The sequence below is a fragment of the Paenibacillus sp. JT22N12 genome (assembly GCF_056269365.1).
This window is the reverse complement of the sequence record NZ_JBWDNU010000002.1, coordinates 1-230686: the sequence shown is the minus strand read 5'-3', so window position 1 is coordinate 230686 and position 230686 is coordinate 1. Positions and strand designations below refer to the sequence as shown.

209 protein-coding genes, 1 pseudogene, 3 riboswitches and 1 other annotated feature are annotated in these 230686 nt (G+C 51.0%); of the genes and pseudogenes, 65 read left to right on the top strand and 145 right to left on the bottom strand.

The annotated features are described in order from the left end of the window. Nucleotides 1-124: 124 nt before the first annotated feature. Entirely contained in the window at nt 125-703 is a 579-nt protein-coding gene (locus tag AC0YOA_RS06685; protein WP_475785957.1) for a DUF1802 family protein, read from the bottom strand. 310 nt (nt 704-1013) lie between these two features. Between AC0YOA_RS06685 and mtnK the strand changes: the two genes are divergently transcribed. Together mtnK and mtnA are read left to right on the top strand one after the other, a co-directional pair. Beyond that, nucleotides 1014-2234, top strand: coding sequence for an S-methyl-5-thioribose kinase (mtnK, locus tag AC0YOA_RS06680; RefSeq protein WP_210038496.1), 1221 nt, complete (start codon nt 1014-1016; stop codon nt 2232-2234). A gap of 18 nt (nt 2235-2252) precedes the next feature. Further along, nucleotides 2253-3308 carry an S-methyl-5-thioribose-1-phosphate isomerase gene (mtnA, locus tag AC0YOA_RS06675; RefSeq protein WP_475785956.1) on the top strand — a complete coding sequence of 352 codons (1056 nt, stop codon included), beginning with the start codon at nt 2253-2255 and terminating at the stop codon, nt 3306-3308. A gap of 106 nt (nt 3309-3414) precedes the next feature. On the opposite strand, the gene AC0YOA_RS06670 is transcribed toward mtnA, so the two are convergent. After that, nucleotides 3415-3720: a YunC family protein gene (locus AC0YOA_RS06670; RefSeq protein WP_475768750.1), complete on the bottom strand. Its 306-nt coding sequence runs from the start codon at nt 3718-3720 to the stop codon at nt 3415-3417. Between the two features lie 186 nt (nt 3721-3906). Here AC0YOA_RS06670 and AC0YOA_RS06665 point away from each other — a divergent pair, with 186 nt between their 5' ends. After that, on the top strand, nt 3907-4425 hold the full coding sequence (locus AC0YOA_RS06665; RefSeq protein ID WP_475785955.1) for a hypothetical protein: 519 nt from the start codon (nt 3907-3909) through the stop codon (nt 4423-4425). 67 nt (nt 4426-4492) lie between these two features. Here AC0YOA_RS06665 and AC0YOA_RS06660 read toward each other — a convergent pair whose 3' ends face one another. Together AC0YOA_RS06660 and AC0YOA_RS06655 are read right to left on the bottom strand one after the other, a co-directional pair. Then, nucleotides 4493-6406: a putative bifunctional diguanylate cyclase/phosphodiesterase gene (locus tag AC0YOA_RS06660; RefSeq protein WP_475785954.1), complete on the bottom strand. Its 1914-nt coding sequence runs from the start codon at nt 6404-6406 to the stop codon at nt 4493-4495. Nucleotides 6407-6563: 157 nt separating this feature from the next. Then, nucleotides 6564-6917 carry a DUF423 domain-containing protein gene (locus AC0YOA_RS06655; RefSeq protein WP_475786621.1) on the bottom strand — a complete coding sequence of 118 codons (354 nt, stop codon included), beginning with the start codon at nt 6915-6917 and terminating at the stop codon, nt 6564-6566. 112 nt (nt 6918-7029) lie between these two features. On the opposite strand from AC0YOA_RS06655, the gene AC0YOA_RS06650 reads away from it, so the two are divergent. From AC0YOA_RS06650 to AC0YOA_RS06595, 12 genes are all read left to right on the top strand, one after another. After that, nucleotides 7030-7476, top strand: coding sequence for a hypothetical protein (locus AC0YOA_RS06650; protein ID WP_475785953.1), 447 nt, complete (start codon nt 7030-7032; stop codon nt 7474-7476). 280 nt (nt 7477-7756) lie between these two features. Continuing rightward, nucleotides 7757-8911: a sporulation protein YhbH gene (gene yhbH, locus AC0YOA_RS06645; protein WP_210038568.1), complete on the top strand. Its 1155-nt coding sequence runs from the start codon at nt 7757-7759 to the stop codon at nt 8909-8911. 359 nt (nt 8912-9270) lie between these two features. After that, nucleotides 9271-10893 (top strand): response regulator transcription factor, encoded by a 1623-nt coding sequence (locus AC0YOA_RS06640; protein WP_475785952.1) that lies wholly within the window; start codon nt 9271-9273, stop codon nt 10891-10893. A 1-nt stretch (nt 10894) separates the two neighbouring features. After that, entirely contained in the window at nt 10895-12673 is a 1779-nt protein-coding gene (locus AC0YOA_RS06635) for a cache domain-containing sensor histidine kinase (protein ID WP_475785951.1), read from the top strand. Nucleotides 12674-12687: 14 nt separating this feature from the next. Beyond that, nucleotides 12688-13983, top strand: a complete 1296-nt coding sequence (locus AC0YOA_RS06630) for an extracellular solute-binding protein (RefSeq protein WP_475785950.1) — start codon at nt 12688-12690, stop codon at nt 13981-13983. A 138-nt stretch (nt 13984-14121) separates the two neighbouring features. Further along, nucleotides 14122-15516 carry an ABC transporter substrate-binding protein gene (locus AC0YOA_RS06625; RefSeq protein ID WP_475785949.1) on the top strand — a complete coding sequence of 465 codons (1395 nt, stop codon included), beginning with the start codon at nt 14122-14124 and terminating at the stop codon, nt 15514-15516. Between the two features lie 102 nt (nt 15517-15618). Further along, on the top strand, nt 15619-16521 hold the full coding sequence (locus AC0YOA_RS06620) for a carbohydrate ABC transporter permease (RefSeq protein WP_475785948.1): 903 nt from the start codon (nt 15619-15621) through the stop codon (nt 16519-16521). Between the two features lie 24 nt (nt 16522-16545). Beyond that, nucleotides 16546-17391 carry a carbohydrate ABC transporter permease gene (locus AC0YOA_RS06615; RefSeq protein ID WP_475785947.1) on the top strand — a complete coding sequence of 282 codons (846 nt, stop codon included), beginning with the start codon at nt 16546-16548 and terminating at the stop codon, nt 17389-17391. A 288-nt stretch (nt 17392-17679) separates the two neighbouring features. Further along, nucleotides 17680-18912, top strand: coding sequence for a DUF2157 domain-containing protein (locus AC0YOA_RS06610; RefSeq protein WP_475785946.1), 1233 nt, complete (start codon nt 17680-17682; stop codon nt 18910-18912). Continuing rightward, nucleotides 18899-19447 carry a GDYXXLXY domain-containing protein gene (locus tag AC0YOA_RS06605; RefSeq protein WP_475785945.1) on the top strand — a complete coding sequence of 183 codons (549 nt, stop codon included), beginning with the start codon at nt 18899-18901 and terminating at the stop codon, nt 19445-19447. Before AC0YOA_RS06610 ends, AC0YOA_RS06605 begins: the two co-directional genes overlap by 14 nt. A gap of 126 nt (nt 19448-19573) precedes the next feature. Further along, nucleotides 19574-21424 (top strand): LTA synthase family protein, encoded by a 1851-nt coding sequence (locus AC0YOA_RS06600; RefSeq protein WP_475786620.1) that lies wholly within the window; start codon nt 19574-19576, stop codon nt 21422-21424. Between the two features lie 152 nt (nt 21425-21576). Continuing rightward, the gene (locus AC0YOA_RS06595) at nt 21577-22203 is read left to right on the top strand and encodes a C40 family peptidase (protein WP_475785944.1); all 627 of its coding nucleotides are present in this window, start codon (nt 21577-21579) and stop codon (nt 22201-22203) included. Between the two features lie 34 nt (nt 22204-22237). Here the strand turns inward: AC0YOA_RS06595 and AC0YOA_RS06590 are convergent, their stop codons facing one another. Further along, on the bottom strand, nt 22238-22975 hold the full coding sequence (locus AC0YOA_RS06590) for a DUF1906 domain-containing protein (RefSeq protein WP_475785943.1): 738 nt from the start codon (nt 22973-22975) through the stop codon (nt 22238-22240). Nucleotides 22976-23348: 373 nt separating this feature from the next. On the opposite strand from AC0YOA_RS06590, the gene AC0YOA_RS06585 reads away from it, so the two are divergent. Together AC0YOA_RS06585 and AC0YOA_RS06580 are read left to right on the top strand one after the other, a co-directional pair. Continuing rightward, nucleotides 23349-24782 (top strand): SpoVR family protein, encoded by a 1434-nt coding sequence (locus tag AC0YOA_RS06585; protein ID WP_475785942.1) that lies wholly within the window; start codon nt 23349-23351, stop codon nt 24780-24782. Nucleotides 24783-24937: 155 nt separating this feature from the next. Then, a complete protein-coding gene (locus AC0YOA_RS06580; RefSeq protein ID WP_475785941.1) occupies nt 24938-25279 on the top strand; it encodes a hypothetical protein in 342 nt (113 codons plus the stop codon). A gap of 190 nt (nt 25280-25469) precedes the next feature. Here the strand turns inward: AC0YOA_RS06580 and AC0YOA_RS06575 are convergent, their stop codons facing one another. The 6 genes and pseudogenes from AC0YOA_RS06575 to AC0YOA_RS06550 all read right to left on the bottom strand — a co-directional run bounded on the left by AC0YOA_RS06575 (nt 25470) and on the right by AC0YOA_RS06550 (nt 32131). Then, on the bottom strand, nt 25470-26339 hold the full coding sequence (locus AC0YOA_RS06575; protein ID WP_475768735.1) for a transglutaminase family protein: 870 nt from the start codon (nt 26337-26339) through the stop codon (nt 25470-25472). After that, complete coding sequence (locus AC0YOA_RS06570; RefSeq protein WP_475785940.1) at nt 26336-27340, bottom strand: alpha-E domain-containing protein; 1005 nt, start codon at nt 27338-27340, stop codon at nt 26336-26338. Before AC0YOA_RS06570 ends, AC0YOA_RS06575 begins: the two co-directional genes overlap by 4 nt. Before the next feature lie 30 nt (nt 27341-27370). Further along, nucleotides 27371-28828 (bottom strand): circularly permuted type 2 ATP-grasp protein, encoded by a 1458-nt coding sequence (locus AC0YOA_RS06565; RefSeq protein WP_475785939.1) that lies wholly within the window; start codon nt 28826-28828, stop codon nt 27371-27373. 182 nt (nt 28829-29010) lie between these two features. Further along, complete coding sequence (locus AC0YOA_RS06560) at nt 29011-29475, bottom strand: methyl-accepting chemotaxis protein (RefSeq protein ID WP_475786619.1); 465 nt, start codon at nt 29473-29475, stop codon at nt 29011-29013. A 90-nt stretch (nt 29476-29565) separates the two neighbouring features. Then, a pseudogene (locus AC0YOA_RS06555) lies at nt 29566-30024 on the bottom strand (protoglobin domain-containing protein); the annotation flags it as partial. A gap of 211 nt (nt 30025-30235) precedes the next feature. Next, nucleotides 30236-32131: a PrkA family serine protein kinase gene (locus AC0YOA_RS06550; RefSeq protein WP_210038475.1), complete on the bottom strand. Its 1896-nt coding sequence runs from the start codon at nt 32129-32131 to the stop codon at nt 30236-30238. A gap of 577 nt (nt 32132-32708) precedes the next feature. Between AC0YOA_RS06550 and AC0YOA_RS06545 the strand changes: the two genes are divergently transcribed. Both AC0YOA_RS06545 and AC0YOA_RS06540 read left to right on the top strand, forming a co-directional pair. Further along, the gene (locus AC0YOA_RS06545) at nt 32709-33473 is read left to right on the top strand and encodes a DUF2161 domain-containing phosphodiesterase (protein ID WP_210038474.1); all 765 of its coding nucleotides are present in this window, start codon (nt 32709-32711) and stop codon (nt 33471-33473) included. Further along, entirely contained in the window at nt 33454-33792 is a 339-nt protein-coding gene (locus AC0YOA_RS06540; protein ID WP_475785938.1) for a Rieske (2Fe-2S) protein, read from the top strand. Before AC0YOA_RS06545 ends, AC0YOA_RS06540 begins: the two co-directional genes overlap by 20 nt. Nucleotides 33793-33878: 86 nt before the next feature. Here the strand turns inward: AC0YOA_RS06540 and AC0YOA_RS06535 are convergent, their stop codons facing one another. The 3 genes from AC0YOA_RS06535 to trmL form a co-directional block, all read right to left on the bottom strand. Beyond that, nucleotides 33879-35075, bottom strand: coding sequence for an aminotransferase-like domain-containing protein (locus AC0YOA_RS06535; RefSeq protein WP_475785937.1), 1197 nt, complete (start codon nt 35073-35075; stop codon nt 33879-33881). 670 nt (nt 35076-35745) lie between these two features. Continuing rightward, nucleotides 35746-35997: an AbrB/MazE/SpoVT family DNA-binding domain-containing protein gene (locus AC0YOA_RS06530; protein ID WP_210038471.1), complete on the bottom strand. Its 252-nt coding sequence runs from the start codon at nt 35995-35997 to the stop codon at nt 35746-35748. Between the two features lie 195 nt (nt 35998-36192). Continuing rightward, nucleotides 36193-36657 (bottom strand): tRNA (uridine(34)/cytosine(34)/5-carboxymethylaminomethyluridine(34)-2'-O)-methyltransferase TrmL, encoded by a 465-nt coding sequence (gene trmL, locus AC0YOA_RS06525; RefSeq protein ID WP_475785936.1) that lies wholly within the window; start codon nt 36655-36657, stop codon nt 36193-36195. Nucleotides 36658-36792: 135 nt separating this feature from the next. Between trmL and AC0YOA_RS06520 the strand changes: the two genes are divergently transcribed. Beyond that, nucleotides 36793-37518 carry a response regulator gene (locus tag AC0YOA_RS06520; protein ID WP_210038469.1) on the top strand — a complete coding sequence of 242 codons (726 nt, stop codon included), beginning with the start codon at nt 36793-36795 and terminating at the stop codon, nt 37516-37518. Nucleotides 37519-37608: 90 nt separating this feature from the next. Here AC0YOA_RS06520 and serC read toward each other — a convergent pair whose 3' ends face one another. From serC to liaF, 12 genes are all read right to left on the bottom strand, one after another. Further along, nucleotides 37609-38697 (bottom strand): 3-phosphoserine/phosphohydroxythreonine transaminase, encoded by a 1089-nt coding sequence (gene serC / locus AC0YOA_RS06515; protein WP_475785935.1) that lies wholly within the window; start codon nt 38695-38697, stop codon nt 37609-37611. A 310-nt stretch (nt 38698-39007) separates the two neighbouring features. Then, complete coding sequence (glnA, locus tag AC0YOA_RS06510; RefSeq protein WP_475785934.1) at nt 39008-40432, bottom strand: type I glutamate--ammonia ligase; 1425 nt, start codon at nt 40430-40432, stop codon at nt 39008-39010. A gap of 359 nt (nt 40433-40791) precedes the next feature. Next, complete coding sequence (gene aroF / locus AC0YOA_RS06505) at nt 40792-41853, bottom strand: 3-deoxy-7-phosphoheptulonate synthase (RefSeq protein WP_475785933.1); 1062 nt, start codon at nt 41851-41853, stop codon at nt 40792-40794. Nucleotides 41854-41977: 124 nt separating this feature from the next. After that, nucleotides 41978-42514, bottom strand: a complete 537-nt coding sequence (locus AC0YOA_RS06500) for a DUF2062 domain-containing protein (RefSeq protein WP_379113966.1) — start codon at nt 42512-42514, stop codon at nt 41978-41980. Then, nucleotides 42511-43461: a 4-hydroxy-3-methylbut-2-enyl diphosphate reductase gene (locus AC0YOA_RS06495; RefSeq protein WP_475786618.1), complete on the bottom strand. Its 951-nt coding sequence runs from the start codon at nt 43459-43461 to the stop codon at nt 42511-42513. The genes AC0YOA_RS06500 and AC0YOA_RS06495 overlap by 4 nt, the downstream gene beginning before the upstream one ends. A gap of 101 nt (nt 43462-43562) precedes the next feature. Next, nucleotides 43563-45062: a sensor histidine kinase gene (locus AC0YOA_RS06490; protein ID WP_475785932.1), complete on the bottom strand. Its 1500-nt coding sequence runs from the start codon at nt 45060-45062 to the stop codon at nt 43563-43565. Nucleotides 45063-45067: 5 nt separating this feature from the next. Beyond that, complete coding sequence (locus AC0YOA_RS06485; protein ID WP_210038463.1) at nt 45068-45760, bottom strand: response regulator transcription factor; 693 nt, start codon at nt 45758-45760, stop codon at nt 45068-45070. A 180-nt stretch (nt 45761-45940) separates the two neighbouring features. Further along, nucleotides 45941-47572: a S1C family serine protease gene (locus AC0YOA_RS06480; protein WP_475785931.1), complete on the bottom strand. Its 1632-nt coding sequence runs from the start codon at nt 47570-47572 to the stop codon at nt 45941-45943. 188 nt (nt 47573-47760) lie between these two features. Then, the gene (locus AC0YOA_RS06475; RefSeq protein WP_475785930.1) at nt 47761-48174 is read right to left on the bottom strand and encodes a YugN family protein; all 414 of its coding nucleotides are present in this window, start codon (nt 48172-48174) and stop codon (nt 47761-47763) included. A gap of 62 nt (nt 48175-48236) precedes the next feature. Next, the gene (locus AC0YOA_RS06470; protein WP_475785929.1) at nt 48237-48905 is read right to left on the bottom strand and encodes a response regulator; all 669 of its coding nucleotides are present in this window, start codon (nt 48903-48905) and stop codon (nt 48237-48239) included. Further along, nucleotides 48892-49938, bottom strand: a complete 1047-nt coding sequence (locus AC0YOA_RS06465) for a sensor histidine kinase (protein ID WP_210038459.1) — start codon at nt 49936-49938, stop codon at nt 48892-48894. Before AC0YOA_RS06465 ends, AC0YOA_RS06470 begins: the two co-directional genes overlap by 14 nt. Nucleotides 49939-49946: 8 nt before the next feature. Then, complete coding sequence (liaF, locus tag AC0YOA_RS06460) at nt 49947-51095, bottom strand: cell wall-active antibiotics response protein LiaF (protein ID WP_475785928.1); 1149 nt, start codon at nt 51093-51095, stop codon at nt 49947-49949. A 254-nt stretch (nt 51096-51349) separates the two neighbouring features. Between liaF and AC0YOA_RS06455 the strand changes: the two genes are divergently transcribed. Next, the gene (locus tag AC0YOA_RS06455) at nt 51350-52645 is read left to right on the top strand and encodes an ammonium transporter (RefSeq protein ID WP_475785927.1); all 1296 of its coding nucleotides are present in this window, start codon (nt 51350-51352) and stop codon (nt 52643-52645) included. A gap of 42 nt (nt 52646-52687) precedes the next feature. On the opposite strand, the gene AC0YOA_RS06450 is transcribed toward AC0YOA_RS06455, so the two are convergent. From AC0YOA_RS06450 to AC0YOA_RS06415, 8 genes are all read right to left on the bottom strand, one after another. Next, nucleotides 52688-53065 carry a hypothetical protein gene (locus AC0YOA_RS06450; RefSeq protein ID WP_475785926.1) on the bottom strand — a complete coding sequence of 126 codons (378 nt, stop codon included), beginning with the start codon at nt 53063-53065 and terminating at the stop codon, nt 52688-52690. Nucleotides 53066-53164: 99 nt separating this feature from the next. Further along, complete coding sequence (locus tag AC0YOA_RS06445; RefSeq protein WP_475785925.1) at nt 53165-53494, bottom strand: PDC sensor domain-containing protein; 330 nt, start codon at nt 53492-53494, stop codon at nt 53165-53167. After that, nucleotides 53454-54518 carry a methyl-accepting chemotaxis protein gene (locus tag AC0YOA_RS06440; RefSeq protein WP_475785924.1) on the bottom strand — a complete coding sequence of 355 codons (1065 nt, stop codon included), beginning with the start codon at nt 54516-54518 and terminating at the stop codon, nt 53454-53456. The genes AC0YOA_RS06445 and AC0YOA_RS06440 overlap by 41 nt, the downstream gene beginning before the upstream one ends. Nucleotides 54519-54681: 163 nt before the next feature. Next, the gene (locus tag AC0YOA_RS06435; protein ID WP_210038455.1) at nt 54682-54822 is read right to left on the bottom strand and encodes a hypothetical protein; all 141 of its coding nucleotides are present in this window, start codon (nt 54820-54822) and stop codon (nt 54682-54684) included. Nucleotides 54823-54886: 64 nt separating this feature from the next. Continuing rightward, on the bottom strand, nt 54887-55339 hold the full coding sequence (locus tag AC0YOA_RS06430; RefSeq protein ID WP_210038564.1) for an RNA polymerase sigma factor: 453 nt from the start codon (nt 55337-55339) through the stop codon (nt 54887-54889). 214 nt (nt 55340-55553) lie between these two features. Beyond that, the gene (locus AC0YOA_RS06425) at nt 55554-56180 is read right to left on the bottom strand and encodes a 3D domain-containing protein (protein WP_475785923.1); all 627 of its coding nucleotides are present in this window, start codon (nt 56178-56180) and stop codon (nt 55554-55556) included. A 189-nt stretch (nt 56181-56369) separates the two neighbouring features. Beyond that, on the bottom strand, nt 56370-58307 hold the full coding sequence (gene thrS, locus AC0YOA_RS06420; RefSeq protein ID WP_210038453.1) for a threonine--tRNA ligase: 1938 nt from the start codon (nt 58305-58307) through the stop codon (nt 56370-56372). A gap of 364 nt (nt 58308-58671) precedes the next feature. Next, nucleotides 58672-59676 carry a putative sporulation protein YtxC gene (locus AC0YOA_RS06415; RefSeq protein ID WP_475785922.1) on the bottom strand — a complete coding sequence of 335 codons (1005 nt, stop codon included), beginning with the start codon at nt 59674-59676 and terminating at the stop codon, nt 58672-58674. Between the two features lie 168 nt (nt 59677-59844). Here AC0YOA_RS06415 and AC0YOA_RS06410 point away from each other — a divergent pair, with 168 nt between their 5' ends. Beyond that, entirely contained in the window at nt 59845-60957 is a 1113-nt protein-coding gene (locus AC0YOA_RS06410; RefSeq protein WP_475785921.1) for a GGDEF domain-containing protein, read from the top strand. Between the two features lie 85 nt (nt 60958-61042). Here AC0YOA_RS06410 and mqnC read toward each other — a convergent pair whose 3' ends face one another. The 4 genes from mqnC to metA all read right to left on the bottom strand — a co-directional run bounded on the left by mqnC (nt 61043) and on the right by metA (nt 65696). Next, on the bottom strand, nt 61043-62179 hold the full coding sequence (gene mqnC / locus AC0YOA_RS06405) for a cyclic dehypoxanthinyl futalosine synthase (RefSeq protein WP_210038450.1): 1137 nt from the start codon (nt 62177-62179) through the stop codon (nt 61043-61045). Between the two features lie 205 nt (nt 62180-62384). Continuing rightward, complete coding sequence (locus tag AC0YOA_RS06400) at nt 62385-63569, bottom strand: trans-sulfuration enzyme family protein (protein WP_475785920.1); 1185 nt, start codon at nt 63567-63569, stop codon at nt 62385-62387. An 8-nt stretch (nt 63570-63577) separates the two neighbouring features. After that, the gene (locus AC0YOA_RS06395) at nt 63578-64738 is read right to left on the bottom strand and encodes an aminotransferase class I/II-fold pyridoxal phosphate-dependent enzyme (RefSeq protein WP_475785919.1); all 1161 of its coding nucleotides are present in this window, start codon (nt 64736-64738) and stop codon (nt 63578-63580) included. A gap of 40 nt (nt 64739-64778) precedes the next feature. Continuing rightward, a complete protein-coding gene (gene metA / locus AC0YOA_RS06390) occupies nt 64779-65696 on the bottom strand; it encodes a homoserine O-acetyltransferase MetA (protein ID WP_210038447.1) in 918 nt (305 codons plus the stop codon). Nucleotides 65697-65812: 116 nt separating this feature from the next. Beyond that, nucleotides 65813-65920: riboswitch (SAM riboswitch) on the bottom strand. A 466-nt stretch (nt 65921-66386) separates the two neighbouring features. On the opposite strand from metA, the gene corA reads away from it, so the two are divergent. After that, nucleotides 66387-67322 carry a magnesium/cobalt transporter CorA gene (gene corA, locus AC0YOA_RS06385; protein WP_210038446.1) on the top strand — a complete coding sequence of 312 codons (936 nt, stop codon included), beginning with the start codon at nt 66387-66389 and terminating at the stop codon, nt 67320-67322. Nucleotides 67323-67487: 165 nt separating this feature from the next. Here the strand turns inward: corA and AC0YOA_RS06380 are convergent, their stop codons facing one another. Then, a complete protein-coding gene (locus AC0YOA_RS06380; RefSeq protein WP_475785918.1) occupies nt 67488-68783 on the bottom strand; it encodes an MFS transporter in 1296 nt (431 codons plus the stop codon). Between the two features lie 193 nt (nt 68784-68976). On the opposite strand from AC0YOA_RS06380, the gene AC0YOA_RS06375 reads away from it, so the two are divergent. The 3 genes from AC0YOA_RS06375 (at nt 68977) to AC0YOA_RS06365 (ending at nt 73363) form a co-directional block, all read left to right on the top strand. Then, nucleotides 68977-69879 (top strand): LysR family transcriptional regulator, encoded by a 903-nt coding sequence (locus AC0YOA_RS06375; RefSeq protein ID WP_210038444.1) that lies wholly within the window; start codon nt 68977-68979, stop codon nt 69877-69879. Nucleotides 69880-69891: 12 nt separating this feature from the next. Next, nucleotides 69892-70701 (top strand): histidinol-phosphatase, encoded by an 810-nt coding sequence (locus AC0YOA_RS06370; protein ID WP_475785917.1) that lies wholly within the window; start codon nt 69892-69894, stop codon nt 70699-70701. Between the two features lie 820 nt (nt 70702-71521). Then, on the top strand, nt 71522-73363 hold the full coding sequence (locus AC0YOA_RS06365) for an acyltransferase family protein (RefSeq protein ID WP_475785916.1): 1842 nt from the start codon (nt 71522-71524) through the stop codon (nt 73361-73363). A gap of 329 nt (nt 73364-73692) precedes the next feature. Here the strand turns inward: AC0YOA_RS06365 and AC0YOA_RS06360 are convergent, their stop codons facing one another. Beyond that, nucleotides 73693-74010 (bottom strand): hypothetical protein, encoded by a 318-nt coding sequence (locus AC0YOA_RS06360; RefSeq protein WP_475785915.1) that lies wholly within the window; start codon nt 74008-74010, stop codon nt 73693-73695. Nucleotides 74011-74041: 31 nt separating this feature from the next. Further along, a complete protein-coding gene (locus tag AC0YOA_RS06355; protein WP_475785914.1) occupies nt 74042-74557 on the bottom strand; it encodes a hypothetical protein in 516 nt (171 codons plus the stop codon). 423 nt (nt 74558-74980) lie between these two features. Here AC0YOA_RS06355 and AC0YOA_RS06350 point away from each other — a divergent pair, with 423 nt between their 5' ends. Together AC0YOA_RS06350 and AC0YOA_RS06345 are read left to right on the top strand one after the other, a co-directional pair. Beyond that, nucleotides 74981-75931 carry a cation diffusion facilitator family transporter gene (locus tag AC0YOA_RS06350; RefSeq protein WP_475785913.1) on the top strand — a complete coding sequence of 317 codons (951 nt, stop codon included), beginning with the start codon at nt 74981-74983 and terminating at the stop codon, nt 75929-75931. A gap of 37 nt (nt 75932-75968) precedes the next feature. Further along, nucleotides 75969-76877, top strand: coding sequence for an EamA family transporter (locus tag AC0YOA_RS06345; RefSeq protein ID WP_475785912.1), 909 nt, complete (start codon nt 75969-75971; stop codon nt 76875-76877). A gap of 16 nt (nt 76878-76893) precedes the next feature. On the opposite strand, the gene AC0YOA_RS06340 is transcribed toward AC0YOA_RS06345, so the two are convergent. After that, on the bottom strand, nt 76894-77730 hold the full coding sequence (locus AC0YOA_RS06340; RefSeq protein ID WP_475785911.1) for a DUF695 domain-containing protein: 837 nt from the start codon (nt 77728-77730) through the stop codon (nt 76894-76896). A gap of 276 nt (nt 77731-78006) precedes the next feature. Here AC0YOA_RS06340 and AC0YOA_RS06335 point away from each other — a divergent pair, with 276 nt between their 5' ends. Together AC0YOA_RS06335 and AC0YOA_RS06330 are read left to right on the top strand one after the other, a co-directional pair. Continuing rightward, the gene (locus tag AC0YOA_RS06335; protein WP_379113961.1) at nt 78007-78315 is read left to right on the top strand and encodes a winged helix-turn-helix transcriptional regulator; all 309 of its coding nucleotides are present in this window, start codon (nt 78007-78009) and stop codon (nt 78313-78315) included. 79 nt (nt 78316-78394) lie between these two features. Then, nucleotides 78395-78673: an ArsR/SmtB family transcription factor gene (locus AC0YOA_RS06330; protein ID WP_475785910.1), complete on the top strand. Its 279-nt coding sequence runs from the start codon at nt 78395-78397 to the stop codon at nt 78671-78673. Between the two features lie 56 nt (nt 78674-78729). Here AC0YOA_RS06330 and AC0YOA_RS06325 read toward each other — a convergent pair whose 3' ends face one another. The 4 genes from AC0YOA_RS06325 to AC0YOA_RS06310 all read right to left on the bottom strand — a co-directional run bounded on the left by AC0YOA_RS06325 (nt 78730) and on the right by AC0YOA_RS06310 (nt 83238). After that, a complete protein-coding gene (locus tag AC0YOA_RS06325) occupies nt 78730-79845 on the bottom strand; it encodes a citrate/2-methylcitrate synthase (RefSeq protein ID WP_475785909.1) in 1116 nt (371 codons plus the stop codon). 174 nt (nt 79846-80019) lie between these two features. Further along, nucleotides 80020-80784 (bottom strand): succinate dehydrogenase iron-sulfur subunit, encoded by a 765-nt coding sequence (gene sdhB / locus AC0YOA_RS06320; RefSeq protein WP_475768704.1) that lies wholly within the window; start codon nt 80782-80784, stop codon nt 80020-80022. Between the two features lie 15 nt (nt 80785-80799). Continuing rightward, nucleotides 80800-82542 carry a succinate dehydrogenase flavoprotein subunit gene (gene sdhA, locus AC0YOA_RS06315; protein WP_210038436.1) on the bottom strand — a complete coding sequence of 581 codons (1743 nt, stop codon included), beginning with the start codon at nt 82540-82542 and terminating at the stop codon, nt 80800-80802. A gap of 24 nt (nt 82543-82566) precedes the next feature. Further along, complete coding sequence (locus AC0YOA_RS06310) at nt 82567-83238, bottom strand: succinate dehydrogenase cytochrome b558 subunit (RefSeq protein ID WP_475768703.1); 672 nt, start codon at nt 83236-83238, stop codon at nt 82567-82569. Nucleotides 83239-83458: 220 nt separating this feature from the next. Here AC0YOA_RS06310 and AC0YOA_RS06305 point away from each other — a divergent pair, with 220 nt between their 5' ends. Further along, nucleotides 83459-84361, top strand: a complete 903-nt coding sequence (locus AC0YOA_RS06305) for a LysR family transcriptional regulator (RefSeq protein ID WP_475785908.1) — start codon at nt 83459-83461, stop codon at nt 84359-84361. A 108-nt stretch (nt 84362-84469) separates the two neighbouring features. On the opposite strand, the gene AC0YOA_RS06300 is transcribed toward AC0YOA_RS06305, so the two are convergent. Genes AC0YOA_RS06300 through AC0YOA_RS06290 form a run of 3 tightly spaced genes read right to left on the bottom strand, consistent with a single transcriptional unit; the run spans nt 84470 to nt 87791 of the window. Next, a complete protein-coding gene (locus AC0YOA_RS06300; RefSeq protein WP_475785907.1) occupies nt 84470-85711 on the bottom strand; it encodes a cation:proton antiporter in 1242 nt (413 codons plus the stop codon). A gap of 48 nt (nt 85712-85759) precedes the next feature. Then, the gene (locus tag AC0YOA_RS06295) at nt 85760-86422 is read right to left on the bottom strand and encodes a potassium channel family protein (RefSeq protein WP_210038432.1); all 663 of its coding nucleotides are present in this window, start codon (nt 86420-86422) and stop codon (nt 85760-85762) included. Nucleotides 86423-86438: 16 nt separating this feature from the next. Next, on the bottom strand, nt 86439-87791 hold the full coding sequence (locus AC0YOA_RS06290; protein ID WP_475785906.1) for a TrkH family potassium uptake protein: 1353 nt from the start codon (nt 87789-87791) through the stop codon (nt 86439-86441). A 78-nt stretch (nt 87792-87869) separates the two neighbouring features. Next, nucleotides 87870-88072: riboswitch (cyclic di-AMP (ydaO/yuaA leader) on the bottom strand. Nucleotides 88073-88315: 243 nt separating this feature from the next. On the opposite strand from AC0YOA_RS06290, the gene AC0YOA_RS06285 reads away from it, so the two are divergent. After that, nucleotides 88316-89953 (top strand): CPBP family intramembrane glutamic endopeptidase, encoded by a 1638-nt coding sequence (locus AC0YOA_RS06285; RefSeq protein WP_475785905.1) that lies wholly within the window; start codon nt 88316-88318, stop codon nt 89951-89953. Here the strand turns inward: AC0YOA_RS06285 and uvrC are convergent. Beyond that, on the bottom strand, nt 89922-91982 hold the full coding sequence (gene uvrC / locus AC0YOA_RS06280; protein WP_475785904.1) for an excinuclease ABC subunit UvrC: 2061 nt from the start codon (nt 91980-91982) through the stop codon (nt 89922-89924). The genes AC0YOA_RS06285 and uvrC overlap by 32 nt on opposite strands. 208 nt (nt 91983-92190) lie before the next feature. Between uvrC and AC0YOA_RS06275 the strand changes: the two genes are divergently transcribed. Together AC0YOA_RS06275 and rsgA are read left to right on the top strand one after the other, a co-directional pair. Continuing rightward, nucleotides 92191-92337, top strand: a complete 147-nt coding sequence (locus AC0YOA_RS06275) for a YqzM family protein (protein WP_210038428.1) — start codon at nt 92191-92193, stop codon at nt 92335-92337. Nucleotides 92338-92868: 531 nt separating this feature from the next. Beyond that, nucleotides 92869-93960 (top strand): ribosome small subunit-dependent GTPase A, encoded by a 1092-nt coding sequence (gene rsgA / locus AC0YOA_RS06270; RefSeq protein ID WP_475785903.1) that lies wholly within the window; start codon nt 92869-92871, stop codon nt 93958-93960. Nucleotides 93961-93992: 32 nt separating this feature from the next. Here rsgA and AC0YOA_RS06265 read toward each other — a convergent pair whose 3' ends face one another. The 16 genes from AC0YOA_RS06265 to AC0YOA_RS06190 all read right to left on the bottom strand — a co-directional run bounded on the left by AC0YOA_RS06265 (nt 93993) and on the right by AC0YOA_RS06190 (nt 109512). Next, nucleotides 93993-94574, bottom strand: coding sequence for a hypothetical protein (locus AC0YOA_RS06265; protein ID WP_475785902.1), 582 nt, complete (start codon nt 94572-94574; stop codon nt 93993-93995). A gap of 149 nt (nt 94575-94723) precedes the next feature. Further along, nucleotides 94724-96442, bottom strand: a complete 1719-nt coding sequence (locus AC0YOA_RS06260) for an ABC transporter ATP-binding protein (protein ID WP_475785901.1) — start codon at nt 96440-96442, stop codon at nt 94724-94726. 36 nt (nt 96443-96478) lie between these two features. Further along, nucleotides 96479-97510, bottom strand: a complete 1032-nt coding sequence (locus tag AC0YOA_RS06255) for a FecCD family ABC transporter permease (protein ID WP_475785900.1) — start codon at nt 97508-97510, stop codon at nt 96479-96481. Next, the gene (locus AC0YOA_RS06250; protein ID WP_475785899.1) at nt 97511-98566 is read right to left on the bottom strand and encodes a FecCD family ABC transporter permease; all 1056 of its coding nucleotides are present in this window, start codon (nt 98564-98566) and stop codon (nt 97511-97513) included. 229 nt (nt 98567-98795) lie between these two features. After that, nucleotides 98796-99041 (bottom strand): YezD family protein, encoded by a 246-nt coding sequence (locus tag AC0YOA_RS06245; RefSeq protein ID WP_210038423.1) that lies wholly within the window; start codon nt 99039-99041, stop codon nt 98796-98798. 52 nt (nt 99042-99093) lie between these two features. Continuing rightward, on the bottom strand, nt 99094-100158 hold the full coding sequence (locus AC0YOA_RS06240; RefSeq protein ID WP_475785898.1) for an ABC transporter ATP-binding protein: 1065 nt from the start codon (nt 100156-100158) through the stop codon (nt 99094-99096). Continuing rightward, complete coding sequence (cysW, locus tag AC0YOA_RS06235) at nt 100155-101042, bottom strand: sulfate ABC transporter permease subunit CysW (RefSeq protein WP_475785897.1); 888 nt, start codon at nt 101040-101042, stop codon at nt 100155-100157. The genes AC0YOA_RS06240 and cysW overlap by 4 nt, the downstream gene beginning before the upstream one ends. 13 nt (nt 101043-101055) lie before the next feature. Continuing rightward, nucleotides 101056-101901: a sulfate ABC transporter permease subunit CysT gene (gene cysT, locus AC0YOA_RS06230; protein ID WP_210038420.1), complete on the bottom strand. Its 846-nt coding sequence runs from the start codon at nt 101899-101901 to the stop codon at nt 101056-101058. 24 nt (nt 101902-101925) lie between these two features. Then, on the bottom strand, nt 101926-103065 hold the full coding sequence (locus AC0YOA_RS06225; RefSeq protein WP_475785896.1) for a sulfate ABC transporter substrate-binding protein: 1140 nt from the start codon (nt 103063-103065) through the stop codon (nt 101926-101928). Between the two features lie 354 nt (nt 103066-103419). Then, a complete protein-coding gene (locus AC0YOA_RS06220; RefSeq protein ID WP_475785895.1) occupies nt 103420-103884 on the bottom strand; it encodes a hypothetical protein in 465 nt (154 codons plus the stop codon). Between the two features lie 58 nt (nt 103885-103942). Next, nucleotides 103943-105181: a cation:proton antiporter gene (locus AC0YOA_RS06215; RefSeq protein WP_475785894.1), complete on the bottom strand. Its 1239-nt coding sequence runs from the start codon at nt 105179-105181 to the stop codon at nt 103943-103945. Between the two features lie 4 nt (nt 105182-105185). Further along, the gene (locus AC0YOA_RS06210) at nt 105186-105680 is read right to left on the bottom strand and encodes a cation:proton antiporter regulatory subunit (RefSeq protein ID WP_475785893.1); all 495 of its coding nucleotides are present in this window, start codon (nt 105678-105680) and stop codon (nt 105186-105188) included. Between the two features lie 292 nt (nt 105681-105972). Continuing rightward, entirely contained in the window at nt 105973-106335 is a 363-nt protein-coding gene (locus AC0YOA_RS06205; protein WP_475785892.1) for a hypothetical protein, read from the bottom strand. Between the two features lie 203 nt (nt 106336-106538). Next, a complete protein-coding gene (dnaI, locus tag AC0YOA_RS06200; RefSeq protein ID WP_475786617.1) occupies nt 106539-107492 on the bottom strand; it encodes a primosomal protein DnaI in 954 nt (317 codons plus the stop codon). Between the two features lie 25 nt (nt 107493-107517). Further along, nucleotides 107518-109068, bottom strand: coding sequence for a replication initiation and membrane attachment family protein (locus AC0YOA_RS06195; protein WP_475785891.1), 1551 nt, complete (start codon nt 109066-109068; stop codon nt 107518-107520). Nucleotides 109069-109206: 138 nt separating this feature from the next. Beyond that, a complete protein-coding gene (locus AC0YOA_RS06190) occupies nt 109207-109512 on the bottom strand; it encodes a YuiB family protein (RefSeq protein ID WP_379113955.1) in 306 nt (101 codons plus the stop codon). A gap of 173 nt (nt 109513-109685) precedes the next feature. Between AC0YOA_RS06190 and hemQ the strand changes: the two genes are divergently transcribed. Further along, a complete protein-coding gene (hemQ, locus tag AC0YOA_RS06185) occupies nt 109686-110429 on the top strand; it encodes a hydrogen peroxide-dependent heme synthase (RefSeq protein WP_475785890.1) in 744 nt (247 codons plus the stop codon). A gap of 159 nt (nt 110430-110588) precedes the next feature. Here the strand turns inward: hemQ and AC0YOA_RS06180 are convergent, their stop codons facing one another. Together AC0YOA_RS06180 and AC0YOA_RS06175 are read right to left on the bottom strand one after the other, a co-directional pair. After that, nucleotides 110589-110846, bottom strand: a complete 258-nt coding sequence (locus tag AC0YOA_RS06180) for a hypothetical protein (protein ID WP_210038413.1) — start codon at nt 110844-110846, stop codon at nt 110589-110591. Continuing rightward, nucleotides 110846-112039 (bottom strand): NAD(P)/FAD-dependent oxidoreductase, encoded by a 1194-nt coding sequence (locus AC0YOA_RS06175; RefSeq protein WP_475785889.1) that lies wholly within the window; start codon nt 112037-112039, stop codon nt 110846-110848. Before AC0YOA_RS06175 ends, AC0YOA_RS06180 begins: the two co-directional genes overlap by 1 nt. 324 nt (nt 112040-112363) lie before the next feature. Between AC0YOA_RS06175 and AC0YOA_RS06170 the strand changes: the two genes are divergently transcribed. Continuing rightward, nucleotides 112364-113338, top strand: coding sequence for an NAD(P)/FAD-dependent oxidoreductase (locus AC0YOA_RS06170; protein ID WP_475786616.1), 975 nt, complete (start codon nt 112364-112366; stop codon nt 113336-113338). Nucleotides 113339-113592: 254 nt separating this feature from the next. Here the strand turns inward: AC0YOA_RS06170 and sda are convergent, their stop codons facing one another. The 10 genes from sda to AC0YOA_RS06120 all read right to left on the bottom strand — a co-directional run bounded on the left by sda (nt 113593) and on the right by AC0YOA_RS06120 (nt 121614). Beyond that, complete coding sequence (sda, locus tag AC0YOA_RS06165) at nt 113593-113736, bottom strand: sporulation histidine kinase inhibitor Sda (protein ID WP_210038411.1); 144 nt, start codon at nt 113734-113736, stop codon at nt 113593-113595. A 288-nt stretch (nt 113737-114024) separates the two neighbouring features. Then, nucleotides 114025-114699, bottom strand: a complete 675-nt coding sequence (locus tag AC0YOA_RS06160; protein ID WP_210038410.1) for a YheC/YheD family protein — start codon at nt 114697-114699, stop codon at nt 114025-114027. 216 nt (nt 114700-114915) lie between these two features. Further along, nucleotides 114916-116862, bottom strand: coding sequence for an FtsX-like permease family protein (locus tag AC0YOA_RS06155; protein ID WP_475785888.1), 1947 nt, complete (start codon nt 116860-116862; stop codon nt 114916-114918). Next, nucleotides 116837-117613 carry an ABC transporter ATP-binding protein gene (locus tag AC0YOA_RS06150; protein WP_475785887.1) on the bottom strand — a complete coding sequence of 259 codons (777 nt, stop codon included), beginning with the start codon at nt 117611-117613 and terminating at the stop codon, nt 116837-116839. Before AC0YOA_RS06150 ends, AC0YOA_RS06155 begins: the two co-directional genes overlap by 26 nt. A 108-nt stretch (nt 117614-117721) precedes the next feature. Further along, nucleotides 117722-118891: a sensor histidine kinase gene (locus AC0YOA_RS06145; protein WP_475785886.1), complete on the bottom strand. Its 1170-nt coding sequence runs from the start codon at nt 118889-118891 to the stop codon at nt 117722-117724. Then, nucleotides 118888-119604 carry a response regulator transcription factor gene (locus AC0YOA_RS06140; protein WP_475785885.1) on the bottom strand — a complete coding sequence of 239 codons (717 nt, stop codon included), beginning with the start codon at nt 119602-119604 and terminating at the stop codon, nt 118888-118890. Before AC0YOA_RS06140 ends, AC0YOA_RS06145 begins: the two co-directional genes overlap by 4 nt. A gap of 318 nt (nt 119605-119922) precedes the next feature. Further along, a complete protein-coding gene (locus AC0YOA_RS06135) occupies nt 119923-120309 on the bottom strand; it encodes a LytTR family transcriptional regulator DNA-binding domain-containing protein (RefSeq protein ID WP_210038406.1) in 387 nt (128 codons plus the stop codon). Beyond that, nucleotides 120310-120441 (bottom strand): cyclic lactone autoinducer peptide, encoded by a 132-nt coding sequence (locus AC0YOA_RS06130; protein WP_210038405.1) that lies wholly within the window; start codon nt 120439-120441, stop codon nt 120310-120312. Beyond that, nucleotides 120438-120962, bottom strand: a complete 525-nt coding sequence (locus AC0YOA_RS06125) for an accessory gene regulator B family protein (RefSeq protein ID WP_475785884.1) — start codon at nt 120960-120962, stop codon at nt 120438-120440. Before AC0YOA_RS06125 ends, AC0YOA_RS06130 begins: the two co-directional genes overlap by 4 nt. Next, nucleotides 120952-121614, bottom strand: a complete 663-nt coding sequence (locus tag AC0YOA_RS06120; protein ID WP_210038403.1) for a hypothetical protein — start codon at nt 121612-121614, stop codon at nt 120952-120954. Before AC0YOA_RS06120 ends, AC0YOA_RS06125 begins: the two co-directional genes overlap by 11 nt. Nucleotides 121615-121967: 353 nt before the next feature. On the opposite strand from AC0YOA_RS06120, the gene AC0YOA_RS06115 reads away from it, so the two are divergent. Both AC0YOA_RS06115 and AC0YOA_RS06110 read left to right on the top strand, forming a co-directional pair. Beyond that, nucleotides 121968-122918, top strand: coding sequence for an aldo/keto reductase (locus AC0YOA_RS06115; RefSeq protein WP_475785883.1), 951 nt, complete (start codon nt 121968-121970; stop codon nt 122916-122918). Between the two features lie 31 nt (nt 122919-122949). Beyond that, nucleotides 122950-123714, top strand: a complete 765-nt coding sequence (locus AC0YOA_RS06110; protein ID WP_475785882.1) for an SDR family NAD(P)-dependent oxidoreductase — start codon at nt 122950-122952, stop codon at nt 123712-123714. A 102-nt stretch (nt 123715-123816) separates the two neighbouring features. On the opposite strand, the gene AC0YOA_RS06105 is transcribed toward AC0YOA_RS06110, so the two are convergent. From AC0YOA_RS06105 to trhA, 3 genes are all read right to left on the bottom strand, one after another. Beyond that, nucleotides 123817-124074: a hypothetical protein gene (locus AC0YOA_RS06105; RefSeq protein ID WP_475785881.1), complete on the bottom strand. Its 258-nt coding sequence runs from the start codon at nt 124072-124074 to the stop codon at nt 123817-123819. 576 nt (nt 124075-124650) lie between these two features. After that, nucleotides 124651-125004: an iron-sulfur cluster insertion protein ErpA gene (gene erpA, locus AC0YOA_RS06100; RefSeq protein WP_210038399.1), complete on the bottom strand. Its 354-nt coding sequence runs from the start codon at nt 125002-125004 to the stop codon at nt 124651-124653. Nucleotides 125005-125106: 102 nt separating this feature from the next. Further along, on the bottom strand, nt 125107-125748 hold the full coding sequence (gene trhA, locus AC0YOA_RS06095; protein ID WP_210038398.1) for a PAQR family membrane homeostasis protein TrhA: 642 nt from the start codon (nt 125746-125748) through the stop codon (nt 125107-125109). A 279-nt stretch (nt 125749-126027) separates the two neighbouring features. On the opposite strand from trhA, the gene mqnE reads away from it, so the two are divergent. Together mqnE and AC0YOA_RS06085 are read left to right on the top strand one after the other, a co-directional pair. Continuing rightward, nucleotides 126028-127131, top strand: a complete 1104-nt coding sequence (gene mqnE / locus AC0YOA_RS06090; RefSeq protein ID WP_475785880.1) for an aminofutalosine synthase MqnE — start codon at nt 126028-126030, stop codon at nt 127129-127131. 70 nt (nt 127132-127201) lie between these two features. Beyond that, nucleotides 127202-128269: an NAD(P)/FAD-dependent oxidoreductase gene (locus AC0YOA_RS06085; RefSeq protein WP_475785879.1), complete on the top strand. Its 1068-nt coding sequence runs from the start codon at nt 127202-127204 to the stop codon at nt 128267-128269. A 20-nt stretch (nt 128270-128289) separates the two neighbouring features. Here AC0YOA_RS06085 and AC0YOA_RS06080 read toward each other — a convergent pair whose 3' ends face one another. Then, a complete protein-coding gene (locus AC0YOA_RS06080; RefSeq protein WP_210038395.1) occupies nt 128290-128562 on the bottom strand; it encodes a YuzB family protein in 273 nt (90 codons plus the stop codon). Between the two features lie 92 nt (nt 128563-128654). Between AC0YOA_RS06080 and AC0YOA_RS06075 the strand changes: the two genes are divergently transcribed. Beyond that, nucleotides 128655-128900: a NifU family protein gene (locus AC0YOA_RS06075; protein ID WP_210038394.1), complete on the top strand. Its 246-nt coding sequence runs from the start codon at nt 128655-128657 to the stop codon at nt 128898-128900. Between the two features lie 194 nt (nt 128901-129094). On the opposite strand, the gene AC0YOA_RS06070 is transcribed toward AC0YOA_RS06075, so the two are convergent. The 13 genes from AC0YOA_RS06070 to AC0YOA_RS06010 form a co-directional block, all read right to left on the bottom strand. Continuing rightward, nucleotides 129095-129880, bottom strand: a complete 786-nt coding sequence (locus AC0YOA_RS06070; RefSeq protein WP_475785878.1) for an SDR family oxidoreductase — start codon at nt 129878-129880, stop codon at nt 129095-129097. 30 nt (nt 129881-129910) lie between these two features. Then, the gene (locus AC0YOA_RS06065; protein ID WP_475785877.1) at nt 129911-130621 is read right to left on the bottom strand and encodes a Cthe_2314 family HEPN domain-containing protein; all 711 of its coding nucleotides are present in this window, start codon (nt 130619-130621) and stop codon (nt 129911-129913) included. A gap of 77 nt (nt 130622-130698) precedes the next feature. Beyond that, nucleotides 130699-132465, bottom strand: coding sequence for a UbiD family decarboxylase (locus AC0YOA_RS06060; protein ID WP_475785876.1), 1767 nt, complete (start codon nt 132463-132465; stop codon nt 130699-130701). A gap of 3 nt (nt 132466-132468) precedes the next feature. Further along, the gene (locus AC0YOA_RS06055) at nt 132469-133398 is read right to left on the bottom strand and encodes a COX15/CtaA family protein (protein ID WP_379113950.1); all 930 of its coding nucleotides are present in this window, start codon (nt 133396-133398) and stop codon (nt 132469-132471) included. A gap of 398 nt (nt 133399-133796) precedes the next feature. Then, a complete protein-coding gene (locus AC0YOA_RS06050; protein ID WP_475785875.1) occupies nt 133797-134153 on the bottom strand; it encodes a thioredoxin family protein in 357 nt (118 codons plus the stop codon). A gap of 36 nt (nt 134154-134189) precedes the next feature. Further along, entirely contained in the window at nt 134190-135824 is a 1635-nt protein-coding gene (locus AC0YOA_RS06045) for a copper amine oxidase N-terminal domain-containing protein (RefSeq protein WP_475785874.1), read from the bottom strand. A gap of 76 nt (nt 135825-135900) precedes the next feature. Next, nucleotides 135901-137568 carry a putative polysaccharide biosynthesis protein gene (locus AC0YOA_RS06040; protein ID WP_475785873.1) on the bottom strand — a complete coding sequence of 556 codons (1668 nt, stop codon included), beginning with the start codon at nt 137566-137568 and terminating at the stop codon, nt 135901-135903. A gap of 33 nt (nt 137569-137601) precedes the next feature. Further along, nucleotides 137602-138324, bottom strand: coding sequence for a ThuA domain-containing protein (locus AC0YOA_RS06035; RefSeq protein ID WP_475785872.1), 723 nt, complete (start codon nt 138322-138324; stop codon nt 137602-137604). Between the two features lie 21 nt (nt 138325-138345). Further along, nucleotides 138346-138822, bottom strand: a complete 477-nt coding sequence (locus AC0YOA_RS06030; protein ID WP_475785871.1) for a DUF456 domain-containing protein — start codon at nt 138820-138822, stop codon at nt 138346-138348. Between the two features lie 6 nt (nt 138823-138828). Further along, nucleotides 138829-139581 carry a Cof-type HAD-IIB family hydrolase gene (locus AC0YOA_RS06025; protein WP_475785870.1) on the bottom strand — a complete coding sequence of 251 codons (753 nt, stop codon included), beginning with the start codon at nt 139579-139581 and terminating at the stop codon, nt 138829-138831. Nucleotides 139582-139720: 139 nt separating this feature from the next. After that, entirely contained in the window at nt 139721-141742 is a 2022-nt protein-coding gene (locus tag AC0YOA_RS06020) for a peptidoglycan D,D-transpeptidase FtsI family protein (RefSeq protein ID WP_475785869.1), read from the bottom strand. A 27-nt stretch (nt 141743-141769) separates the two neighbouring features. Next, on the bottom strand, nt 141770-142930 hold the full coding sequence (locus AC0YOA_RS06015) for a transglutaminase domain-containing protein (RefSeq protein WP_475785868.1): 1161 nt from the start codon (nt 142928-142930) through the stop codon (nt 141770-141772). A gap of 142 nt (nt 142931-143072) precedes the next feature. Next, nucleotides 143073-143516, bottom strand: coding sequence for a hypothetical protein (locus AC0YOA_RS06010; protein ID WP_475785867.1), 444 nt, complete (start codon nt 143514-143516; stop codon nt 143073-143075). A 259-nt stretch (nt 143517-143775) separates the two neighbouring features. Between AC0YOA_RS06010 and AC0YOA_RS06005 the strand changes: the two genes are divergently transcribed. The 3 genes from AC0YOA_RS06005 to AC0YOA_RS05995 all read left to right on the top strand — a co-directional run bounded on the left by AC0YOA_RS06005 (nt 143776) and on the right by AC0YOA_RS05995 (nt 145770). After that, complete coding sequence (locus AC0YOA_RS06005; protein WP_475785866.1) at nt 143776-144954, top strand: MFS transporter; 1179 nt, start codon at nt 143776-143778, stop codon at nt 144952-144954. A gap of 119 nt (nt 144955-145073) precedes the next feature. Then, nucleotides 145074-145184, top strand: coding sequence for a YjcZ family sporulation protein (locus AC0YOA_RS06000; RefSeq protein ID WP_379113948.1), 111 nt, complete (start codon nt 145074-145076; stop codon nt 145182-145184). Between the two features lie 217 nt (nt 145185-145401). Next, nucleotides 145402-145770 (top strand): DNA primase, encoded by a 369-nt coding sequence (locus AC0YOA_RS05995; RefSeq protein ID WP_210038380.1) that lies wholly within the window; start codon nt 145402-145404, stop codon nt 145768-145770. 9 nt (nt 145771-145779) lie between these two features. Here AC0YOA_RS05995 and AC0YOA_RS05990 read toward each other — a convergent pair whose 3' ends face one another. From AC0YOA_RS05990 to cyoE, 3 genes are read right to left on the bottom strand one after another with little or no spacing between them, the layout of a single operon-like run. Further along, on the bottom strand, nt 145780-146706 hold the full coding sequence (locus AC0YOA_RS05990) for an AEC family transporter (RefSeq protein ID WP_475785865.1): 927 nt from the start codon (nt 146704-146706) through the stop codon (nt 145780-145782). A 5-nt stretch (nt 146707-146711) separates the two neighbouring features. Continuing rightward, on the bottom strand, nt 146712-147326 hold the full coding sequence (locus AC0YOA_RS05985) for an SCO family protein (protein ID WP_475785864.1): 615 nt from the start codon (nt 147324-147326) through the stop codon (nt 146712-146714). Nucleotides 147327-147366: 40 nt separating this feature from the next. Continuing rightward, nucleotides 147367-148230, bottom strand: a complete 864-nt coding sequence (gene cyoE / locus AC0YOA_RS05980) for a heme o synthase (RefSeq protein ID WP_475785863.1) — start codon at nt 148228-148230, stop codon at nt 147367-147369. Between the two features lie 271 nt (nt 148231-148501). On the opposite strand from cyoE, the gene AC0YOA_RS05975 reads away from it, so the two are divergent. Together AC0YOA_RS05975 and gerQ are read left to right on the top strand one after the other, a co-directional pair. Beyond that, nucleotides 148502-148924: a cell wall hydrolase gene (locus AC0YOA_RS05975; protein WP_210038376.1), complete on the top strand. Its 423-nt coding sequence runs from the start codon at nt 148502-148504 to the stop codon at nt 148922-148924. 70 nt (nt 148925-148994) lie between these two features. Next, on the top strand, nt 148995-149759 hold the full coding sequence (gene gerQ / locus AC0YOA_RS05970; protein WP_475785862.1) for a spore coat protein GerQ: 765 nt from the start codon (nt 148995-148997) through the stop codon (nt 149757-149759). On the opposite strand, the gene AC0YOA_RS05965 is transcribed toward gerQ, so the two are convergent. After that, nucleotides 149743-150033, bottom strand: a complete 291-nt coding sequence (locus AC0YOA_RS05965) for a hypothetical protein (RefSeq protein WP_475785861.1) — start codon at nt 150031-150033, stop codon at nt 149743-149745. The two genes, gerQ and AC0YOA_RS05965, sit on opposite strands and share 17 nt — an antisense overlap. Nucleotides 150034-150514: 481 nt before the next feature. Between AC0YOA_RS05965 and AC0YOA_RS05960 the strand changes: the two genes are divergently transcribed. Then, nucleotides 150515-151501 carry a metal-dependent hydrolase gene (locus AC0YOA_RS05960; RefSeq protein ID WP_475785860.1) on the top strand — a complete coding sequence of 329 codons (987 nt, stop codon included), beginning with the start codon at nt 150515-150517 and terminating at the stop codon, nt 151499-151501. Nucleotides 151502-151647: 146 nt separating this feature from the next. Here the strand turns inward: AC0YOA_RS05960 and AC0YOA_RS05955 are convergent, their stop codons facing one another. Next, nucleotides 151648-151872, bottom strand: coding sequence for an alpha/beta-type small acid-soluble spore protein (locus tag AC0YOA_RS05955; protein ID WP_210038373.1), 225 nt, complete (start codon nt 151870-151872; stop codon nt 151648-151650). Between the two features lie 115 nt (nt 151873-151987). Here AC0YOA_RS05955 and AC0YOA_RS05950 point away from each other — a divergent pair, with 115 nt between their 5' ends. Then, nucleotides 151988-152164, top strand: a complete 177-nt coding sequence (locus AC0YOA_RS05950) for a hypothetical protein (protein ID WP_475785859.1) — start codon at nt 151988-151990, stop codon at nt 152162-152164. Nucleotides 152165-152220: 56 nt separating this feature from the next. Here AC0YOA_RS05950 and trpS read toward each other — a convergent pair whose 3' ends face one another. The 3 genes from trpS to AC0YOA_RS05935 all read right to left on the bottom strand — a co-directional run bounded on the left by trpS (nt 152221) and on the right by AC0YOA_RS05935 (nt 158231). Continuing rightward, nucleotides 152221-153207: a tryptophan--tRNA ligase gene (gene trpS / locus AC0YOA_RS05945; RefSeq protein WP_475785858.1), complete on the bottom strand. Its 987-nt coding sequence runs from the start codon at nt 153205-153207 to the stop codon at nt 152221-152223. A 112-nt stretch (nt 153208-153319) separates the two neighbouring features. Then, nucleotides 153320-153565, bottom strand: a binding site (T-box leader). 690 nt (nt 153566-154255) lie between these two features. Continuing rightward, nucleotides 154256-156259 carry a beta-propeller fold lactonase family protein gene (locus AC0YOA_RS05940; RefSeq protein WP_475785857.1) on the bottom strand — a complete coding sequence of 668 codons (2004 nt, stop codon included), beginning with the start codon at nt 156257-156259 and terminating at the stop codon, nt 154256-154258. Continuing rightward, nucleotides 156216-158231 (bottom strand): hypothetical protein, encoded by a 2016-nt coding sequence (locus AC0YOA_RS05935; protein ID WP_475786615.1) that lies wholly within the window; start codon nt 158229-158231, stop codon nt 156216-156218. The genes AC0YOA_RS05940 and AC0YOA_RS05935 overlap by 44 nt, the downstream gene beginning before the upstream one ends. Before the next feature lie 283 nt (nt 158232-158514). Here AC0YOA_RS05935 and AC0YOA_RS05930 point away from each other — a divergent pair, with 283 nt between their 5' ends. The 5 genes from AC0YOA_RS05930 (at nt 158515) to AC0YOA_RS05910 (ending at nt 162329) form a co-directional block, all read left to right on the top strand. Then, nucleotides 158515-159540 (top strand): permease, encoded by a 1026-nt coding sequence (locus AC0YOA_RS05930; protein ID WP_475785856.1) that lies wholly within the window; start codon nt 158515-158517, stop codon nt 159538-159540. A gap of 24 nt (nt 159541-159564) precedes the next feature. Beyond that, entirely contained in the window at nt 159565-160461 is an 897-nt protein-coding gene (locus tag AC0YOA_RS05925) for a TIGR03943 family putative permease subunit (protein WP_475785855.1), read from the top strand. 110 nt (nt 160462-160571) lie between these two features. Beyond that, nucleotides 160572-160802: a small, acid-soluble spore protein, alpha/beta type gene (locus AC0YOA_RS05920; RefSeq protein WP_475786614.1), complete on the top strand. Its 231-nt coding sequence runs from the start codon at nt 160572-160574 to the stop codon at nt 160800-160802. A gap of 169 nt (nt 160803-160971) precedes the next feature. Beyond that, complete coding sequence (locus AC0YOA_RS05915; protein ID WP_475785854.1) at nt 160972-161748, top strand: polysaccharide deacetylase family protein; 777 nt, start codon at nt 160972-160974, stop codon at nt 161746-161748. 62 nt (nt 161749-161810) lie between these two features. Continuing rightward, nucleotides 161811-162329 carry a YhcN/YlaJ family sporulation lipoprotein gene (locus tag AC0YOA_RS05910; protein ID WP_475785853.1) on the top strand — a complete coding sequence of 173 codons (519 nt, stop codon included), beginning with the start codon at nt 161811-161813 and terminating at the stop codon, nt 162327-162329. Between the two features lie 161 nt (nt 162330-162490). On the opposite strand, the gene AC0YOA_RS05905 is transcribed toward AC0YOA_RS05910, so the two are convergent. Beyond that, complete coding sequence (locus AC0YOA_RS05905; RefSeq protein WP_210038364.1) at nt 162491-162901, bottom strand: O-methyltransferase; 411 nt, start codon at nt 162899-162901, stop codon at nt 162491-162493. A gap of 249 nt (nt 162902-163150) precedes the next feature. Here AC0YOA_RS05905 and AC0YOA_RS05900 point away from each other — a divergent pair, with 249 nt between their 5' ends. Then, a complete protein-coding gene (locus tag AC0YOA_RS05900) occupies nt 163151-164410 on the top strand; it encodes a methyl-accepting chemotaxis protein (RefSeq protein ID WP_210038363.1) in 1260 nt (419 codons plus the stop codon). Between the two features lie 76 nt (nt 164411-164486). Here the strand turns inward: AC0YOA_RS05900 and AC0YOA_RS05895 are convergent, their stop codons facing one another. The 8 genes from AC0YOA_RS05895 to AC0YOA_RS05860 all read right to left on the bottom strand — a co-directional run bounded on the left by AC0YOA_RS05895 (nt 164487) and on the right by AC0YOA_RS05860 (nt 175926). Beyond that, nucleotides 164487-167927 carry a glycosyl hydrolase gene (locus tag AC0YOA_RS05895; RefSeq protein ID WP_475785852.1) on the bottom strand — a complete coding sequence of 1147 codons (3441 nt, stop codon included), beginning with the start codon at nt 167925-167927 and terminating at the stop codon, nt 164487-164489. Nucleotides 167928-168098: 171 nt separating this feature from the next. Next, complete coding sequence (locus AC0YOA_RS05890) at nt 168099-169604, bottom strand: sulfatase family protein (RefSeq protein ID WP_475785851.1); 1506 nt, start codon at nt 169602-169604, stop codon at nt 168099-168101. Between the two features lie 17 nt (nt 169605-169621). Continuing rightward, on the bottom strand, nt 169622-170491 hold the full coding sequence (locus AC0YOA_RS05885; protein WP_475786613.1) for a carbohydrate ABC transporter permease: 870 nt from the start codon (nt 170489-170491) through the stop codon (nt 169622-169624). A gap of 6 nt (nt 170492-170497) precedes the next feature. Continuing rightward, the gene (locus AC0YOA_RS05880) at nt 170498-171445 is read right to left on the bottom strand and encodes an ABC transporter permease (protein ID WP_475786612.1); all 948 of its coding nucleotides are present in this window, start codon (nt 171443-171445) and stop codon (nt 170498-170500) included. 63 nt (nt 171446-171508) lie between these two features. Beyond that, on the bottom strand, nt 171509-173080 hold the full coding sequence (locus AC0YOA_RS05875; RefSeq protein WP_475785850.1) for a type 2 periplasmic-binding domain-containing protein: 1572 nt from the start codon (nt 173078-173080) through the stop codon (nt 171509-171511). 61 nt (nt 173081-173141) lie between these two features. After that, the gene (locus AC0YOA_RS05870; protein ID WP_475785849.1) at nt 173142-174038 is read right to left on the bottom strand and encodes a helix-turn-helix domain-containing protein; all 897 of its coding nucleotides are present in this window, start codon (nt 174036-174038) and stop codon (nt 173142-173144) included. A gap of 241 nt (nt 174039-174279) precedes the next feature. Continuing rightward, the gene (locus AC0YOA_RS05865) at nt 174280-174945 is read right to left on the bottom strand and encodes an SGNH/GDSL hydrolase family protein (protein WP_475785848.1); all 666 of its coding nucleotides are present in this window, start codon (nt 174943-174945) and stop codon (nt 174280-174282) included. 18 nt (nt 174946-174963) lie between these two features. Further along, nucleotides 174964-175926, bottom strand: a complete 963-nt coding sequence (locus tag AC0YOA_RS05860) for an acetylxylan esterase (protein WP_475785847.1) — start codon at nt 175924-175926, stop codon at nt 174964-174966. Between the two features lie 242 nt (nt 175927-176168). On the opposite strand from AC0YOA_RS05860, the gene AC0YOA_RS05855 reads away from it, so the two are divergent. Beyond that, nucleotides 176169-177098: a polysaccharide deacetylase family protein gene (locus tag AC0YOA_RS05855; RefSeq protein ID WP_475785846.1), complete on the top strand. Its 930-nt coding sequence runs from the start codon at nt 176169-176171 to the stop codon at nt 177096-177098. 62 nt (nt 177099-177160) lie between these two features. Here the strand turns inward: AC0YOA_RS05855 and AC0YOA_RS05850 are convergent, their stop codons facing one another. The 14 genes from AC0YOA_RS05850 to AC0YOA_RS05785 all read right to left on the bottom strand — a co-directional run bounded on the left by AC0YOA_RS05850 (nt 177161) and on the right by AC0YOA_RS05785 (nt 191997). Next, nucleotides 177161-177832, bottom strand: coding sequence for a 3D domain-containing protein (locus AC0YOA_RS05850; RefSeq protein ID WP_475785845.1), 672 nt, complete (start codon nt 177830-177832; stop codon nt 177161-177163). Between the two features lie 113 nt (nt 177833-177945). Then, a riboswitch (cyclic di-AMP (ydaO/yuaA leader) is annotated at nt 177946-178184 on the bottom strand. A gap of 77 nt (nt 178185-178261) precedes the next feature. Further along, on the bottom strand, nt 178262-179719 hold the full coding sequence (locus tag AC0YOA_RS05845; protein ID WP_475768642.1) for a PAS domain S-box protein: 1458 nt from the start codon (nt 179717-179719) through the stop codon (nt 178262-178264). A 130-nt stretch (nt 179720-179849) separates the two neighbouring features. Next, nucleotides 179850-180473: a TetR/AcrR family transcriptional regulator gene (locus tag AC0YOA_RS05840; protein WP_475785844.1), complete on the bottom strand. Its 624-nt coding sequence runs from the start codon at nt 180471-180473 to the stop codon at nt 179850-179852. A 227-nt stretch (nt 180474-180700) separates the two neighbouring features. Then, complete coding sequence (locus tag AC0YOA_RS05835; protein WP_475785843.1) at nt 180701-181501, bottom strand: CAP domain-containing protein; 801 nt, start codon at nt 181499-181501, stop codon at nt 180701-180703. 268 nt (nt 181502-181769) lie between these two features. Continuing rightward, nucleotides 181770-182912: an ABC transporter permease gene (locus tag AC0YOA_RS05830; protein ID WP_475785842.1), complete on the bottom strand. Its 1143-nt coding sequence runs from the start codon at nt 182910-182912 to the stop codon at nt 181770-181772. A gap of 32 nt (nt 182913-182944) precedes the next feature. Beyond that, the gene (locus AC0YOA_RS05825) at nt 182945-183925 is read right to left on the bottom strand and encodes an ABC transporter ATP-binding protein (RefSeq protein ID WP_475785841.1); all 981 of its coding nucleotides are present in this window, start codon (nt 183923-183925) and stop codon (nt 182945-182947) included. Nucleotides 183926-183953: 28 nt separating this feature from the next. After that, a complete protein-coding gene (locus AC0YOA_RS05820; protein WP_475785840.1) occupies nt 183954-184715 on the bottom strand; it encodes an ABC-2 transporter permease in 762 nt (253 codons plus the stop codon). After that, the gene (locus tag AC0YOA_RS05815; RefSeq protein ID WP_475785839.1) at nt 184712-185425 is read right to left on the bottom strand and encodes an ABC transporter ATP-binding protein; all 714 of its coding nucleotides are present in this window, start codon (nt 185423-185425) and stop codon (nt 184712-184714) included. Before AC0YOA_RS05815 ends, AC0YOA_RS05820 begins: the two co-directional genes overlap by 4 nt. Further along, nucleotides 185422-185829 (bottom strand): GntR family transcriptional regulator, encoded by a 408-nt coding sequence (locus AC0YOA_RS05810; protein ID WP_475785838.1) that lies wholly within the window; start codon nt 185827-185829, stop codon nt 185422-185424. The genes AC0YOA_RS05815 and AC0YOA_RS05810 overlap by 4 nt, the downstream gene beginning before the upstream one ends. 329 nt (nt 185830-186158) lie before the next feature. Further along, a complete protein-coding gene (locus tag AC0YOA_RS05805) occupies nt 186159-187304 on the bottom strand; it encodes a hypothetical protein (RefSeq protein ID WP_475785837.1) in 1146 nt (381 codons plus the stop codon). A gap of 109 nt (nt 187305-187413) precedes the next feature. Continuing rightward, nucleotides 187414-188898, bottom strand: a complete 1485-nt coding sequence (locus AC0YOA_RS05800; protein WP_475785836.1) for a sensor histidine kinase — start codon at nt 188896-188898, stop codon at nt 187414-187416. Next, nucleotides 188898-189584: a response regulator transcription factor gene (locus tag AC0YOA_RS05795; RefSeq protein WP_475785835.1), complete on the bottom strand. Its 687-nt coding sequence runs from the start codon at nt 189582-189584 to the stop codon at nt 188898-188900. Before AC0YOA_RS05795 ends, AC0YOA_RS05800 begins: the two co-directional genes overlap by 1 nt. Before the next feature lie 156 nt (nt 189585-189740). Then, nucleotides 189741-190919 carry an HNH endonuclease gene (locus AC0YOA_RS05790; protein WP_475785834.1) on the bottom strand — a complete coding sequence of 393 codons (1179 nt, stop codon included), beginning with the start codon at nt 190917-190919 and terminating at the stop codon, nt 189741-189743. A gap of 202 nt (nt 190920-191121) precedes the next feature. Beyond that, nucleotides 191122-191997: an AraC family transcriptional regulator gene (locus tag AC0YOA_RS05785; RefSeq protein WP_475768630.1), complete on the bottom strand. Its 876-nt coding sequence runs from the start codon at nt 191995-191997 to the stop codon at nt 191122-191124. A gap of 91 nt (nt 191998-192088) precedes the next feature. On the opposite strand from AC0YOA_RS05785, the gene AC0YOA_RS05780 reads away from it, so the two are divergent. Next, nucleotides 192089-194119 (top strand): beta-galactosidase, encoded by a 2031-nt coding sequence (locus AC0YOA_RS05780; RefSeq protein ID WP_475785833.1) that lies wholly within the window; start codon nt 192089-192091, stop codon nt 194117-194119. Between the two features lie 468 nt (nt 194120-194587). On the opposite strand, the gene AC0YOA_RS05775 is transcribed toward AC0YOA_RS05780, so the two are convergent. The 13 genes from AC0YOA_RS05775 to AC0YOA_RS05715 all read right to left on the bottom strand — a co-directional run bounded on the left by AC0YOA_RS05775 (nt 194588) and on the right by AC0YOA_RS05715 (nt 210774). Next, nucleotides 194588-195352 (bottom strand): SDR family oxidoreductase, encoded by a 765-nt coding sequence (locus tag AC0YOA_RS05775; RefSeq protein WP_210038340.1) that lies wholly within the window; start codon nt 195350-195352, stop codon nt 194588-194590. A 436-nt stretch (nt 195353-195788) separates the two neighbouring features. Beyond that, entirely contained in the window at nt 195789-198113 is a 2325-nt protein-coding gene (locus AC0YOA_RS05770; protein ID WP_475786611.1) for a histidine kinase, read from the bottom strand. Between the two features lie 82 nt (nt 198114-198195). Then, nucleotides 198196-198807: a potassium-transporting ATPase subunit KdpC gene (gene kdpC / locus AC0YOA_RS05765; RefSeq protein ID WP_475785832.1), complete on the bottom strand. Its 612-nt coding sequence runs from the start codon at nt 198805-198807 to the stop codon at nt 198196-198198. A 37-nt stretch (nt 198808-198844) separates the two neighbouring features. Beyond that, a complete protein-coding gene (gene kdpB, locus AC0YOA_RS05760; protein WP_475785831.1) occupies nt 198845-200881 on the bottom strand; it encodes a potassium-transporting ATPase subunit KdpB in 2037 nt (678 codons plus the stop codon). Between the two features lie 7 nt (nt 200882-200888). After that, nucleotides 200889-202577 carry a potassium-transporting ATPase subunit KdpA gene (gene kdpA / locus AC0YOA_RS05755; RefSeq protein WP_475785830.1) on the bottom strand — a complete coding sequence of 563 codons (1689 nt, stop codon included), beginning with the start codon at nt 202575-202577 and terminating at the stop codon, nt 200889-200891. A gap of 14 nt (nt 202578-202591) precedes the next feature. Further along, nucleotides 202592-202669: a potassium-transporting ATPase subunit F gene (locus tag AC0YOA_RS05750; protein ID WP_210038550.1), complete on the bottom strand. Its 78-nt coding sequence runs from the start codon at nt 202667-202669 to the stop codon at nt 202592-202594. A 444-nt stretch (nt 202670-203113) separates the two neighbouring features. After that, nucleotides 203114-203947 (bottom strand): carbohydrate ABC transporter permease, encoded by an 834-nt coding sequence (locus AC0YOA_RS05745; RefSeq protein WP_475785829.1) that lies wholly within the window; start codon nt 203945-203947, stop codon nt 203114-203116. Between the two features lie 18 nt (nt 203948-203965). Then, nucleotides 203966-204856: a carbohydrate ABC transporter permease gene (locus tag AC0YOA_RS05740; protein ID WP_475768624.1), complete on the bottom strand. Its 891-nt coding sequence runs from the start codon at nt 204854-204856 to the stop codon at nt 203966-203968. A 113-nt stretch (nt 204857-204969) separates the two neighbouring features. Next, complete coding sequence (locus AC0YOA_RS05735; RefSeq protein WP_475785828.1) at nt 204970-206337, bottom strand: ABC transporter substrate-binding protein; 1368 nt, start codon at nt 206335-206337, stop codon at nt 204970-204972. A gap of 264 nt (nt 206338-206601) precedes the next feature. Next, nucleotides 206602-207492, bottom strand: a complete 891-nt coding sequence (locus tag AC0YOA_RS05730) for a carbohydrate ABC transporter permease (RefSeq protein WP_475785827.1) — start codon at nt 207490-207492, stop codon at nt 206602-206604. Nucleotides 207493-207496: 4 nt separating this feature from the next. Then, a complete protein-coding gene (locus AC0YOA_RS05725; RefSeq protein ID WP_475785826.1) occupies nt 207497-208384 on the bottom strand; it encodes a carbohydrate ABC transporter permease in 888 nt (295 codons plus the stop codon). A gap of 69 nt (nt 208385-208453) precedes the next feature. After that, the gene (locus AC0YOA_RS05720; protein ID WP_475785825.1) at nt 208454-209782 is read right to left on the bottom strand and encodes an ABC transporter substrate-binding protein; all 1329 of its coding nucleotides are present in this window, start codon (nt 209780-209782) and stop codon (nt 208454-208456) included. A 185-nt stretch (nt 209783-209967) separates the two neighbouring features. After that, complete coding sequence (locus tag AC0YOA_RS05715; RefSeq protein WP_475785824.1) at nt 209968-210774, bottom strand: helix-turn-helix domain-containing protein; 807 nt, start codon at nt 210772-210774, stop codon at nt 209968-209970. Between the two features lie 254 nt (nt 210775-211028). On the opposite strand from AC0YOA_RS05715, the gene AC0YOA_RS05710 reads away from it, so the two are divergent. The 3 genes from AC0YOA_RS05710 to catA all read left to right on the top strand — a co-directional run bounded on the left by AC0YOA_RS05710 (nt 211029) and on the right by catA (nt 213128). Further along, the gene (locus AC0YOA_RS05710) at nt 211029-211760 is read left to right on the top strand and encodes a DUF421 domain-containing protein (RefSeq protein WP_475785823.1); all 732 of its coding nucleotides are present in this window, start codon (nt 211029-211031) and stop codon (nt 211758-211760) included. A gap of 45 nt (nt 211761-211805) precedes the next feature. Continuing rightward, entirely contained in the window at nt 211806-212282 is a 477-nt protein-coding gene (locus AC0YOA_RS05705; RefSeq protein WP_475785822.1) for a YqeG family HAD IIIA-type phosphatase, read from the top strand. 189 nt (nt 212283-212471) lie between these two features. After that, complete coding sequence (catA, locus tag AC0YOA_RS05700) at nt 212472-213128, top strand: type A chloramphenicol O-acetyltransferase (protein WP_475785821.1); 657 nt, start codon at nt 212472-212474, stop codon at nt 213126-213128. A gap of 118 nt (nt 213129-213246) precedes the next feature. Here the strand turns inward: catA and AC0YOA_RS05695 are convergent, their stop codons facing one another. From AC0YOA_RS05695 to AC0YOA_RS05670, 6 genes are all read right to left on the bottom strand, one after another. Continuing rightward, nucleotides 213247-214305: a Gfo/Idh/MocA family protein gene (locus AC0YOA_RS05695; RefSeq protein WP_475785820.1), complete on the bottom strand. Its 1059-nt coding sequence runs from the start codon at nt 214303-214305 to the stop codon at nt 213247-213249. Next, a complete protein-coding gene (locus tag AC0YOA_RS05690) occupies nt 214302-215126 on the bottom strand; it encodes a sugar phosphate isomerase/epimerase family protein (RefSeq protein WP_475785819.1) in 825 nt (274 codons plus the stop codon). The genes AC0YOA_RS05695 and AC0YOA_RS05690 overlap by 4 nt, the downstream gene beginning before the upstream one ends. 44 nt (nt 215127-215170) lie before the next feature. Next, nucleotides 215171-216700: an extracellular solute-binding protein gene (locus tag AC0YOA_RS05685; RefSeq protein WP_475785818.1), complete on the bottom strand. Its 1530-nt coding sequence runs from the start codon at nt 216698-216700 to the stop codon at nt 215171-215173. A gap of 34 nt (nt 216701-216734) precedes the next feature. Then, nucleotides 216735-217613 (bottom strand): carbohydrate ABC transporter permease, encoded by an 879-nt coding sequence (locus AC0YOA_RS05680; protein WP_210038324.1) that lies wholly within the window; start codon nt 217611-217613, stop codon nt 216735-216737. Nucleotides 217614-217625: 12 nt separating this feature from the next. Further along, nucleotides 217626-218591 carry an ABC transporter permease gene (locus tag AC0YOA_RS05675; protein WP_210038323.1) on the bottom strand — a complete coding sequence of 322 codons (966 nt, stop codon included), beginning with the start codon at nt 218589-218591 and terminating at the stop codon, nt 217626-217628. Nucleotides 218592-218762: 171 nt separating this feature from the next. Then, complete coding sequence (locus AC0YOA_RS05670; protein WP_475785817.1) at nt 218763-221072, bottom strand: AraC family transcriptional regulator; 2310 nt, start codon at nt 221070-221072, stop codon at nt 218763-218765. 325 nt (nt 221073-221397) lie between these two features. Between AC0YOA_RS05670 and AC0YOA_RS05665 the strand changes: the two genes are divergently transcribed. The 6 genes from AC0YOA_RS05665 to AC0YOA_RS05640 all read left to right on the top strand — a co-directional run bounded on the left by AC0YOA_RS05665 (nt 221398) and on the right by AC0YOA_RS05640 (nt 229777). Further along, nucleotides 221398-223602 carry an AraC family transcriptional regulator gene (locus AC0YOA_RS05665; RefSeq protein WP_475785816.1) on the top strand — a complete coding sequence of 735 codons (2205 nt, stop codon included), beginning with the start codon at nt 221398-221400 and terminating at the stop codon, nt 223600-223602. Nucleotides 223603-223648: 46 nt separating this feature from the next. Continuing rightward, nucleotides 223649-225322 carry a type 2 periplasmic-binding domain-containing protein gene (locus AC0YOA_RS05660; RefSeq protein WP_475785815.1) on the top strand — a complete coding sequence of 558 codons (1674 nt, stop codon included), beginning with the start codon at nt 223649-223651 and terminating at the stop codon, nt 225320-225322. A 419-nt stretch (nt 225323-225741) separates the two neighbouring features. Then, nucleotides 225742-226713 (top strand): ABC transporter permease, encoded by a 972-nt coding sequence (locus tag AC0YOA_RS05655; protein WP_475768608.1) that lies wholly within the window; start codon nt 225742-225744, stop codon nt 226711-226713. A 20-nt stretch (nt 226714-226733) separates the two neighbouring features. Further along, nucleotides 226734-227633: a carbohydrate ABC transporter permease gene (locus AC0YOA_RS05650; RefSeq protein ID WP_210038318.1), complete on the top strand. Its 900-nt coding sequence runs from the start codon at nt 226734-226736 to the stop codon at nt 227631-227633. A gap of 166 nt (nt 227634-227799) precedes the next feature. Continuing rightward, entirely contained in the window at nt 227800-229464 is a 1665-nt protein-coding gene (locus AC0YOA_RS05645) for a type 2 periplasmic-binding domain-containing protein (protein WP_475785814.1), read from the top strand. 196 nt (nt 229465-229660) lie between these two features. Continuing rightward, entirely contained in the window at nt 229661-229777 is a 117-nt protein-coding gene (locus tag AC0YOA_RS05640) for a YjcZ family sporulation protein (RefSeq protein ID WP_210038316.1), read from the top strand. Nucleotides 229778-230686 lie beyond the last annotated feature (909 nt).

Here is a 230686-nt window from a genome sequence, read left to right as displayed (position 1 = left end):
GTTAGAAACATGGTCTCATTTGTAATGATTCCAAAATGATTCTCATTGATTCTCAATAATCATTTTAGTCTAAGTTTCGTTATAAATCAACAATGCGGACCTCACGGTCCAACCGCTCCGGTTCTTAAAGATTTAGTAAATGATGAATCCGGTAAGCCTGCTCCTGGAAAGCATCGTTAGAAAGAACAGGCGAGATTGGGTTCTCCTGAAGCCCGTCCTCCAAAGTAACCCATGACTTGCAGCCCGTATAAGCATCCCGCATTGGGATGTCAACAGGATGCTCGAGCCGGCCGATGCGCAGTATAAGCAGATGAAGCGGCTTCTTCTTTTTCCACTTCAGACGCTCCTCTGCAAAAGAATCCGTCCATATATGGCATTCCCGGATCTTGTCCAGAGTCTCCATATCGTAGATTTCAATATCCTCCACAACTTCGGCGCAAACAGAGATTCGAACGCGATCCGGACTCGCTTCCTTCAGCGTATCCTTTAAACGGTCCTGATAATCATCCTTCAGAAGCTCCACTCTTTGATGCTCGTAAGCAGGGAGCAGATAGAATCTGCGGCTGACGAGTTGAAAATCCCTTGTTTCCTCAGCGATACCGCCTTTGCGAAGCACAATGATCTGTCTGCCTTCAGCAAGTGCTTTAACCGCAACGGCCCATTCCTTGAGCGCTACGGGCTGCGGATTATTGATGTCGTTCAATGTTTACACCTCCTAAAATTCTTGCCTTCGCCGCTGCTGCCAGCCAGGCAGGCTGCATCCACTCTTATGTCCTTGAAGGTGCTTGATGAACGTGAGTCTTTCTATATAGTAGTTCCTCACTTGAACGGTTGCAAAAATCGACCGGGTTCAATACCTTTTGCTACTATTATAACAAAGGTGCTATTCCAACGCGAAAAAATATTCGTTATACTTATTTAGATGCCAATCGTTCTACTGATTTTACTAAGCCGGCCAACGGCGATATAATAAACTATCATTTCCATTATCACAGTCGAAAGGTGGACAAGAGATGTCTGCTTATCATCCATTGAACGAACAGGAAGCTATTGAAATTGCCCGTGGCCTGGAGAGTATCTTCACACCAGGAGCCCATCTTGTCAGCCGGGAAATCGGCGATGGCAATTTGAATCTGGTGTTTCATATCTCGGACCCCAAGGAAGGATCAAGCCTGATTCTGAAGCAGGCCCTGCCTTATGCCAAAGTGGTGGGCGAATCCTGGCCGCTCACGCTTGACCGTGCCCGGATCGAGAGCGAGGCGCTGATCCAGCAGGGAAAATTGGCTCCGGGACTCGTTCCGACCGTTTACAAATACGACCCTGAGCTTGCTTTGACAATTATGCAGGATCTCAGCGATCATGTGATCATGCGCCGCGGACTGATCGAGAGCGGAAGATATCCGCTGTTTGCCGAGCATATTTCAACCTTTCTCGCCAATACGCTGTTCTTCACATCCGATCTCGGAATGAATCAGCAAAGCAAGAAGCTGCGTGTTCGCGAGTTTATCAATCCGGAGCTGTGCAAAATAACGGAGGATCTCATATTCGATCATCCCTATACGGATGCCGACACCAACAGCTTCGACGAAGCGATCCGCGATGAAGCAGAGGCGCTGTGGAACGACGGCGAGCTTCATCTTGAGGTCGCCCTGCTGCGCGAGAAATTCCTGACGCAGGCACAAGCGCTGCTGCACGGCGACTTGCATACCGGAAGTATTTTTATCAAGCCGGATTCGACGCAGGTAATCGATCCCGAGTTTGCCTATTATGGGCCAATGGGCTTTGATATCGGAGCTGTCATTGCGAACCTACTGCTGAATTTTGCCGCACGCGGTCATTGGGATTCCGATGAGACGGCACGGCAGGAGTACCGCTCCTACCTGATTGAGACCATTCGCGAGATATGGATCAAGTTCGACGCCAAATTCCGCTCCTTGTGGGAGAAGAACGGTGTTGACCGGATCAGCATGACCGCTCCGGGCTACAAGGACAATTATATGAACCGCCTGCTTCAGGATACGGTGGGGTATGCAGGAAGCAAGATGGTCCGCCGGATTGTAGGTCTTGCCCACGTTGCAGATATTGACCAAATTCCCGACCCTGCCGCCAGGGAGCATGCGCAGCGCCTCGCGCTGTCAATCGGGAAGGAACTAATCAAACGGAACCGTAAAACAGCCGCTATCGAGGATCTGATTGAGGTCGCCCAATCAGCGGCTGCATCGGTAAAGGCCTAAAGAAAGGAACAATCATTCATGGAAAATTATAAAGGACTTCAGTCCGTTGTCTGGGCGGGAGATCATCTTGATCTGCTGGACCAGCGCTTGCTGCCTGAGGAGGTTGTTCATCTGCCGCTCACAACCGGCCAGGATGTGTGGGAAGCCATTCGTCATCTCAAGGTGCGCGGAGCCCCGGCGATCGGAATAGCCGCCGCCTACGGCGTATTTCTTGGCAGCCGGTCGGAGTCAACTAAAGCGGAGTGGCTGGATGCGGTAAATCAGGTATCTGCCCACCTGGCTACATCCCGGCCGACTGCAGTCAATCTATTCTGGGCACTTGACCGCATGAGGGCCCGGGCCAAAGAGCTCGAAGCAAGCGGGCTTAATCTGGAGGCTTGCAAAGAGGCGCTGCTGGATGAAGCAAAAGCGATTCAAAGCGAGGATGAAGAAACATGCCGGATGATCGGCGAGCATGCGCTTGGCTTGTTTGAGGATGGCATGGGCGTTCTCACCCACTGTAATGCCGGCAGCCTGGCTACAGCCAAGTACGGCACAGCGTTAGCTCCCTTCTATCTTGCGCTGGAACAAGGCATCAAGCTGCGCGTCTTCGCGGATGAAACGCGGCCTGTCCTGCAGGGCGCCAGACTGACGGCCTTCGAGCTGCAGCAGGCGGGTGTCGACGTCACGCTGATCTGCGACAACATGGCCGGCATGATCATGAATAAAGGCTGGATCGATGCCGTTATTGTCGGAACAGACCGCGTTGCGGCAAACGGTGACGTTGCCAACAAGATCGGAACATACAGCGTCGCGGTTCTCGCCAAAGCGCATAATATTCCGTTTTATGTTGCTTGTCCGCTCTCCACCGTTGATTTGAATACGGCAAGCGGAGAGCTTATTCCCATCGAGGAGCGGAATGCGGAGGAAATTACGGAAGGCTTCGGCAAGCGCACCGCCCCAAGAGGCATCAAGGTATATAATCCGGCCTTCGATGTTACGCCTCACGATTATGTAACAGCCATTATTACGGAGAAGGGTATCATTAAACCTCCGTATGACGTCAATTTGAAGAAACTGTTTGAAACGCTGTAAGCCAAATTCAATAAACGAATAGATCAGCAAAATATAACAGAGGATTGTCTATTGAAGCATTACGCGCTTGAGGCGGATGCCGGACAAGCCTCTGTTATTTTGTAATCTACAGCATCAGCCGAATGGCGTCTGAACCCTTCATTCCGGGAACAATGCCAAGAGTTTCTGCAGCTTCGGTAACGGACTCAAGCGGAGCATCCATCAGCTCTTCCAGCGTCCGCACGCCAACCGCCCGGCCAGCGATAATTCCCCGATCCTTCAGCCTTTCATTTAACAGCGCCACATCAAGCGCGCCGCACATAATGTAGCCCGTGTCTGTCGTTACTGCAAGCAGCGTCGTTTTGGGCAGCTTCACTTCCACACCAAGCACGTGAATGCCGCCATCCAGCGAAATCGGAACCATGCGCATCATTCAATACCGCCTCCTTAATAAGGAACCATTGGCTTATTTACTATATGTCTGCCGAAGCCATCTGGAATAGGACATATGACTCAAGTTTATGGACGGATTTCAACCAGATAACAAGTGAAATTAGGACTACATTTATTGGTCCTTTAGTGGTATAGTGATTCTACTTATGTTAGTCATGGAGGCATTATGGATACTAAAGGTAAAACAAGTTGCATAGAACAGTCCGCCTACTTGTTTAATGTAGATATATTGATAGAAGGCAATACGAATGCGCTCGCAGCAGAGCGTCTCCTGCATCTGCTTAATCAATGCGGATTTGCTGACTATCGCATTAAATCAGGAATCGAACTGGGCAGGCTTATTGAAGCGCTGGAATCCGCCATATCGGGCAAACCCGAAATTGGCAGCCCTTACATAGCTGAACCGCCGGCGGGCGGCAATCCTGCGGGACTTCAGGAGCAGCGTGCTGAAGCAGCGACGGCCACTATCGAAGAAGTGCCTCAAATTATTGACCGGGTACGCACCAGTATTTCCGAGAACCGGCTGATCCGCCTCTCGGTGAATAAGGGATTTGGCGTACGCCTGAACATTCCATGCCGAATAATCAAGCTTGATGAGAGCAGCCAAATGCTCACTGTCTATCATGTGGATGAGAAGCAGGTATACACGTTTACTTTGAATGAGATCGATGATTTTTTGATTTGACACGGAACAAGCAGTTCTGCCAAGCAAGCGAAAGGAGCCTCCCCGATAAGGAAGGCTCCCTTTTTTTTTATTTGAAGCTCATGGTATGCAGCATTTCTGTAATCTCATAGCCGGTAACAGGCGGGCTCCACAGAAAGCCCTGCATCTCATCGCATAGATGCTTTTGCAGAAATTTCATTTGGACTTCAGTCTCGACGCCTTCGGCGATTACTTGAAGCTGCAAACTATGCGCCATTGCAATAATCGCAGCGACTATGGCCGCATCCCCGGGATCATGCTCAATATCGCTCACGAATGACCGGTCAATCTTCAAACGGCCGATCGGCAGATTCTTCAAATAATGAAAGGAGCTGTACCCGGTTCCAAAATCATCAATGCTGATATGCACGCCAAGCTTGGTAAGCTCAAGCAAACAGATGGAGGCATGCGTGACATCCATCGTCATCGTTTCTGTAATCTCCAGATCGAGGTATTGGGCTTCCAGCCCCGTCCGGTCCAGAATCTCCGCTACTCTTTCTGTTAAATTCTGCTGCAGAAACTGCCTGATCGACAGGTTCACGGAGACCGGGATAGGAGGAAGCCCCGCAGCCTGCCAGGCTTTATTTTGCCGGCACGCCTCCTCCAGCACCCAATCGCCAATTTGCACAATGAGCCCGCTCTCCTCTGCCAGAGGTATAAATTGCCCCGGTCCCACAATTCCCCGTTCAGGATGCTCCCACCGGATCAAGGCCTCCACGCCCACAATTTCACCAGTAACCAAATGATACTGAGGCTGATAATATAAAATAAATTCCTTCCGCTGAACCGCCCGCTTCAGCTCGTGCTGAAGCGTCAGACGCGCAAGCGAACTGTTATCCCACTCCTCGGAATAAATGAAACAGTTATTCTTCCCGCTGTCCTTCACCCGGGCAAGCGCCATGTCCGCTTTCCTGAGCAGCACGCTTGCATCATCGTCGTCAAGATTGTTTGTGGCGATGCCGATGCTCACTGTTACATGCAGCGGGACTCCCTGCAGCTCAAAGGGCTCCTCGATCAGGTGCAGCACTGCTTTGGCTTTACAGAGCAGCTCGTCCTCCGTACCTGCGTCTGTATATAGAATGGCGAACTCATCGCCTTCCATGCGTGCTGCAAGATCAGGCTCGGGCAGGCCTCGGTTGAGCCGTTCAGCCATCTGCATCAGCAGCATATCCCCGAAATCTCTTCCGAACGAAGCGTTAATCAGCTTGAAGCGGTCGACATCCAGATACAGAATCGCCAGCTGCTTCCCCGAGGCTTTGGCTCCACTCAGGCTCTCGTTCAACTGCATCATAAAGGATCGTCTGTTCGGGAGGCCCGTCATGTCATCATAATAGGCCATATAACGGATTCGCTCGAGATTCCGCTTGCGGTCGCTGAGATCCGTGCTGATTATCACGGTTCCGATAATCCGGCCGTTGTTCAGCACCGGCGCTGTTTTTAGATGAATATCAAAGAAATGTCCGCGGCTGTGAATCGTGCTGACCGTCATTTCCTTGACCTTCCCTCGCAGCGTCTGCCTGAAATTGTATACAATCTTTCGACGGTGATCCGGATCAACATACGGCAAGAACATCCTGCCCAAAAGCTCCTCTTTCTTGTATCCGAGAAGCTCGCTGGTGGATTCGTTCAGCTCGACAATCCGCCCTGATCTGTCAAGCACCATCAGTGCAACCGCATCGAAGGTAAGCAAGGACTCCGCAATCCGGGTATAAAAATCATTCGTTCCCGGTAATGGATTACGCCTGATCAAAGGAATGATGAATCCGAAGATCATTCCACCCGCAGCCGCCGTTACCGCCAGCGTGCTCCACCAATAATCAAAAGAAGACAGCCACCAAAAGCTTGCCGCCATCCAAACCAGTGCAGCCATACCGACGCCAAACGTTACTGCCCAATAAATGCGAACGCTTACAATTCGATGGTTGGCGTTCTTTCCTGAGGTCTCCGCCGCATCATTGGACACGAATATCTTCCTTTCTGATTCTGAGTCTTATCTGAACCCTATTATAAACGATAATGGTCATATATGGATACTCCCTGTGGAGGATTTATCCAATTAAACGACAACAGCCGACTTCTTTCACGGATCGTGAAAGAAGCCGGCAGTCGAATAAAGGCGATTATTCGCTCTTGGCCTTCCAGAGGGCATAAGCTGCCAATCCCCAGGAAATAATGAAGGCCAACCCGCCAAGCGGCGTTATGGCCCCAAGCCACTTGACATCGCTGAGACTGAGCGCGTACAAACTTCCCGAGAACAAAAAGATGCCTATATGCATAAATCGGGCAGCCCATCGCATGGTGGTAATATGAGAGCCAAGCCGCGTCGAGGCCAAAGCGAGCAGAAACAGCCCGATCGCATGATACATATGGTACCGGACGCCAGTCTCGAAGACATTTAGCATCTCTGCCGTGAGGCGGCTTTTCAGGCCATGCGCCGCAAAAGCGCCGAGGGCTACCGCAAGCAGCGCATGCATCGCGCCAAACGCTCCGTATTTGTTAAACAAATCCAATCACGACCTTTCCAAATATGTGAAAAATCAGTTACAATGAACGAAAATCAATTGGAGTGGAGGAGTATGTACCCGTATGAATGATAACGAAGAACAGAGTTATCAGCTGAAGGATACATTTAATCCGGAACCGGCCTTTGAACCCGAGCCGGTCAGGAGCCAATCGAAGCTTGGAATCGCTTCTTTTATCATTGGCCTCGCAAGTATTGTCGGCTTCATTATTTGTTCCATCATCGCAGCTTCGTCTATTATGGACTACATCACGGCTGACGGCAAGACTGTTCAAAATATTGAAAAATTCTCAGAAGCTATCGCGAAGGACACCCCCCTTCTGCTATCCATTTTATTAATCATTGTCAGCATTGGCCTGAGCTTGATCGGACTTATTCTGGGCATCGTCGGGGCTTGCATGAGAAATACCCGCAAAGCGTTCTCCATTATCGGAATCGTACTGAACGGCCTTCTCTCCTTTGGCTTTGCCGCCTTGTTCGCCGTAGCTTTGATTACGCAGATGAGCGCCTGACCAGATACGAATCTCAAAGACTGCAATTGCCAAGAAGGGGCATTTGCAGTTTTTTTTTGCAAATATAAGAAAGTATAAAATTTCATCATACTTTGCTTCTATTTCTGAGGGAAGAAGAAATTAACTTTGCCGCCAAAGGACGGCGCAGCCGTTTCTTCTTGTTTGCGCGGTTTCAAGATTAATAGGATTGGATTTATTTTGCTTCACATAACCTCCCCGGACTTGAATACAATGAATAACAACAAGCAAGAGAGGGTTGGAGGTGTAAGACTTGGAGGCTATGAATGGACCGTTATTTATTGTTTCGCGCGAGGATTGGTCCCTGCACCGCAAAGGACATGAAGACCAGGCCAGACATCAGGAAAAGGTTCGGGAGGCCATTAAGCAGAACCTTCCCGATATCGTAACCGACGAGAGCATAGTGCTCTCCAACGGCAAGCAAACGGTGAAGATCCCCATCAAAAGCATCGATGAATCTCATTTTGTCTACAACTACAACAAAAAGCAGCATGTGGGACAAGGTGACGGCGATTCCCAGGTTGGAGATGTGCTTGGCACCGATCCCCAATCCGCCCAGGGACCGGGCAAAGGTCAGGGGGCTGGCGATCAGGCAGGCGAGGATTACGTCGAAGCGGAGATTACCATCGATCAGCTCGAGGATATGCTGTTTGAAGAACTGGAGCTGCCCAATCTGGAGCAGAAGCAAAAGGATGTCCTGGAAACGACGGATGTTGTCTTTCAGGATATCCGCAAGAAAGGCATTATGTCCAACGTCGACAAGAAGCGGACCTTGATTGAAAATATAAAACGCAATGCCAATGCCGGCAAATCCGGGATCGGCGGCATCTCCCCGGATGACCTGCGTTTTAAAACCTGGAACGAGGTCATCAAGCCCCAGTCCAACGCTGTTGTGCTGGCGCTTATGGATACCTCCGGCAGCATGGGCTCCTTTGAGAAATACTGCGCACGCAGCTTTTTCTTCTGGATGACTCGCTTTCTCCGGCGAAAATACGAGCATGTGGAAATCGTCTTTATCGCCCATCATACGGAAGCCAAAGAAGTGACAGAGGAGGAATTCTTCACCCGCGGCGAAAGCGGAGGAACGATCTGCTCTTCCGCCTACAGAAAGGCATTGGATATTATCGATCAAAGATATCCCACGTCGAACTGGAACATCTATCCGTTTCATTTCTCCGATGGCGACAATCTGACCTCTGATAACGAAAAATGCGTGAAGCTGATCGAACAGTTGCTGGAGCGGACCAATCTCTTCGGATATGGGGAGGTCAACCAGTACAACCGCAGCAGCACGCTGATGTCAGCCTATAAGAACATCGCCAATAAGAAGTTCATGTATTCCATAATCAAGGACAAAGGAGAGGTATACAAGGCGCTCAAAACCTTCTTCTCCAATCCGGCTGCAAGCAGCAGCTGATGCACCCATCCCGCTTGTCTTCCCGGACGAGCGGGATTTTTTCGTGTTTTCCATAAAATGGCCGGCAGGGATACTATTCTCTTATCGCAGAGGGGAAATTTCCATGATCGGCCTTTTCCGTGTGTTTGTTCGCGCAGAATCATATAAAATATAGTTAACGCTTACATTTCAGATAATTGGCCTGTTTACTGAGCAAATGGAAGGATTTGCTTATCTAAGACCCTTCTAATTCGCTGGATTTAATGTCATATTTAATGACATTATCTTGTTTTTATTCATTCCAATTTCCTTTATACTGAGTATAAACAAGACTTTAGAGTTATATAAAATAACATATAAGTAACAAGGAGTGAACATCGATGTACAAGGTGATTCTGGTTGACGATGAAGCGGTCGTCCGGCATGGCTTGAAGCATACCATTGACTGGGCTCGCCACGGGTTTGAATTAATAGGCGATTACCCCAACGGACGCGAGGCGTGGGAGGCCGTCGAGGAGCATAAGCCGGACCTCATCATTTCCGATATATGCATGCCTTTCATGGATGGCCTCGAGCTTGCCGGGGCCATCGCCAGCACTTATCCTTACATCAAAATGATCATTCTGACCGGCTTCGATGAATTTCAATACGCCCAGCAGGCTATCCGCCTGAAGGTGTCCGATTTCGTGTTGAAGCCCATTACCGCTCAGGAAATACGGGATTTGCTTGATAAAGCCAGAAACGAAATGGATGATGAAAGAAAACGCTTGGAGGATTTAGGCAGACTGCAGGCGCAGCTGACTCAAAGCCTGCCGCTGCTGAAGGAGCGTTTTCTTGAAAGGCTTGTTATTTCCGGCCTGGATGAAACGGAAATCGCAGAGCGCTTCGCATACTTCGGGCTGCCGCCGATGCCGCCGCTGTATTTGGTCATGGTTATCGATATCGATGATCTCGGCAGCGGGCAGAGCCCTGAGTCCCATAATTACGACGAAGAAATTCTCCGGCTTGCGGCCTTCGACATGGTGAATGAGACAGTAAGCGACGGGTTTGGCGTGCTGCTTCGCACCCGGGAGGAACGGATGGTCGTCATTACTTTCGGCCAGCAGGATGAGAGCGCCCTCTATGAGCAGACTTTCCGCGTCGCCGAGGAAGCCAGACATCGGATCGAGAAATTTCTTAAATTCACGGTGACGGTCGGAATCGGCCGCGTCTGCTCATCCGCATCCGGACTCCCCGGCTCCTATAGCGGCGCCCTGTCCGCGCTTGAATATCGTTTCCTGCTGGGCAAGAACCGGATTCACAGCATTCTTGATATGGAAGGAAAGCCTTCCTTCCCTCTGCAGCCAGCTCTCGATTGGGACCGCAAGCTTGTCGCGGCCGTCAGGATGAACTCCTGCCAGGAGGCTCAGCAGCTGGTCACCTGCCGGGTCAATGACCTGCGTGCCTCGCATGCCCCTATGGAAACGTGCGTGCTGGAAATACACAAGGTGGTGCTTTCCCTGCTCAATACCGTTCAAGAGCTTGGATCTCCTCCTCAAACCACAGCGCTGTATAATCAAATCAATGAGCTGTACCGCTACAAAACGCTCGATGATATAGAGGCGTGGTTCAAACAGCTTGTCCAATCGATTATGACGGCAATCAGCGAAAACCGTGCCCAGTTTACCAATATGCAGATTATGCGGGCAGTCGAATACATCGACACCAATTATGCCAATGAGAAAATATCTCTGCAGGAGCTGTGCCGCCACGTTCTGATGAGCACCAGCTATTTCAGCCTTGTCTTCAAGCAGCATACAGGCGAAACCTTCGTGGAGTATCTCACCAGAGTCCGCATGGAGAAAGCCAGGGAGCTGCTCCAGTTCACTTCTCTTAAATTCTATGAGATTGCTGACCGAATCGGATACGGGGATCCCAATTATTTCAGTATTTTATTCAAGAAGCATGCCGGCGTATCGCCGCGGGAGTACCGCGACCGCTTGGCAAAGGAGCGGGCAGGCTGAAATGTTCAGACAGCGGAGCCCCTTCTTCCCGATTCTCCCTTTCAAAAGCATTCAATCCAGCATATCGCTCGCCTTCTCACTGCTCATTCTTGCAACTATTGCCGTGACCAGTCTGATCAGCTACCGCCTTTCCGTCCGTTCTGTGGAAATCAATTCCCAGAGCTACATCGAAGAGGTCATCAAGCAGGTCAACGGCAATATTCAATCCTATATTGACAACATGGAAAATATTTCGCTGCTCGCCATGACCAATAAAGATGTGAAATACTACATTTCCAGCAACAGCTTCATCAGTGACGAGGACCGCAGGCCTTACGAGAAACGGATTTCGGATTTGTTCCAGGCCATTCTGTACACCCGCAAAGACATCGCCTCCATCATGGTCTTCGGCTATAACGGCCGTTATGTTTCGGACAGACGAATTACAACGCTTGATCCGGGCGTCAAGCCTCAGACCCAGGATTGGTATGTCAACGCGCAGAAGCAGGGCGGGCAGTCGGTTATCTCCGCCCCGCATGTGCAAAATCTGCTCCTGAACGAATCCCGTTCGGTCGTCTCCTTGAGCAGGGAATTGAAAAGCACGGACGGCATCACAGCCGAGGGCATCTTTCTGGTTGATTTGAACCTCAGCGTGATCAACGATATATGCAGCACCATCAATTTGGGCAAACAGGGTTATGTGTTTATCGTGGATAACGACAGCAGCATCGTTTATCATCATGAGCGGCAGAGCGCAAGCCCGCAGCCAGTCGAGCCTATCCGTCAGGTGCTCGCCACTGCAAGCGGCGGCTCCTTCATGGTCGATGATAACGAAGGCAACCGCATGTATACCGTGCAGGATACCAACTTTGGCTGGAAAATCGTCGGCGTCGCGTATACGGACGATCTGATCGCCAACAAAGGAACGATCCGCAATTCGATTGTGCTTTACTCTGTTTTTGGCCTCGCGATCTGCCTCCTGCTCTCCCTCCTGCTCTCGCACAGGCTCTCCAGGCCGATTAAGAACCTGCAGCGGGATATGAAGAAAGTGGAGAAAGGAAATTTCGAGATCCAGACGGAAATCGGAGCGATGAACGAAATCGGCCAGCTCGGACGGACCTTCAATATGATGGTGGGGCAAACCCGGAATTTGATGCAGGAAATGCTGCAAACCCAGGAGAACAAGCGCAAAAGCGAGCTGCAGCTGCTGCAGGCCCAGATTAATCCGCATTTTCTGTACAATACCCTCGACTCCATCGTCTGGATGGCCGAGCAGAAGCAGCACGAGGAGGTGGTGCTGATGACCTCCGCATTAGCCAAGCTTTTTCGCGCCAGCATCACCAAGGATAAGGAACTGGTGCCTATCGGCGTGGAAATCGAGCATATTACCAATTATTTGCTTATCCAGAAGATTAGATACGACAATCAGCTTGACTATGTCATTGAGGTGCCGGAAACGCTGCTGGATTATCTTTCACTGAAAATCCTGCTGCAGCCGTTCGTTGAAAATGCGATTTATCACGGCATCCGCCATTTGCCGGATATCGGCCTCATTACCATTCGCGGAAAGGAAATGGAGGACCGGATTGTATTTGAGGTGGAGGACAATGGAAACGGCATGACGCCGCAGCAGCTGGAGCAGCTTTGGGCAGGCGGTCCCGACCGGGGAGATAACGGCATCGGGATCAGCAATGTGAATGAACGCATCAAGCTTTATTTCGGGGACGGGTACGGCGTTCATATCCGCAGTGAGCTGGAAGAAGGAACCTGCGTTATGATTACGATTCCCAAAATGGTCTAGGAAGGAGAAGGCCCATGCGTATTCGGCAAACCGCATCAAGCCCCATGAGGCAGTCACTGCGCTGGTGTCTGTCTGTCACGCTCCTGATCATGCCGCTGCTGCTCAATGCCTGCACGCCATCCGAACAAACCTTGTCTGTTCAAGTCCCTGAAAAGCGCTCATTAATCCGCTTTGTCGCTTCTGAATACAGCTCGGAGACCCGGCCCCTGCTGGAGAAGTTGGTCAAACAATTCACCGCTATGCACCCTGATATCGACATCGAGCTTCAGGTTGCCAACTGGGACATTCTGGATGGCATCTATACAGCCATGATCAGCCAGGGCCAGCCCCCGGATCTGCTCAATACGAATGTATATGCCCATTTTGCCAAGGATGGTCTGCTGAATGATTTCAATGAGCTGCTGTCCCCGGAGCTGAAGGCCAAATTCTACCCGAACCTTCTCGGTATGGATGAAATGGACGGACATCAATACGCGCTCCCTTATGTCACAACAAACCGCAACCTGTACTATAACCGGGAATTATTTCAGAGCGCCGGCATCGCCTCTCCTCCGGCAACATGGGAGGAGCTCCGGAAAGATGCTCTGCTAATCAAGAAAACGGGACTTGCGCACGGGTTCGGCGTCGATCTGACCGACAATGAAATACAAGCCTACCTCTCCTATTTCTTCTTCGGGGCAGGCGGCGGCTGGATCAAGGACGGAAAATGGACGATCAATTCGCCGGAGAATATCGCAGGGCTCAGCTTTATGAAGGAGTTATTCGATCAGGGGCTGACGGATCCGGAACCGACGATCACCACACGCGACGAAAAGCAGCGGATACTTGGCGACGGCAAGCTCGCGATGATGATATCCGGCAATTATTTCAGCTCGGTAATGCCCCGGGAATTCCCCAAGCTCAAGTGGGGAGTCGGTCCGATCCCCGTCAAGAAAGGAGTTCCCGCCATTTCATTCGGTGTCCAGGATGTGCTGGTCTCTTTCAAAACCGATCATACCGACAAGAAAGCCTTGTCCGCCTTTATCGATTTTCTCTACCAGGACCCTGTGTATGAGGAGATGGTGCTCAAAGAGGGATTCGTCCCTGTTACCCGACCGATCGGCGACAAGCTGTCCCGGACCGACAATGTAATGAAGCGCAATCTGGACGCCATGCAGAAGGCCAAATTCTATCCCATCCAGCAGTCCGCCTGGCAGGCGGTTATGGACACTGCGCGCAAAATGGGGGATGCCGTGCTCTATGACCATCTCTCGCCCGAAGCTGCGCTGGATCAGCTGCAGAAATTCGCCGAGGATCGAAGCGGACAATAAGAAAAGAAGATAACAAAGAATTCAGGGAAGATAATCGATAGAGACGAAGGCTTACTCCCTTTATGATGATGTCAGGCGCTAAAGATCCGATGGCGGATCTTCTCCAAGCGACACACATGACTAGGGAGGGTTTGCTGTATGATTTTCAAGAGAAAAATGGCTGCACTTGGTATTGCCGCTTTACTGGTCGTCCTGCCCCTCGCGGGCTGCGGCTCATCGAATGGGAATGCGACAGAGAACAAGCCTGCGGCGGCGAATGAAACGCCTGCAAACTCAAGCACCAATACGGATGCCGGTACAACTGCGGAACCGGATCCAGCTCCGGCTGCGGAAACCAAATTAACCGGCGATTTTGAAATTCAATACTTTGTAGGCGGTTATGGCGACAAATGGTGGAAGAAGGTCATTGCCGACTTTCAGGCAGCCAATCCGGATTTGAATATCAAGGAACAGGCCGGTCCCAAAATCAATGATCAGAACAAACCGCGCTGGATCGGCGGCAATCCGCCGGATTTCGTCTACATTGACGGACCGGGTCTGAACGACCGCCAAATGGTCGAAGACGGACAGCTGGAGGATTTGACGGAATGGATCAAGGATGCCAAGAACATCGACGGCGAGCTGATCTCCGATATTTTGGCGCAGCCTCCGCAGCTGTATGACGGCAAAGTCTACAACATTCCGCTCGTGCTCAATTCATGGGGCGTGTTCTGGGATAAAGCGCTGTTCACGGAGAAAGGCTGGGCTGAGCCAACGGATTTTGACTCGTTCCTCGCAGTCAGCGACCAAATCAAGGCAGCCGGCGTAACGCCTTTCATTCATACCGGCAAATATCCGTATTACATTAATGGCGCTATTCTTTATCCCGCTATCGTATCAGCCAACAATAATGACTATAAAATTCTTCAGGATATGGCCGCCAACAAGGTCGAAGCCTTCCAAAGCCCGGCCGTTCTGACGGCTCTGAACAAAATCGTGCAGCTGCGCGACAAAGGCTTTATCGACAAAGCGTCGATTCAAATCAATCATACCGATTCGCAAATGCTGTTCCTGCAGCATAAGGACGCGTTCATCCCGAACGGTCTGTGGCTGCCCAATGAAATGTCCAAGGATATTCCAGGAGGCTTCAGCTTCGGCTTCATTCCTTCGGTCACGCAGGATAAAGGCGGCAAAGTCGTCGCCAATACGTCAACGTCAACCGTGGCCATTGCCAAAAACGCCAAAAACAAAGAAGCGGCCAAAGCGTTCCTGCAGTTCGTATTCTCCAAAGCGCAGGCTTCGCAGTGGGCAGAGCTCAGCGGTGCGCCTTCCAACATCAAAGGCGACATCAGCAGCTCGAATGCGCCAAGCTTCGTTAAGGATGCAGCCAAATATTTGACCTCGCCCGATACGATCGTCATTCCGACCATCACGTTCAACGCCGATGTGGATAAAGCGATGCAGGATGCAACCGATGCGCTTACGATCAGCACGATTACGCCTGAAGAATGGGTAACCCGCGTAACCGATGCCGTGAAAAAAGCAGCCAAATAAACCGGTGAGGCATCAACATTCGGGGAATGGGAATGACAGGAAGGGGCCAGCCCTGCCTCCTCATTCCCCGTTAACTTTATTCCATCAGGACGGTGAATGCTTATGAATTCCGGAACGGCAAAGCGGCAGCGCAATCTGTTTATCGCTGCCTTCATCCTCCCTACTTTCCTGTTCTTCTGTCTATTCATGATCTATCCGGTCATCCAGGCGCTGTATTATTCCCTCTTCGACTGGTCCGGCATGTCGCAGAACAAAACCTTTATCGGATTGGACAATTTCAAGGAGATGTTCCGGGACCCCATCATATGGCGGTCAATCGGAAACGATTATTTTCTGGTTATCGGAAAAATCATCGGCATTATGATCATCGCCACCTTCTTCGCCGTGGCGCTTACCCGGTTTAATTTCAAGCTTGCCGCTTTCTTCCGCTCGATTTTTTTCATACCGAATGTCATCTCGGTTGTAGTCATCGGGGTGCTGTGGAATTTCATCTATAATCCCCAGATCGGTTTCCTGAATGGATTTCTGTCGCTCTTCACGGAAAATAAAGTGGATATCACCTGGCTCGGCTTCCCCAAGCATACCATCTGGATGCTGCTGCCCCCCGCCATCTGGGCCGGCATCGGATTTTATATGATCCTGCTCATTGCCGCGATACAGAACATCCCGGTCTCGTACTATGAAGCAGCGGCCCTTGAAGGCGCTGGACAGTGGCGTCAATTCCGCCATATTACAGTCCCGCTGATCTGGGAGCAGATGAAGGTTTCTATCATCAATATTATGATGACCACCCTGAACGGCTCGTTCGTAATCGTGTGGATTATGACGGAGGGCGGACCTGACAATTCCACCCAGGTTATGGGCTCCTATCTGTACCAGATGGCGTTCCGGCAGTATCACTTCGGCTACGGCGCCGCCATCGGCGTACTTATCCTGGTCCTGTCGCTTATCACCACCGTTACTCTTCAGCGGCTGTTTCGCCAGGAAACCATCGAAGTCAGCTAATGTTTAAAGGAAGGGGCATTCATCATGAATTCGGGCCTCAAAAATCCGGTCACCAAAATAATGGCTTACGCCATCCTTTTCGTATGGGGCGTATCCGTGCTTTATCCGCTGCTGTGGACGCTGCTGGATTCGCTCAAGAATAATGAACAGTTCTTCAGCAATGCACCCTGGTCACTGCCGGAATTCCCGCTGCTGTGGAGCAATTTCTCCTATGTATGGAGCAAATATAATTTCAGTAGATACTTCGTCAATTCCATCGTCGTGACCAGCGGCTCTACGCTGCTCGGACTGCTGCTGGCCGCCGCTACGGCCTATGTGCTGGCCCGCTACAAGTTCAGAGGCAGCCAGGCGCTCTATCTGCTCTACATTGCTTCCATGATGGTGCCCTTCAGCCTGGCTCTGATCCCGCTGTTCTTCCTGATGGATTCGCTGCATCTGATCAATACGGAGCTGGGATTGATTCTGGTATATGCGTCCAGCGTGCTGGCCTTCGGCATATTCGTGCTGGTCGGGTTCTTCAAATCACTGCCCAAGGAGCTGGAGGAGGCGGCAGTCGTCGACGGCGCTTCCCATTACGACACCTTCTTCCGCGTCATGCTCCCTCTGTCGCAGCCCGGACTCATAACCGTGGCGATCATCAACGTGCTTAATATCTGGAACGAGTATATTGTCGGCACCATTCTGATCAACGACCCGGACCATTATACGCTGCCTGTCGAGATCGGCGTCCTGCGGCAGGAAATGGAATACCGTACGGAATGGGGCCCTTTGTTTGCCGCTTTGCTCATCACGATTGTTCCTGTCCTGATCATGTATATGTTCTTCCAACGGCGGATTGCCAGCGGGATTACAGCAGGCGCTGTCAAATAACAAGGGGGCTCGCGCTGCCCGAAAAAGGCCATCACCCTGAAGAGTTCCACAGGGCGGTGGCCTTTTTTATTTTCCCCAAAGCCAAAGATTCTAATTTGCCTCCGCAGGGTACCACATAAAGATAGTACTATTCACGCATTCTACCGTCATTATAATAAGAGACAGTAAGAAGAAACGGCTGCTTCCGTCTTGTAGCGGCAAAGTCAGTTTCTTCCTCAAAATTATCAGATCAAGCAGTGGCTAATTTTATACATGCTGAGATTTCCATGAAAGTTGAGGTGCTTGCTTATGAGCAGAAGATGGCTGAAGCAGGAAGGCGCGGCCTGGACGAAGCAGGGGATTATTACGGACGAACAATACAGGCGCATTCTGGAGCTGTACCCGGAACAAAAACGTGCTGCCGGTTTGATTCCCATATTGGGCAGCATCCTCGTCGGCCTTGGGATTCTCAGCTTCGTAGCTGCCAATTGGCAGGACATCCCCCAGCTTGTCAGACTGGCGCTGATGATGCTGATCATGACCGGTTTATATGCATCCGGCTGGCTGCTGGATAAGAAAGAACATGACAAGCTTGGAATTGCCCTGATCAGCCTTGGGCTGATCAGCTTCGGAGCAAGCATTGTGCTGATTGGCCAAATGTTCCATCTGGTCGCTTACAACGCGGCTTCTTTTACCATTTGGAGCGTTGCGGGCCTGTTCACCGCCTTCCTGTTCCGAAGCCGTTATTTGTATATTCTCAGCCTGCTGATCTGTACCCTGACGCAATGGTACAGCTCGACGGAATTTCATACATTCAGCTACGCTGTCCTGGTCATCACAATCGCCGGCTTCGGCGCCTACTGGTGGCAAAGAAAAGATGCGCTGCTGGGCTGGTGCCTGGCCGGAAGCTTCGTGCTGCAGGCGCTGCTTGCCATCATCGGGAATGACTGGGCGTTTACCTGGTTCTTCATACCCGTCTGGCTGCTGTATGCTGCTGCAGACTTGCCCGGAGACCGCAAAACGTTCTACCCGTTCCAGGCCGTGGCGCTCATTGCGGCTTTTATTTTCAACTGGTTTCTCGTCCTGTTCTGGGAGAACGACTACAGCAGCTTTCGAGAAGACGCGGCGGCGCGGCCTCTTCCCTATATCATTTTGCTTGCTATCCTGCTGATTCTCTCGCTTGGCGGCAAATGGCAAAATAACCGTTTAGCGTCCAGTCCGGACTGGATTCTTGCCATTCCCTTCTTCTATTTGACTAACGGGACCGGTCTGCTGACCCTGCTATCCCTGTTTATCTTCTCGCTCTATTTATTATGGAACGGTTATCTTGAGGAATGGCGGCTCAAAATCAATCTCGGCACCCTGCTGTTTCTGATCAGCACGATGACCGCATATGGAAAGCTCGCATGGGATTTCATGGACAAATCGCTGTTTTTCATTCTTGGCGGCATTCTTCTGCTTGTTCTCGGCTGGTTCCTCAACCGCCGCAGGCAGCAGGTATTATCCGGCATCAGAGAGGATGAGCATCATGACCCGAATTGATTTCATGCAGCGGCACCGCGCCAAGCTGTTTATCGTTCTGATCGCGGCGCAGATTCTGTATCTGGGCGGACTTGTCAGCTACCACTATGCTGCTTTATGGTTTGGCCAGGAGGCCAGGCTTGCGACCACTCCCATTGATCCCCGCGATCTTCTGTACGGAGATTATGTGACTTTGAACTATGAGATCAGTCAGCTTGATCCCGGCCTTTGGAGAGGATCGGGCAATCTGCCCAAAGAAGGCGGCAAAGTCTATGTGGTGCTGCAGCGTGCGGCGGACAGCGATGTTTATCAGGCAAAGTCTCTTTATTCCCGCAAACCCGCCCCATCCGGAGGCGAGCTTATTATAAAGGGCAGGGTCCGTTACGCAACAAATACAGGAATCTTCATAAACTATGGCTTAGAGAAATATTATATCCCGGAGAATACAGGCAAACAGCTCGAAGAACAGGCGGATAGTCTGGTTGTAAAGGTCAGGATCGCCCCCTGGGGGAACGCCGTAATTGAAGAGATCGAACCTTTGACACAGCCCCGCTAAAACGGCATAATTGAATCTATTGATAGTTTGTAAATTTGGTTATTTGGTCGTAGTTTTACACATCCCGTTAACTCTAAAAATCTGCCCGCACCGGCACTGAAAGGAAGGTAGCTCACAGTGTCTTTCATGCACCCTGCGCGTTTGCTGCGCATGAGACCATTTTTCTTCTTCACTCTATTATTGCTAGTTAAAAGCGCCCTCGCCTATTTCGTCATATTTGACGGCGGCCTTTCCTGGACCATGCTCGTAACGGAAATCCCTTTCTTCTGGCTTTTGTTCTGTCTGATTGAACTATTCGCCACCAAACGCAAACTCGGCCTTTATCTGGCCGCTAATTTATTCGTCACTGCCATCATCTTTGCGGTCATCATGTATTACAAATATTACGGCGTTATCGTAACCTATCACGCGCTGGAGCAAGTAAACCAGGTAACAGCAGTCAAAAACAGCGTATTCTCCTTGCTTGATCCCTATTATCTATTGATATTCCTGGATGTCATTGTGCTGGGCTTTGTAATCTTCCGCAAGCAGACGGGTCTGCACTGGAAGAGAATCAGCATGAGGAAAGCCAACCGGAAAGTGGTAACCGCTCTGCTCGTCTTTTCTCTCGTGCTCTGCTTCTTCAGTATTTATCCCAACCGCGCAAGCATGAATGAGATCGTAAAAGCGGAAGACATGGGGATTCTGAATTACGAGCTCTATACCCTGTTCAAGAACAACAACGAAGATCTGATCCATCCGGACGAAATCTCGCAGGGTACCATTAATACACTCAAGAACATCAGCGAGCCTGCGGAGCCTAAATATTGGAATGCCGCCGCCGGCAAGAACCTGATCGTCCTGCAGCTGGAGGCTTTTCAAAACTTCCTGATCGGGCTTAAGATTGACGGCCAGGAAATAACGCCGAATATGAACAAGCTCGCCAAGGAAAATTTTTACTTCTCCCACTTTTTCCAGCAGGTAGGTCAAGGCAATACCTCGGATGCCGAATTCGTTGTCAATACCTCATTTTATATTCCGCCGCAGGGCGCCGCTACGCAGGTATATGCCGGCAAGGTGCTGCCGAGTCTGCCGCGCCTGATGGGCAAGAACGGCTACAAAACAGCGACCTTCCATACCAATGTGGTGGAATTCTGGAACCGCAGCGGCCTGTACAAGGCGCTTGGCTTTGACAAATATTATGATCAGGAATTTTTCGGAACGGATGATACGGTCTTTTTCGGCCCCGCTGATGAGGTATTGTACAGAAAAACCGCCGAAGAGCTTGACCGGATGGATCGCGAAGGCGAACCGCCTTTCTATTCTCAGGTGATTTCCATGACAGCTCATCACCCGTTCACCATTCCCGAACGTAAATATAAAATGAATCTGCCTGAACGTTATGAGGGAACATTCGTCGGGGATTATATCCGCGCACAAAACTATGCCGATTTTGCCATCGGGTTGTTTATTGACGATCTCAAGAAACGGGGAATCTGGGATAACAGTATGCTCGTCGTATATGGCGACCATCTTGGACTGCCGATCTATTCCCTGCACCGCGACGACAAGGATTTGATGAAAGAGATTTACGGTCATGAATACGGTTATGCGGACATGATGAACATTCCGCTTATCATCGCATCCCCTGGAATTACAACGCCTCAGGAATTCAAGCAAACCGGAGCTCAGGTCGATGTTCTTCCTACCGTCACCAATTTGCTTGGCGTGTCGCTCGAGGATCATATTCATTTTGGACAGGATCTGCTCAATCAGACCTCCAATCTGCTGCCGCAGCGTTACTATCTGCCATCAGGCTCCCTGATCACGGACAACGCGATGTTCCTGCCGGGCACCGGCTTCGAGGACGGCTCCAATTATCCGCTGCCGGGACTTGGTCAGCAGGATTCTGCAGCCACCTCCGATCAGTTTGACCGGGCGCTGGAGCTGCTCCTGCTCTCGGACAGTTATGTCAGTCAGCTTCCCAATCTGGAATAATGCACTTATTCATTGTCCTTCATTAACAGACGCCGGCCTCTGGTCGGCGTCTGTTTTTTTCCGGAATAATGAATCATGAATTTACCAATATTAAAAAAGAATTTCCCAATACCGGTTGAATGGATGGGATCCTTACATAACGGAGGTTCGTCATGAACACAATCAACGGCTTTCACTATTCCCTCAGGAAAGTGAGAAAAGCCGTCCTATTAGCTGCAGCCGCCAGCCTTACAGCGGGTACGGCGGCATTATTCTGCCCGGAACCGGGGCAATTGGCCCGGGCTGCAGAAGTTTATAGCCCAGCAGGCAGTGAGCAGGCCAATAATCATCTGCACGACGGGGCGAGGTCCACAGATGGAAAAGACAAGATCGCAGCAGCCAGGGCAACCTATCGGTCGTCCGCCTCTATCAAGCAGGCGCTGGTGAAGGATGCCTTTAATTATCTGGAAACCCCCTATGTATGGGGCGGCACCAGGCCTTCCGTCGGTTTTGACTGCTCGGGATTTGTATACTTTATGCTGAACAAATTCGGCATTTCGCAGCAGCGAACAACCGCCTCAGAGCTGTACCGACAGGGCTGGGCGGTAAACAGATCCATGCTACGCCAGGGAGACCTCGTTTTCTTCCGGAGCCTGACCACGGGGGCCATCAACCATGTCGGCTTCTATTTGGACGGCGATTCCTTTATCTCTGCAACCAGCTCACGCGGCATATATGTACAGCGGCTTGGAAGTTCTTACTGGGCTCCCCGTTATGCAGGCGCACGAAGGCTGTATTAAGAGGGCAGTCCCAATGACTGCCCTGTCTTTTCCCCTATTCCGTCGGCATTCCCGCCGACTTGCGGATTTCATTAGCCAGACGTTGAAACTCCGCTTTATCTGTTTTGGTCTTTGCGACAAACCATCCCGCCGACAAGAAACTGATAATTTTCTCTGCATCCGCCTTTGTCATCCCGGGTTCATCCTCCTTTCTGGTCGACCACCAGCCCTCATTGCCAAACGAATCGTTCAGATCGAGCAATACTCCTGCAACGGTAACGCCATTCCGGTATTGATAAAGATTGGCATGCGCGCTCTGCTCGCCCCGGCTCCATGCATACGTCTGCCAGAAATGCTCGCAAGCCCCGCGCCTGGCCATCTCCTCCACAACGGCATAAGAGCCGTATACTCCCGACTTATAGCCGGTTATTTGAGCGGCCGCAGCGCGGAGATACTCCTCGATCGACCGGTAAGCAGCGGGCTGCGCATCATAATCGACAGCAAAGTAAATCGCGCTTCCCTGCGGTTGGCCCAATAGTTTGGCCTGCCTCAGCGCTGCCGCACCGTCTGTTCTACCCGCAGCCTCGCCGCTGGCAGCCCTGCTCGCCGTCGTCTCGAATACAGACACAATTTGCATGCCCGCTCCGGTGATGGCTTCCGCCTCCGTCCGGGTCAGCCGTTTCCATGCCAAATTCTCCGGCACCAGATATCTGGCCGCAAACATCATCCCCGCATTCGCCAGCGCTTTGGCCTGCGCCGCTGTAAGCGGGATCGCACAATCAAATCCCTTCATCCTCGACTATTCACCTCCTGTGCACATTCGCTTAGAGGCACCGTCAAATTAACGGCCTGTATTATTAAATGATGGCAGCTTGGCATACGATCCCGGCAAATGCTGATTTTAGCCGTTTTCCAATCTTGAAGCAGCAGAAATCGCCACAAAAAACCTAAAACAGCTGTATAGAGTGCTATTTTTAATAGCTAGTTCTTTGTAGAACAGCCTGCCCATGACAGGTGAGCTGCATTTCAGAGTGAAATGCGGCTCACCGCCCCTTTTCCCGCATAACAACGCACGCTCCCCCATATATATAGTTATGAACCGATCTTTAATCTTTCTATTTTTATCCTCAATTTCAAAAAAATTGCTTGGCATGGGGGAGTGACATTTGCGGCAGGATGAGATAAAAGCGCTGGAGCGGGCCATTGAAGAAATAACCGAAATCGCTCAAGGGTTCGGTCTTGACTTCTATCCGATGCGGTACGAGATTTGCCCGGCTGACATTATATACACCTTTGGTGCGTATGGAATGCCAACCCGCTTCAATCACTGGAGCTTTGGCAAGACGTTCCACCGGATGAAGACCCAGTATGACTTTGGCTTAAGTAAAATATATGAATTGGTCATCAATTCCAATCCTTGTTACGCTTTCCTGCTGGACGGCAATTCGCTTATCCAGAATAAGCTGATTGTAGCCCATGTGCTGGCCCACTGCGATTTCTTCAAAAACAATTCGCGCTTTGGCGGCTCCAACCGCAATATGGTGGAGAGCATGTCCGCTACGGCCGACCGTGTCAGCCAGTATGAGATGGAATACGGCACGCCGGCGGTGGAGAAATTTATTGATGCGGTTCTGGCGATCCAGGAGCATATCGACCCAACGCTGATCAAGCCCTATCAGCTTGACAAAACCCGGTATATCGAGCTGCTCAACAAGGAGAAACCGAATACCTATACGCCCCAATACGGCTACGAGGATTTATGGTCGCTCGATGACAAGCCCGCCGATGCGGATTCCCAGCTGGAACCGGAGACCAAGCGGTTCCCGCCCAAGCCGGAGAAGGACCTCCTCTGGTTCATTGAGGAATACTCCCCTGGCCTGAAGGATTGGCAGCGCGATATTATGTCGATGCTGCGCGACGAGATGCTTTATTTCTGGCCGCAAATCGAAACCAAGATCATGAACGAAGGCTGGGCCTCCTACTGGCATCAGCGCATTATCCGCGAGCTTGATCTGACGAGCGAAGAGACAATCGAATTTGCCCAGCTCAATTCCTCTGTGGTCCAGCCTTCCCGGAACAGCCTGAATCCTTATTATCTGGGACTGAAAATTTTCGAGGATATCGAGCGGAGATGGGATGCCCCGACGAAGGAAGAGCAGGAACGCTATGGCCGCAAACTCGGTACAGGACGGGAAAAAATGTTCGAGGTGCGGGAGAATGATTCCGATATATCCTTCCTCCGCAACTATTTGACCAAAAAGCTGGTCGAGGATCTCGATCTATATGTATTCGAGAAGAAAGGCGCGGAATGGAAGATTACCGATAAAACATGGGAAACCATCCGCGAGCAGCTCGTCTATTCCCGGGTTAACGGAGGCTTTCCCAGCATTATTGTCTCGGATGGAAATTTCAATCGAAACGGCGAGTTGTATCTGAATCATCAGTATGAAGGCGTGGAGCTGGATCTGAAATACGTGGAACGCACCCTGCCGCATGTCGTCCAGCTGTGGGGCAAATCCGTCCATTTGGAGACTGTTGTAGAGGATAAGCCGATTGTGTTCAGCTGCGACGGGAAGAAGACAAGCCGGAAGTTTCTTTGAATCCATTGAATGCCCATGAGGCAGGCTCTGAACACATTTCACAACAAAAGTGTTTCAATATGGTAAAGCTGAGGTTATGGTATACCTAAATAGGGGAGCCACAGCCCGAATGCTTCAAGAGGGAGGTTCTCCCCGGAACGATGAGGTGAATGACCATGATGATTGTGCTTATTGTCGTTGGTGTCGCGCTGATTTTGTTCCTGGCTGCTTTCTTTCTCAGATCCAACCGGTGGAAAACGATTCAATCGGCGTCAGGCGATTCAGCAAATGAACTTCAGGAGAAGCATGCTTACCTGAATAATGAAGGCTTCCGCGTCCGAATTCGCACCGACGACGGGCAGTCGAATCCGGGCATCCCCAGCGTCAACGCAGGAGAGAGCGGATACAGAAGAGGCCTCACCAAGCTCCAGGTGCATGAGGAAGACATGAAAAAAGCTGCCGAAGCGCTGGATCGATTTGAGCGTGATCGTGTCCTGAGACAAACGCCGATCATGTAAAAGCCTGCCGATGCAATGATTCATAAAGTCAATAAAGCCGCGAACATCGAGGGTTCGCGGCTTTATTGCATCCAGGCAAAGCATAAGGAAGACCGTATAATAAGGAAACATCAAATAAGAGCAGGTATCGCTTCGCATCGCGATTACCTGCTCTTATACTGACAACCCGGGCAAAGCTGCGCAGGCGGCGTTATTCATCGATTTTCACCACATCCACCGTAACCTTCAGCTCCGCCTGGCTGGAGCCGCGGTAAACCCCTTTGACAGGGACAATGTCCTTGTAATCTCTGCCATGGCCCATCTTCACATACCGCTCGCCCACCAGCGATTCATTGGTCGGATCAAAGCCGCACCAGCCCAGACCCGGCGCATACGCCTCTACCCATGCATGCGAAGCCTGCTCGAAGTCAGCGCTCCCTCCCTGCAAATCAGATACAAAATGGTAGCCGCTCACATATCTTGCAGGCACTCCTCTTGCTCGGCAAGCGGCAATCATCAAGTGGGCAAAATCCTGGCAAACGCCGCGGCGCTTATGAATCATATCGCTTGCGATCGTATTCACATCCGTGGCATACGGATCGTAGACGAATTCCGTCTGAATGCGCCTGGAGATGCCGGAAAGCCAACCATGCACGCCTTGCTCTTCTTCAGAGCCCGTTTCTGCAAAAGCAATGACCTCGGGGGTCACTCCCGTATAGTCTGTCGGCAGCAGGTACTCGGAAAACCGGTTCTGCGCCTCATCGCTTGCCAGCCACTCCCATGTCAGCTTGCGGGGCATGCCCTCCTCCTCAGGACCTGGGATGAAGGCTTCTTTGGTTACCACCGTCATCTGAGTGCGGATCCTGAGCTTGCGGTGCGGTTCATTGACCGAGAATGCATGCACCCGGTTGCCGAAAAAATCATCATAGCTGAATAATGAAGCGCCCGGCTCGATAGAGATGGAATGCTGATAACAGGACTGCTGTTCATTGGTAAAGGGAGTAAGCCGCAGTTCATTGACACTGTCCGTGACCGGGCTTTTGTAATAATAATCGGTCGTGTGCGAGATGCGTAGCTTCATGCGCTGGCCTCCTCGACTCGAAAAAAGGTATGCGCGAAGGTTACGCCGAGCTGCTGGGACGACTGCAGCAGATGCCCCGTAGCGCGCCCTTCCTTCTCCAGCGCCAGATCCTCCCGCTCCAGGCATGCAAGCTCGGCCTTCACCTTGCCCACCTGACGGATAATCCGGTCATGCGCCACGCGCATTTTACTCTCCTGAAGCTCAATGCCGCGCAGATGATGATCAAGCTCATGCAGAGCAAAATGCACGGATCGCGGAAACACGGTGCTCAGCACGAGGAATTCCACAATCGCTTCCTGCGAGAGACCATCGGCATAATATCGGCGGAATGCCTGATACCCGCTTACCGAACGAAGCACCGCCTGCAGGAATGGGTACACATCGTAAGTCTCATCGCCGGGAGACGAGGTGCCGTAGCCATTCGCTCCCACTGATTGCAGAATGCGCAGCGTATTCTCGGCACGTTCGAGATAGCGGCCGCATTCCATAAAATGCCACTCATTCTCGCGCGGCATTACGGACTGGCAGATTCCATTGAACAGCGAGGTCCATTCCTTGATTCGCCCGAAGAACTGATGCGGCGATTCCCGGCCCAGATCGCTCTGCTGTTTGTCTCTCAGCCACAGATAGAAGCCGTTGGTTGCATCCCACAGCTCGCTTGGCAGCTTCTCTCTGAGGGTGCGGACGTTGGCTCTGGCGTGGTTGACGCAGGTCACGAGGGAATTGGGATTATCACGGTCAAGCGTCACATAATGCACAACATCGTGCTCGCTGTAAGTTGTGCCGTACTGCTGCTCATAAGCCGCGCGGCTGCCCAGGACATCGACTATGCGACCCCACTTGCACAGTCTTTGCTCCTTGTCATCCTCATCAGCATCCGGGAAGGACAGCGTCTCTTCCGAAAGAAGGTGGTAGTGGACATCGATCAGCCTCGCATGATTCTCCGCCCGCTCCATATAACGTCCGATCCAAAACAGGGCCTCCGCATTGCGACTCATCATAAGTGCATCCCTCCGTTTTCAAATTTACGGTTAACGACTCAACACCCATGTATCCTTGACGCCTCCGCCCTGCGAAGAGTTCACGACCAATGACCCCTCCGTCAGTGCGACTCTGGTCAAACCACCCGGTATCACGTGGGTTTCCTTCCCCATAAGAACGAATGCGCGCAAATCGATATGACGCGGAGTCATCGCCCCGCCAAGCATAACCGGCGCACGGGACAGCTGCATGGTAGTCTGGGCGATATAACGCCCTGGATCCCGCCGGATCGCATCGGCAAAAGCGGCTATCTCCTTCTGGGAGGCAGCCGGACCAATCAGCATGCCGTAGCCTCCAGACAGGGAAGTCTCCTTCACAACAAGCTGATCCAGATTGGCTAAGGCATACTCGCGGTCCTCCTTGCGTGCCAGAATGAAGGTGGGCACATTATTCAGAATCGGCTCTTCTCCCAAATAATAACGAATCATATCCGGAACATAGGCATATACTGCTTTATCGTCTGCCACACCGGTCCCCGGAGCGTTGGCTATGGCCACATTGCCGGCACGGTAAGCATTCATCAGCCCAGGGACGCCAAGCAGCGAATCAGGCTGAAAAGCAAGCGGATCGAGATACTCGTCATCCAGACGCCGATAAATAACGTCCACCTGCCGCAGTCCCCGAAGGTCGCGCAGATAGATTTTGTGATCCTTGTAAACAAGGTCACGCCCCTCTACAAGATGAATCCCCATTTGTTGAGCCAGAAAGGTATGTTCAAAATAAGCCGAATTATAGGCACCCGGCGTCAGCAGCACAATAAGCGGATTGGCTTTGCCAGAAGGAGCAAGACTGCGCAGGGAGCTCAGGAACACATTCAAGCTGCGCTCAATGTCAGCCACCTTGCTCGACAGATATAGATCGGGAAACAGCTCGCTCATCAGACTTCTGCCCTTGTACAGGTATGAGAAGCCGGAAGGCGTGCGCAAATTGTCTTCCAGTACAAAATAACGGCCGTTCTCGTCCCGGATCAGGTCGATCCCCGAGGCGGTCATATATACGTTATGCGGAACTTCAAGCCCGGCCATCTCCGGGCGGAAATATGTGTTTCCAATAATCATCTGCCTCGGAATTACCCCGTCGCGGACAATCTGCTGCTCATGGTAGATATCACGAAGAAAGCTGTTCAGCGCTTTAACCCGCTGCTTCATCCCCTTCTCGATTGTATCCCATTCATGCTTTGGAATAATACGCGGAATGTAATCAAAAGGAATGGTCCGCTCGAGCGGCTCCGACTGGTTCGGAGAGTAGAGCGTGAACGTAATTCCTTCTTCCAGCATTCTCTGCTGCAGCTTGGCATGCCTGGCAGCGAGCTCAGAGGGCTTCATGCGCGTAAACGCCCGGTGTGCGCCATCATAATGGGGACGGACCAATCCATCGCTCTCGAACATTTCATCGTAAAAGGACTGGGAATCATAAGGATCGAACTGCGATTGAATCGCCATTGACATACTTACCGCCTCCAAAGACCATAAGTGTTACTTTCATGTAAGTATTAGGCCGAAAAACCCTCAAAACCAGAGGGTTTGCGCTGGTTATCGCTATCTAAATCATACCTAAAGCTTCATTGTATGTCAACTTATATAACATAAAAACAAGGCCTTTATGATCAGGCCTTGTTTCCTTGTTGAGACTATTCTGTTGGCTGCGCTTTCAGGCTTTTCAGATCCTCCACGACCTTCTCAATGGTCTGAATGAATGTCGAAAGTTCTTCCGAGCTTTCAGCCTGCGCTTTGGCCTGCAGCGTCGTTTGCTCGGATTCCTGGCGGACATAAACCATTTTGCGTCCGATTTCCTCGAGCCGGTCCTGGATGCTTTCCATCGCTTCACGGGATGAGCCCGCCAGCTTGCGGACTTCGTTTGCCACGACTTCAAAGCCTCTTCCCTGCTCACCGGCACGCGCCGCTTCAATTGCGGCGTTCAAGCCCAGCAGATGGGTTTGATCGGCAATCCCGCGGATCAATGTACCCACCTCGCCGATATTGTTCATATCCTGCTGCAGATCGCTGAGCAGCTCATTGGCATGATTTTGCGATCCCGCTGTGGAAACTGCCGATTGCGCGATGGATTGCGCGCTTTGGTCAAGCTCGACAATCATGCCGGCCAGCTCCTGAACGGCCTCTGCGACCGACTTCAGCACATGCTCCTGTTTATTCGCCAGCTGAACGATTTGCTCTCTTTCCTGCTGCTCATAAGCTTCAAGCACAAGCTGGGAATCGAAATTGAAAACTTTGGACAAAGAATGAATAACGCTCTGCCATTGATCGGGCAGCACCCGGCGGAAAACCTGCGTTGCCATATCCAGATAGATCATATAGGCTCCCAGATACCAGTGCGTTGTCAGTCCGATACGGGAATGGACTGCTCCGATCCTGATCCGGTTCTCCACGAATGGCTCATCGATCCGTCCGTCGGCAAGCGACATCCAATAAACACGCATCGTTTCCTTCAAGCGGTCAATGGTGCTGAATCGGGCAATAATCGCCGTCAGCTCCGATTCCTGTGTAATCCGGTCATAGAACCGGTCAACGACTTCCGTAACAACCTTGGTGAAAATTTCACGATGCCCGGCAAGCAGTGCCAGATCTTCTTCCTTAATCCCCGTGTAATCGAGCTGCCGGGCTCTTTGGTCCGATAATGTAATCATTTCTCAGCCTTCTTTCCTTATGTTGAGCCATTTATGAATCGATCCCCTCCTCTTATTATCGGATGGTACCTGCCTTGCGCTTAACCCTTTTCGTCTGGCCGGACAAGCGATGCCTTTCACCATTATCTGAACCTGTAAGCAGACAAAAACCCGACCGTATAGTCGGGTTTTTATGTTCCTCGCCTTATTTTGGCCGTGCAATTCAAGAAATTTAACGGTTAAGCAGGCTTCCCACATAACGGAGCAGTTCATTGGCGCAGACCGGGCAGTAGCCATGCTCGTCAATCAGACGCGTCGTCACTTCATTGATCCGCTTGAGCTGACGCTCATCCGGCGTTTTGGTCGATGTGGTGATCTTGACAACATCCTTCAAATCGGTAAACAGCTTCTTCTCGATCGCCTCGCGCAGACGGTCATGGCTGTTGTATTCGAACTTCTTGCCTTTGCGCGAATAGGAGGAAATCCGGATTAATATCTCCTCGCGGAATGCCTTCTTGGCATTCTCCGAGACCCCGATTTGTTCCTCAATGGAACGCATCAGACGCTCATCCGGATCCATCTCCTCGCCGGTCAGCGGATCCTTGATTTTGGTCCAATTGCAGTAGGACTCGATATTATCCAGATAGTTCTCAAACAGGGTGTGCGCCGATTCCTCATAGGAATACACAAACGCCTTCTGGATTTCCTTCTTGGCGAGCATATCGTATTCCTTGCGGGCGATGGAGATGAAGTTCAAATACCGCTCCCGCTCCTCCCGCGTGATGGAAGGATGGTGATCCAGCCCGTCTTTGAGCGCGCGCAGCACATCCAGGGCATTGATGCACTCCAGATCCTGCTTGATAAGCGCGCTGGATATGCGGTTGATGACATACCGGGGATCAATGCCCGTCATGCCCTCTTCCATAAACTCGCTCTGCATCTCCTTGAGATCCGCTTCCTTGTAGCCTTCCACCTCTTCGCCGTCATACATCCGCATTTTCTTCACAAGGTCCATACCCTGCTTTTTCGTCTCCTTGAGACGGGTAAGTATGGAGAAAATGGCGGCGGCTCTGAGCGCATGCGGCGCAATATGGATATGCTTCATATCGCTCTGGCCAATCAGCTTGCTGTAAATCTTCTCCTCCTCCGACACCTTCAGGTTATAAGGCACCGGCATAACAATCATCCGCGATTGCAAAGCTTCGTTCTTCTTGTTGCTGATAAACGACCGGTACTCCGTCTCGTTCGTATGCGCGATGATCAGCTCATCGGCGGAGATCAAGGCAAAGCGGCCGGCTTTGAAGTTCCCCTCCTGGGTGAGCGAAAGCAAATTCCACAGAAATTTTTCATCGCATTTGAGCATTTCCTGAAACTCCATGATTCCCCGATTGGCTTTATTCAGCTCCCCGTCGAACCTGTAGGCTCTCGGATCCGACTCGGAGCCAAACTCCGTTATCGTGGAAAAATCAATGCTGCCGGTCAGATCGGCAATATCCTGCGACTTGGGATCCGAAGGGCTGAAAGTTCCGATACCGACCCGATTGTCCTCGGAGATGAGCACACGTTCGACTAGCACATTTTCAATATCGCCTTCAAACTCGGTACGCAATCTCATTGTACAGGACGGGCATAAATTCCCTTCAATCCGAACTCCGAGCTCGCTTTCCGCCTCCGCCCGAAGCTCTTGCGGTATAAGATGAAGCGGGTCCTCATGCATCGGGCAGCCCTTGATCGCGTAGACGGCCCCCCGCTCCGTTCTGGAGAACTGCTCGAGTCCTTTCTTGAGCATGGTTACAATCGTCGACTTGCCCCCGCTGACAGGACCCATGAGCAGCAGAATCCGTTTGCGAACATCAAGCCGTCTGGCCGCGGAATGAAAATACTCTTCAACCAACTGCTCCACTGACCGGTCCAGCCCGAAGATTTCCTGCTCGAAAAATTTGTATTTCTTGCGGCCGTTCTCCTCCACCACCCCATATGATTCAATCATTTCGTAGACACGAGCATGCGCTGTCATAGCAGGTGCCGGATTCTGCTTCAGCAGCTCAATGTATTCCTTAAACGTTCCGGTCCATGCCAGCTTTTCACTCTCCGCCTTGTACGCCGATATACGTTTCAAAATATCCATGCCGTACCTCCTCTCGTCCATCCCGGGATGCTGCCTGCCATTATTTCGACCACGGGGTGACCATCTATCCGTTGTTCCCACTGACCGGCAATTTGTTGAAGTACTACATTTCTATGCATCTGTACGGGGGAAGTTGCCCTATATTTTAAACGAGATTTCATCATCTTTCGTGTTTCTTTCCCATCAGCTCCATAAAACCCCGCAACGATGTCAGGTTCAAGAAGGCCCAAGATGCCTGCGCCCTATGTTTTTTTCCGGTAAAGACCAGCAGCCGCCTGCGAATATGAAGCCATTTGGCCGGACGTTTAAAATCTGCATCATTCGCATATCAATCCGCTAAATTTGCAAAAGGGTACAAGGAATACAGTATAACTGCAATAATGCAAAATTGACTGTCTTTCATTCGTCAAATCTTGATAAAACCAGACTAATGTGACAAAAAGCAGGTCAATCTCCGGGGAATTCAGGTCGAATGAAGGCGCTTCCCTAAAAATTCGAGCATTCAAAATTAATGGCTGAGTACCCTGCCCGAATATGTTATAATCGCCAAAGACGCTAAGGGAAAGGAGCGCCACTCATGGCAGTCAAGCATGAAACCGAACTCTACAAGCCAGTCAAAGCCTACTTTGAAGCCATGGGCTTCGAAGTGAAAAGCGAGATCATGCATTGTGACCTTGTCGCCATCCATCCGCTGAGCGGCGAGACCATTCTTGTTGAAATGAAAAAAACCTTTACGCTCCCTCTTCTACTGCAGGGCATTGAACGGCTGCGGCTGAACGGCCAGGTCATGCTTGCGATTGAACGCAACCGCAAGAAAAGCGGCGCTCACAATCAGCGCTTCGGCGATTTGACCGAGCTGTGCCGGATGCTGGGCCTCGGCCTGATGACCGTTACCTTCTTCAAGACGAAAGCGCCGGTGCTCGATGTGCTTTGCGAGCCGGGCGATCCGCCGGTCCGCGGTCAGCGCCCCTTGCGTCAGACGCGTCTGCTTCATGAATTTCGCGAACGAAGCGGCGATTATAACACGGGAGGAAGCACAAGGCGCAAACTTGTTACCGCTTACCGTGAGAAGGCGCTTCGTATTGCCTGGGCTCTCAGCCTGCACGGCCAGCTCCCTCCGCGCAGAGCGGCAGAGCTTACCGGCGTGCAGCGGGCCGCCTTTATTATGCAAAAAGATTATTACGGCTGGTTCGAGCGGGTCGAACGCGGGGTATACCGTTTAAAAGAAAGCGGCACCGCCGCTGTCGTGGAATATGCCGATGTGATTAATGCCTGGCTGTCAAGCGGACAGCGGCAGAACCAAATTCAAGGAGGAGAAAGAAATGAGCGATCAATTACCTGAATCCGTCGGATACCGTATCATTGGCAGTGTTGACGATTTTACAAGTTTTCCTGCATCCGTTACCATTGACCGTGATCCTTATTTTATTATACAAACGACAGGCCAAGAAGATGCCCCTTCGGAATATAAGCTGGTATCCGCCATCTGTCCTCATGCAGGCGGCGTTGTGCGGCCTTGGGAGAATGAATTGATCTGCCCGCTGCATTACTGGTCGTTTGATTCGACAACCGGACAATCCACCAACGTACCCGGCGAGCAGCTTGACTGCCGTCCCATCCAGATCCATGAAGGGCAGTTCACTATTGCGGTTTCTTCATAAAAATCCGGCTGCGCACTTATCTTCTGCATCTCCAAAACCAAAGCCCCGATCACCATGGATTGCGGCGATCGGGGCTTTGGTTTTTTCTAAAGTCGGGCCGTGAACTCTCCAAGCGCCTCCGCTAAACGCGAGATGCCAAGCGCCATTCGCTCTCCTTCGGTATACGTAAAGTTGAGCCGCGCTGTATGGCGCTGAGGAGCCGCTGCATAGAAGGCTGCCCCTGGTACGAAGGCAACTCCCTTGGTCACCGCAGACCGCAGCAGAGCCTGCGTGTCGAGCGCTTCGGGAAACTCCAGCCACAGGAACATCCCGCCCTGAGGCGTAATCCATTTCACATCCGGCCAATTCTGGCCCTTCAGCAAGTTTTCCATTTGTCCCAGACGCGCGCCGTAAGCATCTCCGATCTTCCGGATATGCTCATCCAGCGGAAATTCCCGCAGCAGCTGGTCAAGCGTCTGCTGATCCAGTGTGCTGGAATGCAGATCAGCCGCCTGTTTCGCTTTGGCCAGCATCTGGATAACACGGCGGTCGCCGATGGCCCAGCCGGTGCGAAGCGCGGGAGCGACGGTTTTGGAAAATGTGCTCGTATACAGAACGCCGCCTCCGTCCGCAGCTCCTGCCAGAGAAAACAGCGTTGGAAAATAATCGTTTGCGTTGAATTTAATTTCCCCATATGGGTCATCCTCAAGTATAGGGATACCAAATCGGCTGCACAGGTCCAGCAATCCTTTGCGGCGTTCCAGACTCCATACCCGGCCCGTCGGATTCCCAAAGGTGGGCACGACATAGACCATTCTTGGCTTATGCTCATGCATCAGGCGTTCCGCATCGGCCATGATCATGCCGTCCTTGTCGCTTGGCACCGGAACAATCCGCAGACCGCCCAGATTAAATACCTGCAAACTCGCCAAATATGTCGGATTTTCGACAAGCACCACGTCGCCCGGCTCCATTAGAACACGGACAATCAAATCGATCGCCTGCTGCGAGCCAGTGGTCATAATCATCTGATCCGGCTCAACCTGCATACCCTTGGCAGCCATACGGCCGCATAACTGCTCACGCAGCGGCAGATAGCCTTCAGTCAGGCCGTACTGCAAAGAACCCTTGCCCGCTGCAAATACGCGCTGCGCAGCATCGCTGATTGCCTCGAGTGGAAACAATTCCTCGGCGGGCAGACCGCCTGCAAAGGAAATGATTTCCTGGCCTTGCGTCAACTTCAAGATATCCCGAACCGCTGAAGATTGCAGCCGCTCCACATGACTTGAGAACCGGTAGTCCACTTTGCTTTCGCCCCCTATCTTAAACCGCTATTTACATTTTACGCGCAATTATGCGGATGGGCAACACCATCGACAGATGGTGCAAAAAGAATCGGATCCTGTATTTTGCAGGTTTCGCATAGTTTATGTCTGTTTAAGGTTGTAACAACTTGTTCAAACTTTGCAATTTTCTTTTCCAGCAGGGTTGGGTATAATAGAAGAAGCGTATTGGAGGTGTGCAGGATGACGATAAAGTTCCTGATCGTGATAGTTGTCTTTCTATTGTTCCTGGTCGCCATTGTCACTTCGTCCTACAACGATGATAAGACCGAAGGCTTGTAAGCAGCATAAGAACCAACGCAAGCTAATCAAGAGACTTATACAGCATACTTAGCTTTGTCTGAGTTGAGAAACGGCTGACGCCGTCTTTTGACGGCGAAGCAATTTCCTTCCCTCTGAACTTGTAGAAATTTATCGATATGAATAAACATTCTATAAGTTTTAAACAAAAAAAGAAGCTTCGGGCGATTGATTATCAACCGCCCGAAGCTTCTTTTTGTTGATCCACATCCAAAAACGCGCATGGCAGCAATTCGCCTATGTCAGGTGCGGTAGACTCGGTTATCGAGCCCCGCCGCAGCATCGGCGCCAACTTCAGTTTTATCTGACGATCATGCTGCCGCTTTGTTCATCAGGAGCGGCGCAGGGCATTCATTTCTGTGATGCATGCGGAGCATAAATAACGCTCTTTAAATTCACGGACATCGTCTATCGAACCGCAAAATACGCAGCGAGGACGGTAGCGCTCTAAAATAATATGGTCACCCTGGACAAGAATTTCCACGGGATCGCCTTCATTCATCTGATATCTTTTGCGCAGCGATTTGGGCAGTACAATTCGGCCCAGTTGATCGACTTTACGCACTACGCCTGCCGGTTTCAACGTCTTCACCTCTTCTTGTCATTAATAATTGCGAGTCCATATATAAACATACGCATCTATAAGCTTTCGTTAAGAAGGGTCATTTTCCTTCCCTTATCAATATTTTCTTAATATCCTGCAAGTAATGTCGAATCTCATCATTAATTATCCCATATAAAGGAAAATTACCTTGTATTTACATTCACCTTAATTCTGCTATTCCAATCCCGCAAAATCCAGCTGCCGGAATGCCTCATAAATAATAATTGCCGCCGAATTCGACAAATTCAGCGAACGGACCTTGTCCGTCATCGGAATTCTCATACCCGTTTGCGGATAAGCATCCAGAATCGATGAAGGCAGCCCCTTGGTCTCTTTGCCGAAAACAAAAAAATCGCCATCCCGGAACGTATGATCCGAATAACGGGTATGAGTCCGCGTGCTGGCGCAAAAAAATCGGCCTTCCGGAAATAACTCCGTCAGTTCGTCAAATGAATCATGATAATGAACCTTTACCGCATGCCAATAATCCAGCCCTGCTCGCTTCAAGGTCCGGTCATCCGTATTGAAACCCAGCGGACGCACCAGATGCAAATGTGTGCCCGTAGCAGCGCATGTTCGGGCAATATTGCCTGTGTTAGCCGGAATTTCCGGCTCGACAAGCACGATGTGAAAAGCCATTATAACTTCCCCTTTCAATTTTACAATTATCTTACGACTTCCAAACATTTAACACAGGGTTTACGTAGCCTTAATCTTATGAGAAATGTTACTTGTCATAATGGAGGCATAACGAGAGTAAAGGAGAACAGGACGATGAAGAAGAAAATTTTAGTCGTTGATGACGAACCTTCCATCTCCAAGTTGATCGAATTTAATTTGAAATTGGCTGGCTATGACGTGCGCTGTGTCCAAGATGGCGAAGCCGTTTTTGACATATTAAAACCATTCCGACCCGATCTGATCGTACTCGATCTGATGCTGCCCAAAATGGACGGCATTCAGGTCTGCCGCGAGCTCCGCAAGCAGAACAACGCGGTTCCGATCGTGATGCTGACGGCACTGCAGGATGTGACCGACAAGATCACGGGCCTTGACAATGGCGCAGACGATTACATGACCAAGCCTTTCTCGCCGCAAGAGCTGCTATCCCGTATACAAGCCGTTTTCCGCCGTACCCTGGTCCTGCCGGGCGCTAGCGAGAACGTTGTACATGAGATCGGCCAGCTGACTGTATTCACAGAGCAGCGTGAGGTTCAAAAGGATGGAAAAAGCATTGATTTAACACCCAAGGAGTTTGAGCTGCTGCTGTTTCTTTGCCGCCATCGCGGAAAAGTGCTCAGCCGCCAGCAGCTTCTCTATGGCGTATGGGATTATCATTTTCTCGGCGATACGCGGATCGTTGATGTCCATGTCAGCCATCTCCGCGACAAAATCGAGAAGAATGCGCGGACGCCTGAGTACATTATGACAGTACGCAATGTAGGCTACAAGCTGACCGGCCCAAGCGCTATGGAAAACCTCCACCAAACAGCGGATTAATCCTTGCATAACAATAGACCGCCCATCTTCGACATCGTACGAAGACAGGGCGGTCTATTTATTTATGCCGTCAGGCTTATGGCCGATTCCTTAGCCGTTACGCTTCTGGAAGTCGCTCATAAACTCGGCCAGCGCTCTGCAGCTCTCTACCGGCACTGCATTATAGGTGGATGCCCGAAGGCCGCCCACGCTGCGATGGCCCTTCAGACCTACGAAACCATGCTGCTCCGATTCCTGTACGAACCGTTTCTCCAGCTCTTCGGTATGAATCCGGAATGTAATATTCATATCCGAGCGGCTGGACGTGTCTGCGAATCCCCGATAAAATCCACCGCTTTGGTCGATTGTATCGTAAATCAGTCTGGTTTTGTCGCGGTTGATCTGTTCGATGGCCGCAACGCCGCCTTTGCCCTTTATCCATTTGAGCATAAGCCCGGCAAGATAAACCGAGAAGGATGGCGGTGTATTATATAGGGAATTATTTTTCACATGGGTATCATAACGCAGCATGGTCGGAACACTCTTGGGACTTGCAGCGACCAGATCCTCCCGGACGATTACAATGGTTACCCCGGATGGCCCCAAATTCTTCTGCGCCCCTGCATAAATCATTCCAAACTGGCTCACATTCACCGGACGGCTCATAATATCGCTGGACATATCTCCAATCAGCGTCACATCGCCGGTCTCCGGAAAAGCTTTATACTGCGTCCCCTCTATCGTTTCGTTGGAGGTAACATGCAGATAAGCCGCATTAGCCGGAATCTGGATGGTGGACAAATCCGGAATCCGGTTAAACTTGTCCGGTTCCGAGGAGGCAGCCACCGCTGTCTCTCCAAACAGCTGCGCTTCCTTGATCGCCTTCTCCGCCCAGCTTCCTGTCATCACATAAGCCCCAACCTTGCCGGCCGGAAGCAAATTCATCGGTACCATGGCAAATTGCGTGCTTGCTCCGCCTTGCAGAAGCAATACTTTATAGGAATCCGGTATCCCTAATAATTCGCGAAGCAGGGATTGCGCCTCATTATGAACCTCTTCATAGATCGCGCTGCGATGCGACATTTCCATAATCGACATGCCTGAATCTGCAAAATTGATAAATTCCTCTTGCCCCTGCTGCAGTACTTCCAGCGGCAGCGCAGCCGGTCCAGCATTGAAATTATATGCGCGTTTGGTCACCCTTACCCACTCCAGTCTTCTTTTCACATATGGCTAACTATAACAAGTTTGAGGATTGGCATCAAGTAAAATAGTCACAAGAAGAACCGGCTCACGCCACCCATTTGCAGCGCAGCCTCCTTCATATATATAAGCAACATACAGTGGAAGCTTAGGCTTCCTTCTATGTTGAAAAAAATGACTCTCCTCTGGGGAGGAACGTATATTCATCCCTCTGTTTCCCCTTAATTCAGGAACAACTCAGACATAAAAACGAACCCTCCACGTCGGAAGGGTTCGTAATCGAAATAAGTGCGTAATGATTAGCTGATTAGCAGTCGAAATACAGGCTGTACTCGTGTGGATGAACACGGATGGATACAGCTTTGGCTTCCTGGCGTTTGAATGCTACGTAGTTCTCAACGAAGTCTTTGGAGAACACGCCGCCTTCTGTCAGGAATTCGGAATCGGCTTCCAAAGCGTCAAGCGCTTCGTCAAGCGTTCCCGGTACCGAACGGATTTCTTTCTTCTCTTCATCAGACAGCTCATAGATGTTTTTGTCGAAAGGACCATAACCGAGAGCGACTGGATCGATTTTGCGTTTGATGCCGTCAAGTCCTGCAAGCAGCATAGCTGCGAAGCAGAGGTATGGGTTAGCCGTGGAATCCGGTGTACGGAATTCAATACGACAGCCTTTAGGCGTTACAGCTGCAACCGGAATACGGATCGCTGCGGAACGGTTACCTTTGGAGAATACCAGATTGACCGGAGCTTCGTATCCAGGAACGAGTCGTTTGAACGAGTTCGTCGATGGGTTGGACAATGCGATCAGCGCTGGAGCATGGTGGAGAATTCCGCCGATGTAGTGCATGGCCATCGGGCTCAGGTTTGCATAAGCACCTTTCTCATAGAACAACGGTGAATCGCCGTTGAAGATGGATTGGTGAACGTGCATCCCGCTTCCGTTATCGCCAAACAGCGGTTTCGGCATAAATGTAGCTACTTTGCCGCTCATGCGGGCTACGTTGTGCACGATGTATTTGTACTTGAGCAGGTTGTCTGCTGTTTTGGTCAGCGTGTCGAAGCGGAAGTTGATTTCTGCTTGGCCTGCTGTGGCAACTTCATGGTGATGACGCTCGACGCGAAGGCCGGTTTCCTGCATCAAACGAACCATTTCGCTGCGGATATCCTGCTGTGAATCAACTGGAGCAACCGGAACATAACCGCCTTTAACGCCAACTTTGAACGCCAGGTTGCCGCCTTCTTCCTTGCGGTTGGTGTTCCATGCCGCTTCTTCGGAGTCCACGAAGTAAGAAGAAGAATTCATGGAGCTTTCATAGCGAACATCATCAAAAATGAAGAATTCGGATTCCGGTGCGAAGAATGCCGCCGTACCTACTCCGGATTTTTTCAGAAACTCTTCCGCTTTGTGCGCAATGCTGCGCGGATCGCGGTCATAACGTTCGCCGTCAGGCGTATGAATATTACACATGATGTTCAGCGTCGGATGCTCCGTAAAGGGGTCCACATAGGCAGTTTCCGTGTCAGGCATCATCACCATATCGGATTCTTCAATACCGCGGAAGCCCGGGATCGAAGAACCGTCGAATGCGACGCCATTCTCGAAAGTTTCCTCTTCTACTTCTGTCGAAGGAAGCGTAATGTGATGAGCGCGACCAGATAAATCGACAAAACGGAAATCGACAAACTGAATCTCGTTTTCTTTAATAGTGTTTAATACATTTTGTGCTGACATTTGAAAATTTCCTCCATTTCCGAACGTTTGCTTAGTATTTAACCTTGAATGTTCAATTTTTCACCGAAACCATGAGGTAATTATAGAATTAAGCCTAGCACCCGTCAATACTTATGTCAGATATTTTTAACGCATTTGTCAGGTATCTTCACACATTTGTTGGAATGTTTTCAATAAGACGATTGACACATAAGAATAAACGGAAAATGCTGTCATTTGTCGGCGGATTCAGGTTCTTCATGAATGAAAAACAAGCCAATCCTATACTGCTTTTTTCATTTCAAAAAAGCTGCAGATGCCTTGCTTGGCAAGGTTCTGCAGCTTCCATTACTTTCTTTGACATGCCAGCTTAGCCTAGCTTAGATCTTCCAGCTGGCGAAGTAGTCGGCAGGCTCTTTGGGGGTGTCAAATTTCTTTCCAACCAGATTCCCAAGCTGTTCCAGCTCCTTCAGGAGGTTGGCGAATTGATCCGGGAACAGCGATTGAACGCCGTCGCCTGTCATCGAGTTGTCAGGATCGGTATGCATCTCGATAATAAGGCCGTTAGCGCCAGCTGCAACCGATGCCTTGGCCATCGGTTCGACCAGCTCACGCCGCCCTGTGCCGTGGCTCGGATCAGATATCACCGGCAGATGGCTGAGCTGCTGCAGCACGGGAATGGCTGCCAGATCAAGCGTATTGCGCGTGTAGGATTCGAACGTGCGGATTCCCCGTTCGCAAAGCATAACGTTCGGATTTCCGCCTGCCAGGATGTATTCGGCGGCATTAAGCAATTCGTCGTAGGTAGCGCTGAATCCCCGCTTGAGCAGAACAGGCGTCTTGATCGTGCCGAGCTTGCGCAAAAGGTCGAAATTTTGCATATTGCGTGTTCCTATTTGTAAAATATCCGCATATTCTGCACAGACATCCACATATTCCGGTGTCATAACTTCCGTGATCGTCAGCAGACCATGCTTCTTGCCTGCTTCCGCCATCATTACAAGCCCCTCAACGCCGACACCCTGGAAGCTGTATGGTCCGGTACGCGGCTTGAAAGCGCCCCCGCGAAGGATCTGTCCGCCTGCCGCTTTTACCAAACGGGCGATTTCATCAATCTGCTGCGGCGATTCAACAGCGCAGGGACCGCCCATAATGGCCAGATGCTCGCCGCCGATCTTAACGCCCTTGATTTCAATAATGGTATCGTCCGGATGAAAATCCCGGCTTGCCAATTTATAGGATTTTGAAATCTTAATTACATTCTCTACACCCTTCATTTGGCGCAAATGCTCCGCCAGCGCAGGCTCGGCTTTTCCGATAATTCCGATCACAGTACGATCCACTCCTCTGGATACATGTGCCTGCACGCCTGTCTTCTCGATATGCTCGACGATTTCACTAATCCGCTCTTCTGTAACATGGCTGTTTGTGATGACGATCATAAGATACCCCTTTTCCCGCTTCAACGCGTGTTCGCTTTTATGCTTTTAAGCTTTTATGCTTTTAATCGCTAAAGTAAATATACATGAATGTGCCGGCCCCGTCAAGAGGCCGGCGCATGCAAAATCAAATTTCCGAAATCGGCTTGGACTCCAATTGCACCCGTTTCAATTTGCGCTTCTCACGGCGCTTGTTGGCGAAGAATTGCAAAGCAAGTCTTACGGGAAAATAGAAAATGGCTCCAAGGATGATGCCATCAATAACACCGCCGACGATAAGCTTCAAATTCGTGAGCAAAGCATGATTTATCCATTGGGGCAGAAAATCAATATTGATGCTTATATGCCTCGGCAACACCCATCCACCGACCAAGGTATTGATAAAGGCCACTGGAATAAATATAATCTTCCCGACAACAAAGCCGATCAACGCGCCTGCGAAGCTTGCCCTCAGCCAGTATATCAATGGAAAAATAAGAAAGAAGGCAAGTCCGTAGGTAGGCAATGTAAACATTTCAACAGCCATTCCGATTGAAAATCCCAAAGCTACGAAAGAAGGGCCGCCTGGAGCCCTCAACAGCTGCGTATACTTAAGCTTCAGCCAACGTTTGATCGAGCGCGGTTTTCGCGATGCAATCATGGGGGTAGCGCTCTTTTTAATCATACAGAAGTCTTCGTTCTAAGCCTTGGCAATAATTTATCGATATTAACGGTTCGCCGCGCTTCCCATGTTTTGTCGTCTGATTCGTCGTACTGCTCCAGGTAAGCAATAACTTCCTTCGTGATTGGCGTAGGCGTGGAAGCGCCTGAGGTCACAGCCACTCTTGTCTTGCCTTTGAGCCAAGCAGTATCGATCTCCGTTACGTCAGATACCCGATATGCCTTCACCCCGGCGATTTCCTCCGATACCTGCGCCAATCGGTTGGAGTTGTTGCTTCGCGGATCGCCAACCACGATACAAAGTTCGGCCTGGCCCGCCTGTTCCGCGACGGCTTCCTGTCTGACCTGTGTGGCGAGGCAAATTTCATTATGAATTTCCGCCGTCGGAAACTTGGCAATGAGCCTGCTTATAATATGTTTAATATCCCATTGCGACATCGTTGTCTGGTTCGTTATGATAATGCGTCCGGTCTGCAGGTTCAGAAGATCGATCTCTTCCTCTCTCTCGATCAAATGAACATGATCCGGTGCAATTCCGACGGCGCCTTCCGGTTCCGGATGAGCCTTCTTGCCGATATAGATGATCTCATACCCTTCGGCGACTTTCTCGCGGATCAGGACGTGGGTTTTGGTTACATCCGGGCATGTCGCATCAACGACCGTAAGCCCTCTGTCACGCGCGCGTTCCCGAACCTCCGGAGAAACGCCGTGAGCGGTGAAAATGACCGTTCCACTCTCGATTTGCTCGAGAATCTCCATGCGGTTCTCGCCATCGAGCGTGATGACGCCTTCCCGCTCGAATGCGTCGGTCACATGACTGTTGTGCACAATCATGCCCAAAATATATATGGGGCGCGGCAGTTCCAGGTTTTGAGCGGTCTTGAGCGCCAGCACCATGGCATCGACTACGCCATAGCAATATCCCCTTGGTGAAATTTTGACAATTTCCATACCGTACACCTGCCTTCTTTCCTCAAGCTCAAAAAAGAAACGGCTGTCGTCGTCCATAGACGGCGCAGCAAGCACTTCCTTCAAAAGACGGTTTCGCTCTATTATACCTGATTCGGCTTGTCGAGGAAAGCAATTGGCAGCCATACAATAAAGGTCGTTCCTTCGCCTTCGCGGGTCGATACCTCAACAGATCCGCTGTGTTCATCGATAATCCACTTGGCGATTGACAGTCCAAGCCCCGTTCCGGTTGTTTCACCCCGGGATTCATCCGCGCGATAAAAGCGCTCGAAGATATGGGGGATAGCCTTGCTGTCCATGCCAATGCCGGTATCTCTGATGACAACCCCTGCCTGATTGGAGGCCCGAACCGCGCTGATTTCGACATAACCGGCCGGTGTGTACTTGAACGCATTTTCGACAAAAATAAAAAACAGCTGGCGAAGAAAGTCGGCATGTCCCGCTACTTCCACCCCATCAAGAGGCATCAAATTGCCGATCCGCCACTCTGCCGTGCGCGGCAGCAGCTGGGCCCGGCGGGCCACATCCTCTACGAGCGGAAGCAGCGGCTGAATCGTTTTCTCCATCTCATAGCCTGCATCCGCACGGGCGAGAGCCAGCAAGTCGTTCACAAGACTGGACATGCGCTTGGCTTCACCGGCAATATCCTGCATCGCCTCCCGGCTCAGCTCAATGCGCTGCGCGTCGCTCTGCAGGCGGTCCAGCGCCGCTTCTGCCTCAACAGGGCTATCCGCTGCCTGCGCGGCTTCCAGAGCCGGAAGCCACATCCGCTCCAGCAGCTCGATATTGCCGCGGATGGTCGTGAGCGGGGTGCGCAGCTCATGAGAGGCGTCCGAAACAAAGCGGCGCTGCGCTTTATAGGCGTCATCAAGCACGTTGTAGGTGGTCTCCAGCCGGCCCAACATATTGTTTAAGGTATCCGTCAGCCGACCCATCTCATCATTAGGCGCTTCCCGCGGAATCCGGACGCTGAGATCGGAGCTGTGCTGGATTTTGTTGCTGGCCTGAATGACATTCTCAATCGGCCTCAAAGCCTGACGGGCAAGGAACAGCCCCACCGTGAAGGCAATCAGCAGGGCAACGATAGAGGAGAAGACCAGAATCGTCCGCAGATTGCTGAGAAGCGCCTCTTCACGGCCGGAGTAGGCCGCTACCTGGAGCAGGCCAACCAGCGTGTTGCCGGTGCTGTATAACGGCTGCTGGTACACCAGGAACGGATTCCCCGAAACATCGATATCATCGTAGTAGCCTACCTTCCCCTGCATCTCTTCGCTCCTGGGGAAAGGCAGTTTCATGGAAATCGTTGATAAATTCGCAGATTGTGCCGCTATCTGGTCACCGTTGGTGTAATTGATCAGCTGAATATACAATTGATTATCGATCAAAGCGCCACCATTGACACCTAAATCCATTCCATTGAAATTAATGTTCTTTACTAGCTTGGCCGTCTGATTATTGATCCGGCCTCTCATATCGCTGTAGGCGTTATAATTGACAAAGAAGTAAATCGCCACTCCGAATGCAATCAGTGTCGCTGCGAGCACAACGGAATACCAAAGGGTTAGTTTCAACCGAATCGTCATTTCGGTCAGCCTCCTTCTCCTCTGAGCACATAACCCGTTCCCCGAACAGTCTGAATAAGCCGTTTGTCGGTCTTATCCTCGGTTTTCTGTCTGAGCATTGCGATATACACTTCAAGTACGTTGGATTCCCCGCTGTAATCGTATCCCCAGATTTTATCCATAATGGCATCACGTGTGAGCACACGGCGCGGATTTTGCATAAACAGCAGCAGAAGATCAAATTCCTTGGCGGTCAAATCGATTCGCCGGCCGGAACGGATGGCTTCGCGCGAATCCAGATCCAGCGTCAAATCCTCATACTGCAGACGGGTTGAGGAATCCTCAAGCTTGTCGGATTTGCGCCGCAGCAGCGCCCGGACCCGGGCCAGCAGCTCCTCTAGCGCGAAGGGCTTGACCAGATAATCGTCCGCTCCCGTATCCAGTCCCTTCACCCGGTCCTGAATATCGTCCTTGGCCGTCAGCATCAGGATAGGCACGCTGCTTCCGCCTTCACGTACCCGGCGGCATACCTCCCAGCCGTCGATCTGCGGCATCATCACATCGAGGATCAGCAGATTGGGGTCGCTGGTCAGCATTAATTTGAGACCCTCCAGGCCATTATTCGCCGTCACCACTTCGTAGCCCTCGAAGGCCAGGCTTCTGCGGAGCAGGGATGTAATCTTCTCATCGTCATCTACAACCAATATATGCGGTCTCATCTTATTTCCCCCGTCAATTGATAATCGCTTGTGTTTTATTCCAACTAATAGTATAACGCAGATGGTTATCAAAACGTAAGAATGCTTGATGAATATGGAAAAAGACTATTTTACAAAAATGGTCATAAAAAAAGACGCAAGGCAGCTCATTTCACTGCCTGCGTCTTTTTTCTAGTGGGATTATTGTTCGCCGGTGAATTGAAACTCGTTCTTATCGCCGATGGTTACTTTCAAATCCATCGTCTTGCCATTGCGGATAATATTCAGCGTCGCTTCATCGCCCACTTTTTTCTTTTGAATCTGGGCAATCAAGTCCTCGCGAGTTTTATATTTGGTGCCGTCAAGTCCTGTTATCACATCATATTGTCTCAAGTCCGCCTCGTAAGCCGGCGATTTGTAGTAAACATTGGAGACAATCGATCCATCTTTGCTGCTCAGTCCAAGCTGTTTGGCGATGGAGTCTGTAATTTCGGCCAGCTCCGCTCCAATGAACGGCACCGGCGCTTTTGGAATCTCCTTGTTGGACTTCAGGGTTTCCAGGTTCTCCTTGATCGTGCTCGTCGGAATCGCGAATCCGATGCCTTGTGCCTGCGAGCTGACGGCCGTATTGATTCCCACGACTTCACCTTCCAGGTTAATCAGCGGTCCGCCGGAGTTGCCCGGGTTAATGGAAGCGTCGGTTTGCAGCAAATGCTCATAGTTGCGTGTACCTTCCGTATCCTGAATGCTGATCGGACGTTCCTTGGCACTGAGCACTCCCACGGTTACGGTGTGATCGAAGCCGTATGGGTTACCGATAGCCACAACCCAGTCACCGATGTCGATGGAATCGGAATCGCCTATAGGAAGCGTCGGGAAGTTGGTTCCTTCCACTTTCAGCACAGCCAAATCAAGATTATAGTCGGAGCCGAGTTTTTTGGCCACCAGCGGTTCTGCCCGCCCCTGAACCGTGACTTTAATTTCGTCTGCATCTCCCACGACATGCTGATTGGTCAAAATGTAGCCGGTAGAGTCGAAGAAGAATCCGGTTCCCAGACCTTCCGGCGTCAGATCGCCGCTGCCCCCGCCTTGATCGGCGCCGCCGCCGCCCTGGCCATTCTCATCCGGGGCTCCACCAAATTGATCTCCGAAGAACTGGCGCAGGAAGTCATCATTCAGTCCGCCGCCCTGGGAAGCGCTCTGCTTCACGAAGGTTTCGATTTTGACGACAGCCGGGCTTGCCTGTTCGAAAATTTGTGCAATATTGTTCGGGCGGACCACATCGGCTGCCGTCGATACTTTGCCGTCATCACCGGATTTCGTGACTGCCGCCGCTGCCTGATTGGATGCAGGAGACAGGGCTGTCTGCGCCCCGGTGAACCAATTCTGCGAATCCGCGGCAAACATCAATGCTCCGACCGCGACCACGCCGACCATGAACGATGCGAAAATCGCCTTGAATGAAGTGCGGCGCTTTTCCTTGACCTGCCAGCCGCCTCTGGCCGACTGTGTCGGCGCGAACGCGCGCAGCTGCTGCGGAGGCGTCATTTCCACCGGTTGGCTGTCCGGGATTGATGAACCGGGAACATTATTCTGGTCTTGGGTGCTCATCGATTCTTCGGATTGCTCCGAGCTGTTTGCTTTGAAAGGGCCGTAGGAATAATAATAGGAAGAAGACTTCGATCCTGACGATGGCGCCGGCTCATCCGCCGCTTGCGGTTGAAACGGCTCAGCGTCATTTTCTCGCTCCCCGTTATTGCGCTCCTTGTTGTCTTCATCTCTGCGCGGTTGAAAGAAATCGTCGAAAGAATTCTTTTTGTTCTGATCGTCCATGTATATCTCCTCCTAAGTATAATGGTTCCCCATGATAGCTATTATTAGGTTGCGGCTTATCGTCTTAAGACTATTTTGCACAATCTACCTTAAATCAAACTTAAAAATCATATAAAAGGAAATAAAAAAACCGGATCATCTAGGTATAAATAGACGCTCCGGACTTTTTTTAATCGTTTTTTAATCGTTTAATGGGGAAACAGCTGCTCTACCTCGCCCAGCACATGCTTCGCCTTGTCGATCCATTTGGAATCGATTTCGGCATCGGGATCTGTCGGGTCCTGAAATTGATTGATCAGGCCTCCCATCACCCGCGGCACGGTATCTTCATCCAGTCCCTCATTGTAAACATGCCTGAGCACAAACGGCTGCCCCATCCTTATCCGGGCATGATTATCATCCGACTCGCTGTCCACGTTGCCGCTGACCACGTCGAAGGGAAGCCGCAGCCATACTTTATGCGCTTCATCGAGAAAACGGTCAAATGAACCGCCCTCATAGCTCCAGCTGCCGCCAAGCGCAAATTCATGCTCCTCCAGCGCGTTCTTCATCTGGCTAAATTCATGCTCGCGGGATTCCAGTTTGGATGAAAGTGGGATCATAAGGGTTGCATTCTCCTTTTGATATAGGTTAATGCCTTTACAATGCCCGCCGTTTCCCTCTTTTATCCCGTCTTCACCCAACCCTTGCGATGCGCAAGCACAGCCAGCTGAGTCCGGTCCTCGAGCTCGCATTTCATCAGCAGATTGCTGACATGGGTTTTAACCGTCTTGATGCTGATATGCAGCTCTTCGGCGATTTCTTTATTGGCGCGCCCCTCCGCAATCAACAGCAGCACTTCCTTCTCCCGCTCGGTCAGTCCCTCGTCCTCTCCCTGCGTGGTTGTCCGCTGGCGCAGGCCGCGGGTCAGTGCCTGCGACACATCCGCCGTCATGACGGGCATCCCTTTGACCGCCCCGCTGATGGCATAGATCAGCTCTTCTGCGGACACGGTCTTGAGCACATAGCTGACTGCCCCTGCTTCAACGGCCGCGACCACTTTCTCGTCCTCCAGAAAGCTCGTCAGCATGACGATTTTCATCTCCGGAAACTCTTTCATAATAGCGCCTGTAGCCTCGACGCCATCCATAATCGGCATCATCAGATCCATAAGTATAAGATCGGGACATTCCTCCGCACTCAACCCGCGCAGCAGCTTCAGCGCTTCAGCGCCGTTGGCAGCCTCCGCGACCACATCAAATTTGGACTCCAGCATTAAGTAAGTGCGAAGTCCTGCACGCACCATGTCATGATCGTCCACGATCATAATTTTCCATTGATTACTCGAGTTCATCCGGACCGGCTCCTTTATTCACATAATTCGGCAGCGTCACGCGCACCCGTGTTCCACTTCCCGGCTTGCTGATAATTGAGGTATCCCCGCCAAGCTTGTTGGAGCGTTCCCGCATCGTCGATAAGCCATATGATCCCCGCTTCACCATATCGGCCCGAAAGCCTGCTCCATCGTCCTGCAGTGTCATCACAATTTGCCGTTCTGTCTCGGCAAGAGTAAGGAAAGCCGTCTGCGCCCCCGCATGCTTCACAATATTGGCCATGGCCTCCTGAATAATCAGGAACAGCTGATGCTCCTTGGCCTCGGAAAGCTTCTCCTTGATCCGCCATTCCAGAACGCCCTGCAGGGCGTTCTGGCGGCAATAATCGGGAAACCATTTGTCGAGCGCTTCCTGAAGCGAACGGCCTTCAAGCTCCATGGGCCGCAGCTGGGCGATAAAGCCCCTCATTTGCTTCTGGGCCAGCGACGACATCGAGATAAGCTGCTCCATAACGGAAGCAGCACGCTCCTGGTTTATTTCCAGCAGCTTGGGCAGGGATGAGGCCGACATATGAATAGCAAACAATTGCTGGCTGACAGTATCATGCAGATCACGGGCCAGACGCTTGCGCTCTTCAAGTACGGCAGCTTCATTGGAAGCAGCCTCGCGCATGACCTGCTCCTCGCCTGTTTGCTGGATGAGCTGCGTCCGCTGATCAAGCGATTCCAGCATATCGTTGAATTCCCGAAATACAGCCGTAAAATTACGAGCTCCCTCCTCCGGCAGCCTTGCCGTGTAATTGCCATGCGATGCTTGTTTCAGCCCCAGATGGAGGATATCCATCCGCCGCTGAATCCGCTGGGCCGCCCAATAGCCGAAGCCAGCGCTGATAAGCAGGAATAACGCCGTAATACCGATCCAAAGGTCATTGTTATTGACCTTTGGATCGGCAATTTTACTGCCAATATTCCATAACAGTACAGAGATCGAGGAGGCGGCCGCGAACATCAGAATCATGTCCCATTTGCTGTTTCGAAACAATCTTACCATCATAAGCGGAATCAACCTACCTTTGTCACGCGAACATCACCGATAAAGGTGCTGACGACAAGCTTGATTTTTTTATCTGTTTCCTGGAAATACGCCGTTTCTACATTCATATTTTTGAAAATCCCTCCCTCTTTGCGGTCGAGCACGGCAACGTCCCCGATAAAAGCGCTCGAGATCACATTGCAGCCGACTTCAAAATCATTGGGCAAAAACACCTTTACATCGCCAATAAATGAAGAAATATTGATTTTGGTTACACCGAACGGGATCTGCGCTTTGGTCAGGTCCAACACCGTATCCCCGATAAAATGGGAGATATTCATCGGTTTTAATTCCCAGTAATCCTGCCCGACGTATATATCTCCGATAAAACCGGAGCGATTCTGCGCATTCGGATCCTGATTCCACCACTCAACCCGGTCATGCCGCTCGCTGTCCCGTCCGTGATGACGATGCACCCGGTGGGCGCGATGCTCCATGCGCTCACGCAGCCGTTCGGCTTTCCTCGCCCACCGCTCCATCTTCTCATGGTAATACTGCTGTTCATGCGGATTCCTTGGCCCCTCATAATCTCTGCCGGGATCAGTGCCAGGCTCGCTGCCGGGGTTGGCGCCGTTACCGCTCTGCGCACCCGGGCCGAAGGGATCGGGCGGCGTCTGCGCCTGCTGCGGGGCCGGGTTCTTGGTTAGATCAAATGCGGACTTCGGCTCGGCCGGCTTGGTCGGATCCGGATGAAGCGGCGGCGCGGGAGGAACCGGCCGATCGCTTGGCGGGTAATTATAGGCTTTCCAGTCATCCGGCGGGGTCGGCTTCTCCTTTGGCTTGGGCTTCACAATGAGCCGGATGCCGACCAGTATGATCACGAACGGAACCGCGTAGCGGATCAGCTCTCCCATCGACCAATTGAACCAGTTCAGATTCCGCCCGAGGAAGACAAAACCGACGATCATAATAATGGCGCCGCCCCATGAGCCCCCGCCGCTCGTCCGGTGCTTGACCAGCTCCTGCAAACCAAAAATCAGCAGCAGGACGGGCCAGAAAACTTTGAAAACATCCCCTAGATCAAAGTTCACGACGCCGCCTTGATCAAGCAGCAGCGCTATCCCGATGACTACAATGAACAGTCCCCACATCATACGGCCTAAAAAATTTCCATTCATGAGCACCTTCAGCTCCAATCGCTATTCTCAAGTTTGTATACCCAGTATAACGTAAGGTTTTTATCGCTAAAAGGGTCTCCCGATTGAAGCTTCACTACGACCTGAGACCGAGGCCTGTTTGAGGAGCGAAAGCTATGTGTGATCTCTCATCACTTCCTGCGTTGACATGATTGACACGGCGCTTATATAATGATGAACGGACCAGGAGTTAGAGATAAAACCTTACATGAAATTTATAGACAGGAGATGAACGTATGGATGTGGCCACACTGTCCACGGGGCTTGACACCATTTGGGTGGTCCTGACGGCGGCCATGATACTGCTTATGGAGGGCGGCTTCGCTTTGCTTGAGGCCGGGTTTGTCAGGCAGAAAAATGCAGTCAGCATTATAATGAAAGTATTCGTCGATATTACGTTCGGCGCCTTAATTTTTTATTTTATCGGCTTCGCACTCATGTATGGCAAAGATGCCGGCGGCTTCATCGGCACCACCGGATTCATGCTGGGCGGGGACCTGTCCCACATCAGCCTGAATATTACCCATGACACATACTGGCTGTTTCAATGCGCATTTGTTATCGCGGTCATTTCCATTGTATCCGGGGCCGTAGCGGAACGAATCCATTTTCGGGCCTATATCTTATATACCATTGCAATGACCGGTCTGATTTATCCGCTGGCCGGACACTGGGTATGGTCCGTTGGCGGATGGCTGGGCAAGCTCGGTATGATCGATTTTGCAGGCTCAGCCGTCATTCACGCGCTTGGCGGCTTTTCGGCTCTGGCCGCGGCGATTTTCATCGGTCCGCGAATCGGCAAATTCACAGCGGACGGCAAAAGCAATATTGTTCCCCCGTCCAATTTGCCGCTGGCTTCCGTAGGCGCCTTTATTCTCTGGTTCGGCTGGTTCGGCTTTAATTCCGGCAGCACCTTGAGCGCCACCAACGGCTCCATCGGGCATATCGCCGTCACTACGATGCTGGCGGCCTCCGCAGGCGGCGCGGCCTGTATCTTGTTCACCATGTTCCGCTATAAGAAAGCCGACCCTCCCATGGTGATCAATGGTTCCCTGGCAGGTCTTGTCGGGATTACTGCTGGCTGCTCGTTCGTGTCCGACCAGGCGGCTATCCTCATCGGAGCCTTTTGCGGCGTCATGATGGTGCTGGCTACTGAATTTCTGGAAAGCAGACGGGTTGACGATCCCGTTGGGGCTTTTGCTGTTCACGGAATCAGCGGAAGTCTGGGAGCGCTTGCCGTCGGCCTGTTTGCCAAGCCGGAGCTGACCAAAGGAATCGGTCAGGAATATTACGGGCTGTTCTATGGAGGCGGCTGGCATTTGCTTGGCGTTCAAGCTCTTGGACTGGTCATCATCAGCCTATGGGGCTTTGCCCTGACCTGGGGTTCTCTCTGGCTGATCAAACGGGTTATGCCGGTGCGCGTCTCCAAGGATGAAGAACTGATCGGCCTCGATGTAGGCATTCACGGTGTTCCAGCCTATAATCAGGATCATGATTTTCTCGACCTGGAGCTTCTCAAAGCCAGGAAATAGATATGAAGTCAAAGAATAAGCCGACCCGGACCGGGACGGCTTTTAATTCATTTCATCGGCTAATTCATCGGAAACGGCAATAATATCGGACGTACCGGAGCTTCTGAGAATCGAACGGGCATTCTCCACTTCAATACGAAGGGCACGAACCTTTTCCATTGGCTTTTTTACGTAATGAATGTATTCTACTGCAATATGATGATCCGGCTTCTTGCCGGAAAGCAGCCTGCGCAGAGTCGACATCGACTGATACGAACGTTCTTCGATCAAACGGCGTTTTTCATAACGCTCGACCATCTGCTCGATTTCGGCGATTTCTTGTTCTTTTTTTGAGATATAGGCTTCCAGAAACGGAATGACCTCCGCAGCCTTGCGATGCTTCAACCGGGATGGCGAGGTGGAAACAATCGGATCAGTCATGAGAATTCTCCTATCTCTGCATGTTATCAATTGTCACACCATTAATAGTACACGATTGACTGCTATTTGAAAACCCTTTTCATGCACAATTCGTGTCCATTATTTGACTCCGATGTCAGCTCCAATCACTCCCAGTACCTGGCCATGATCCGAAACAACCGGGACCGAGACCGTCAAGCACGGCTTCTTCGTAATAGCCGAGATATAGACCTCAGAGGTATACACATTCCCCTCCATAGCACGTCTCCACCATTCACGTCCTTTGGCATTGAGCAATCCCGCTTCCGGCATTGAGAAAATAAAAGCCCCGTCGCCGCGGTTGGACCATATTGCCTCAATCCCGGAACCCCGCTGCATGAGCTGCATTAATTTCGCCTGATGGCTGTTCTCATCCAGGACGAACGCAGATTCCTTCGCCAGCAAAACCAACTGATCGATAATCCCGCTTACGCTCTCGGGTATAATAGCCGTCTTGCTCTTGAATCCGACCTTCTGCACGGCGTGCGAGAAAGCATCCGATGACCGCCCCAGATTCACCCGGACACGATTCAGTTTGCCGATCTGGGCGGCGCTGTTGATGCGTCAGCTCCAATGTTTCATCCACGTTGCCCATCGTCTGATTGACCGCATCCACGACTTCCTTGAGCATTGATGTGGTATGTGTCATATGCTCCATCTGCCGCCTGCTCGCAATGCTGCTCCTGCCAATCAGCGTATCCACTTCCTGGATCCGGGTAAAAACATGGTCCATCCGTTCTTTGGTTTGTGCCATTTCCAGAATGCCGCGCTCAACCGCCGATTTTTCCAAATCAACGGAAGTGACAACCTGACGAACCCCGCTCTCGATTTCCTGGACCAGCCCGCTTGAACGCCTGACCGCCTCATGGCTCTGCTCCGCCAGCTTCTTGATCTGCTGGGCTACAACAGCAAACCCCCGGCCGTATTCTCCGGCATGCGCCGCTTCGATGGAAGCGTTAAGCGCAAGCAGCGAGGTTTGGGAAACGATTTCCTGAATGAACTCATTGATTTCATTAATGCGCGAGGTTTGTTCAATCAAATCACGGATATGCTTATCCACTGCACTATTGTACGTATGTAAATCAGTCATAACCTGATCTGTATTCGTAAGCAGACGGCGAGCCTGCAGCACATCTTCATTGGCAGACTTGCTCTGCCGGTCAAGCTGCTCCGCCGTTTCACTGATTTGCTCAGCCGAGGCTGCCACTTCCTGAAGCGTGGAGAAGGTCTCTTCAATCCGTTCCATGGCTTCTATGCTGGCCTCACGCAGCTGACCTTCGGTCTCTGCCGATTGATCAGCAATTTGAGTCAATTCGCCTATGGATTGATTTACTTCCTCAACCGCTGCCGTAAGCTGATCTGAAATAACTATAGATTCGTTAATTAATTGCTCCATAACTTCGCTTTCCTGATTCTGCTGCAACGGCAAACTCAAGCTCTCAGCCCCTGCCCCGCGTGACCAAAGGCGCTGTAAACGATTCATTCAGGTAACCACCTTCAGAAGAAATATGTCATTATAATTCAGCATTTGACAAAAAGAAAGAGGAACCTTGTCGGCTCCTCTTGTCATGACCTTAGTCATTTATTTATAAACAGTGTTATTTCTGTGCATTTTGCGAAGCTGACTTGTTGAGCGTATTCGCAGTATTTGCTGCGGCCGCTGAATTGTTATCTTGGGCAAACTCCGAGTTGAATTGGTTGGAGGCTGCCTTTGTTTTGTTGTTTTTGTTTTTCGCCATTGTACTCACCCCCCGTACGCCTTTAGTATGGCATAGCGGAAAGTCATTTATGTAACCAAAAACTTCACATTCCCTGCGCGTCAGACTGCTTGTCCAGCTTCTTGAGCTGCAGCTTGCTGCGATGGATTCTGGCCTTCACCGTCCCTAGCGGCACGTTCATCGCATCGGCGATTTCCTGGTCTTTGAATCCGTAATAAAATTTGTAAAGCAGCATAGTACGGGAGCGGGGGTCCAGCAGTGCCAGCAGCTCGGAAATTTCAAATTGCAGCCCCGCTTCATCCTGATAGCCCGCTTGCGCCTGTTCTTCTTGCGCTTCCGTCCAGCCGTAGCCTTGGGAGCGCTTTGCCTGTCTGTTAATATTAATCGCCGCGTTGGCCGTAATCGTTTTGGCCCAGGAATAAAGTTTGCTTTGTTCCCGCAGAGTATCCTGCTTTGTCAGAATGCTTACCCAAGCTTCCTGGACGGCATCCTGAGCGTCTGATTTATTAATAACTTTGGAGTAGGCCACTCGAATCATTTGGTTATATAGTTCCCGTAGTCGATCTTCAACCTGCTCAAGGTCAAGATCCTTCTCTCCATCATCTTCTAAAAAATGGTAATTAATACCCACAGGTAACCGCCCCGCTTATTTTGATGATAGCGTTTACAGCCATAATATCATATTTTTCCAATAAAAAAAAGAAGGCGATTCAACAAATTTCAAGTTTGTTGAACAACCCTCTACATATTTTTCAAGATTCCAAAAGAGCAGCCGGTATAGGTCCTTCTGCAGTAACCGACTTATTTAAGGACCTAAGCCATGATTCCGACACTTTTCCGTCACCCTGCTTGATGACCTGCACTTCAACGGTCCGTTTGCCCCATTGCTTGTACACCTGCTTACGGGTCTCAAAATATAAATCAATTTTATGACCCTTGATCGCAGAACCCGTATCTGCTACTACGCCATAGCCGTAACCCGGAACATAAAGCAGGGTCCCGATAGGAAAAACCTTGGGATCCGCCGCAATGGTCGAAACGATATCCCGTCTGACCTTAACTCCGGAATACGTGATTCCGTACAAGGGATGGCCCGGCTTTTTCCCAGTCGATTCGACGCCTGCTGTATAGCCGGTTGCGACCACCTTAATATGTTTCCTTGCCTGAGTCTTCTTATTGGCTTCTTTCACCTTGCTCGCAGGTTTCTTCTGATCCATAACCGCGTTTGCAAGGTTTAACGGCTTGATAACTTCAACAGCAGGAGCATCGGCTGTCTCCTTCTTGCTGGACGTGCTGTTTCCCGAAATCGTTGTTACAATTACCGCGCCTGCAAGTAAAGCTGCGAGCAGGAAGCGGAAGATGGGCATGCTTGTCTTCATTTGGATGTAGTCCCCCCTATGAGGAGGTTACCCATATAGAGCAAGCTTTATTCACGATTCTATCAATTGGCAGATAGTTTAATAGAGAGGAAGAATTTCACATCGCCGTCGATTAAGCTCGGATAAGTCCATTTCTTCCCCTCCAAAACAGGCAGTTCCGCCGTAAAGTCCAGGAATTGCTGCTGATTTCTATATCTGCTTGGCGCTGATTTCTTCTTGAAGCAAAGAGATCAGTTCAGACACCGGTCTGGCTCCAATGTCGCCTTCGCCGCGTTTGCGCACCGATACTGTGCCCGACTGCGCTTCATTATCGCCGACAACAAGCATATACGGAGCTTTCTCCAGCTGCGCCTCGCGTATTTTATAGCCCAGCTTCTCATTGCGCAGATCGGATTCCACACGGATTCCTGATGCGCGAAGCTTCTCTTCAACCTCCCGTGCATAGCTCTCATAAGCCGTGGAGACCGGAAGGATTTTGGCCTGCACCGGAGATAGCCAGAGCGGCAGCGCCCCCGCAAAATTCTCCAGCAGGAAAGCGGTCATCCGCTCCATCGTGCTGATAATCCCCCTGTGTATAACGACCGGCCGGTGTTTCTTGCCGTCATCTCCGACATATTCAAGCTCGAAGCGCTCCGGCAGCAGGAAGTCGAGCTGCGCAGTGGACAACGTCTCTTCCTTGCCCAGCGCCGTCTTGATCTGGACATCCAGCTTGGGACCGTAGAATGCGGCTTCTCCTTCGGCTTCGAAGAAAGATAACTCAAGCTCCTCGGCAACCTCGCGCAGCATCCGCTGGGACATTTCCCACATCTCGTCATTTGGAAAATATTTCTCGGTGTCCTTCGGATCACGGTAGGATAACCGGAAACGGTAATCTTTGATTCCGAAATCTTCGTATACCTGGCGGATCAGCTTGATAACACGGCCGAATTCCTCTTTGATTTGATCGGGACGGCAGAAAATATGCGCGTCATTCAACGTCATGGCACGCACGCGGTGAAGCCCCGTCAGCGCCCCTGACATTTCATAACGGTGCATCGTGCCAAGCTCTGCCACACGAACAGGCAGATCCCGGTAGGAGCGCATTTCGCTTTTGAAAACCATCATATGATGCGGGCAGTTCATGGGACGAAGAACAAGTTCCTCGTTATCCATAATCATTTTGGGGAACATGTCCTCGCTGTAATGCTCCCAGTGGCCGCTCGTCTTGTACAGCTCCACATTAGCCAGAACTGGTGTATAGACATGCTGGTAGCCAAGCCGTTCTTCGAGATCGACGATGTAGCGTTCCATGGTACGTCTTACAGTCGCGCCGTTGGGAAGCCAAAGCGGCAGTCCCTGACCTACCTCGCGCGAGAAGGTGAACATTTTCAGCTCGCGGCCGAGCTTGCGGTGATCGCGTTTCTTGGCCTCTTCAAGAAAATGAAGATGCTCGTCCAGCTGCGCTTTTTTGGGAAACGCGGTGCCGTATATACGCTGCAGCATCTTGTTCTTGGAATCCCCGCGCCAATAGGCTCCGGCCACGCTCAGCAGTTTGAAAGCCTTGATGCGGCCGGTCGACGGCAGATGAGGTCCGCGGCACAGGTCGAAGAATTCGCCCTGATCATAAATCGTCAGCTCCGCTTCAACGGGCAGATCGCGGATAAGCTCAAGCTTCAACGGATCATCCAGCTCCGTAAAAATCGCGATTGCCTCCTCGCGGCTGACAACACGGCGGCGGATAGGCAGATTTTCCTGTACGATCTTTTCCATTTCCTTCTCGATCTTGACCAGGTCCTCCGGAGTGAGGGATTGCTCCAGATCAATATCGTAATAGAAGCCATCCTCGATTACCGGTCCGATGCCAAGCTTGACTTCTGTCCTGCCGTACAGGCGCTTGATCGCCTGGGCCATCAAATGCGCTGTACTGTGGCGGTATACTTCCAGTCCGTCCGCAGTCTCGACCGTCACAATCTCAAGCGATGCATCCTCTTCAAGCGGCGTGTATACATCGACCACCTTGCCGTTGACCTTACCTGCAATGGCGTTCTTCTTAAGCCCGCTGCTAATGGAGCCGGCCACATCCTCAACCGTAGTTCCCCCGTCATACTCCCGTACATTCCCATCGGGAAATTTCACTTGAATCGACATCTTCAACCTCCTGCAGATATGTTGTATGGTGGAATGGAGACAACAAAAAAAGCACACATCCCGTAAAAGGGACGAGTGCCTGTCAGACCCGTGGTTCCACCCTGGTTCAATTGACGCAAGGGCCATAAATGCGCCTTGGAGCCAATCCTTGTGAGCGTTCGGTAACGGGAACGAAACCGGCGCAGCTTACTACCGTCTGAAACGGCTTCAACTGGGCAGCTAAAAAGGGGTATATCCGCCAACGCAGGCGTGAGGGGCTTGCAGCCTGATGGTCCCTCTCTCTGGAACATGCGTATTGTGAGCAGATACATGTCTTTCTCAAAGCTTTATATGCAAACATTATAATCCGAGCTTTGCGCAGCGGTCAAGTCCATTTGCGTTTGGCGGTAATCATCCGCGGGGCCAAGACCGGCTCATGCTGCTGCAGATCATGAAATTGCTCGAAATAAAAGGTGCAGCTTGTGCATTCCACACAAAGCTGAACGCGCTGTTCAAAAATTGTCTCCAGCGTCCGCATAACCTGAAGCTCCGGCTGCCTGGTATGAATGACGATATTCTCCGGCGATATTGTAATCAATGTGCTTACAATCATATCCTCCATATTCATTTCCGTTTCCAGCATCTCTGCGACAATCCGGTCAGCCGGCACCGCTTCGAGCATTTGAAATTCCTCATTATAGAGGACGAATTCCGTTCCGCCCTTATGGACAACATGAACGATCGGCAGCTTTACCTCCTGCATGCGAACGAAATATTTCAATAAAGAGATAAATTCCTGATACTGCTTATCCATGACGTATTCATCGACTGCGAAGGCTGCTATTTCCCGGAGCTCCTCCCAATAGGAAGCAAGACGGAAGGTGACATATCCATCCAGATGGATGCGGGTATTGCTGCCCAGGAACTCTTCGAGCTCTGCCGCAACCTTATTTTTCCGGCGGTCCCGGTCGACCCGCAGCATCTCCAGATCCACACTGACAGCTTCATGGGAGCTGGACTCTCCCCCAAATAGCAGATTTTTGCAGTACTGTTCAACCGATTCAATTTCACGGGGCTCTTCATAATGAAATTGCTTCCGGATGATCGAATGCAGCAGCGTCGGCTCCATCTCGGTCAATATATACCGGGCAAAAGCGTTTGCCGCCCGGCGGTAAACAAGTGGGCCGTGCAAAGCAAGGTTGAAATCCTTCATTTCCGCACTGCAGGTTATGGCTCCATATTGAAGATCTGGGGTGCAATGTATGGTGACATATTCGCCGCCGGATCCGGCTTTGTTATGTAAATCGAGGAATTCTTCCTGCAAATATTCGCGCAGCCTTCCAATCGCTTCGCCCGAAGCCGATATCAGAGATACGGTGAACAATTCCATAGGCTCACTCCTACATATTTTTACGTGTTTTTTTCTTCTTGTATCAGTATATGGTCCTGCCAGGGCATATATACGATGCATCGAGTGGGTAAATGGTTAGGGATTGGAAAGAAAGAGTATTCGTGGTATATTGAGTTTTGAACAAAGCTGGCCGCTGGAGTGAATATCATGGATTATGAATCGCTGGATTATAACCGTTACCGCTGGAATCGCATGCTTCTTAGCGGATTCTGGTTCATTTTGTTGTTCTCGATTTTTCTGGAATGCTTGTATTTAACGATAACGGAGATTCCATCCCGGGAATTTATTCTCAAATATATGGTGAAGCCCACCGTTTTTCAATTATCGACGCTTCTGCTTGCCGAGACGGGACTCCGGGCATTAAAGGGCAAGTATCAGGATTATATTCTAATCATCACCTCGTCTTTATTGGCCTACATTATTGTTTACATCCACAACTCCATTAACTATTTGCTGCTTGGACTTTTCCTGCCTGTCATGGTTTCCATATTCTACTTCCATCCCAAAAAAATGATTTTTGCCTACGTTATAACGATGGCTTCGGTTTACCTGATGTATTGGACCAATGATTTCATGAATCATGACATTACGCTGGTCGGTTTGTTAACGATTACAGTCATGTTCTCCTGCTTCTCGCTGGTCGGCTGGGGCGTTATCCGCCGCGGACGCGAGCTGATCAGCCATCTGAAGTCCTCCTTCGAATCCAATCAGGAGCTTCTCGTCAAGACCATCTGGATGGATAAGCTGGCCAAAACCGATGCATTAACCGAGCTGTACAATCACATGACATTTCATGAGTATTTTGAAAAGCTGATTGAACAGCATGAGGATAACGGCTTGCCGCTGCAGCTGGCATTGATTGATATTGATAATTTCAAGCATGTCAATGATACGTATGGACATCGCGGCGGTGATGTCGTACTGCAAAGGGTAGCCAAACTAATCAGCAGCAAAGCCTATCAGAACGACTTTGTGGCCCGTTACGGCGGAGAGGAATTCGCCATCCTGTTTACGGACAAGCCCATGGCTGAAGCCCTTGAAATGGTGGATACAATCAGGCTGGAGATTTCCCGGCTGTCTCACGAATCGCTGGGAGGCAAACCCGTAACGGTCAGCATCGGGGTGGGAGAATATTCGGCCAGCGACGGCAAGGAACGGTTCTTCAACCGGGTGGATGCCGCGCTGTACAAAGCCAAGAACACCGGTAAGAACAAGACTGTTATTGCAGCAGCAGATATAGCTGAAACGCAGCTTGCGTAAAACAGGAAGAAGCTCCCTGCAGTGCGATGGTAAGATCGCTTTGCAGGGAGCTTCTTTATCTTTTTAACATCGAAGGCCAAAGTCTTTAGTTCTGCATAACAAAATCATGCTCGACGCCATCCGATTCTTGGTACATCTTCAATATTTCATATTTCGTGTTACGCTGTGCGGGAATCTTGCCCGATTCACGGATAAGCCGGAGAATGGACTCGATGTTGACTTTGTGGGTCGTTCCCGCGGCAGAGACAACATTCTCTTCGATCATCGTGCTGCCAAAATCGTTGCAGCCGTATTGCAGAGAAAGCTTGCCTACATCAGGTCCCATTGTAACCCATGAGGATTGGAAATTATCAATATTATCCAAGGTGATCCGGCTGATCGCCAGTGTCTTCAAATATTCCTCAGGCGTCGCCTTCTCACGCTTCATATTCGTGTTCTCAGGCTGGAAGGTCCATGGAATAAAGGCCAGAAAACCGCGCGAGTCATAGCCGTTCGCAATACATTCATCCTGCGCTTCGCGCACCCGCAGAAGGTGAAGCGCCCGCTCCTCCATCTCTTCCCCGAACCCGATCACCATCGTTGCGGTCGTGTTCATCCCGATGCGGTGAGCCGTCTTCATCACGTCCATCCAATCGGTCCAGGAGCCCTTCAGCCGGCTGATCTTGCGGCGCGTGCGGTCATCAAGAATCTCGCCGCCACCGCCCGGCAGCGAATCGAGTCCCGCCGCATTCAGCTCGCGCATGGTCTCTTCCATGGTTAAGCCGCCTGAGATTTCGCGCATTTTGTGAATCTCTGCGGGAGAGAAGGAGTGCATCGTGATGCCCGGGAAATGCACCTTGATTTTGCGCAGCAGATCCAGATAATAGGAGAAAGGCAAGGTCGGATTCACACCGCCCTGCATCAGAATTTCAGTTCCGCCCACATCCATCGTTTCCTGGATTTTCTGGAGAATCGTCTCATCGGGAAGAACATAGCCTTCCGGCGATCCGGGAGCGCGGTAAAAGGCGCAAAAGCGGCAGTACACATCACACACATTCGTATAGTTGATGTTGCGTCCGACAACAAAAGTCGTGATGGGCTCCGGGTGACGGCGCTCCATCAAAATGTTGGCGGCATGCCCCATTTTTTCAATTTCATCGGACTCAAACAATGTTACGCATTCTTCCAGTCCGACCCGTTCGCCCTGCAGCGCTTTATCCAATATACGATCTATATTTTGCATTCTGCGAAAAACCTCCTTCATTATCAATACCGTACGCTATAAGTCCTGCCTACCATTCATATTAACATAAAGCGTACAAACGCGTCATTAATCGCAGCTTTAAGCAAAAGCATGCCTGAATGCCGAAAAACGCGGCTGGTCCGTCAGGACTGCCGCGTATCGTCTATTATCATGTTTTCCGGTATTTATGCGCAAATATGTCTAATTATTGACGCAGCGCCTGATCAAGATCGGCAATCAGATCGTCAATGTCTTCCAGACCGACGGAATACCGGAGCAAGCCGTCCGTGATGCCGCGCTCATGACGCACCTCGCGCGGCATAGCCGCATGGGACATCATCGCCGGATAGGAGAGAATGCTCTCAACGGCGCCTAGACTGACGGCCACGATCGGCAGCTTCACGCGGCTCAGCACCGCCTTGGCCCGGTCTCCATCGCCAACGTCGAAGGACACCACCGCGCCATAACCGAGCGACTGCTTCTCGTGAATCTCCCGTCCCGGATGATTCTCAAGACCCGGATAGAATACTTGTACGACACCATCGTTCTGAAGGAGCCAGGACGCCAGTTTGCGCGCACTCTTCTCACTGTGCTCCATCCGCGCCTGCAAGGTCTTCATCCCGCGAATAAGCAGCCAGGATTCCTGCGCGCCGAGCACAGTGCCCAGACCGTTCTGCAGCTGTTTGAGCCTGCGGCCAAGGCTTTCGTTAGCAGCTACGGCCAGACCGGCCAACACATCGCTGTGACCGCCGAGGAATTTTGTCGCGCTGTGCAGCACAATATCCACTCCAAGCTCAATTGGCCGCTGATGATAAGGGGTCATAAACGTATTATCGAGCATGGTCAGCAGATTGCGCTGCTTGGCCCATGCGGTGATTTCCGCAATATCGGTGATTTTGAGCGTGGGATTCGACGGCGTTTCCATGAACACCGCTTTCGTGTTCGGCTTAAGTGCCGCCTTTACCTCTTCAAAACGGGTCATGTCAACAAAGGTCGATTCAATTCCAAGCCGGTCAAGAATAGTTGTGAGCAGACGGTAGGTCCCGCCGTATACATCCTCTGTGACAATAACATGATCTCCGCTCGAGAGAAGCAGAAAGGTCGTGGAGATGGCTGCCATTCCGCTGGAGAAAGCAAAGCCGCGCTCCCCGCCCTCCAAAAGCGCGATATAATCCTCAAGCGCCTGCCGGGTCGGGTTGCCTGAACGGCTGTAATCATAATCCGGCGGGTTAAAAATATCGTGGTGATGAAAGGTCGACGCCTGGTAAATCGGCACACTGGAAGCCCCTGTATGCTCATCGATCTCTGCGCCGAAGTGAATGAGCTTCGTGGCGAACTGCTTGTCCGCTTTCCTTGCGCCTTTATCCTGCTGCTGTTCCTGATCTGCCATATTATTCGTTACTCCTTCCCGATTTCGCGCGCTGCCGCTTCAAGCGCCTGGCCAAGATCCGCAATCAGATCATCGGCATGCTCAATGCCCACCGAGAAGCGCAGCAGCCGGTCATCGACGCCGACCTGACGGCGGATTTCTTCCGGAATATCGGCATGCGTCTGCACAGCCGGATATGTCATCAGTGATTCCACGCCGCCGAGGCTTTCCGCGAAAGCGATCAGCTTGATATGGCGGAGAATCGGCTCGACATACCTGGCATCCTTCAAACGGAAGGAGAAAATCCCGGTATTCCCTGAGGCTTGACGGCTCTGGATATCGTGGCCCGGATGATGGGAGAGACCCGGGTAGTAAACCTCTTCGACAGCCTCATGCTCATACAACCAGCTAGCCAGACGGATCGCATTCTCCTGATGGCGTTCCATCCGCAGCGCGAGCGTCTTCATCCCCCTCATAAGCAGCCAGGAATCCTGTGCTCCGAGAACGGCTCCGATGGAATTATGCAGGAAGAACATCTGCTCGGACAGCTCCTTGCCTTTGGTGACAATCAGTCCGGCCAGTACGTCATTGTGTCCGCCAAGATATTTGGTCGCGCTGTGAATGACAATATCCGCTCCCAGCTCAATCGGCCGTTGGAAGAAAGGCGTAAGCAGCGTATTGTCCACAATCGTCAGCATGCCCTTGGATTTGGCCCAGGCGCATACCCGCTCAATATCAGTGATCATCATCGTCGGGTTCGTCGGCGTTTCGATCAGAACCGCTTTCGTATTCGGCGTATAAAGCTGGGACAGCGCATCTATATCGTTTGTGTCCACATAAGAGGCCGTCACGCCAAAACGGCTCATGATCCGCTCCAGCAGACGGTAGGTGCCCCCGTACAGATCCAGCGACACCAGCAGATGATCGCCTTGGCTGAACATCGCGAATACCGTTTGCAGCGCGGCCATGCCGGTGCTGCAGGCGAATCCGGCATCTCCGGATTCCAGCTCAGCCGCGGCATCCTCGAGCACCTTGCGCGTCGGGCTCTTCGTCCTTGCGTAATCGAATCCCGTGCTTTGGCCAAGCTGCGGATGGCGGAAAGCGGTGGCTTGATAAATCGGGAAGCTCACCGCTCCGGTTACCGGCTCACTTTGGGAACCTATCTGGGCTAATCGGCTTTCAATTTTCATCGTAGGATAAGCTCCTTTTCAGCTCGTATAATGGTATGTTTTAGATGCCTGCTCCCAAATCGTAGGGCGTTTGCTGGTACACGTAATAGTTCAACCAGTTCGAGAACAGCAGGTTCGCATGCGCCCGCCAGCTGGAAAGCGGTATTAATGAAGGATCATTGTTTGGAAAATAATTTTGCGGAACATCGATCCGCAGCCCCTTGGCCTGATCGCGGTCATATTCCCATTTCAGCGTCAAAGGATCGTATTCCGAATGTCCGGTTGCGAAGATTTGTCTTTTGTCCTTGGAAGCCACGAGGTAAACGCCGGAATCGGGAGAAGAAGACAGAATTTCAAGGTCGGCTATCGGTTCGATATCTTCCCGGCGAAACTCGGTGTGGCGCGATTGCGGCACGTAGAACTGTTCGTCGAAGCCTCTGAGCAGCGGAACATTGCGCTTCTCGAGCGTGTGCGGGTAAACGCCGAATATTTTTTTGTCCAGGTCATATTTCGGCACGCCGTAGTGGTGATACAAGCCGGCCTGCGCGCCCCAACAGATGTGCAGGGTCGATGTGACCCTCCGGGCGCTCCAGTCCATAATATCCTTGAGCTCTTCCCAGTACGTCACTTCTTCAAACGGCAGATGCTCTATGGGTGCGCCGGTAATGATCATTCCGTCATAATATTCGTGGGAAATATCGTCGAACGATTTATAGAAGCTTTCCAAATGCTCCGCCGAGGTATTCTTCGACGTATGCGTTCTCGGATTGATAAGTACCGCTTCAACCTGCAGCGGGGTATTGCCGATCAGACGGAGCAGCTGCGTTTCGGTCGTTTCCTTGGTAGGCATCAGGTTCAAAATGGCGATCCGCAGCGGCCGTATGTCCTGGTGGAAGGCGGTGCTTTCATCCATTACGAAAATGTTCTCACCCGACAAAATGTCTTTGGCAGGTAAATGATCAGGTACTTTGATTGGCATCTTCTCGTTCACTCCTCATGTTGCGGGTTCCTTAATCGCCTCGCCGGGCAGGCGGGAAACGAAAAAAGCCCCGCTCTGGTGTCAGAGTAGGGGCATAAAAAATATCGTTCATGCGCCTCTCATCTGTCAGAAACAAAATGTTTCCGCAAGAATTAGCACCGTGCGTATAAACGCCGGTTGCCGGGCTTCATCGGGCTAGTCCCTCCGCCTGCTCTTGATAAGAAAGCTTGCTATTTAATTATCGGTCGACTTATGTTTACTTTAAATCATTCCCTTATTCCCGTCAAGTATGAGTGAAATAACAGGCAGGCTGTAATGTTCACCCCATGAGGTATCAGCGCATAAATTACAGTATCATGCGGCCTGCCTAGTTTCTTCTTGAATGGAAAGACACTGTCAGAGTATACTAGACAAGGATTGCATGATTAAATCCCAAATGAATTCCAAAAGGGGTGTTGACGCATATGGAAGGCGACCCGAGGCCTGCGGGCAACCGCATTGATTACCGGTACTGGAACTTAGCGCATGTCTGCTTACGATACAGCCGTCCATATCGTTCAACGCCGTCCTTCCTGATATAGGTTCGGTTTGCATCGCTATGGTCAGCGTAACGTATTGATAAATGCCTCCCTCCAATCTACCGGCATCCGGGAAAAACCATCATTAAGGAAAGAGAGGAGAGGGATGCGGATGAAAATCCGTCTGGTTAATCAGGGCATTTTTACGACAATTGAGGATATTCATACTGCCACTATTCCGCCCACTGAGGGCTTTTACTGGATTGACGCGGACGTCGACGATCTGGCTGTGCTGCAGCCGATATTCGCCCTCCACGACCTTGCCGTCGAGGATTGCCTCAGCGAGGAAGAACAGCGGCCGAAGATTGAAATTCATGAGGGCCATTATTTCATCGTGATCAACAGCATCCGGTTTGATGACGAGGAGATTTTTCTCAGAGCCTTGAACATCTTCCTCGGACGGCATTATATTATTACGGTGACCAAGCAAAAAATCAACGAACTGCGCACTTTAAAGCCGATTCTGTGGGAAGAGGAAGTCGGCAGACCGGACAGATTCCTCTACCATCTGGTCGATCTTGTCGTTGACAACTATTTCCTGGTCGGCGACCGCATTGAAGCGCGCATTGAAAGCCTGGAAGAAGATATCCTCATGCATACGAAGAAATCCCATCTGACTGAAATCATCGGTCTGCGAAGTGAAATTTTGTGGCTGAAAAAGGTGCTGGGTCCGCAGAAGGACGTCATCTTCACGCTCAACAAAAAGGATCTGAAGCTCATCGACGACCAGCTGCAGAAATATTTCAGCGATATCTATGAGAATGCGGTCAAAATCGCCGAGACCTTCGAGACCTATCGCGACCTCATGGGCAACTTGCGCGAGGCTTATCAATCCAGTCTGGCCAACCGCGCCAATGAAATCATGCGCGTATTTACGGCACTGACCACGATCTTTATGCCTCTTACCTTCATAACCGGTATATATGGGATGAATTTTGATTATATTCCCGGCCTGCATCTGCATGGCGGCTCCTATATTTTGCTGTTCATCATGCTGTTTCTCGGCTGCGGGATGTTCTATATCTTCCGCAAGAAGGATTGGCTGTGACTGTAGGCCGGAGTATCGAATAAACAACAAAAATAACGTCCCCCTACCGGGAAAGACGTTATTTTTGTCTGTTTTGGACCATTGAATGCTTCTAAATCCAGTCAGAATCCCGCTGCGCGTACGAAACCAGTCTTCCCGCCCGCCCCTTAGGGCATGACAAGAATTCTACAAGGCAATCGTGCTTCCTCCGTCATCCACATCATTAGCCAATGATTCGCGCGCTCCCTTCTCCAGATCCACCCTGGCCAGAAGTACGATGCCTATGACGAAGAAGGCGACAAGCGACAGTATCGCCAGCCTGCTGGAGCCGGTAATGGTTCCCACAATGGAGAAAATCAGCGGCCCCATGACAGAGGAGAATTTGCTGGACAGACTAAGGAAGCCGAAAAATTCCGCGGTCCTGGATGGCGGCACCAGATTGGCATAGATGCTCCGGGCAATCGCCTGGCTTCCTCCCTGCACAAGTCCAACCATGAATGCCAAGATGTAGAAATGCACCGCACTGGTCATAAAGAAGCCCAGAACCACAATCAGAATGTAGATCATCAAGGACATGTTCAGGGATCGTTTGGTCCCAAGACGTGCCGCCGCTCTGATAAACAGCAGCGTACTTGGATAGCCTACAAATTGGGTAATCAGCAGCGCAATAATCAAGTGGGTAGTCTCGATGCCAATGCCGCTGCCGTATATGGTTGCCATGACAATAACCGTATTAATGCCGTCGTTAAAAAACCAGAATGCCAGCATATATTTGAGGAGCTCAGGGAATTTTCTGGCTGACTTCAAGGTTTGGCCAATGCGCACAAATCCGTTTCTGACCGCATGGCCCGCTCCGCTTGAGGCTCCCTTGGCCTGCTCTTTGACATTCCTCATAAGCGGGATGGAGAATAACAGCCACCAGATGCCGACCGTTGCAAATGCTGCCTGGGTGCCCGTTGTTTTATCCGCAAACCCGAGCATTTCCCAGCCTTCGATCATCACAATATTCAGCGCCAGCAGAAGCCCCCCGCCCAAATAGCCGGCAGCGTATCCTTTGGAGCTGATCGCAGCGCGTTCCTGCGGCGGTGCGATATCCGTGATGAGGCCGTCATAGAAAGTATTTCCCGCCGAATAGCCAATCGTTCCGATCACAACAAGCACGGATGCGAGCAGCCAATCTCCTTCGCCAATGAAAGCCATCGCTCCGCATGAGATCGCTCCTATAACAGCAAAGAAGGACAGAAACCGTACCTTCTTGCCGGAGTAGTCTGCGATTGCGCCCATGATGGGCGAGAGCACCGCGACACAGATCATCGCGATCGTCTGGGTATATCCCCAATAATTTTCGGCAGTATTGCCCGTCAGCTCTGATCCTGCGACGGTGTTATAGAACACGGGCATCACCGCGGCCATTATCGTCGTCGCAAAAGCGGAATTCGCCCAGTCATACATCAGCCATCCGCGAACCACTTTACGATTCATCTGCTTATCGCTCCTTCTTCTAGGTACCGCTTCAGATCGGCACCATATCTCTGCTGAACCTTTCGACAGGCACCACATGATTCCTTCTTAAAGTTTTTGCAAAGGGCCGCATGGTCTTTTGCCGTATTCCCGCTTTTCATTTATAATAGTACGATAAGTGATAAAAATCTTTAATCGACAAAGGAGGGTTTCCGTGAATATCAGCCAGCTTGAGACCTTGCTTACCATCTCCAAGACCATGAGCTTCCGCAAAGCCGGAGAATTGCTCAATTTGACGCAGCCGGCCGTTTCCGCACAGGTCAAGAGCCTGGAGGACGAGTTCAAGACCGTGCTGATTGACCGGAACCAGCCTGTCACCCTGACAGACCGCGGGCAGGTATTCCTGGAGCATGCATCGCGCATTTTGTCCATTGTCGAGGAGCTGAAACAGAAGCTCTCCGACCTGAATGAGACGCCGCAGGGGCATATTCTGCTCGGGACGACCTCCTCGATCGCGATTCAAATCCTGCCGCGCGTTTTGTCTTATTTTCAAGATCAATTTCCGCTGATTAAAACAACCATTCATTCCATGCCTTCCGCACAGGTCATGACCAGTGTGGAGAACGGCTCCGTAGATCTGGGCATTACTTATTTGTCCGAACGAAATCCCAATGTCGAAACTTCGGTCTTATATTATGATACGTACGATCTCGTCGTGTCGCCCGAGCATCCGCTAAGCGGCTTGAAGCACATGCCTGTTGAAGCGCTCAAGGACATTCCGATGATTATGCTGTCGCCAGACACGCTGGGAAGACGTTTTCTGGATAAAATATTCCGCAAATTCAATATTGAGCCCAATATCGTGATGGAGCTGTCCAGCAGCGAAGAGGTCAAACGCATGGTTGAAATCAATCTGGGAGCCGCTGTCGTCTCCAAGCTGTCCATCGCCAATGAAGTCAGACTGGGAACCCTGAAACGAATCAGTGTAAACGAACTCGACATGAGCCATCCCGTCGGTGTCGTCTTCAAATCCGGACGTTATCTCAATTCCGCCATGCAGCAGTTTCTCAGCGACTTGAAAGGCATGCCCGAGGATCAATTTATTAGCAGCGAATAGGAGATGTTAACGATGAAATTCGATCTACATACGCATCATTACCGGTGCGGCCATGCCGACGGGGATATCGAATCGTATATCAAGGCCGGTATTACGGTAGGACTCCAGGTTATCGGCATATCCGACCATTCCCCTTACTTTGCCAGCGAACAGGATCAACCGCATCCTGGAATCGCCATGGCCAAAAGTGATCTGCTCAACTATATCAATGAAGTTCTCCGGCTCAAAGCCAAATACGAAGGCAAGATCGATGTGCTGCTGGGAATGGAATCCGACTTCTATCCTGAATCAATCGACTTGTACCGCAGCATGTACGAGCCGCATCCCTTCGACTATATTATCGGCTCCGTCCACCATACGCGGGGAATCAGCATATTTAACCGCAACCGGTGGAAAGGCATGTCGAAAAGCAAGAAAATCGACGAAAAGCGCGAATATTACAATCTGATCTCCCAGTCGGCGCGCAGCGGAGCCTTCCAGGTGCTGGGGCATATTGATGCCATGAAGGGCTATTATCCAGCCTTCTCCGAAATTGAAGCGGAGGATGCGATTGACGACACGCTGAGGATTATTGCGCAGAACAACGTGGCTATTGAGATCAATACTTCAGGCAAGACCAAGGATGTCGGCGGCTGGTATCCTTCGGATGCCATACTGGAGCGTGCCCTGTATTTCGGCGTCCAGGTGACCTTCGGATCGGATGCGCATGTTCCAAGCCGGGTAGGCGACGATTGGGAGCTTGTGCGGAGACAGCTCAAGGAGATCGGCTTCCGGGAATGGGTGTATTACAAGCAGAAGCAGCCGGTTGTTGTGCCTCTATAACGGTTATATCCGCCAGGTGGACGCAACATCGTTTTTCGAAAAACTGGAGCATAACAAAAAAAGTGGACCTGCCAGCGGCAGGTCCCATGTTATATATAAGTAAAAGGGGGTCTTGTTTATTATAATAGCCCAGGAATGTAAAAGGACGATAACAGAATCATTTCATTTGTGTAACAAATATGCTGACATGTATCGGCTCCCCTGCCTATAACTTTTCCCCTAAGATTTCAGGCTGTCCAAATCCTTTCCTTTCTGCCGCTCCCTAAGCTCATTCCTATAAACGCTGCAATTGGCATCCGCATTTTCCTGTGAAATCTCCTCTTCCCTCTGATGAAGACCGGCCTTTACCATATCCAAGGCTGCCGCCCCTCCAGAATCCAGCCGTTTTTGATCGCTGCATCCACAACATGGCTAATCCTTGCGGTCTGGAGTTACTCCAGCCTGCAATACATTGTTTTGCCTTTTAGGGAAATTTTATTTTCACCCCACTTCTTTCTTTATCAGTCTGCCCTATTCTAGATGCATGAAGGCAGGAGGAAAAGGACATGAAAAGTGTGGTTTTTTTGACATGAAATGACGAAGAAAAATATCAAGATTGCTTCGCAAGGATGCAGCGGCGGCAAGAGCATGTACGGCCAATCAGAACCACCGGATTTTCGTATGCGAAATCGGTCTCTGTCGTCGTGTCTGATTTATATTATTGTCGTCGGCTCAGTCAGATGGTCAGTACGAAAGAATTTTTTCAAGAAGCGGTTGAGGCGGAATACGACAAACCAAGTAACAGGGAAGACGAATTAAAATGAAGGAAGGAAGAGTAATCATGATATACAAACAAGAAGAAGCACAACCTCTGCAAGCCAAAAAACTTCATAAACGATATATGCCGGGTCTCGACGGACTGAGGGCATTGGCCGTTTTCGCGGTTATTGGGTATCATCTTAATTTTCAGTGGGCTTCAGGGGGGTTTCTGGGAGTTGGGGTATTTTTCGTTTTGTCGGGATATTTGATTACCGACATCCTCAACTCGCAGTATAAAGTTGAAAGCAAGCTGAATCTCAAGCAATTTTGGTTGCGGAGGGTCAAGAGGCTAATGCCCGCTATGCTGCTTATGCTCGCCGTCGTCGCGGTGATCTTACTCTTATTCGACCGTTCTAGATTGCTGTCTTTACGAGGAGACATACTGTCGGCCGTCTTCTTTACAAATAACTGGGATTTGATTTTCCATCAGGTTTCTTATTTCGAAAGTTTTGGTCCCCCTTCGCCTATCGGCCATGTGTGGTCGCTTGCGGTCGAAGAGCAATTTTATTTGATATGGCCGTTTCTTCTGGCGCTGGGCTTGCGTTTTGCCCCCAGCCCCGGCTCTCTAGCTCTGCTTATAGCTGGAGTGGCGGCGTTGTCCGCCATTGCGATGGCACTGCTTTTCAACCCTGACGGCGATCCCAGCCGCGTGTATTATGGTACAGATACGCGCGCCTTCGCGTTGCTGATCGGCGCGGCTCTCGCCGTTATTTGGCCGAGCCGTCAACTTGGTTCCTATGTATCGGCAAAAGGGAGCATGCTGATGCTCGAGTTAGGAGGAGCGGCAGGACTGGTGGTTATCTTATGGATGTTTTGGCAAACGAACAAATCCGACGCTTTCTTGTACCACGGCGGGTTCGTCTTCCTGTCTCTCGCCACGGCTGCTTTAGTGGCTGCATTGGCTCATCCGGCCAACCGTCTGGGTGCGGTGCTCGGCTGCAAACCTTTACGCTGGTTGGGAGAAAGATCTTACGGCATTTATTTATGGCACTACCCGGTCATCATCCTGACGTCGCCTTCCGTCGACACGGGTGATGCCGGCATCGTCCGTCCGATTGTTCAGGCAGGAGTCAGCGTACTATTGGCGGCGCTCTCCTGGAAGTACGTGGAGGACCCCATTCGTCGTGGAGCACTTGGAGCAGCGTGGGTCAGTTGGAAAAAACGGAAAAGGAAGCTGAAGGTTCGAATGAATCGCAAATGGCCTTCCCTTATTTCATTGGGTTTCATTATCGTCATTTGTGCATCTTGTTCGGGTCATGCCAGCAGTAACGCATCGGGTTCGGGAATCACTCCGGCTCCACCGCCGGCATCAGGGTCGGATATTTCACCGTCTGGGCCAGAATCCTCGTCGACGCTGTCTCCTACCACGGGCGACGGCGACGGGGGAGATCAGAATGACAGCGCTGGCACAGGAATAACTGCCATCGGGGATTCAGTTATGCTGGACATTAAGCCATATTTGGAGAAAATGCTGCCCGGCATCGCTATCGATGGAAAAGTCAGCCGGCAGTTTGTGGAAGGCCAGGAACTGATCGACAAGCTAAAATCAGCCGGAAAGCTCGGGGACATTGTCATCGAGCTTGGCACGAACGGACCCTTTACAGAAAAAAAAATGAGAAGCTTGCTCGATTCGCTTGCGGATATACACCAGGTCATACTGGTCAACACTCGCGTTCCCCGGGAATGGCAGGATGTAGTGAACGATATGCTGGGCACTGCCGCCAAAGATTATGCGAACGTTACGCTTGTCGACTGGTACTCCTTCAGCGCTAATCATGACGAATATTTCGGCGAAGACGGCGTCCATCTCACGACGGCTGGCTCCAAAGCATACGCCGAGCTCGTCGCCGGGAATATATCTTAGTATGTGGAGGAACGTTTGGTGGTTCAATCCTTGTTACTTCGATCTACTAAAGTTTGTTTTACGGGTAAGGGGAACCTCATTTCGGCTCGTAGATAAGAAGAAAGACCAGCCGCATTAATCTGCAGCTGGTCTATATTGTTCATAATCAATCGCGCCGCTCTACCCTGCAGAGTGGAAAGGCGTATGAGGTGATCCTCATCCTGAACGCCTTGTTTATCACCACAAGTCATACTGCCACTGCCATGGCCATTCTAGTGTCAATGTCGGATTATGTTCCTGAACCAAAGAACGAAACGATATCTTGTTTCGTTTGCTTTTGTGCTTGTTCGTCAGTCAACCCAGTATGTGCAATTTTCAGGGTAGCTTATAATTCCTATTATCTCCAGCCCCATGAAAAGAGGCTTTTTGTTTCGCCTTTTATTAGTTTTCAAGCTTACCGCACCTTTCCTTTGTCGGTAACCTCCTACATAATCCTTCGCTATGTGTCCAGTAACAATGACAGCCAAGTTCTCGCCTTTCTGTAGAACCATATCGAGGAAGTCAGTCCCATTCGGTTGATCAACAGCTTTAACAAATTCCCCATTAATTTTGACTTGTAGATCATAATTAAGTCCATTTGGCGACAATAAAGAATCCCCCAATTTCATTTACATATGCCTCATCTTGCCGATACGCTATTTATTGATTGATTGGGACCTCATTGATCCAAAATACATCATTTTTTGCTTTACTGAAGTCCTGCTCTTCCGGTTCAATCCAAAAGTAAGCTGTTTTGCCAGGCTTTATTGTTATCGGATTGTTAGGACCATCCTTTGGACCAAGAGATTTTTTATAAACATATTGACCTTCTTTGTCGGGATTAACCATTAAATCCTCGAATCGTCCATCAGGCAATTGATAATAATCAATTGAAGCTATGTCCATATCATATTTTAAACCAAACGGAGAGTACAGCCGTGGTTCGATTGCAATATCATGATCCGTATTGTTCGTCCATATAAACGAATCTACATCCCAGTAAAAACCAAGATAACCCATGAAATATTCATTCGACTTAATAGGATAGCCATAACTAGCAAAGTAATGAACATCAGTTGTTTCAAGAGTTGTAGTAGGAGTTGCAGATACCGGCTGAGAAACAAAGAGAAAGGCGAAAGCAGCTACCGCAGCAATGATTGATTTCCGAATTCGCATAAATGAGTTCCCTCCAATTTATTTGAGATACGATTCGTTTCAATCATCCCATGACTTCCTCATTTTGCCAATACCTGTTTTACTTGACTCCATGATCATGCAACCAGTGTTTTTCTGATATCCCTCCATGCAATGCCATCCAAGAAACTAAATATCTTGCGGCAGTTGGAGAGCAATATGCAGTCATTCAAGAGCGGCTTGGACACAAAAGGATTCTATACCAAACTCGCAGCTATATGCTTGTCGCTGAGGAGCAACGAGAAATGACACCGTTACCGGGTCGAAGCAATCATGAGTATGATATGATATGTAGGATACATGTGGGTAAAATACATATGAAACATCTGATATCCCCGCGATATATATGGGAATTATTAAGGGTAATTTCATTTGTGTAACAAATGATTAGGGGTGAACGACGACATGCATGATTATCACCATCTTCGCCACGCCAAGGAGCAGGAAACGTCCAAGCGTACGCTTTGGATCACACTCTGGATTACGCTTTTCTTCACGATTGTGGAAATTACCGGAGGCGTGCTGAGCCATTCCCTTGCGCTTCTGTCTGATTCGGCGCATATGATCTCGGATGTAATCGCACTTGGTTTGAGCATGACCGCAATCTATCTGTCGCGGCGTCCATCCAATTCCAAATTTACCTTCGGGTATCTGCGATTCGAGATCATTGCCTCGTTCCTGAACGGACTGGCGCTAGCCGTGATCGCAGTCGGCATATTTATCGAAGGCATCCGGCGCTTTATCGATCCCGTTGCCATCGACTTCCAACTGATGCTGATCATTGCGGTCATCGGATTAATCGTCAATATCGTACTGACGGTGGTGCTCAGCCGCAGCATGAAGGAAGAAGATAATTTAAATATTCAAAGCGCATTGTGGCATTTCATCGGCGATTTGCTCAGCTCGGTCGGCGTGATCCTGTCGGCTGTCCTGATTTATTTTACCAATTGGTACATAGCGGATCCTATCATCAGCGTGGTCATCGGCGGCATTATATTCGTCGGTGGGTATCGGATTATCCGCCAGTCGTTTTTGATTCTTATGGAATCGGTGCCGGAGAAATTCGACCTTGAAGAAATGCGGAGCAGCCTGCTCACCATTGATGGCATTGAAGATGTGCACGAGATGCATCTGTGGGCGATTTCCACGGACCATTATTCACTCACCGCACATGTGTTCATCCCCAAGCACTCACAGCCGTTCTATGTCATTTTGGCCATTAACGAGCTGCTGCGGGGCAAATACGGCATTACCCATTCAACCATTCAAACCGAGCATGCCTCCATACTCCCTCATGGGGAATACGGACAAGAATTTCTCAGGCTGCATGCCGATCAGAAGCCGGATAGCCTGTAATACTTGAACAACCTCTTTGAAAGAAGGATGAATCCTCATGTGGTTTGCAGCAGCTGTTGGCAGCGCAATATTATTCGGCCTTGCGGGCTGGTGGATGAAGGTATCCCAGATGCGCAGCGGTTCCTCCACGTATCTGCTTCTGGGGCTGTACATCTCCGGAACGGCAGGCTTTGGTCTGCATGCAGCAGTAGAGCAAAACCTGGCCGCTTCCTTGACGGACGTCAGGGTTTGGACCGCGGGACTGCTGATTGGCGCAGGCTCCGCCTTTGGCAACGTGCTGTTTATGAAGGCGCTGGAATACGGGCCGGCCAGCCTGACTTCCCCTTTGACCAATATGAATATCGTTCTCGTTGTCGCGCTTGGAACCTTTATCTACAATGAGCCGTTTCAGGGAACGGAATTCATGGGGGTTCTGCTTCTGCTGCTTGCCGTCGTATTGGTTTCTATCCGCGGCAGAGAGAAACTGTCCGTGAAACAAAAGAAGTGGTTCCTCTATGTGGGTGTGAGCATCATATTATTTGCTGTTCGCAACGGGGGACTTAAAGTCACGGAGGGATTGGGTCTTGCAGGCGCACCGGTCCTGTTCGTTTCCTATGCGCTGTCCATTCTGTGGTTCGCATATGCTGCGCTCCTGGAGCAGAGACGGGTTCAGCCCCCTGCCGTAATATCAGCGTCAGCCGCGCGCGCACTGGCGGATTCTTCGCGAGGCTCATCGCGGACGGGGCTGCTTTGGGGGCTGGTTGCCGGCTTATTCTCATACGGCGGCCTGCAATTGTATGCAGTCTCGCTGCAAACCGGACAGGCGAACATTGCCGGGCCAATCTTCGCCGCCAACAGTCTTGTCGTGGCGGCCGGCTCCATTGTTCTGTACCGGGAAAGGCTGACTGCTTTGCAGTGGACGGCGTTTGCCTTTATGTTCGCGGGGCTGGTACTGATTCGGGTATAAAATGGCGCAAAGGCGCTTATTGACGCCTGGAATCGCTTTTCTTAAAAATCAGCGACTGTACAGAGTCGATAAATTTGCGGATCTGGTACCGAAACCGTTTGACCGTAGTCAGCTTCATCACCGAGCCCCAGCCGTCGTATCGCCCTCCATTGCCGGACATCAGCCTGTAGAGCTCTCTGACTCTGTCGTTGACCGTATCCAGGCGGACATCCTCGAATTTGCTGATGACGAGCGGATAGGGATATCCGTTATCCGGGCTGCCTTCCTTTTCCCTTTCAATCCGGTATCCAAGCTCCTCGAGCATAGTCTCCATCTCGCGTCTGTCCTCGTCCTCACGGAATAACAGCCAGTGATAGACATGTCTGGGCTCTCTGATATTATCCCCTTTATGGATGAGGGCATAGATCATCTGGGCGTTATGTACAAATAATTCCTCCAGCGGGTCAGGCAGCATGTAGGAATAGAACGTCCACTGCGGGTCTTCTTTTATATAGTGCTGGGCTCTGAATTCCCATTGATCTTTCATCCAATCCCGGATTACGCTGCTGCTGATCCGGCCCTTCGGCGCATAATAATAAAATTCCAGACGGGTCGATACATTAATTCTCCCGACATAAATGGCATCCGCGCTATCCTTTAGCCAATGCTCCAGCTTGCCTTCCAATTGCTCCAGCTGCTTGACGAATTCGCCCTTCGAACGGTTATGTTCCCGGACCGGATATAAATTTATAGTAATGGAAAGCAGATCCTCGAACTCAGCCAACGGGGCGGAATTTTTATAGCCCGTGTTGACCAGGACACGCATCTGTTCCGATTCTGATCGGCGTTCATAAAATCCCCAGTTGTCTGTCATATTGCAGCACCTCGAAAATTGAAATTTGCATAGAATGAGTACAGCCTAGTGCTCATCCCTCATTATAACGGTTTTCCGGCCATAACCAAGCATTTTTGCAGGTTTCTTTGATTTATTTAACGTCCGGGTGACATATGGAATCAATTAGTGCTATAATTGATACTAACTATAATATAGTTCATATTCATTGTATAGCAATTAAGATCAGTTAGAAAATCTGCTCTCTTTTGCGACGTCATGTGCTACAATAGAACTAACAAGAGGGGTGATTGAACTGTGGATTATTCCAAAATGTGTCCAAAATACGAGCATGCGGCAGAAATGCTTGGCAAGAAATGGACAGGTATGATTGTTCGGGTTCTGCTCGGCGGTCCCAAACGCTTCAAAGCCATTAAAGAACAAATTCCAGATATGAGCGACAAGATGCTGACGGATCGGATGAAAGAACTGGAGCACTGTCAAATCATCAAACGCAACGTTTACCCGGAAATGCCTGTCCGGATTGAATATGAGTTAACCGAAAAAGGACGCGGTCTTGAACCCGTTATCCAATCGATTCAGGATTGGGGAGAGCATTGGTATTAAAACTGCCCGGACAACGGGCGGTTTTTTTTATCTATATATAATTAAAAGTCGTACAAGACACGAGGAAAGGAAGATCAGCATGATGACATTGACAGGGCAGCAGTTTACGCGGATATCCCGCGCCTTGGCTGAGCCGCGGCGCTATCAGATGCTTAGGGAGATCGGGGCCAGCAGCGACCCGCTGCCCTGCAGCATTCTGCATGAAACCCATCCCGTGAGCGCCGCAACGATCTCTCACCATGTGAAAGAACTGGAGACGGCTGGCTTGGTCCAGACGATTCGCACAGGCAAATTCATGAGCCTCATTGTCCAGCGTGATGTTCTGAGAGCCTACCTGGAGCAGCTATCGAACATTTAATGATAACCCAAACAGACAGAATCCCGGAATTCCAACAGGAATTTCCGGGATTCTGTCTATGTTTGCATGTTGGTGGGCATAGGTCCCACATAGTTGGACTGTGGACGAAAAATCCGGTTATGCCCGGATTGCTCCAGAACATGGGCAGTCCAGCCCACCACCCGCGCGGCCGTAAAAGTAGGCGTGAAGAGCAGATCCGGCATTTGCAGCGAACGCATGAGCGCAGCAGCGTAAAATTCGACATTTGTATATAACCCTCGTCCCGGCTTATATTCAGCCAGCAGCCTGATGGCTGTTTCTTCCGTGTATAAGGCCAGGTCGAACCATTCATCAATACCCGCCATCGCGCCAGTCACCTCCCGAAGCGCTTCGGCTCTTGGGTCAAGCCTCTTGTAGATCCGGTGACCGAACCCCATCAGCCGCTCGCCCTGTTCCAGCATATTCCGGATAACAGACTCTGCCTGGGGCTTGGAACCCACCTTCTCGAGCAGCTTGATAACTCCCGAAGGCGCTCCGCCGTGCAGAGGTCCTTTCATGGCGCCAATTGCAGCGCTTACGGCCGAGTAAATATCCGATTCTGTGGATGCGACAACACGGGCGGTAAATGTCGAGGCATTTAACCCGTGCTCCATTGCCAGGATCATATAGGCATTCATTGCACGAATATGGGCTGCTGTGGCAGGACGGCCGAACAAGACATGCAGGTAATAGGCAACATGATCTTTCTCATCAGCTTCCCCTGGCCATTGCGTGCCCATGATTGAATGATACCGGTAAGCGACCACGGTAGGCAGCAGCGCTGTAATGCGTACTGCCTGACGGAGCTCAGGAGGCCAGCCGGAGCCGTCTTCTTCAGGAATGAGGGCAGCAACCGCTGACATGACAGTGCTCATGAGTGGAGCTTCTCTGGGTATTGCATCGAGCAGCGTCTTGAGCTCCGGCGTGAGATGCCTGTTTTTTGCGAACTGTTCTTTACAGTTCGATAACTCAGCTGCGTCCGGCAGATGGCCCCGCCACAGCAGACAGGCGGCCTCTTCAAACGAATAATGAACGGCCAACTCCTTGGCCCAATAGCCCCGGTAGACCAGTTGACCTTCCAATCCATTTACATAACTGATCAGAGTATCTGCGGCTACCACATCTTCAAGGCCAGTTACACTTGGCTTTTTCATCACTGATATCCTCCACGATTTCGATTGAGCTTTTACGTTATATCCAGCTTATCAGCATTTTTCGATAAATAAAACCTCGACAATTATATCGACCATATAAATAATATCTATCAGAAAGCTAATAAAAAAGCACATCCGGCGTAATTGCCTACCGGATGTGCTTGTCTATATGAATTAAATTCCAAGCCATTTTTTGAACAATTGTTTGGTGGTATCTTTGTTGATCGCCGCAATGGAGGTCGTCAGCGGAATACCTTTCGGACAGGCGCGCACACAGTTCTGCGAGTTGCCGCAGCCCTCGATACCGCCATCCTCCATCAAGGTTTCCAAGCGCTCCGCCTGATTCATCTCGCCGGTTGGATGCGCGTTGAACAGCCGCACCTGCGAGATTGCCGCAGGTCCGATAAAGCTGTTGCGGTCATTGACGTTCGGACAGGCTTCCAGACATACACCACAGGTCATGCATTTGGACAGCTCGTACGCCCACTGGCGCTTGGTTTCCGCCATCCGCGGACCAGGACCCAGATCATAGGTGCCGTCAATGGGAATCCAGGCTTTCACCCGTTTGAGCGCATTGAACATCCGCTCACGGTTGATGACCAAATCGCGCACGACGGGGAATGTGCTCATCGGAGCGAGTGAAATCGGCTGCTCCAGCTTGTCAATCAGGGCGCTGCACGCTTGACGCGGTTTGCCGTTGATTACCATGGAGCATGCGCCGCACACTTCTTCCAGACAGTTGGATTCCCAGCATACCGGGGCTGTATTTTGTCCATCCTGCTTCTTCGGATTACGCTGAATTTCCATTAACGCGCTGATTACGTTCATATTCGGGCGATACGGAATTTCAAAATGCTCCGTGTACGGCTGAGAATCCGGAGAATCCTGACGCGTAATGTTCAGCTTTACTGTTTTTGCTGCCACAGTCGTTTCAGCCATTGTTCATTCTCCTTTCTATTTTTCTTTCGAGTAATCGCGCTTACGCGGTTTGATCAGAGAGACATCCACATCTTCATACGAAATTGTCGGACCTTCAACCGTCCACGTCGCTTTGGTCGTTTTCAGATAATCGTCATTGCGGTCCGGGAATTCCGGCTTGTAATGCGCGCCGCGGCTCTCGTTGCGCATAAGTGCGCCCAGCGTCATCGCCTCGGACAGCTCCAGCATATTCCACAGCTGACGGGTGAACGCCACGCCTGCATTATTCCAACGCGAAGTATCATTGATATTGATGTTGCTGTAGCGCTGCTTCAGTTCCTTGATTTTCCCGATTGTTTCTTCCAGCTTCTTGTTGAAACGAACGACCGTCATATTGTTGGTCATCCACTCGCCAAGCTCCTTGTGCAGCACATATGCGTTCTCGGTGCCGTTCATGGCCAGAATGCCTTCATATTTATCGGTTTGGCGCTTCTTCTCGCGATCATATACGGTTGATGAAATGTCATCCGCCGATTTTTTCAAGCCCTTGATATATTCTACGACCTTCGGTCCTGTGATCATGCCGCCATAAATCGCCGAGAGCAGCGAGTTCGCGCCTAGACGGTTCGCGCCATGGTACTGATACTCGCATTCTCCGCAGGCGAACAAGCCGGGAATGTTGGTCATTTGGTTGAAGTCAACCCATAATCCGCCCATGGAATAGTGAACCGCCGGGAAGATTTTCATCGGAATTTTACGCGGGTCATCGCCCATGAACTTCTCGTAAATCTCAATGATTCCGCCAAGCTTGACATCCAGCTCCTTCGGATCCTTATGGGACAGATCCAGATAAACCATGTTCTCGCCATTGATGCCCAGCTTCTCGTCAACGCAGACGTGGAAGATTTCACGGGTCGCAATGTCACGGGGAACCAGGTTGCCGTAGGCCGGATATTTCTCTTCAAGGAAATACCACGGCTTGCCATCTTTATAGGTCCAGATCCGGCCGCCTTCGCCGCGGGCCGATTCCGACATCAGGCGCAGCTTATCATCGCCGGGGATGGCTGTGGGATGGATCTGGATAAATTCGCCATTGGCGTAATGCACGCCCTGCTGATACACAGCGCTTGCTGCGGTACCTGTGTTGATGACCGAGTTGGTCGTTTTGCCGAAAATGATGCCTGGGCCGCCGGATGCCAGAATAACCGCATCGCCCGCAATGGTATGCACTTCCATGGAGCGCAGATCCTGCGCGGTTATGCCGCGGCAGACGCCATCGTCATCCAATACGGCGCCCATGAATTCCCAGTGTTCGAATTTCGTAACGAGCCCGGCTGTTTCCCAGCGGCGCACCTGCTCATCCAGCGCATACAGCAGCTGCTGGCCGGTTGTTGCGCCTGCGAAAGCCGTGCGGTGATACTGAGTGCCGCCAAAACGGCGGAAATCAAGCAATCCCTCAGGTGTACGGTTGAACATAACGCCCATCCGGTCCATCAAGTGGATAATACCCGGCGCCGCATCGCACATCGCTTTAACCGGCGGTTGATTCGCAAGGAAGTCGCCGCCGTATACCGTATCGTCAAAATGCTCCCAGGTGGAGTCGCCCTCCCCCTTCGTATTCACCGCGCCGTTAATACCGCCCTGCGCGCATACGGAGTGAGACCGTTTAACAGGAACAACCGAGAAGAGATCGACATGAAGTCCGGCTTCCGCCGCTTTAATTGTAGCCATCAGACCGGCGAGTCCGCCTCCGACGACAATAACTTTATTCTTAGCCATATTTATTCGCTCCTTGTCCTAAAGCTAAACGAGATTCGTCATATATGAAGCAAGAGAAGCCGCTTCCTTGAACTCATCCCCACGGAAGGAGAAGAGCGATAGCAGAAACAACAGCGATACGAGAACGAATACACCCATCCAGATTCTGGAGGAGATGCGCTGCGCACGAGGTCCGACCGTAATGCCCCAACTCACAAGGAAAGCCCACATCCCGTTGCTGAAATGGAATGTCGCCGCAACGACGCCGATAATGTAAAAGACAAGATAGAAGCCGTTGTTGGTAATATCGTGCATCAGACCGCCCAACTGTTCATGAGTGACTTCGCCGATCATAACCTGGTAGCGCGTTTGATACAAATGCCAGAAAACGAAGATAAATGTGATAACCCCCGAAATCCGTTGTGCCGCAAACGCCCAGTTGCGTCCATACTGAAACCGCCCGGTGTTAACATTGGACTGGTACGCAACGTACAGGCCGTACACGCCATGGAACAGCAGCGGCAGCCAGATGCCGAACAGCTCCAGGAAGAAAACAAGCGGCAGGTCATTCAGAAACTTGACACTGTCCTTAAATCCCTGCGGGCCGCCCTCAAAAGCTGCATAATTGGTCAGCATATGTTCAACAATGAACAAGCTGAGCGGTATCACTCCAAGCAAAGAGTGAATCTTGCGCGATAAATACGAATTTCCTTTCATAACGTGTGCGTTCTCCTTTCGCAACTGTGAGTTGCTAACATTCGCCAATCTTCGCCAAAACCATTCTCCATTGTAACTCCCGCCCAATTATGCGTCAATAATTAGCATGACACATTTTATTCACAGTTCACATAATACTCCTTTTACACTTATAATGGAATTGCTTATTATTCATTAAAACTTATAACAAATTCACATATGTAAAGAAAGGGATGAAGAAATGCTTGAAGAATTGAATGTGTTTGCCGTCATTGTAGAGCAATCCAGCATGAACAAGGCTTCAACCGCGCTTAATTTGTCCCAGCCCGCTCTGTCGCGGAAAATTTCCAAGCTTGAGCAGGACTTGGGAGTCGAGCTGTTCAAGCGGGTCGGCAAAAGATTGGAGCTGACGCGGATCGGCCGGCTTACCTATGATTACGCCATCGAGACCAGACAGCAGCATCTGCGGTTCCTGAAGATGCTTGCCGAATACAAGACTGCTGGCCGCTCCTCCCTGACGATCGGCGCGAGCCTGACCACCCTGCAGACGACGCTGCCGGATCTGATTCAGGCGCTGACGCAGCAAAGCTCGGAGCTGGACATCAAGGCCATCACCGGCAAAACGCATGAGATCGTTTCGCTTGTCCGCGACCGCAAAGCGGATCTGGGCATTGTCGCCTCCCAAATCGACGATCCGGGGCTGCGCTGCGTCCCCCTGTTCGAGGATCACCTTGTGCTGGTACTGCCGCGCAATCATTTTGTGATGGACAAGGGCGAGCCTGTCATTGGCGATTTGAACGGCATGCCGATGATCCTGTTCTCCAAAGGCACCTGGTACCGTATTCTTACGGACGAGCTGTTTGAAAAATATCATCTCCTGCCCGACGTCAGAATGGAAATTGACTCCTTCGAAGCGATATTGCGCCTGCTCCACACATGCCGCGCCGGAACGCTTCTGCCCAAATCATATTTGCGCGAGCAGATGCTGAGCGACAATGACCTGATCAGTGTCACGATCCGCGAGCTCAAGGAATCCAAGCGCACCACCTCCCTGATTCATGCCGAGACGGACAGCTTGAGTCCTGCCGTCCGCTTGTGGATTGATGAGATTGCCAAGCTCTACAATCCGCGAAGAAACGGCTGATGCTGCCCCGATGCTCCAACGATAATATAGAACAAGGATCGTGGGACGCAACCAGTCAATAAGTTAAATAAAACAAAAGGAGAAGGCAGCTTCGGCGCCCTCTCCTTATTATTTGCCAATTTCCGCTTCCGAATCCATTCCGAGCTTTCGGGCCACCCAGGCTGTCGTGCTGGCCTGTACCAGAATCGTCAGCATAATGGCCATAAAGGTTACCGATGCAATAATATCGGCGTGCTTGACCCCCATTCCCGCCAGCATGCCGGATAAAGCGGCTGGTATGACGCCAGTCTCCCGCACCCACATCATGAAGGTCATTTCCTTCAGGCTCCACCGTGACTTGCGGTCCGGCAGCGCGGAAGCAAGCACGGTCGCAGGACGGGCAATGACCATCAGCACAAGCACCGCAATCAGGCTCTGCCACCAATAATCGGCCAGCAGCCTGAAATCCACCTGGCTGCCGAGCAGGATAAAGATCAGCATCCGCATAATAACGGTTATATTATCGGAAAAATGATTGATCTCTTCCTTTTTGCCCGCCATATCCATTCCGAAGGATTTCGAATTCCCCCAGATCAGTCCCGCTACAAAGGTAGCCATAAATCCGCTCACATGCAGCATGTCGCCAATCAGATACGCGCCAAGCGCAGTAGCGATCATGGCGATGGTTGTGTAATCGCGCAGCACACCAATGCGGATGTGGGCAACCAGACCGACTATAATGATCCCCAAAGCCAATCCAACGGCAATGCCGCCGAATGCCGTCCGGATAAAATCCCAGGTTATGACGCCGGCAGAAAGCGCCGAATCTCCTACAGCCGCACTTAGGAGAGCGAACGTAATAATCGATCCTGTCGCATCATTAAAGGCTGATTCACTCTCAACCGTTTCGCGTACCCGATTACGGATTGTCACTTGCCGGAACACAGGTATGATAGAAGCAGGGTCTGTGGAAGCGATGACCGATGCGGCAAGCAGCGCATACAGCCAATCAATGCCAAACAGCAAATGTACCGCCGCCCCGACAATGCCAACCGTTATCAGCACGCCGGGTACGCTGAGCAGACCAACCGTCCAGCCCACCTGCTTCAGACCCTTCAAACCGATATTTCTCCCGCCGTCGAACAAAATGATGGAAGAACCCGCTATAAGGATCAATTGATTAATCAGCGAGCTGCTTGACTCATTAATCCAGTGGAAACCCTGCCCGATTGCCATTCCCACGATTATATACATGGCAACATCCGGCAGCCGCAGTCTGGATGCAAGCGTCCCTGCGATCATGCCAGCCGTCACAATCGTGAGCAGCAGTAAAAACAAGTGATGGATTGTTTCTGTAGTTGATGTCTCCATTTGCCGCTTTCACGCCCGTTTCATAATGAAGCAGTCGCTGATTTCCCCTTAACGGGTAACGGACTCCTCGAATTGTTCAATCTGTTGGTTGGTCCCGATGACAACCATGACATCCTTCTCAGCGAGCACATCGGTTGCAGTAGGAGCAATAATGATTCCCCGGGGCTTATTGATTGCAACAATGCTGCAGCCGAATTTGGCTCTGGGATTAAGATCCTGCAGGGATACACCGTTAAGACATTTTGGCACCGCCAGCTCGGCAATTGTGTAATCCTTTGATAATTCAATATAATCAAGCAGATTGGGCGACACCAGCTGATGCGCGACACGAATGCCCATATCCCGCTCCGGATAGACTACGCGGTCCACCCCGATTTTCTCCAGCACCCGACCATGCAGCTCGCTCATCGCCTTGGCCACGACCTTCTTCACGCCCAGGTCCTTAAGCAAAATAGTCGTCAGAATGCTCGCTTGAATATCATCGCCGATAGCGACAACACCACAGTCAAAATTGCGTACGCCAAGCGACCGCAGCACTTCCTCGTCCGTTGATTCCGCCACGACGGTATGCGTCAGATGCTGACTCATATCCTGAACGGCTTCCTCGTCCTTATCAATGCCGAGCACTTCATATCCAAGCTCCACTAATTCCCTGGCCAAACTTGAACCGAAGCGGCCAAGTCCGATAATGACGAACTGATGATTCTTCATCGTGTAATAATTTCCCCTATCCAATAATAATTTTGCCTTCCGGATGACGATATAATTCTTTCTCCGCACGCGGCCCAAGCGCATAGGCAAGTGTCAGAGGACCCAGCCTGCCGGCAAACATGGTCAAGCAGATAATAATCTTGCCAATCGTGGTGAGCTCCGGTGTAATGCCAAGCGTCAAGCCTACCGTACCGAAGGCTGATGTCGTCTCGAACAGGATTTTCAAGAAGGCCTGATCCTCAGTCGTGGACAGCACCATGGTGACGACAATGACAAGAGAAAGCGATAACAAAGTAATGGTCAATGCTTTGAAAATGCGCTCACGGGCAAGACGGTAGCGAAACAGCACAATATCTTCCCTGCCCCGGATCATGGCAATAACCGCACCGATTAGAGTCGTGAAGGTTGTGGTCTTGATTCCGCCCCCTGTAGAACCCGGCGAAGCGCCGATGAACATCAGGATAATGGTCAGGAACTGCGTGGCCTGCCTGAGCGAGGCAAGGTCAAGCGTATTGGCGCCTGCTGTACGCGGAGTAACCGACTGGAAGAAGGAGGCCAGTATTTTGCCGCCCCAATGAAGGGAACCGAGTGTCCTGGCATTGGTGAACTCGAATATAAAAACAACAACCGTTCCGAATACAATCAGAAAGCCGGTCATAGACAGTACTACTTTGGAATGAAGCGAAAGTTTCTTATTATTGCGATATTCAACGAGATCCGAGATAACAATAAAACCGATCCCGCCTGTTATGATCAGCAGCATCGTCACGATATTGACCAAAGGATCATCAACATACTCCGTAAGGCTAACATACGGAACCCCGAACTGGCCGAATAAATCGATGCCCGCATTATTAAAGAATGAAATCGCGTGAAAAATGCCAAAATAAACTGCCTTGCCAAGCGGCATGTCAAACGACCAGCGGATGGCAAAAAGGACAGCGCCGACCAGCTCAATGGTCAACGAGTACAAAATCACTTTGCGTATGAGACGCACAATGCCTTCCATGCTGGTCTGGTTCATCGCCTCCTGCAGAATGAGCCGCTCCTTCAGCGATATACGCTTGCGTAGAACAAGAGCGAACAAAGTGGCCATGGTCATAAAGCCGAGACCGCCAAGCTGAATCAGCATCATAATAATGATTTGGCCGGGAACCGAATAGTGGCTGCCTGTATCCACAGTCACGAGGCCCGTCACACACGTTGCCGTAGTTGCTGTAAATACCGCGTCGATAAATGGCGTCGGCAAGCCCTCCCGCGAGGCGAAGGGCATGGAAAGCAGCAAGCCTCCAAGCAAAATAATGAACGCAAAGCCCGTTACCAATATACGGGGCGGCGACCATCTGTAAACATTGAAAAAAGATAGCATCGTAGGATTTGTCCCACCCCTCCTGGCTGATTTGCGCGCACAAAAAAAGCACTGGGAGCCCAAGTGCCAATGCGTTTGAGTCCTGTTCCACGAAGCCTGCGAGGTTAGCTGACGGATTCGGGCTTGAACAGCTGCCCTATTCACAAGCAGTTCAAAATTACGCTGCTTGTTGAAATTCACCCCGTGCTGTCCTTTAATGAAATCGCATAAGCTTAAGCGACCCGTTCAAGACAGCTGTATGGTTCCCCCGTTTTCATTTCGAAATTCGGCTTTTCATATGCAATTGATACACATTATAGTTGCATTGTTCTGGAAAAAACAAACGACAATTAAGGAGGAAAGCAACCGTTTTCAGGCAAAAAAGACGACCCTCGGGTCCAAATCGGCACATCCTGTTCATTATTGTCCATTTAACTCGACCACAAAACGTATTTGCGAGCATTCGCATGGATATTACCGAGACAACTATGATAAGGTAGATGTATGCGGTTTACTGCTTGTATATTGAGATTAGAGGTGCAAACATGAATGATTATCAGCTGCGGCCCAACTGGAAATTCTATGCATGGTTAGGCGTTATTGGCATTGTTATTTATTTGCTCGTACAAGTTGTACCGCAAACCTCTGAGTCTTTTTTTGACTCGGGCAGCAAGAAGGTAATCGCCAAAAGCAAAGCCGAGCAGATTGCTGAGGATTTTGCCCTGCAGCAATTCAAGCAGCTGCCGGAGAGCATTCATGCGGTCCACCAATCCGATTCGATGCTTTACGGTTATCTGTCCAAGGAGAAGCAGACCGACACCTATGACAAAAAGTATGACAGCCGCTTCCCCACCGACACTTTCCAGGTCACGGCGGCGATGCCTGACGGCAGCCAGATTTTTATTTATGTGCATATGCAGGAAGCCAAGGTCGTCGGCTGGAACCAATACAAGGAGATCCATACCACTATACCGCAAGCAACCCAGATAAGCGACGCTGCCATGAAATATGCCGTCTCCCAAGGATTTAAAGCGAATGAACTAAGCGTGACCAAGGCAGACCCGGAAACAGGCAGGATCTCGTACAAGGTTAACGGCTATACGATCGGAGAATCGCAGCTGATGCTTGCGATGAGAACAGAGAGAACAAGTGATGGAGCGCTCATCATTGCCGAATACAAGCCCGGCTTCACGGTTCCGGCCAGTTATTCGAGCTATGTCCAGGCCCAGCAGAAGCTTGCTTCTTTCCTGTCCCTGCTCGGCAGCATTCTGCTTTCCTTTGTCCTGTTCGTCATTGCAATCGTCTATGCCGCGCTTTACCGCAAGCATTCCTCGTTTACACGCGGTATTGTACTGACTCTGCTGTTCCTCGTTATGTACTTGGCGAATGACTTCAATCTCATGGACGGTCTGCTGGCGAGCGCCGGCGAGGACCCTAATGCGATGGCCTACGCGGCCATTAATGTCGGCATTACCTGTGTCGTCACGATTGTGATGGGCATTGCCGTTTATTTCTCCCTTGTCGGCGGCGACGCCCTGTGGAACTCAATGGGCAAACGTATGTGGCCGCGAATGGGCGAGGAGGGTTATGGCGATCATGTATGGCGCAGCATGTGGCTCGGTTATCTGATTGCTTTCCTGCTGCTGGGACTGCAGACCGTCATCTTCATCGTGCTGGTGAATGTTACCGGCGCATGGTCAACCTCGGATGTCACGCAGTCTCCATACAACCTGGGCATTTTGTGGATCTTCCCCATGCTGGCCTGGTGCGCCGCCATTTCGGAGGAGGCTTTGTACCGTTTTTTCGGAATCGGCCTTTTCAAAAAATGGTTCAACAATACATTCGTCGCTTCGCTTATTCCCACTATCATATGGGCACTTGGCCATGTTACATATCCGATTTTCCCTTCCACCACACGGCTGCTTGAATTGACCGTTATCGGGCTCATCTTCAGCTTCATGTTTCTGCGGTACGGTTTTCTCACGGTCGTATTCGCCCATGCCGTATTCGACAGCATCATGATGGCCATTTCCCTGATCTTCACGGGAACGCCGGGCAATATCATCATGGGCATCGTCTACATCCTGCTGCCTATTCCCATTGCATGGGGACTACGTTACCTGCATGACAAGAAAAAAAGGACGAGACCGCTTATTGCGGCTCCTCCCTCAACGCTTCAATGATTTGTGCGGCGAGCTTCTCGCCGATGGACAGAGGCCGGAAATCTTCAATTCCGGCTTCTTTTATTTTTTTGATCGAGCCAAAATGCTTGAGCAGCAGCTTGCGCCGTTTCTCCCCGATCCCGGGGATGGAGTCCAGCTTGGACGCGATCATGGACTTGCCGCGCTGCTCCCGGTGGAAGGATATGGCAAAACGGTGAACTTCGTCCTGAATGCGCTGCAGCAGATAAAACTCCTGGCTGTCGCGCGCAAGCGGCACAATCTCCGCAGGGTCCCCCATCATCAGCTGAGCCGTCTTATGCTTGACGTCCTTCACCAGGCCGCAGACCGGCACATACAGGCCAAGCTCGTTCTCCAGCACATCAAGCGCCGCCGATATCTGGCCTTTGCCGCCGTCTATAACGATCAGATCGGGAAGCTGCAGCCCTTCCTTGAGCACCCGCTCATAACGCCGCCTGACCACCTCGCGCATCGTTTCGTAATCATCCGGCCCCTGGACCGTTTTCACCTTGTATTTGCGGTATTCCTTCTTATCCGGCTTCCCGTCGGTGAATACGATCATGGCAGAAACCGGATTCGTGCCCTGGATGTTGGAATTGTCGAACGCCTCAATGCGGCGTATCTCGGAAAGTCCAAGCGCGGCGGCCAGACTCTCGGAAGCCTTCAGGGTGCGCTCCTCATCCCGCTCAATCAGCCGGAATTTCTCATCCAGCGTGACCTTGGCATTGTTGACAGCCATCGCGACAACATCGCGCTTGCGCCCGCGCCGGGGAACGAATACTTTGACCTTGAGCCATTTCTGCAGAGAAGAGCCGACCTCATCGGCCACGGTTGCCGGCAGCGCTTCGTTTTCCTCATCCTCTCCCGACGTCTGCAATGAGGTGCCCGTCACATCGCTTACGGATGCCGGCAAAGTCTCATCATTATCATTATCGGCTTTGCCAGTCTGCTCCGGAGCTGTATCAGGCATCTCTCCATCCCCGTTCAGAGTGCCCTGCTCCTGTGGGGCGTCAATCTTGTCAAATTGGGGCTGTTCCTGTATTAGCGCCGCCACTTCCGGTGCGGGCAGCAGGATTTCCTTCGGCAGCGCCGGATTATCGCTGTAATATTGAGTCACGAATGTCATAAAGTCATCATAAGCCTCGCCATAATAAGGAAATGAGGTCGCTCTGCGCTCAATCAGCTTGCCCTGGCGCATATACATGATCTGCACACACATCCAGCCCTTGTCGGTGAAATAACCGAACACATCGCGGTCCATCGCGTCTGCTAATGTGATTTTCTGTTTCTCCATGACCGCATCGATTGCCACCAGCTGATCGCGGAATTCCTTGGCCCGTTCAAACTCCAGCTCCTCGGCGGCTGCGGCCATTTTGGCCTGAAGCGTCTTCTTCACCTCATCGTGGCCGCCGTTCAAAAAACGCGTAATTTCCTGGGTCATCGCCTCATAGGTTCCGGGAGCGATATCGTACTCGCATGGCGCTATGCATTGGCCCAAATGATAATATAAACATACCTTGTCAGGCAGCGTATTGCACTTGCGCAGCGGATACAGCCGGTCAAGCAGCTTCTTCGTTTCCTGCGCGGCATAAGCGTTGGGATACGGCCCGAAATATTTCCCCTTATCCTTCACGACGCGGCGCGTGACTTCAAGCTTGGGATGCTTTTCATTGGTTATTTTAATATAAGGAAAGGTCTTATCATCCTTAAGCAGAACATTATAACGGGGATGATATTGTTTGATTAAATTGCATTCAAGGATAAGAGCTTCCATATTACTGGAAGTCACAATATATTCAAAATCGCGGATTTCCGATACAAGCTTCTGCGTCTTCCCGTCATGGCTGCCGTTAAAATACGAGCGGACGCGGTTTTTGAGCACCTTTGCTTTACCTACATAAATTATGATGCCGTCGGCATTCTTCATCAAATAGCAGCCGGACTGATCCGGCAGCAGCGCAAGCTTGCTGCGGATTCGTTCATCCGCCAGCCGCCGCTCCACGGCAGATTCGGCTTTCAATTGTTCTTCCATCCCGTACTCCTCCTGGCCATTTCTTCACCTCTCTATTGTAGCACATCTGTTCCCACGATGCGGCTATGTTGATTTTCTCCTCCACCGAGCGGTCGTCCCAATCCTGCAAGTTGCCTCACAATTGTCACGAACGGCGGCTTTACAATTATTCTGAAAGTTGGGTATACTAAGAGGAGCAATCGTCGCCCTTCAAGGAGGAGTTACACAAATGGAAAATGTCAGAGATCCGCGCGATCATGTAAACGAAGAACCCCGCGACGACTTTATGGATACCGCAATGGGTTTTGCCGGTTTTTTCGGTGTAATGACCATCATTTTTATCGTTGCGGTCATTATTAAATTCATGATTTCGTAATGGTTAAGGCTTCATGCCGGCGAGCTTCGCCGCATGGAGCCTTTTTACTTGCTATCCTTGACTAATGGCTCGTCTTCACTGTAACATTAACGCCATTGGTATTCATTGCTTGACAACAGCCAGGTCTACACTATAGAATGACAATTACGAAAAAGGAAAGGAGACTGATGTGATATGGTGACTATAATCGTACGAAATGTTCGTTTCCAAGTTGCATGCGCATCAGTCTCTACGGATCCTTATTCAAGTTAACCAGAAGCGTCATCATTGCGGGAAGCCGCGCGCTTTTGTCCAAATATCAGAAATGCGGCATGTCACACATGACTATTCTGATATTTTGCGGGAAGAAACTTGCAGGCGTTAGAAAGACGCGGCCTTTCTTCTTCGGTTTTATTTGAATCAGGCACACAAACCGTTAGAGACCCCGGAGGGTACTGACGGTTTTTTTGTGCTGTTTTTCACTGATGCGCATTGTCCATTGTCCTGTTACACAACTCAACCCAATTGTAAAAACAAAGGAGAACAACCAATTTGAACCTGAATGAAAATGAACAAATGCAGGCATTTGGCTGGAATGAACATTGGCAGACACGATTCCTTGCCGATGAGTATAAGGAAATGATTCCAGCGCGCGTCATTGCGCAGTTCGCCAACCAGTACCGCGTTATTACGCAGCATGGCGAATGTATGGCTGCGGTAAGCGGCAAATTTCAATTTGAGGCAATCAGGCGCAGCGACTTTCCTGGAGTGGGGGATTGGACAGCGGTTCAACCGCTCGCCGGTGAGAAGCGGGTCGTTATTCAAGCCGTTCTGCCCAGAACGACGGTGATGCTGCGAAAAGCGGCTGGAAGCATCCCCGAGGAGCAGGTCATTGGTGCCAATATCGATACGCTGCTGATCGTCAACGCACTGAATGAGGATTTCAATATCCGCAAGATTGAGCGGTATTTGATTGTGGCCTGGGAGAGCGGCGCTGTTCCTGTCGTCCTGCTCACCAAAGCCGATTTATGCGATGACGTAGCCGTGAAGATTGCGGCTGTTGAAGCAGCGGCGCCCGGTGTATTTGTCCATGCAGTCAGCGCCCTGCAGGATATGGGAAGAGATGAGCTCTCTCCCTACCTGCAGCCCGGCTGTACCGTTGCGCTGACCGGATCCTCCGGTGTTGGCAAGTCCACCCTGCTCAACTGGTTGGCCGGCGGGGATCTGCAGCGTGTCCAGGGCATCCGCGAGGATGATGCGCGCGGCCGCCATACGACCACTCACCGCGAATTGTTTCCGTTGCCCGGCGGAGCCGTTATGATGGATACGCCCGGTATGCGGGAGCTCCAGCTGTGGGATGCCGGGGAAGGCAGACAGGAAGCATTTGCGGATATTGAAGCGGTAGCGGCTTCATGCCGGTTTCGTGATTGCCGGCATGAAGCCGAGGACGGCTGTGCCGTGAAGCAGGCTATCGCAGACGGGACGCTTGATGCGCGAAGATTCGCCAGCTACCGCAAAACAGGGCGCGAGCTCGAATACATGAACCGCAAGGAGCAAACGGTCAGCAAACGGCTCAAGAAAAGTGCGGAGAAGCGGCTGGGTACAAACAGCGACAGAAGAAAGTATAGCCAAATGGATGAATAGGTAATTCAAACCCGCACGCATTGTCCATTCCCTTAATCCGTATGAATCTCATATCCGGTCACGATTTGAGCCCCATTCAAATCAATAAACAGCCATTGTCTATTGAGACTGATGTAAGCTCCCTCCTGACCCAATTCATACACCATTTGGTTATCGGCTTGAAAAGGAGATTTCGCACCGGGGAGACCGATCCGTTCAATGACCTCTGCCTTCGTTAAGCCTTGCAGCTCGTTGTGCCGGAGCAAATCGTCAACCATTCTGCCCCGGCTTAGCGGCTGGCTGACCCATATGTTGTAGTCAAAATGAGAGCGGCGCTCATTTCTCTCCAGCTTATATACGCTTAAGGAAGCGACCAATGCGCCGATAATGACCGCGTTAATCATAAACGCCTTGGATATGTATCCAAGCATGCCTTTCCTGTAGCAGATGATAAGAAATAACACCCAGCAGATCATCGGTATCACAGCCAGGATCAGACTTTCTGCCGAAAGCACAATGGCAAAGTAATCGATTCTGAAGTTCATAACCACATAAAGCACAATATAAGCCATCATGCTGGATGCATAAACCATCCCCTGCCATATCGCAGGCACAGGCCGATTTCTCTTTTCCATAATCGTCCCCCCTTTATCTGCGGCAGGTTGAGCTCCTGCTTATAAAGACGGGATAAACCGGAAATAGTTACGCATTTTGGAATTAACAAGTTATCGATAAAAAAAACCGCTATGACTGCAATAGCAATCGTAGCGGCTCCCATTATAGATCAAATGCTTCCAAACTGAGCCCGGTGCAGCCGGCTGTAGACGCCGCCGGCGGTAACCAGCTCCTGATGGCGGCCCTGCTCGCTGATGCCTTCCTCCGTCACGACAACGATCCGGTCCGCATTCTTGATCGTCGCCAGGCGATGGGCAATGATCAGTGTGGTGCGGCCTTCCGATAACTCGGCCAGCGCCTGCTGAATCGCCATTTCCGTTTCGGTATCCAGCGCCGACGTCGCTTCGTCGAGAATCAGGATCGGCGGATTTTTGAGGAACATGCGGGCAATCGCCAGACGCTGCTTCTGACCGCCGGACAGCTTGACGCCGCGCTCCCCGATCATGGTATCCAGCCCGTCAGGCTGAGAACGAATCAGCTCCTCCAGCTTCGCGCGCCTTGCAGCCTCCCAGACTTCCTCTTCGGAGGCACCCAGCTTGCCGTAAGATATATTATCCCGGATCGAGCCGTTAAACAGAAATACATCCTGCTGTACAATGCCGATCTGCCTGCGCAGCGATGCCAGCTTCATATCGCGGATATCGATGCCGTCAATGGAAATGCCGCCCGATTCGATTTCGTAGAAACGCGGCAGCAGGCTGCATAATGTTGTTTTGCCAGCACCTGAAGGCCCGACGAAAGCGATGGTTTCACCTGCGTTAATGTTCAGATCAATATTTTGCAATACCCTGGCCTCATTCTCATAGCCGAAGGTTACCTTGCTGAAACGGATCTCCCCTCGCAGATGCGCAACTTCAATAGCTCCTGGCGTATCCGCGACATCCGGGGCGGTTTCCAGAATTTCAATATAGCGTTTGAAGCCGGCAATACCCTTCGGATAGGATTCAATGACCGAATTGATTTTCTGAATCGGGCTCAGAAACACATTGGAGAGCAGCAAGAAAGCAATAAACTCTCCGTAGGTGAGCTGCTCATGAAGAACGAACCAGGTGCCGCAGATCATCACGAATAAAGAAACCAGCCGCATCAGCAGATAGCTGATCGAGGTATTTTTCGCCATAATTTTGTACGAGAAGAGCTTCGTCAGGCGGTAACGTCCGTTATTGACCGCGAACTGCTCCTTCTCATACTCCTCGTTGGCAAAGGCTTGAACGACGCGGATACCGCCGACATTGTCTTCCACGCGGGCGTTGAAGTCAGCGATGTCCGAGAACATCTGGCGGAAGGCTGATGTCATTTTGCGGTTAAAGTAAATCGCCAGATAGATCATCAAGGGCACAATAATGCATGTCAGCACAGCCAGCTTCCAGTTGATCAGCATCATCATAATGAAAGCCCCGATCAGGGTCATAACCGCGATGAACACATCTTCCGGCCCGTGATGGGCCACTTCGCCGATTTCATTGAGATCATTGGTAATCCGCGACATCAGATGGCCTGTCTTGTTATTGTCGAAGAAACGGAAGGATAGCTTCTGAATATGATTAAACAGCTGCCTGCGCATATCGGTCTCGATATTGATTCCAAGCTTATGTCCCCAATATGTAACGACATATTGAAGCCCCGTATTCAGGCAGTAGATGAACAGGAGTCCGAAGCAGGCAAGGACAATCAAGGTCCAGTCTCCGCTCGGCAGCAGTTTATCGATGAACTGATTGACGACAAGCGGGAATCCCAGCTCCAGCAGCCCCGCAACAACCGCACATGTAAAATCAAGAATAAACAATCCTTTATAAGGCCGATAGTAGGAAAAAAAACGACGCAGCATCTGAAAATGACCTCCTGATTCCTTGCTTGCAAATCGTTATGCTTTGGAACGGGCCAGCAAATACAGAAAATATGGCGCCCCCAGGACGGCTACCACAATGCCCGTCGGGATTTCCGAGGGCTGCACAACCACACGGGCTACCGTGTCGGCTACGACAAGCAGCAGCGCACCGGCAAGCGCCGCGGTCGGCAGCAGCAGCTGATGCTTGGGCCCGACAAGGCGGCGCGCCAGATGGGGAGCAACGAGTCCCACGAAGCCGATACCGCCGCTCACCGCAACGCAGGAACCTGCAAGACCTACAGCCGCGGCCAGCAGCAGCACACGCTCCTTCTCGACGGGAGTACCCAGGCCGGTTGCCATCTGGTCGCCCAGATTCAGCACATTAAGCACTCTGGCCTTCATAATGACATAAGGGAGCAGAACCACAATCCATGGCAGCAGAGCGAGAACAAATTTCCAGTTGGACCCCCAGATACTGCCTGCCATCCAGTTAGCCACAAACTGGTAGTTCTCCGGATCAAGCCGGAGTGTAAGCACGATCGTTACTGCGCTTATCCCTGCGGCAACCGCAATCCCCACCAGCAGGAGCCGTATGGGCGAGATGCCCTCATGCCTTTTAAAGGAAAGCGTATAGATTAAAGCGGCGGTCAAACCCGCCCCGAACAGGGCCAGAAAAGGCAGCAGAAAGATGGGGGCAGCCGTTGTGCTCGGGAAAAACGAAATAAACAGCATGACCATAAGTCCCGCTCCGGCATTAATTCCCAGAATTCCCGGGTCGGCCAGCGCATTCCGGGATAAACCCTGCAGGATGCAGCCCGATACAGCGAGCCCCACACCAACCAGAATCGAGATTACGATACGGGGCAGACGGAAATCAAAGAGAATCAGGCTTTGCTTCGCATCTCCTGCTCCAAACAAAGTCTTGAGAACCTGAATGGGCGTCAGACGCGTATATCCTGTATTCATACTAATAATAAAAGTGGCGATTATCAATATCACAAATATAAAAATTACGAGAACGCCTCGTCTGTTCCTTGCTTGCTCATTGTTCGGCTGCGTTGTTTTCATCTAAAGTTCTCTCCTCTCTTTCCTTGCCAGATAGAGGAAGAACGGAACACCGATCAAGGCGATCAAGGCGCCGATAGGCGTTTCATAAGGCGGATTGATCATCCTCGCCGCAATATCCGCCAGTACGATAAGCAGACTCCCCAGCACGGCGGAGCAGGGAATGATCCAGCGGTAATCAACCCCCACCAGATAGCGGGTCAGATGCGGAATTATCAGTCCGACGAAGCTGACGGCCCCAACAGCCGAAACCGCGGCTCCTGCCAGTACAAGCACAATGATCATGGCGGCGAATTTTACCAAACGGGTGCGCTGACCCAGGCTCGTGGCAATATCCTCGCCCAGACTGAGCAGCGTGATGGATCTGGAAATGATCATGGAACCAACCATTGCTGCTGCAATCCAGGGGAACATAATCTTAATCTGCGACCATTTGACTCCGGCTACTCCGCCTGCCGTCCAGAACGCCAGATCCTGTCCGATTCTGAAGTAGAGCGCAATCCCCTCGCTCAAGGCATACAGCAGGGCCGAGACTGCCGCACCTGCGAGAGCAAGTCTGACAGGCGTGAGCCCGTTCTTCGCCAGCGATCCAACGCCGAACACAAGCAGAGCGCCGACCCCGGCACCAAGGAAGGAATAGAGGATAAGGCTCATGTAGGACATGCCCGGAAAGAAAGCAAAGCATAATGCAAGCACGAAGCCCGCTCCCGCGTTGAGACCGAGCAGACCAGAATCAGCCAGCGGATTGCGGGTCATGCCCTGCATAAGGGCTCCGGAAATGGCGAAACAGGCTCCGACCATGGCCCCCATAATCGCGCGCGGCAGCCGAAGCTCCTGAATAATCTGATGAGGCGTCAAATCGGGATTGAAATGAAAGATTGCATTCCATACGGTAGCCAGCTTAATATCGGCGGCCCCGACAGAGACGGAGACTGCCAGACTGAATGCCAGGGCGACAATCCCTGCTATCAGAATGACAGAAGCTGCCAACGGTCTTGTGCGAATTTTGGTTTCTGTGGTATCGCCGGTTTTCTGGGGGGATGTTGTCGAATTCGTCATTACAGGTCAGACTGCTCCTTTTTTATGTACATCCTGCACATATCATGATAGTGATAATCATTATCAACAATCATAACGTGATTGCTCCAGCAATTCAATAGTTTACATGGATTTTTTTCTGTCATTCTCTCAAATTAAAATTCGCTGGACATGAAAAGACCCCTGCTGCTCCTTTTGCAAAGAGTAAGCACGGGCCAATGGAGTTCATACATCCGGATTCGCTCATCAGTTAACCGTTCACAGCCTTCAGCTTGTCACTGCTGTTCTGCTGCTGTGATTGCTGCTGTTGTGGCTGCTGCGTCTGTCCTGCCTGCTGCTTCGCGCTTGCGGCATCAAACCTCCGCCGCTCGGTGCGGTCGATCTGCACAACACGGCCGTCATGCACAGTGATGAGAACCGAACCATATTCCAAGCCGTTCACCTGTGCTGAAATTCGGTCCAGCCACTCCTGGTCAAGTACGATAGGCTTTGCCATTATCCATTCCTCCTAAATTTTATCTTATTCTTGCACGATCCGCTGCAGGCCGTTAAATATGAACCGGCAGCGGATCAATTTTAAGCGGATTCTCCACCATGACGGCTGAGTGCTCCGAAACGACATATAAACGGTGGATGAGAACAGATACTTCATCTCCGGGCTGAAGCGGCTCCTGATCCAGCGAACGATGGGCAAGCAGCCGGTTGCCGCCTACTTGTACTTCAAGCTCCAGATGCGCCCCGCGGAAGAAAACATGGCGCACGTTTCCTGTCTCCGCCGCAGAAGGAAAAGCGATCTCGCGCTCATATCCGACCTCTACAAATTCCGGGCGGACAATGGCGCGGGAGCCTTCCGGAACCTGCGCCAAATTAAAGCCCCTCAGCAGCGCAGGCTGCTCCACCAAGGTGGAATGCCCGATAAATCCGGCAACAAAAGCAGTCTGCGGGTTCGTATAGATATCGATTGGCGAGCCCTGCTGCTCCAGCCTTCCCTGCTGTACGATCAGCATCTCATCGGCCACCTCGACAGCCTCATCCTGATCATGTGTAACGAAGATCGATGTGATGCCAAGAGTGCTGATCAGCTGCTTGAGCCAGGTGCGCAGTTCCTTGCGCACCTTGGCGTCAATCGCTGCGAAGGGTTCATCAAGCAGCAGCAGCTCCGGCCGCGGTGCCAATGCGCGGGCGAATGCCACCCGCTGCCTCTGGCCCCCTGACAATTGATGGGGATAGCGTTTCTCGAAGCCCCGGAGTCCCGTCAGATCCAGAAGCTCATTGACGCGGCTCTTGATCTGAGCCTTATCGGAACGGCCGATCGTGAGCCCGAACGCAATATTGTCAAACACCGTCATATGCTTGAACAACGCATAGTTCTGAAAGACGAAGCCGATTCCCCGGTTCTGCGGCGCGACATCATTGACCCGCTGTCCGTTGATAAAGATATCGCCGGAATCCGGCGTCTCGAGTCCGGCCAGCATGCGCAGCAGCGTTGATTTGCCGCCGCCGCTTGGTCCCAGCAGACCGATCAGCTTGCCGCGGTTGATCGAGAAGCTGACATTCGATACAGCCTCATAAGAGCCGAAGGTTTTGGTTAAATGGCGGACTTCAATATTCATATCGTACCCTCCCCATCGGACTGCTCTCTGGCTGCTCTCCATTCAATGAAGCTCTTCACGACCAGCGTGACCAGCGCAAGGAGCAGCAGCAGAGACGCAACTGCAAAGGACGCCGAGAATTGGTACTCATTATACAAAATTTCAATATGCAGCGGCAGCGTATTGGTCTCGCCCCGTATATGGCCGGACACGACGGAAACCGCTCCGAATTCGCCCATCGCTCTGGCATTGCAGAGAATGATGCCATACAGCAGCCCCCATTTGATATTGGGCAGCGTAATGCGCCAGAAGATCTGCCAGCCTTTTGCCCCGAGACTCGCCGCCGCTTCCTCCTCCTGCACGCCTTGAGCCTGCATAAGCGGAATCAGCTCTCTGGCCACGAAAGGAAAGGTGACGAACGTTGTCGCAAGAACGATACCCGGCAGTGCGAATATAATCTGCAGGTTATGATCGTCCAGCCATGGGCCGAACCATCCCCTTGCCCCGAACAGCAGGACGAAGATCAATCCGGAAATAACCGGGGAAATCGCAAAGGGCAAATCGATCAGCGTAATCAGCACATTTTTCCCGCGGAAACGGAACTTGCTGATAGCCCATGCCGCAGCGATGCCGAATATCGTGTTAAGCGGTACGGCAATGAGCGCCGTTATGACGGTCAGCCTGATCGCCGACAAGGCGTCCGGATCATTGATGGAAGCGAAATACACCCCGGCGCCTTTTTTGAAGGCCTCAACAAATATCGTGACCAGCGGCAGCAGAACAATAAGAGCCAGAAACAATAATGCGATGCTGATCAGGATCCACCGGACAACCGGCGGCTCGTTGATATGCTTCGGACGAACGGACGCTTTATCCGACAAATGCGCGGTAACGACTCCTGCCATTTTCCCATCCCCCTTATGCTGCCGTAACGTGGCGGTTGCTCCGCCACTGCAGGTAGTTGATCAGCAGCAGCAGCAGGAACGAGGCGACGAGCATCACCAGTGCAATAGCGGTTGCTCCTGTATAATCATGCTGCTCCAGCTTCGTCATGATCAGAAGCGGCGCGATTTCGGTCTTGAGCGGCATATTGCCGGAGATGAATACGACCGACCCATATTCCCCGATGCCTCTTGCAAAGGCCAGCGCAAAGCCCGTCAGCATCGGCGGCACCAATTCAGGCAATATGATCCTTCTGAAGGTTCTGAAGCGGTGGGCGCCCAGCATTACGGCCGCCTCCTCCGTATCCTTCTCCATATCCTGCAATACCGGCTGAACGGTTCTGACGACAAAGGGCAGGCCAATGAAGATCAGCGCAATCGTAATGCCGATCGGCGTGTAGGCCACCTTAATGCCCAAAGGCCCAAGGAGAGAGCCGATCCAGCCGTTCGGAGCATAGATCGTGGTCAGAGCGATGCCCGCAACAGCGGTCGGCAGGGCGAACGGAAGATCCAGGAGGCTGTCGATCAGCTTTTTTCCCGGAAAACGATACCGTACCAGCACCCAGGCCACAAGCAGGCCAAAAACAAGATTAATCAGGGCGGCGAAAAAAGCGGTGAAGAAGCTGATCTTATAGGAAGCAACCACCCTCGGATTCGTCACCGTTTGCCAGAATTCTCCCAAGCTTAGACCCGAAGTCTTGATAAAGATGCTCGCCAGCGGAATCAGCACAATAATGCTTAAGTAAAGGATCGTGAAGCCGAGCGATAGTCCAAAGCCCGGCAGCACGCTTCTCGATTTCGTTCTTCTCCTGGAACCTTTCATGTGAAGTCAGCTCCTGTCATGCGCTTATGAGCCCGGTGTGTATATTTGATCGAATACACCGCCGTCGGCAAAATATTTCTTCTGTGCTTCATCCCATCCGCCGAAATCGTTGTCGATCGTCAGCATTTCAATTGCAGGGAAATTATCCTTGAACTGCTCGGCAACGGAAGCCATGCGAGGGCGATAGTAGTTCTCGGCAACCAGCTTCTGGGCCTCTTCGGTGTACAGATATTTCAGATAGGCCTCCGAAACCTCGCGTGTTCCGTGGTCATCGACTACTTTGTCTACGATGGCGACCGGCGGCTCGGCCAGAATACTGAGAGATGGATAGACGATTTCGAATTTGTCATCGCCGAATTCTTTTTTGGAGAGCTGCGCTTCATTCTCCCAGGCCAGCAGAACGTCTCCGATTTCGCGCTCAACGAAGGTTGTGGTCGATCCGCGGGCGCCGGAATCCAGCACCGGAACATTTTTGAACAATTTGGTTACGAATTCCTTGGCTTTGGTTTCATCGCCATTGTTTTGTTTCAGCGCATAGCCCCATGCTGCAAGGAAGTTCCAGCGTGCGCCGCCGCTTGTTTTCGGGTTCGGTGTGATAACGGAGACGCCGTCCTTAACAAGATCGTTCCAATCCTTGATTCCCTTCGGGTTGCCTTTGCGGACCAGGAATACAATCGTGGAGGTGTATGGTGAGCTGTTTTCTTCGAATTCCTTCTGCCAGTCGGGTTGGATGAGTCCGGCATCCTGAATAGCGGTAATATCATAGCCAAGAGCAAGTGTAACGACATCGGCTTTCAGCCCATCGACTACGGAGCGGCTTTGTGTGCCTGAACCGCCATGCGACTGCTTGATCGTCACGACCTGGCCGGTCTCCTGTTTCCAGTGATCAGCGAATAATTTATTATAAGCTTCATAAAGCTCGCGGGTAGGGTCGTAGGAGACATTCAATAATTCTACAGGCTCTTTGGGCTCAGCAGCCGTGGTGTCTGTATTGCCAGGAGCTGCGCTCGTGTTGTCAGGGGTATTTGCTGCCGGAGTGTTTGTATTATTCTCTGTATTCCCCGTGTTGGAGTTGCCTCCGCAGCCAGCCAGCGCAACCGCCAGAATGACCAAAATAAATAATAGCTGTACCGGTAAACGTTTTTTCTTTGTCATGTTCGTCATGTTAAAGCACTCCCCTTGGTTTCAAACTGACAGATAAATGAAAAAGGCGTTTCACTCCGGTTGTTCCGGTCGCAAAATCAAATCTATTCCTACCTGTTTAGTTGGTTATGAATGAAATGATAACAACGGACACCCTTATGTGTCAAGACTAATTTTCGGTTTTTCTGATATGATCGATAATATTTGCTTATACCTGTCTAACCGTCCAAACTTTTGGTTTCCCTGCCCTAATGGAAACGAAAAAGACTTCAATCACCTGATTAGTCGGGTAATTGAAGTCTCTTCTGGATAATGGAGTTATGGTAGGCTCTCCAGAATCCTGCGTGCTTGTTCCCAAGTATTCAGGCGGGAGCCCTAACGCAAATCCTGACGGTCTCCCCTCTTCCATTCATAGACTGGGACGACCCTGCACTCAGCTGCCGAATCAATGGTATACACAAGATCCTTCAGCGTTCTCTCCTCCAGCCGGTAAATCACCAGTTTCATCCGCTGTATGCTTTGATCCCCCCGGCTGTCCATAGGAATTCGGATCACCCCGCGTCCGACCGCCTCCATAATGGCGTCCTCAATCTCATTGGCGCGGCTGCTTCTGATCCACATCATGCGGGTATACATGGAACGATGCGAGCGCGGATAGGACAGCAGGAATACTACCGCGAACAACAATGCCCAGCCATGATCAAAAAACATTATCTGCAGCTTTGCTGTTATGGCCGTTATACTGATGAATATCCCCACAGCGGCGGCAGTCAGCTGAATGCTGTCCGGCCGGATTGTCTTTCTTTCCCCGCATATCATCGTTACTGTCTCATGTCTCATTCTTGTTTCCTCCCTATTAAGGTGGTTAAGAAAATGTTCACACGGGCAGATTGAAAGATTAACGTGATTGCGTGGTTCTTTTCTTGGTTCTTTCTTTACCCAGGCGAATGCCGAATAGCTTGAACGTCCGTTCCAGCAAGCCGTATATCCATTTGGTTTCTTTCGTCAGAAGCGGTCCCAGCACCGCTAATATCAGCACATATAACGCTGCGAACGGCTGCAGGATGGGCAGCAGTCCCCCTGCCTTCGCCAGATTCGCCATTATAATAGAAAACTCGCCGCGCGCTACAATCGTAAGTCCGATATTCACCGAGGCCTTGGGTGAGAGTCCCGCGCTGTATCCCGCCCACATGCCGGCTGCGAAATTCCCGGCGAGCGTCACCAGAACCGCTCCCAGCGACAACCAGAATGCCCCGCCCAATGTGAGAGGATCAATCGTAAGACCGAAGCTGAAGAAGAAAATGGCGCCAAAGAAATCGCGGAAAGGCAAAATCATGTGCTCTATCCGCTTCATATGCTCCGTCTCTGCAAGCACCAGACCGACAAGCAGTGCGCCGATCGCTTCCGCCACATGGATCGTCTCGGAGAAACCCGCGACCAGGAACAGAATGGCGAAGATAACAAGCAGGAATACCTCATTGGAGCGGATATTCAGCAGCTTGTTCAGCAGCGGAACCGCCTTGCGTCCCGCCACCAGCACAAGCAGCATAAAACCAAGCGCGATCAGCGCGGAGAGTGCAATGCCGCCGATTGAAGACGAGTCGCTGAGTACAAGACCGGATAATATCGAAATATAAATCGCCAGAAAAATATCCTCGAACATAATTATTCCCAGAATCATTTCGGTCTCGGGGTTGGCCGTCCGTTTCAAATCGACCAGCACCTTGGCCACAATGGCGCTGGAGGAAATCGTCGTAATCCCTGCGATTATCAGCACCTCAAGAAGCGGCATACCCGCCGCCCAGCCAAACAGCAGACCAAGCGTAAAGTTGATCAGTATATAGATCGTTCCACCGATTGCAATCGATTTGCCCGATTTAATCAGGCGTCCCACGGAAAATTCAAGCCCCAGGTAAAACAGTAGAAACAGGACGCCGATACGCCCTAAAAATTCAATCAAAGGCGCACTTGAGATAAAGGTTAAATCAATATGCCAGAATTGAATGGCATGGGGGCCGACTGCCATACCCACCAATATATAAAAAGGAATCACCGAGAACCGCAGCTTCGCGGACAATAATCCCGCCGACGCAATGAGCGCAATCGCGACTCCTATCTCAAATACCATATGGTTCATAGGTTCATTCACATCCATTCTTTATCATTTTTTTGAATAATTTCTGCTGCCCCCTCTCTCCTGCCACAACGAGCATGGAATCGGCTTGAAGTACGATATCCGGTCCGGGATTCACATATTTTGCATGGTTTTTCCCGACGATTGCAAGGATGGTCGCACCCGAGTTCTGGCGCACGTTCAGTTCACCTATCGATTTGCCAACACATTTGTAGTCCTGCTCAATCCGGTACCATTCGATGATCAGATCATCCAATGCCATTTCCATCGTCTCTACGGCTGTCGGCTTATAGGTCACCCCGCCGATGATAGCCGCAACCAGTCGCGCTTCGTCATCATCGAGCGTTATCAGGGAATACGCTTCATCCATGTCCTCACCTTGAAAATGGTAACATTCTCTTCGTCCGTCATCGTGCACGATAATAATCATTTGATCTCCGTCACGTGTGGACAATTGAAATTTCTTCCCTATGCCGGGAAGATCGGTTTCACGTATATTCATAATCGATGAGCCCCTCCTGTTAATTTGATCAATATGCGCTTATTGGGAAGCGGCACTCTTGCCGCTGAACGTTATGGTCCTGGTTTTGGGCATGAGCAAACACGCCCCCGGTCACCGTTTTTCAATTAAACGGACAAGCAAACGGAAGAAATTGCTTCGTGTGAAATGGAGTGATTTCCGGACACAGCAAATAATACGGCGTGATGCAGCCATTTTTTCACAAATTAGAATTGGACTGATTGAACAGGCTGAAGATTTCCATTGTTAATAGGGGGAGGTACTTGGGGCTGCCTTACACAATAAGCGATGTCTTTTTGATGGGGAACAGCAGCAAGCGGGTTAAATATCGAGCAATCAGAGGGTGAAAGGAGACATGTGTCCCGATGGGTACGCGAACGGTCGATTTGAGGAACAAGCTCACAGCAAAGAACAAGGCGGATACAAGCGTAGAAAGACGCATTTTCTCCCCCAGGGAGATATGACTGTGGCTGACCGAGATCCGGTTTGTTTTATTCTCCATGCCCGCGGATACAACTGTTCGCGTCGTTTCCCCTGCCGTGGATTCCGTAATGGTGGTAGGCATTGAAAAAATGGTGAAAATAACGAGGAAAATTAGTGAAATCCAGCGTTTCATCGAGATATATTGAGAGAACATACAACTTCACCTCCTTTTATCCAGATTACAGCCTTATTATAGCATAATTCAGTCAAATTTTCAAATTTTGAAGCTTTATTGATATTGATTACTTTTCAAAACTATGCTATATATTTTTCTTATTATCGACAGGTTTTGCCTCCCGATATCGCTATAATAAAAAGCCGGAAAACGGTTTGGCCCGCCTTCCGGCTTACTTAGATTTATTTTGCCCGCTTGTTATGACCCTTGACATGAACAATTTGAACATAATGCCTGATCCGGTCCATGATCCGCTGTCCCTTATGCAGCTCATCGCCATCCTTGTTGGTGAAGCTGAAATGCTGCTCCAGCGCGTCCAGATTATAATTGGAGGTATAGAAAGTCGGCTTTCTGTCCATCCGGTAGTTGAGAATAGCCCCCATCACATGGTCCCTGACCCATGGATTCAGATTCTCCGCCCCGATATCATCGAAGATCAGCAGGTCCGTCTCCTTCATCACGTCGACCGTTTCCTTGAGCTTGCCGGGCTCGTGCATCAGCGACTTCAAATCTTCGACAAATTCAGGCATATAAACGATAACACCGGAGTAGCCCGCCTTGGCTAGCTCATACAGCATGTAGCACATGAGAAAGGTCTTCCCGGTGCCGAACATGCCTGCCAAATATAATCCTTCTTTCTGCAGGCCCTGCTCCTTGGTCAGATCGATATATTTCATCAGCTGGCCGACAGCCTTCATCCGCTCCAGATCATTGGTTAGAATCTCGTCAGCGGAGTAGCCGCGCGACAAGGCTGTCTGGTCCACATAGAAGCTGCGGACCCGGCTGCGGATCAGATCCTGGCTTTGCTTCGACAGCAGCTTCTTGCAGGTTACCTTGCGTTCGTTCAGCTGTACCAGATTCCCGGCTGTTTCGCAGGAAAGCAGTGTATAATGCCCTTCAAAATCGTTGGGGCAGCGTTCAAGTCCCGGGCAATTCGAGCAGTTCCGGTATTCCGTCGTATATTGATATACCTTGTTCAAGTTAAGCCGCAGCACCTCGCGGCTGAGCTCCGGATATTTGCTTTGCAGCCGCTGCACCAGAGGCTCCTCCAGCAGATCGTTCATCAGCCGGTCCGCCTGCTGCAGCGCCTCATTTCCGCCGGGCCACTGGCCCAGAAGGTCGCCTAGCGATTCCATTGCCATTGTCTACTCACCTCTTTACTTACGTTTTGCCGTCCAGCTTCCGCGCAAGCTTCCGCATCTCCTCAAGCTCCTCTTGCGATATAGCCTCAGAATCCGGCGTGTCCTGAATAATCGATATCGAGGGCTTACGCCTTCCCCCTCCGCGTATCCCCGTCTGCGAACCGCCCCGTGCGCCGCCCGAAGGCGCGCCTGCGCCATTATCCCGCCTGCGTTCCTTGTCTGCTTCCAGCTTGATCTGCTCCTGCACGTAACGAACCGCCTTCTCGAACGAATCGACATGTTTCATCAGCATATTCGAAGCGACGGCGTCTATGTAGGTCTTCGTAACCCGCTGGGAATCATTCATTCCCAGTACATAATGAATGAGGACATTAATGACTGAGCCGTGCAGCCGATAATTCAGATCGATTACCTCGAAAACGCGAATAATCCATTCCGGCACCGCCCCGGGGAAGAAGCGGGCAATAAAGCGGGTATGCGGCTCATTACGCATCAGCATATTATATTGATGGATATCGCAGCGTCCTTCCAGCTGCACCGGCACTTCCATATAAAACTCTGCCAGGACGCCGATTTCATCCGGCGGCTCATCCCCAGCCGCATCGTCGCCCGTTTGTCTGCTTTGCTCCGCTTCTGCCGCCTCCGAGGGCTGGGAACGTCCGAAAATACGCTGACGCTCCTCATTGCGCTTGCGGTCCTGGCGGTACATCTGGTTTGCTCGCAGCTGCAGCTCATCAATCATCAATTCGCCGCGTTGGCCGAACACATCGTCCTCATCCAGCAGCCTGCACAGATCTACGACAGTCAAGCCATATTTGTAGGCGATGTAGTTCAGCTGAGCCAGCTTCTCATCATCTCCGCGCAGGCGCTCCACGAAGCCCCTGTTGGAGGAGTTGCGGGGGAATCTCATGATGATTTCGCCGTACTGGATGCCCGCCGTTTCCGGAGCGGCCTTGGGCTGGGCCTGCCGGGTCGGCGCCACTTCCGTAAGCGCCTGCTCCAGCTCCAGATCAATACCCTGTGTATTTAAACGAAACAGCTCGTAAAAGGGAACCGTCAAATTCTCTCTTTGCAGCTCCGTTCCCGCCAGCTCGTCCGCTTCCTTGGCGTAAAACGACTCGCGCAGCGCAATAACGGAATGCTTCCCGACCTTGTCGCGCAGCAGCATCGTCAGATGGGGACTTCCGAAAAACTCATCCGGCGACAAAGGCTTGATCAGCTCATATTCATATACCACATCGTCGTTGTCCACAACGCCCAGCTGAGAGGTTTGAAGAAGTCCGACCGCTTCCAGGCGAGAGGAGTGAATGACCAGTTCCTGGCGTCCGCGTTCATTCATATCCAGCCCCAGGCCCAGAAACAGCTTGCGCTGCGGCTCAAGGGGCGAATAGCCGACGCGATCGTCGGCTACCTGCTGATAGAGCTGTTGATAGAGACCTGCAGCAAATGCGCCGATCATCGGCTGATAGATCAGGCCGATCATTTTGCGATCCACCGCGCTCAGTGAAAAATCGCGAAAAATGTAATAGCGATGATGCTCCGTGAATTGATGTAAGCTTCCCATCCGCATTTTTTTCGACTCCATCCGAGTTATAGTGCGAGTTCAAAATCTTTTTGAACATCACTAGTAGACTTTCATTTATTTTAACACATCTAAGGACCGGTTTAGGGACGCTAAAAAAAGAAAATTCCCCCGAATGAGGGAATTCTAGAACATTTTATATCCGCCCCGCCGCAGCGCCCTGATCGTTGCACCGCTCACATAAGCGCCGATGAGCGCCCCGATTGCGGGCAGGATATCGACGAAGGTAAAGGCGGAAAAGTTGCCTGCAAACGACTTCGTATCATCCCAGGTCTGCCAGATAAAGATCGGAATGAGCACGATCACATACATGTAAATGGGAAACCATGTCGTCTTGAGCAGCATATTTAAAATGAATCCGATTCCGAACATCATCACAAGGAATAATACGGTTGCAATGACGAGCTGAAGAATATCCACATCTGTGTTCATATAAGTCGTCTTCCCCTTTCGCTACGATTAGTGTAGTAGATGGCCCGCAGGAAGTCAATTTGATTCGCCATGTTGTCACAAGTCCGTCATTTGCGCTCCTTTGCTGCGGTACGATACAATGAACACGACTATTTATTGAAGCTATAGACAACCTTTGAGGGAGTGGATAGACGATGAGTGAAGTAGCCCAAACGCTGGAAGGCTGGTATGCGCTGCATGATTTCCGTTCGATCGATTGGACGGCCTGGGAAGCTGCAGATGAGAGCGTGCGCCAAGTGGCAATGGACGAGCTGTATTCGTATATGAAGGAATGGCAGGCTCTGGAGGATGCACAAGCAGGCAGCACCGCTTTCTATTCCGTTATCGGACAGAAGGCCGATCTGGTATTTATGCATCTCCGCGAGACGCTGGAAGAGCTGAACACTATCGAGACGGCGTTCAACAAATCAATTTTTGCCCAGTTTACGTACCCTGCGTATTCGTATGTCAGCGTTGTCGAGCTGAGCAACTACATGGCGCCTCCGGGAACTGATCCTATGCAAAATCCGGACATTATGGCGCGCCTTAAGCCCATTTTGCCCAAATGGAACCACATCTGCTTCTATCCGATGAACAAACGCCGCGAAGGCAATGACAACTGGTACATGCTTGGCATGGATGAGCGGCGTACGATGATGCGCAGCCATGGCATGATCGGCCGCCAGTACGCCGGGAAGGTCAAGCAGATCATTACCGGTTCTGTCGGCTTCGACAACTGGGAATGGGGTGTGACGCTGTTCGCGGAAGATCCGTTGCAGTTCAAGAAGCTGGTCTACGAAATGCGTTTCGACGAGGTTAGCGCGCGCTACGGCGACTTTGGCGATTTCTATGTCGGCAACCTGCTCACTGAAGAGAAACTGGGCCAGCTGCTCAAATAGCTGCCCAGGGGAGCGATAAGAGCAGGCTCCCCAGCCCCTATCGCCTCTGCACCCTTCTCCTTGAACCATTATAAAAGCGGCCAGCTGCATCAAGAAGATGCACTGGCCGCTTTGCTGTTTCCATATTCATCAGACCTCGTACGCTATGCGGCACCCGGGTCAATCCTCGTCATTGTCCTCTTCGAGAATCCGCTTCGCCTCCAGATAAGCCTCTGTCTGCCGGTCGCGTTCCCGCCCCTTCTCCTTCAGCCGCTCAATGGCCGGAAGAATCAGCAGGTCCACTTCCTTCTGCACCGTATAGGACAAATCATGCCGGCTCTGCGATTCCAGAAAAGAACCGACCTCCATCAGCGCGTTGTAACGATCCAGCTCCTCACGCGTCAACAGCCCGCGAACCTGTACGCTGCAGTGGCGCATTACAGAAACTTCCCTTTGCGGAGCACAAGAGGAATTCCGCCGATTATATACAAGTAACGGATATCGATCATCTTTTTCAGCCAAGCTGCATAGGAGCCCTTGTACTTCTTGCCGAAAGCGATGCCGACAGCCTCGCCCTTGCCAAGCGATGCGACAGTTCCCTTGTTCTTGAACTCGAACTTCTTGAGCGGCTGGTTGCGGATGGAGGCAACCAGATTATGCGCGCAGGCAACTCCCTGCTGCATCGCAATTTGGGCGGTTGGCGGATAAGGACGGCCTTCCTCGTTAAATATCAAGGAATTATCGCCGATCACATAAATATTCTCATGGCTCACGACACGCAGGGACTCGTCCACCTTCACGCGCCCGCGCATGGTCTCGATGCCGGCTTCCTCGATCAGCCGGTTGCCTCTTACGCCTGCGGCCCAAATGACCGTTGCCGCACGGATCTCTTCGCCCTCGCCGACAATGACGCCATCAGCCGTACATTCCTTGATCGGCGTACCGATCCGGAAGGTGACCCCTTTCTTCGTCAGCACTTCCATTGCGTACTCCACCAGCTCCGGATCAAAGCCCGGCAGCGCGGTAGGAGCCGCTTCGATATTGTACAGCTTCACAAGCGACGGGTCGACATCGTTCTGCTTGCACAGCTCCGGCAGCCTGTCCGCAAGCTCGCCGACAAATTCGATACCGGTAAAACCCGCTCCGCCGACAACAAACGTCAAATAATCGGTGCGGTGCGGCTCCCGTTTGTAGCGTGCAAACTGATATTCGATATGTTCGCGGATCAGACGAACCGAGTTGATGCTGCGGATATTCATGGCATGCTCAAGCATGCCGGGGATGCCGAAGGTCTCCGGCTCGCCGCCGAGGCCGATGACCAGATAATCGTACGACAAGGTTCCGTCCTCGAGAATCACTTTTTTATCCTGTGTGCGGATTTGCACGACAGTCGATTTTACGAAATCGATCTTGAATTCATCAATAAGCTTGGAGATGCTCACACGCGCGTTCTCCGTTTTGTCCGTTCCGGCAGCCGGCATATGCAGATGCGTTGTAAAATAGTGATAGTCATGCTTGTTCACAAGCGTAACGTCAGCTTCATTATAATTTAATTCTTTCTGAAGACGCAGAGCGGTCAAAATCCCACCATACCCCGCCCCCAGAATCACAATCTTAGGTATGTTACTCATCGCAAAATCCCATCCATTCTTATTTCTCTTTACTTTGTGAAAAATCACACAAACCCAGTCAAAAATTTAAAATTTCATCCTGCTTTAGTTTGCTGACTGAGAGACGCTTTTATGACAGTTATTATGAATTCGACAATTCGTTTATTAATACCTCACATGATACAAATTATTTAACAAGTTTTCAAGGGTAAAATATACGAAAAACTTTAGAATAACATACAATTTTTTTATTTCCATCCTTCTTTACGAAAAGCTATAATGATTGAATGGACAAACTAAATCTGGAGGTGACAAACATTGTCTCAAGCAAATGAAACCGAACAAATGAACGATATAGTCATCATAGGCGGCGGTCCGGCGGGTATGTTCGCAGCGTTCTATGCCGGAATGCGCCAGGCATCAGTCAAAATCATTGAGAGCATGCCACAGCTCGGCGGCCAGCTCGCTGCGCTTTACCCTGAGAAATATATATATGATGTTGCCGGATTTCCCAAAATTACGGCAGGAGAGCTCGTTGAACAGCTCAAAAGGCAAATGAGCCATTTCAGTTCCTCTGTTTGTCTGGAGGAGAAAGTGCTGGAAGTGATCAAACGCGAGGAGCGGCTGTTTGAAATTGTCACGGACAAAACAACCCATTTCGCCAAAGCCGTCATCATTACAGCGGGAGTCGGAGCATTCGAGCCACGCCGGCTGGAACTGCCTGAAGCGGCTAAATATGAAAGAAACAATCTTCATTACTTCATCAGTGACTTAAACCAGTTCAAGGGACATCATGTGCTGATCAGCGGCGGCGGCGACTCCGCTGTGGACTGGTCGCTTATGCTGGAGCCTGTCGCAGCCAGCGTCACGCTCATTCACCGCCGCGACAAATTCCGAGCCCATGAGCATAGTGTGGACAATCTGATGAATTCGACAGTCAAGGTGCTGACTCCTTATGAAATTACCGCTCTGCACGGCGCAGACAGAATTGAGCGCATTACACTGCAGGATGTAAAATCCAAAGAAATCAAAGAACTGCCTGTCGATTCCGTAATTGTCAATTTCGGCTTTATTTCCTCGCTAGGCCCCATTGCAAATTGGGGCATCGACATCGAGGGCGGCTCGATTGTCGTCGATTCCCGCATGGAAACGAGCGTCCCCGGCATCTTTGCCGCAGGCGATGTGACTACCTATCCCGGCAAGCTCAAATTGATCGCGGTAGGCTTCGGAGAAGCTCCCACTGCCATTAACAATGCGAAGGTGTACATTGATCCGAATGCGAAGCTGTCGCCTGGTCACAGCAGCAACATGAAGTTGTAGAGCCTTCAATTCCTTATATAAGGGTATCCAGACTTAAGCGGGCGGCATCGTATGCGATGGTTCCCGGGATAAGAGGGATACCCTTTTTTTGCTGCGTCCGGCCTGCAATAAACGGCTTGCTTGACTTTGTCGTATGCCATGGCTATTAAATAGAGGAGCTTGTTATTTTAAGAAATTGTAGTGTGAGAGTAGCCTCTGAGGTATGGAAAAATGAAATATTTCATTCACGAGGATGTACTGGGACTTTCGGGAAGTCAAGCGGTTATTCGGTATGTTTCAGGATTAATCTGTCTGCGTATCATTTCAACAGTCAACAGCTTGATAAATTCCGGATCTAGGTTGAATTGAATGGCCGAAAGATAGGCATCCACAAGAAGTTCATCAGACAGCATATCCATTGTCCACCCTCCTTTCCTAAATTCTTCCTTGTCATCTTAGCATGTCCCAATAGGCAGAACAAGCGTTCCGATTATCCACAGATAGTTGTGGACAGCATGTGTGTAACTTGTGGGTAAACGTCGAAAAAACAGGAATATCAACGAGGATAATGTGGATAGGGTTATACACAGCCCTCATTCACAAAACCTCAATAAAAAAGTTTGATGGTACTCTATAAACCTATTAACCAATTATATTAAATCCTGTTAACCATTTTGGACAGAAGCAACCGCCCCGAAGGCGATTGATTATTCGGGGCGTGTATTCACTTCAAAAATCCATATTTTACCATTCTTATCAATGCCGTAATCAAAGCCAAGCTGGCCGATTCCTGGAAATTGTCTTTCCAGCACTTCCGTGGACAACCGGGTTAATCTTCTCATTTGCTGCTTCTTGCCTGCTACCGCATTCGAGGAAACGGATAACCGGATTCCTTCCGAGCCATTCAAGCGCGTGCCTCCCCGGCATAAATTGGTCACGAACAGTCCTTGACGCGCCAACCGGCCCACAATAGCGGTAATCGCCCAGCTTCCATCGGCCTGTTTCACATGTTTCACTCTGTAATCAATTGGCCGGCCTTTAATAGTTGCCAGCCGTATCCCCTTCTGAATCAAATATCTGCGGCCTTTACGCATCCCGTTAAGAGAATGATAGAGTCCGTCGAAGGAGCCGAAATGTCTTTTTTTCGCATAATACGTATACGCGTAGCCGCTGCCTTCTCTTGTTACCTTGATGACGCCGTGCCCTCCTGCCCCGACGACGGGCTTGATGACCACCATTCCGTGCGCCTGCAGCATGCTTCTCAGATTGTCGGAAGAAAACATGCGGGTCGGCGGAATATGCGAAGCAATTTCATTGTGCGAGAGCAGTGCCGAAGTCTTGGCCCACTTGCTGGCTAACTGCCTTCCCTGACCTTCACCCATAAAGCCATCTCCTTTTCTGTTGTGAGTCTACTAACACTATATGCCTCAAAGACAGGTCTCTCTTGGATGATTGAACGGGGCAACTCGCCTTATTTAATAGCCTGATAGAAAAAGAGGCTGCCGGGAGGCCCCCTGATAAAGGGATCCTCACGGCAGCCGCAGGTTGATTATAGATAAAGTTCGCGCATATTCGCGAATATTGGCTTCTGCTTTGTACTAAACAGCGGGATTCAGCATCCGCTTCGTATTACCGGAGCAGGCCACCGCAAAATATATGCTCTGCATGATGACATAGATCCCGATTACAGTCCCGGCATAAATCCAGATATCCGCCTGCATCAGCGTACTGAGCGCCTTCATCGCAAAGCACATGTGAATGATGCCGACGATGACGGGCACATAGAAAATAATGCCTACCTGCGTAGCTACGATTCTTCTGATTTCGCCCGCTGTCATTCCTATTCTCGTGAGCGCACGGAATTGGAGCTGATCCTCTTTCATTTCCGTGAACAGCTTGAAGTACAGCACGCTTCCGGAAGCGATAAAGAACAGCAGGCTGACAAACAATCCCACGAATAAGGTCAAGGATGAAGATTGATGGGTCTTAAGGAACGAACTGATGCGATAGGTCATGGCATGATCCGACTCCGATGGCGGTATAAGCTTCTCGATCTTTTCCACCGTCGGCAGCGCGGTTTGCCAGTCCTTGATTTCGAAGCCGTAGTTGACAATTTGCCTGGATTCCGGAGTCGCTGCGAGCAATGTCCCATACTGCGTATCATCCACGACGATCAGTGTAGTGAAATAATCAATCGGGCTAATAATGGCTCCGAACAGATAGCCGTCAACGCTGAACGACTGCTCTGTGCCGTTGACCTGCATGGTTACCGAAGGGCCTTCAAAAGGAGGCAGCGTCTCCTGCTCGATATAGGGGAAAACAACCTTCGCATGACCTGTATCAATGGAAAGCCGCGGCCTGTTCATCAGTCCCGCCACCTGGTTGTAGTCGGATTCGGACACGATAGCGGAGTTGTATTGGACCCGCAATGTCTTATGCCCTTCTGCCGGAGTCACCTCTTCGCCGGGTATACCGACAACTCTGGTCTCATAGGCAAGCTCCCGTCCATCCTGTTTAAGAATGCTTTTGAGCTTGGCCGTATCCAGCACATTATGGGCATTCAGTCCATTCTCCACAAAGCCGATCGTTTGCGGGGTATGGGAAAGAAGCTGCTTCTCCCCTTCCTGCTGGAAGGCGTAGACCGTACCGGAGGCTGTCAGAATAACTGCGCTGAGGAGCGATACCATAAATAGGATACGGGCATTATCCTTCAGCTTGTAAGCAACCTGCGAGAATATAATCATGTTGGTGCGGTTATAAAAAATCGATTTGCTCCGCTGCACCATCCGGACAAGGGCAACACTGCACTGCGTAAACAGAAAATACGTTCCAATAACGACAAGTCCCAGAATCGGGAACATCACGAGCATAAAATTTGACGTATCCATGACATAGGCCAGCATGTAGCCCGAAACAAGGCACAGGACCGACAGAATAGTCAGCCACATGGAATATAAGGGCTGGCGCTTCGGCTGGTTGGCTTCCTTCAGTAGCTCAATGATCTCCGAACGTCCGACGCGAATGCTCGTAAGCCAGGTCAATACATTAAACAAGGCAAAGTAGCCGATAACCGTCAGCAGTACGGCTTTCAGCGGCACAGCGAAACGGATGGGGCTCTCAACGCCAAGCAGCGAGGCCATCGCCATGAAAAAAAGCTTGCTGAGCAGCATTCCGATCCCTAATCCTGCCGCAATTGCGAGGACCGCGATAATGACACTTTCGATGATGAGCATGCGGCGCAGTTGATTTCCCGTCATGCCGAACAGGGTATACAGGCCAAATTCCTTCTTGCGGGTTTTCAGAAAAGCCGAATTGGCGTAAAGCACGAAGAAGAAGGAGAAAATCACGACAATGTACTGGCAGGCCTCCATTCCCGATCTTACCTTCTCCGCTGCCTGAATATGGCCGTTCACAACATCGGGATGAAAGATAAACGCGCCATACATATAAAAGACAATGACCGAAAATACACTGCTTAGAAAGAAGGCATTGTAAGCCCGCCAATTTCCCCGGATGCTGCTAATCGCGAGCGAGCGGAATGTCATCGAAGTTCCCTCCCAGCAGACTGAGCGAGTCCAGAATTTGCTGAAAGAACATCTGGCGGCTGGCGCCGCGCCGGATTTCTGAATAAAATTTGCCGTCCTTGATAAACACAATCCGCCTGCAGTAGCTGGCGGCAAACGGATCATGCGTAACCATCGCAATCGTGGCGCCTGCATTTTCATTCAGATCCTTCAAGGATTCCATGACATCCTTGGCCGCTTTGGAATCGAGGTTTCCCGTTAATTCGTCGGCAAGCAGTATCGAGGGCTGATGAATCATTGCCCGGGCAATAGCCGCCCTCTGCTTCTGGCCTCCTGATATTTCATAAGTCCGTTTGCCAAGAATATCTGTTATGCCTAGAAGCTCAGCATAAGGAGCCAGTGCTTCTTCAATTTTGCGCGGCGCAAGTCCCTCCAGCACAAGCGGCAGAACGATATTTTCCTTGATCGACAAGGTGTCGAGCAGGTTGAAGTCCTGGAACACGAAGCCCAGCTGCCGGCGCCTGAACAAGGCAAGCTCTTTATTCCCAAGACGGGCCGGCTCCGTGCCGTTGATCACAATCCGGCCGGAGGTGGGTTTGTCGATGGTGGCGAGCAGGTTGAGAAGCGTCGTTTTGCCGCTGCCCGAAGGGCCCATAATACCGACAAACTCCCCCTTCGCCACTTCAAAATCAATGTCTTCCAGCGCTTTATAGGTCACGTTTCCTTTGGAGCTGTATGTTTTGCTCAAGTTTTCCGTCTTCAATACACTCATAGCCGTTCCCTCCAAAAACATATTCGATGATAGTCCAAGTATAAAGCTATTGGAGGCAAGTTCCCCATCGATTTCGCTTTCAAAGTCCAGCCTATTCTTACAATAATGTCACTTTCCATTGAACTTGAACAAGCTTTGCGAAGCAAAAGAGATCGTCAGGGTCGTCCCGCCGCCTCCCGGCACGGATTCGACCGCAAGTCCATGTCCAAGCTTTCCGCATACGCTCTTGGCCAAAAACAGCCCCATTCCCGTAGATTCCTCCACCAATCTGCCGTTATCGCCCGTAAAAAAAGGATCGAACACCCGCGGCAAATCATGTGCCGGAATGCCGATGCCCTCATCCTTCACCTTCAGCGCGGTCTTCCCGTTCTCCGTCTCAATGAGCAGCAGCAGCTTCTTTGTACCCTGCTTGTGCTTGCTGTATTTAATCGCGTTCCCTACCAGCTGATTAATGACAAATGCGATCCACTTCTCATCGGTCTGAACAAGCGCTTCCCCCGTAATCTGCGGATAAATGGAATATTTGATGCATAGACGCTTGTAGGAGTTCACGACCCGTCTCGCAATTTCATGAAGCGGCACGGTGCGAATGCGGACATCCAGCTCAAATTTATCCAGTCTTGCCGTGTAGAGCATCATATCAAGCCCTCTGGTCAAACGTTCCGTTTCCTCCCGGATGCTGCTGAGGCTTTGAGTGGACGATGGGCTGTTATTTTCCTCCTGCGCCTGCTCCTCATACTGAATCATCAGATCAATGACTGAAATTGGCGTCTTCATCTGATGCACCCATTGATGGATAAAATGCTGATGAATTTCCTGCTGCTTGCGGTAACGGCTCAGCTCATTCATGTACGCTTCATGCTGTGCCTGCAGGAGACGCTGCACGGCGAGCTGGTCCCCTGTCACGCCCGAGCGGACCCGCAGCGCGGCATCAAGCTCCGAGGCATGCAAGATTGCTTCATCCAGCTGGCGGAAATAGGCACGCTGCCGGATGTAATCCAGCAATAGCCATAAGGACAAGCAGCATAATACAAGCACCCCCGCATAAACGATGGTAGCCGGATCCATATGGGTCGGATAAAAAATTTGACCAAGAACAAGAGCCGCTCCAGCAAGGAATAAAGAAACAATGAAGGCGGCTATATAGGACAAGCGGTCGCGGAAATAACGCAGCGGTGAAGCCGCGGACATTAGAGCGCCGGCAGATTGATAAGAATGCTTCACTTGTTCATGGCCGCTAGTTATCTCTTCCTCCTCATGCATAATGTTATCCCTCATTCCTGGACTGATTCCTGACGGGCGGCTTTCAGCTCGAATTTATAACCCTGTCCCCTGACCGTTTCTATAACGCCAATCAGCCCTAGTTCCTCGAGTTTCTTGCGCAGCCTTGTCACATTGACACTAAGCGTATTATCATCGACAAACTGTACGTCATCCCATAAGGTTTCGAGCAGACGCTCCCGGGCTACAATCCGTCCGGCTTGACCGATCAGAATTTCGGCCAGCTGGCATTCGTTTTTGGTAAGCGGGGACAGCTTCCCCTGCCATTCCAGCTCGCCTCTGCTTATATGCAGCTTTAGTCCTCCGGCTTCCAATTCCATGCTGGGCACGGCCCCCATCGCATATTCGCCATAGGCCCTGCGCAGCAGGCTTTTGATTTTGGCCAGCAGCAGATCCAGCGGAATCGGCTTGGTCACATAATCATCGCCGCCATTCTCGATCGCCATCACCTGGTCCATTTCACCGGCACGGGCAGAGACGAATATGATGGGCGCGCTTGTGACCGTACGGAATTGCCTGCACCAATAATAACCGTCAAAATGAGGGAGATGGATATCAAGCAGAATCAGATCCGGCTGCGCCTCGGCCATTTCCCGCTTTAAATCATGGAAGCGCTCGGCGCGCACCGCACCGAAGCCATATTTTACAAGCGACTGCATGAGCAGGCCGCTGATTTTGTCATCGTCTTCAACAATGAATATATTGTACATTCATGAGCTCCTCCTTCCACCCGGTATTTACTGCAAATCCTATCACAGGCAGGAACATTCGTCATCATGGGTATATATAATGTAAATTCAAAAAGATCAGCTTTTCAGTATCGAGAAGATTGAATAAAGCTAGGGAAAGAGGAGCGGGGCGTAGGCCAAACCTACGTGAGCACCGGAAGTCCCGGCTGAATTCAAGATTCGATGTCGATTATGCTTCTTGAACTGCTTCATGATCAAAATATGGCTTTTTGAACAACCTATATAAAAAAAGCACCACCGACGAGAGATACTATCATCTCTGCCCAGAGGTGCGCTTCTTTAACCGTTTGAGAAATTAATGCGTTTATCTTTAATTGCTGCAGGCTTGCTGAACATTTCAACATTTTTCTTGTGAACTCTCGATACAGGCGCGTTGGGCGCATCCTTGGAGGCCGGGTGCTGCTCGAAAAACACGCAGGACCGCTCTTCATCAAAATATTCGATTTTGTTCATCTGCACGAGATAACCGCGTTCGACTTTCTGGAACCCGTTAGTCATTAAGAAGCGCTCTTGTTCCTCCAGTGTCGAAATCTGGCTGTACGTCTCTTCCTTTGTTTGGTACATCAATGTGCGGTCTTGTATGAAGGTGTAGAGAACGTCTGCCACGTCGATCATTTCAATCTCGTACTCTTTCCTGTTCAACCGCTTTACTACGGGAATTTGCATTTAAACTCCCTTCCTTCTAAGTTCTTCTGGAATTGGCGGGTTGTACAAATAGAAAAGACAGCCCGTAAAAACAAAAAGCGACGCAGCTGAAACAATAATAGCTCCCAATAATTTATAAGCCCGCTTTTTCATTTATTTTTTTCACCCCCTTTAATTGGTAAAAGGATGGACTGGGTCGCAAAGGTGAGAGCAAGCAAATCGGAGCCGATAAAAAAGTTTGATGCCACAATGGCGGAAGCCAATACCTTCAATAGAGGATAATACCGCTCTGGGATTCTGGCGTGCTGATCATAGTTGGAGGGAGCAAATAATACCATCATGACAAATGCCGCTGCAGTAATGAGATAGACCCATAAGCTGGCTACATGAATGTGTGGGATCGCGGCGAGTACGATCGAAGAAGCGGCAATGCAGCCGAGGCTGGTTGGAAGGTGATAACCTCCGGTCAAAAACCGGATGACCGCCAATAAGACAATAACAACCGACGTTTTTGCAGGCTCCCCTGTAACCATTCCCAGTACGGAAGCCAGAAGAATTATTGAAACCGTATTCACTAGAATGTGCAGTACATAAGAAATAACAGGGACCGATGGCGGCTCGTTGCCGCTGGCTGCTATCCGTGCATGCAATTGCTCGGCTGCTTTATGAAGCATCCTCATGATCCTTTCTGAATGAATAATATAAAAATAGGGGTACCGAAATAATAAATATGGCATTGGAGAGTATGATGTAATCCTTGAACTCATTTTTAAATAAGAAGGCGGTTAAACATGCTGCAACAGCGGCAATGACGATAATGACCAGCAGTAAAGCATTCACGCCGGAAATTCTTACATATGCGCGATGTGAAGTCGGAACATAATCAAATCCCCAGTTTTTGATAAATATCAACCGGCTGAACCCGATGACAAGCAGAGCGGATAACGCTTGTGTCGCTGCGCTGGCTAAAGCATTATCTTGTATCGTTCCAAGCGGCGTTCCTGTTTGCCACAGAAATAAGATGACCAGCCCCTGCACCGCAAATCCGAATACAAATCCCGCCCCGTTCATGACGATCGAATAATATAAAGGAACCCGGAACAAAACCCACATCGCGATAATTAATAAAGTAAGCTGAATGTACGAGGACAATTCGCCGATTTCGGGATTAAGCCGTGTAAAATAGGAAACCTGACTCATGATAAAGGATACAAAAACGAGATAAAACATGCGATCTCTGAACCGGAAACGAAACAAGGCAAACATAAAGATGAAATAAGAGAAGTACTCAATTATAGACCCTGCTACAAACAGCGCATAGGACACGCACTAACGCCCCTTTGGATGATAAATTCTACAATGATGAATGATTCATCCCTCATTAAGACGAACCTGAACGTTATTTGTCTATTTTTACCTCAGTATAGCAGAGATTTTCAATATAAAAAATATAAACTTTCATATATAGAAGGCGCCAAAAAAAAGCATTTCCCGCTCCGCGTGTCAGCGTTTTCTTTTGCTATTAAGCCTGCGCTTTAGTAAACCTCAGGTAACTAGGTAATAATAATTTCAGTTCTTCTCCTATTCTATTTGTTTAACTATACTATGTATAAGGAAGCAGGTAGAAACAGCCGTACCTGCCGTTAAGATTGATGACTAATTCAAAGGAGTGACCATTTGTGAAATACCGCAAGTTGGGCAAGAATGGCCCCGACATTTCCGTAATCGGCTTTGGGTCATGGGCAATCGGCGGCGGAGGCTGGGCCAGCGCCTGGGGAAGCCAGGACGATCAGTCTTCCATCGACAGCGTCCGCGCCGCGTTGGATGCAGGGGTCACTTTTTTTGATTCGGCAGCCGTATACGGACTGGGTCATTCGGAGGAAGTGCTGGGTCAAGCGTTGAAATCCGACCGCAGCCGTATTGTTCTCGCGACCAAATGCGGCCTTGTCTGGGATGAGAACCGCAATCCTGCACGGAGCGCGGCCTACGATTCCGTCCTGCAGGAAGCAGAAGCCTCCTTGCGCCGCCTCGGAACCGATTATATCGATTTATATCAGGTTCATTGGCCGGATGCCGACGTTCCCGCCGAAGAGACGATGCGTGCCCTGGACAAGCTTGTACAGGACGGCAAAGTCCGTTATGTCGGTGTAAGCAATTATGATGTTCCCCTGCTCAAGCAGTCGCTTGCCGTCCGTCATGTCGATTCCCTTCAGCCGCCTTATTCCATTCTGCGGCCGGCAGCCGAAAAAGAACTGCTGCCTTTCTGTCTGGAGAACGGCATCGGCGTTGTCGCTTACAGTCCTCTAACCTCGGGGTTGCTGTCAGGCAATTATACGTATGATACGACCTTCGAAGAAGGAGATTGGCGCTCCCGCAATAAAGCCCATACCGGCGAGGGCCTGCGCAGCAACGTGGACAAGGCGGAGAAACTGAAAGCGGTTGCCGAACGCTGCGGGATTACGCTTCCGCAGTTGGCTGTCGCTTACGATCTCGCCCATCCCGCAATTACCAGTGCGATCGTAGGCGTGCGCAAGCCAAGCCATATTCTCGGTGTGCTTCCCGCAGCGGATGTTGCGCTGGATGATGCAACTCTGGCGGAAATTCGCGCTATTGCCTCCGCCGAATCATAATATTTCAATCAGGAAAGGTGACGAGAAGCACATGCAAATTGATTTATCCAATAAAACAGCGCTTGTAACAGGCGCGACCGGAGAGCTCGGAAGAGTGATCGCAGGCACTCTGGCACAATGCGGTGCTGACATCCTTGTTCATTATCATCAAAATTCGGCCAAAGCCGAGCAGCTCAAGCAGCAGATCGAAGCTCTTGGCCGTAGAGCCATTACCGTCCAGGCGGATGTGGCGGATTTGAATTCAGTCAAACAAATGCAGCAAACTGCTCTGGATGCCGGATTCGGCTCCCCCGATATCGTGGTTGCAAACGCTGTGTCCCAATACTCCTGGACATCCGTCCTGGAGCAGGATTCCAGTGATTATGTCGACCAATTTAATTCCTGCGTCCTGCAGGCCGTCCATCTGTCCAAAGTTTTCGTTCCTGCCATGATTGAGCGTAAGGCCGGCCGGGTTGTCGCCATTAATACGGAATGCGCCATGCAGAATTTCCCTAACCAATCGGCTTATGTAGCCGGCAAGCGCGGCATGGATGGCGTCTACCGGGTGCTGGCAAAAGAAATTGGCGAGCACCAAATCACCGTAAATCAGGTCGCACCCGGATGGACTATCAGCGAGAAAGACCGCTTGAACAATACCGAACGCAGCGAAAGCTACGAAAGCACGGTGCCGCTCAAACGCCGGGGCACGGATCAGGAAATCGCCAATGTGGTCGCCTTCCTTGCTTCCGATTTGTCCAGCTTCATCACCGGAGCATATATTCCGGTAGCAGGCGGCAACGTAATGGCGACGATATAATCTTTACCAGCATATAAAAAAAGCCCTGCACGTATTGTGCAGGGCTTTTTTCCCTTGTATTGAAAGTCTTGCTGCAAGCATTATACCTCCGCAGCCATTGTGCTAATGACGCGATTTCCCAAGCTGGATATGCTGGAGATTGGGAAAGCGTGTCAGGCGGAATTTTCCGGTCCGGTGGTTTGGCGGAGTTAACGTATATTCATCGGCGTTTTGCTTTTGCAATTCATCATTTTGCTGGGTTGGAATAGATACGATCCCGCTGGAAATAAATTCGAGCATCCGTTCTTTGTCAAGATCAAGAGCCTGAGCAATATGCAGAATGTCTAATTCAAAAGGTGAATTCACATTAAGAACAGTCAAAGTATATTTCCTCCTTACTCCTATATATCTATACCTAAATTATAGGCGATCAGGCCAGAGGAGGCTGTCGAAACCTGTAACATTAAAGAAATTTTAGAATCCCGGGTTTTAGGGATTCTTTTTATCGATAATTATAAGAAATAAGGAACATTTCTGTAAGGTATTTGTCACTTTTGGAGTCACACTCAAAACCGTCCCAAATGCTTGATAATTCTGAGAAATTGAAGATCGGCCGAATTGAAAAAAATAAAAAATGAGAAAAATGAGAAAGAAAAAGAGGTTGGAGGTGGTATATAGGACAGAAAAATGAAGGATCAGTAACGATCTAGGCGAAGGAGACTAAATTATAACATATCGTAGTCATCAAGCATTAAACGGACCCGGGACCTTTTCTTACAAAAACCTTACAAAAATCACCCCTTCGATACGAAGGATGTCAGCTTGGTATTTGGGAATTTATTACAATCAGTTTTGATTAGAGGATCATATTTCGCATAAAAACCTTCCAGAATTATGTATGGAATCTACATAACTCCAGAAGGTTGATGATAGCTCCTTAAGAAAAATGAACTCAGCTTAGCAATCGCCGGGTTTACCTGCTGCCACAGCCGTGCGGAAAGAAGATCCACAGCCGCATGTAGCCGATGCATTGGGATTGTTGATGGTGAAGCCTCCGCCCATGGCCGACTCCTTGAAGTCGATTTCCAGGCCGTTCAGATATTGCATACTTTCATTATCGACCACAACTTTAAGTCCGCTGTATTCGATCACTTTGTCGTCGTCATGCTGCTCGTCGTCAAAGCCCATGCCGTATGAGAATCCGCTGCAGCCGCCTTCCTTCACACCGATGCGCAGAAACAGATTCGGCGTTTCCTCGGAGCTGAGCATTTCTTTTATTTTTTCATTTGCAGTTTCGCTAATGTTAATCATTCATAATCCCTCCCAATCCAAAATAGTCGGTACAACTCTTGTGTTACTTACTTATTTAGTATACTCCACTTTACGCTGCGGCTCAATATGCTGCCATCCCTTTTAATGAGGCAGAATATAGAGAATGGCGAAAAAATGAAGCACCGATCCGCCTAGTACAAACAAATGCCACACCGCATGGTGATAAGGAAAACTCCGCCACATGTAGAAGATTGTACCGAAGCTGTACAAGAGCCCGCCGATGATCAGCAGATGCAGGCCGCCCGGCGCGAAATGCTCTTTGAGCGGCCCCCAGGCGAATACGATCATCCACCCCATCAGCAAATAGAGAATCGTCGAGGTAAACAGGAATCTGGAAGCGAAAAACGATTTGAATACAACCCCGCAAATCGCTACTCCCCAAATGATGCCAAAAAATGTCCAGCCCTCTGCTCCCTTCACCAGGTGAAGCAGAATGGGGGTATAAGTTCCCGCTATAAATAAATAGATGCAGGCATGATCCATTTTCTCAAAAACATTCTTCGCTCTGCCGGCCGGAAAGCTGTGCAGCAGCGTCGAACAGGTATATAACAGCAGCATCATTGTACCGTAAATCGTGAAACTAACCACATGGGATGCCTGCCCCTTGAGCGCGGCAAAAACAATAAGCAGCACGAGCGCCGCCACACTCAGCACGGCCCCAACACCATGGGTCAGCGCGTTGGCCATTTCTTCCCTGCGTGAATACGTATGCGTATTTGCCAATTCAACACCTCTTTTCCTTCTTCTATTATACCCCAACATCCATCAAGACGATAATAAGACCAAAGCGGTTTGCATGATAAATTAACAACGTCAGGTGTACCTCGCTTGACTTTGTGGTTGCCGCTCGACGGATGTAGGTTTATAATAAGGTCAGTTAATGTTCGAATGGGGTCACTACAGTATGCGTAAGTGACTTTTTTCACAAAGTATCTTTTCATTTCTTACCCATATCATCCGGACCTATGCAAACAGCGCCCAGCGGACTAGGAGGAAGCCGTCATGAATGTAGCCGTACCTACAGAAGACAAGCAGATGCAAGATATTATTGAGAAAGTTCGCTCCGGCGAACGCCTTTCCCGGGAAGATGGGGAATTTCTTTACAGTTCCGATGATCTCTTGACCATTGGGCAGTTGGCGAATGAAGTCAACATGAAGAAAAATGGCCGCAAGGTTTATTTTATTGAGAATATGAGCCTGTACTTCACCAATGTTTGCGAAGCACACTGCGCTTTTTGCAATTTCCGCAAGGATGAAGGCGAAGAAGGCTCGTACACACTTTCCGGGGCCGAAATGATCGCTTATGTGGAGCAGCATTTTCACCCGGGTGTCCGGGAATTTCACATTGTCGGTGGTCATAATCCCCATGTGCCGTTTCAATATTACGTGGATTCGTTAAAAGCATTACATGAGCGTTTTCCAGAAGTGACGCTCAAAGCCTACACGGCCGCCGAAATCGATTTCTTCTCGCGAATCAGCGGACTGAGCTACCGCGATGTACTTGAAGAGCTGATGAAAGCAGGTCTGAAAAGCCTGACCGGCGGCGGAGCGGAAATCCTCTCCGATGAATACCGCAAAAAAATGCGCGTGGAAAAAGCGGATGTATCGCAATATCTTGAGGTTCACCGTACTGCTCACAACCTTGGACTCCGTACACATACAACGATGCTTTACGGCTCCGTTGAGAAGCATGCAGACCGGATCAATCATATGCTGCAAATTCGCGAGCTGCAGGATGAGACGAACGGCTTTTTGGTGTTTATTCCGCTTTCCATGCAGCCCATCAGCCCGCGGGCCGGCATCCGCCGCCGTAACTCGGCTTTTGAGGATTTAAAGACCATCGCGATCAGCCGGCTCATGCTGGATAATTTTCAGCATATAAAAGCTTATTTTATAAATATTGGCACACAGCTGACTCAAGTGTCTCTTACGATGGGCGCTTCGGATGTTCACGGCACGATACTCAAAGAGCGCATCAGTCATGCTGCCGGCGCGCTTACGCCCGAGGGCATCACGCGCGAGGATCTGATCTGGCTGGTTAAAGGGGCTGGACGTATTCCCATTGAACGGGATACTTTCTATAACGAAGTAAAGGTTTATGAGTAAGGAAGAGGACATTCACGCGCATACTAAGCATCATCAGAATTGCAGATGATAAAGAAGGTTGGGGTTGCCAATGAAACGTTTTGTTATCCTCGGCGGCGGCTACGGAGGCTTAACCGTTGCCCATGAATTGTTGGAGGGCGAGCTGCCCGACGACACCATTATTGTTATGATCGACCGCATGCCCTACCAGGGACTTAAGACGGAATATTATTCGCTCGTCGCCGGAACGGCTGCGGACATTGATCTACGGGTCGATTTTCCATCCGATCCGAGATTGCTGGTCATGTACGGCGAAGTGATGTCGGTTGATCTGGAGGCTAAACAGGTCGGTATTGCCGGACAGGATCCGCTCGATTACGAGTGGCTGGTCATTGCTCTTGGCTGTACCGACAAATACCACAGCATCGAAGGGGCCGAGCTGTATTCCAACAGCATCCAAACCTTCGGAGCGGCGCGCAAAACGTACCAGGCTGTCAATGATGTCAAGCCTTACGGTCAGGTGACGATCGTGGGCGGCGGGCTCAGCGGCGTTGAAATCGCCTCAGAGCTGCGAGAAGGCCGGCCCGATATCAACATCCGTATTGTAGACCGGGGACCGAGTATTTTATCAGCCTTTCCCAATAAGCTGCAGCAGTATGTTTCTTCGTGGTTTATTGAGCATGAGGTGGAGATGCGCGGAAATGTGTCCATCCACAAGGTGGAGCAGGGGATCTTGTACGATCAGAACAATACAAGCCCCCTGCTGACGGATGTCATCGTGTGGACTGCCGGAATTCAGCCCATATCGCTGGTCCAGAAGATTAATCTTCCCAAGGATCCCACAGGACGGCTGATTGTGAATGAGTACCATCAGCTGCCTAGCCATACGGATGTATTCATTGTTGGAGATTGCTCTTCCATACCTTTCGCCCCCAGTGCCCAGGCAGCGGAAGCGCAGGGCAAACAGGTTGCGGAGGTCATGCAGGCGCAGTGGAACGACAAGACACCGAAGCTGTCCAAAATCAAGCTCAAGGGCGTTCTTGGTTCGCTTGGCAAAAAATCAGGCTTTGGCCTGATGGGCCGTACACCGATTATGGGCCGTGTGCCGCGTGTGCTCAAAAGCGGCGTGCTATGGATGTCCAAGCATCATCTGGGCTAGCACGCCAAGACTTTTTTTATTTATAAATCGTCAATCAGCCGGTCGAGCGCTTCCCGCTCAGCATCCTGCTCACCAACAGCTTTCATAATTTCATCAAACAATTCATCCGCTGATGGAGCCGCGACGATTTCACCATTAACCATACCGAACGGAAACAGATAACATTCGCCGCAGTTGCCGAGGCAGCCGTATTCAATAATTTCCAGCTCCGGATTCGCTTCAAGCTGTTTCATAACACGATCGGTGCCATGATGCATATTGCTGGCGCAAAATTCAATAATTGGTTTTAACATGATGTTTTCACCTTACCTTGATGATATCGGATGATATCCATTTTCAATTGTTCTACTTTGTATTATAATAGGGGAGAAAGGAGTGGATTGCAATGAGTGATACACAAAGCACCACAATGTATGATGAAGTGTTGGACGTTCTTGATAAGCTTCGCCCTTTCCTCCAGCGCGATGGCGGCGACGTCGAACTCGTTGATGTAGAGGACGGAATCGTTAAGCTTCGCCTGATGGGTGCTTGCGGCAGCTGCCCAAGTTCGACAATCACGCTCAAAGCGGGTATCGAACGTGCCCTGCTTGAAGAAGTTGAAGGCGTACAAGAGGTTATGCAGGTATTCTAAGTTATAACCCAAGCCAAAGTCCTAAAGAAGAACGTCAGCGTTTCTTCTGCAATAAAGAGTCTTGCCGCTATCATCGCCTTATGGGCAGATGAGGGTCCGGCAAGACTCTTTTTCTGACCGAAAGCATAAAGAACTACCGAAAAACCGGCTGCTGCCGGCCAGATCAGCCCGCTTGCCTGGACCTCATCTTTAAATTATGTACTGGGAATACTGTTCTTGATGGGATCGAAACCACCGGTGACATCAATGATATTTCCGGTCAAATAATCCGAAGCCGGCAAACAAAGAAATCCAATGACACGGGCAATATCTTCCCCGCTTCCCGGCCGTCCGCGCGGCGACTCTTCATCGCGCTCATGAAGCACTTCCGCGATGGTACGTTCCTTGTTGAGCCCTTTAATATCGCCGGGACAAATCATATGGACCGTAATTCCGTCTCCTGCCTCCTCAACGGCAAGCGTCTTGGTAAAGGAAACAAGACCTGTCTTGGCAGACGCATACACGGATCTGTGCGGCCAGGCCCTGCCTTCTCCGGCGTGACCGAAGCCAAAATGGATAATACGTCCCCACTGTCTACTTCGCATCCCCGGGAGCAGTTTATGGTCCAGGAGCATTACGCCGAGCAGATTGCCGTTAACCAGATTGATAATATCCTCAACCCCATAATCGGCAAAGCGTTTGCGTTCCCTTATAAAGGGTCCGGCATTATTGATCAAAATATCCACACAGCCGCTGGACGACCAGCTTTGCGCCTGCTCTGCCAGCCGCTCTACATCGCAGCGCAGCGAAATATCAGCCTGAAAAGCTGCAGCGCGCACGCCGAGCAGTTCGATCTCGGCAGCAAGCTGCAGAGCCTCATCCCTGCTGTTGACGTAGTTCAGCACAAGGTCGCAGCCCATGCGGGCCAAAGTTAGTGCGGTCATTTTGCCCAAGCCTTTGGCGCTGCCTGTTATTAAAGCTGTTTTTCCGATAAGATCCATGGGTAACCCTCCCATGTGCAGTATAGCATATTAAATTCGTTTCCTCATATGTTTGCAAGCATGATCAAAAGCAAGCAGCAGGGTATCGTATATTAATTCCATTCCTTGAGTCAAATCATCACAGCGCTCCTGCAAATTTTCCAATCGGTGATGTTCTCCGTATGCCAGATAGCTCTGCTGCAAATCATCCTGCATTTCCGAATTCATGTAATGAATTTCGGTGTTGCGCCGTTTCCGCAGCCTTCCAAGCGGTTCTTTGTATTGTTCTTTTAGGGCGTCAAGCCTGGATATAAGCAAAGGATGAAGATTACGCTGGCGCATGCCGCGCAAAACCGTAAAATAAGAAAAATGTACTTTAATCCGCTCCGTTTGCAGATTAAGAAATTCATTCATCAGGGTCCCCAGCTTGTCAAGCAATGCAAATAAACGGATAAAGGCATTTTTGTCAAAATAAACATGCCGGTGATAATCGAGCAATTCATCCGGTGGCATACTTTCCATGGAAGTGGATTTCACCTTATCTGCGAATTTTCTCGCTGCATATTGGCTCTGCTCCAATTCATCAAGCGATACGATCAGGCCAAGGGTCCATATTTCATATTTCCGCAGCTTTTGCTCGCTGTCTTTGCCTTTGGAAATGGAATCGTGAAGCATTGAAGCAAAGCGCTTCATTAGCTGCATCGATTCGTGAAGCTTTCCCTCCGCTTTCCGTGGAGGGTCATCAAACAGCATTCGCAGCATGATTTGAATCCTCCTAGAGTCGTTCAATTGCCGGAGTCCGTAGGTTTCCCCGAAAATGCTCTGCTCAAGCAGCCAACTTATGAGCGAAAATACTCTTTCCACCTGCGGTCCACGAGCTCCACAATATCCTCGCGCGCCACAAGCTCATCCGGATATCCCGGCTTCATACGAGCATCAATAACGAGCGGCAGCTCATAGCCGACATGATGCCGCCGAACAACTGTCCCGGCGTAGATGTCGTCTGCCGGATTGAAGCGCGTGAATACCGTCCAGAGGAACGGTGTCTGCGCAGAGGCGACAGCGGCATCGTCAGCCAGAATGACAAGGGGCCACCGCGTGCCGCGTTCCTGAAGCCGCCCCAGCAGCCGCTCGGCAAGCTTCGGCTCTTCCACGAAAGACTCGCCTGATACGACCAGGCAGCCACGGCAGTATACCTCAATGCCCTCAATCTCATCCAGAGGACCTTCATCATAGTCCCCGGGCAGTTCCCTTACAGGATCACCAACGCCCAGCATGACGGCTTTACTGCCGTGGTTGAGCTTGCCGCCCGTATAATCCAGCGTATCATGCGAGGTTTTATCGAAGATGTACAAATCCGTCTCCGGCCTGAACCGCTCCAGCACAGTCTCGAGAAGACGGTCGAATTGAGCCAGATCAAGCGGTTGATCCGTTACCATCAGAAATTTGGTCAAAGTAAGCTGTCCTTCTCCGAGTATGCGGAACGCCGTTGTCAGAGCCTCGCGTGAATAACTCTCCCGTACTACCGCTGCAGCCAGCGCATGGAATCCTGTTTCCGCATAGGTCCACAAATCCTTCACGCCCGGCATCGCCAGAGGAAAAGCCGGTGAGAGCAGACGCTGCAGGAAATCACCCAGATAATAATCTTCCTGACGCGGCTTGCCTACAATTGTTGCCGGGTATATGGCATCCTTCCGATGCCACATATGACTGACATCGAATACCGGGAAATCATGGGTCCAGGAATAATAGCCATAATGATCGCCAAACGGCCCCTCCGGCCGTCTGATATGCGGGGCAACGCTTCCACTAATGACAAATTCCGCATTCGCCGGAATACGATGACTGCCGTAAGGATCCTGTACAACCGGCAGCTTGCTCCCGGTAATCAATGAAGCCAGCAGAAGCTCAGGCAAATGCTCGGGCACCGGAGCGATAGCCGACGCAATCAATGCCGGCGGTCCGCCAAGGAAAACAGAGACAGGCAGCGCTTCTCCGCGTTTCTCCGCCTCATGATAATGAAATCCGCCGCCTTTATGAATTTGCCAGTGCATGCCTGTTGTCGAATCATCAAATATTTGCATCCGGTACATACCCAGATTATGCTGCTTGCGATGCTCGGGATGCTCCGTATAGACCAGAGGAAGCGTGACGAAAGGCCCTCCGTCAAGCTGCCAGCTAGTCAACGCCGGCAATCCCTCAAGCGGCCTTTCCCGCCTGCATGCACCCAGCACGGGAGCGGATGATGCCGGAGTCGGCTTGAGACCAACCTTCATCGCATCCCAGATCAGCGAACGTTCGCCCCAGATGGCTTTGGGCGTTGGAGGCAGTATTCGGTCCAAAGCCCCTACGGCCTGCTTCATAAAAGCCTCCGGACGAGGGCCAAAAGCAAGATCCACCCTTCGGATCGTACCGAATAAATTGGTCACAACGGGAAAAGCGCTGCCTTTCACATTTGTGAAAAGCAGCGCTGGACCGCCCTGATCAATCACGCGGCGATGGATTTCAGCAATTTCCAGATAGGGATCAACTGGCGCATCGATCACCGCCAAATCATTTTCTCGGCGCAGCGTCTCAATAAAGCCTCTTAAGTCAGCAAAACTCATTTTTTAGCCACGTCCTTCCCGCCATTTCCAAGCACGAATCATCAAGTCGGCCAATATGCCGAACAAGAAGGAAACAATAATATTATGAAGGATACTCGTAAACACCAATAAATCCGCGTTCGTCAGGGTAACCGTCAATACTGCGCCGCTGACGACTTGCGCGCAAATCAAAACGAAAGCCCATGTAGCCGAACGGCGGAGCTCCGGATTTCTGGAACAAACCTGGCTCACGTACCTCCACAGCCACACAATTAAAATCAGCAGGACGAGTGCTCCCAGGCGGTGGATAAATACAATTCGGGTCGCCCCCTCCATCGCAGGGATAAATTCTCCATTACATAACGGCCAGCCCTGGCAGCCTCCGGAAGAGTCCGTATGCCGGACAAAGGCGCCCAGATACACGACAACATAACTGTAGACAAGCACAGTAAGCACGAACCGGAAAACCAAACGGGGCACCGCTGCAAGCGGCCTGTCCTCAATCGTGCCACGCCGAACTCTGCCTGTCCAAAATACCAGCAGCAGCGTACTGACAAAAGCCAGAATGGAAAATCCGAAATGCATCGCCAGTACGGCTGCGGACTGCTCCCAGACAACCGCAATGGCACCAAGAACAGCCTGCAGCAGCGTAAAGAATCCAGCCAGACTGGCATAAATAACAGCCTCTGTTCTTCGGCGGTAAAGCATCAATGTGGCGATAAAGACGGCCAGCACCAGCATGCCCACCAGACCGCTGATCAGCCGATGTGAATATTCAATTAATGATTCCAATGTATAAGCCGGAATAAACTTGCCGTTGCATAGTGGAAAATCCGTTCCGCAGCCTCTCCCGGAATCCGTATTGGTTACCAAAGAACCTGCGATCAGTACAAGAAACATTCCAATGCACGCCGCGATAGCAATTGCACGGTAACGGTTTGGGGTCAATCTCATCACCTTGCTTCCAAAAGAATTCAATCAACTTCCCAATTATAGCGGACTCATTGGCCAAATACCATGTTGAAAATGTGACCGTTTTGGTCCGACATCATTTATACAAAACCAATTATGTATCGTGTTTCAAAGGGTTATTATTCCCCTTCTGCCGATCGCGCTTCATTAAATGGAATGACAACCAAAATGAAGCTATTAACAGGTTTTACAAAGGTTAGCCAGAATAATCCGAAACAGCACAGCAAGGCGAGAAAACAAATGAGTTACGATTGAGGACGATTCCTCCCACTCTTCCTGTGCCCAAGGAGCAACACTGCTTCCCGTGACGACAGGGGTGAAAGCGGACAAGAAAAAGCCCGCAAGCGGCCGGAATCCGGCTGGCTTGCGGGCAATGTTTGTTACGCTTGGGAGCTATTCAAGGCTCCTGCCACCTGTAGGGCACGGTCCAGAAACTGCTCGATCTCCTCACGCGATTTGCGAAGCTTGTTAACAAAACGCACGAGTTCGCGATTATTCTGAAAAGCGACAAAGCTCGGAATACCAAGAATATTCAATTCCCCGCACAAATCGGGCAGCTCGTCGCGGTCAATCTGTATAAAATGAATGCTGTCCGCATACTTTTGCTCGATATCCGGCATGAAAGGATCAATATAATGGCAATCCGGGCACCAGGTCGTCTTGAACACAGCCACAGTGATCGGGGCTGTTGAAGCAACAGCCTCTCGGAACGCCTCATCGGTTTTTATGATCTCCATTGCACAAGCACACCTTTCTTCATGCAAGCATAACCTTTATGGCTCGCGGTTAATAACCAGCATGTCATTATCTTCGTACCAGCTTTGCCAGCTCAACTCTCCGCCCAAGGCCTTCACAAGATCACGGGCTGATACATAAGTGACCCCTTGGATGACTGTTGCCGGAAAAGCCCATTTTAACGTTTTTCCATTTACGACGGCCTGATTGCTTCCTACTTTCAAAATCACTGTGGTTTGGGTCGCATCGTCGTATACAGTAATTTTACCTGTCGCAGCGTCTTTAGTCAAAGTCGCTCCCAGCTCTGACGCTGTATCGCGCAGTGGTATGATTGTCACACCGGCAGGAGTCCTGATGGCAAGATTATCGCTGTAATCCGGATTGAATTCTACGGTTTGTCTGGTTATATGCGCACTATTGCGAAGCAGATCATACATGACGGACTTGTTGTCAAATTGACGGAGTAACTGATAGCCTTCCATGTTACCAAGGTCCATTTCACTGATTGCAGTATCGGAATCCACAGGAGCAGCAGGCGTTACAGTTCCATTGACATTCCACGTTTCACCCGACATCTTGATCCAGATTCCTTTCAGAGGGGAATCAGCAAGTTCGTCTTCAACGCCAGCAAGCTCGTCGTTATTCTGTGTATCAGCTGTGGCAGAATTGCTAAAATGTGGAACAATGGAAGCCTCCACAGTTGATTTACGGATATCAAGCTTGGTGTCCACGAACAGATCGGTTTTGATATAGGTCTCTTCGCTCAGAATCTCCGCCAGCATTTCCGGATCAGCTTGATCCATCTCATCCTTCAATTCAGTGAGCAGTTCAAGGATACCCGCTGACGCTTCCTCTACAGCCGTTGTCTTCTCATCTTCCTCCGGAAGGCTTCCAAAGATACTTTCTCCGGCTTGCGATTCCAGAAGATCCGTCTGTTCCGCGAGCGTATCCAGCACGCCCGTAATCATCGTGTTCAGACCTTCCTCATCATTCAACAAGGCGTCAACGTAGGATTTAGCCCAGCTCCACAATTCTTTGCCGTTCAATTCGGCGTGGACGCGCATGCCGCTTACGGTTTCGCCATTTACCTGCTCCTGGCCCGGATCTACCGTCAGCGAGCTTGGATTCGGCAAATTATCAATGGCATAACCGCTGAAAATATCAATAATCTGTTTGCCCGTCACTGCCAGAGCCTCTTTGTCAGCCGGAGTGCCGGATACCTGCGAAGCAAGATCAGTGCCGGTAAACTCACTCAGCAGTTCACTATCCAAATGAATGACGAACGGCTGCTTCGCGCCTTCAAGATCCAGTTCAACAAGCTTCTCGTCGGCTTTAAGCGAGAAGCCAATGCTTTTGCTGTTCAGTATAAGCTTACCTTCTGCGGACATATGGCCGTTGTCCGATATTTTTATATCATCCAGTTGAAGATTAATTTGTGAAATCCATTTCAGCAGCTCCGTTTCGTCATGATCCGCCCCATCCAAGGAGCCGTCGGCAAGAAGCAGCTTGAATTCAATATTTTGCTTGCCTTCCATGGTAGAGACTTTGATAGATTGCTTGAGCATTTGATTGAAATCCACACCGCCAAGCGCTTGGCAGCCCGCCACGATGACCAATGTCAGCGCAAGCAGCGCCAAGCCTATTGCTTTCCCACTCCACTTCCACTTTTTCAATTCAAAAAACCCCTCTCCATGGGTAAAAAGACTAATGTCTATTCTACCATGGAGAGGGGAATAATGGAAGATTATTTCACTTGCTTCCAACACTCTTGGAGCGCGCCATTATGCGCATTAGCGGGTTTAACAGCTTGCGCAGCGGCCCAGGAAATTGACGGACATCCTCAGCTGTTACCACACGCAGCAGAACAAGCAAAACAACATAAAGACCGAGCGATACAACTCCTGCGGCTCCAGCCGAAATCAGATACATCAGCTTCGCAGGAAGGGCATCCAGCAGATGTCTGCCGCCGAAATCGACAAGCCACCCCGCTGCTGCCGACAGGACAATCGTGATGCTGTAGCCTGTCCAGCTGCTGCCCAGAACCTTGAGCGGAACATCCTTGCGGATTGCTCTTAGATTGAGATACGCAATCACGACGAAGCATAACGTGGAAGACAGAATCAATCCATACGCCCCCATAAGAGGAGCAAGCAGCAGACTGGCCGCCACCTTCAATGCCAACCCAATCAGGGTGTGACGCATAGGCAGGCGCGGTTTTCCTAGGCCGAATAGGACCGAGTTGCTCGTCATCATCGTAATTTGAAAAATCGTACCCGCTGTCAGAGCCGCTACGAGCCCGCTTCCGCCCGTACCGTCAAACAGAAAGCCTGTTACTGAAATGGATGCTATCGTCAGCATCAGTGCTGCCGGTACGCCGGTAAATACAACAATGCGCATAACCAGTGAGGTTTGACGCTGCACTTCATTCATGTTACGGATGGAGTAGGCCGAGGAGATGACCGGAATAATCGATGAGCTCAGGGCAATGGCAAGAATCGGCGGTATGCCGGCAATCCCTTGCGCCCTGAAGCCCAGCCATTTGCTGGCCAGCTTCCCCACATCATCCGATGCATAGAAAGCATCCGTCAGCCGGCTGAACAACAAAATATCAAAGTTATAAATAAACTGGACGGTCATAGCTGCAATTACGATCGGCACCGAAATCGAAAACAGCTCTTTATAAATGGATCGATAAGACAGCATCGAGCCGTTTGAGGCTTTTCCAGGCTCCTTCCGCGATTGGTTCGACCGGTCTGGACTTTCTGCGGCATCCTGCTTTCTGAGCCTACCGGCGTAAAACAGCATGACCAGAAAAGCCCCTACGCTGCCCAGTACGCTGCCGAAAGTAGCCGCTCCGGCAACCCAGCGGTCGCTCCAGCCCCAAGCCAGCAGCAGCACGACAAGTCCAATTGCCGTCAATACACGCATAAACTGCTCGACGATTTGCGAAATTCCGCCGGCCATCATAAACTGGCGGCCCTGGAAATAACCACGCATCATCGCAATAACAGGAAACAGCAGCAGTGCAGGGGCGATTGCCCGAATGGAAATATCCGCTCCGGGATGCTGTGATATCTGGGTAGCAATAAACGGTGCGAATATATATAGCAGACTGGCTACAACAAGGCCTGTTATGGCCCCGAACCATAGCGCCGCCCGGTATATGCGCTGCGCATCGGCGGGACGCCCCAGAGCATAACGCTCCGACACCATCTTGCTGATGGCGCTAGGTATTCCGCCTGTCGCAATAATAAGAAGCATCAAGTAAATGTTATTGGCGACGTTGAAATAGTTTCCCCCGTCAACAGTGAGCATATTATCCAGCGGGATACGCTGGAATATCCCTAGAAAACGGGCTACCAGCGCAGCGGCCGCCAGGATAATGGTTCCTTTGATCAAGGAGTCTTTTTTAACCATGAGCTGCTCTCAAATCTCCCCGCACGTAAAAATTTATTTCGCTTTAATTTCCTCAAGCGGCTTGTGATTGCCCCGGACCGGCGCTGCTGCATGGGTAGGCGCAGCCCAGCGGACTCCATTCCGGATAACCTGAAGCACATTCTCATTGTAATAGGTCGGATATGTCTCATGCCCAGGACGGAAATAGAAAATCTTGCCTTGTCCGCGGAAAAACGTGCAGCCGCTGCGGAATACTTCTCCGCCCTCGAACCAGCTGACAAGCACCAGCTCATCCGGCGCAGGAATATCGAAATGCTCCCCGTACATCTCTTCGCGTTCAAGCACAAACTGCTCGGGAATTCCGGCAGCGATCGGGTGAGCCGGATTAACGACCCAGATACGCTCTTTCTCGTCGGCTTCACGCCATTTCAGATTGCAGCCTGTTCCCATGAGCTTCTTGAAGATTTTTGAAAAATGTCCGGAATGCAGCACGATCAGTCCCATGCCGCCAAGTACGCGCGCCTGTACACGGTCAACAATGTGATCGGCCACTTGATCATGTCCCTTATGGCCCCACCAGACCAGCACGTCCGTTCCGGCCAACACCTCTTCCGTCAGCCCATGCTCCGGCTGATCCATGGTGGCGGTACGGACTTCGAAGCCGTCCGTTCCAATTCCTTGCGCGATCGCATTATGTATGCCATCCGGATAAACCAACCTTACCTCTTCGCTTTCCTTCTCATGCAGAAACTCATTCCAAACCGTAACTTTCAACATTCCTCTCGCCTCCCAAATGTTTTAGATCCAGATAAAGAACAAGATAATCATGGCAAGCTGCAAAATGATTTTGACAACCATGCTGGAGAACAGCCCCACGACTGCACCGAATCCGACCTTCAAGCTTTTATTGAAGGTGGATCCGACAATCAGCTCTCCAATGACGGCCCCAAGCAAAGGACCAAGAAGCAGTCCGAAAGCCGGAATAACGAAGGGTCCGGCAATAATGCCAATCGTGCTGCCGATGACGGATGCCTTCGAGCCCCCGTATTTCTTCACTCCCCAGGCGCTGACCGCATAATCCGCCAGAATCAATGCGGCCAGAATCAGTGTTTGGATCGTCCAGAACCAGAACCCGAAGGGCTCAAAGGAAAGGAAGAAGCCGTACACGAAAAAAGCGGCATAGATCGCGAGTACGCCAGGCAGGATGGGGAAAATAGCACCGGCCATCCCCACCACAAACAAAATGATTACGATTATCCAACCGGCGATGTCCACCGCTTGTCACCCCTTCAGCACATAATCCCGAATGAGATGCGCTACGGCATGCTCATTGTTAGTCACCGTAACGGCGTCTGCCGCTTCTTTGACAACATCCTGAGCATTTCCCATGGCCACACCCAGACCCGCCTCGCGAATCATGGCAATATCATTCAAGCTATCCCCCATTGCAGCTACCTGCGACATGTCAATGCCCAGCACGCCGCACAGCTCGCGGAGCGCGCTGGCTTTGGTCACGCCTTCCGGATTGAGTTCCCAGTTGGAGGGTGAAGAATTGGTAATCTCCATGCCGCCCCATGAGGAAACCTCCTTATAAATCCGGTCCAGCATTTCCGTATCCTCGGTAAAATAGCCGAATTTGAGCCAATGCTGACTGTCATAGCTGTCCGCCGGTTCGATCCACCGCTCTTTATTGAAAATCCCTTCTACGGCATAGGCCCAAAACCAGGTTTCCTCATGGCGCAGCGCGACTTCATGGAGCTTCCTGATTGTCGCTGCCGGCATAAGCGAGCGCTTGTGAAGCACATGCGGCCTGCGCCATATTTCACCGCCGTTGACCGTAATCATCGGCATATCGAGCTTGAGCTGTTCCGCGTAAGGCAGCGCGCTCTGGAAGCCGCGGCCGGTGGCGAAGCACACCATGATATCCGCATCCAGCGCTTTTTGGATCCATTCCGCATTCTCACTGCTTATTTCCTGCATTTCGTTAAGCAACGTACCGTCCATATCCAGCGCAATCAGTTTGACTGTTCCCATCCTTACCTCCTAAACCATCTGCATCCCAACCATCGGGGAGCCTGCCGGCGCCCCTTGTAAAAATATCCGCAATATTCATTATAACGTGTTCAAGGCATGACTGCGCTATTCATTCTTGTACAGTTGTTGTTGCATCTTGTTAATCTTTTGTTGTATCTGTCGTGTTGCTTTGTTTCTTGGGAACACCATCCAGACCAACCGCTTCATCATACGCGTCAAAAATCTTGCGGGCGATCGGCGCCGCTCCTGCCGACCCGAATCCGCCTTCCGGCACGACGACCGCAACAGCCAGAACAGGATCCTCGGCCGGGGCATAGGCGATAAATACCGCGTTATCGACTACTTTCCCCCCGCTGACCTGCTGCTCGGACGTACCGGTTTTTCTCATGACCTTGTATGGAGTATCCTTGAAGACGGGAACATCGACATTTGCCATGCCCCGTTCCACTTCGTCCCAATACGCTTTAGGAATGTCAATCGTGTTCAACACTTCCGGTTTAAACCCCTGCACCTGGTTGCCTTCGCTGTCAGTGATCTTGTTTACAAACTGCGGCTTCATCCGTTTGCCGTGGCTGGCAAGGGTTGCCGTATACTGTGCCAGCTGCAGCGTTGTGTAACGTCCCATCTGGCCAAAGGAAGCAAAAATCAAAGCCGATTGGGCACTTGCCGCCTCAAGCTCGTGATAATACCCGATAACGCCGGTGTTCTCATTCAGCAATCCGCTTCCTGTAGACACGCCAAGCCCGAACTGCTTCACGTAGCTGTCCCATATATCTACGCCCTTCTTGCCGTCTTTTTCATATAAAGCATTCCCGACCATCTTGGCCATGAAAGGGTTGGAAGATCGGGTGATGGCAAGCGAAGGATCCAGCGTTCCATATGCATGACCGTGGGCATTACCAATTTTCCGCCGGTACTTGCCCTCCTGGCCGTAATAGAATGCCCCTGTATCCTGATAAGTGGATGAGGTCGTAAACAGCTTCTCATTCAGTCCGATCAGGATGGATAACGGTTTCTGGGTGGAACCCAGGAAGACGACCGAGGACGGATGCTTGTTCTGCTCCTTCTTATCCTTGTAAGGCCCGATGACCGGACTGATCGTCCCATTCTGGAGCACTGCGCTGATTTTGTCGTAATCGTCGCTTCCTATCCGTCCGCCCTCCCATATGTTGGGGTCGTAATCCGGCATGCTGGCCATGGAGATGACCTTGCCCGTCTTTACTTCCATCGCCACCGCATAGCCGGTCTTGGCGTTGGCTGCATGTTCAGAGGAAGAAGTTGTTTGAAGATAATGCAGCTGATCCATAATCGCCTGCTCGGTCTTTTCCTGAACGGCCCTGTTGATCGTCAAATAGAGATCGTCGCCTTTCTCAGGCTTGGTAATAGTAGGCGGACCGATAATTCGTCTTGCTGCATTGATGGGATACAGCTTCAAGCCGTTCTTGCCGCGCAGCTCATCCTGGTACATATATTCCAATCCGTCAAAACCAACATCCTCCTGCGGCAGATATTCCAGCAGCGGATCGGTGATGTCTCCTTTGTCTTTGTACAAATTATTTTCCGCTCCGCCGCTGAACTTCTTCAAATAGCCGACAAGCTGAACGGCAAAGGTTGAAGTGTCGTAATGACGGATGCTTTCCTCGAGAATATCGATTCCGGGATACTTGTCTTTATTCTCCAGAAACATAGCGATTTCTTCATTGGTCAAACCGGCTTTAATCCGTCTGGGCACCGCATAGGTGTTCTTCTTGTGGTCCAGGTCCATGTTTTCCTCGATTTGAGCAAGTGTCATGGCCACCTTGGGATCCCCATGTTCATTGAACACCTTCAGCATTTCTTTGGCCGAGGCAATCGCCTTCTCCTTGACCTTCTTCTCATCCCCCGACTCAATGGTGTAGTAGAGCGACTGGGTGGAGGTCGAATAGGCGATAGGCGCTCCGCCGGAATCATAGATATTGCCCCGGATAGGCGGGATTTTGACTTCAGTCGTCTCTCCGCTGGTCTCTACTTCTTTCAGCGAAGGTCCTTCCACAAACTGCAGAATAGCCAACCGCACAATAAGTACACTGAACAGGAAAAAAGTAGCAAAAAAGAATAAGTTCAACCGGAAGGCAAAATGCCTCCGGTTCGAAATCGCCCGCTTCTTCGGATCTTCTTGCATGGCCGTTATGCCTCCTCTCAAGGTTGTTTAAACATCGCGAATATGGGTGCTTGCGAAACCGTCCGGATTAAACCAATCGCCTGACGAGGCCCATGTTGCGTCAAGCGGAATCCATGCACCGCCCTGATCCGCGAGTCTGACCTCATTCCAGGCATGCGGTCCATAGCCTGCGCCGGTAGCGCCCTGACCGGTGACGACATGCACCTCGAGGCCAACTGAGCGGGCCATGACCGCGTACAGACGAGCTACATCGATGCATACCCCGAGACGGCTGTTAAAGGTCTCAACGGGCGTCTGCTCCTTCCATACGCCGTTCTGCTCGTAGTTGTCCGCTTTGTCCCAGTCATAAGCTATCCGCGAGCCAACCCAATCGTATAAGGCCCGTGCCTTGTCCTGGTCCGTCCTGGCCTCCGCGGTGACGGCCGCCGCCGCCTGTTCGATATTGGCCGGTACATTGGAGTCGATTACTTCGTACTTGCGCTGCAGGATACGGCGAAACTCCACCCCTACCGCTTCTGTGAAGACCGGCCCCCTGCGGAGCACATCGCCGGCTACGGGATCAAGCAGCTCGTCTGCGGTCTTGTTATAGAATGCCGACGCGCGGATGGATTCGGTCAGCGGCCCCCCGGGAATCGCGGTTACATATACGAAAAGCGCTGCGATAATAATAAATGCCCGGCCTGCTCCAAGCAGCGTTCCAATCGCCGCTCCCGTGGTACGGCTGGCCGTCTTCGAGAACAGCTTCTCCCCTCTGCCGTCCGGGTGCTCCCGGGAGTCCGAGAGCTTATGGAAAACAAGGCCATATACAGGCTCCAGCCATCCCAGCATCGTGCGGAACACCAGATAGCACACCAGGAAGAGCACGCCAAAGCGCAGCAGTTCAAAATCCCGAAGGCTGGTCACCATGGTGTACCACAGCTGCTTCCAGGAGCTGAGCTCCTCCTGCGGCACCTGAATCCCGCTTTGGACCAACCATTCCTTTACCACGGGAGAGAGCCAGTTGGCAGCCCTCCCGGCGAGCAGTAAAGACAAAACGACAGCCGCCGCCTGCCATATAAAAAAGAAAAGGCGCCTCGCAGAACCGGACGCACCTCTTCTCATACCTTGAATAAGCGAGCCGAGCAAAACGAGCAGAACCATGAGCGCCACCGGTTCCGGTTCCAACAGGGCGTGAACCCATGTGTTCATGAGCTTCCTCCTAAAGCGTTTTGAAACAACGCTGCTTCATAAGCATATTCTAAAGCATCTTGAAAAAACGCAGTTTCATGTGCACCATTCAGCGTTTTTTGCAAATAGCACAAACTCAGTAATCCGGTATGCAGCAAACATGCTAAGCGTTTTTCTTTGCTGTCTCAATTAATGTCTGAATGGTTTCATCGATTTTCCAGGTGCCAAGCGGAGCCCCTCTGAAGGAGACCTTCACTTCATTGTCGCCAGGCTTGCCGTCCATTCTTAAATTCTTCGTGGTGATGGTGAAAGTGCCGTCGCTATTGGACGTATAGGTCGCGTCCTTGGCTTCTCCGGCCATCGCCGTAATGGCTTCCTGCTTGACATTCTCGGTCACTGTCGTGCCAATTGACTTCAGATCCTCCAGCGAATAGCCGCTGTACACGACCAGGCCCACTAAAATCACCACTACAATCAGCCATTTGACAACGGTCTTGACAATACGAACGACGATAAATAATACCACCAGCCCGATCAGAAGAATGACCCAGTTATCCTTCAAAAATTGGATCCATGTATCCGTATCGTAATTAAAATCAAACGCCATACACCGATTCCCCCATTATATACCTTGAAAAGTCCGAACATAAAATATTATACCCTATGCGTATATAGGCGTAAACCTGAGTATTTACAATGGATTTCCCATCATCGGCACGGTTGTTCCATCTTTAGTTTAAGACGAATAACACCGAAAAAAGTTTCAAATCAAGCCCTCCTCCCTGCTTCTGACATAACGAGGCTTATCCAAGCGTACAAGTAGTAACATATGGTTACGCACGCGCGACTCGAAGGAGGGTAACAATTTGAAAACCGCAATATGGCTTTATCTGTTTTTGTTCGTCGCTTTTTTCGATCTGCATGCCCAATATCCAATCCTGACTCCATTCGCTGTATCCATTGGCGCAGCGCCTTCCTTTATCGGGCTGATGATGGGAATGTATTCGCTCACGCATCTCCCGGGGAATGTGATTGCAGGCTATGGCGTTGACCGGTACGGGAGCCGGCTGTTCATTGTATTCAGTCTTGCAGCGGCGGGAGGTATTCTGCTGCTTCAATCGAAGGTCACCGATCCCTGGCAGCTGCTCGTCCTGCGGTCTATAAGCGGTTTTGTGCTGGCGTTTCTTTCACCTGCCTGCATGTCCCTGCTTGCGAGGATTGCAAGCGACCGGGTCAAGCAGGGCAAACTGATGGCCGGCAATGGGCTGGTCCATACACTGGCTTCCGTCATCTCACCGGCAGTGGGGGCATATCTGGTCGCACAAATCGGCTTTACGACCGCCTTTTATGTACTCGGGTGGATCCTGATTGGAACTGCCGCCTGCGCTCTGATTTTCATACGAGAGCTGCCTTCAAGCTGGAAAAAGGCTCCTTCGCCTCTGGATTCCTCTCCTTCTGCAGTCACGGCAGGAACAGATGAACCTCTCATGACGCCGGTCCCCTGGCTGATTTACACACTCCCGGTCGCCATGGCCTGCGCTCAGGGGATTCTTTCATTCGAACTGCCGCTTATGGGGACGACGAAGGAAGCGATGATGACAACAGGCCTGCTGTTCTCCGTTGTGAGTCTGGGGGCGTTGATTACGCTAAGCATGCTTTTTCTGAACCGTTTATCACCGTTTATGCGCTCTTTATGGGGAGCCTTTGCACTGGCTCTGGTTTATTTCGCCATAGCGGCCGGTGCGCCTTTGCCTTTCTTCATGCTGCTTCTGCTGCTGGGAATGGCTAAAGGGGTTATATTTCCGGCCATCTCCTCTCTTCTCATCGAGCTGAGCGGCGGTGTGAGATACGGTCGCACCTTTTCCATTTTGTCGATTGCCTTCTCCGTCGGCGCATTTCTCGGTCCTATGCTTGCCGGTCAGCTTCGGAGCTATGTATCCCCGTATTACATCGCCTTCATTGCCTTGATGATCGCTGTGTCCGTACTGCCTTTCTATACATTGCGAATGGGGAAGAACCCCGCCCATTTTTCAAGAACTGGGTAAAGGCACAGGGCCGGTAATAACCATAGGCATAAGATACATCGTGGCAGATGGCTATAGTCTTTTCACCCAGGCGGAGCCAATCTCCTAAGGATACGAACTGAAAGAGGGGTGACTTCTCAATGTCTGAAAACTTGGAACGTGGATACGTCGGCGGCGCATTTACCTCAACCGGCATTATTCTTGTCCTTTTCATCCTGCTTGTCATTATCATCTGCGGTTCTTGGTACTAGAACTGCCATTGCCCTTCAAATCACTTCTCATTAGAAGAAACGTAACTTCGCCGTCCTTTGGCCCAGCAAGTTTCTTCCATCGGAAGTTTAAGCTAGGTATGATAGAATTTCATGATTTCTTATATGTTAAAAAAGAAGGCATTGCCGGCTGGCAAAGCCTTCTTTTTATTTTCCATCAAGAATCGGTTACAATGTCGGAAGAGGTGATGTTCGCCACATGCATATCGCGATCATTGTAGAAGGAAAAAACGACCGCAGCCGGATCCGCCGGGTGCTCAACCCGGACGTCCCCATATACTGCACCTATGGCACCCCGGGAACCGGTCAATTAGAAAAGCTGCGCCGCCAGGTGGGGGACAAGCAGCCTTATATTTTCACCGATAATGACTCCTCCGGCAAACGTATACGGGGCATGCTGCGGGACGCATTTCCCGATGCCGAACATATTCACACCCGCAGAGGCTACCACGGTGTCGAGAAAACCCCAGAGGAATATTTGATCGAGCAATTCGAAAAAGCGGGATTGGAGGCGTACATTCTGTACCCTGCCCCAAACCCCGCTCCCTGGCGAAAAGAAGACCAATGATTGCATGTATCAAATATGCAGCATAAAGATAACAAATGTCACGGTGATGATGCTCAGGACAGTGGAAACAAACACGACCTGCGAAGCGAACTCCGGCTCATTATCGAATTCGACGGCAAGCAGGACGCTTGAAAGCGAGGTCGGAACAGCCGAGGACACAATGAGCGCCTTTGCCATAATGCCATCTATTCCAATCATCCACACCACCAATAAAGCGAGCAAGGGCCCGATAATCAGCCTTACGCCGCAGGAAAGCAGAACATCCTTAAGCATCAGATCCTTGTAGGACCATCGCATGCTGCCAATCTGAACGCCAAGCGTAATAAGCGCCGTTCCAGTAAACGCGTTAGCCAAGTAATCAAGCGGCGTTTGCAGAAAGCCGGCCAATGGAATATCGAAGCCGCGCATAAGAAAGGCAAGCGGAATCGCATAAATAACCGGCTGCCTGATTATTGTTTTCACGATCTTGCGGCCGCTGCTCCTATGGGCATTAACGCTGTATATCCCCCATGTATTAGGCAGCAGGGACTGCATCATCATAATGAGCACCTGCACCGAGAGGGTAAACGGATTGGCCGCAAAAGCGAGCTGATTCAGCGGAATACCATAATTCGCGCTGTTATAGAACAGAACGCTGTTGCGCATCGCCCCCCGCATGCCGCCCTCAAGCCCCCGAAGACGCACTACGGCCTCCACGACAGCAAACATCAGCGCCATAAAAATGACAAAAAAAAGCAGGACCGTGCCGATAACCCCAAGCGAAATTTCCGTAGTATATAATAATTTGAAGATAATGGCGGGCGAGAACAGATAGAAGTTAAGTCTGGAGAGCGTCTTGATGTCCAAAGAAAAAGCCCGCTGCAGCGTGACGCCAATGGCAATCATGACCGACAGCGGGAGCACATTGTTTCCTAATACGGACCAGAAAATTGTCATGGCGCCTAGCCTTTCACAAGCGCGTTGACAATTTTAACAACATCGTCTGCCTGCGTGTCCGTGATGGATCCCGTAATGGCTTTGCGCACGTTGCCTGTACGGTCCACGAAGGTAATGGCATCCGCATGCGTGAAATAACCGTTCTCATCTTTCACCAGACCAAGACCAAAATCCTTCATCAGCTGCTTGGTATCTTCCTCGCTGTCCTCGCGCAGGAATTTCCAGCCGGCTGCATCCACATCAAATTTACCCGCGAACTTCCTGATGTTCTCCGTCGTGTCCCGCACCGGGTCGAACGTAATCGACAGAAACTCGACATCGCTGCCGAATGTCCCTTTCTCCTTCAGCTCGTTCTGGGCCTCGCTCATGAGATAGGTCGTCGGCGGACAAACATCCGGACAATTGGAGTAAAAGAAATAAATAACCCGCACCTTGCCGTTGGTGTTCTCAAGCGACACTTTATTGCCGTCCAGATCCGTGAGCTCAAAGCTCGGCGCTTTATAGTTCTGATCCAGATTAGGTCCAGCTTCTTTATTAGAAGAGACATATAAATAAATGCCCATCGCCGCGCAAAGCGCCAGCACTGCAATCTTGAAGGCATGTTTTCGTACAAAATCCATCCGCTTACGTTCCCCCTTGTTTACGCAATCCCAGGACGTGTTATCCGATGCCGTTGGTATCCAGGATCATCACAAAAAAGACAATCATTAAATAATTAATGGAAATAAAGAAATTCGTCTTGGCCCACTTCGTGTCATCCTTCGCTGAAAGTCCCATTGCCGTATGCACTGTCCAGAGGACACCACCTGCGATGGAAATAACAAGCAGAAAATAACCGGCGTAATCGTAGGTGTACATCAGAATGCCCGTTGGAATCAGCAGCAGTGTATAAGGAATCATCTGCAGCTTGGTGCGGCGGATTCCCTTCAGAACCGGCAGCAGCGGAAAACCGGCGGCCCGGTATTCGTCAACGCGCCTGATCGCAAGCGACCAGAAATGCGCAGGCTGCCACAGGAACAGCAGGGCAAACAGCAGCCAGGCTCCCGCATCGATCTGCTCCGTAACGGCACAATAGCCGATAACAGGAGGCATAGCCCCGGATATTCCCCCAATGGAGGTACTCCAGGTTGAGGTGCGTTTCAGCCACATAGTGTACACAATCACGTAAACAAAGAACCCAAGCAGCCCAAGCCAGCCGGTAAGCGGATTAACAAGCGTGAACAGCACCGCAATCCCGATAACCCCCAGCACAATCCCATAGATGAGCACCTTGGTCGGATTCATCCGCTGCATGGGAAGTGTCCGGTTCCGGGTACGTTCCATTTTCTTGTCCAGCTCGCGGTCCCAATAATTGTTAATGACACAAGCCGACGCCATCGTGAGCGCCGAGCCGATCAGCATATAAATCAGAAGCAACCAATCAATATGATCCCATTTGGAAGCGACCCAAAAGCCACCGAACGCCGCAAACGCATTAAGGCGAATGATGCCCGGTTTTGTTAAGGCCACATATTCTTTAAGCACAGCCTGCCTCCCCGTTCCGATCCCATTATGGGCGTATACAACCCATCATCTGTGTTTTAAAACCGTCCTAATCATACCGAAAAAACAAGCAGTTGACAATGTTCGCAGCCCTTGTTCATTATATTGACACCGCTTGACAAAACGCCTTATCAATTCTCTCACGGAGGCTTGCCCTTTTCGAAAAAAATGGAACCCTTTCGCCTATTGCTCAATACACTGTCATTGTGGTTAAACGCCCAGCTCTTGCGAAAGGAAGTGGGATGGTTCAGATATGGCAGTCATTAAAACGAATTCCTCGGATGCCAGGCTGCTGGCCCGGCTAATACGCGCAGAAGCGGAGGGTGAAGGCGACCTTGGCATGCTGATGGTCGGCAATGTCGGAGTCAATCGCATTTTAGGCAATTGCATCGATTTTCGAAATATTCGCACAATGTCCCAGATGGTGTACCAAAGTCCGGGGGGATTTGAAGCGACCCAAAAAGGATATTTCTACCAAAAGGCCCGCGACAGCGAAATCAGGCTTGCCCAGCGCGTGATCAACGGGGAACGCCGGTGGCCGGCGACAAATGCCCTCTGGTATTTTCGTCCTGCCGCAGACTGTCCAAACACCTGGTATGATCAGCAACACGTCGGCAGGTTCAAGGCACACTGTTTTTACGCCCCAACTCAGGAGAATTGTCCATCCGTTTATTGATGAAGATTTGATGGAGCGAATGATGCTCCTGAATGGTTTGAAGAAGTGATGAAAGCGAGGAAAATGAGACATGTCCTACGGTTACGACTATAATACTGCTGTAAGTCCCGCCAGCACAGGCGGCTACGGCAGCACGGCGGTTAGTCCCGCCAGCACAGGCGGTTACGGCAGCACGGCGGTTAGCCCCGCCAGCACAGGCGGCTACGGCAGCAACATGGTAAGCCCAGCCAGCACAGGGGGCACAGGCGGCTACCCCGGCTATAACTATAATTATCCTTACCAACCAAGTACACAAACCATGCCGGTTTCCGGCCAAATGCAAATGCCCATGATGCCCATGACTGCAGGTCAGATGCAAATGCCGATGATGCCCATGACCGCCGGCCAAATGCAAATGCCGATGGCTCCCATGACCGCTCAGATGCAAATGGCATCTGCGCCGACGACTCCCAATGTCCCCAGCGGATCAATTGTCACACCCGCCGGAGGTAATATAATAACGGTTCCGATTAATGAGGAATCCTATGTAGAAAACATTATTAGGATGAACCGCGGCAAAATGGCGACCATCTACATGACCTATGAAAACAACTCGGAATGGAACGCTAAGATTTTCAAAGGCATTATTGAGGCGGCTGGCCGCGATCATATCATTATTAGCGATCCCGCAACGGGCATGCGTTACTTGCTGCTGACGCTCAATCTCGACTACGTTACCTTTGACGGTCCCATAAATTATGCCTATACCTTCCAGGGTCAGACCATTACGAACACCACTCCCGCAACGGCTACAAGAATCGAAACATCGTCTGGTACCCTTACAGGCGACCGTTAACTGGCCGAAACGTCCATGCGTGGATACGGGCAGCTCCGCCTTGTACCCATTGCGACATTGTGAACCATGAGGAACGCTCACTGCAGCGTTCTTTTTTTATGGCAAGCGCAGCCTCCTCGTTCGGAGCCTCCCACACTTCCACAAACAGCAGCGGCTGATCCGTACCCTCATACAGCTGAAAATCATTGAATTCCGCTTGTTGAATGGCTGCCCATGACCGGTAGTCCGTAATAAATTCTTCAGAAATTTGATACTCCACGAAACAAATATGCATGAAATTTCGTCCCTTCGTTATAAGAACTACAGATTCAGAAAATACTAATACGTACAATATAGAAGTATACCACTTCTCAAAGAAGGAACAGCCGATTCCCATACTTGGCGGCTAAACCAGGTTTCTTCATTCCATAAATATAAGCGCGTACAGACCAGATCTATACTTTCTTATATTTAAAACGCATCCGCCTTCCGCTGTCGCCCAATTTGCCAGGGGATAGATGCATTTGCTGGAAACTTAGTGTATGCTACAGGGGAGCAGACACCTAGCCTTCTTGTCTGTGGAATTCACAATGACCAATCAATAATGATGAAATGAGTGACCTGGAAATCACGCAGAAACCTTAGTTTATGCTTCCGACGTAGTTTTCTGCTCTTACAAAGACAGAAATCTTAGTTTATGCTTCCGATGCCAGTTTTCTGCTCACAGAGATGAAATGACCTGGAAGTCACGCAGAAACCTTTTAGGAGGAATGTTCATGGATAGTGGGACGCATTTGGTCATGGGACTCGGACTTGCCGGGCTCGCTTCCATCGACCCGGTCGTCGCCTCCGATCATACGATTTATGCCGCCGTTCTCATCGGTACGGTAGTCGGGTCGCAAGCACCGGATTTCGATGGATTTCTCAGACTCAAAAACAACGCCACTTATATTAAAAATCATCGCGGCATGTCCCATTCCCTGCCGGCGATCGCGATTTGGACGATTCTCATTACCCTGTTGATACAATCATTCTTCAGCTTCAACATTCCATGGCTTCATCTGGGAGGCTGGGTGCTGCTGGCTGTTGTAGTCCATGTTTTTGTAGATTTGTTTAATACGTACGGCACGCAGGCGATGCGTCCGTTTACGGAAAAATGGATATCATGGAACATCATCCATATATTCGATCCATTTATTTTCACAACGCATGTCATCGCTATTCTGATCTGGGCGCTGCAGTTGGCCGATCCCGCTTATATTTTCCCCTTTCTTTACGGGGTTCTGATTATTTACTACATTTGGCGTACCGTAGCCCATCGCCTTCTCACGAAACGAATGCGGCAAATCGATACCGATTGTCATGAAGGCGATCGTTTCACCCTGATTCCAACGGTTTCCATACATGAATGGAATGTGGTCAAGGAAAGGGCTGACGGCTGTTACATGATCGGCGACTTCCGCCGCGGCCAGCTCCGTTGGGTTGACCGGGCCAAGGGTACCGAGCATCCGGCGGTTGACGCTTCGCGGAACGATCCGTCCATTGATGCTTTCCTTTACTTCACCTCTTACGCATGTGCAGAGGTGAAGGAGCACTCCTGGGGGTATGAAGTACGCTGGTGCGATGTTCGTTACCGCCATCGCAAACAATATCCTTTTGTCGGCGTTTTGCTGATGGACAATGATTATCGCACACTGGGCTCCTATGTGGGCTGGCTTAGCGAAGAGCGCCTGCAAAAGCGGCTGCGGATGAACACGTATTGACGGGACGGACCCCTTCTTGCACAATAGGAGGGGTCCTTGTTTTGCGGGATACTGATGTGCGAGGAAAGAAACACAAAAGAAAAAGCTCAAGGTTTCCCTTGAGCTTGATACTTGTGGAGATCGAAATCAGCTAAGACCTTTCGGGCTTAGCGGCCTTGACCACCAGACAGTTGTTGTTCAGCGATTTGCACAAGCTTGCGGGTGATGTAACCACCCAGCGAACCAGCGTCACGAGTCGCCATGTTGCCATAGTAACCGTCTTGCGGGATTTGAATGCCAAGCTCTTGCGCTACCTCATATTTCATTTGATCCAAAGCTGCGCTTGCTTGAGGTACGACCAATGTATTGCTGCTGCGAGATTGTCCTGCCATGTGAATTTCTCCTTTCGTCCTCTTACAATGGTGTGTTGCAAACTTATTATGATACGATAGTGAGAAGAATATGCTTACTTTTAAGAATTTCTTTTTTTCCAAGGAGAATGATACAATGCCCAGATCGCTAGCCCTTTTTTTTGCCGTCTTTTCGGTGCTGCTTATGAGCGCTACCGCTATCGCCATCAGCTATAATGGATGGATAGCCGCTCTTTTGTTTGTTCTGATGATTGGCAGTATCGGCCTCGGATTCGTCGTCAGCGCCAAAATGAAACGCCGCAAGCAAGGGTGAGAACCCTGGCTGGCGGCGTTATCTGTCTTTATCTTCTCCCTTAATGCCTGCTTCCTTCAGCGGGGCAGAAGAAAACCCATCCGCTCCTTCACATCGCGCACTGTCTGGTTCGCGATCACCGATACCTGCTCTGCTCCCTGCTTCAGAATATCGTGAATCGCTCCCGAGCTGCGGATCTCCGCATACTTCTTCTGGAGCGGTTCAAGCTTCGCAACCACATGCTCGGCCAGATCCTTCTTGAAGGCTCCATACCCTTGTCCTTCGTAGCGCGTTTCGATATCATCAAGTGAAATGTCCGCACAATAGGAGTAAATCGTCATCAGATTGCTAACTTCCGGCTTCTCGGCCGGGTTGAACTGCACCTCGCGGCCGGAATCCGTTGTAGCCCGGCTGAATTTTTTGCGGATCACATCCGGAGGATCCAGCAAAGCGATATAGCTGGCCGGATTCGGATTGCTCTTGCTCATTTTTTTCGAGACGTCGTCAAGCGACATCACGCGGGCGCCAAGTTTTGGAATATACGGCTCCGGAATCGTAAAATAATCCCCGAAACGCCCATTAAAGCGGTGGGCCAAGTCGCGTGTCAGCTCCAAATGCTGCTTCTGGTCATCGCCAACCGGTACAAGATCGGCATTATACACCAGAATATCGGCCGCCATCAGCGCCGGATAAACAAACAGCCCCGCTCCAACCGATTCCTTGCCGGCCGATTTGTCCTTGAACTGGGTCATCCGCTCCAGCTCGCCCATCGAGACCAGCGTCGTCATCAACCAGCCCAGCTCGGCATGGGCGGGCACTTGCGATTGCGCAAAAATGCTCGCTTTGGACGGATCAATCCCGGCCGCGACAAACAGCGATGCTACGGATTCAATATGCTCGCGAAGCGCAGCAGGCTCCTGCGGAACCGTAATGGCATGCAGATCGACGACCATGAAGAAACATTCATGGGTCTCCTGCAGCTTCACAAAATTTTGTATGGCGCCAATGTAGTTTCCGAGCGTTAATTGGCCGCTCGGCTGAATACCTGATAGGACTCGCGGCATCGTTATACCCTCCTGTTATTTCAAATCAGCGCTGCTATGCGCTCCTTCATTGTTTTATCAACTTATTCATGGGTCGGCAGCCTCAAAATGAACACAAAAAAGACCCTACGCCGAAAGGGACGAAGGACCGTGGTGCCACCCTAATTTGCTTGTAAGCGCCTGAAAATATCCGCGCAGAACAAGCCTTCAAGTTCCCTAACGCGGAACGACACGGAGATGCATACGGACGATCGTACGCTCGCTTTCCTCATCTCGGCTCCAGGACCCATTCGACACAGACGCTTGCACCGGTTCGCACCACCCACCGGCTCTCTGAAGCGCTCATCTCATGCTTACTTGTTCCCTTCATTGCATTTATGATGATTATACTCTTCCCTTAATGAATGTCAATCCCCCCTAAATCCCCCTGAGGGGGACCCCAGAGGGGGCCGCCCCTCTGGACTCCCGGAATGGAATAACGTGGGAGGAGCAGAGGAACGTTGTTTAGCTGCTTTTTGCGTAGGAGCGTTTTCGTCCCTCGCGGGACACACTTCCTTGCCACGCTCGCGTGGTACCAGGTGGACTGCGTCCCTGACTAACGTTGGCGGATCAGAGATCCGTCTTCAGTCACTGCCTGCAACAATATTTGGAAAATGAAGATGCGTTTAAGACGCTTTAAAGTTAAGTGTGTCCCGTAGGGACGAAAACGAGCTTAGCATGAATCAACTAACGCGCGGCTGTGTCCCTCCCACGTTATTCCAGCCCCGAAGGGGTATCTGCTGCCACGGGTGCGTCAGAATTAAAGTGTGTCCCGTAGGGACGAAAACGAGCTTAGCACGAATCAACCAACGCGCGGCTGTGTCCCTCCCACGTTATTCCAGCCCCGAAGGGGCATCTGCTGCCACGGGTGCGCCAGAATTAAAGTGTGTCCCGTAGGGACGAAAACGAGCTTAGCACGAATGAGCTAACACGCTGCTGTGTCCCTCCCACGTTACATATTTCCGGGAGTCCAGAGGGGCGGCCCCCTCTGGGGTCCCTCCTCAGGAGGGATTTAGGGAGGGAGCCGCCATTACTGCAGCTGCTGCAGATACGCAACCAAGGAGTTTATTTCCTTGTCGCTCAGCCCCGATGTCTTACCGTGCTTGTCTCCTGCGCGTTCAATCACATCCTTGAGGGTGGCCGCGCTGCCGTCGTGCAGATAGGGGGCTGTCGCGTAAACACCGCGAAGCGTCGGCGTGTCATAGAAGCCCCGCTCACGTTTATTCGTAAAGGCTGCGCGGGCGTCGCCGGCATAATCGGTGTCCGTTGGACTGACAGTGCCGACATTATGGAGAAAATCCTTATTGTCCGTCGTTAACGCTCCATTGTCATTAACGGCTTTCACGCTGTCAGTCATCACATCTGTTGCATGACAGGTGATGCACTGCGCCTTCCCTTCGAACAACTGCTTGCCTGCCTCGGCCTCGGCCGTGAGCTGACCGTCCTCCGTCCGGTAAGGACTCAAAGGAACCGGGAAAGCATCCGGCATCCGCATATAAGCCTCGAGCGCGTCAAAGAGCTTTTGTATATCCGCCGGATATGGCTTGGCAGGGTCTACATCTGACATTCCGCCCATTTCTCCTTGAATGGTGTGAATGTAATCGCCGAAATCATCGCGGCTGCCGTCCCACATAAACACGCCGGTCTCGAACGCCAGAACATTGCTCGGCACGTTCCGCGGCCCTTTGGAAGTCGTCAGTGTCAATGAATCCACCTCGCCGTCCGAGTGGCAGGACACACAGCTCATCCAGTTGGAGCCGGTTAACGGAAAATCATCCGAATTGGCGCTGTAGAACAAGGTCTTGCCCAGACGCTGCTCGGCAGTCAGACGATTCTGGCGGATTAACTTCGAAGGCTCGCCATCGACGTGCGCTTGCCCGCCCTCTTCGGCTCCGGGAAGCGCAATAGTTGTCATATCATGCGAATTGGCATTATGAACATATAAAATGCGGCCATCCGGGGACATGGTCATGCCGATCGGAAAGTCTCCAGGCAGATGACGGATGATTTGGCTCGCCCGGCCGCCCCGGGACAGATCAAAGACCAGGAGATCCTCGCTTCCTCCCATCAGCACATATGCCTTGTTCCCATCCGGCGAAAACAGGATATCTGTCGGATTGGCAACGATTGTCGACTTGCCGAATTTATCCTGGACGTCAATGGAGTCGAACAGTTCCTTGCGGCCCTTGCCGTTCTCCTTATTCGCGCTCAGATCCAGAACCGACAAGGAGGGGAAAATCACTTCTTCGAACTGTATCGGCGTATCCGTATTGGTTAGCAGATGGGCTTCCCAGGCACTCTTGCCGTCCGGAGACAGACGAATCTGCTCGACAGTGTTCGGCGTTCCCTGGCTTTTCTTGCGGTCCTTCTTATCCGGAGAAGCGCCAAGCCTGATATCTGCTTGCTCAGCCATGGAGGACGTATCGAATACATGGGTTTTGGCACTCAAATATTCAGCTACATAGAGCTTACTGCCATCCCCGCTCAAAGCCAGCGCTCTTGGATTATCGCCAGCGGGCAGCTGCTTGATGATGGTCCGCCTCGCCGAATCAACCACGCTAACCGTGCCCGAACGATAGTTGGTGACATATAGACGCGAACCATCCGGGCTGCTCACGATACCATACGGCTCTATTCCAGTCTTCAGCGAGCCAAGCACCTTGCCCTTATTCATATCGATCCATTCCACACTGTTTGCATAGCGGCAGGTGACATACAAGGTTTCTCCGTCCGGAGACAGTGCCAGCTCACGCGGCTCTTTGCCTACCGGAATTTCCTTCTCCAGCTTGCGGGTTCGCGCATCAACGATGGAGACGGTATTGGTATCGCCATTAGCTACATAGATGGTTCTGCCATCTTCACTCATCACAATGCTGCTGCCTGACTGCGGGCCGGCAGGGACTTCCTTCTCTTCCCCGGAGCATGCGGATAAGAAGAGCAAAACGGCGAGTGCAGATGCACCCGCCGCCAGCCTCCAAGCAGGCGATGGCTTATTTCGAGATTTCAACCGGAAGAAGAACCGGGGAAATGCCATTGTCACCATGTCCCTTCTGAATCTGAGGCACTGTGTCCCCATCGGTATTGCCGGAGTCATCGCCTTCTTTATAGAAGTCGCCCGTATCCCAGAATTCGCTCGCCTGCATCCCTTCCTCAAGCGAAGGTCCATCGATCACCTGACGGTAGAAGTCGACATAACGCTGCTGGATTGCGCTTTGTTCAAGCGCTTTTGGCGCATCGCTTTCGCCGCCCGTGTTTTTCAAGTGCAAAAGTGCGAGACGCAGCATAGAGGATACGCCGCCTGCGGCAAAAGCATCATAAGATGTCTCGTCGCCATTGGTTTTATAAGCTTTGATGCCGTTATCCCACAGCTTGCTGTCCATCGCCGCATAAAGGTGGCGGGCAGCATCGCGGTATTTCTCGTCTTCTGTTGCCAGGAAGGCCGAGGTCAAACCGCGGATCGCGCCCTCTTGGGCAAGCAGCGTGGTGTCTTGTCCTGCTTCATCTTTGGCTGTGTCATAACCGCTCACGGCAAGGCCGTCCTTATTGACAAGCGCGGACAATATGAAATCTGCCTGCCTGATAATCATTTCTTTGGCCTCGGCCCCTGCCGCTGTTTTCAAGCCTTCGGCCGCATCTCCATTCGCGTAGCCTACAGGCAAGCCATCGATCGCACGCTCGAACATGCGCAGCGCCTCTATCGTATAACCCGCCTGGAACGTATCCACAGCCGTTCCCTGCTTGCCGCCGTCGAAGGACGTGACCAGCGTGCCGGCATCATTATTCCAGTGGCGCGTCTTGATATTATCGAATACGGCAAGCAGAACATCGCTGGCAATGGTAAAAGGATCATTGGAGACGACATCGTTGCTTGGATCGCTATCGGTATTGGCTGCAGGCGCCGCAGGGAACGGATCCCCATCAAACACGCGGGCAAATGCCGGATTGCGGTTGGGGTTATCCTTACGCTGATCGGTCATTCCGTAAAATTCCGAGGTCGGCCACAGCATCAGCCATTGATCCTGCAATGAACTGCTTCCATCGTTTACCTTCAAGCCTTTTACATTCGGATAATCCTTATCCCCATTCTCCTCAACGTCAATGGCATGCGGCAGATAGACATTCGTCGAGTTCTTGCTTAACGCTCCCAATCCTTGCGAAGACGGATCATAGAACAGATTGTCGCGCACATACTGGAGCTTGTTCCAGACTTCCTCGGTCAGGATCATCCCCTGCATGCCGTCAACCGAGCTGACGCCCAGCTTCAGCCCCTGATCGGCTTCCGGTCCTTCTGCAGCAGTGGATGCATCCACTTCCTCATCCGACTCCGCATTGTGCAGATTGCCAAGAAAATCGCCGGCCCATAGAGACTGCTTGAGCATCGTTGCGCCATAAGCGGCTGGAACAAACTGCTTCTTCATTTTGTCGCGGTCCCAGCGCAGCGAGCTGAAATCCACTTGGTAATTAGGAATATACGTGCCATTCTCGCCGTCGGCGTATTTGCCGGTATCGACCTTCTGCGCGTAATGGGGATCGCCTGCAGTATATTCAATGAAGGTCGGAAACATATTTTGCTGAATCTGATCCGCCGGCTGTCCTACACTGTCTGCCATCTTCAGGAATCGCGAAGCAAGCAGTTCATTAGGCGATTGGCCGGCTTTCTTGGCCTCGTCCGCTACAGCAGGACCATTTGCCAGATGCAGCCCCATACCGGATTTCTCCACCACCTCGTACATCGCTTCCTCCGAGTACTCGTAGGATTCGATCCCGGCTATATAATCGAATGCCGTTGGCGAATCCGGCTTCCCGGCATCCAGCACATCCAGATCCAGTCCAAGCGATTCGGCCAGAGGCTCACCGGATAACTCGAATTCCGCATAGGCAAACATGTTCCCTGCCGTGTCGAATGAATAATCCTTTACATTAACCTTCACGCCATCGCTGCAGCCGGTAATTGCTAACGCACAGGCAAGCATCGCTGCCGTAATGGTATATCCTGTTTTTTTCATTTTCTTTTTACTCATCATGACCGCTGTTCTCCCCAATCCGATACACTCATTATCATCCACAGAGCAATAATGAGAATCATTATCAACGTTAGTGATTGTACCTCTTTGCTCCTCATTTGGCAATGACTATTTTTGATATAACAGTCAAATCAACTGGGCAGATTTAAATCCGGGCGCAGCCGTGTTTGCAGGCGTGGTGAAATAACTTTGTGAAAGGCTGTCCTTCTGAAGGCCAAGCCTGCATATTGTATAAGAACGGAAGTTTAAGGGGGGAGTTTGTCCTTTGAGAATCATCTATAAATGGGGTACGCCGCTGCTCGCTGCCGGCTGCCTGGTGATACTTGCCCGCATATGGACCAGAGACGGCCTTACGGATCTGATCCTGACCAATCCATCGATACAATCCTTTAAAATATTGTTCATCAGCATCATCCTCGAAGCCTTTCCTTTCATCCTGCTTGGAGTGCTGTTCTCGGCCCTTCTGCAGGTGTTTGTCTCTGACAAAATGATTGCCAGGCTGACGCCTAAAAACCCCGTCGTCGGGGTCTTGTTCGGAAGCCTGCTGGGACTCTTGCTGCCTTTATGCGAATGCGGCATGATTCCGGTAGTTCGCCGTCTCATACGCAAAGGCATGCCTGCCTACATAGGACTTGTATTTATTTTCGCAGGACCGATTATTAATCCGGTCGTATTTACTTCGACCTTCACCGCCTTTCGCTCTGAGCCTATTATGGCCTACTCCCGAATGGGGCTGACCTTTGTTGTCTGTGTACTGCTGGGGCTGCTGCTGTACCGTTTTCTCCGTAAAAACCCGCTTAGGAGCGCTCACCCTTCGTCTATTCACCATCATCATGAACACAGCCATAATCACAGCGAAGGACGAAACGGGCTGCGCGGACGGATCAGCGCTACATTCGCACACGCATCAGATGAATTTTTTGATATCGGCAAATATTTGATTATGGGCGCATTTATTACCGCTGCCATGCAGACTGCGCTGGACCGTCAATTATTGGACTCGATCACCGATCAACCCTTCGTTTCCCATATCTTTATGATGGTTCTTGCTTTCGCCCTGTCCCTCTGCTCCACTTCGGATGCGTTCGTTGCTTCAAGCTTCAGCGGCCTCTTCTCGCCCGGCGCACTGCTGGCCTTCCTTGTATTCGGACCCATGGTCGATCTCAAAAGCACCCTTATGCTCTTCTCCGCCTTCCGCACCAAGGTTGTTCTGACGATTATCGCGTTCTTGTTCGTCGCTGTGCTGATGGGTTCCATGGTTATGGAGAAGCTGGTTTTTTATCCATCCTGATAGTGAAGCAAAGGAGCGTCCCCCATGACAAAGGAAGATAAGATCACGATTATTCACCATCTGCTGCGCGCCATGATCATGACCGGCTTCGCTCTGTATATAATCGATCTTGTACGCAGCGGCAGTATGACGCTGTATATCGCGCCGCGCATGGTGCTCTATGTCAAGCTTTCGGCAATCGGCTTGTATGCAACAGCCATCTATTTGCTCTATTCCGCCGTTCAGGTATGGGTCGGCAATCGGACGGCTGCCCATGACTGCGATCACGAGCCATCTCCTTCGCTTATCAAAAATACGCTCATCTACGGCTTGTTTATACTCCCGCTGATTATGGGATTCCTTCTTCCGGACACGATGCTTGGGAGCACTGCAGCATCCAAAAAAGGTATCAGCCTGAACGGCACAGGAAGTTTTGTGATACCGGAGAATGCGGAGGCGCAGCCGTTCCCTGATGATTCAGCGGACAACACAGATCTGGATGCGCTGTTTCCCGCGGATGAATATACGGCTGCCTATGCCCGGCTCGGCAAAAGACTGTATGGACTGAACGAAATTGTAATCCCCGAGAAGCAGTATATGGAGACGCTGACTACGCTTGACTTGTATCGGGACAATTTTATCGGAAAAACGGTTGAAATCAGCGGGTTTGTCTACAGGCAGGAAGGGATGGGACCGTCGCAGCTGGCCGTCAGCCGGTTTGCGATGAACTGCTGCTCCGCAGACTCCGTGCCATTCGGTCTGATGATCGAGAATCCGCAGGCTGCAGATTACGATGACGATGTCTGGCTGAATGTGCGCGGCACCGTGACTGTGGGCATTTTTGAAGGAAACCCCATCGTTATACTTAAAGCGGCGCAAATCAAAACGATCACTCCTCCTTCCACGCCGTATGTTTACCCGGATTATGAATTTGATCTCTGAGCGCCAGCTGTTTGGCTTGAATTTTAGAGGATTGAAAAAAATCATTTTTATTCTGCATAAAAGATTCCAACAGGAACATAATAAGGCTCAAGAAAGCTTAGGAGGTGAATATAATGGCAGGACAATCCCGCAGCAGCAACCAATTAGTTGTACCTCAAGCAAGTGCAGCTTTGGACCAAATGAAATACGAAGTGGCGCAGGAGCTTGGAATCCAAATTCCGCAAGACGGCTATTACGGTTACATGGCTACCCGCGATACAGGAGCATTGGGTGGATACATCACCCGCAAACTAGTTCAAATCGCGGAACAACAATTGGCAGGAAGCAACATTCGCCATTAGGATTCGCCAATACCGAAAAATGCTGCCCGGCTCAGCGAGGCAGCATTTTTTTTGTGTTTCCGGACTCACTTGCCAGCCTTAGATGTATGCGAAACCGGTATTTTTGAAACATTAAAGCTTATCGTCAACACATGTGGTGAATGATGCACATTGCAAAGGATGGAGATTCATGCTCGTACACAAATATCTGCTGGGGATCGTAAGCCTTTCGATGCTGCTGTTCGCAAATGAAGCTGATGGCGCAGGCGCACCATTCAAGAAGGACCGTTTTTATTATGAGAAAAAAGGAGAAATGATCTGGGAGGTACAGACGAAGCAGAGAGTGATGGCGCTGACCTTCGATGACGGGCCGGATCCCGTTCAGACGCTGGAAATTCTCGATCTGCTCAGGCAGTACGATGCCAAATGCACTTTTTTTGTTGTAGGCAAAAGAGTGAAGCTGTATCCGGATATCTTGAATCAGATTTCCGCTGAAGGGCATGAGATTGCGAACCATACCTATAACCATATTTACTTCAGAATCCCGTCATCGGAAAGAATAGTCCGCCAGGAAATCGAGAGCACGGAAAATGAAATATTCCAGGTAATCGGCCGCAAGTCGGCGTTATTTCGTCCTCCGGGCGGCATGTATGACGATACAATCGTCAAGGTTTCCAATAAAATGGGCCTTTTTCCTGTCATGTGGTCCTGGCATCAGGATACACGGGACTGGAGCCGGCCAGGCGTTCAACGGATTTTGGACAAGGTGCTGGGAAATGCCAGAAACGGGGATATTGTGCTTTTCCATGATCATGTCCAGGGGAAATCGCAAACTGCTGCCGCATTGAGAGTCATTCTTCCGGAGCTCAGAGCCAGAGGCTACCGCCTGATTACCGTTTCCGAATTAATGAAATATTCCGTGGCGGAATCAGACCGCAAACAAGCTGCCATCAAAAATTCCAAATGAAATATTACCAGCATGGTTTTGATGTTCACCGCGAATCCTATCATCAGGAGGTGAAAAAACCAATGTATAGGATATCCGCAATGCTGGTTCTTTCCTTGTTTCTCGTTATGGCCTCGACCGGATGTACCGCGAAGCATGACAAGGTAAAAACAAATAATTATAAAACGCAGTCCACCACGGATAAACGTATGCTGATGAAAGAAACGCAACCGCAGCAAAGACAGCATCCGCGTGCTTCTGCAAACATGACCACTGCCGAGAAAATCGCCAAGCATGTTTCCAGTGTTCATGGCGTGGACAGAGCAACTGTCATTCTTAACAATCGCGACGCCGTTGTCGGTGTCGCTGTCAAAAAAGGTGTCCACACCGAAATGGTGAGTCGGCAAGTGAAGCAAACCGTTGAACGGGCGGAGCCGGGTTATGCCGTTCACGTAACGACGGATGGACAGTTATTTTCCCGCATCAAGGGCCTTCAGAATCAAATGCTGCCTATAGATGGCCATCCTGTCCGTAATTTCTCGGAAGATGTAGGAACCCTTATCCGGGACATGGGACGCACAATAACAGCGCCGCTTCGTTAATGGTTGATGGAGCATCAAATCCCGCATAATTGAAAAAATGCTGCCCACTATATGCGGAGCAGCATTTTCTTAAATGATAAGAAGTCTACAATCGAAGTAGAAACGCCGCCGAAGGTCGACGATAGCCCTTTGTTTGCTGGGGGGCGTCCCCTGAATATATGCTATGGAGCATCACGAAGCGCCTGCTGTGAATATTTCGGCTGGTAGCGAAACATGCCATTGGCCAAATTGTAATTCGATTCAAAAAGAATACTTGCCGACCAAGCGCCCGTGCTCGACCTTACTGAAAAATCATACAAAATTTCACCGTGTGTCCAATTCCGTTTAAGCTTCAGCGAGTCTATTGCCATCTGGCGAAAGGACTGCACCTGGGAAGCGGTCATACCCTGCTCTGTTTGGCCGATTTCACCATTCTTGCTCTCAATGGGATTGTGCCTGACTCCGTATTTGCCGACTGCATTATTCCGAATATGTATAAAAACAGTCCCTGCAACAGCCGAAATCAGCTCTTCTTCCAGCTGTCTGAATACATAATCCACTTGCCGCGCCAATGACATCGTTTCCAAACTCATAGTAAACCCCCTCCTGAATCCTTATTTTCTTGAAGCTTACAAATAATACATTAGGCCTATTATAAGACAGCTTTATGGTTCCTTCAACATATTTTTACAAAATCATTACAACTAAAAGGCTCGATACTGGATTATTACATAATCCTTACTTAATTCTTTCGACTTAGTACGATTGCATTAGACGAATATAGACAAAATTCTCCATTGTGAATATAATGAGATTATTCTAATAAAGAGGAGCCCTGCCTCATGCAATGGTTTTATTCATTGTCCATCCGCAACAAACTTCTGATCGGGTGCTATTCAATCGTCGGCATTTTCTCGATCGCCTTGCTTTTGGGATTGATCATTACAGGCAGCAGCTTACTCCTTGGGCTCATCATCATTTTAGTCGCGGCAGCGATTACGTATCCCCTTGTGAGTGTGATCGAGAGAGCGCTTACTTCATCTATTGACGAAATCTCTTCCATTGCCTTTGGCATCGCCAAGGGAGATTTTACCCAGAAGGTTGACGTATCCTCATCCTCCTCTCTGGGACAGCTGGGCCATTCCTTTAACAGCATGATTGACAAGCTGCGTGAAATTTTGAAGGACACGTCCAATATATCCCGCATCGTGAACGACACCAGCCGGAATATTTTTGACAAGAACAAGGATCTGAAGCTGATCATGGAGCAGGTCGCCTTATCAGCCGGAGAGCTGGCAACCGGAGCTAACGAAATTTCCGGGGATGTGGCTGATATGGCTGAGTCAATCCGGGAAATCGAGGACAAAGTAGCCTCATACGCCCATTCCACCAAGGAAATGAACGAGAAATCCGAACAAACGCTGATCCTGGTCGAGAAAGGCCGGAAAGCTGTAGACAGCCAGACGGTCGGCATGCAGCGCAATGTGGAAGCAACCTCTACAGTTGCGGCTACAATTGAGGAGCTGGCCCGCAATGCGGAGGGCATCTCGTCGATAACGCGCACAATCTCCGATCTGGCAGAGCAGACGAACCTTCTTTCTCTTAATGCTTCAATCGAGGCGGCGCGCGCCGGTGAGCATGGCAGAGGATTCGCAGTTGTCGCACAGGAAGTGCGCAAGCTGGCGGAAGAATCGACCGCCTCGACCAAAGAAGTGTTCAATCTTGTCCGCAGCATCGATTCCGGAGTCAAGCAGGCCATCGAAAATATTAAAATCAACGAAGAAGTTGTTAAGCTGCAAACTCATATGCTTCAGGAATCGGAGCATATCTTCTCCGAGATTGTCGCCAGCGTTGATTTTATAACCAAGCAGATTTATCAATTCTCCAGCGAAAGCGATCAAATGCTGGAGGGCTCCCGTAAGATTTCAGGAGCGATCCAGAATATATCCGCAATCACCGAGCAGTCCGCTGCCGGCACCGAGCAGGTATCCGCCTCCATGAATGAACAGATTGGCTCCGTCCAGGCGGTTGTCGACGAGACCGAAAAAATGCAGCAGATGGTCGTTCAGCTTCAACGTACCGTATCGATTTTCAAAATATAGTCAAAAGCTGCAGTCAAAGCCCCTTCTCTCCGCGAGAAGGGGCTTTTTCGTACTCAGCCGCCTGCTGCTTGAGGGTTCAGGGGACTAGAGGCTGCAGCTTATGCTCCCTGTAATCAAAATACGCTCCTTCGAGCAGCCCCACCAGCGTATTCGTTACGTCCACCTCTATTGTATTGCCTTCCGATCGAAGCTGGGCGGAGCTCGCCCTCCAGCGGTAGGGCGACCAGGATTGTACGCCCAGATCATGACCATTCAGTCTTATCTGAACCGAAAGTGTCGTTTCCCAGTCGGCAAACTGTATATCTATCTCATCCGTCCGGGCAGGCAGGCTCATATCCAGCTGTCGGGTGAACCGCAGGGCGCCTGCATAATACGGGAAGCCCTCAGTGTAGTGATGAGGAAGCGAAGCCGCTGTCCGCGGTACAGCCGTTATCATCGGAAGCGCGGAACCCTGGTTTGGCTGGAGTTCGACCCCAAATGACCCTGCCAGATAAATCGCGTCGAGCAGCCCGTCTTCATCGCTTGATATTCGAACGCTGACTGAAATTTCATTGTCGCCAACGCGCAGCAGCGAAGCAATATCGCTGCTGATGTTCCGGTAATCATACAACTCGGCAGCTCGAAACTGATCACGGCAAAATGACGTTCCATTAACCATCAGCACCCACTCGCCTGAGATTGCCAGCTCATCCATGACAAGCGAGCATTCGGCAGGAAGATCTGTCACAAGCAATCTTGTACGATAGGTTACGTCAAGAGGATAGTCCATTCCTACTTTCATCGGAGTGCCGAAGGATTGCCGGAATGCTACAGGAAGAGCCTGCACGGCGGCCAGATCCTCGCATTGATCGATGAATGTCTTGACCCCGACAAGAATCCCCTCTTCCTCACCAGGCATTTGCAGGGAAAACCGGTCCAGCCTAATCATGTTCGGACCAAGCGGTTCCACAATCCACTGCGCTTCCGAAGTGATGCTGATGCACTCCTGTGCAGGATTATGCGGTTTTCCAGAATTGCATTCCGGGGCTTCCCGCTTCGCGGCAGTATGCTCCTGCGGCCGTTCGAATGCACCGCCTTCCGTTTCCCTCCCCGGACGGGGGTTTCGATTGCCGGCTATCCCGCTCACCCGTTCCTTCTGCACCGCCAGGATCAGCCGTGATTCATAAGGCGCAAGCATAAGCCTAACTGCTGCAGCTCCGCCGCCAGTCTGGGATGATTCGTCCGGCCGCGCATTCCAATCATATTCCGGGTGCGAGAGATAAGGTTCATGGCCCACCTCGCCTGTGATCAAATCTGCCGGAAGCAGAACCATTGCTTCCCCCTGGACATGTCCGCCCCGGTCCGGCAGAAGCTCCGCATCCACCCTTAATATAAACGAAAGCTGACGGCCTTCCTGATTTGTCAGGAAAATCATCCCCGTATCTTCTTCGAGCCAGCGCGTCTGCATGAGCAGCGGAAGATGTTCGTCTGCCGAAGCCGCCTTGACTGTTACCGCTTGCGGGAGACAATCATCCAGCAGCCTGGTCACATGATCCAGCACCAGCTGAAATGGCCCCGAAGTGCCGCACGGGATAAAATATACGGAACCGGCTTGTCCCTTCCGGTATCCAATCCGGCCGGAATCCTGACTCTCTGCCGATCCCGTTCTGTCCGATTCCCAGTAACCGGCGCGCGGGGACTGCTCAACCCCGAAGAAAGCCGCTGCCTCGTCTTCCGCGGAGCTATCCGCTGCGATATGCTCATATGGGAGCAGCCCCATCCCGATCACTATGCCTCCCTGTGCAGCGAAAGTCTTCAGAGCCTTCCATGCTCCCGCCTCCAGATTCGTTACCGGCGGCAGCAGAATCGCTTCATAACGGGCATGACCGATTGTGACGACGCCTTCGTTAATGTCGGCTTCCTGGAGCAGCTCGGGATCAAGATGGTCGAAATCCCGGCGTGTCTCCAGCAGATGCACCGACAGCGCCTTCCAGTCCCCGTGAAGACGTTCCAGTCTCCGTTTTTGCTCCTCATCTTCACCCGCATATTTGAATCCATGCAGAGGATTGCCCATATGCGTCCAGAAGCTTGTTACCGGGTCCAGCACCGCGATCCGAATGTCTGCAGCCCCCTGACTCATCATATAACTGAGTCTGCCTGTATAATCGGCAAGCTGCCGAAAATATGGCCAATAAGGATTTTGCAGAAATTGGGATGGAGGCGCGTCATGCTTGGAGAGGCCATCCAGCGTATAGAAGAAAGCATGAAAATTAAACAGATTTGTTCCCAGCACGGCCAGCCGGTCGATCATCCATTTGGCATCCTGCAGCGTCATGGACCAGCCTACGCTATGAAAGCATTCAATCAGATTCCGCTCCCTTCCCAGCTGACGGGCCAGCGAGCTGACCATCTTCGGGTTATAACGCATCTCCCCCGCATACCTCTCCAGCACCCAGTGCAGCGGCCGTCCCAGCTTTTCATGCGCCGAGTCGCCGCCTGTAATGTGGCTGTACCGCTGTGTCGTCATCCGTACCGATGGCGCCTCGGCCACATAAGCAAGCCCATGCTCCCCGCACCAATCATGAAGCTGCTGATGATAGTTGGAGCGCAGCAGCAGATGAACCGTCTGAAAATAATCGTAACGGATCCGTGCGCCATCCGGACAATCCGGATACAGAAGCGCATGCAAATGATCACGCAAATCATAGTTATGCAGCTCCCTGAAAGCTGCCGGCAGCTGCGGCGACCAAGGGATGCTGCCCAGAAACCCCGTCTCGTCCCCGAAGAACCCCTTAATGGGGTCACCGAACAAGTCGCCTACATGGTCGGCATATTTCTCATGGGTCAGCCGGATGAAGGATTCGACAGCCTGACGGTTGCCGGGATCAACAAATGTCCCGTAATATTTGAAATCCTCCAGTTCCTTCTCCAGAAACAAAATGAGCTCCCATTCTCCGTCCGGAGCGTCCCAGATCAGCTCGTAAGCGGTTCCATAACTAAAGAAGCGCTTGCGGTTATACGCCGTGAGCCCGGCTTTTTGGAAGATGCGTCGTGTCTGCCTGCTGCCTATTGATCCGCGGATATCGACGGCCTCATCCCAATTCAACAGGCCTCCTTCACCAACCGGTACCGCCTGAGCGGACAATATCCGCGCCCAGGGCAGTTCCTCCCGCACGCTGCGCCCGCCCTCTGCTCTGCGGGTAATGGTCTCCAGCGTATAATGCTTCGCTTCCGGATGCAGCAGGGTCACCTCGCCGCCCGCAATACCGCTGGGGTAGGGATATTCATCGTACAGCCATGCCTGAAGCCCAAGGCTTGCGGCATACTCCACTGCCAGACGAACCTTCTGAAACCACTGTTCAGACAAATAAGGCACTTCAAGCCCCTGGCGCGGGCAAATAAAAAATCCCCCTACGCCTTTGTCCGTCATCTCCCCGATCTGCCTCTTGATCTGATCATCCGCCATTTCTCCATTCCAGAACCAGAACGGATGAATCCGGTCTTCCGCATGCGGATGTTTAAAACGGCTCCAATCCATAAATTCAAGCCTCCTTCGTATGAACAATCAGCTTCTTCTAAAGGATCGGTCAAATAACCCGGCTGCGCTTGCGGAAACGTCATCTGGTATTCGCGGGGGTATAAAGCTTATTATGCTTCTCCCGGACTATTTCCGTCTGCACCGCCGATTCATCATCTTCTATGCCCGCCTTCACCCCAGAGAGGCGTATCCATGGCGGTCATAAAAAAACGGTCCCCTCGACCAGGCGCTTGCCAGATGCAGCAGCAGCTCCGTCTTCAGCTGTTCCCGAACCGGCTGGTACTCCGCTTCAGTATAAACATTATACCATTCCTGGGGGTCAGTCCGGAGGTTATACAATTCTCCGTGCGCCTCATCCACCCGCTCGATGGCATCCTCAATCGTACCGGATAAGTAGATGATCAGCTTCCAATCCCGCTTGCGCCACATATAGCAGGGAGCCGAATGAAGTCCTTCCGCTCCTTTGCCGTGAAACTCGCTGAACGTTCCCCGGCGCTTGCGCTCACCCAGAAGATCAAGTCCCGGCAGAATCGGGTTCCGCGGCAGTCCCGCTATTTTACTGAGCGTTGGCACAAGATCAATCAGCTCGGCCTGACGCTCATCGACTGTACCGCGTTTATCCCCGGGTATCACGGAACCGGACAATATGAGCGGCACCCTGACGCTGGAGTCGTACAGACAATACTTGCTGAAGCGGTATCTGCGCTCGCCGAGCATCTCGCCGTGATCCGACAGAAATACGATCAGGGCATTGTCCAATCTTCCCTGGCGCTCCAGCGACTCCATCACCAGGCCAAAATAATGATCCAGCCAGCTGCAATTTGCATAATAACGCAGCGTAGTCCTTCTGCGCTCAAGCGGACTCATCGCTTCCCAGGCCTCGCGTCTCTCCAGATACATTCGCCGGCTGCCTGTATTCACGCCGTCCGTAGCCGACAAGTGCGTTCCCTCCTCGTCCTCCCATGGCGGCTGCGGGATATCGGGAATATCCTCAAGCCGGTACAGATCCTCAAATTCCTGCGGCACATTGAACCCGGCATGCGGCTTCAGAAAGGACAGATAGAGGAACAAGGGACGATCCGGATCGATGCCGCCGTCCAGAAAATTCAGACACTGCCCGGCTACCCAGCCGTCGCGGTGCTGCTCCATCGGTATTCCGCTCGTTCGGCCCATATAGCCTAGCGCATTCTCTTCCCCGCTGCCGTAAAGAGCCGTTTCCTCGCTGTAAGCCCGCAGCCCTTCCGGATCATGGTCTCCCATCATCACAGCTCCGTCCTCATAGTGGCCGCTCTCCCGGGAAAGTCCGACCGAACGCACTTCAAAGCCTCTCGTAGGCGGAACGGGATTCCGGTGTCCATGGTTCCAATGCGTCTTGCCGAATCCTGCCGTCTGGTATCCCGCCTTGCGCATCAATTCGGGCAGCGGCTCGGCAGGAAGCTTGTCTTCGTCGTAGAGACCTCCATGATTCGTCCGCACGCCCAGTTGGGAAGGATACAGACCAAGCATCATGGAACTGCGGCTCGGCACACACATCGGCGCCTGACAAACCGCCTGGTTATAAACAATACCGCTTTCGGCCAGCTTGTCGATGTTCGGTGTCTTAATTGCCGGATTATACAGACCGATGCAATCCCAGCGCTGCTGGTCGGTCATCAAAAAAATGATATCGGGTTTCATATGCTTCATCTCCAAACCTAGCCTTTTATAGAACCAACCATGGCTCCTTTGGCAAAATGCTTTTGCAAAAACGGATAAACCAAAACGATCGGAGCAATCGCCACAACAACGGCAGCCATCTTGAGCGATTCTGAGGGCGGAACCTCCACAAACTCTCCAGGAACGGCCAAATCCGTATTGGAGGCATTCAGCAGCATATTCTGCAGCAGAACCTGGATCGGCCAGCGGGAGGAGTCATTCAAGTACAGCAGGGCGGTAAAAAATTGATTCCAGAAGCCCACTGCATAGAACAGCCCGAATGCCGCCAGAGCAGGAAGCGACAAGGGAAGCATGATCGAGACCCAGGCCCGCGTCTCACCGCAGCCGTCAATGGCAGCCGATTCTCCGAGCTCTTGCGGCAGACTGTCGAAAAAGTTTTTCATTAGCAGTATATTCCACCCGGTTGCCATAGCCGGCAGAATCAAGGACCATAAACTGTCAAGCAGGCCCAATTGGCGAATAAGAATAAAGTTTGGAATAATACCCGGACTGAACAGGATGGTGAGCAGGGTAAGCAGCATCAGCAATCTGCGACCCATCAGCTTTTTCCGGGAAAGGGCATAAGCGAAGGAGGAGGTAACAGCCAGCGAGCATACGGTGCCGACGACCGCCAGAAAGGCGCTGTTCCCGAGCGAGCGCAGGAACGCATCGGTGGATAACAGATAACTATAGGCGTCGAATGACCATTTGGACGGGAACAGGATATAGTCCTTGGTCAGCAGCTCCGTTGAATCCGTGAATGAAATAACAACTACGTAATAAATCGGGAAAAAGGTGAGGAGCGCCATCAATCCCAGCAGCCCCCCGTTAATCAGACGGAAGAGCCGGTCCGACATACTCGGCCTGATCACTTGTTAAAACACCCCTTCCTCGCCGAACTTCCTGGCCACTTTATTTCCAATCAGCACAAGAGCAAGCCCGACGAGAGATTTGAACAGCCCTGCAGCCGTGCTGTAGCTGAATTGGCTTTGCTTGATCCCAAGCCGGTACACGTAGGTGTCGAATACCTCCGCCACATTGGATACGGCACCGTTATACATGAGGAAAATCTGTTCAAAGCCGACATCCATCATGTCGCCGAGCTTCAATATAAATAACACCACGATTACGGAGCGAAGGCCTGGCAGCGTAATATGCCACATTTGTCTCAGACGTCCGGCACCATCCATCTTCACAGCTTCATAAAGACTGGGGTTGATTCCGGCGATTCCCGCCAGAAACAGGATGGTTCCCCATCCGGCCTCTTTCCAGATGGATTGAATGGTCACCATCAGCCAGAAGGCATTCGGGTTCGTAAGAACAGCCAATCGCGGTCTTCCAAGCGCCTCCAGAATATCGTTAACTAGCCCTTCGCCTTTGGCGAACAGGAAGAACGTCAAACCAGCGATAATGACCCAGGACAAGAAGTGGGGCAGGTAGATTACCGTCTGCACGAGACGCTTGAACAAGACGCTTCGCAGCTCGTTCAGCATCAGCGCAATCAGAATAGGCAGCGGGAAAAACAGAAAAAGGCTGAGCAGATTAATGGCAATCGTATTGCGGAACAGCATCCAGAAATCCGGATTGGCAAAAAAACGTTCAAAATGCTTCAAACCCACCCAAGGACTATGCAAAATTCCGGCGAAGGGCGAATAGTCCTGAAAGGCGATGACAATGCCCCACATCGGCACATACTTGAACAAGATCAGAAAAAGAATTCCCGGCAGGGCAAGCAGGTACAGGGATCTGTCCCGATACAGCCTCCTGCCGAGCCTGCCCCATTTTCCTGCCTGGTTCGGTAATTCAGGTCCGGCAGTTTTCATTGCCTTCATGCCGCTATCCTCCTTATGGACCGTCAGCTCAAGGGTGAAGCGGCATCAGCCGTCTTACTGCCCGGTACGCTGCTTATAGGCTGCAGTCATTTCTTCGGTCATCTTCGTTACGCCGGCATCCTGCTTCAGTGCGGCTACAAAATCATCCCAAGCTGTAATCGGCTCGTTGCCCAAGATGATTTTAGCTTTTAAATCCTGGATTTTTTTGTTCAAATCCGGCAGAATTTCATTGGCGGTCTCCGATCCCAACCCGACCGTCGGGTCGGCAGTGCTGCCGGTTTGCGCATCCTGCACCTGTTTGAAGATTTTGAGCGCCTCCGTCTCCTCGGGTGTGGAGCCAACGGTTTCAGCAGGGAGCAGTATATTGACGATCTGATTAAAATCCGACGCATTATCTTTTGTTCTCTGATCGACATCGATAACCTTTTGGCCATCCACCAGATTATAATCACGGCCTTCAATTCCGTACTTCTGAATTTCAAACACTTCAGGATTCATCCACGTATCGATCAGCTTCAAAATCCGTTTCATCTTATCCTCCGGCACGGACTTCGCAATGGCCAGAATCCCGTTAAAGCCCGTACCTTTTGGTGTATAACCGTCAATCGAGGTCACCGGGTAGAAATCGGCGAATGAAAATCCGGGATCGATCTTCTTCAGATCATCCGCATATACATGCAGAGTACCTGTCTTGTCCACAATGATGCCGGCCTTGTTGGACTTGAACAGATCCCGGCTGTCCGTCAGCTTCAGCGACAACAGGTCCTGCGGAATCAGCTTTTCCCGGTAGGCCTTGGCCAGATACTCCAAGGACTCGCGCACCTCCGGCAGAAAAGCGGAGTATACGAGCTGCTGCCCGTCCCATTTCCAGCTGCCGTTCACACCCGTAAAGGAGTTCTCAACCGCCCCAAGCACCGGACCGAGATTGGTATCGTTGGCATCCAGATAAGCCGCGATACCGACCGTATCGGCTTTACCGTTGCCGTCCGGGTCCTGATCCGTGAAAGCTTTGGCCACCTTATACAATTCTTCTGTCGTGGTTGGCACCTGCAGGCCTAAGCGATCCAGCCAATCCTTGCGGACGATAAAGAAGCTCTCTCCCTCTTCCGGACGCGGGCGAGGAATCCCGTAGTTGTTTCCGTCTGCTTGTTTGGTTACATTCCATGCGTTCTTGGAAATGCCGTTTGAGAGATTGGGGTAATCCTTAATATAAGGGGTGATATCCCAGAATGCGCCCTGCACAACAGCTGTACGGAATGCGGTAGAGAACGGATCATTCACCATCAAGAGATCCGGCAAATTTCCGGAAGCCAGCGTCACATTCAGCTTCTCGGTGTAGATGTTGTTGGATACCCATGTAATCGACATTTTCGAATGGGTTGCTGCTTCAATAGCGCGCTTGATCACGTTATCATCTGCCGCGGGCGGCGTGCTTGGCGTAATCGTCTGAATGGTCAGCTCAAGCGGGGCTTCGCCTGTCGTATTCGCGCCCTCAGCGCTTCCGGCATCAGAACCAGTCTTGCCGCTGCTGGAGCAGGCGGAGAGAAGCAGAGAGCCGATTAACGTCAGAGATACCAGCAAAAGCCGAAAATTGCGGTTGCCCCTCGGGGCTTGTTCGTTATACATGTTCATTTCTCCTCGCGATTAATTTCCTGTTGGCCTGACGATCGGAGAATCCTCTCCTTAATCAGGAGATTCGCCGGTTCTTGGCCATTTTTCGGTATTCCCCCGGAGTAGCTCCCACGATTCGCGAGAAGAGGCGGGAGAAGAAGGAGGCATTGGCGAATCCGACGGACTCCGCAACAACCTCCATACTCCGGTTCGTTTCGTGCAGCATTTGCTTGGCGCGTTCGATCCGGATATGCTGCAGCATCTCATTGACGCTTCTGCCTGTCTCCTGTTTGAACACGCGGCCCAAATGCCGCTCGCTCAGATTAAACACCTGAGCCAGATAAGCAAGTGTAAGCTTTTGATGAAAATGATCTTCCAGAAACACGCGGACACGGCGGGTCAGAATTTCGTGGCCGCCGCAGGCATAGGACACCTGCTTTGTCGTCTCCCGTTTTTCATAGAAACGGGATAACAGAACGAGCAATTCCATCAGCTTGAAGCGAATCAGCAGCGGTGAGCCTGAATCCTCATCCTTGGTCTCGGCAATCATATCCTCCAAAATACCGACGATGGCCGATGACTGTTCGGCGCTCAGGGTCATTTTTCGGGGCAGCCTGCCGCTGCCATCCATGAATGGCGTAATAAAAGCAAGCGTCCCGGGCATCTCATGATCACCAGGAAGGCAGCCCGCCAGGGACTGCGGAACAAACAGAACATTGATAATCTCGATCCCGGAACCGTTCAGATGCTCAATGGCATGCCGCTCGCCGGGATGAATGCTGTACATATCGCCCGCCCGCACCTCGTAGGGAAAACGGTCAATGAGATGCAAGCCTTCGCCCTGAACCACATATACCAGCTCGATGAAATCATGCGCGTGCTCATCAAACACGTTGTGCTGTCCATGGGAAGATCGCTGTACCCAGATGCCTTGAGCATTTTTGCGGTATCCCGATAACGTCTTGACGGTCATGCAGATTGCTCCTTCCTGCTGGATGCCCCGGATTAATACCAAGTAATTCACTCGTTTTTATATTATTTATAATAACGCATTATACGGTTCGGTTTCATGCTCTATCGGGACAATATCATGTCTTATTCGGACTTTTTTCCAGCCAATATATTCCTGAAAAAACAAAAAAGCCGCTTTAATCCGCACGGGGGCGGAAGCGGCTTTCGAATTTATCTTTACTGACGGTTTTGAGGAAATCGGTTTATACAAGCCCTTGATTATAGTCGAAGCCAATCCCCTGCAGGAAAGATCTGGCCAGAACGGCATGTCCGGTCTGCGACGGATGGACCCGGTCCCAAGCAAGCGTAGCCGGATACAAATGCTCCAGCAGACGGTTGAATGCCGCCTGGGTGTCGACATAAACCGCATCGTACTTCCCTGCAATCCGCTTCACTGCTTCACCGTAGCGGTCCATCGTTTCACGCATCGCATCGGTTGGATTAGGTTCGATGTAGAACGGAGTCATAAGCACTAATCCCTTCAGAACGGGTCTTGTTCGGGCAACCAGCTCTTCAAGGGTCTGCTCGTATTCCTCCAGATACACATGGGCTTCCGTCATCGCAGGCACGTCGAACTGCCGCCAGACATCATTGGTTCCAATCATGATCGACAGCCAATCCGGCTTGAGGTCAATGACATCGGTTTGCCAGCGGTCCTTCAGGTCCCTTACCGTATTTCCGCTTGTTCCGACATTGACAACCCGAATGCCCAGCTCCGGATATACAGCCGTCAGCAGTGAGTCAACCACGCCGACATATCCTCTGCCAATCGCATTGAACAACCCTTCCCCTACCGGTCTTGCCCGGTCGCAATCCGTGATGGAATCGCCGATCATGACGAGCTTGTCCCGCTTCTCCAGCTTAAGCATTAAGGATTCCTGCCTCTCCTAGTAATTCCCCAAGAAATATTGAAAAATCTTGTCATGGTGTCCAGGCAGCCCTTCATGCCCGAAATCCGGATAAATCTCCAACCGCTTCGGCGCCGTTATCTTGTTGTAAGCCGCAAATTGAGTGGATGGCGGACATATCGTATCCATCAGACCTGTTCCCATCAGTACCTCGCCTTTGATGCGTTCGGCCAAATATTGAATATCAATATAGCCCAGCTTGGTGAAAATTTCATCCTCCCGCTTATGCTGCGGGTCGAAATGACGGAAATAGGTGCGAAGCTCGGCGTAGGCGTCCTTCGCCAGATCCATCTCCCATACGCGCCTGTAATCGCTCAGGAATGGATAGACCGGCGCCAGCTTGCGTATACGCGGCTCCAGCGAAGCGCAGGCAATGGTCAGACCGCCTCCCTGCGACCAGCCTGTTGCGAATACCTGCTCCGGGTCCACATTGGGCATCTGCATGACAATGGAAGCCAGCTGCGCCGTGTCCAGAAAGATATGCCGGAACAGCAGATTATCCGGCTGATCATCCAAGCCGCGGATAATATGGCCGTGATGCGTATTGCCGGTCACACCGCCGACATCCTGTGAAAGTCCGCCCTGTCCTCTGCAGTCCATGGCAAATACCGAGAATCCCAGCGAGACATAACCGAGACGCTCATGCCAATCGCCTACATTCCCGGAATATCCGTGAAAATGCAAAACCGCCGGCCGGGGCATGTCCGCGTGACGGGGACGGGCATATTTAACATGAATCCGCGCTCCCCGCACACCCGTAAAATAAAGATCGAAGCATTCCGCAGCAGGTGTCTGGAAGGAGCTTGGAACAAGCTCGATCTGCGGTTCGGTCTGACGCATTTCATTAAGGGCCCTGTCCCAATAATCATCAAAATCGGCAGGCCGTGGATTTCTTCCTGTATACGCTTGCAATTCGGCAAGCGGCTTATCAATTGTAGGCATTTCTCTAACTCCTTTGCTGTTGTGATTACTTTCCATGTTAGCGGTTTTATTCTTCATCTGTAAAGTTATTTTTGCAGAAAGCTGCCCCGGAACGGACCTTGCCGTCAACGCTGCAGGCAGCTTCGCTTCATGTCATCGACGGTTATCCGCTGCTTCGCATGCATGATCGGAAAACAGAGGGGCACAATGAATAAAGCGCAAGAAAGAAAGGCTTGTCATTTATCAAAATATGGAGGGTTTACATGCTGCGGAATAATCATTGCGTTCGCTTGATACGAAAAACTGTTCTTATCCTCCTCGCAGTCATGATAATCTCCGGCTTACTTGATCCGGTGCGGAGACTTCATGCTGCTCCGCTTGATAAGCTCCCAGCTTCCTTACATATTCAACTTCAGGACGAGCCCGGCATCCTGCCGCTTAACATACCCGGCTTCAGCGAGCCTTCCTTCCAGAGCAGAGAGACAGGCCAGCAGAAGAAAAAGAAAGTTTCGCGCCGTGACGCCACATCCTGGGTAGATCTGCAGCAGCGTTATCCCGGGACCTTCGTTATTGGCGGCCCGCGCAAGGAGAGGAAGGTTGCGCTTACCTTTGACGATGTGCCTGATCCCCGCTACACGTCCAAGGTGCTTGATATATTGGCCCGCCATAAAGTCAGGGCGACTTTTTTTGTAGTCGGATCGCGCGCCGCTTCTTATCCGTCCATAGTCAGGCGCATTGGCAGGGAAGGGCATGTAATCGGCAACCATTCCTATAACCATGCGGTATTCTCGCGTATTTCCCTGTTTGCCTTCCAGCAGCAGATCCGCAATACTGACGCCATATTGCGTCCGCTCGCCGGATATAGTCCCAGATTAATCAGACCGCCCTATGGGGAAGTACTGCCCGGGCAAATTGAGTGGATGAAGCAAAACGGTTATATTGCCGTCAACTGGGATGTCGACTCTGTCGACTGGCGGGGCATCGACAGCAGTACGATATTGTTTAACATCAAGAAAACCCTGCAGCCCGGCTCCATTATTCTTCAGCATGCAGGCGGAGGCATCGGTCAGGATCTATCGGGAACATTAGAGGCGCTGCCCAAACTGATCAAGCTGCTCCGCAGCAAAGGCTATCAAATGGTTACGCTCCCCGAGCTGCTTGGAGAGCCGGCTGCACGAAGCGTAAAGCCCTGAAACCACCAAGCGGCGCCCCTGCAATGGGGCGCCGCTCATTTATGATCGATTATATTGAAGTATTATGATTTGCCAAGAACAAAAACCTTTACATATTGAAACCCGAACTTCTGGGCTTTTTCCTGCGATTGCGGTACGAAGATATCAATGCGATCCCCTTTGATCCCGCTCCCCATATCTGTCGCTACGGCCATCATGCCGCCAACAGGCAAACCGTCATGATCGTAACCGGTGATATACACCTTGCTTCCCATCGGAATACGGTTGGGATCAACTGCGATCGTACCCAGCTTGAGCGGGTTGCCGTAATAGTCAACCGGGCCCCAGCCGTTCTCGGATTCATCAGCTGTATAGGCGCTTGCTTTGGCTTGTACAACATCTGTATAGTTGTAGGCCAGTCCGTTGACTGTCACGGTATTTTTCGGCAGCGCTTTGGCCGTGGATTCCATTTTAATCGCCTTGACCGCCGCGGTTTTCGGAGCTGCTGCCGTTTTTTTCGCTGCCGATCCCGGCACTGTAATGGACAAGCCCGCATAAATATTGGACGGGTCCACGCCTGGATTCGCTTTCACCAGCTGATCAAGCTGCACACCGAATTGCTTGGACAACGTCCAGAAGGTATCATTGTGTTTTGCCTTGTAAACCGCTGCAGCGTTTGCCGCCCCTGCATGGGCAAGAATTGCCAATCCAAGTACAGCTGCTGCCGCGCCTTTTTTCCATTTTGCATTTACCAAAACAAATGTCCTCCTTTTATTTACGGGTTTATAGGCATGTTCTGATACAGAACTGTCTTCAAACTCCGTCATCGCTCAAACAAGGCAGCCTCTCTTCCGATTGGTTAAGTATGCCTGTTTGTGCATGCGGCCTGCGAGGTTAGTTGTCGGATTCGGATTGAGGAGTTCAACCCTACGCCAAAGCGGATATGCCCGCTCCAAAGCGATTCACCCCCAGCGGATTTTCACCCTGCCATTTCGACTGGCTCGGATAATATTCCGCGAGGCAGGAAACAGATTATTGCTTGCTGAAAGCATCTGTTTGCTGCCTCATAAAGATCCCCCGTACGATAAGTTTCGGCTCGCGTTAAAGGATACCATAATTCTATCCCCCAAATACACTGGTAAATAGGTCCAGCCGCGAACAATAACGGGATGAACGCCATTCGTTTATCCCTCTGTCTCCCATTCAAAGGCAGACAGCTCAACTGTGACGGTTGTACCGCTGCTTTCCTCGCTTTCAAATTTCAGCGTACCGCGGTGGGCTTCAATAATGCGCAAGCAAATCATGAGTCCAAGCCCGGTACCGGAGCTTTTGGTCGAGTAGAAGGGGCTGCCTAGACGCTCAAGCTTATCCTTGGGGATTCCCACCCCTTGATCTTGAATGCGGACAATGAGCATACCCGCGTCCCCCTCCTTCAGGGTAATGGATAAATCTCCTCCGCTTGGCATCGCCTCTATGGCATTTTTCATCAAATTGATAAATACCTGCTTGAGCTGATTCTCATCGCAATATACCGTCGGCATCTTCGCGGCAAAATCCTTTTTCATCTCGACATTGTTCATAATCGCCTGCGTTTCCAGCAGCGTAATCACATTCTCCAATATGGAGGCCAGATTATGCTGGCTGAACTGCTTGACCTGGGGCTTGGCCAGCGCCATAAATTCCTGCACGATTGTATTGATCCGGTCCAGCTCCGCAAGCATAATATTGAAATATTCATGATGGTCGCTTACCTTTGTTTTTAGAAACTGCGTAAAACCCTTTAAGGAGGTTAAAGGGTTTCGGATTTCGTGAGCGATTCCCGCCGCCATCTGACCTGCTACCGACAGCTTCTCTGACCGGATAATCGCTTCTTCCTCTCTTTTGCGCTCCGTCAAATCACGAAACACGCTTTGCACAACAAAGGGGCGTCCCTGAAAATTATGAATCCGGATGCCGGAAACCTCTACATCGATGATCCTTCCATCAAGGCTGACGATTTTGGATTTCATAAAGTCCAAAGGTTCATCCGAGGCCAGCAGCAAGCTCATGCGTTCGCTCGTCATTTGCCGGTAATCGGCATGAATCAAATCCATATAGGTAACGGTAAATAATTCCTCAACCCTGGTGGCGCCAAAAAGGAGGAGGCCGGCATTATTCGTATATAAAATCGTTTCCCCGTCATGAACGACGATGGGTTCAGGCAAGTATTTGATCAGGCGCTGATACCTGAGTTCATGCTCGCGTAAAATTTCATCTGCTTTTATCGTACTGGTGACATCCGTCAGCGTACCAACCAGTGCGGGGCGGCCATCATACTCGACCAGTAATCCCTTGGCTTCATAGTAGAACAGACTTCCGTCCTTCCTGAGCCCTCTGAGCCAATTGCGGGCGCCCCTGCCTTCCCCTCTCAACCGACGGCTGATCTTGTCTTTGAAAAATGCCCGGTCTTCCTCGAAGACCAGATCCTTGGGCTGCATACCGATAATTTCCTCACGGGAGTATCCGAACATCTCCGCCAGACACGGATTGACATACGAAATTTGATCTTCATGAAAAAGAAAGACGCCTATCCGCGACTGATCAACCAATTGATGCAGATGAGTGGAAATAAATGACTCGTATTGAGATTGTTGATCCTTCATAAAGCTCATCCCCCGACAGGTTCAAAAGAAGTATCCTTATCAATTCGCTAACATTTTATCATTTCCCTCCATGTCAAAGGACTTATTTACAAAGGCGTTTTAATGCCGGTCTCTTGTTTTTTCATCGATATTAGGCCTTCATACCTGCCACCAATGTTCTTACTCCTTGATTGTAAATGGGGAGCGTCCTCTCCAAAAGTGAATCGATGGATTCCAGACTGCCATTATAGGTGTGGACGAATCCCTGCATGTAATAAAATAAAATGCGCGCACGATTGAGCGCCGCTTCAGCGTCGGCAGCAGAACCCTTGTCATCCACCACATTGTCCAGCGCCTTAATCAGATGGCCGAATATACGGTTGCGGATCTGATTCACTTCGAGCTCGGGCTCCGGCTCATCCACCCTGCCGCTTCCCGATGTGGTCAGAACATTGAAGAAGCTGCCGTTGCTCAGGCAAAACACAGCATATTCCTGGCAGGCGCCAATCAATTTGTCCAGCGGGGCTGCGTTCGCGTCTCCCAGCCTCTCCAGCATCCGGCCTTCCATCTCCGCAAGCGGCGGGATAGCGATCTGCTGCAGCAGATCCTCTTTATTCTTGAAATACAAATAGATCGCGGTATGCGAGCAGCCTGCCTCCTTGGCTATCTCGCGCATCGTTACCGACGGATAGCCTTTCTCTGCAAATAGCCGAGCAGCGGAATGACGGATAGCCTGCTTCATTTCCTCAGTCAGCATTTTTCGTCTTGTCGTCATGACTTTGACACCTCTTGTTTCGTTGTTTGGAGTTTTAAATAACCATTGGTTACATAATAACCGCCGGTTAATTCCGCGTCAAGTCAAACGAAGGGTTGAAAACGGAACCTGTGTGGTTGGTTGGGTCGCTCATAAGAGAAGCTTGAGGAAGCCATCATCAGGAGCTTGAATTCTGTATGCAACAAAAAAAGCGGCCAGCATTGGCCGCCTTTCCATCATAGGTTATTTTAGGAAGTAAATTCTTGCACCCATTCGCCATTGTAATAAGCAACGCCGATTTTTTTGTAATTCGCACCCAGAATGTTGGCTTTGTGGCCTGGGCTGTTCATCCATGCAGTCATAACTTCCTGAGGTGTACGTTGGCCTTTGGCAATGTTTTCACCCGCATAGTTATAAGATACGCCAAATTGTTTCATCATATCAAACGGGGAACCATAGGTTGGCGAGTTGTGATCAAAATAATTGTTGTCATACATGTCTTTCGCTTTGGCAGTCGCCACTTTAGTCAGCAGAGCATCGGATTGCAGTGAAGATAAGCCTGCTTTGCTGCGCTCCTGGTTGACGAGCGTTACAACCTGGGAAGCAAATTCGCTTTGCGATACTGTTCCGGGATCTGTGGTTGAGCCGCCGTTTGCCGGTGCGCTGCCGCCAGTTGAAGGCGTGCCGCTGCCGCCGTTTGCCGGAGTTCCGCTGCCGCCGCCAGTTGAAGGCATACCGCTGCCGCTATTAGCAGGAGCACCTGAACCATTCCCGTATCCGCCATTAACCGGAATTTTAATGATCATGCCGGGGAAAATATTATTGCCGTTACCCAGGGAAGGGTTGGATTGCAGCAGCTTGCCGAGATCGATACCATATTGCTGCGCAAGTTTCGAAAGTGTATCGTTAATGTTTATATTATACGTTTTTGTTGGGGCTGTATTTGCAGAAGCTGCACTGACCTGCTGCAAGCCTGCTCCCCCTCCAAGTACAATTACACTTGCTGCAAGAACACTTGCTATTCCCACTCGAATTGGTCTTATTTTCATGAATTTATTTCCTCCTCGTTGGTTTTGGGTTTTGCCGGTTTCTCCCGACGCCACTCATGTTAACATAGGAAAAATCGTTATTCATGCCTCAAAATTTGGCATCAGCCGCAAATGTCTCTCATAATTCGCTCCCTGATGTAAGCGTATCGCTTGGGACGCCTGAATAAAGCATTTCCCGAATTTCTAATAATAAAAAAAGAAGAGACACATGATTATGCGTCTCTTCTCCCTGTTTTCCGCCGCTATTTGTCCCAAACCGATCATGCCCTTAATTAGCCGCAGAACGCAGAAAGCCGGGCAGACGGATAAAAGCGACTGCAAGACCGATTGCTCCAAACGTGAGCAAAATCAGTACAGCTCCAGCTACATCGCCAATATGTGCGCCATGCGCAATAATGTCCACCAGCGAATGCTGCGCCCAATACTGCGGTGTAAAATGGCCAATGGTCTGGATCGAATCCGGCAGCATGTATGATGGTGTCCACAGACCGCCTACCAGAGCGCCTCCCATGGAAATAAGCTGGGTAATGACCATAGCGGCTCCTTCGCCCGGAACAATGAAGGAAAGGCCAAGTCCAAGACCTGTTCCGGCAATACTAAGTCCCAGTACAATTAATGCGAGTGCCGACAAATCGCCAAGACTCAAGTCATAAACAAAATGGCCGAAGGTAAACAGAACCACGCATTGTGCAGCCACGGTGAGGACAAAGGGAATCCACATTCCAAGCAAATACTGCAGCGGCTTGATACTCGTGCTGCGGATACGCGACAGAAGTCCGGTCTTCTTCTCCTCAAAGAACCGGCGGCTCATCGTAATCATAATAAAGAACACGAACATGACGGTCATCCCCGGAACCACCTGGTCGATATAATTAAAAACATCCGAGGTTGTGGGCACAGCTTCGACTGTTACCGGGGAGGCAAGCGCCTGCTTGGCCTGTTCCTCCGTATCTCCCATCCGGATCAGCGTATCATTTAGCTTCTGTTCCCTGTACTTGCCTGTAAGGTTCTCCAGTATCGCTGTTATCGGGGCATTGGAGATAGCGGATGCGGGATCCTCGTACATCTTAATTCCAGCCGTCTGCCCCTCATTGATAGCCTGCTCGAAGCCTTCGGGCACAACCAGCAGAGCCGTATACTGCCCCTGACGGATCTTGTCAATTCCTTCATTCAGGCTATCCGGATCTTCCGCCGTCACATCCATAATCGTTCCCATCTGCTTCATGAATGTCTGCGAAGCATCGCTCTGATCCAGATCGACGGCGTGGACGGAAACTTGCGAGGAGCTTCCCGAACTGCTGAAGACGGACCCAAACATGACGATAAACAGCGCCGGCATCAGCAGCAGGAAGAAAAAGCTGCGCTTATCCTTGCGGATCAATTTCAATTCCTTCATAATGATGGATTTCATCTGAAAATCTCCCTTCTGTATCCTTACGGCTTCTAGTCTCTCAGCGCGGTGCCGGTGACCGTCAGAAATACGCTCTCCAGCGACGGCCTGACAACCTCAAGCTGCTTGACATCCCACTGGCTCCGTGCCGCTGTACTCAAAAGCCGCTGCATCACTCCCGCCACATGCTCCGTATCCAGTATCCAGCCCGAGCCTTCCTTGCGCGTTTGAGTAACCTGCGGATCAACGGGAGGAGCCGTCAACCCGGCGGCTTCCAGATAAATGGATTTGCGCCCGTATTGCTCGAGAAGCTCGCCAAGCGATCCGCTTGCTTTGACGGCTCCCTGATCCATAATGGCGACCTGATCGCAGAGAACCTCAACCTCCTCCATGTAGTGGGTGGAGTAAATAATTGTTACCCCGTCCTTGTTGAGCTCGCGGATCATTTCGAAAATATGATTGCGGGACTGCGGATCAATGCCTACCGTCGGCTCATCCAGGATCAGCAGCTTCGGCCGGTGCAGCATGGCTGCCGCAATATTAATGCGTCGCTTCATACCGCCGGAGAAGGTCTGCACTTCATCTCTGGCCCGGTCAATCAGCCCGGTTTTCTCGAGGATCTCCTGAATACGGCGTTTAAGCTCATTTCCGTGAACACCATATGCCTGGCCAAAAAACTCAAGATTATCGTAAGCGCTCAGCTTCTCATACAGGGTTATTTCCTGAGGAACATAACCAATGTATTTGGAAACCGCATCAATATCATTGGTAATATCTCTGCCGAACAGGCTCACACTCCCCTTGTCCGCCTTTACGATTCCGGTCAAAATCTTCATGGTGGTCGATTTGCCTGCTCCGTTGGGACCAAGAAACCCGAATGAAGTGCCGGCCTGAAGCGAGAAGGTCACATTCGACAGTGCCTGTTTCTTGCCGTATGCCTTTTGCAGACCTGTGACCTCCAGCAGAAGTTCCCGGCTTTCGGGCCGTTTACTATCGGATGGCCGCCGGTTTTCCGTCATTGTTTCCATCTTCATTTCATTCCCTTCTTTGTTGAATATGTCTTTAGGCTAATTTTCTATCAAGCAGATAGGCGCATAATCGAATGACGAGGTAAGCGGCCGGCAGGCTGACGATCATCGCTGCTAGCACCTCCCATGGAAACGGAAACCAAACCACTGCCGTATCTCCGTTAAGCTGATCAAATACCGGGCCCATTTTGGAGAACAACAGGCCTCCGCCTCCCATGAATATTACCCAGAGCAGAGGAGTAATCGGCCGCCAATGCGTGTATGCAACCGCTGCTGTCAGGAAACCGATGGATAGAACAAAGGGGCCAAATCCAATAATAAGTACAAACCAGTTTAGCCCTACAAGCAGGAATGCGGACAAATCGCTCATGGTATAACTGTTCAAAATCAGCACGATACAAGAAGCATATAGGGATGCTGCTGCATAAAAGCCTGCAATAGCCATCAATGTCCGCAGCGCTGCACCGCTCCACTTGGCGCCAACGAGCGTAAGCCGCGAATACGGAAGCGTCAGCCACCAGCCGCTGGTCTCGTTCTCCCACTCCCGCTTCAGAATGCCATGGCCGGTGAAGAACAGCATATAGGGAAAACCGATAGTGACAAACCATAAACTGAGCAGCTTTAAGGAATGGTCCATTGCAAAATAAGTCAGCGTGCCCAGAACGATGATCAGGACGACTGCGCCGTAGATGCCGGCCCATTTTCTGCTCAGAGGGGAACGGTTCAGGCGCTTGCCGCTTCCCTTTACTTTGAATTCATGACGCATCAGCGCCCAAAAGGTACCGGATGTTTTCAACGTATCCCCTCCTTCTTGTACAATGTGCGAAAAACGTGGTGCAGGGAGCCGTATTCAGCCCGCAGGTCCTCCGTATCGCCTGTCCAGATCGCCTGCCCCTTGTTCATCATGATCGTGTAATCAAACAGGCCCTCGACTTCTTGAATGTCATGCGTGCTGATCAATATGGATTGCTCGCGCTCCTCCAGGTAATCGATAATGCCCGAGATAATCGCCTCTCTGGAGATCACGTCGATACCGGCGAACGGTTCATCCAGAATAATAAGCGGCACCTTGCGCGCCATGCATAGAATAAGCATCACCCTGGCTTCCTGCCCCCGGCTCATGCCGCTGATTCTCATGTCCAGCTCGATGTCCATAAATTCGGCAAAGGATCTGGCAGCGGCCATATCAAATCCTGGCAGGAAGGATTGCCCCCATTCAAAAGCCTTGAGTGTTGTATGAAACGGATACCACCGGGCCCGGTCAGGCAAATAGGCGATATCTTTGTTGATACGCCAGCCGGGTGTTTGTCCAAGCACCCTGATTTCTCCCTGATCGGGCTGTACAAGGCCTGTTATAGTCCGGAACAGGGTGGATTTGCCGCAGCCGTTGGGACCGAGAACTCCAACGATTTTCCCGGCAGGAACCGACAGACTTACGCCGCTCAGCGCCTTCTTGTCGCCGTACTGCTTCGATAACTGCTTGCAGACTATAATCGGCTCACTCATGTCCGGTTCCCTCCTTCCTTGTTGATTTGTTTATTGTGCACATAAGTTTCTATATCCGACCAGCTGAATCCCAGGCTCTCCATCTGAGACAGAAAGGAATCGATATACCTGGCTGAAAGATCCGTCCGAAAGGTCTGCACGCGCTCGGTCGAGGAAGTGACGTAGGTTCCTTGTCCCCGCCGCTTCTCCGTCAAACCGTCCCGCTCCAGCTCCTGATATGCGCGCATCACCGTGTTCGGATTCATCCGCAATTGCTGCGCCAGATCGCGCACCGATGGCATTTTGTCTCCCAATCCAATCTCTCCTTTGGCAATTGAGCTTCGCACCTGATCCAATACCTGTTCATATAGAGGTTGACTAAAATCGATCTGAAACCGCAATGTGCCAACCTGCTGTTCTTCCATGGATGTTCCTCCCTGTCCCTGCCGCCTTCTGCTTTCAATATTAAGTGTATTATATCACTTAATACACTTAATGCAAGTGAGCACATAATCAATACTCAAGAAAGTCGCTTAAAAGCTGAAAAAAAACACTTCCGCAGCTGCCTGTGCGAAAGTGTTTTAAATGCCTTGAAAAGATAAAAGCAGTCCTGCCCCTCAGGAAGAACCGGCTGTCGCCGTCCTTTAGGCGGCTGGGCCAAGCTTCTTCCCTCAGAAATATAAGCAAAGTATGGAGAAACTTTATACTTTCTTATATTTCAAGTAAAGAGACGGGGACTGCTTATTCAGCTCATTTATTGCTGGAATGAAATCACATACGTATGGAAGACTACTTTATTCTCTTCCATAACTGCTGAAGAGGTGAGCAATTTATCGCCCGACGGGCTCCAGCGCAGGGTGCCGGATGCGTTTCTGGAATCGACCGAAATCGGTGTCGTCTTGCCGGATACGCTATCCGCCACGAATACTCCGTTTATGCCGTCGCCCTGGGAGTTAACAATGTATGCAAGCTTCGTCCCATCAGGCGACCAGCTCATGCCGAAAACCTGCGTTGCTTTCACCAGCGTCCATTTCTTTTTGAGGGAAGAATCTGTAATGGTCAGCTCCATCTCCGTCTCCGATGTCCGTTTGACCAGAGCGGTCTGCTTGTTGTCGGGGGTGGGAACGAACCAGATGACTTTGCTGTCGAGCACGGTTTGTTTATCGGTCAGCGTATCATACGCATGCAGCTTATCCTGCATAGAGGTATAATAGACGGTCGATCCGCGCTGGGTCGCATTCATGATGGAGAAATCATCCTTCATCGGCAGGACGGTTGTCGTATTGCCTTTTACATCCGCCGTTACGATGCTGCCGGTAATCAGGGAGAAGATCACCCGTTCGTTGTCGATCCATTCTCCATCATTGGCATGAAGTTCTCCCTCGCCTGTCTGAACCGACTCGCGCGTAGCCATATCCATAATGTAGCCTGTTGCGGTATCCTCGGAATTTTTCTTATAAAACAAATACTTCTTGTCCGCCGACAGCAGCGCGAAGCTTTGATTGTCCTGCTCCTCGGACAGCGCTTCATCCTCCTGGTCCGCCGCAGCCAGATCCCGTATATAGAGATTGCGGGGGTAGCGCTGCTCGCCTTCAATCGTAACCGGCTTCATGTTCAAATTCTCTTTATCGACAATAATCTTGTCTTCGCTGAGCCAGTCCAGGCCATGAATGCCCTTCAGCTCATCGATCTTGGACACTTCCATCTGCTGGTCTGCTCGAGCAGGAGCTTCATCCACAACGGTGATTGTTTTATCCGGTTTCTTGATGACCTCTCGTCCTGCAGCCGTGCTCCCGTCGTATCCCGCTCCGCTGCCGCAGGCGGATAACACAACGAGCATGCCGGCCAAAGTGATCGCAGCCGCAGCCGCCCTTTTTTGTTTCTTCTTGTTTGCAACCATCACAGGGTGCCTCCCATTCAATCATTTAAGAGGAATCGGCCTTCATCAGCCTTTTCCTTTGCATATCCATCGTACAAAATGAATTTCTCGACAATATTCCGGTCTTGTTTCAAGCTTGTAAAGGTTTCACGGTTCCAGGAGACGCGAGCGGAAACTCGACTTTGAATATCGAACCGGACCCGGATGGCGGCTGCTCAAGCGTGATGCTGCCGTGCTGTACCTCGACCAGCCTTTTCACGAGCGACAGTCCAAGTCCGGTTCCCCCTGTAAGGCGCGCCCTGTCTTTGCTGACCGTGAAGAACGGCTCGAACAGCTTCACGACAGCCTCAGGCGGTATGCCGATCCCCGTATCACGAAACATGATGACCGCTTTATCCCCTTCGACACTGCAGGAGACGTGAACCGTGCCTCCCTTTATGTTGTATTTGATTGCATTATCAAGCAGATTCATGAAGATATGCATCAGGCTCTCGCGGTCGACACGAACCTGCGCCGGCTTGATATCCGTTTCTATCCGAATGCCGAATTGAACTGCCTTCCCCCGCATCCGGCTGCATACCTCTTCCAGCGATTCGCGGACATCAAGGCGTTCCGCGTTCAGTCCGAACTCATACTGCTCCAGCGCCGACAGATGCAGCACCTTCTCCACCATTTCCAGCAGCCGGTCGGCTTCCTTGCGGATATTCTCCCTCGCTTCGTCCAGCAGCGCCGGGTCATCCCGGTACATATCCAGCAGATCGGAATAAGCAATGATCGATGTGAGCGGTGTCTTGAATTCGTGGCTGATGTTTCCGATAAATTGTTTCTGCCGCGCGAAGCTTTGCTCGATTTCCCGGCTCATATAGGTAATCCCCTCGCTGAGCTCGCCAAGCTCGTCTCTGCGCCGAACAGGCGAATCTTTAATAAAATGGCCGTCCCTGATCTGATCGGCGGCAGATCTGAGCTTGCGCAGCGAACCGGTGACGCGGGAAACGTACAGAAATCCAATCAGAAAGCTGACTGCCAGCGCTGCAAGTCCAATATTGCGCAGAGAACGCTGCAGCCTGGCGTAATAATCCTGATCGGCCTGCAGGGAGGTCTCCAGCTGTACAATGCCCACCTGGCCGACCGACCAGACTAGCGGCGCCATATAAACAAGCGAATTGCCGGAAACCTGGTAGACGGTCCTGCCTTTCTTCGCATATTCCAGAATATCTTCGATTGAAGGCGTCGTCGACAACGGTTGGGAATTGCCAATTTCCATGCCTTTGGCGTCATACAGCACAATATGCGCATTGCCCAGCAGGCTGCTGAGATCCGAAGCCAGCTCCGGTCCCCTGCGCCGGAAAAAAGTATTCACATCATCCTGCGCGTCCGCACTGAGATACATCTGCCGCACGCGCAAATTAGCCAGGTCACTGCGCTGCTTCATCGTTGCTTCTACCCTGCTCATTTGTTCCTTCTCAATTTCCCGCAGCACAAGCCAGCCAAGCATCAAGACTGTCGCAGCAAGCAGAATGGCCAGGCCGATCGTAAACCGCCATTTCAGGCTGAAAGGGGTTCTTCTTCGCAGCTTCAGCCCCTCCTCCCTGTCTGGCTGCGTCTTCCGTTTCATCAGGACAGCTCCCGCAGCGCTTTATAGCCGATGCCGTACACGGTCTGCAGCAAATTCTGGTAAGGCTCGCCGAGCTTCTTGCGCAACCGCTGCATATGGATATCCACCGTACGGGTTCCCCCCGCGTAATCGATGCTCCAGACGAGATCAAGCAGCTCGTCGCGCGTATATACCCGCTCGGGATGTGTAAGCAGGAGTGCGATCAAATCGAACTCCTTGGGGGTCAGATCGATCGCCTTGCCCTTCAATTGAAGGACTCTGTTCGGAATGTTCATCCGCAGTTCCGCTATCTCGATTTGCTGTGGCTCATCCTCCGTCCGGTTCTCCATACGCCGGATCAATGCTTTGACACGCGCCACCAGCTCGCGCAGATCAAAGGGTTTGGTCATATAATCATCCGCGCCCAGCTCAAGGCCGATGACTTTGTCGACAATATCGTTTTTGACAGTCAGCATAATAATGCCAAGACCGCTGCGGTTCTCCAGCTTGCGGCACACATCGTATCCGTTCAGCTTGGGCATCATGACATCAAGAACCATCACATCCGGTTTGAAGGAAGCAGCTTTCCTGAGCGCCTCTTCGCCGTCATAGGCAATATCCACGTTGTAGCCTTCCCGCCGGAAGGCGTAGGCAATTGCCCCTGCGATGCTTTGTTCGTCGTCCACAACGAGAATTTTCTTCTCCATTTTCCGTATCACCCTATTCTTAATCTATTACAGGCTTATATCCCCGGCATATCTGACATGTTTCCAACTCGTAAACGAAGCATTCACAAATATATGGAAAATGCCATCCCCCGATGCAGGGGATTGGCATTTGTACGGACCATTCAAATAAAGTTCTCAGAAATCATCATATACAAAATCAAGGCTGTCGGCTTTCTTCAAATTACAGTCCGCACAAGCGCACACGCAGTTCAAGGGCGAGGACAATCCTCCCTTGGACTTGGGCATCACATGATCGATGGTATCGCCATAGCGGCCGCAATAACGGCAAACATAATTGTCCCGCTGCAGAACGAGAAGACGAAAATCCGTCTTCGAATACAGCTTGTGAATCTGGCCGGGACTTATGATGCCCGCCGCGCCTTCCTTCACCATTGTTATCGCCATTTCCAGCGGAATGTCCGTCGACCAGCGCTTGCCGGTCTCGCGGCGGCCACGCAGACGGATCAGACCCGTTCCCCTGTCGTTCAGAATCGACGTATCGTATTTGAAGGGGCCTTTGAACGGAACGATTCTTTTACTTGGCGGACGCGGTTCCGCCTGAGGAGAATTAGCGCTCTGGCCCGCTTTGGCTGAGCGGCGGCGGCGTTTGCGTCCGCGCGGTCTTCGTTTGCGTTTGGGCGCAAGCTCATCCACCGCAGCTGCCGGTGCGGGATGAGCTTCAATAATGGGAAGAGCGGAGGAGATACTCTCCTTGCCCAGGACCTGAACCTGGCTTGACCCGTTGACTGAAGTCAGGCTAACTGGAGCGGGATCCGCATGGGTTACGCCAACTGCAGCGGAATCCGCACGCTTTGATGTATGGGTTACGCCAACTGCAGCGGAATCCGCGCGCTCGGATGCCTTCATTCGTCCATCTGCTGCTCGATCAGGACCTGCAGACGCAATTGTCTCAGTGCCTTTATGCCCGCCCGATTTTCGCCGGCCGCGCTTGCGGCGCTTGCGCTTTTGCGGGGGAGCGTCCTCTTCAGCCGCAGATGCGCCGTCACCCGTTTCAAGCTGCAGCGCTTGCATTTGCGGCTCTGCGGGGTAACTGATCTTCTTTTTATCCGGCTGATCAGGCCAGATCACAGCTTTCACAGCGGCAGCGGATGGCGCTTGTTCCGTTATCGTTGTTTTCACTGCTGGTACAATTGCAGGTTCAATTGAGCCGCCTGTCCGGCTGTGCGCCGTCTCCCGCTGGCGCTTGCGCATACAAGAGCGGCAGGTTCCGCGCCGGCTGATGCCGGAGGAGCGCTTGCTATAAGCGGTAAGGGGCTTCTCAACTCCGCATGCCGCGCATTTTTTCACATCCATGGTTGTAAGTTCTCTCCGTTCATCATACAAGAAGAAACGGCCGGCGCCAGTATTTTCAGCGTCATGGCCACGTTCCTTCCATCAGAAATATAAGCAGGGCAAGGCTGGATTCTACACTATCTTATTGTATATGAAGAACGGCTCTCGCCGTCCTTGGCGTTAAGTCAGTGTCAGTTTCTTCAAGACCAGCCGCTGCCGCTTCTCATGTCATATATGTCAATCCCTGCAGCTTGCGGAATTGGTCGGGGGTCATGCCTTCGGTCTTGCCGAAGGCCGATATAAAATGGCTCGGGTCGCGATACCCGGACAGCTGGGCAATTTCTTTGATGGACTTCCGTTCGCTTTTGCTCATCAGCTCTTTGGCTTTGCGGATGCGCAGCCGGATCAGGTAGGCATAGGCGGTAATGCCGAATGCCTGACGGAACAGCGCATTCAAATAACGCGGGCTGATTCCGAGCCGGTCCGCCATGTCCATCAAGCCGATTTCCGGATCGCCGAACTTCTGATCCAGCCAGTTGAGCAGCGGGTCAAGCTTCTCCAGATGCTGAAACAAAGAGGATCTGCCGCCTGTCTGGCCGTATATTTTGACCATCGTCAGAAACCGGTACAGCTGCGCGGAAGCATTCAGCCCTGTACGGTCTTCGTCGTACTGGGTCTGCTCCACCATATCCAGCAGCTGCTCCGTTATCGGCGCATCATCATTCCAATGCAGCCACTCCGTATGGCGGATGCCAAGCTGGGCAAGCATCGAATCCGCCAGCGAGCCGCCGAAGGTCACATACAGGGTTGCCCATTTTTTACCCTTGGCGGCTGAATAGGAATGCGGAACCCCGGGGAAGATCAGGGAACCGTTGCCCTGGGACAACGAGAACCTTCTGCCGCTTAATTCAAATTCCCCTTCGCCTTCAATCGTCTGCAGCCAATGAAAGTACGGATAGCCTTTGCGTCTGACAACGGACTCCTGATCGGGATTGTAGCCGATGCTTTCTACATACAGCGGAAGATCGTTTTTGCCGAGCACAAACATAAAGCGCCGAAGCTGATCCTCCACAACCTTGCGACGGATGATTTGTTCCATATTATCATATCCTGCCTATCTAAATATTATATATCGTTAACGTGAATCATATCATAAAATGAAGCTACAAACATCTTAGGAGCTGATATCTATGGATACGACCAAACTGTCCAAAATGTTATATGGCGGCGACTACAATCCCGAGCAGTGGGACAGCGGCGTCTGGCCGGAGGATATGCGCATGCTGCGGCTGGCCGGCATGGACATCGCCACCGTAAACGTGTTCTCATGGGCTATGCTGCAGCCGAATGAAAGCACTTACAGCTTTGAAACGCTGGATCAAATTATGGACATGCTGCATGAGAATGGCATATACGCCTGCCTTGCCACGTCAACGGGGGCGCATCCCGCCTGGATGGCACGCCAGTTTCCTGATGTGCTGCGCACCGATTTTGACGGCCGCAAGCGAAAATTCGGCGGCAGGCATAATTCCTGTCCCAACAGCCCCTCCTACCGCACATTCTCGGAGCGGATCGCTTCGAAGCTGGCAGAGCGTTACAAGGATCACCCGGCCTTGCTGCTGTGGCATGTGTCCAACGAATACGGGGGCGAATGCTACTGCGAGAACTGCGCCGCCGCCTTCCGCGTCTGGCTGAAGCGGAAATATGTGACGCTGGACAAGCTGAACGAGCAGTGGAATACCCGCTTCTGGGGCCATACTTTCTACGATTGGGAGGAGATTGTCCTCCCTAGCGGCCTGTCTGAGCAGTGGGCTGCCAACCGTACGAATTTTCAGGGCATATCGCTGGATTACGCGCGCTTCAATTCCGACGGCATGCTCGATTGCTACAAGCTGGAATATGAAGCGATCAAGGCGGTCACCCCCGATATTCCGGTGACGACCAACCTGATGGGCACATACAAGCAGCTGGATTATTTCAAATGGGCCAAGCATATGGACATTATCTCCTGGGATAACTACCCTGCTGCCGATACGCCTGTCAGCTACACGGCAATGACGCATGACCTGATGCGCGGACTGAAGGGCGGCGCGCCTTTTCTCCTCATGGAGCAGACGCCGAGCCAGCAGAACTGGCAGGCCTACAATTCACTCAAGCGCCCGGGCGTGATGCGGCTGTGGAGCTATCAGGCTGTGGCGCATGGCGCGGACAGCATTATGTTCTTCCAGCTCCGCCGCTCGGTCGGCGCTTGCGAGAAATATCACGGCGCGCTTATCGAGCATGTCGGCCACGAGCATACCCGGGTCTTCCGCGAGTGCGCCCAGCTCGGCGCAGAACTGGGCCAGCTCGGCGATAAGCTGCTGGGCTCGCGCACGCCAAGCAAGGTGGCGATTATGTATGACTGGGAGAATCGGTGGGCGATCGAGTACTCCAGCGGTCCGAGCGTGGCGCTGCAGTATTTGAATGAAATTCATAAGTATTACGATGCGCTCTATCAGCTGGGCATACAAGCGGACATCATCTCCTTCGACGATGAGCTGCAGGGATACGATGTCGTGCTGGCGCCGGTTATGTACATGGTGAAGCCGGGGATGACACCGCGGATTGAAGCCTATGTCAAGGGGGGCGGTTCGTTCGTCACCACCTTCTTCAGCGGCATTGTCAATGAGAACGATATCGTCACGCTGGGCGGATATCCGGGGGAGCTCAGAGAGCTTCTGGGCATCTGGGCCGAAGAAATCGACGCTTTGTTCCCGGATCAGACTAACCGGATGATCATGAAGGATACTTACGGAACGCTTCAGGGGGAATACAGCTGTTCCTTGCTGTGCGATCTTATTCATACTGAGGGAGCAGACGTTATAGCGGAATATGGCGACGACTTCTATGCGGGAATGCCGGCGCTGACCCGGAATTCTTTCGGCTCAGGCGAAGCCTGGTATGTCGCTACAAGCCCCGATGCCAGCTTCCTGCAGGGCTTCCTGGGATCGCTTTGCGCCGAGCGGGGAATTGAGCCGCTGCCGGGCAAGCAGCCAGGCGTGGAAGTGGCAAGCCGCGACAAAGACGGCCGTTCCTACCTGTTCGTCATGAACCATAATCCGAATGCCGTGACGGTGGAATTTGATCAGAATTACGGCGTTGACCTGCTTACCGGCCAGCCGGCTTCCGGTCCCGCTACTGTCGCTGGCCGCGGCGTAATGATTATTGAAGCGTCATCCTGACCACATATAGATTAAGGAAAAGCCTCCTTGCGGGCTTGCCAGCCTTATTCTTGGCCATGCTGGACGTAAAAAGCGCTGCTGCAGTGAATACCCGCCCGCCAGGCCCGAACGGCGCTCCGGGAACAAAGAGATCCTCTCATTCCCAAACAACATGCAAAAGACGCTTCCGGCGCCACTTTATCAGTGGCGCCAGGAGCGTCTTTTTGCCTCTTCTATGAAAGACGATTATGATTACATTCGACTCAAATATTTGCCTGGGAAGATAACAGCTCCGCCTCTGACGCCCAGAGTCTCGTTTGGGCGACCGCCGTCATGCAACACCGCACCGCGCGCTGGGAGCTGCGCGCGGTGCGAAGAGACCAGCAGGCCAAATGTGCAGCAATTTCGCCCATCCTCTGCTGCGGCGGGATCCATCCCCGTCCCGCACAACTCAAGGAAAAACGGCTGTCGCCTTCACAGAGGCGGAAGTTAGCCTTGCGCGGTGGGGCGGACAATAACCTCGCTCACATCAATATCTGCAGGCTGCTCGATCGCGAACGCAATTGAGCGGGCGATCGCTTCCGGCGGCATCGCGAACTTATCCCGGGACTCCTCCAGTTGGGCTTTGACCTCCGGATTGGTAACAGCAGCACCTACACCATCCGTCCTTGTAAAGCCAGGTGAAATGATCGTCACCCGCAGCTTATCTCCCGCCTCCTGGCGCAGCCCCTCGGAGATGGCGCGCACGGCGAATTTGGTGCCGGCATAGACCGACTGGTTCGGTACGATACGAAATGCTGCTGTAGACGCGGTGTTTACGAAATGCCCGAAGCCCTGCTTGCGGAAGACGGGCAGTGCTGCCGCAATCCCATACAAAACGCCTTTTATGTTGATATCGATCATTGCCTCCCAATCCTCCACCCGCAGGTCATCAAGGGGAGATATCGGCATAACGCCGGCATTGTTGACGAGAACGTCAAGCTTGCCATACCGCTCACATGCCAATTGGACGAGGGTGGACAGATCATCTCGCCGTCTCACATCTATGCTTGCATATGCGGCTTCCCCGCCCGCATTTACGATTCGTGCCGCAAGAGCCTCAAGCCGATCCGAGCGGCGCGCGCCAAGTACGACTTTCGCCCCGCGCTCAGCGAGCAGAAGCGCAGTTGCTTCTCCAATTCCGCTGCTTGCGCCCGTAATGGCTACGACCTTACCTTCGATTCCCGATAACGATATCCCGGTGCTGATGTTCATGTTATCCCTTCCTTCCGTTGATTCGTCTCGCAGGCGGAAGCCTTTCGACGTCCTAACCATAACATTTAATATATTCATTGTAAACAAAATAAATATATATTGTCTATTATATATTAAATGACTATGATGTTAGTACGCATGCATTCTTATTTATCAGGCTTTGTTATATTTTGATATATTTAGTCACCCGGGAATAAGAGAATAGACATCGAATCAGAAAATATTGCTGGTCCCCTTCTTGCCTGTTTACTTTATATAAGACAAACAGTAATCTTCCACGGACGGCTGTCACTTGTTCAAGTAACGGCAGTATTGTTTCATCCTCCTTAAAGAATGTTTTTTTTGCCGAGGCTTATTGTATCCGGTGCTGCGGAACGGACTGGCTGGCTCTCATGCGGAGCCGTCCCGCCCCGGGAGCGGCGAGCATGCAGACCCGTCACCCGCGAGGCATGGAATTGCCCACGATCAGCACATCCATATGCCTGCTCCGCCGCAGAAGAGGAGAAACCACGGAGGAACGGCGAAGACGGACCCAGAACCCGTTCAGCGGCTGGCCCATTATCAGCTGTGTGCTTTTGCAGCCGTTGGCGCGCTCCAGTATAATGCCTGCAACCTTGCTGCGCTTGGGTGCATGCTCCAGCATAAATTCTCCGCCCAGACGCACAGTGAGCTCCTGCAAAGCCTGAATACGCCGCTTGACTTCCTCGGACATCGTCTCTCCCACATGGACATGGACGACATGCCAGTCTGCCTTCAGCCTGTGGGCGATGCGAAACCCGCGCCGGATCAGCCGCTCCGCGCAGTCGCTGGCGCTTACGCTGACGTTGATGCACTCCCTGCGCCGCCAAGGTCCGCGAAGCGATGCTCCTTCCTGCTGCGAGGCCTCAAGCCGCTCGTCCACATCGTCGGCAATTTCCCGCAGCGCGAGCTCCCGCAGGGCAATCAGATTGCCGGTTTTAAAAAAATGGTTCAACGCCTGCTCGACCTTCGTCAAGGCATAGATTTTCCCTTCCCTCAGACGCTGCTGCAGCGCTTTGGGAGCGACATCGATCAGCTCCACTTCATCGGCGAGCCGCAGGATGCTGTCGGGCACCGTCTCTCTGACCCGTACGCCTGTAATATGCTCGACGGCATCGTTAAGACTTTCCAAATGCTGCACATTGACCGTTGTGATCACGGAAATACCCGCATCCAGCACCTCCATGACATCCTCATAGCGTTTCTTGTTTTTGCTTCCGGGGACGTTGGTGTGGGCCAGCTCGTCAATAAGCACGACCTCGGGATTGCGAGCAATAATCGCTGCCACATCCATTTCCTCGAGCGAGGCTCCCCGGTAGTCCATCGCCTTGCGGGGAATGGAAGAGAGCCCGCCCGCCTGCGCCATTGTCTCCTGGCGCCCATGTGTTTCCAGCAGGCCGATAATGACATCGATCCCCTTCTTCAGCAGATCATTCCCTTCGCGAAGCATGATATAGGTTTTGCCCACACCGGGAGCGGCTCCGATATAAACCTTGAATTTGCCGCGCTTGATCCGCTCGATTTTGCGCTCCACCTCCTGCTTGCTCAATCTGCGGTATGGCTCCGAGAACGGCTTGGAAGTCTGGCGATGCGTCGGCAGCACGCGCCCCCCCTCATGGTCGGCGCGGTCGGCCATGAAGAAAATATCAATATCTTTTGTTTTTCTCAGCACGCCGCCCACAATCGAGCCCCGCCAGAACTCCTGCCAGCGGCTTTGCTTGGAGTGGCCCAGCACAATCCTGGTCACATTATGCCTGACCGCATAGTCAACCAAAGCCCCCGGAAGCTTCCTTCTGGCCGGCAGAGGAAGCTCCTCGAACGCCGCCTCCACCTTCTCGGCAAGCTTCCGGATCGAACGCCGGAACGCCGACTCCTCGCGGGTCAGATGCTTGTCCGGAGGAACAAATACGACAACCCTCATATCGCCGCCAAGACGCCTGGCGATTTGCTGGCCGCGTCTGATATAGATCGAGCCGTTCCAATGATATTGGGCCGATACCAGAATCCGTTCTAAAGCGCCTGTCGGTCCGGTCAGCCCCTGCTCCTCGCGGTGCTTGACCAGCGTATCATTCACCCCCTCCGCTACAAGGCGGAGAGCCAGCTCCCTGAGCATGCCCAGATTTCCCCGCTTCAGCAGGACAGAATCCTTCATGCTGCGCAGATGACCTTCATCAAGCCGCTTCAATAACGTCTCCGGCGAGACATCGATCAGACGCACCTCGTCCGCCAGCTCCAGCGTTTCGGCCTTTACGGAATACTCGACCTCAATGCCGGTAAGCTTATGAGCCAGCTGCGAGATGCCATCCAGCTCATAGACATTGACGGTTGTAATGACGCTGATGCCGTGCCCCAGCAGATAGCGGATATCGTCCAGCCTGGAGGGATGCTCCGCTCCAGGACGGTTGCGGTGCGCAAGTCCGTCAACGAGCACCACCTCCGGATTGCGCTTTAGAATCATCTCCATATTCAAGTCCTTCCTGGCAGTGCCGTCCTTCATCCAATGAATGCTCGGGATCCGCTCCAGGTCAGCCAGCTGCTCGCTGGTTTCCGGGCGCTGCATGGTGGACACGGCGCAGACGACCACTTCAATCCCCTGCTGCTTGAGCGCCTGGCCTTCACGCAGCATATGATAGGTTTTGCCGGAGCCGCTGAAGGCCCCGATATAGATCTTCAGCCAGCCCCGGTGAATTTTGGATATGGACAGCAACAATTCCTCCGGCGTCTTCCGGCGAAAGCCTTCCAAGTGAGCCACCCTACTCCTCACTCCCTTCTGGTTCGTGCAAAATACCCCGCCGATCCCGGGAAGGGATGGCAGGGCATGGGAATTACGGCGTCACGAGCGCTTGCAGCGCCATATTGAGCCGGAGCACATTGACGCGGGGTTCGCCGAATAGTCCGAGATCGCGCCCCTCCGTATGCTCGTCCACCAGCTGCTGAAGCTGATTCGAATCCAGACCCGTCAGCTTGCTTATGCGCGGAATTTGCACCGCCGCCGACTGCGGCGTAATATGCGGGTCAAGCCCTGAACCGGAATTGGTGATCAGAGCAATCGGCAGTTGAGAAGCGGGCACATCCGGATTAGCCTGCTTCCAGGCATCGATGGAATCCTGAGTCCGTTTCAGCATATCGGGATTGGAAGGGGCGTAATTGTTCGAGCCCGATGCTTCCGCCTTGTAATCGATGCTTGACACTCTCCCTTGAAAGAATGCCGGATTATCGAACTTCTGGCCGATAAGCTCCGAGCCGATTTTATTGCCCTCTGCATCCTTCACCAGGCTGCCATTGGCATGGCCCGGCATAATGACCTGGGCTATTCCCGTACAGACCAGCGGATAAATAATCCCGCAGAGGATGATGAAGACAATGCCGGCCCGCAGAGCGATCCAGAATAGACTCGCGGTAGGCGTCTCCGAAGAAGGAGAGTCCGGTTTGTTCATGGTTATTCCTGCCTTTCCTGAACTGCTAAAATTAGATTCATATCCAGATATGGACGAGCAGATCGATCAATTTGATCCCGATGAATGGAACGACGACACCGCCCAGACCATAAATCAGGATATTGCGGGACAGCAGCCTCGATGCAATCATCGGCTTGTAGGCCACGCCTCTCATGGCAAGCGGAATCAGCAGCGGAATGATCACGGCATTGAAGATCAATGCCGACAGGATCGCCGACTTCGGCGAACCCAGATGCATCACATTCAGCGACTTCATCTGCGGAATCGCCAGAATGAACATCGCGGGAATAATCGCAAAGTATTTCGCGATATCGTTGGCGATGCTGAAGGTGGTCAAGGCTCCACGGGTCATCAGCAGCTGCTTGCCGATGGAGACGACCTCGATAATCTTGGACGGGTCGGAATCAAGATCGACCATATTGGCGGCTTCTTTGGCGGCGGCTGTACCGCTGTTCATCGCCAGCCCCACATCGGCCTGGGCCAGCGCCGGAGCATCATTGGTTCCGTCGCCGGTCATCGCGACCAGCTTGCCATCCCCCTGTTCGCGGCGGATTACGGCGATTTTGTCCTCCGGCGTACTCTCCGCGATAAAATCATCCACACCAGCCTCACGGGCGATGGTCGCCGCCGTCAGCGGATTGTCGCCGGTACACATGATCGTCTTGATGCCCATCTCGCGAAGCTGCGCGAACCGTTCGCGCATACCGGGCTTAACGGTATCCTTCAGGTAGATGACACCGACGATTTTGTCGTCTATCGCAACAGCCAGCGGCGTACCGCCTTCTTTTGCGATCCGGTTGCTGTTCTCGTCAAGGTCTTCCGGAATCGTGCCCCCCTGCGCCGCTACCCACTTCTTCACGGCATCCACGGCGCCCTTGCGCGCCTTGCGGCCATCCTTCATATCCAGCCCGCTCATTCTGGTCTCCGCTTTGAACTCGATAAACTCCGCGCCTTCGGCTAACTGGCTGTCATAGTCCAGCCCCTGCTTCCTCATCAGCTCAAGCACCGAACGCCCCTCCGGCGTATCGTCTTTGACAGAGCTTACCGCTGCCCATTGCCCGGTGGCCTCCAAACTGGCGCCGCCCACAGGAACGAATTCGCTGGCCATCCGGTTGCCGAAGGTGATGGTCCCGGTCTTGTCCAGTATCATGGTGTTAATATCGCCTGCGGCCTCGACCGCCTTGCCCGACATGGCCAGCACGTTGAACTGCGTCACACGATCCATCCCCGCAATGCCGATGGCGGACAGCAGACCGCCGATTGTCGTCGGGATGAGACAGACCAGAAGCGCGATCAGCACAGGCACTTCCAGCTTGATATTGACGAAGTCCGCAATCGGCGAAAGCGTAACGACCACGATCAGGAAAATCAGCGTCAAGCTCGTCAGCAGCGTATTAAGCGCCAGCTCATTAGGCGTCTTCTGGCGCTTTGCGCCTTCTACAAGCGAGATCATCCGGTCGATGAACGACTCTCCGGGATCATTTGTAATCCGCACCGTAATCCGGTCGCTGACAACGCGCGTTCCTCCGGTCACGGAATTGAAATCGCCGCCGGCCTCCTTGATCACAGGAGCGGACTCGCCGGTAATCGCCGACTCGTCCACGGAAGCGAGGCCTTCGGTCACCTCGCCGTCTCCCGGAATCATCTCGCCCTGAGAGACGACAACAAGGTCGCCTTTTCGCAGCTCGGTTGCGTTTACCGTCTTCGTGCTGCCGCCAACAAGCTTGTTCGCCATAATCTCCTGCTTGGATTTCTTCAGCGAATCCGCCTGAGCCTTGCCCCTGCCTTCAGCCAGCGCTTCTGCAAAGTTGGCGAACAGCAGGGTGAACAACAGGATCAGAAAGACCGTCAGGTTAAAGCCAATTTGATCTCCCGTTCCAAAGTAACCCGGGATAATGGTCATCAGCAGCACGACAACGGTCCCTATTTCAACGACAAACATGACAGGGTTTTTGATCATCACAGCGGGATTCAATTTAATGAAACTCTCTTTGACCGCATTCTGCGTAATGGCAGGGGTCAGCATCGTTTTGCGATTCCTGGCTGCACTCATATTGAATTCACCTTCCGTTAGCGAGCGTCAGCTGCTCTGCAATCGGCCCAAGCACGATCGCAGGCAGGAACGTCAGCGCTCCTATGATCAAAACCGTTCCGATCAAAATACCCGTAAACAGCTTGTTATCCGTGCGGAACGTACCGACCGTCTCGGGAATCCACTGCTTGCGGCATAGCGAGCCGGCAACCGCGAGCATGGCAATCATGGAGATATAGCGGCCCAGAATCATCACAAGACCGGTCGTAATATTCCAGAACGGGGTATTGTCCGCCAGGCCCTCAAACCCGGAGCCGTTGTTGGCAGCAGAAGAGGTATACTCATACAGCACCTGCGAAATCCCGTGAAATCCGGGATTGGTGATGGCTCCTTTTCCAAGGTCGGTTACAAAGGCGATCGCAGTCGTGGCCAGAATGATGAAGGGATGCATCAAAATCGCAATGGCAATCAGCTTCATCTCACGCGGCTCGATCTTGCGGCCCAGAAATTCAGGGGTCCGCCCGACCATGAGGCCTGAGAGGAAAACCCCGAGCAGCGCATACATCAGCATGTTGACAAGACCGACGCCCTTGCCGCCGAATACGCAGTTCAACATCATTTCCGCCATCGGCACCATGCCGCCGAGCGGGGTTAGCGTGTCATGCATATTATTGACGCTTCCTGTCGTTGCCGCTGTTGTGACGGCTGTGAACAGCGTCGACTGCGCGATGCCGAACCGGACCTCCTTGCCTTCCATACTGCCCTGCGAGGCATCGATGTCCAGCCTGTTCAATGCCGGATTGCCGCAGAGCTCGGCGCTATAGACGGTAATCAGGAACACAAGGAACAAGAACATCATGGCGCTGAAGATGACCCAGCCCTGCTTCTTGTTGCGGGCGAAGAGCCCGTATGTGTATGGCAGAGCGGCGGGCAGCAGCCACATGCTCAGGATTTCGATCACATTGGTCAAGCCATTGGGATTCTCGAATGGGTGAGAGGAGTTGACCCCGAAGAAGCCGCCGCCGTTCGTACCCAGATGCTTAATGGACACAAGCGATGCCACAGGTCCAATCGCGATGCTCTGGGCAGCCCCTTCGAGCGAGGTTACGCTCAAGGTCGAATGCAGCGTCTGCGGCACCTGAAGGGCGACGAGCAGCAGCGTGATAATGACCGCAGCCGGCAGGAAAATCCGGGTATGGGCTTTAACGAAATCCTCGAAGAAGTTGCCCATTGTTCGGCCCTTCTGTGTTATCCCGCGGACAAAGGCAACCGCCACCGAAAAGCCGGTAGCCGCAGATGTGAACATCATCATCGTGATGACAGCCATCTGCGAGAAATAGGACAGCCCCGTTTCACCCGAATAATGCTGCAGATTCGTATTGGTGATGAAGCTGATAACCGTATTGAAACTAAGCGTCTGTTCCATATTGCCGATATCATTCGGATTGAGGGGAAGGCTCTGCTGGAGCCGCAGCAGGATGTAACTCACGGCCACCAGCACGATATTGGTCAGCAGCATGCTTGCCGCATACCGCTTCCAGCTCATGCCCGGGCGCTTCCTCAGACCGATTAAAGCATAAATAAATCGCTCGGATGGTCCGAAGATGCGGTCCGTCTTGTTCGGCTCGTTAGAGAATACATAGTACATATAGGTTCCAATCGGCTTGACCAACAGGACAAGCACCAGCAGAACGATAACCAGTTGAACAATTCCCATCGAACTTCCTCCTTTTAAAATTTCTCCGGATGAATCAAGGCATAGATCAGATAGAGGAAAATAAAAGCCGTAAAAATCCACACGACGATCATGATGGATCTCCTCCCGTATCCTCGACTACCCGGTCACACCAGTTCATAAAGCCTGTGAATATGAGAAACATGCAGGCCAGCAGCAAAATCATATATACGTCAAGCATGAAATGAACCTCCTTAGGCATCTGTAACTAAACCCCATGTCTCTTCTTTCCAGGTCGTGATAACGGTAATATGCTCCGCATAGAGAGCAGATATTCTCTCGGATGCCAAATTATTGTTGTACATGGCAGCATAAGGAATGCTCCTTCTTTAAATGTAGACAAAAAGAAGCCGCGATCAGAGCCGCTCTTCTATAGAAGAGAAACTCTGATCGCGGCTGCCTAAAGCACAATATGGGCGTGCAGCGATTGCTGCACGCCCTGGACGGCCTGATGGAAGGTCGTCCATCCCCGCCATATCTCCATCTCCATTTTCATCGCTCACTCTGCGGGAGGGCGCTTACCCCTTTGTCCCGCCCTGAAGTCCGAAGCCTTTGGACATAAACCGCTGCGAGAGGATGTACAAGATAACGGATGGAGTAGCGTAGAGCATGGAGAACGCAGCCAATCTTCCGTAATCGACCATTCCGTATTGCCCGAAAAATTGATACAGCTTCAAGGACGCCGGGAAATTCTCAGGCGTCTGCAGGAGAATATAAGGGACAAAAAAATTGCCCCAGCTCCCCGAGAATGTAAATATCGCTACGGTGCAGATGCCCGGAACCATCAAGGGTGCGACTACTTTCCGGATACCGGCGAAGATGGACGCCCCGTCGACCCATGCCGCTTCTTCCAGATCGCTTGGCACCGAATCCATGAAGTTTTTCAGCATCCAGATTCCATAGGGCATGGAAGATGCCACATAAAACAAGATAACCCCAAAAATATTATCGTATAATTTGATGCTCAGGAACAATTGATAGACCGGGACCATCACGGCTGTAATCGGCAAAGAAGTCATAAATAAAATGGTCAGCATGAAGGGCTTCTTATATTTCATTTGATACCGCGACAACGGATAGGCGGCAAGCAGGGCCAGCAGCACGACGAGAACGGCTTGACCGCCAGACATGATCAGCCCGATGATGTAGGCGCGCTGATTTTCAGGGCTGGTGATGACATCGGCATAATTGGCCCCGGTAATACGATTGGGCAGCTTCAGCGATTGCATCGCGTTGGAATCGACCGACGCTACCAGAACCCACAGAAGAGGCAGGATGAAGCAGATTCCAATCAAGGTAAGAATTGCATACGGCATAATCCGGTAGATGCGCTTACGTTGTTTTGCATTCATAGGAAGTCCCCTTGTCATTTACTCCTTCATCGAGCGAATATAGAACAAGCTGAGCACAACGCCAATGACCAACAGCAGCATGGATATTGCCGTTCCATATCCCAGCTGATAATTGACAAAGGCCTGATTATACATGAAGATCGGCAGGGTCGTGGTGGAATTCCCCGGTCCTCCGCCCGTCATCGCATAAATCAGCCCAAAAACCCCCAGCGTCTGAAGGGTAACAAGCATCGCATTCGTGGTAATGGTATCTTTAATGTATGGAATCGTAATCCGGGTTAAAATCTGCCATTTGGATGCCCCGTCCACAACAGCCGCTTCCTCGATTTCACTTGGCACATCGTCCAGCGCCGCTTGAAACACCAGCATGGAGAAGGCAGTGCCATGCCATATATTCGCAAGGATGATCGTGAGCATGGGGACGGTATACAGCCAGGCGACTTCTGTAATTCCCAGGAAGCCGAGAATAGCGTTGAGTGTGCCATCATCCCCGAAGAAGCTGTACAGACATAAAGCGCACACGATTTCCGGGGTTACCCAGCCTGCCAGCACAATCGTTCCAATGACACGCCGAAAACTCTTTTTTTTATGCTTCATCAGCATCGCAATGAGAAAACCGAGCACCTGCTGGCCGATGACGGCCGAACCGAACAGGAAGATCAACGTATTCCATATGCTGATCTTGACCGTCGGATCTTCAAACATATGAATATAGTTGTCCAGCCCGATGAATTTCAGTTCCTTGGCCGATTCTCCGGTTAAGGCCAGATTGGTGAAGGAATAAAAAAAGGTCAGGACAATGGGATAGATAAAAAACACCAGCATTATCGCGATCGAAGGAAGCAGGAAATACAACCAGGTATAGGTTTTTCTTTTCTTGTAGGGAACATCAACCGTCAGGCTGCTCATGCGCCGTTCTCCTCCCGCACGCCGAATATCAGAAAAAAACGCATGCCCAAGCGCTCCGCGCGTCAGCCCGGCCAGGAGCTGCTTGAGCAAGCTTTTTTGCCGTTATTCCTTGTTTATTTCTCCATCACATGATCCTCGCCGACAATTCGGGTTACATCCTGTGTATATTTATTGAGCGCATCTTCAGGAGATGTACCCGTCGTTACGGATTCAACCATGGTTTGAATTTGTGTGGACACTTCAGGATATTTGTCCTGCGCCGGTCTGAATTCAGCGTTCTGCAAATATTCCGTCGCAAGCTCATTAAACGGCATCTTGGTATATTCGGGATCCTTCGCAACATCGGCCCGGACCGTAATATTGCCTGATGCGATAACAAGCTTCTGCGTGTTCTCTTTGTTAAGCGCAAATTTGATAAAGTTCCATGCTTCATCCTTGTTCTGTGAATTGCTTGGGATCGACAGCGCCCAGCCGCCTGCCAGCGTTATCGATCCCGGCTCCTGGCCTTTGCTGGTCGGCATCGGCGCGAAGCCCAGCACATCCTTATATTCCGGCCAAGGGGAAGCTCCGGTATCAAAATAATTGCCCGTGATCCAGGAACCATCAAGTGAGATGGCAAGCTTGCCTTGCGGCAAATATTCGCGTGAGGATGTATTGCCCGCTTGACCGTTCAACACCTTGGAGAGCGGAGGTCCGAGCTTCTCCTTGTTCACGGTCTCAATAAACTTCAATGCATCCAGAATTCCCTGGCTCCTGGCGATCCATTTTCCGCTCGCATCGTCATAAAGTCTCTCCCCTGTCCCGTAGAGCAGCATCTCATAGGTCTGCATGGAAGTCGCTTCTCCCGTGGCTTTGCCGAGGTTCATCCAAATCGGGACAATATCCTCTCCCGCTTGCTGCTTGATCGTTCTCGCCGCATTCAGGACATCGTCCCAAGACTTCGGCTGCCAATCCTCCGGAAGACCCGCCTGCTTGAAAATCTCCTTGTTGTACCACAGTCCTCTGGAATCCGTATTGTAAGGTACCCCATATACTTTTCCGTCACTTGCCGTGACCCCTTTTTTCATTGCCTCGATAAAAGAGCCGTTGGTCCAATCCTCCCAATCCTTCAGCTTGTCATCCAACGGTTCAAGATACCCTGCACTTGCATCCGAATTCAGAATAAAGGTATCTTCCGTTACAATATCCGGTGCGGTATCCTTGGATTTCAGCGCCAATGCGACCTTGGCAAAATAATCGCCCTCGGACGCTTGTATAGGCGCCGGCTTGATTTCCACGTTCTTATCGGGATAACGGGCTGCCACATCTGTAATCCATTTATAAAGCGTGCCTTTCTCGCCCGTTCCGTCATCCCTGTAGGTAATCGTTATGGTTTTCTTGGCTTCATCACCGTCGCCCGGCTTGCTGGAACAACCAAACAACAAAAATACGCACAAAAAAACGGTTACAACGAGATACAATTTCCTTTGACTGATTGGCATGCTTTGTTCCTCCCTGTTCTTGAGTGCTGATAGCCGCCTCCTGGAATCTGCCTTATGTACGTGCTTACCGGAGGTCTTATAAACATACTTTATCAATGAACTATTTATTCGAACTTTTCATATCAACGTACAACCTTTCCTGAAACTCCCATATACTCTTGAGCTTGCACATGAAAAAAACCGTCAGACCACCTGTAGAAGTGGAATAACGGCTTATTTCTTTACAGCATTTATCATGACTATTCACCTTTGAGCGGGCGGCATTCATCCTTTTATGGAGCCTGCCGTCAGACCATCGACAAAGTACTTATGGCCGACAATGCTCAGCAGCACGAGCACGGGGAGCGACATGAGCAGCGCACCTGTAATCGGAGACGCATAATCGATCTCATAGGGGTTATTCATCGTCGTAAGCCCGACGGCCAGCGTCATCTTCGAGCCTGAGGTCAAATAAATCAAAGGGCCTAAATAATCATTCCAGGCATTCATGAAGGTAAGAAGAGCAACGATCCCGATGGCGCTGGCGCTGAGCGGAAAGGCGATGCGGATGAAGGTGCCAAGCTCCGAGCAGCCGTCAATCCTGGCGCTGTCGAAGATTTCCTTGGGGATGGTTACCATCACCTGACGGATCAGGAAAATCCCGAATGCGCCTACGGCTCCCGGAAGAATGAGAGGCCAGAAGGTATCCAGCCAGCGGAACGCCCGGAACATGATAAAAGAAGGGACGAGCGAGATTTGGCCCGGAATCATCATGGTTGTCAGCATCGCGATGAACAGTCCGTGCTTGTATTTGAAATCAAAGCGGGCAAATCCGTAAGCAACAAGCGAGTTGAATACAATGGCCAGCAGCGTCAGGGAAACCGCGATAATCAGGCTGTTGGCGAGCTGGGTGAAAAACGGCAGCTTCTCGAACAAATGACTGAAATTGCTAAAGGTCAGGTGAAAGGGAATGGGGTTGAGCGGATCCCCCACAATGTCCGCATAGGGTTTAAATGACGTCCCGATCATGAACAGGAAGGGCGTGAGGAACAGCAGGCTCAACACAATCAGCACAACATAGGTCAGAATACGGCCAAGACCGCTCCAGGGATTCGCGGAAGCTTTAACGGCCGGGAACCGGCGGGCGGCTTCGATAGTCGATTTTTGCATCATCATCTCCTTAGTCCCCCTGCTTATTGACATTGAACATTTTCAGCTGCAGGAAGCCGACCACAATCATCAGCAGTGTAAACACATAGCCAAGCGCAGCCGAGTAGGTGAAATCCAGACGGCGGAAAGCCTGGTCGTATAAGTATGTGGTCGGGAAAACAAGCGAATTCTCCGGTCCGAAGCCGCTTCCCGCTAAGATGAACGCTTCGCTGAACATCCCGTAAGAACCAAGCAGGCACTGGAAAACAATAAAGGTCATGATGGGCCGAAGCAGTGGCAGCGTCACATGCCACAGGCGCTGAGACGGCCTTGCCCCGTCGATCTTGGCCGCTTCGATTAACTCGTATGGCACGTTCTGCAGTCCGGCAAGGAAGAACAAAATATTGACGCCAAGAAACTTCCATGTGCACAAAATGATAAGCGCAGGTATCGTCCAGGCCGGATCCTTCAGCCAGCCGACCGGATCTGCTCCGAATACGCCGAGCAGCTTGTTAAGCACTCCGCTGTCGCGCTCCAGCAGCAATTTAAAGATGATTCCGACGGCCACCGCTGACGTGATATTCGGCGTGAAGAAGAAGGTTGCGAAGAACCCCTTCCGCTTGGAAATGTAAGGCCTGCCCAGCATCAAGGCTACTCCGAGGGCAACCGGCAGAATAATGAACAAGCTGCCCAGCGCAAGCTTCGTGCCATTCCACATCGACTTCCAGAAGAAGCCGTCCTTCAGTACGAACATGTAGTTGGAGAAGCCGGCGAATTCATAACCGTCTGTTCCTTTCTGAAAGCTCAGCCATAACCCGTACAAAATCGGATACAGGCCGAAAATGGCATAAGCAATGAAAAAAGGGCTTATAAAGAGCAGCGGAGCCAGCCTCCAGCGGCTTATGGCATTCGAAATCATCGGTCATCCTCCTAACGATTACTAAATAAAACGAACCAAAGATGAACAAAGCATACGGGATCGCCACCTCTACTTTTCTCTGGCCTCTTCCGCATCCATCAGGCTTTGCAGCTCCTCCTCGACCTTGGACAGAAACTCCTCTGGCGTCATCTTCCCTTTCTGATAATCGGGCTCGAATTTATCCCATGCCTTGCCAATCAGCGACCGCCACCACGCCTGGTTCTGGCTTGGCGCCTGCTTGCTGAGATCCGCATACAAGGCTGCCATATCCTGCCCGCCGAAATACTTCGTAATCGCGCTTTCCTTGTGCAGCTCCGGCGATTGGGCTGCGCTGGTCAGTGCCGGAAACAAATTGATGATCTGGAAGCTGTGGACAATATTATCGGTATCCAGATGCGTGTAGCGCAGGAAGTCCCAGGCTTCGTTCTTATTTGGGCTGAACTTCGTCAGGGCGAGTCCGGTGCCTCCGGATACCGTCGTCGGGACTGAATCCGGCCCGCCCAGCGGCATCGGAACCGCTGCCCATTTCCCGGCCAGATCCGGCGAATTCTGGACAAGCTGTCCCGCCCACCAGTCGGGACCGGACGCAGCGATGTACTGCCCATTGGTGTAGCCCTGCCAGAGCTGTGGCCCTTCCGGACTCGTTTTGCTGAGAAGGCCCTGATCCTTCCAATCCTTGATCCGCTTCAGAACTTCGATACCTTCCGGCGTATTGATTCCGATCTTCGCATCCTTGGTCACGACATCGCCGCCCTCCTGCCGCAGCAGCTGCTCGAACAGGCCTTCGTCTTTCTCGGTGCCGCTTAGAATATATTTGTTGTCTCCAGTCAGAGGCTTGGAGGCTTCCATGAATGCGTCCCATGTCTGGAGCTTGGCAACATCGATGCCTGCTGCGTCATAGAGGTCTTTGCGATAATAGAGCGCCGACACGCAGGCCGCGATCTCGATGCCGTAAACCTTGCTGTCCACCGTATAGAGATCGAGTCGTCCTTTTGGAATCGCATCCGAGAGCCCGGCAGAATCGAGATAGCTGTTAAGCGGCTCGAATGGAATATCGCCCTTGATATAGCGGGGAAACGATCCCTGCTCGACGTCGATCAAATCCGGGGACCCCTTGCCGCCGGACTGTGCGATGACGGTGTATTTGTCATAGAGAGCGGCTGCTTCGAGCAGCTCGATTTTGATCGTGATATCGGGATGCTCCTTCTCGTATTTCGCTTTCATTTCGTCATAATATTGTTTATGGGTGTCCGCGAAGGTCCATAAGGTTATCGTCTTCCTTCCTTGGGAATCCCCCGTATTTCCACTGCCGGCACTACCGGAACCACTGCTTCCACTGCATCCAATCAAGGAGATTAGAAGAGATAAGACAAATAGGAAGCTCATTGCTCTTTTCATTTTTATTACCCCCTTGTCAATTGAGATATCACGATTGTAAGCGCTGCCGCGATGTCTTAGACAAGATGGTAACACCTTCTGAAAAGGGCAACAATACCACCAATTGACAGTTTATGAACTGCAATTGATATCTCCTTTTTTGCCTGTCAGGCTGGTTAAACTCCGGTGACCGGCAGGCTGTTCGCTCATTGGTCCTGCCAGGCTTCCTTTCTGATTTCGGATGGAGACATCCCCGTCCTCTGCTTCAGGCATCTGGAGAAGTGGATGGCCGTCTTGAAGCCGCAGCGCAACGAAATTTCCCCGATCGTAAACCCTGTATGAGCCAGCATTTCAATCGCCTGCCTGACCCGGTAATGCCAAAGATATTTAATCGGCGTTGTATTCTCGTGGATGCGGAACAGCCTGATCAGATGCTCCGGCGTCACATTGACATGCGCGGCCAGTCCGTTCAACGTCCAATCCTCGGCATACCGCTCATGAATCATGCTTTTCGCCAATACGACGGATGGATGCACATTATGCAGCCGGCGTTCCCGCGTATGCTCGTGCGCGAACAGGTGCAGGGCGGCGATGCCGATATGCCTCATCTGCCCGCTTTCCGCTGTAACGCCTTCTTTTAAATCCAGCATGAGATCCGTCAGTTTATTCAGCTCTGCGGAAATCGGCCTGCAAAACGGAAGCTGATCCAGCTCCTCCTCTTCCCGCTCCGACAGATCCGGTATATGAACGGCGATCCAGCGGTGCCAGGTCTCCTGGGTCCTGGCGAACTCAAAAAACTCACGATGGCCCGGCTTCAGCAGAATCACATGGCCGGGTGATACCGAATGCTCTGATGTGTCAATCGTGACATTCATATGACCTGTATGCAGGAGCACAAGCTGAATATCATTCTGGTAACGCGGCCCGTATTGTCCTCCTGGCGAATAGACAATCGTTCCGCAGTCCGCACTGCTCGCTCTGTCAATCCCCAGCGGCTCGGTTTCCTTATGCATAAGCAGACCCTCCCTGAACCTATCCTAGCAATATCAGGAAGGAATAAGTAGAAGCTTTCGGTCCGCTCACTACGCTGCTTGAACGGTGCGGAACACTACCTTCATATTCTTATGATCAACATTGATCCGGTCTGGTCTTTTTGAAATAAAAATGTATAAAAATTACATGAGTACGCAAGCTAAAAAGCGCTAAATCATATACCCTAATGCATACATTGAAGATTGAAGACAGGGTAAGAAAAGATGTGAATGAAATGGAATTTTTCAAAAGTCAAGAATCATTGACAACCGCAGAATGGGTCTTAAGAAGCTTGGTCAGCTTTATTTTCTTACTGCTTGCAACCAAAGTGATGGGGCAGCGTTCCATTTCTCAATTAAGGTTCCTCGATTTCATTATCGCTCTTGTGCTCGGCAATATTATTGCCCATCCACTTTCGGATGAGAACCTGGGATTAAAAGGGTCCGTTATCACGACGATCGTTCTGATCGTTCTATATGTTGCTGCGACCTGGCTGAGCTTGAAGTGGCCATTATTAAAGCGGTATCTCGATCCGCCGCCGATCACGCTTATTGCCAATGGTCAAATCCAGTTTCACAGCCTGTCTATTGCAAGAATCTCGGTTGATTATTTATTTTCCGAGCTTCGAAAAGAAAAAGTGGATGATATACAAAAAGTATCCCTTGCGGTTTGGGAGCCGGGAGGAACAATATCCGTTTTTATGAAAACCCAATACCAACCGCTTACACCCGCTGATATGAAAATTGAAACCCCGCCATTTACCATCACCAGGCCGATAATCTTTGAAGGAAAAATAGATATGCCGGTGCTTAAAGAGATCGGAAAAGACCCTGCATGGCTTGAAAAAAAGATAGCGCCTGCGGATTTGAAAATCCGCGATGTGATCTTGGCGACTGTCGATGATAACGAGAACGTGAGAGTCTATACGAATCTGAACCAAAATGGAGAAGTCGCCCAGAAAGACTAAATACGATCCGGGAGTTTGTCATCAAAATGAAACGGAGGTTTTTTTATGCCAGTTTTCAAGCCTTCCCAAATTGTGCGGTCCCTTTATGATATTGACGGAGACGCGCTGCATCAGGCAGGAATTAAAGGAATAATCATTAACTGGAACAATACATTAGTTCCGAAGAATTCTGTATTTGCATCGGATTCGATAAAAAAGTGGCTAAAAGACTTTAAGTCTCAATATGGGATCAAAATAATTATCGTCTCGAACAGTAAGCCTCCTGTGCAGGAGAGCGATCTGGTTAATGAGATTCCGGCTTTGTTCGAGGCGGGTAAACCGAAGAGAAAAGCATTTATGGCTGCTTTGGATATACTCGGGACCCGCAAAAATGAGACAGCCGTCATTGGCGACGGCATTATTACTGATTTATGGGGAGGAAATCGGCTGGGAATGTATACGGTCTTTGTTTCGCCTCCCTGGAGAAAACCCCGGTTTATCGGTGCAATAAAACGGTTGATGGTAAAAGTCCTTCGGGTGTAACGGCAGCTGTGAGCTGAAACTTTTGTTATACTGGAGCTATCATGATGATATACTCTTTCATATAGTGAAAGAGTAACAGCGTCTAAAAGCAGCAGCAAAAAAATATACCGGGAATGTGATAAGGATATGGTTAAAGCAGTCAAGTAAACCTCCTAAAAGAAAATACGAAAATTTTAGGAGGTTATAAAAATGATTTTCAATCCGATCGACCTTGATACTTGGAGTAGAAAACCCTATTTTGATCATTATGTAAACAATGTCAGATGTACCTACAGCATGACGGCCAACATTGATATTACCCGGCTGTTGGAAGCCATCAAGAAAAAGGGGATTAAGCTGTACCCGGCATTGGTTCATATGATAACTGCAGTGGTAAACCGTCACCGTGAATTTCGCACTTGTCTTGATGCCCGGAACAGGCTAGGTTACTGGGACAGCATGTCTCCCAGCTTTACCATTTTCCATGATGATGATAAGACTTTTTCATCCGTCTGGACCCCCTACTGCGAAGATTATAAAGAGTTCTACCTCCGCTATCTGGATGATATGGAAAAGTATGGATGTATTAAGCAGTTTGCCGCTAAAACGAACGAGCCGCCAAACACCTTCCCTGTTTCCAGCATTCCGTGGGTCAGCTTCACGGGCTTTAACCTGAACGTCTATACCGAAGGGACCTATTTCCTGCCCATCTTTACAATGGGAAAATATTTTAAACAAGATGAAAAAATACTTCTGCCCTTATCGGTGCAGCTACACCACGCCGTATGCGACGGCTATCATGCCGGCCTGATGTTTAATGAGCTGCAAGCACGGGCAGATACCTGCAAGGAATGGCTGCCAAACTAATAATCAAGCAGCAGGGGACGCCTCCGGCTGCCCTCAGATTCCAAAGAGAAAGACTATTGATCCATTCAATAGTCTTTCTTTTGTTAACTTTATGAGGTTTTACGGCGGATGTATTCGTTTACGGGTTTTGACGATGGCACTCTTCCATAACGGCAATTTGCCGGCGCACCTGCTGCGGCGTCACCTCCAGCGCTTTTCCGTGAACGATCGTATCATAGAGCATGCTGTAGAAGCTTTGAGCCATGGAATGGAACAGATCCTTTTTCTGCTCCTCGGGAATATCCCAGCTTTCTTCATACCAGTTCAACTGCTCGCGGCAGTAGGCTGGCTCGTTTTTGTCATTGACCAATGGCGTCTCCACCAGAGTCAGCTCTCCGGCCTCCTCCTGCTTGAAATACTTCCAATCCAGATGGCTGGTGCTTCCTTTGATGCCGCCTCTGGTTCCCTGCACGTTATAGGTAAAGCTCGGATAGGCGCAGCAGGAGGAAATCTCCACATCAATGACGGGATGCCCCTGGCCATGCAAAATCAGCTTCACGAAGTCTTCGGCATCTCCTGCCGTGTTTGCGCGGTCCATGATGGAAGTAATATTCGGCATGGACTCGCCGCCAAAGAACTGGAGAGCCTGATCCACCGGATGCGGCCCGGTATTCAGCAGATTGCCGCCGTTATTGGCCCGCAAGGTCTGCCAATCCCATCTTCTGGCGAAATTATTGTAAGCGATGCTGACCTGAACCACTCTGCCGATGCTCCCGGAAGCGATAATTTCCTCGATTTTATTAAAAGCCGGCGCATACCGCGATTGCTGATATACCGTAAGCAATTTCCCCGTTCGCCCGGCAGTCTCGATCAGAATGTCCACCTCGGCTGCCGTCCGGGCCAGCGGCTTCTCGCAGAGCACATTGAACCCGTGCTCCAAAATCTCCTTGGAGATGGAGAAATGGTAGTTACTGGGGGAAGCATTGATGATTAAATCAAGATCGGTTCTCTTAAACAGATCGCGATAATCACTGTACACGTCGACATTCAGCTCACGCCTGGCTCTCTCCAGCCGTTCCTCCAGCGTATCGGATACCGCAACAATTTCGAATTTATCCTTTAATTGGCTTAATGAATGGGCATGTATATCCCGGCCGCTGCGCCCCTGGCCAATAATGGCCGCTCTGACTCTGCTCATACGGTCACCTCCGAAGCTAATTTGCGCATGTATTGAACGTATTGCGGAAAAGCGATTTCCGGATTTTCCAATTCCGGATGCCACTTTTTCTCCCACTCCAAGGTGAAATAGCCCTGGTAGCCTTCCCGGACCAACAACTTATAGATCTCTTTCAGGGGAATATCCCCTTCTCCGGTTAAACAATACTGGAAGCCGTCCGGGCTGCCTTCTGCCGTACGCGAGTCTTTGACATGCGTATAGTCGATCCATTTGCCCAAGGCGCTCCAGCTATCCTCGGGCTGTTCCCCTATCATCCGGTACGGATGGTGCACATCCCACAGCACGCCCACAGCCTCCTGATCCACCTGCTCCATGACCTTCCTCATATCCGTGCAGGAGATCCAGTCATCATGCGTTTCTATCAGAATTTTGACGCCATGCTCCCTGGCGACAGCCGCCATAGCGCTCACATGCTGAGCGACCTTCTGAACCGCGGTATCCCGGTCGGCACCGCTGATCTTACCGCCGAAGACACGAATATAACGTGTGCCGAAAAGGCTGCAAAGCTTCGAGAATTCGGTAATCTCCTGCAGATTCTTCTCAAAGTTCTCATCCGGGAATAAATGCACGGAGCTGGAGAAGCAGGATACGCGAAGCCCGGCATCGGTGATTTGGCTCAAGGTTTGGTGGACCTGCTCCGAAAATTCCGGAAGCTTATAGATATCCATTTCGCCCGTTAACCCTCTAAAGTCAATCGCATCAAAGCCGTATTCGACAGCCTTGGCAATAATTTTGTCCAGGGGCCAGTCAGGGCACCCTAAAGTGGTGAAGGATAATTTCATGCCGTTTCACTCCAATGTAATTAGGATGGGTCAATCCAAATCGTCTAGCCGTTTTTCTTCTTGTAGGATTCGTTCATTTCCTGAATGATTTGATTAAAATTGGTGTCCGCCTTTAACTGCTCGACAAACTTGTCGTAGCTCTCCGGGGTTTCCTTGCCGACGATCATTTTGACCTTCATATCAATGATTTTCTTCTGGTACTCAGGCCAATATTTGATCCAGGCATCAGAATCAACGCCGATGGAAGGATCCAGAACTGCATACTTCGTCCGTTCGTCGATGATTTTGGCGTGGCGGTCGTAATCCTCTTTGGGAATGCCGGCCTTGAAGGCTTTCTGGTATTTGTCGAATTTCAGGAAAATCTGTCCCATCGCCTGCTGGGAGACGTTGTCTGTCTTGGCTTGCTCCGTTGGGACTTTGAAGCCGTCCTGCTCGGTAAAATGGACATCCTTGAAGCCGTAATTCGCCAAATCGGAGCCTTCATCCGAAGCGCCGAAGTTCATGAACTCCATGATTTTCTTCACCTTCGCCTCAGACACCTTCTTGGGAATCATGAACATGCCGAAAGAGCCGGGGTCGGTAACCGTTGTGCCGTTCAGGGATACAAGCGGCATCACATAAGCTTCTGGGGTTTGCTTCCTGAGCTCAGCCGTCGATTCCCAGGCCTGATCCATAGGAACGGCATCCACACCTCCTTTGCCTGCCTTCATCATATCGAGTGTCTGTGTCTGCTTCAAGATGCTAAAGTCCTCCGGGATCAGCTTCTCTGCATAGAGCTTATTCAGATACATCAGTGCCTCTTTTTGCGACGGCAGGAAAATCGTAGGGGTCAGTACCCCGTCCTCCAGCTTCCAATCTCCGACGGTTTTCGTAAAGGCCGTCTCGATGACATTGAATTTCCCTACGCCGGTCGGGTCCGTATAACCCAGAAAACCGTAAGTATCGTCTTTCCCATTGCCGTCAGGATCCTTGGTTGCAAATGCTTTCATGACTTCGTACAGCTCATCGGTCGTAGCCGGCTCCTTGAGCCCCAGCTTATCCAGCCAATCCTTGCGGATATTCAACCCGGTTTGGCCATATACGGGTCTTACACGCGGAATGCCGTAGTTTCGGCCATCGCCGAATGCGAGGTTCTTCCAGGTAAGCTCAGGAAATTTGGCGAGATTGGGATAACTCTTGTACATATCCGTCAAATCCCAGAAAGCCCCCTGCTGCGACATGCTTTTAACGAGCGGATACCGCTGCGGATAATCTGCAAGAATCATATCCGGCAGATCGCCTGAGGCCAAGGTTACGTTCAGCTTGTCAGCGTAGTTATTCGGCGATACCCAGGTGATTTTAAGCTTCGTGTTGGTGCGCTTCTCGATCTCCTTCACAATTACATTGTCTTCGTCCGGAGGCTCCTGCGAGAAGAATGTGGTCATAATGCTGATTTCTGTGGGCTCCTCTTTCTGGTCGCCTGTGCTTTTGCCTGTTGATCCCGGATTTGAACCGCAAGCCGCTGTAATAAACAATAATACAGATGCAAGCATGAACGGTATCGTCCTCATGGCCGATTTTCTTTTGAATATCAACGCTGCGCCCTCCTTTTCAATCGTTGTTTATATATCATTCCTTGACAGAGCCGACCATCACGCCTTTGGCGAAATGCTTCTGCAGGAATGGATATACCAGGATAATGGGTACTGTGGCAACGACGACGGCTGCCATCTTCAAGGTTTCCTTGGGCATTTCCTGTTCGGATGCGATTTGTCCGGCAAGATCGCCGCCGCTGGTCGAGGAATCGATCAGCATATTTTGCAGCAGCACCTGCAGCGGCCATTTGTCAAAGTCATTGATGTACAAAATCGCGTGAAAAAACACATTCCAATAGCTTACCGCATAAAACAGCCCGAACGCCGCCAGAGAAGGCAGCGACAACGGGAGAATGATTTTCACCCAGATCCCCATATCGTTGCAGCCGTCGATGCTTGCCGCCTCCTCCAGGCTGGCAGGAATACTGTCATAGAAGCTCTTCATCAGAAAGATATACCAGCCGCTGGTTAAGGCGGGAATGATTAAGGACCAGATGCTGTTGATCAGCCCGAGGCTTTTTACAACCAGGTACGGCGGAATAATGCCGGGATTAAACAAAATCGAGATCAAGACGAGCAGCAGCAGCACCTTTCTCCCCCGGAGCCGTCTTCGGGATAAGGAATAAGCGAAGCTTGAGGTAACCGCAAGGCTCAGCAGCGTTCCGACAATGGCGAGAAAGGCGCTGTTCCCCGCTGCCTTGATGAATGTGCCTGTGGACAGCAGATACTTGTAATTGACCAGTGTCCATTCGGACGGAAAGACGAACACGCCCGCTTTTTGAATGTACTCCGATGGCGTTGCAAAGGAGACCACAATGATATATAGAAAGGGGATAATGGTAATGACGCCCGCAAAAACAAGTATTAGCGTGACCACGAGATCAAATGAGAATCCCCGGAACGTTCTTGTCACAATCCCGCCTCCTCAATATAAGCCGTCTTCGCCGAATTTCTTGGCCAGCCAGTTGGTTGTGATGACCAGAATGAGCGCCACAACCGATTTGAACAGCCCAACGGCTGTTGTAAAGCTGAATTGGCCGTTCTTGACCCCCATGCGGAACACATAGGTTTCAAACACATCCGATACACTGGAAACCGCGCTGCTGGTCATTAGATAAACCTGCTCGAAGCCGACATCCATCACCTGCCCCAGCCGCAGAATCAATAAGGTAATGACAACATTCTTGATGGCAGGCAGGGTTACATGCCACATTTGGCGCAGCCGGTTGGCGCCGTCCATTTTGGCCGCTTCGTAAAGAGCCGGATCCGTGCCGGCAATGGCCGCCAGAAAGATAACGGTTCCCCATCCGGCTTCCTTCCATATGGATTGAAGCGTAAGCATAATCCAGAAATAATTGGGATTCGTCAGGAAGTCGATTTTCTCAAAGCCCATCATGGCAACTACGTTATTGACGATTCCGCCGGTACGGGAAAACAGTAAGAAGGTCATCCCCGCGATAATTACCCATGAGAAAAAGTGGGGTAGATAGACAACACTTTGAATCGTCGATTTAAATTTTCTGCTTCGGACCTCATTTAATAGAAGAGACACAATAATCGGGACCGGGAAGAAGAAAACGAGATTGAGCAGGCTGATCATCATCGTATTCCGAAACAGATTCCAGAATTCGCTGCCCAGGAAGAAACGTTCAAAATTTTCAAACCCTACCCATTTGCTGTGCAAGAAGCCTTGATAAGGGGAGTAATCCTGGAACGCAATCAAAATCCCGCCCATGGGCACATACTTGAAAATAAGAAAATAGAGAATTCCCGGCAGAGCCAAAATATATAAATATTTGTCTCTCAGGATGTCCTTCATCACCGGCTGAAATTTGCTTTTGTTTGGTGCCTGTCCGGCTCTCTTGTTCAATTCCGTTAACGCGTTTGGCATTCCCCACCCACCTTTCCTCTGCTCAAGTGAATTCATGCTCTGAATGTACCCGATGGCCCCATTTCTCACAATCCGACTTTTTCCCAATTCCATTAACCGGGATTGTACTTTTTCCCATTTGCCCGTTTTCAAGACCATACAGGCATAAAAAAAGGGCTGAATGCCCAAGCATTACAGCCTCAAAACAGATTCCCGATATTCCCCTGGCGTAATCCCTTCTGTTTTTTTAAATATTTTATTTAGATAGGAAGGCTGGTAGCCTACTCTGGCAGCAATCTCGGTAACCTTCAAATCCGTATTTCTTAAAAGCTGCTTCGTTTTATCCAAACGGATCCCGGTGACATAGTCAATGAAATTCTGATTGGTCACCTGCACAAAGATGGCGCTCAGCCGTTTGGGCAGAATTCCGATGCGATCGGATAGATACTCCAGGGAAATATCCTTCATATATTCCTGATCGATAATATCCTTGGCCTTGCGGATCGTCTGCTTCATTTCGATGCCCTGCTTCTCGGACAATGCGATGAGAAAGGGATGAATGACTTTATTTACGAACCACTTGTTGATTTCATCGATTTCCTTGAGCCTGAACAGCTGCTCGTAGAGATTTATGCCTTGGCTGGCGCTTGAATGCACTACCCCAAGCTGCATCATCGCCCGTAACACACTGCCCAGCAGCTGAGCCATATATTGTTGAATTTGAAACGCCTTTCCCGCATTTTGCCTTAATACCAGAATAAACTCGTTCCATTTCTGAAGGGTTTCTTCCCCGGCTCTCATTTGAAGCGCGTGAATGAATTCCTTTTCGATCTGAAACGGATAATCCGGATTATCCTTCACATAGGGAATGAAATCATCTGTGCTGAGGATTTGCCCATGCTCCCCGATATTTCGAAAATGCAGGCATTGCTTGACCTCCTCGAGCGCTGTCGGCAGATCCTTGAGCTCATGAATCGTCCTGCTTACCCCTACGGCCACATGGACACCCAATAATTTGGTAATTATGGTGATCACTTCATTTGAAAATCTGAACAATTCACTCTTGATTTGTTCCTTGGGCTTATCCTCCGCAAACCAGACAAGCTGCGCAACGGTTAAGTTATGGAGATTGACAGCCTCCATATTCTCCTTGTCGCCGGAGAGCTCCTCCATAATATTGGCTGCAGCGAAGGTGACGAGCTGCTCGTCCCCTTCCACGAATCTTTTGCTTAATTCGGAAAACGGGGATAATTGGATGAGCAGGAGAGCAAATCTCTTGTTTTCCGTATTCCAGCCATGCTCCTCCATCCGCCTCCGCAGCTCATTTTCAGAAAAGAAATAAAGCTGGCCCTGAATCAGCTGCAGCAAAAATCCTTTCTTCATACTGTACCGGTTCTCTTCCAGCAGAGATTGAAATAACCGGCTTTCCCGGGTAATATGGAGCCATTTGTTCTCTATATACTTGATTTCATCCGACCTGTCCTCCTCCTGCAGCTTGCTGCCGATACTCCCGCCAAACATTTGAACCAGCCGCTTGATGGGCCTGTACATGCGCTGCGAAGCAAACCAGGACAGCAAGGCCGCAATCACAACGCCCAGCAAACTCGCACCAAGCATAAACTTTGACGTCAGGGTGATCGGTTCCATTAACTGGGACAGCGGCGTAGCAATCACATAACGCCAGCCTGTACGGGAAAGAGTCGCATTGGCAACCGAATATTCCGCCCCCTCCCACTTTACGGTGAAGGAATCGGCGTTCCTGTCCTCCTTGATCACTTTGCCTCTTATGTAATCCTTCAGATCTTGCTTGTCCGGGTCTGTTTCTGTTTCTTTACCGGATGTTATCCAATCACCATTGGGCTTGATGATGAAAGAAATTCCGTTCTCATACGGATTCATCTGCGTTATTTCTTTATCGAGCAGGCTCTTGTCCAAATAAACCAGCAGCGCTCCATAAGGCCTTGTACTTACAAAGGGAAGCTTATGGACCAAGACCAGGGGAAACAATTCGCCGCCGTTTGGAGAATAGGTTTCCGTATCGCTCCAGTACATCAGATCCTCTGATTTCAATATCATGTCGTATACAGCCTTGTTCGGCTCATCTTTGAGCTTGATCGCCCCCCTGTCATTGGAAACCAGCAGCTGCTGGTTTTCCAGATACAGATCAATCCGCAAAATCATATCGTCAGAGCTTTGGGTGACCGCCAGCAAACTGTAAATATCCTGCATGACCCGAAATTCATCGATAAAATTCGTATTTCTGAGCTTTTCATCGAATATCGAATTGGCCGCACCCTTGTCCACCGTCAGCTCAAATTGAGAGAACAATTCGTCAAACCGCTTGAACACCTGGTCAAGCTGGTAGTGGTTTTTCTGGTAAACCTCCTTTTCCACTTGATTGACTCCAATAAAATAACTGCAGATTCCAATAATAGCCATGGGCACGCTGGTCATGATTAAAGCATAAATCAGGCTTTTGCGAAAATAATTGCCTCTTGACATCAAACATTCTCCTTAGCTGATGAGATTCAAATCAAATGTAAGCACTTTCAAAAATTGCTGCCATAATAGGACACAATATCCTGTTTCTATACTAAAATTCGACATGATTTATTTTCTTCCTTCCAGCCGCATGATTGAAGAAAAGAGGCGCAGGTCCGCGGAACAGCTTAGCTTTGTACAAAAACAAGATAGTTTTGTGTATATTCTTTTTGATTGATAACCACTATGATCTTACTGTAAATCCTGATTTATCCACTCCACGGCCCCTGGATTTGAATGCGCTTACAATTCATTTGGTTTTCTAATCCTGTGAAGGGTGGTTCCGATGAATAAAACGTGGCTGCACAAAATGATTTGGTCCTACCTGCCGATATTTTTCATTATTTTCTCCTTTGTTTTCTTCCTGTTTTTTCAAACGCTGGTCGAGCAAAACAACAAAAATACAAGAGAATCAAGCAAGGTATTCATCCGGCAGCTGCTGCAATCCGTCGACGTGTCCCTGAAGTCGGTCGATTATATGATGATCAGAGAAATAATGAACAACAAGCTGATTGCCGATTTTTTTGACGAGAAGGATGACAGCAATGTTTTTCTGAACTACGAGGTGGTCAAAAAACTGACGGCATTGAAACAGGAAGTGCCGCTCATCGATTCCTTTTACCTGGTAAGATACAGCGATGGGCTGGTCTATAACGGGAATGTGATCAGAGACCTGGATGAATTTGAAGACGCTGCTTTTATACGGGATATGCAGAGCAGCGGGACAGCATCCCCATGGACCGATGTCAGGACCTATCGCGAGTTTGGTTTTCAGAAAAGTAAAGAAGTCGTAAGTCTCGTTCATCCGGTTCCCCTGAGTCTCGGCTCGCAAGGACTGTTCGTCATCAACGTCAGCCTCTCTTCCCTCCAGGAAATGATTATGGATATGTACGATTCGCAAACGGCATTCGTAAACCTGTACGGTCTGAACGGCGGACCTCTCTTTATACAGGAAGATTCCGCGGGGACCAGGAAGGTTCTCGCCGATATATCCTCGGAATATACCGGCTGGAAGGCGGAAAGCGGGGTAACCAACGGCAAGCTGCTCAATACGGTTTCCAGCTTCTCAAGCGTTTGGCTGGTGCTGAGCTTTATTGTTTTTATTGCCGGTATCCTGTGCATCATTTATGTCTCCAGGCAGAACTATAAGCCGCTCGAAGAGCTTGTCTTGCGCATCAACGACGATCTCTTTCAGGAGAAGCATTCACTGGGAAGGGTGGCCGCTAACGAATTTGCTTTTATTGAATCGGCGATCGACAATTTCTCCGAGCAATCGAAGGCTTTCAGGAAGGAATTCGAACAAGCGGCGCTGCATAGGAAGAAAACCTTCTTTACAGAGCTGATCACGGGTCAGTATGCAGGGAATGCGCATCGGGACAATCTGCCGCTGCCCTCCCACGAGCCGCTGAATGTGCTGATTATCGAGATTGACAACCCCGAGCAATCCTTCTTCCGGTTTCAAGCCCGCGATCAGTCCCTGTTCAAATTTGTGCTCAGCAGCGTGACGCATGAAATGTTCAGCCCACATGCCTCCAGCATATGGCTTGAATGGACCTCCTCGTTGCAGCTGACCGGCATTGTCTTCCTCCATGAACCGAATACCGGAATGGGGGATATTTGTCAGAGCATTGTCGCATGGGTCCATAAAAATCTTAAATTTACCGTTACGCTTGGAATGGGTGAACAGGCCGAGTCGCTGGAGGATACCGCAGAAGCGTACAAGGAGGCTTTGGAAGCCTTGAAATTCAAAGCCGTTTTGGGCAGTAACCGGATCATCCTCCACCAGGAAGCGCAAAATGCCACAATAAAGGAAAACAATAAGCATCTTAAAGCGATTCACAGTCTGGTTCAGACCTTCCGTTGCAATGAGGAGGGTTGGCGCGACAGCTTCCGGCACTGGTTCGACGGAATCCGGACATGCCGCTTGTCCAAGAACGAGATCATTGAGCTTGGCCGCTACTTTATTGCCCATATGGATCTTCAAATCTCTTCCGTTTCCAACGATCATTATGAGATTTGGACAAACTCCTCCCTGCTGCCCGCACGGCAAATAATCGGGGACTTTGATACGCTTGATGAGCTTCAGCAGACCCTGTACCGGATTCTGGAGGATTTCGCGGAACGGCTGGCGGCGCTTCGCGGAGGGCGTCAATACCATCATCTGATGAGACAGGTAAGGAAATACATCGAAGAGCATTATACCAATCCGGAGCTTTCGCTTGATTTTTTGAGTGACCGGTTCTCCATTAACGCCAAATATTTGAGCCAGCTGTTCAAAGAGGAATTCGGGGAAAACTTTCTCGATTTCCTGGCCGATGTCAGAATACGGCACGCCAAACGATGGCTGCTGGAACAATCCGGTTCCATCCAGAACGTTGGCGAACGCGTCGGTTACGCCAATGCGGCCACTTTCAGGAGGGCGTTCCGGAGAGTCGAGGGCATCTCGCCCGTCGATTACCGCAAGCGCAACACGAATGAACAAACCGGTTGAGCAGCCCGCTCAAGGTATAGAGTCTAGTTTAAGGAGGGGAGCCTCATTGAAATCGAAAATGACTGGGATTGCCGTTATGCTCCTGATTGGCTGTGCGCTTGTCTGGGCTGCCGGGTCCACGTACCGGTCAAGCCCTGCTGTAGACAGCAAAAAAGAATCCGATAGCGAGATACGGCCGGCAGACCAGTTCCCCATAGCGGACAACCAGATCCTGCTCCCCGTATACGCGGCACCGCCCGTGGAAGTCGAGGATCTCAACACCAATGCCTTTACAAAATACCTCGAAGAGAAATTGAATATCAAATTTGAATTTGTTACCGCCGGCGCCTCCGCCAAAAAAGAAAGAAGACAAATGCTTCTCGCCAGCGGGGACTATCCGGCTGTCATGCTGGGCGGCGATTTCACGCCGGATGAACAAATCAAATACGGCATGTCAGGCGTCTTAAGGCCGCTGGATGACTTAATCGACCGTTACGGAAGCAATATCAAGCGGATCTTCGCCGAGCATCCTGAGCACCGCAAAGCGGTCACGGCCCCTGATGGACATATTTACTCCCTTGCTTCGATTAACGAATGCTTTCATTGCTGGTATGCCCAGAAGCTCTGGGTGAACTCGACCTGGCTGCAAAAGCTTAATCTGAAGCCTCCCCAAACAACGGAAGAGTTTTACCGGATGCTCAAAGCCTTTAAAACGCAGGATCCAAACGGCAACGGCAAGCAGGATGAAGTCCCCTTATCCGGAGCAATCGGCTCCTTTCATGCCAAAATAACCGGATTTCTGATGAGCGCGTTTATCTATAACACGGATGACAATTATTTTTATGTGAAAGACGGCAAAGTGGGGATGGCTGCAGTGCAGCCGGAGTGGAAGGACGGTCTTGCCTATATTCACCGGCTCTACAGCGAAGGGCTGGTGGACCCGTCCTCCTTCACCCAGACTCTTGACGGGATAATCCAGCTGGCAAGCCACCAGGACGATAACATACTCGGCAGCGCCACATTGGGTCATATCCGGATGGCATTCAGCGGACTGGATAATGCAAGAAACCAGGAATATGACACCATTCCTCCGTTAATCGGTCCGGACGGCTACCAGGCAGCCGGGTATTTCAATATGGGGGATAACGGCCAGTTTGCGATTACGGACAAAGCAACCGAGACACAGGCGGCAGCGGCCATCCGGCTGGCGGACTATTTGTATTCCGAAGAGGCGGCCATTCTCAATGAATTCGGGCCGGAGAACGTGTGGTGGCGGAAGGGTCTGCCGGGAGAGGTTGACGAGCACGGAAGACCCGCCAGATTCAGGTTAAACCCTGAATACTGGGAGCATTTGACCCAAAATGACGGCTGGAGCCAGATGGGCATCCTGTATCGCAACAGAGATCTTCGCGAATCGTGGGCGGTGCCCGGGGATCTGTACTCCAAGGAAGGCTACGAGCACCGTTTGTACGCGGAAACGGCAAAAAACTATTTCGGCAAAGAGCCGGATGAAGTTTTTCCGGCCAATATTTATGTGCAGCCGGAAGATGCATTCGAGGCGGTTCGCCTGCGGGTGCAAATCAATGATTATATTGAATCCAACATGGTGCAGTTTATAACCGGCACGAAGGATCTGGACCAGGAATGGGATGCTTATTGTGACGGTTTTACCGGACTCAAGCTTGAGCGGTATTTGACGATTTACCAAAATGCCTATAACAAGTACAAGAACGGCCAATAAGAAGATAAGGCCAGCCCCTCCTTTGGCGGTGCAGCAGCTTCTTCGTATTGAAAATATATGTTAAGTATAGAGCATATTTTTTACCTGCCTATTTTAAAAAAAAAGATCGTTCAATCCCGGCTTCCGGCTTCAACGGAAATCGGGATTTTTTTGTCCTGCATGGATCTCGCGCGGGCTGATCTGAGGCAGACGCAGCTGGCGACCTTGACTCTCGTATGTATCGCGGGTTCCCTGTGCGAGACTGCGGAATTATGCGCGCCAGCAGAAAATCGCGCGCCCGCCACCGCCCACGATTAGTAAGCGGTTGCAGAATTTCGTCCGTTCGTTGAATACTGGCCGTTGACCGTGCCGGAACAGCTCCCTTATCGTTAACACCAATCCGTCACCGATCACTATGGAAAAGGAGTGAGGTTACTAACATGCAGTCAACAGGAGCGCTGGAAGCAAAAAAATTGGACTCATCGGGAAGCGGCAGACGGCTTCTATGGAAAAACTCATCAAGAAAGGTCAAGCGGCATTGGCAGCTGTATCTGCTGGTGCTTCTGCCGCTGGCGTACATCGTTATATTCAAATATATTCCGATGTACGGCGCGCAGATTGCTTTCCGCGACTTTAGTCCGGTCAAGGGATTTTCGGGGAGCGACTGGGTGGGACTCCAAAATTTCTCCGATTTCTTCAACTCGCCGAATTTTTGGCTGCTCATCAAGAATACGCTGGTCATCAGCTTGTACTCGCTTGTCATCGGATTTCCGGCGCCGATCATTCTGGCGCTCGCCTTGAATGAGATTCGAAATGCGAGATTCAAGAAAACGGTGCAGATGGTAACGTTCGCCCCCTACTTTATTTCTACCGTCGTCATGGTCTCGATGATTATCCTCTTCTTGTCTCCGCGGCTCGGATTTATTGATTCCATCGTGCAGCTGCTGGGAATCGAATCGATTAATTTCATGGGCGTGCCCAAGTATTTCAGCAGCATCTTCGTCTGGTCCAATGTCTGGCAGGGCATCGGCTACGGAGCAGTCATTTATCTTGCCGCGCTTGCCGGCGTCAATTCGGAGTTATACGAAGCAGCCAAGGTCGACGGAGCTTCCCGGTTCCAGAAGGTGATTCATATCGATCTGCCAGGCATCATGCCTGCCGCCATCATTCTGCTTATTCTCAATGTCGGGCAGATCATGAATGTCGGTTTCGAGAAGATTTATTTGATGCAGAACCCGTTGAATACCGGCACCTCTGAGGTCATCTCCACTTATGTGTACAAAATCGGACTGATTGGGGCGAACTTCAGCTTCTCCGCAGCTGTTGATTTGTTTAACTCGGTCATCAATCTTATCCTGCTGCTAACGGTGAACTTTGTCGCCAGACGCATATCGGACAGCAGTCTATGGTAACGGAGAGGAGAATTTCTACTATGAACAAATCTGCAGCTATTAAGGAATCGGCAGGCGACAAAATATTTCTGTTCATCGTTTATGCTTTTCTGTTATTCATTCTTATCATCGTGCTTTATCCGCTCATCTATATTCTAAGCTCTTCCTTCAGCTCGCCGCAGGCCGTCATCAGCGGACGGGTCTGGCTGCTCCCGGTAGAACCGAGCCTTGCAGGGTACAAGGCGATCTTTTCCAACCCGCAGGTGCTGACAGGCTATGCCAATTCGCTCTTTTATACGTTCTTCGGCGTGCTGATCAATGTAACCATGACCGTGATGCTGGCTTATCCGCTGTCCAAGAGCACCTTCTTCGGGCGCAGTCCGATCATGGTCATTCTGGTCATAACCATGATGTTCAGCGGCGGATTGATTCCTTATTACCTGACCGTCAAAATGGTCGGAATTCTGGACACCAGATGGGCCATGCTGCTTCCCGGCGCTCTGGCCGTGTGGCAGGTCATTATCGCCCGCACCTTCTTCCAGTCGACCATTCCCAAAGAGCTCGGAGAGGCAGCCGAACTGGACGGCGCAAGCGATCTGGGCTTTCTGTGGCGGATTGTACTGCCGTTGTCCAAGCCGATTCTGGCTGTGCTGGTTCTGATGTATGCGGTAGGGCATTGGAACGCTTATTTCGATGCGCTGATCTTCCTGAAATCGCAGAACCTGTTTCCCTTGCAGATCATCCTGCGCAACATCCTCATCCTGAATTCGATTGACGCGAGCATGATGGTGGACGCGAACCAAATGGCCGCTATGCAGGGCTTGCGGGATCTATTGAAATTCTCGCTCATTGTTGTAGCCACGCTGCCCATACTGATTCTCTATCCATTCGTGCAAAAATATTTCGTCCAGGGCATAATGATCGGCTCGCTGAAAGGCTGATCGAAACCGGAAGTGTTCCATAATAATTTCGATTTTCCGGGAGGTGATGCCGTCTTTGATTGGAAGACTGTGCTTCGTCAAACGAAGCATAGGCTTCCGAAGCCAGTTTTGCTGCGGAGTTAAGACAGGAAGCTATGCTTCACAAAACTTTTAAGGAGGAGTCTGCTTGAGAAAAAAAACAGGTTCGGTCGTGTTAGCTCTGACTCTCGTCATTTCCATGCTTTTATCCGCCTGCAGCGGCGGGAATGATGCCGGGGGCAATAACGGAGCCGGCACGGGAACGAATTCACCGGCTCAAGATGGAAACAGCGAACCCCCCGTTACGCTGAATACCTTTATTACAGTCCCGCCCCGTATCGAAGATGTCAGTACAAACACCGTGACGACCTTTATTGAGGATAAGCTGAATATCAAATTCAAGTTCGATGCCACTCCTCAGGCGAATGCAAAGGATAAGAAGAAATTGATTATGGCCAGCGGCGATTATCCGGCCGTCTTTCTCTCCGGCGATTTCACGCAAGCCGAGCAGATCGACTACGGCAAGCAGGGCATCCTGATGCCCCTGAACGATTTGATTGAGAAATACGGAAATGAGATCAAGAAGGCGTTCGAGGAGGATGCGGACTTGAAGGCAGCCATCACAGCCCCGGACGGAAACATCTACGCCCTGCCTCATATTAACGACTGCTTCCACTGCTGGTATGCCCAAAAATTATGGATCAACAAGAGTTGGCTCGACAAACTGAGTCTTGAAATGCCAACAACGACCGATGAATATTTCGAGGTATTAAAAGCCTTCAAGGAAAAGGATCCGAACGGCAACGGTAAGCAGGACGAAATACCGTTATCCGGTTCGTTTAATTCCTGGCATGGCATTCCATCCAACTTTCTGATGAACTCTTTCATCTATGATAATGATGAGGATTTCTTCTTCATCAAGGACGGCAAGGTCCAATTAGCCGCGAATCAGCCGGAATGGCGGCAGGGACTGGAGTATGTGAATAAACTGTTCAGCGAGGGTTTGATCGATAAGGAAGCTTTCACGCAAAATATCGACCAGATGGCGCAGGTAGGCAACAAACAAGGCGACAACGTGAGCGGCAGCGTCACGGCCGGACATATCGGCATGTATTTCAGCCTGGCAGAAGGACAAGACCGTCATAAAGAATATGTATCCGTCCCTCCTCTGAAGGGGCCGGGCGGCATCGCTTATGCGGGATATTACAAGGCATACGGCAACGGCCAGTTCGCCATTACGAACAAGGCTTCGGAGAAGGAGGCCATTGCAGCCATCAAACTGGCGGATTACCTGTACTCCGAAGAGCATGCGATTACCAATGAATATGGATTGGAAGGAACGTACTGGGAGGCAGCCAAAGAAGGCCAGAAGGATGTGCACGGCAACCAGGCCAAGTACAGTCTTAAGCCGGAATACTGGAATATCGGGACGACACTGAACGATATATGGGATCAAATGGGCATCACCAGAAGGACGCGTGAAATCCGTGAATCATGGGCCATCCCGGAAGATCCGTTCTCCCAGGTAGGCTATGAGTATCGCCTGTATCTCGAGACGGCGAACAACTACGAGAACAAGCAGCCGGAGGAAACGTTTCCGCTGACCATCTTCATGGAGTCCGACGATGCGAAGGAAGCGATTCAGCAGCGCACGCAAATCAATGATTACGTGCGCTCGAATATGGCTCAATTCATAACGGGCGCCAGAAAATTAAACGACTCCGAATGGGACAGCTACGTGAAGGGCTTTGACGGCCTGAATCTGACCCGTTATCTCGAAATCTATCAGCATGCATATGACAGCAAGAAATGACGGGATTGCCTGTGTGCAGGAAGAAGCAGGGGCTGCTGATCAGCCCCTGCTTCTTCGCTTTTGAACACCATTAATCCACATCATGTATCGGACCAATCATCATTAGGCCAATACCATTCCGTAACAAACACACAATCGCCATGGGGCAGGCATGCATAACTTACAGAGTACCCAAAACACAAGGAGGTGCTTCAGAATGTCTGGTTTAGTTGGCGGTGTTGGCTATGGCGGATTTGGCGCAGGAATTGGATTCATACTCGTGCTCTTTATTTTGCTGGTCATTATCACCCGCGGTTGCGGATTCGGCTACTAATTAAAGCTTCGGAACGTTAACCTCCGATCACGTTCCTGACTAGCAAATAATCCCTGAACAGGCCCGCACTGCGGGCCTATTTTCCATTTTCTCTCCACCGCTGCACCATCGCCGCTGCAGTCATGCCGGATTCCTTTTGGACTTGTAGGTGAGAAAATAAATGTCCTGTATATGAAAAATAAAAAAAACCTCGATTACCAAGGGTTTTTGGGAAGTGTAAGGTTGGTGCGGTCGGCGGGATTTGAACCCGCACGCCTTGTGAGCGCCACCCCCTCAAAGTGGAAATCTGCTAGTTCTGTATCATCTGATACCATAAAAACCCTTGATTTATAAGGGTTTTTTTTTTATATTTGTCTATAAATTTCTATAAAAACATCATCCGTCAACAACTCGTCAACATCCTTGGAGTTATTTTCCCGGGAATTACCTACCTTATGTTTATGTATTGAAACATATTACAACCACAGACCGGTTAGCCAGTCATACATTAAAAGAAGAAATAAAATATGTGAAAAAGCTCTCACCAATTCCTGGCGGTAAAGCGTTACTAACGAAAATAGACTGAACCGCAGCGAAAAGGTTCAGTCTAAAAACAATCCGTTAAGTAAGTTTCGGACGAGTGAACCTTAGCTATAACGAAAAGTTTCGTTATTACGTATTTCCTGTTAAATGACGTAATATTCTAGTCAATTTTCTTTAATTCACGAAAGTCTTAACGTCAATTTTCGTATTCAATTCCTCTTCCCCCGTAGGAGGAATTTTTTTATCCTAAGAACAAAAACAACCTCGTCAGCGAACTGGTCAAGCCCCAAATTTGTAGACAATGAAAAAAGCCCTAGGCTATGAGCTGGCGTCGGTACTCAACCGGCGTCAGTTTGTTTAATTTTAATTGAATCCGTTCTTCGTTAT

What these genes read in the sequence shown, in the direction of transcription:
- mtnA (WP_475785956.1), top strand. Translation starts at nt 2,253, where the DNA reads ATGGAAAATTATAAAGGACTTCAGTCCGTTGTCTGGGCGGGAGATCAT.
- AC0YOA_RS05750 (WP_210038550.1), bottom strand. Translation starts at nt 202,669, where the DNA reads ATGATCGTCGTGTGGATTTTTACGGCTTTTATTTTCCTCTATCTGATC.
- AC0YOA_RS06600 (WP_475786620.1), top strand. Translation starts at nt 19,574, where the DNA reads ATGCACCCTGCGCGTTTGCTGCGCATGAGACCATTTTTCTTCTTCACT.
- AC0YOA_RS05865 (WP_475785848.1), bottom strand. Translation starts at nt 174,945, where the DNA reads ATGCTTAAGCTGGAGAAGCGGGACAAGCTCGTCATGATCGGCGATTCC.
- AC0YOA_RS05810 (WP_475785838.1), bottom strand. Translation starts at nt 185,829, where the DNA reads ATGGAAGAACAGCAGGTTGGCACATTGCGGTTTCAGATCGATTTTAGT.
- AC0YOA_RS06210 (WP_475785893.1), bottom strand. Translation starts at nt 105,680, where the DNA reads ATGAATATACGTGAAACCGATCTTCCCGGCATAGGGAAGAAATTTCAA.
- sdhA (WP_210038436.1), bottom strand. Translation starts at nt 82,542, where the DNA reads ATGGCTAAGAATAAAGTTATTGTCGTCGGAGGCGGACTCGCCGGTCTG.
- AC0YOA_RS05935 (WP_475786615.1), bottom strand. Translation starts at nt 158,231, where the DNA reads ATGAAAAAAACAGGATATACCATTACGGCAGCGATGCTTGCCTGTGCG.
- AC0YOA_RS05740 (WP_475768624.1), bottom strand. Translation starts at nt 204,856, where the DNA reads ATGAGCAGCCTGACGGTTGATGTTCCCTACAAGAAAAGAAAAACCTAT.
- AC0YOA_RS06365 (WP_475785916.1), top strand. Translation starts at nt 71,522, where the DNA reads ATGATATACAAACAAGAAGAAGCACAACCTCTGCAAGCCAAAAAACTT.
- AC0YOA_RS06070 (WP_475785878.1), bottom strand. Translation starts at nt 129,880, where the DNA reads ATGGATCTTATCGGAAAAACAGCTTTAATAACAGGCAGCGCCAAAGGC.
- AC0YOA_RS05830 (WP_475785842.1), bottom strand. Translation starts at nt 182,912, where the DNA reads ATGAAATCCATCATTATGAAGGAATTGAAATTGATCCGCAAGGATAAG.
- AC0YOA_RS06020 (WP_475785869.1), bottom strand. Translation starts at nt 141,742, where the DNA reads ATGCAAGAAGATCCGAAGAAGCGGGCGATTTCGAACCGGAGGCATTTT.
- AC0YOA_RS06010 (WP_475785867.1), bottom strand. Translation starts at nt 143,516, where the DNA reads ATGGCGTTTGATTTTAATTACGATACGGATACATGGATCCAATTTTTG.
- AC0YOA_RS05950 (WP_475785859.1), top strand. Translation starts at nt 151,988, where the DNA reads ATGCCCAGATCGCTAGCCCTTTTTTTTGCCGTCTTTTCGGTGCTGCTT.
- metA (WP_210038447.1), bottom strand. Translation starts at nt 65,696, where the DNA reads ATGCCAATCAAAGTACCTGATCATTTACCTGCCAAAGACATTTTGTCG.
- AC0YOA_RS05715 (WP_475785824.1), bottom strand. Translation starts at nt 210,774, where the DNA reads ATGCATAAGGAAACCGAGCCGCTGGGGATTGACAGAGCGAGCAGTGCG.
- erpA (WP_210038399.1), bottom strand. Translation starts at nt 125,004, where the DNA reads ATGATTAACATTAGCGAAACTGCAAATGAAAAAATAAAAGAAATGCTC.
- AC0YOA_RS05990 (WP_475785865.1), bottom strand. Translation starts at nt 146,706, where the DNA reads ATGACAATTTTCTGGTCCGTATTAGGAAACAATGTGCTCCCGCTGTCG.
- AC0YOA_RS06215 (WP_475785894.1), bottom strand. Translation starts at nt 105,181, where the DNA reads ATGAACCATATGGTATTTGAGATAGGAGTCGCGATTGCGCTCATTGCG.
- AC0YOA_RS06430 (WP_210038564.1), bottom strand. Translation starts at nt 55,339, where the DNA reads ATGATTCGAGTGGCCTACTCCAAAGTTATTAATAAATCAGACGCTCAG.
- AC0YOA_RS06110 (WP_475785882.1), top strand. Translation starts at nt 122,950, where the DNA reads ATGCAAATTGATTTATCCAATAAAACAGCGCTTGTAACAGGCGCGACC.
- AC0YOA_RS05910 (WP_475785853.1), top strand. Translation starts at nt 161,811, where the DNA reads ATGTATAGGATATCCGCAATGCTGGTTCTTTCCTTGTTTCTCGTTATG.
- AC0YOA_RS06615 (WP_475785947.1), top strand. Translation starts at nt 16,546, where the DNA reads ATGAATTCGGGCCTCAAAAATCCGGTCACCAAAATAATGGCTTACGCC.
- AC0YOA_RS06330 (WP_475785910.1), top strand. Translation starts at nt 78,395, where the DNA reads ATGATGACATTGACAGGGCAGCAGTTTACGCGGATATCCCGCGCCTTG.
- AC0YOA_RS05880 (WP_475786612.1), bottom strand. Translation starts at nt 171,445, where the DNA reads ATGAAAACTGCCGGACCTGAATTACCGAACCAGGCAGGAAAATGGGGC.
- AC0YOA_RS06135 (WP_210038406.1), bottom strand. Translation starts at nt 120,309, where the DNA reads ATGCAAATTCCCGTAGTAAAGCGGTTGAACAGGAAAGAGTACGAGATT.
- AC0YOA_RS06575 (WP_475768735.1), bottom strand. Translation starts at nt 26,339, where the DNA reads ATGAAGCTACGCATCTCGCACACGACCGATTATTATTACAAAAGCCCG.
- AC0YOA_RS06275 (WP_210038428.1), top strand. Translation starts at nt 92,191, where the DNA reads ATGGAAAATGTCAGAGATCCGCGCGATCATGTAAACGAAGAACCCCGC.
- AC0YOA_RS06285 (WP_475785905.1), top strand. Translation starts at nt 88,316, where the DNA reads ATGAATGATTATCAGCTGCGGCCCAACTGGAAATTCTATGCATGGTTA.
- AC0YOA_RS06380 (WP_475785918.1), bottom strand. Translation starts at nt 68,783, where the DNA reads ATGAATCGTAAAGTGGTTCGCGGATGGCTGATGTATGACTGGGCGAAT.
- AC0YOA_RS06490 (WP_475785932.1), bottom strand. Translation starts at nt 45,062, where the DNA reads ATGACGATTCGGTTGAAACTAACCCTTTGGTATTCCGTTGTGCTCGCA.
- AC0YOA_RS06075 (WP_210038394.1), top strand. Translation starts at nt 128,655, where the DNA reads ATGAGTGATACACAAAGCACCACAATGTATGATGAAGTGTTGGACGTT.
- glnA (WP_475785934.1), bottom strand. Translation starts at nt 40,432, where the DNA reads ATGTCAGCACAAAATGTATTAAACACTATTAAAGAAAACGAGATTCAG.
- AC0YOA_RS06245 (WP_210038423.1), bottom strand. Translation starts at nt 99,041, where the DNA reads ATGGCAAAGCCTATCGTACTTGACCAGGAGTGGCTGGACCGAATTTCA.
- AC0YOA_RS06190 (WP_379113955.1), bottom strand. Translation starts at nt 109,512, where the DNA reads ATGAACACAGATGTGGATATTCTTCAGCTCGTCATTGCAACCGTATTA.
- AC0YOA_RS06610 (WP_475785946.1), top strand. Translation starts at nt 17,680, where the DNA reads ATGAGCAGAAGATGGCTGAAGCAGGAAGGCGCGGCCTGGACGAAGCAG.
- AC0YOA_RS06050 (WP_475785875.1), bottom strand. Translation starts at nt 134,153, where the DNA reads ATGGAGATCATAAAAACCGATGAGGCGTTCCGAGAGGCTGTTGCTTCA.
- AC0YOA_RS06145 (WP_475785886.1), bottom strand. Translation starts at nt 118,891, where the DNA reads ATGAGGGATAACATTATGCATGAGGAGGAAGAGATAACTAGCGGCCAT.
- yhbH (WP_210038568.1), top strand. Translation starts at nt 7,757, where the DNA reads ATGAATGGACCGTTATTTATTGTTTCGCGCGAGGATTGGTCCCTGCAC.
- aroF (WP_475785933.1), bottom strand. Translation starts at nt 41,853, where the DNA reads ATGATCGTCATCACAAACAGCCATGTTACAGAAGAGCGGATTAGTGAA.
- AC0YOA_RS06620 (WP_475785948.1), top strand. Translation starts at nt 15,619, where the DNA reads ATGAATTCCGGAACGGCAAAGCGGCAGCGCAATCTGTTTATCGCTGCC.
- AC0YOA_RS06550 (WP_210038475.1), bottom strand. Translation starts at nt 32,131, where the DNA reads ATGGATATTTTGAAACGTATATCGGCGTACAAGGCGGAGAGTGAAAAG.
- AC0YOA_RS05905 (WP_210038364.1), bottom strand. Translation starts at nt 162,901, where the DNA reads ATGAGTTTGGAAACGATGTCATTGGCGCGGCAAGTGGATTATGTATTC.
- AC0YOA_RS05780 (WP_475785833.1), top strand. Translation starts at nt 192,089, where the DNA reads ATGGATACGACCAAACTGTCCAAAATGTTATATGGCGGCGACTACAAT.
- AC0YOA_RS05720 (WP_475785825.1), bottom strand. Translation starts at nt 209,782, where the DNA reads ATGAAAAGAGCAATGAGCTTCCTATTTGTCTTATCTCTTCTAATCTCC.
- AC0YOA_RS05655 (WP_475768608.1), top strand. Translation starts at nt 225,742, where the DNA reads ATGCAGTCAACAGGAGCGCTGGAAGCAAAAAAATTGGACTCATCGGGA.
- AC0YOA_RS06300 (WP_475785907.1), bottom strand. Translation starts at nt 85,711, where the DNA reads ATGGAGACATCAACTACAGAAACAATCCATCACTTGTTTTTACTGCTG.
- AC0YOA_RS06485 (WP_210038463.1), bottom strand. Translation starts at nt 45,760, where the DNA reads ATGAGACCGCATATATTGGTTGTAGATGACGATGAGAAGATTACATCC.
- AC0YOA_RS06635 (WP_475785951.1), top strand. Translation starts at nt 10,895, where the DNA reads ATGTTCAGACAGCGGAGCCCCTTCTTCCCGATTCTCCCTTTCAAAAGC.
- AC0YOA_RS06155 (WP_475785888.1), bottom strand. Translation starts at nt 116,862, where the DNA reads ATGACATTCCGCTCGCTCGCGATTAGCAGCATCCGGGGAAATTGGCGG.
- AC0YOA_RS06370 (WP_475785917.1), top strand. Translation starts at nt 69,892, where the DNA reads ATGAAATTCGATCTACATACGCATCATTACCGGTGCGGCCATGCCGAC.
- AC0YOA_RS06450 (WP_475785926.1), bottom strand. Translation starts at nt 53,065, where the DNA reads ATGACTGATCCGATTGTTTCCACCTCGCCATCCCGGTTGAAGCATCGC.
- AC0YOA_RS05815 (WP_475785839.1), bottom strand. Translation starts at nt 185,425, where the DNA reads ATGAGTGAGCCGATTATAGTCTGCAAGCAGTTATCGAAGCAGTACGGC.
- AC0YOA_RS06500 (WP_379113966.1), bottom strand. Translation starts at nt 42,514, where the DNA reads ATGATTAAAAAGAGCGCTACCCCCATGATTGCATCGCGAAAACCGCGC.
- trpS (WP_475785858.1), bottom strand. Translation starts at nt 153,207, where the DNA reads ATGCCGCGAGTCCTATCAGGTATTCAGCCGAGCGGCCAATTAACGCTC.
- AC0YOA_RS05835 (WP_475785843.1), bottom strand. Translation starts at nt 181,501, where the DNA reads ATGAAAATAAGACCAATTCGAGTGGGAATAGCAAGTGTTCTTGCAGCA.
- AC0YOA_RS05890 (WP_475785851.1), bottom strand. Translation starts at nt 169,604, where the DNA reads ATGAAACCCGATATCATTTTTTTGATGACCGACCAGCAGCGCTGGGAT.
- AC0YOA_RS06425 (WP_475785923.1), bottom strand. Translation starts at nt 56,180, where the DNA reads ATGAAGACAAGCATGCCCATCTTCCGCTTCCTGCTCGCAGCTTTACTT.
- kdpC (WP_475785832.1), bottom strand. Translation starts at nt 198,807, where the DNA reads ATGAACAAACCGGACTCTCCTTCTTCGGAGACGCCTACCGCGAGTCTA.
- AC0YOA_RS06665 (WP_475785955.1), top strand. Translation starts at nt 3,907, where the DNA reads ATGGATACTAAAGGTAAAACAAGTTGCATAGAACAGTCCGCCTACTTG.
- sdhB (WP_475768704.1), bottom strand. Translation starts at nt 80,784, where the DNA reads ATGGCTGAAACGACTGTGGCAGCAAAAACAGTAAAGCTGAACATTACG.
- thrS (WP_210038453.1), bottom strand. Translation starts at nt 58,307, where the DNA reads ATGTCGATTCAAGTGAAATTTCCCGATGGGAATGTACGGGAGTATGAC.
- AC0YOA_RS06350 (WP_475785913.1), top strand. Translation starts at nt 74,981, where the DNA reads ATGCATGATTATCACCATCTTCGCCACGCCAAGGAGCAGGAAACGTCC.
- AC0YOA_RS06565 (WP_475785939.1), bottom strand. Translation starts at nt 28,828, where the DNA reads ATGTCAATGGCGATTCAATCGCAGTTCGATCCTTATGATTCCCAGTCC.
- AC0YOA_RS06310 (WP_475768703.1), bottom strand. Translation starts at nt 83,238, where the DNA reads ATGAAAGGAAATTCGTATTTATCGCGCAAGATTCACTCTTTGCTTGGA.
- AC0YOA_RS05735 (WP_475785828.1), bottom strand. Translation starts at nt 206,337, where the DNA reads ATGCCAATCAGTCAAAGGAAATTGTATCTCGTTGTAACCGTTTTTTTG.
- AC0YOA_RS06580 (WP_475785941.1), top strand. Translation starts at nt 24,938, where the DNA reads ATGATGATTGTGCTTATTGTCGTTGGTGTCGCGCTGATTTTGTTCCTG.
- AC0YOA_RS06595 (WP_475785944.1), top strand. Translation starts at nt 21,577, where the DNA reads ATGAACACAATCAACGGCTTTCACTATTCCCTCAGGAAAGTGAGAAAA.
- AC0YOA_RS05670 (WP_475785817.1), bottom strand. Translation starts at nt 221,072, where the DNA reads ATGTCAAGAGGCAATTATTTTCGCAAAAGCCTGATTTATGCTTTAATC.
- kdpA (WP_475785830.1), bottom strand. Translation starts at nt 202,577, where the DNA reads ATGGGAATTGTTCAACTGGTTATCGTTCTGCTGGTGCTTGTCCTGTTG.
- AC0YOA_RS05940 (WP_475785857.1), bottom strand. Translation starts at nt 156,259, where the DNA reads ATGGCATTTCCCCGGTTCTTCTTCCGGTTGAAATCTCGAAATAAGCCA.
- AC0YOA_RS05725 (WP_475785826.1), bottom strand. Translation starts at nt 208,384, where the DNA reads ATGATTTCGAATGCCATAAGCCGCTGGAGGCTGGCTCCGCTGCTCTTT.
- AC0YOA_RS05790 (WP_475785834.1), bottom strand. Translation starts at nt 190,919, where the DNA reads ATGGATGTGAAAAAATGCGCGGCATGCGGAGTTGAGAAGCCCCTTACC.
- AC0YOA_RS06520 (WP_210038469.1), top strand. Translation starts at nt 36,793, where the DNA reads ATGAAGAAGAAAATTTTAGTCGTTGATGACGAACCTTCCATCTCCAAG.
- trmL (WP_475785936.1), bottom strand. Translation starts at nt 36,657, where the DNA reads ATGGCTTTTCACATCGTGCTTGTCGAGCCGGAAATTCCGGCTAACACA.
- AC0YOA_RS05650 (WP_210038318.1), top strand. Translation starts at nt 226,734, where the DNA reads ATGAACAAATCTGCAGCTATTAAGGAATCGGCAGGCGACAAAATATTT.
- AC0YOA_RS06480 (WP_475785931.1), bottom strand. Translation starts at nt 47,572, where the DNA reads ATGGACGATCAGAACAAAAAGAATTCTTTCGACGATTTCTTTCAACCG.
- AC0YOA_RS06305 (WP_475785908.1), top strand. Translation starts at nt 83,459, where the DNA reads ATGCTTGAAGAATTGAATGTGTTTGCCGTCATTGTAGAGCAATCCAGC.
- AC0YOA_RS06170 (WP_475786616.1), top strand. Translation starts at nt 112,364, where the DNA reads ATGAACGATATAGTCATCATAGGCGGCGGTCCGGCGGGTATGTTCGCA.
- AC0YOA_RS06475 (WP_475785930.1), bottom strand. Translation starts at nt 48,174, where the DNA reads ATGATCCCACTTTCATCCAAACTGGAATCCCGCGAGCATGAATTTAGC.
- AC0YOA_RS06605 (WP_475785945.1), top strand. Translation starts at nt 18,899, where the DNA reads ATGACCCGAATTGATTTCATGCAGCGGCACCGCGCCAAGCTGTTTATC.
- AC0YOA_RS05805 (WP_475785837.1), bottom strand. Translation starts at nt 187,304, where the DNA reads ATGGTTGCAAACAAGAAGAAACAAAAAAGGGCGGCTGCGGCTGCGATC.
- AC0YOA_RS05900 (WP_210038363.1), top strand. Translation starts at nt 163,151, where the DNA reads ATGCAATGGTTTTATTCATTGTCCATCCGCAACAAACTTCTGATCGGG.
- AC0YOA_RS05965 (WP_475785861.1), bottom strand. Translation starts at nt 150,033, where the DNA reads ATGCATATTTGTTTCGTGGAGTATCAAATTTCTGAAGAATTTATTACG.
- AC0YOA_RS06080 (WP_210038395.1), bottom strand. Translation starts at nt 128,562, where the DNA reads ATGTTAAAACCAATTATTGAATTTTGCGCCAGCAATATGCATCATGGC.
- AC0YOA_RS05665 (WP_475785816.1), top strand. Translation starts at nt 221,398, where the DNA reads ATGAATAAAACGTGGCTGCACAAAATGATTTGGTCCTACCTGCCGATA.
- AC0YOA_RS06150 (WP_475785887.1), bottom strand. Translation starts at nt 117,613, where the DNA reads ATGAGTGTATTGAAGACGGAAAACTTGAGCAAAACATACAGCTCCAAA.
- uvrC (WP_475785904.1), bottom strand. Translation starts at nt 91,982, where the DNA reads ATGGAAGAACAATTGAAAGCCGAATCTGCCGTGGAGCGGCGGCTGGCG.
- liaF (WP_475785928.1), bottom strand. Translation starts at nt 51,095, where the DNA reads ATGAATGGAAATTTTTTAGGCCGTATGATGTGGGGACTGTTCATTGTA.
- AC0YOA_RS06025 (WP_475785870.1), bottom strand. Translation starts at nt 139,581, where the DNA reads ATGGGAACAGTCAAACTGATTGCGCTGGATATGGACGGTACGTTGCTT.
- AC0YOA_RS05705 (WP_475785822.1), top strand. Translation starts at nt 211,806, where the DNA reads ATGCCAGTTTTCAAGCCTTCCCAAATTGTGCGGTCCCTTTATGATATT.
- AC0YOA_RS06180 (WP_210038413.1), bottom strand. Translation starts at nt 110,846, where the DNA reads ATGCGCCACTGCAGCGTACAGGTTCGCGGGCTGTTGACGCGTGAGGAG.
- AC0YOA_RS05915 (WP_475785854.1), top strand. Translation starts at nt 160,972, where the DNA reads ATGCTCGTACACAAATATCTGCTGGGGATCGTAAGCCTTTCGATGCTG.
- AC0YOA_RS05870 (WP_475785849.1), bottom strand. Translation starts at nt 174,038, where the DNA reads ATGACCGTCAAGACGTTATCGGGATACCGCAAAAATGCTCAAGGCATC.
- AC0YOA_RS05875 (WP_475785850.1), bottom strand. Translation starts at nt 173,080, where the DNA reads ATGTATAACGAACAAGCCCCGAGGGGCAACCGCAATTTTCGGCTTTTG.
- AC0YOA_RS05675 (WP_210038323.1), bottom strand. Translation starts at nt 218,591, where the DNA reads ATGCCAAACGCGTTAACGGAATTGAACAAGAGAGCCGGACAGGCACCA.
- AC0YOA_RS06455 (WP_475785927.1), top strand. Translation starts at nt 51,350, where the DNA reads ATGGATGTGGCCACACTGTCCACGGGGCTTGACACCATTTGGGTGGTC.
- kdpB (WP_475785831.1), bottom strand. Translation starts at nt 200,881, where the DNA reads ATGAGTGCAGCCAGGAATCGCAAAACGATGCTGACCCCTGCCATTACG.
- AC0YOA_RS05860 (WP_475785847.1), bottom strand. Translation starts at nt 175,926, where the DNA reads ATGCCTACAATTGATAAGCCGCTTGCCGAATTGCAAGCGTATACAGGA.
- AC0YOA_RS06035 (WP_475785872.1), bottom strand. Translation starts at nt 138,324, where the DNA reads ATGTTGAAAGTTACGGTTTGGAATGAGTTTCTGCATGAGAAGGAAAGC.
- AC0YOA_RS05640 (WP_210038316.1), top strand. Translation starts at nt 229,661, where the DNA reads ATGTCTGGTTTAGTTGGCGGTGTTGGCTATGGCGGATTTGGCGCAGGA.
- AC0YOA_RS06015 (WP_475785868.1), bottom strand. Translation starts at nt 142,930, where the DNA reads ATGAACACATGGGTTCACGCCCTGTTGGAACCGGAACCGGTGGCGCTC.
- AC0YOA_RS05710 (WP_475785823.1), top strand. Translation starts at nt 211,029, where the DNA reads ATGGAATTTTTCAAAAGTCAAGAATCATTGACAACCGCAGAATGGGTC.
- AC0YOA_RS05955 (WP_210038373.1), bottom strand. Translation starts at nt 151,872, where the DNA reads ATGGCAGGACAATCTCGCAGCAGCAATACATTGGTCGTACCTCAAGCA.
- AC0YOA_RS06340 (WP_475785911.1), bottom strand. Translation starts at nt 77,730, where the DNA reads ATGACAGACAACTGGGGATTTTATGAACGCCGATCAGAATCGGAACAG.
- AC0YOA_RS06000 (WP_379113948.1), top strand. Translation starts at nt 145,074, where the DNA reads ATGTCTGAAAACTTGGAACGTGGATACGTCGGCGGCGCATTTACCTCA.
- AC0YOA_RS05845 (WP_475768642.1), bottom strand. Translation starts at nt 179,719, where the DNA reads ATGAAGGATCAACAATCTCAATACGAGTCATTTATTTCCACTCATCTG.
- AC0YOA_RS05775 (WP_210038340.1), bottom strand. Translation starts at nt 195,352, where the DNA reads ATGAACATCAGCACCGGGATATCGTTATCGGGAATCGAAGGTAAGGTC.
- AC0YOA_RS05695 (WP_475785820.1), bottom strand. Translation starts at nt 214,305, where the DNA reads ATGAGCAGAGTCAGAGCGGCCATTATTGGCCAGGGGCGCAGCGGCCGG.
- AC0YOA_RS06395 (WP_475785919.1), bottom strand. Translation starts at nt 64,738, where the DNA reads ATGAAAATTGAAAGCCGATTAGCCCAGATAGGTTCCCAAAGTGAGCCG.
- AC0YOA_RS05975 (WP_210038376.1), top strand. Translation starts at nt 148,502, where the DNA reads ATGGCAGTCATTAAAACGAATTCCTCGGATGCCAGGCTGCTGGCCCGG.
- AC0YOA_RS06625 (WP_475785949.1), top strand. Translation starts at nt 14,122, where the DNA reads ATGATTTTCAAGAGAAAAATGGCTGCACTTGGTATTGCCGCTTTACTG.
- AC0YOA_RS06055 (WP_379113950.1), bottom strand. Translation starts at nt 133,398, where the DNA reads ATGAGATTGACCCCAAACCGTTACCGTGCAATTGCTATCGCGGCGTGC.
- AC0YOA_RS06355 (WP_475785914.1), bottom strand. Translation starts at nt 74,557, where the DNA reads ATGCGAATTCGGAAATCAATCATTGCTGCGGTAGCTGCTTTCGCCTTT.
- AC0YOA_RS06065 (WP_475785877.1), bottom strand. Translation starts at nt 130,621, where the DNA reads ATGCTGCGAATGCTGTTTGATGACCCTCCACGGAAAGCGGAGGGAAAG.
- AC0YOA_RS06125 (WP_475785884.1), bottom strand. Translation starts at nt 120,962, where the DNA reads ATGCTTCATAAAGCAGCCGAGCAATTGCATGCACGGATAGCAGCCAGC.
- AC0YOA_RS06650 (WP_475785953.1), top strand. Translation starts at nt 7,030, where the DNA reads ATGAATGATAACGAAGAACAGAGTTATCAGCTGAAGGATACATTTAAT.
- AC0YOA_RS05895 (WP_475785852.1), bottom strand. Translation starts at nt 167,927, where the DNA reads ATGGATTGGAGCCGTTTTAAACATCCGCATGCGGAAGACCGGATTCAT.
- AC0YOA_RS05745 (WP_475785829.1), bottom strand. Translation starts at nt 203,947, where the DNA reads ATGAATGCAAAACAACGTAAGCGCATCTACCGGATTATGCCGTATGCA.
- AC0YOA_RS06655 (WP_475786621.1), bottom strand. Translation starts at nt 6,917, where the DNA reads ATGCATGCGCTGCTTGCGGTAGCCCTCGGCGCTTTTGCGGCGCATGGC.
- AC0YOA_RS06260 (WP_475785901.1), bottom strand. Translation starts at nt 96,442, where the DNA reads ATGCTGCGTCGTTTTTTTTCCTACTATCGGCCTTATAAAGGATTGTTT.
- AC0YOA_RS06495 (WP_475786618.1), bottom strand. Translation starts at nt 43,461, where the DNA reads ATGGAAATTGTCAAAATTTCACCAAGGGGATATTGCTATGGCGTAGTC.
- AC0YOA_RS06175 (WP_475785889.1), bottom strand. Translation starts at nt 112,039, where the DNA reads ATGAGTAACATACCTAAGATTGTGATTCTGGGGGCGGGGTATGGTGGG.
- AC0YOA_RS05995 (WP_210038380.1), top strand. Translation starts at nt 145,402, where the DNA reads ATGCATATCGCGATCATTGTAGAAGGAAAAAACGACCGCAGCCGGATC.
- AC0YOA_RS06325 (WP_475785909.1), bottom strand. Translation starts at nt 79,845, where the DNA reads ATGAAAAAGCCAAGTGTAACTGGCCTTGAAGATGTGGTAGCCGCAGAT.
- AC0YOA_RS06570 (WP_475785940.1), bottom strand. Translation starts at nt 27,340, where the DNA reads ATGATGAGTCGCAATGCGGAGGCCCTGTTTTGGATCGGACGTTATATG.
- AC0YOA_RS05795 (WP_475785835.1), bottom strand. Translation starts at nt 189,584, where the DNA reads ATGGAGAAGAAAATTCTCGTTGTGGACGACGAACAAAGCATCGCAGGG.
- mqnC (WP_210038450.1), bottom strand. Translation starts at nt 62,179, where the DNA reads ATGCAAAATATAGATCGTATATTGGATAAAGCGCTGCAGGGCGAACGG.
- AC0YOA_RS06560 (WP_475786619.1), bottom strand. Translation starts at nt 29,475, where the DNA reads ATGATTGTCGAGCTTGACCAAAGCGCGCAATCCATCGCGCAATCGGCA.
- AC0YOA_RS06640 (WP_475785952.1), top strand. Translation starts at nt 9,271, where the DNA reads ATGTACAAGGTGATTCTGGTTGACGATGAAGCGGTCGTCCGGCATGGC.
- AC0YOA_RS06630 (WP_475785950.1), top strand. Translation starts at nt 12,688, where the DNA reads ATGCGTATTCGGCAAACCGCATCAAGCCCCATGAGGCAGTCACTGCGC.
- AC0YOA_RS06225 (WP_475785896.1), bottom strand. Translation starts at nt 103,065, where the DNA reads ATGACGAACATGACAAAGAAAAAACGTTTACCGGTACAGCTATTATTT.
- dnaI (WP_475786617.1), bottom strand. Translation starts at nt 107,492, where the DNA reads ATGGAATCGCTAGGCGACCTTCTGGGCCAGTGGCCCGGCGGAAATGAG.
- AC0YOA_RS05730 (WP_475785827.1), bottom strand. Translation starts at nt 207,492, where the DNA reads ATGATGATGCAAAAATCGACTATCGAAGCCGCCCGCCGGTTCCCGGCC.
- AC0YOA_RS06415 (WP_475785922.1), bottom strand. Translation starts at nt 59,676, where the DNA reads ATGGAATTGTTCACCGTATCTCTGATATCGGCTTCGGGCGAAGCGATT.
- corA (WP_210038446.1), top strand. Translation starts at nt 66,387, where the DNA reads ATGAAAATCCGTCTGGTTAATCAGGGCATTTTTACGACAATTGAGGAT.
- mtnK (WP_210038496.1), top strand. Translation starts at nt 1,014, where the DNA reads ATGTCTGCTTATCATCCATTGAACGAACAGGAAGCTATTGAAATTGCC.
- AC0YOA_RS05825 (WP_475785841.1), bottom strand. Translation starts at nt 183,925, where the DNA reads ATGAAGATGGAAACAATGACGGAAAACCGGCGGCCATCCGATAGTAAA.
- catA (WP_475785821.1), top strand. Translation starts at nt 212,472, where the DNA reads ATGATTTTCAATCCGATCGACCTTGATACTTGGAGTAGAAAACCCTAT.
- AC0YOA_RS06255 (WP_475785900.1), bottom strand. Translation starts at nt 97,510, where the DNA reads ATGAAAACAACGCAGCCGAACAATGAGCAAGCAAGGAACAGACGAGGC.
- cysT (WP_210038420.1), bottom strand. Translation starts at nt 101,901, where the DNA reads ATGAAAGGTTCCAGGAGAAGAACGAAATCGAGAAGCGTGCTGCCGGGC.
- AC0YOA_RS05785 (WP_475768630.1), bottom strand. Translation starts at nt 191,997, where the DNA reads ATGGAACAAATCATCCGTCGCAAGGTTGTGGAGGATCAGCTTCGGCGC.
- AC0YOA_RS05840 (WP_475785844.1), bottom strand. Translation starts at nt 180,473, where the DNA reads ATGACGACAAGACGAAAAATGCTGACTGAGGAAATGAAGCAGGCTATC.
- AC0YOA_RS06140 (WP_475785885.1), bottom strand. Translation starts at nt 119,604, where the DNA reads ATGTACAATATATTCATTGTTGAAGACGATGACAAAATCAGCGGCCTG.
- AC0YOA_RS06545 (WP_210038474.1), top strand. Translation starts at nt 32,709, where the DNA reads ATGGCAGTCAAGCATGAAACCGAACTCTACAAGCCAGTCAAAGCCTAC.
- AC0YOA_RS06470 (WP_475785929.1), bottom strand. Translation starts at nt 48,905, where the DNA reads ATGAACTCGAGTAATCAATGGAAAATTATGATCGTGGACGATCATGAC.
- hemQ (WP_475785890.1), top strand. Translation starts at nt 109,686, where the DNA reads ATGAGTGAAGTAGCCCAAACGCTGGAAGGCTGGTATGCGCTGCATGAT.
- AC0YOA_RS06465 (WP_210038459.1), bottom strand. Translation starts at nt 49,938, where the DNA reads ATGATGGTAAGATTGTTTCGAAACAGCAAATGGGACATGATTCTGATG.
- AC0YOA_RS06040 (WP_475785873.1), bottom strand. Translation starts at nt 137,568, where the DNA reads ATGGTTAAAAAAGACTCCTTGATCAAAGGAACCATTATCCTGGCGGCC.
- AC0YOA_RS06130 (WP_210038405.1), bottom strand. Translation starts at nt 120,441, where the DNA reads ATGAAAAAGCGGGCTTATAAATTATTGGGAGCTATTATTGTTTCAGCT.
- AC0YOA_RS05855 (WP_475785846.1), top strand. Translation starts at nt 176,169, where the DNA reads ATGCTGCGGAATAATCATTGCGTTCGCTTGATACGAAAAACTGTTCTT.
- AC0YOA_RS05925 (WP_475785855.1), top strand. Translation starts at nt 159,565, where the DNA reads ATGACAAAGGAAGATAAGATCACGATTATTCACCATCTGCTGCGCGCC.
- AC0YOA_RS05985 (WP_475785864.1), bottom strand. Translation starts at nt 147,326, where the DNA reads ATGGATTTTGTACGAAAACATGCCTTCAAGATTGCAGTGCTGGCGCTT.
- sda (WP_210038411.1), bottom strand. Translation starts at nt 113,736, where the DNA reads ATGGATATGCTGTCTGATGAACTTCTTGTGGATGCCTATCTTTCGGCC.
- AC0YOA_RS06085 (WP_475785879.1), top strand. Translation starts at nt 127,202, where the DNA reads ATGAAACGTTTTGTTATCCTCGGCGGCGGCTACGGAGGCTTAACCGTT.
- AC0YOA_RS05960 (WP_475785860.1), top strand. Translation starts at nt 150,515, where the DNA reads ATGGATAGTGGGACGCATTTGGTCATGGGACTCGGACTTGCCGGGCTC.
- AC0YOA_RS06290 (WP_475785906.1), bottom strand. Translation starts at nt 87,791, where the DNA reads ATGCTATCTTTTTTCAATGTTTACAGATGGTCGCCGCCCCGTATATTG.
- AC0YOA_RS06160 (WP_210038410.1), bottom strand. Translation starts at nt 114,699, where the DNA reads ATGGGTGAAGGTCAGGGAAGGCAGTTAGCCAGCAAGTGGGCCAAGACT.
- gerQ (WP_475785862.1), top strand. Translation starts at nt 148,995, where the DNA reads ATGTCCTACGGTTACGACTATAATACTGCTGTAAGTCCCGCCAGCACA.
- AC0YOA_RS06240 (WP_475785898.1), bottom strand. Translation starts at nt 100,158, where the DNA reads ATGAATATTGAAGTCCGCCATTTAACCAAAACCTTCGGCTCTTATGAG.
- AC0YOA_RS06540 (WP_475785938.1), top strand. Translation starts at nt 33,454, where the DNA reads ATGAGCGATCAATTACCTGAATCCGTCGGATACCGTATCATTGGCAGT.
- cysW (WP_475785897.1), bottom strand. Translation starts at nt 101,042, where the DNA reads ATGGCAGGAGTCGTTACCGCGCATTTGTCGGATAAAGCGTCCGTTCGT.
- AC0YOA_RS05690 (WP_475785819.1), bottom strand. Translation starts at nt 215,126, where the DNA reads ATGAAATTATCCTTCACCACTTTAGGGTGCCCTGACTGGCCCCTGGAC.
- AC0YOA_RS06295 (WP_210038432.1), bottom strand. Translation starts at nt 86,422, where the DNA reads ATGAAGAATCATCAGTTCGTCATTATCGGACTTGGCCGCTTCGGTTCA.
- AC0YOA_RS05800 (WP_475785836.1), bottom strand. Translation starts at nt 188,898, where the DNA reads ATGAAACGGAAGACGCAGCCAGACAGGGAGGAGGGGCTGAAGCTGCGA.
- AC0YOA_RS06060 (WP_475785876.1), bottom strand. Translation starts at nt 132,465, where the DNA reads ATGAGTTTTGCTGACTTAAGAGGCTTTATTGAGACGCTGCGCCGAGAA.
- AC0YOA_RS06345 (WP_475785912.1), top strand. Translation starts at nt 75,969, where the DNA reads ATGTGGTTTGCAGCAGCTGTTGGCAGCGCAATATTATTCGGCCTTGCG.
- AC0YOA_RS06265 (WP_475785902.1), bottom strand. Translation starts at nt 94,574, where the DNA reads ATGGAAAAGAGAAATCGGCCTGTGCCTGCGATATGGCAGGGGATGGTT.
- AC0YOA_RS06435 (WP_210038455.1), bottom strand. Translation starts at nt 54,822, where the DNA reads ATGGCGAAAAACAAAAACAACAAAACAAAGGCAGCCTCCAACCAATTC.
- mqnE (WP_475785880.1), top strand. Translation starts at nt 126,028, where the DNA reads ATGAATGTAGCCGTACCTACAGAAGACAAGCAGATGCAAGATATTATT.
- AC0YOA_RS06195 (WP_475785891.1), bottom strand. Translation starts at nt 109,068, where the DNA reads ATGCGGATGGGAAGCTTACATCAATTCACGGAGCATCATCGCTATTAC.
- AC0YOA_RS06205 (WP_475785892.1), bottom strand. Translation starts at nt 106,335, where the DNA reads ATGTTCTCTCAATATATCTCGATGAAACGCTGGATTTCACTAATTTTC.
- AC0YOA_RS06590 (WP_475785943.1), bottom strand. Translation starts at nt 22,975, where the DNA reads ATGAAGGGATTTGATTGTGCGATCCCGCTTACAGCGGCGCAGGCCAAA.
- AC0YOA_RS06250 (WP_475785899.1), bottom strand. Translation starts at nt 98,566, where the DNA reads ATGACGAATTCGACAACATCCCCCCAGAAAACCGGCGATACCACAGAA.
- AC0YOA_RS06410 (WP_475785921.1), top strand. Translation starts at nt 59,845, where the DNA reads ATGGATTATGAATCGCTGGATTATAACCGTTACCGCTGGAATCGCATG.
- AC0YOA_RS06220 (WP_475785895.1), bottom strand. Translation starts at nt 103,884, where the DNA reads ATGAGACATGAGACAGTAACGATGATATGCGGGGAAAGAAAGACAATC.
- AC0YOA_RS06360 (WP_475785915.1), bottom strand. Translation starts at nt 74,010, where the DNA reads ATGAAATTGGGGGATTCTTTATTGTCGCCAAATGGACTTAATTATGAT.
- AC0YOA_RS06400 (WP_475785920.1), bottom strand. Translation starts at nt 63,569, where the DNA reads ATGGCAGATCAGGAACAGCAGCAGGATAAAGGCGCAAGGAAAGCGGAC.
- AC0YOA_RS06670 (WP_475768750.1), bottom strand. Translation starts at nt 3,720, where the DNA reads ATGATGCGCATGGTTCCGATTTCGCTGGATGGCGGCATTCACGTGCTT.